Origin of the sequence: Sphingomonas sp. NFR04 (genome assembly GCF_900114095.1) — a bacterium.
Lineage (GTDB): Bacteria > Pseudomonadota > Alphaproteobacteria > Sphingomonadales > Sphingomonadaceae > Sphingomonas.
Genome location: NZ_FORV01000002.1, coordinates 447,132 through 673,240, shown reverse-complemented (window position 1 = coordinate 673,240; position 226,109 = coordinate 447,132). Strand labels below are relative to the sequence as shown.

Genomic DNA, 226,109 nt, shown 5'->3' with positions numbered 1-226,109 from the left:
CCTCTCGCTGGAGGTCGCGCCCGGCCAGAAGATCGGCATCGTCGGCCCCTCGGGCGCCGGCAAGTCGACCATCCTCCAGCTCGTCCAGCGCCTGCACGATCCGCAGGCGGGCCGGGTGCTGATCGACGGTCAGCCGATCGACCGGGTGACGCAGGACAGCCTGCACCAGGCCGTCGCCGTGGTGCCGCAGGAGGTGCTGCTGTTCCACCGCTCGATCCTCGAGAATATCCGCTTCGCCCGTCCCGACGCGACTGACGCCGAGGTGCGCGCGGCAGCCGAGGCGGCGCATTGCGCGGGCTTCATCGCACTGCTGCCCAAGGGCTATGACACGATCGTCGGCGAGCGCGGCACCAACCTGTCGGGCGGCCAGCGCCAGCGCATCGGCATCGCCCGCGCGTTCCTCAGCAAGGCGCCGATCGTGCTGCTCGACGAGGCGACCTCGGCGCTCGATACGGGTTCGGAGATCGAGGTGCAGCAGGCGCTCGACGCGCTGATGGCGCACCGCACCGTGCTAGCGGTGGCCCACCGCCTGTCCACCGTGGTCGGGTTCGACCGCGTCATCGTGGTCGAGCATGGGCGGATCGTCGAGGACGGCGCGCCGCTATCGCTGCTGCGCGCGGGCGGCGCGTTCCAGCGGCTCTGGGCGCTGCAGGCCGAGGGGCTGGATGCCCCGGTCGAGCGCCGCGAATTTCCGCGCTTCGTCGCCGGCACCGCGCGGCGCATGTTCGGGCTGGCGCCGCGTCCGCCGCTGCGGCTGGTCGAGCGGCAGGCGGCCGGATGATGTCCCGGCGGTTGCAAATTTGGTACGTTGCATAACTGTTATTGACTGAAACAATTCGCCATGCGACCTTTGCCTTGCATCGGGACGTGTAACGATCCCGAGCGAGGGGAGAGGTTGGCATGGCAGGTTTTTCGACGCGCACCCGCGTGCGCATCACGTGCGGCTTGGCGGCATTGGTCGCCGCCGGGGTGGGCGGGGCGCCCACCGCCTGGGCACAGATCGAACAGCCTGAGGCTAGCATCAGCGATGCGGTGACGCAGGAGATCGTCGTTACCGCGCGGCGCCGCGCCGAGAGCCTGCAGGACACCCCGGTGGCGATCACCGCGCTCAGCGCCGAGACGCTCGCCGCGCGGCAGATTCAGCAGACCCAGGATCTCGAGCGCGTCACCCCCAGCCTCCAGTTCAAGCCGGCCGGGCAGCTCTCGGGCAACAGCGCGTCGGCGGTGGTGTTCATCCGCGGCGTCGGCCAGGTGGATCCTACCGCGGCGGTGGATCCGGGCGTCGGCATCTATCTCGACGAGGTCTATCTCGGCCGCGCGGTGGGCGGCGCGATCGATTTCGGCGACATCGACGGGGTAGAGGTGCTGCGCGGGCCGCAGGGCACGTTGTTCGGCCGCAACACGATCGGCGGCGCGATCCTCGTCCGCACCAAGCAGCCCGAGCTGGGCGTTTGGGGCGGCCGGGCGCGGGTGCGGGTGGGCGAGTATAATCTGCGCGAAGGCTTTGCCGCGCTCAACATCCCGCTGGCCAGCACGCTCGCGGCGCGCGTCTCGGGCGGCTATCGCAAGCGCGACGGCTATGTGATTCGCGCGGTCGACGGGCTCGATCTCGGCAACGAGGACGGTTATTCGTTCAACGGCGCGCTCAAATGGCAGCCTTCGTCGGATTTCGACCTGTACCTCCGCGGCGACTATTCGAAGCGCAACGAGCATGGCGCGCCGTTCGTCTTCGCCGGGATCAACGAGCAGGCGCCGGTCGCCGCGATCGCCAGCGTTGGGGCAGGGTGCCCGGGGGCGACCATTCCCTATGCGCCGCTTACCGCTGGCGACCCGCGCTTCGGGGCGCCCAACGTGCCGATGATCGCCGATCCGCGCTGCGCCAACGATCTCCAGGCCAAGGGCCCGTTCGTCAACGGCGGCACCGCGCCGGTGCTGAGCAATTCGGAGGTCTGGGGTGTCGGCGCCACCGCCAATATCCGCCTGTCGCACGTCGCGGCGGTGAAGCTGATCTCGGCCTATCGCAACACCAGCTCGCGCGGCATCCGCGACGGCGACAATACGCCGCTGACCCTGATCACCACCGATGTCGGGGCGGAGTCGGGCCAGTTCAGCCAGGAGGTCCAACTCCAGCTCGACTGGGGCAAGGTGAGCGCCATCCTCGGCGGCTATTATTTCAACGAAGTCACCGACGAGCGCGCGACCGTGTTCCTTGCCTATCCGCCGTCACCGCCGGTGATCCGCTCAATCCTGGCCGGCGGGCCGGGCTCGCGCGATCTCCAGGTCTCGCGGCTCAAGACAGACTCGCTGGCGGGCTTTGGCGAGGTCAGCATCAAGCCGGCGGAAGGCCTCGAGCTCACCGGCGGCCTGCGCTACACCACCGACCGCAAGACCTTCCTCGGCACGGTGTTCAACCTCTTCCCGTCGACCCAGCCCGATCCCGATCCGCTGCCGACCAAGGCCGTGCCCGAGGGCGGGCCGCTGTTCCTCTACCATCGGCCCTTCGCCAAGTCCTTCTCGGCACTTACGGGGTCGGCCAGTGTGCAATATCGCTGGAGCAACGCGATCAGCACCTATGCCTCCTATGCCCGCAGCTTCAAATCAGGCGGGTTCAACACCCGCTACAATGCAGCGGCCGCGGGCAATGTGCCAGTGCCGTTCGACGAGGAGGACGTCACCAGCTACGAGGTCGGCATCAAGACCAATATCGGGCGGCTGCGCTTCAACCTGGCGGCGTTCCAGGCCGATTACGACAATATCCAGCTGATCTTCCGCCAAGGCGTCGTGCCGCTGCTGTTCAACGCCGGCAAGGCGCGGATCCGCGGCGTCGAGGCCGAGGCGAACCTGCGCACCGCCTTCGGGCTCAGCATCGACGGGGGCGTCAGTGTGCTCGACGACAAGATCCGCAGCATCACGCCCGTGCCGGGCGCGACCGCCACGGTGACGCCCAATGACGACCTGCCGCTCACCCCGTCGCTCCAGGCCAATCTCGCGCTCGGTTACGACATCGCGCTGGGCAACGGCATGACGCTCACCCCGCGGGTCGACGGCAGCTACACCTCCAAGATCACCTTCATCACCGGCAGCATCCCGTTGATCGAGGAAGACGGCTATTTTGTCGGCAATGGCTCGGTCACGCTCAAGCTGAACGACCGCTACGAGGTGAGCGCCGGGGTGAACAATCTCCTCGACTCGCGCTACCTCATCCAGGGCAACGCCTCGCTGGCGACGCTGGGCTATGCCGAGCGCATGTATGCCCGCCCGCGCAACTGGTATCTGCAGCTCTCGGGTCGCTTCTGAGAGGCAGCCGGCGCGCTTCGGCGTGCCGGCTGCACCCGTTCAGGGCTCGCCATTCTCGTCGGTCTCGGTCGCGGGGCTGCGGCGCTCGATGCGGCCGAGCAGGTCGAGCAGCAGCGCGCGTTCCTCGGTGCTCAGATCGTCGAGCATCCGATCCTCGTGCGCCGCGATCCGCGCCACCGCATCCGCGAGCGCGGCGGTGCCGGCCTTGGTGACCGTGAGCGAGAAGGCGCGGCGATCGCTCGCATCGACCGACCGATCAATCAGCCCCTTGTCGACCAGGTCGTTGATCAAGGCGACCATGTTGGCGCGCTTGATGCCCAGCATCCGCCCCGCCGCGCCCTGGTTGATGCCAGGATTGGCGGCGACGATCGACAGCACCGCGAACGGCACCTGGCGCAGACCGGTGCCTTCCATCGCAGCGGCAAAATCGCCGGCGAAGGCGCTGGAAGCGCGCCGCAAATGATAGCCCACCAACGGCGCCAGCGCGCCCAGCATTTCCCCTGACATGGGATCGGCAAGCCATGTTTCGCACGCGCCGTCAATTGGTGCAGATCAAACCCTTCGCAGGAAAGCGCGAGGCCAAAGAAAGACGGCGCCGCCGCGGGTGCGGGGCGCCGTTTTCTTCAAGCCTGGTCGGGGGCGAACCCCCGGACGTTGCACTCAGCGCTGGCTGACGGGCACGTAGTCGCGCTGCGTCGGGCCGGTGTAGAGCTGGCGTGGGCGGCCGATCTTCTGCTCGGGATCCGAGATCATCTCGTTCCACTGCGCCACCCAGCCGACGGTGCGGGCCAGCGCGAACAGCGCGGTGAACATCGTCGTCGGGAAGCCGATCGCCGACAGGATCACGCCCGAATAGAAGTCGACGTTCGGGAACAGCTTCTTCTCGACGAAGTAATCGTCCTTGAGCGCCATTTCCTCGAGCTGCAGCGCGACTTCGAACACGGGGTCCGAAACGTTGAGGGACGCGAACACTTCGCGCACGGTCTTCTGCATCACGGTCGCGCGCGGATCGTAGTTCTTGTACACGCGGTGGCCGAAGCCCATCAGGCGGAACGGATCGTTCTTGTCCTTCGCGCGGGCGATGAACTCGGGGATGCGCTCCGGACGGCCGATCTCGTGCAGCATGTTGAGCGCTGCTTCGTTCGCGCCGCCATGCGCCGGGCCCCACAGGCAGGCGATGCCGGCCGCGATGCAGGCGAACGGATTGGCGCCCGACGAACCGGCGAGGCGCACGGTCGAGGTCGAGGCGTTCTGCTCGTGATCGGCGTGGAGGATGAAGATGCGGTCGAGCGCCTTCTCCACCACCGGGTTCACTTCATATTCCTCGGCCGGAACGCCGAAGGTCATGCGCAGGAAGTTGCCGGTGTAGCTCAGGTCGTTCTTCGGATAGAGGAACGGCTGGCCGACGCTGTACTTGTACGCCATCGCCGCGATCGTCGGCATCTTGGCGATCAGGCGGTGCGACGCGATCATGCGCTGCGTCGGATCGGTGATGTCGGTCGAGTCGTGGTAGAAGGCCGAAAGCGCACCGACGACGCCGCACATCACCGCCATCGGGTGCGCGTCGCGACGGAAGCCGCGATAGAAGGTCGCCAGCTGCTCGTGCAGCATGGTGTGGCGGGTGATCGTGCTCTCGAACTTGGTCAGCTCGTCCTGCGTCGGCAGCTCGCCGTTGAGCAGCAGGTACGAGACTTCCATGAAGCTCGAATTCTCGGCCAGCTGGCCGATCGGGTAGCCGCGGTGGAGCAGCACGCCCTCATCGCCATCGATGAAGGTCAGGCCCGACTCGCAGCTCGCGGTCGAGGTGAAACCCGGATCGTAGGTGAAGGCGCCGGTCTGCGCGTAGAGCTTGCGGATATCGACGACGTCGGGGCCGGTGCTGCCCTTGAGGACGGGATATTCGACGTCTTTGCCCGCAATCTGCAGTTTGGCGGTATCGCTCATATTGTCGTCCTTTCCTTCGACCCGTTTTCAGGCGGGTGTACGCATCTGATCTGCGAAGCGGGGGAGGGGTCCCCTCGGTTCCCGGCGTCGGCTGGGCGCCGAAGATAGCCGGAGAAGTTCGGCGGCCGGTTAACGCCGCACGCAGCGGCTGCGCCATGTCGCCGAGCTTCTCGCCCGCTTCGTCCGCGACGGTGCGTACCGCCGCTTCGAGCGCCTCCGTATCCCACGTTACCAATCCGTCAAGCGCGGTGTGCAACCGAGGAGCGCGGGGGCGCGGCTCGCCCTCTAGCAGAGCGCCTGCCGCTTCGTCCATTTCGAGTGAGCGCATGCGAAAAAGAAGGGCTGCCGAGCTGCCGCGACGCCAGAGAATCGCGACGAGAAGCACGTTTGCGCCCATGCTGCGCTGCAAATCATCCACGCCGACTCGGCGTTCGAGAGCGCAGATGTCACGCCTTGGAGCGCCACGCGACCCGGGGCTGGGTGACACAATTGCAGGAATGCCGCAGCGGTACGTCCTGCTCCTGTATTTGTGCCCATCTGGTATGCCGTTCGGCAGGACCGCATTGGCGCTTGGCGTGCAAGCTTCGAGAGAGCTGCTTTCTTTGTTGCGCTCGCGTCCGGCTGCTCGCAGTCTTTCGTCCCATGGCCAGTTCAGCCGCTGCAGCCCCGGGCATGGGGGTTCCAGGCCTTCACATGGGGGGCTGGTGGCGATTCCCCAAGGGACCCTCGCGCGTGGGGGGAATGGTCGAAGGCTGGTTGGTGGCCGAGCGCGCGCAGTTGCCGCTCTGGTTGCCGATCGCCTTTGGTGCCGGAATCACCGGCTGGTTCCTGCTTGCCGGCCCGCAGCAATGGATTGGGCTCGTCGTCGCGGCCCTGGGTGCGGCCGGCGTCGGTGTCGTGCTTCCCGGCCGGAGCGGACGGGCACTGCTGTTGGGTGGCCTGCTGGTGGCCGCCGGCTGCGGTGCGATCTGGTGGCGAGCCGAGCATAGCGCCGCGCCGGTACTGGCACGGCCGCAGGTGGCGCAGTTCGACGCCGCCGTGCTGCGGATCGAGTCGCGCCCGGCGCGCGGCCTGGTGCGGCTGGTCCTCGCGCCTGTGCGGCGCGCCGATCTGCCGCCGCAGCTGCGGGTGAATGTCGATGTGGCGAGCGCGCCTCCCGGTCTTGCGCCGGGCGCGCTGGTGGCACTGCGGGCGCGGCTGGTGCCGCCGCCTGGGCCGTCGGTACCCGGCGCCTATGATTTCCGGCGGGTCGCCTGGTTCGACGGGATCGGCGCCACCGGCAAGGCGCTCGACCCGGTGAAGCTGCTCCAGGCGCCGCCCAAGGCCGGGGAGGACCTGCGCACGGCGCTCTCCGCCCATATCGAGTCGCGGCTACCGGGCAGTGCTGGCGGCATCGCCAGCGCGCTCGCCACCGGCGACGAGGGCGCGATTTCCGAGGACGACAGCGAGGCGATGCGGCGCGCCGGCCTCGCGCACCTGCTGTCGGTCAGCGGCCTCCACGTCACTGCCGTGACCGGCGCGGCGATGCTGGTGGTGCTGCGGCTGCTGGCGCTGAGCCCGTGGCTGGCGCTGCGCGTGCGGCTCCCGCTGGTCGCGGCGGGGGCGGGGGCACTGGCGGCGATCGGCTATACTTGGCTGACCGGCGGGCAGGTACCGACGATCCGCTCCTGCGTCGCCGCGCTGCTCGTGCTGGTCGCGCTGAGCCTGGGGCGCGAGGCGCTGACGCTGCGGCTGGTCGCCGCGGGGGCGTTGGTGGTGCTCCTGCTCTGGCCGGAGTCGCTCGCGGGTCCCAGCTTCCAGCTGAGCTTCACCGCGGTCGCTGCGATCGTCGCGCTGCATGAGAGCCCGCACATGCGCCGCTGGTTCGAGGCGCGCGAGGAGCGGCTGGCGCCGCGGATCGCGCGCGAGGCGGGATCGCTGCTGCTCACCGGCATCCTGGTCGAGCTGGCGCTGATGCCGATCGGGCTGTTCCATTTCCACAAGGGCGGCATCTACGGCGCGGTCGCCAATATCGCCGCGATCCCGCTCACCACCTTCGTGGTGATGCCGCTCGAGGCGCTGGCGTTGCTGGGCGACCTGATCGGGATAGGAGGCCCCTTCTGGTGGCTGACCGGCAAGGCAATGGCGGTGCTGCTGTGGATCGCGCACAGCGTGGCGAGCGCGCCGGGATCGGTCGCGGCACTGCCGGTGATGCCGGCGGCCGCCTTCGCGTTGATGGTGTTCGGCGGGCTGTGGATCGGCCTGTGGCGTACGCGCGTGCGGATCGCCGGCCTCGTGCCGCTGCTCGGCGGGGCGCTCTGGGCGCTGGCGACGCCGGGACCGGACCTGCTGGTCACCGGGGACGGGCGACACGTCGCGCTGCGGATGGCCGATGGCAGCCTCGCGCTGCTCCGCGACCGCGCCGGCGACTTCACCCGCCAGGTGCTCGGCGAGAATGGCGGGGTGGAGGCCGATGCGCTGGCGGCGCTCGCCGACCGTCCGGATGCGCGGTGCAGCCCCGATCTCTGCGTTGCGGAGGTCATGCAGGGCGGCCGGCGCTGGCGGGTGGCCGCCACCCGCAGCGCCTATCCGGTGGCGTGGCGGGAACTCGTCGCGGTCTGCGCGTCGAGCGACATCGTGGTGAGCGAGCGGCGGCTGCCGCGCGCCTGCAAGCCGCGCTGGCTGCGGCTCGATCGGCGTGTGCTCGATGCCACCGGCGGGATCGCGGTGGAGTTTGCGGGCGGGACGGTCCGCACCGTGCACACGGCAGCGCACCAGCCATGGCTTGACCCGCCCACCGTCCAGCCTCCATTCAGCGCCGCGAAGGGAGATCGACGATGATCCGGATTTTGCTTGCGGCCTCGGCACTTGGCCTCGCGTCCCCGGCGCTGGCGCAGAGCACCGACTGGACCAAGGTCCGCGCCGAGTGGAACCAGCCCATGGCGCCGTTCCGGATCCTCGGCAACGTCCACTATGTCGGCACCGCGGGCATCTCGGCCTATCTGATCACCAGCCCGCAGGGGCACATCCTGATCGACGGCGGCATGCCGGAAAGCGCGCCGCTGATCGCCGCCAATATCGAGAAGCTGGGCTTCAAGCTCAGCGACGTGAAGATCCTGCTGGTGAACCACGCGCATTGGGATCACGAGGGCGGCCTCGCCGAGCTCAAGCGCCGCACCGGCGCCCGGCTGCTGGCGAGCGCGGCCGACACGCCGGCGCTGGAGGCAGGCAAGTCCGACTATCGCCCGGACATCCGCATCGCGGCGCCGCCGGTGAAGGTGGACGGGCAGCTGAAGGATGGCGAGGAGATCCGGCTGGGCACCAACACGCTGGTCGCACACCTGACGCCGGGGCACACCAAGGGCTGCACCAGCTTCACCATGCAGGTGCCCTCGGGTGGGGACAGCCTGACCGTGCTGTTCGCCTGCAGCCTCAGCGTCGCCGACCAGCCGCTGGCGCCGGGCCATGGCTATGACGCCGCACCCGCCGACTTCCGCGCCACTTTCGCCAAGCTGCGCGCGACGCAGGCGGATGTCTTCCTCAGCTTCCACGCCGGGCAGTTCGACCTGGCCGCCAAGCGCGCCAAGCAACTCGCCGGCGATGCCGAGGCGTTTGTCGATCCGGGTGAACTCGCACGCCGGGTGGATGCGGCGCAAAAGGCATTCGAGTCGGCCATGAAGGCTGGGCAAATCCACTGAGCGGGGCGGGCGCTACGGCTTGTCCGCTGGCGCGACCTCCGCATCCTTGGCCTTGAGGATCGTCCGGACGATCTGTCCTTGCGTGCTCCACGCGAAAGCGTTGGCCGGCGCCGCATAGAGGCCACGGAGATACCCGCGGTCCAAGGCGGTCATCTCTGCGGGAACGCCGGGTGCGTCACCCGTGAACAGGCCGAGGATGGTCTCCCCGTTGCCGTTCTGCTCGTCGCCCTTCTGCGGCGGGCGTACCCCGGCAAGCGCGCGCATCGCCAGATAGTCGGCGATCTGATGGGTCGTCTTGCCGATCAAGGCGGATCGTTCGATCATCACGATCGCCGCCAGCGTGTCCTTCCGGATCGGCGCCACGATTCTGGAGGCGCTGGCGATCCGGAGAACGCCGCGGGTGTCGATCCGCTCGCCGTCGCGCCCACGCGTCTCACTGTTGCTCCACGCCCGGACCGGACCCCGCTCGTGCACGATCGTGCGGATCTCCGCCGGGCTTCGATCGCCGAAAATCCACCATTTCCGCTTCACGAGCGTGTCGATTTCGCTGTTCACGCCGTCGATGAAGAGGACGACGATGTTCGGCTTGCAGTGGTCGCCCGCAAGCTTCAGCCCGGCCTGCTCCGCGTCTGCCGCGAATCTCTGGCCGATCCTCTCCATGGTCGTGCAATCGAGTCCCACGCTGGCAAGGCAAACCGGATCGTTGAAGCGCGCCAGAGGGTCGCTCGATGGGGTCGCGGGAGAGATCGAGCGCGTTATCGAGCGGATTTGTTCCTTGGAGGGAAGCGGCCGCCCCGTGACGATGATCGGATCGGCGGTCTGACCTGCCGCTGCGGACGGAGGAGATGTCTGCTGCGACCCCGGCGTGTTCTGGTGCGCCGTTGCCGAAAAGGGGAACAAAGCCCCACTCAGCAGCGCCACAACGGATACGCGCATTGCCTGCTCCCCACGAACTCCCGCCTGTCGATCTTGTCACAAGAACAAGGCGTTGGGAACACGGCAGCGTCGCGCACTATGCCGACGCCAAGTCGGCGACGAGAATATCGCACGAAACGGCGAACCCAGAGCAGGCCCGCCGTTTCCGCGACAGGCGATCAATAGCGGCGCAACAGTCCTGCCAGCCGCCCCTGCACTCGCACTTGGTCCGGGCGGTAGCGCTGGGGCGTGTAGTCGCGATTGGCCGGATCGAGCCGGACCATCGCACCTTCCTTGCGGAAATACTTGAGCGTCGCCTCGGCATCGTCGATCAGCGCAACGACGATCTCGCCGTCGCGCGCCGTCTCCGTGCGGCGGATCAGCGCATAGTCGCCGTCGAGGATGCCGGCCTCGACCATCGAGTCACCCGCGACTTCGAGCGCATAATGCTCGCCCGCGCCGAGCAGCGCCGCGGGGACCGGCAGCATGGTCGAGCCCTCGAGCGCCTCGATCGGCGTGCCGGCGGCGATGCGGCCGTGCAGCGGAATCTCGACCACGTCGTTGGCCGGGGTGGGGAGCGACGCCGGGGCAGCGGTGGTGCTCGCCGGCTTGGGCGCCTTCGCGGCAGGCTTGCGCTCGCCGCGCTCGGGCATGCGCAGCACCTCCAGCGCGCGGGCGCGGTTGGGCAGGCGGCGGATGAACTCGCGTTCCTCCAGCGCGCTGATCAGGCGGTGCACGCCCGATTTCGACTTGAGATCGAGCGCCTCCTTCATTTCCTCGAACGAGGGCGATACGCCCGTCTCGGCAAGACGGTCGGAAATGAAGCAGATCAGCTCGTGCTGCTTGCGCGTGAGCATCCAATCCTCCGGGGTCCAGAACAGACTGGGAACGTTTATGCAATGTTCCGACCTGCTGTCAAGCGATGTCGAGGATTTCCACCGAGTCGGAGCTATTTGCGGCTGGCGCATGCGGCGCGCGCACGATCAGGCAGGTGCTGCGCGCCAGCGTGCGGAGCATCGAGCTGTCCTGGATCGCGGAGGCATGGACGCGGCCGTCGATCAGCGTGGCGCGCAGGTAATCGGTGCGCGGGCCATTGGCCGGCAGCGGTTCGCCGAGGATCGCGGTGCGTCCCCGCGGGAACGGGTCGGCGGCGCCGGAACGGTGCGCGATCAAGGGCTTGGCGAACAGCAGCGCGGTGACGAATACCGATACCGGGTTGCCCGGAAGGCCGAGCACGACCATGTCGCCGCGCCTGCCGGCCATCATCGGCTTGCCCGGGCGGAGCGCGATCCGCCAGAAGTCGATCGTCGCGCCGGCGGCTTCCAGTGCGGGCCGGACGAGGTCGTGATCGCCCACCGAAGCGCCGCCGCTGGTGATCAGCAAATCGGCCTCGACGGTCGCGAAGGCATGGGTGAGGGCGCCCAGATCGTCGGGCAGGATGCCGAGATCGACGATCTCGACCGGCAGATCGGCCAGCTGCGCGGCGAGCATGGTGCGGTTCGATTCGGGCAGCTGGGCAGGGCCGATCGGCGCGCCCGGTGCCACCAGCTCGTCACCGGTCGCGGCGATCGCGACGCGGACCTTGCGGCGGACGGGCAGCGCCGCATGGCCGCCGATCGCCGCCAGTGCGATCCGGGCGGGGGTGAGCCGCTCGCCCGCCGCGATCAGCGCGTCGCCCTCCGCGAAGTCAAGCCCGCGTCGGCGCGTGTTGCGGCCGAGCGTGAGCGGCCCTTCGCCAGCGAGGTGGAGCTGATCGCCGTCGCGCGCTGCCTCTTCCTGGACGAGCACCGTGTCCGCGCCTTCGGGCATCGGCGCGCCGGTGAAGATCCGCACGGCTTCGCCCGGTGCAACCGTGCCTGCGAAGCCCGAGCCCGCCGCGCTCTCGCCGATCACGCGCCAGGGGCCGGGCAGGTCGGCGAAGCGGATCGCGTAGCCGTCCATCGCCGAAAGGTCTGTCTCCGGCTGGGTGCGCCTGGCGACGACGGGCTCGGCCGCCCAGCGGCCGGCGGCGTCCGCCAATGGGACCATCTCCACGGACGTGGGACCGCCAAGGGCGAGCAGCCGCGCCTGGGCTTCGGCGATGGGAAGAAGTGCCATGGCGTCCGCTTGGGCGCGGCCGCGCGCCGATGCAAGCGGCTTCAGCCAGTGCGGCGGCTCGCGGTGAGCAGGCGCAGGTCGCTGTCGCGCAGCGGCATGCGGAATTCGGCGAGCGTCCGGCCGTGCCGCGCCCGCAGCACCCGAGCCGGACCGCCGCCGATCTCCGGGAGCGCCACCCATAATGCCGCCCCCGGTGCAAAGGCCTGGCGCGCCTCGAACTCGACCTGCTGGGCGGTGAGCGCATGGATGCGGCAATTCCACCAGCCCACGCCCTCGCGCACCCGGCCGGGCAGGTCGAGGCGCAGCGCCAGCTTGTCCTGCAGCAGGCCGTCGGCATCGATCCCGCCAGCCTGGGGTGCAGGCGCCTGCTGGATGCCGCGCAGCCAAGGGAACAACGTCTGCCAGCTTAGTTCCTCGCTGAAGACGATGCCGGCCGTCTCGCCCGCGATCCAGCGGACAATGCCCTCCAGCGGACGCAGCCCGTCAAAGGTCAGCTGCACTGCCTCGTCCATGGCGAGCCCGCGCGCCTCGACGCCGACGCCGCCTTGCGAGATATCGCGGGTGCGGAGCTGCTCGACCTCGCCGCCGCGATGCACGCCGACGGTGTGATGCAGCTCGATACGCGGCAGGCGGCGGCGCTCGGCGGTGGCGCGGGCAAGGTTGCGGGCAACCATCCCCAGCACGTCCACCGGTGCGTCGAAGGCGAGCCCCGCCTCGCTGCCGTCGGACCAGAGCGTGCGGCCGATCAGCGGCTCGGCGGATCCCAGGTGCAGCTGGATCGGCAGCGCCTCGGCCAGTTCGCGCTCCACGCGCAGCCGTGCGCCGGCGCGGCCGATCCAGTGGATGCCGCAGTCGAGCAGCTCGCCGCCCCAGGCGAGTTGGCCCGCATCGAGCCCGTCCGCCGCCGCGGCGCTAGGCGCGCGCGGTGCGGGCAGGTCGTGCGTCAGGCTGAAGATCGTCGCGGACGTGCGCCCCGAATCCATGCTGTCGTTCCGTCCCAAGGGGGACATCCTGCACGCCGGCCCCTGAAACCGCTGTTAAGCGGCAGGGTTGCGAAAAGCCTAACGCAGAGCGTCAGGCGTCGCGCAGCCCCACGCCCATCGCCGCGCGCGCCTGCTCGGATTCCGAGGAGACCACCGGATAGGCGCAATAGTCCGCCGCATAATAGGCGCTGGGGCGGTGGTTACCCGACCAGCCGACGCCGCCGAACGGCGCCGCCGAGGAGGCGCCGTTGGTCGGCTTGTTCCAGTTGACGATGCCGGCGCGGATGTTGGCCCAGAACTGGTCGTAGAGTCGCGGATCCTGGCTCACCAGGCTCGCGGAGAGGCCGTAGCGGGTGTCGTTCGCCTCGGCGATTGCCTCCTCGAAGCTCGCCTTGCGGAACACCTGGAGGATCGGGCCGAACAGCTCGACATCCACCTTCTCCCGCGCCTCGGTCATGTCGACCATGCCGGGGGTGAGGAAGGGGCGGTTCTCGATCAGCCGCTCCATGTGGCGCAGCGGGCGGCCGCCCATGGTGGAGAGCGTCAGGAAGCTCTCGGTCAGCATGTCGGCGGTATTGTTGTCGATCACCGGGCCCATGAAGGGTTGGGGATCGGCGTGCGGCTCGCCGATGATCAGGCGGCCGATCAGCTTGTTGAGCTCCGCCATCAGCGGCTCGAACAATTTCTCGTCGACGATCAGCCGGCGCGCGGCGGTGCAGCGCTGGCCGGCGGTGGTGAAGGCGGACTGCACCACCAGCACCGCGGCCGAATAGAGGTCCGGCGTATTCCAAACGACGATGGGGTTGTTGCCGCCCATCTCCAGCGCGAGGATCTTCTCCGGCCGCGCGGCGAACTGGCGGTTGAGCGCGATGCCGGTGTTCGCCGAGCCGGTGAACAGCAGCCCGTCGATGTCCGGGTGGCTGGCCAATGCCTTGCCCTGATCCGGCCCGCCGATCAGCAGGCGGATACAGCCTTCGGGGATGCCGGCGGCATGGAAGCAGTCGACGAGGAAGGCGCCGCTGGCAGGCGTCTTTTCGGAGGGCTTGAACACCACCGCGTTGCCGGCGAGCAGCGCGGGCACGATATGGCCGTTGGGCAGATGCGCCGGGAAGTTATAGGGGCCCAGCACCGCCAGCACGCCGTGCGGCTTGTGCCGCAGCGCGAGCCGCGTGTTCATCGGCGCTTCGATCCGGCGCTGGCCGGTGCGCTCCGAATAGCTGGTGACCGAGATATCGACCTTGGCGATCACCGTCTCGACCTCGGTGCGCGCTTCCCAGAGCGGCTTGCCGGTCTCGCGGGCGAGCAGGTCGGTGAAGGCATCGGCCCGTTGTCGCACGACATTGGCGAAGCGGCGCAGCGCCTCGATCCGTACGGCGAGCGGGCGTGCGGCCCAAGCTGCCCAACTGGCGCGGGCGATCGCGACTTCGGTGTCGGCATCCCCGATCGGGTGACGCCACAGCACGGCGCCCGTCGCGGGTTCGGTCGAAAGGAGTTCCTGGTCCGGCATGGGCCTTCTGTTTTCTGGTTCGTTGCCCCTGTTACGATCGCTTTGCCCGATTTCGCGGCGCTAGGCCAGAGCCTCGCCCATCTCGCGGATCGCCTGCACCTTGGCGGTGAGCGGCGCCCAGTCGTCGCGCTCGGCGATGGCGGACCAGAGCGATTCGACCTCGTCGATCAGCATCGCGCAGGGCTCGCCGCGCCAATAGGCGTGGTCGCGGGCCTCGCGGGGACGATAGTCGGCGAGGCGACTGCGCACCTCGGCGAATTCGGCGCCATAGCTCTCGGGCAGCTTGCCGCCGAACGCGTCGAAATAGAAACGGTGGAGCAGCGTGCCGGTCTGGTTGAGCGCCACCTCCACCGCTTCGGTGAGCGCGCGGTCGCTGGCCTCGTCACGCGGCTGGACGCCGAGCCGCCAGAGCACGGCGTTCGCCTCCTCGCGGTGATAGGCGGGGGCGAAGCCCTCCAGCGCGGCGATCAACGGCGCTTCCTCCGCGATCAGGCGCAGCGAAATGGCGAGCTGCATCACGTCCCAATAGATCGCCTCGGGCTGGCGACCGAAAGCATAGAGGCCGTTCTGGTCGAAATAGGCCGCGGTGAAGTTCGCCGCCCAGCTGGGGGCGAAGCGCCAGGGGCCATAGTCGAAGCTCTCGCCGGTGACGTTGATATTGTCGCTGTTGAGCACCCCGTGGACGAACCCGGCTGCCATGAACTGCCCCGCCATCCGCGCGGTGCGGGCGACGACATGGGCGAGCAGCCGCTCGGGCGCGTCCGGCCCGTCCTGCTCGCCGAAATAATGGCGGAGCACATAGGCAGTGAGCTTCCGCAGCGCTTCCACATCCTGGAAATAGGCGAGCCGCTGGAACACGCCGATGCGGATATGGCCATGGTTGAGCCGCACCAGCACCGCGGAACGGGTGGGTGAGGGCTCGTCGCCCCGGTGGAGCGATTCGCCGGTCTCGACCAGCGAGAAGGTGCGGCTGGTCTCGACGCCCAGCGCCTCCAGCATCTCGGTGGCAAGGATCTCGCGCACGCCGCCCTTCAGCGTCAGGCGGCCGTCGCCGAAGCGGCTGTACGGCGTCTGGCCCGATCCCTTGGTGCCGAGATCCATCAGCCGGCCGGCATCGTCGGTCATCTGCGCGAACAGGAAGCCGCGGCCGTCGCCGATCTCGGGATTGTACACGCGGAACTGGTGGCCGTGATAGCGCAGCGCCAGCGGCTGGGGCAGGCTGCCCTGGAGCGGCTCGAACCGGGCGAAATGGGCGAGCCATTCGGCATCGCTCAGCCCCTCCAGTCCGACGGTCGCGGCGGCGCGGTCGTTGCGGAAGCGGAGGATCGTCTGGGGGAAGCGCGCGGGCACCACCGGATCGTAGAAGCCATCCCCGAGTTCGAGGATCGCCTGTTGCGGAGCGAAGGCCATGCGGCGATATGGGGCGCGATGGATGCTCGGCGCAACTACTCCGATGGCGTTTGGTGGTCGAAAGACGGCCTGCGCTTGCATTATCGCGACTATCCGGGCCGCGCCGACCGCCCGCCGCTGCTCTGCTTCCCCGGCCTCACCCGCAACGCGCGCGACTTCGCCGACCTGGCCGAGCGCTTCTCGGGCGAGTGGCGGGTGCTCTGCGTCGAGTTTCGCGGCCGCGGCGAGAGCGCCTATGCCAAGGACCCGATGACCTATGTGCCGCTGGTCTATCTGCAGGATGTCGAGGCGCTGCTCGCCGAGCTGAAGATCGAGAAGTTCGTCGCGGTGGGCACCTCGCTCGGCGGCATCGTGACGATGCTGCTCGCGGCGACCGACGGCGGCAAGCTGGCCGGCGCGGTGCTGAACGATGTCGGGCCGGAGCTGAACCCGGCGGGACTGGCGCGGATCCGCACCTATGTCGGCAAGCAGGTCTGGTACCCCACCTGGATGCACGCGGCGCGCGGCGTCGCCGAGGCGAATGCCGATGTGTATCCGGACCATGCGATCGAGGACTGGCTGGCGATGGCCAAGCGGCTCCACCGGGTGAACAGCCAGGGCCGCATCGTGCTCGACTATGACATGAAGATCGCCGAGCCGTTCCGCGTGCCGGGCAACGAGGCCGGGCCGGACATGTGGCCGACGATCGATGCGCTTGCCGGCCGTCCGCTGCTGGTGGTGCGCGGCGAACGCTCGGACATCCTGCGCGCCGAGACGGCGGAGAAGATGGTTGCGCGGGTACCCGGTGCCGAGCTGGTGACGGTGCCGGGGGTGGGCCATGCGCCGGCCCTCGACGAGCCCGAAGCGGTGGTGGGGATCGAGCGGCTGCTGGCGAAGGTCGCGGGCTGAGCCTTCAGCGCTTCCCGCTGACTTCTGCGTGCATCCAGCCCTTGGCGGACAGCAAGATGCCGCCGCGAAAGCTTCCCTCGACGCGCGCGACATCGCCCGTGGCGGGATCGAAAAAGTCGACGGTCACCTGTTGTTCGGCGCAGGCGTCCGCCGGCATCGGGATGGACGTCCAGCGCGTGTAGCGGAACGACGTGCCCGGCATCGCGATGCTCATGTTCCGTGCACCGGTGGTGCCGACGCTCATCGCGCGGCCGACATCGCCCGCGCCGAGATCGAACGCGGCGTTCGGATCTACGAGCCGTTTGAGCGTGGAATCCTGCTGCCATCCCTCGTCACGCGCTCGCCGGAAGATATCGACAAGCCGCTCGCTCAGCACGTGCTGCACGGTGCCGATGTCTTTGGCGGCAGTAACGTCACATGGACGCGGGGCTAGCGTGGCAGGCACATGCTGGAGCGGCGATGCAATCAGCAGCACGCCAAAGCCAATAGGCAGCATTCCTTGGTCCCCCAGTAGGCCCCGCAGCCTCGTGAATGCAGGCGCCGGAGACGCTTGTTACCTGCCGACTTCCGGTCGATCCATATCTTCTATTTGCACGGGCGTGCAGGCTTCGTGAAACCGGCGCGACCAGGTTGTCGAATCATGAATTTGAAAGTCCGAAACCGCCCATATGCGGACGATCAGGAGGCCGCCGAACCACCGCACCAATCGCGCCAGCGAGCAAGCTCTCGATCATGGCACGGTAGATCAGCACCACGATCGTTCGCACAGACCATTTTACCCGGCGCGCACTAGGGTTCGCGTCGATCCGCTTCTGCGGCGCACCGTAGCACCGACCATCGCTACTCCAGCAATCAGAAGCGCCCAGGAGGACGGCTCCGGTACGGCGATGAGCTCCAGGGAGAACATGAACGGTTCTTCGTCCGATCCCGTGGAGTAAATTCCCCCTGCGTTCCAGAACCAGTTCGTATGACGTCCGCAAAGTGCACCGATCGGACCTGGCTGGCTGCAATTGTCATACGGGAGAACCCCCGGCTTGAAGAACCAGTCATAGACCGACCAGTCCGCGTCTGACAGGGACGCGTTCAGCACCGGTCCGGTGTAGGTGAACGGTACGTTCCAGTTGCCATCCCACTCTGCCAAATCACCTCGAAAGAGATTGAACGTTTGCACCTCGTTCGGGCCGCTGATCACGACGGGAACACCCGCAGTCACTTTTGCTCGGAAAATGTAGGACCGGCCATCGTCGGGAATCCTCCCGTCGATAGTTTCGCGTCCATAAGCCGTGCAGGGATTTGGCGCCTCGCAAGACGCGAAATGTTTCGATGCGAGTGCAGGGCTGCCGAGAAGCATGGTGCAGGCCCATGCAAGCAAAATCTTCATGATTTTCATCATCCCACCTCTTTACCGCGCTCAGAATGCGCGAGGAAATCATTAAGCATTTCCGAGGTGGTGTCACCCGTTGACGCATGCGCTCGCCAAGATGAGATTCTGTAACGACTGCATTCCACCACTTTCCGCCATTCCGGCCCTGATCGCACCGAATGACCGAAAGTACCCCATTTTCAGACATTGGGCTCTGCTCTAAACTGAGCAAATGAGACACTTCGACGCCTTCATGGCCGCAGCTCTTGCCTTATCAAGCGCAATCGGCAGCGCTGTCCCGGCGTCGTCGGCAACTGCGTATCCGGTCCGGAGCAAGGCTTCAGCGTGTGCCGCAATTAAGAATCGCGTGAGTTCTGCTCACCGGATTCCAGTTAAAAATTTTGCGTTCTGCGACGTTGCCTCGTTGCGCGATAGTCCCCGGGGTTTTTACATTATGGCGATACATAGCCATCGCGAGTGCGACGGAATTCGTAGTACGCTAATGGGCTGGTACGCCATCAACCGCGCTAATGGCCGGATTTTCGAGTGGAGTGTTGCAGATCAACAAATCGGGCCGGAGGTTGTCGATCCGAAGGTTGCTCGCACTTCGCAAACTATGTGAGCTTGCTTTGAGCTGAGCGGGAGCGTCTGACCGCCTGCGCGAACGTTGAATGACCGCTTTCCACCAAACTCGGACATTCAGGCCGGTTACCGACAGCGGTCGTTTATGCGTTCACGACCTGACCGGGAGACGGCGATGCGCCTCCCGGCCAGGCGCCCTCAGAATCGCGTGCGCACCGTCAGCCCGTAGGTGCGCGGTTCGGCCAAGAAGGAGCCGAACATCGCGTTGCCGACGGCAAAGCTCGGCGCACCGAACGCTTGCACCTGCGAACGGCTGCCCGCGCCCTGGAAGGGCAGGTTGAACGCGACCTGCTGATAGTTGGTGTCGAGAAGGTTCTGCGCCCACAGCTCCACCGCCCATTTCTCGTCCGGCCCACGCACGCCGATGCGCGCGTTCATCGTGACGAAGCCGTCCTGCAGCTTCTCGACGAACAGGTCCGATCCGGTGTTGTAGTCGCTGGTCATGCGGCCATCGACATAGAACAGCGCGGTCATGCCGTTGGTGCCGATCGGCGGGGTCCAGGTCACCGCGCTGGTCACCGTGTTGCGCGGCGCGTTGGACATCTGGCTGCCGGGGAGCAGGAACAGCGCCGAATTCAGCGGCTCGCCCGCCTTGGAGCCGACCAGGTCGTGCTGGTATTTGGCATCGGCCAGCGTGTAGCCGAGGTTCACGGTGAAGGTGGAAGTCGGATAGAAGCCGAGCTCGAGCTCGATCCCTTGTGTCACCACGCCCTTGCCGACGCTGCCGGTGCAGGCACCCGTCGCCGAGCTGTTGTCGCGGTCGGCACCGTTCAGCGCGGTGCTGCAGCCGCCGATATTCTGGACGATGTAGCTGGTGCCGTTGAAGGTGTTGAGCTGGAAGTTGGTGAACTCGGAGCGGTACAGCGCCATGTTCGCGGTGATGTGGCGCGCGCTGTACTTGGCGCCGATCTCAAAGGCGTTCACCGTCTCGGGATCGAAGCGCAGGTTGGTGACGGCCGACTGGCGCGGGGTGGCGAACACCGTTGCCGACAAGTCCGAGCGATCGAGATTGTACCCGCCCGCCTTGTAGCCGCGCGCATAGGAGGCATAGAAGAGCGTGCTCTCCGCCGGCTTCCACGAGAGCACCGCGGTGCCGGTCAGCTGGCCTTCCTTGAACTTGTCCGCGAAGGGCACCCCGGTCAGCGCCGAGGTGGAGTTGCCGGTGCAGGTCAGCGTGACGATGCCGCCGGCCAGCGACTGGAGCGTTGCATTGGTGCTGGCGAGCAGCGGCGCCATCGCCGCCTGCTGCGCGGGGCAGACGGTGTTGTTGTTGTTGAACGACGCCTGGAGCGACTTGCTCTCATGCGTGTAGCGCGCGCCGAGGGTGAAGCTGAGCGTATGGGTCAGCTTGTAGATATTGTGGGTGAAGAAGGCCCAGTTCTCGCTGGTCTGGTCGTACAGGTCGAGCGTCGAGCCGAGATCGTTGAGCGTGCTCAGCCGGTCGATGCCGCCGATGATCTGCGGGCCCACTGCCGGGGTGAGCACCGCGCGACCGGCGGCGCTGAGGCAGCCGGGGCGGCTGGGGTCGCGCAGCGCGGCGGCCGGGTTGATCGTCGCCACCATGCGGCAGGCGGCGAAGGCGCCGTACTGGGTGCCGAAGCGCAGATTGTCCGCCACGCGCAATTTCTCGTGCGCGTAATAGCCGCCGACCAGCCAGTCGAGCTTGTCGCCCAGGATCGTGCCCGAGAAGCGGCTCTCATGGCTGAAGGTGTGGAACTGGCGATAGGCGTTGCCGTCGTTCGGGCGGTAGGCGATGTCGACATTGCCATAGTCGATGTCGCCGGCGCCGGCCGACTTGTACTCGCGATAGGCGGTGAGCGAGGTCAGCTGGGTTGCGCCCAGGTTCCAGCGGACCCGGGCCGAGAGGCCATAGTCGGTAGTGAGGTTGGCATAGGCGCGGCCGGGCGTGAGCGCGATCTGGCGGTTATAGGGGTTGCCCTCGCTCGGCAGCACGCCGCCCAGGCTGCGCAGGATCGCGGTGATGCGGTTGCCCGCCGGATTGATCGAGAAGTCGCCGGGCTTGCCGGGCGTGGGGTCCAGCTTCTCGCGCGTGTCCATATAGACCGCGCCGCAGCATTTCTCGTTGCGATGGGTATAGTCGGCGATCAGACGGATCCCGAGATCGGGATTGACCGTGAACAACAGCTGGCCACGGACGAAATAGCGGTTGCGATCGTTATAGTCGATATTGTTGACGACGTCGTGGAGATAGCCGTCGCGCTTCGAATAGACGCCGTCGAGGCGAAAGGCGACCACGTCCTTGACCAGCGGGCCGGTCAGCGCGCCGGACAGGCGGACGGCGTCGAAATTGCCATAGGTCGCCTCGGCGAACCCGCCGAACTTGAACTCGGGCAGCTTGGTGTAGATGCTGATCGCGCCCGCCGAGGAGTTGCGGCCGGAGAGCGTGCCCTGCGGCCCGCGCAGCACTTCGATCCGCTCGATCTCGCCCATGTCGTTGAGGCCCGATCCGGTGCGGCTGCGATAGATCCCGTCGATGAACACCGCGACCGAGCTTTCGAGGCCCGGATTGTCGCCGACCGTGCCGATGCCGCGTACGCGGGCGGCGGCATTGGCTTCGGAGCCGGTGGAGGAGACCAGCAGCGAAGGCGCGATCTGCGTCATCTGGCGGATGTCGGTCGCGCCCGAATTCTGCAGCGCCGCCTGGCCGAAGGCCGACACCGCGATCGGCACGTTGGACAGCCGCTCGGAACGGCGGGTAGCGGTGACGACGATGTCCGCCGAATTGGGCGAGTCGTTTTCAGCCGCGGGCGGGGTATTGGCGGCGGATCCGCGCAGATCCTGCGCCGCCGCGGGCGCGGCCAGCGCGAGCACGCCAGCGGACAGCAACAATGCCCATTTCGACATATCGGGTCCTCTCCTTTTCCAAGCTTTTGATTTGACTGCCTGGTTTGCCGAAAGAGCCATAAATTTCGGTGAACGTCGCCTCGGGGTTTCGACGGGGGTCATCTCTCCTTTCAGCTACATGTCTTGGCGGCGGATCAGCGGGAGCGGACAGGCTCCAGCGCTTCACTGGCTTTCAAGGCGAACAGCGCCGTCACCGCGCTGCTGCCGTGATCGACCAGAACCGGCAGGCCGGTGGCCGTGCGGGTGAAGCGCAGCAGCGGCCGCGCCTGCCAGCCTTCGGCGCCGGGCGTCAGGATGGCACGCGCTTCGCGCACCAATCCGTGCGGCAGCTCGGTGCGCGTGGCCCGTAGCGCCAGCACGGCCAGCGCGGTGGCGAGCGGATCGGTACCCTCGCATCCCCAGCCGCTGCCGGCGCTACGGTTCGCGTGGAGGAAACGGGCGCCGCGCGCGACCGCGGGATGGTTGGGCATCACCGCACCGAGCAGGCGCAGCGCCAGCCAGGTGCCGTGATGGGGATCGATCCCCGCCGCAGAGGCCCAACTGCCGTCCGGCTGCTGGCGATCGGCCACCCAGCGGGCGGCGGCGACGATCATGCCAAGGAACCGCCGCGCGTCCCAGCGCGCGAGCGCATAGACGAGCGTGGCCACCGTCTCGACCGCATCGGCTGCGTCGTTGTTGGGCAGGACCCAGGTGGGGAGCACGCCATCCGCCTCCGCATAGGCGAGCAGCACCGCGAGCGGCGGCGCGCAATGCGCGGCAATCAGGTCCCGCCGGCTGAGCCGCGCAAACAGGAGCAGGATCTGCGCGAGTTCGTCCACGTCACCCGACAGATCATGATAGCGGTCGGCCCCGGCCCGACGCGCCCGGTCGGCCGCCTGGCGGTGGCGGACGATCTGCCGCACCGTGGTTTCGATCACCGGATGCCGCGCATCGAGATCGGCGTCGAGCAGCGCGTCCGCAATCAGGATCTGGACGAACAGGTCGCGGGTGCGAACGGCGTCCAGTGCGGGTGTCGGCCCGTCGTGCGGCGCCGGTGCGGTATCGCCTTCCAGGCCGGCACGCTCCAACAGGGGCACCGCGCGTGCGACGATCGCCGCGTGCGCGGCCGTCGCATCGGGGATGGAGGGCGCGGCACGGCCGGTGGCCGGAAGGGGCGCGGCGGGGTGATGCGGGTGGCGCGTCGGCCGTGCAGCGTCGGGCGGCTCGACAGCCGGGCCCGGCGCGACATGTTCCAAGGCGTCGTGTCCCAATGTCGTCATGTGCACCCACCCTTGACCAGAATGTCTCCGGCGCTTCGCACGCTCGATACGCACGCCAGCCGAAAACATCGGCGGGCGGTGGTAGCGCGGAGGGTTTGCATGTTTCTGCTATGTTCACCCCTTCAATGCCCGGCTGGGCGCGGTCGGAAAAGGGGAACTTGGTCCGGAACGGAGTGGTGGCGGGTGCGCCCTCGGGTGCCGGCGGAAGCGGGGATCGCTGGCTGCAGGCGCGCCGGCATGGCGGCGCATCAGACCTATTTTCGAAGCCGATCAGATGCATGGCGGCACTGCCGCCGGGGAGGTCGGGAAGGTCCGCTCCGGAGCAGACCTTCCCCTCCACCCACGCTTTCGTCAGCCGCCCTGTACCGGCGGCCGCTGTCCGCCCGCGAGCGTCCGCGCCTTGTCCTGCGCGGTCAGCACCAGCTCGGCGGCGAGCAGCGCCTGCGCCTGGTTCTGCGCGACCTCGGTGCGCTGGACCACATCGGTGACGAACTGCGGGCCGAACGGCAGCGGCACGTCGTTGCAATCGATGTAGCGCGTGCCCTTGCGGTCGGCCATGAACAGGTGGTTGCCGCCCGGGCGGCCCTGGATGTCGACGTACTTGCGCAGCTCGATATAGCCCTCGGTGCCGAGGATGAAGACGCGGCCGTCGCCCCAGGTCGGCAGGCCGTCCGGCGTGTACCAGTCGACGCGGACATAGCCGGTGCCGCCATTGCCGGTCATCATCATGTCGCCGAAGTCCTGGAACTTCGGATGGTTCGGCGTGGCGAAGTTGCCGACCTGCGAGGCGACGATATGCGCCTCGGTGGAGCCGGTGTAGAAGACGAACTGGTCGGCCTGGTGGCTGCCGATATCGGTGAGGATGCCGCCGTAATTGGCAACGTCCCAGAACCATTCGGGACGACTCGGCGCGCTCACCCGGTGCGGGGCGATGTTGATCGTCTGCACCACGCGGCCGATCGCCCCGGCATGGACCAGCTCGCCCGCCTTCACCGCCGCGCGCACCTCGAGCCGCTCCGAATACATGATCGCGAACTTGCGCTTGGTCTCGGCGATCGTGCGGCGCACCTCGGCAAGCTGGGCGAGGCTGGTGATGCCCGGCTTGTCCGAGAGGAAGTCCTTGCCCGCGCGCATCACCCGCACGCCAAGCGGCGCGCGGAGGTTGGGGATGGACGCGCTGGCGACCACCTGGACGCTCTTGTCGTCGAGGATCTCGGCCTCGCTGCGCGCGACCTTCACGTCGCCATAGCGGGCGCGGAAGGGGACCAGCTGCTTGGGATCGCTCGCATGCACCGCCACCAGCGTGCCGCCGCCGCGGATCAGCGCGTCGGTGATCGCATAGATGTGGGAGTGGTCGAGCCCGATCACGGCGAAGCGGATGCGGTCCTTGGCGCTCGGGTCCGGCCCGGTCGGCGCGGCATTGGCGGAGACGCCGTTGCCCTGCGCGGTCGATTGGGCGCGGGCCGAGCCGGCGAGCCCGGCGCCGATAAGCCCGGCGCTGGCGAGGAGCAGGCGGCGATCGATCATGTCCATGGGTGTTTCCCTTTGGGAGAAGGTCAGAAGGTGACGAGGTCGGTCGGCCAGGCGAGCGCCTTGCCCTGGTCGATCGCCTGCTCGCCGAGCAGCGAGGCGACGCTGGCATAATAAGCCTGGGCGAGCAGGCCGGGCACTTCCTTGCCGCTGCGCACGGCTTCGCCGAAACCCTCGAACTGGAGCATCGTCTCGTCATATTCGCCCCAGCCGAGCGAGTCGCCCGGCGTGGTGACCGGCAGTTCGGGGAACCAGGTAGCGCCGCCGATCGGCACGGTGTTCTTGCGGCCGGCCTGCACGTCGGCGCGCATGCGGGCGAGGGCGGGCACCGCGCCCGGCTGGACCTCCTGATAGATGCGGCCGAGCTCGGGTTCGATCGTGCCCTTGCTGCCCTGGATCTGCTCCTCGCAGCCATAGCGGGCATTGTTGAGCATCGAGGTGTAGATCACCTTCCGGCCATCCGAATAATCGTAGATCAGGGCGACCTGATCATAGACGTCGCGGCCGTCCTTCCAGAAGCAGATGCTGCCCGATCCCATGACCCGGGTGGGGACGCCGCCCATGAACCAGTTGGCGACCTGGAGCTGGTGCGTCGCCAGCTCGGTCATCAGCCCGGCCGAACGGTCGCGATACAGCCGCCAGTTGATCTCGCGCTCGGTGCCGCCCGCAGGGATCTGGCGGCGCCAGCTGCGGTTGCGGTGCCAGCTGGCACGGATCTGGGTGATCGGGCCGATCTCGCCGGCCTGGGCGCGCTTGAGCGCGTTCAGATAGGTCGGGTTGAACAGCCGCTGGTGGCCGATCTGCAGGATCTTGCCGCGTGCACGGGCGCGGGTGACCATCGCGCCGCAATCGGCGATCGTCCGCGCCATCGCCTTCTCGCAGAACACGGGATAGCCCGCGTCGAGCGCATCCATGGTGTGGCGGGCATGGAGGTCGAGCGGGGTGGCGATCACCACGGCGTCGATCTGCTTGGCGTCGAGCATCTTGCGATGATCGGTGAAGATCGGCGTGTTCGCCGGCACATAGGCGCGCGCCTTGGCCATGTGCGGCTCGAAAGTATCGCACAGCGCGGCGACGGTGCAGTTGCGCGTCTTGTTGAGGTTCTGGATCAGCGTGCGGCCGCGATCGCCGGTGCCGATCACGCCGATGCGGACGCGCGGACCCTTGGCGACATCTTCGGCCGCGCGGGCCGCCCAGGGGGCGGCAACGCTCATCCCCACGCCTGCGGAGGCAAGCAGCACCCGGTCGAGGAAGGTGCGGCGGGACAGCGCGAAATCGTCGTCGGTCATGCGGTAGGTTCCAGTGCTCGCTCGGCGCCGACGGGCGCGGCATGGGGAAAGAGAAAACGGCTATCGGGGGCGGCAGCACGCAGCCGGTTGCGTGCCGCGGGGTTGGCGACGAGCAGCGCGGTACTCAGCGCCTCGGCTTCCGCGCCGGTCGCGGCGGCCGCGACGGCAGTGGCAGGCGCGGCGACGATCGCGCCATCGGCGGGCCGAACCATCGCCGCGCGGCCCGGTTTGGCGGCGCCGGCACCGGTGGTGGACGAGATCGACAGCGATGCGTCCTGCAGCTCGAGCTCGACCAGCCAGGCACCCTCGTCCTCGGGGTGGGGGACGGCGAGCGGCCAGCCGCCGCCGAGCGGGTGCGGGCCGAGCACCGCAATCGAGCTTTCACCGGCGGAAAGCAGCGCCGAGCTCACGCCCATTGCACGCAGCGCGACGACCGCGTGGTCCAGCGCATAGCCCTTGCCGAAGCCGCCGAAGTCGAGAGCCAGCGGGCGCGACGTCGAGACCCGGCGGCCGTTGCGATCCATCGTAAGCGAAGACCAGTCGCCGAGGCTGGGGTCGAACAGCCCGCCGGTCTCGCGCCACAGCGCATCCACCTGCACCAGTGCGGCGAAGAGCAGCGGATCGTCCACCACCGCGCTTCCGCCGCTGGAAAGCGCGTCGTTGAGCGCCGTTGCGGGGGAGGGGCGGTGGATCGTCAGCGCGTCCTCCACCGAAAGGATCGCAGCCTTGGCGGCGGCGAGTGGGGCGGGGTCGTCGCAGCCGAACAGGTGCAGCTCGACCCGCGTACCCATGGCGGCGAACCGCGCCACGCTCGCCGCCATGTCCGTCATCTCAGCCGCGCACCTCCCAGCCGGGCTCATAGTCGACCGACCAGAGCTTGCGCGCGGCGGCCTCTTTCGGCTTGCCGGTCGCGGGATCGACGGTGATCGCGCCGCCAGTACGATAGGCCATGTTGCCGAGATGGCAGAGCGTGGTGCTGATATGCCCCTCCTGGATCGGCGAGTGCAGCGCCGCCTCGGTGCCGCGGACCACGCCGAGGAAGTTGGCGGCGTGGTAGACGTCCAGTGCGCCTTCGCCGACGGTGCCGGTCGTCTCCGATTCCGCCGGCGCCTTCACTTCGCGGATCCGCTTGCCGGCGAGGTCGTACAGCTCGAAGCCGTTGCGATCGACCACCGCCGAGCCCTTGGTGCCGAGCACCAGCGTGCCGCGGCCGCGGCCGTAGCGGAGCATGCCGTTGCAGCTCTCGCCGTCCCAGCGGATCGAGCGCCCGCCGTCGAAGCCGAGGTTCAGCGCGAGCGAATCGTACATCTCCCAATCGTCGCCCTGGTAGAAGCGCCGGGCGCCGCGGGCGGTGACAGTGCTGGGATAGGTGACGCCCATCAGCCAGCGGGCGACGTCGAGCTCGTGCATCGCGTTGTTGCAGATCTCGCCGGTGCCGTATTGCCAGAACCAGTGCCAGTTATAGTGGACGAGGTTCGAGCGGTACGGCCCGCGCGGGCGCGGCCCCTGCCACATATTCCAGTCGAGATTGGCGGGCGGCGGCACGATCTGGCCCTTGCCGATCGACTTGCGGTTGTTGGCGTACCAGGTTTGCGCCTCGTAGACGTCGCCCAGTTCGCCGGCGCGGATCAGGTCGAGCAGCTGGCGGGTCTCCACCGCCGAGCGCTGCTGGTTGCCGACTTGGAGCACGCGGCCGGTGCGCTTCTGCGCGGCGATCAGCGCTTCGCCTTCTGCCGGGGCAATGCCGATCGGCTTTTCGATATAGACGTTGCGGCCGGCATTCATCGCGTCGATCGCGACCTTGGCGTGCCAATGGTCGGGCGTGGCGACGGTGATCACGTCCACGGCCTTGGTGTCGAGCAGCTTGCGATAGTCGCCGGTGGTCTCGACCGTGTTGCCGTGGCGCTTGGCGAACTCGCCGGCGCGCTTGGCGAGCACGGCCGAGTCGACATCGGCGAAATGCGTGACCTGGACGTTGGGCTGCTTGGCGAAGGCGCTCATATGTGCCTGGCCGCGGCCGTTGACGCCGACGATGCCGACGCGGATGCGATCGTTCGCCCCCAAGATGCGCGCATAGCTGCTGGCGCTGATCGCCAGTGCGCCGGTAGCGGCGGCGCCCTTCATCATCGTTCGACGGTCGAACATGGCAGTGCTTCCCCTCGGTTCTTTATAGTCGTGATTTCAACGATAGAGCGAGTATTCTTCAGAAGCGGCGCAGCTTGATCGAGCGGAAGTCGACGCGGTCGCCATGATCCTGCAGCAGGATCGCGCCCTGGGCGCTGGTGCCGAAGCCGGCGATCTTAGCGAACTTGCTCTCGGCGATGGTCGCCTTGAGCGCATCCGAGCCGCGCTCGTACTCGACGACCTTGAAGCCGTTGAGCCAATGCTCGACATGGTTGCCGCGCACCAGGATGGTCGCGCGGTTCCATTCGCCCGGCGGGTTGCCGCGCTTGCCGGGGCTCGACGGGTCGGAAAGGTTGCGCGCCGGGATCAGGTCGTAGAGCGAAGCCAGCGTGCGGTTGCCGTCGCGGCCCATCTTGGCGTCGGGATGGCGCAGATCGTCGAGCAGCTGATATTCGAAGCCGACATTGGAGACGCCGCCATTCTGCAGCGGCGGCAGCAGATATTTGATGCCGCTATTGGCGCCCTCGCTCAGCCGGAAATCGACCGACAGTTCGAAGTTGCGATAGGTCGCCGCCGTGGCGATGTCGCCGCCGCCGCCATTCTTCTCGACCGTCAGGATGCCGTCGGCGATGCTCCAGCCCTTGGCCGGGAAGCCGCCGCCCTTGGCCGAGCGCCAGCCTTTCGAGGTGCGGCCGTCCCACAGCAAGGTCCAGCCGGCGCGGCGCTCGGCGGCGGTCAGTTGGTTGGACTGCCAGCCCTGCTGCTCCACCTTGGTTTCGGGCAGGGCGTAGCGGGCAGGGGAGTCGGTGAGGATGCGCAGGCCCTTGAAGCGCACCTCGGGGCCCTTGGCCGCGATCGAGTCGGGCAGGGCATGGACCTGGAAGGCGAGGAAGCCGCGCGCATCGGTATCGTCGACGATGTCCGCCGCGGGCACGCCGTTGAGGAAGGTGCGGATGCGGTTGCCGATCGCCTCGACGCGGTAGTGGTTCCAGTCGCCGGGCTTGAACGCCTTGCGTGCGGCCTCGTTGCGGCCGAGCGTGAACAGCCATTGGCGGCGCTGCTCGTCATAGATGCCGGCGCTCCAGGCGCGCGGCGAGGGGTCGATCTCCGCCTGGTAGCCGAACACCACGCCGTTCCGATAATCGGGCCGGCTCTGGCCGCGGATCATCATCCCCGAATTGAGCGACGGATCGGTCTTGGCGTCGAATTCGACGATGAAGTCGCCATAGAGCTGGTCCGAGACGAGCCAGCTATTGCCCTTGCCGATCACTGCGCGACCGATCAGCTCGTCGCCCACCACTTCGTAGGTCGCGTTGCCGCCGGTGCGGTGCCAGCCGGAAAGGTCCGCCCTGGGCATGAGGTCGCGCCACGGGGCGGCGGCGGGGGTGGTGCCGGCGGGCGGGGCCGCGGCGAGGGGGAGCGTGCTTGCCGGCAGGGCGGCAAAGGCCAATAGTGCGAGTGTGCGAACCACAGTCTCTCCCCTCATCCATGAAGTGGCCTCGTCCGCTTCCCAAAGGCTTGCGGCGAAAAGCTCTTGATGGGTCAGGCGTAAAACGTGGTCGGGCCACTTGCAAGTGCCTTGTCTGGCACGAAGACGGTCTGACAACGCTATCTGGGAAATTGGTCTGGCACAGTTGCCAGACCCAATCTCTCCTGTTACGCATTGTTGCAGGTCGTACACCCGAAGATGGGGGCGACGCCACCCGCGCACCACAAAGCTTAATCAACGGTGCGCGCGAAATGGGAGAGGGGATATGGACACTGTTCGTGGCCACAAACGCGCCTTGTTCGCGTCGTGCAGCGCACTCGCCGCGCTGATCGCAACGTCCGCCGCCGCACAGACCGCGCAGGACCAGCCAGCGCCGGTGCAGGCCGACGATGCACAGAATAACGAGATCGTCGTCACCGGCTTCCGCGCCTCGCTCAATAGCGCGCTCAACCTGAAGCGTTCCGAAACCGCCGCGGTCGACAGCATCGTCGCCGAGGATATCGGCAAATTCCCGGATTCGAACCTCGCCGAGTCGATGCAGCGCATCCCCGGCGTGGCACTCTCCCGCGGCGACGGCGGCGAGGGCCGCAACATCTCGGTCCGCGGCCTTGGCTCGCAATTCACCCGCGTGCGGATCAACGGCATGGAAGGCGTGTCGCAGGTCAGCGGCAGCGACATTCGCGGCGGCGTGGCGACCGGCCGTTCGTTCGACTTCGTGACCTTCCCCACAGAGATCTTCTCGGCGCTCACCGTGCGCAAGACCACCTCGGCCGATGTCGAGGAAGGCTCGCTGGGCGCAACGGTCGACCTCCGCGCGCCCAAGCCGTTCGACCAGAAGAAGGACTTCGTCTTCTCCGCCACCGCGCGCGGCATCTACAATGACATCCGCAAGGACGTCGATCCGCGCCTCTCCGCGCTTGTCTCCAAGAAGTTCGGCGACAGCTTCGGCATCCTCGGCAGCATCGCCTATTCGAAGCGCCATATCGACGAATATGCCTATTCGGCCGCCGATGTCGTGCCGACCACCGTCTACGGCCTGGCGCAGCCTGCCGGCAGTGCCAATGCGGGCGTGATCTTCCCGTTCTGCACGCCCGTTGGCTATATCTACAAGGGCGCGCCGGTGAACAGCCCGGTGGCCGGCTATACCCAGCCGAGCGGCGCCTCGATCGGTGCGGATGCGAACAACTGCAGCACCAACAATCCGCGTACCGGCAACCAGGCCGCCTATGACTATATCATGAGCCGGACGGGCGTGAACGGAAAGCCCGGCGGCGGCGTCTACCTGCCGCGCCTGCCGCGCCCGGTGAAGGGCAGCCAGAATCAGGAACGTATCGCCGGCTCGCTGACACTGCAGTGGAAGCCGAACGACAATACCGACATCTCGCTCGACGGCCTGTATTCGCGCTTCAAGGTCAAGCGGCTCGACACGATGTTCGACGCCCGTTCGTTCGGCCGCGCAATTTCGAACAACGGCCAGCCACTCACCTCGGTGCGGGAAATCGAGGTCGACAGCAACGGCTCGCTGATCCACGGCCTGTTCGACGGCGTCGACCTGCGCTCGGAAATGCAGGACGAGCGCTTCACCTCCGAATACAAGCAGGCGAACCTCAACTTCGACCATCGCTTCTCGGACGCTTTCCGGCTGTTCGGCCTGGCGGGCATCAACCAGTCGCAGCTCGACGTGAACCGCCTGCAGGTAGCGATCGACTCCAACGACACGCGCAACTGGTCGATCGACTTCCGCGACGACCCGAACATCCCGAAGATCGGCTACGGGATCGACACCACGAACCCTGCGCTGTTCCAGTACGGCCCGCCGCTCGCCAATGGCGACCAGCGTGGTCAGCTTTCCAACTTCATCCGCCGCAACACGATCACCAGCAAGACCTTCGAGCTCAACGCCGACTGGAAGGTGACACCGGGCTTCTCGATCCAGGTGGGCGGCCAGTATCGCACCAACAAATACACCGCGCGCGAGCGCCAGCTCGCCACCAACACCCCGCTGGCGCTGCCGGCCGGTGCCTCGATCGCCAATTTCAGCTTCGTCACCACCGGCATCGGCAAGAATCTCGGCGGCGACCTTCAGGACTTCGTCTCGATCGATCCGGACAAGTTCCGCCAGGTCGTCGGGCTCAACGATTATGTCTATTGCAGCGTCGAATGCGCCAAGGGCACCTATGGCGGCGTCGACGAGAAATACGCCTCGGGCTATCTGATGGCCAAGTTCGACACGTCGAACGTGCTGCCCTTCGCGCTGCGCGGCGATGCCGGCGTGCGCTATGTCCGCACCAGCCTGGACACCTACGGCCCGATCACCACCGCGTCGCCGGCGGGATCGCTCTACCCGTCGCGCTTCGTCATCTCCAATGTCAGTCGCTCCTATGAGGACTGGCTGCCGTCGATGAACCTCGCGCTCGACATCACGCCAAGCCTGATCGCGCGCGCTTCGGCGGCGCGGGTGATGTCGCGGCCCGCCTATGGCCAGCTCATCCCGGCGGGTTCGGCGAATCTGGTGATCCAGACCGCATCGTTCAGCAACCCGTTCCTCGATCCGATCCGCGCCAATACCTTCGACGCCGCGCTCGAATGGTATTTCCGCCCCGGTTCGCTGCTGTCGGTCGCCTATTTCTACAAGGACATCGAGACCTATATCCAGACAACCAGCCAGAGCCTGGCCTTCCAGGATATCGGCCTGCCGCTGTCGCTGCTCAACGGCACCCAGCTGCGCCCGACCGATCAGTTCACCGTCCAGCGCAGCAACAATACGCCCGGCGGCCCGCTGCGGGGCTTCGAAGTGAATGTGCAGCTGCCCTTCACCTTCCTGCCGGGCGTGCTCAAGAATTTCGGTGCGCTGGGCAATTTCACCCGGGTGCGCTCGAACATCAACTACATCATCTCGCCCACACTCTCGCGCACCGCGCCGCTGGTCGGCCTGTCGCCCGAGACGGCGAGCGGCACGCTCTACTATGAGGACAGCAAGTTCAGCATCCGCTCGACGGTCAACTATCGTTCGTCGTTCCTCACCGCGGTGCCGAGCGGATCGGTCGACGCGGACTCGACCGCCAATGCCCGCTCGATCTTCGTCGATGCCTCGGCCTCGTACAATCTCAGCGAGCATATCAAGCTGATCGCCGAGGTGCAGAACATCACCAACGAAACCAACCGGCTGACGGTGGATACGGTCCGCCAGGACCCGCTCTACACCGCCTATTTCGGCCGGACCTACGCACTCGCGGTGAACTTCGTGTTCTAACCACTTGGTGGGACAGGCGGCGCGCCTGTCCCATCCTGTTCGTCAGGACTATTGCTCTCCTCCCGCAGCGCGGTATGCGGATCCCGGGGCCTCTTCTGGGATCGAGTGCATGAAGCGTCGGAATTTGTTGCGCGACTCCGGCGGCCGCTCCGCCTGGACCTCGGTCGGGCTGGTCGTCGGACTGGCCTTCTTCCTGATCAGCGGCGCACTCGCCTATCGCAACGTGCTGGCACTCGGGGAAAGCGACGCGGCGATCCGCCACAGCCACACCGTGCTGATCGCGCTCGATGAGCTGCTGTCGACGGTCCAGGACGCCGAGACCGGCCAGCGCGGCTATCTGTTGACCGGCGGCCAAGGCTATCTCGAGCCCTATACCAAGGCGACCGAAACGCTCGACGGGCGGCTGGACCATCTCCAGAACCTGGTCAGCGACAATGACGTGCAGCAGAGCAACATCGTGCAGCTGCGGCGCCAGGTCGGCGCCAAGCTCGCCGAACTGCGCGAGACGATCGACGTTCGCCGCAAGCAGGGTCTCGCGGAGGCACTCGCCATCGTCGAGACCGATCGCGGCAAGAACAACATGGATGCGATCCGCGCCCAGCTGGCGGCGATGGCGCGCGAGGAAGGACGCCTCCGTCAGGAGCGGCTCGACGACATGGCAGCCGCGTCGCAGGCGGCGATCGCCAGCGGGCTCGTCTCCAGCCTGATCGGTGCGGCGCTGACGCTGATGATCTTCGTGCTGGTCCGCCGCAATCTCCAGGCCCGCGCCCGGGAAGAGTGGCTGCAGAACGGGCTGCTCGGCATTTCGGCGGCGGTACGCGGCGATCGGTCGGTGGAGGAAATTTCCGAGGCGGTGCTCGGCTATCTGGCGGACAAGCTCGGTTTCCAGGCAGGCGCGCTGTTCAAGGGCGAGGCCGGGGTGTTCCGCCGCGTCGCCACGCTGGGCGTGCCCGGCGATGCCGATGTGCCCGAGGCGTTCGGCCTGCGCGAGGGGCTGCTCGGCCGCGTCGCCGCGGAGGGCAAGCCGATCCTGCTCGACGACGTGCCGGACCATTATCTGGAGATCGGCTCGGCCTTCGGCAGCGACAAGCCGCGCCACCTGATGATCGTGCCCGCCAAGGCCGACGACATGGTCAATGCGGTGCTGGAGCTGGGCTTTTTCTACCCCACCGATCCGATGATGCTGGAGCTGCTGGAGCGCGCGTCGCCGGCGATCGGCGTCGCGCTTCGCTCGGCGCGCTTCCGGGCCCAGCTGCAGGACGCGCTGGAGGAAACCCAGCGCCAGGCCGCCGAGCTGCAGACCCAGAGCGAGGAACTGCAGGTCAACAACGAGGAGCTGGAGGAGCAGGGCCGGGCGCTGCGCGAATCCCAGGCGATGCTGGAGCAGCAGCAGGTCGAGCTGGAGCAGACCAACAGCCAGCTGGAGGAACAGGCCCAGGCGCTGGAACACCAGCGCGACGAACTCGAACGCGGCAGCGCCGCGCTGCTCGTCAAGACGCAGGAGCTGGAACAGGCCAGCCAGTACAAGAGCGATTTCCTGGCGAACATGAGCCACGAGCTGCGCACCCCGCTCAACTCGCTGCTGATCCTCGCCAAGCTGCTCGGCGACAATGGCCCCGCCACGCTCACCGCCGAGCAGGTGAAGTTCGCCCGCACGATCGAATCCTCGGGCAACGACCTGCTCACGCTGATCAACGACATTCTCGACCTGTCGAAGATCGAGGCGGGCCATGTCGATATCCGCCCCGAGCCGGTGAGCCTGGTGCGTCTCGGCACCGATCTGCGCCAGGTCTTCCAGCCGGTGGCGGAGCAGCGCGGGCTCGATCTGGAGATCGTGCTCGACGAGACCGCGCCGAAGGGCATCGAGACCGATCGGATGCGGCTAGAGCAGATCCTCAAGAACCTGCTGTCGAACGCGCTCAAGTTCACCGAAAAGGGCTCGGTGAAGCTGCAGGTCCGCGCTGCCGGCGACCGGATCACATTTGCGGTGCGCGACACCGGCATCGGCATCTCGCCCGAGCAGCAGCGAATGATCTTCGAGGCGTTCCACCAGGCGGACGGCACGATCAACCGCCGCTATGGCGGCACCGGTCTCGGCCTGTCGATCTCGCGCGAGCTGGCGCGACTGCTCGGCGGCGGCATCACGCTGGAGAGCCGGGCAGGCGAGGGCAGCACCTTCACGCTGACGCTGCCGCTCCGCTACGATGCCGAGGCGGTTGCCCCGCGGGCGCTTCCGGCGGCGCCGGCGGCTCCGGCCAAGCCTGTTGCCCCGCCGGCTCCCGCCGCCATGCCCGCGCCGCCGCGCCGTGCCGCCGCCGCGGCGGCCGACTGGGTGCTGGACGATGACCGCGACCGGCTGGTGCCGGGTGGGCGACACCTGCTGGTGATCGAGGACGATCCCGTCTTCGCCTCGATCGTCTGCGACCTCTCGCGCGAGCTTGGCTTCCAGTGCCTTGTCGCCAGCACCGCCGACGAGGCGCTGCAGCTGGCCCGCAGCTATCGGCCAAGCGCGGTGGTGCTCGACCTCGGCCTGCCGGACCAGTCCGGGCTGATCGTGCTCGACCAGCTCAAGCAGGAGGACAGCACCCGCCACATCCCGATCCACGTGATCTCGGCCGCCGACCAGAGCCAGACCGCGCTGTCGCTGGGCGCGGTCGGCTATCATATCAAGCCGATCAAGCGCGAGCTGCTCGCCGAAGTGCTGCAGAACCTGCAGGCGCGCACCGCCAGCCACGTCCGCCGCGTGCTGATCGTCGAGGACGACGACGTCCAGCGCGACGCGGTGGCCCAGCTGCTGCAGAAGGACGATGTCGAGACGGTCGGCGTCCGCACCGCTGCCGAATGCCTGCAGATGCTGCGCAGCCAGACCTTCGACTGCATGGTGCTCGACCTGTCGCTGCCCGACGCCTCGGGTTATTCGTTGCTCGAGACGCTGAGCGAGGAAGACGGATCGCACAGCTTCCCGCCGGTGATCGTCTATACCGGCCACGACCTCAGCGCCGACGACGAGCAGAAGCTGCGGCGTTATTCGAGCTCGATCATCATCAAGGGCGCCAAGTCGCCCGAGCGGCTGCTCGACGAGGTCTCGCTGTTTCTCCACCAGGTCGTGTCCGAGCTGCCCAGCGAGCAGCAGGAGATGATCCAGGCCGCCCGCCGCCGCGACGCGGTGCTGGAAGGGCGCCGCGTGCTCATCGTCGAGGACGATGTCCGCAACGTCTATTCGCTGACCAGCGTCCTCGAGCCGCGCGGCGTGCTCGTCCGCATCGCCCGCAACGGCCAGGAGGCGCTCGACGCGCTGGCCGAGGCGGCGAGCGATCCCGAGAAGGGCGTCGACCTCGCGCTGATGGACGTGATGATGCCGGTGATGGACGGCCTCACCGCCACCCGCGCGATCCGCCAGGATTCGCGCTGGGCCAGGCTGCCGATCATCATGCTCACCGCCAAGGCGATGCCCGACGACCAGGAACGCTGCATCGAGGCGGGCGCCAGCGATTACATGGCGAAGCCGATCGACGTCGATAAACTCTTGTCGCTCGTCCGCGTTTGGATGCCGCGATGAACGACGAAACCCCGGAACCCGATGTCGACGATATCGAGATCGAACTGCTGCTCGAGGCGCTGTACCGGCGCTACCATTACGACTTCCGGCACTATGCCCGCGCCTCGATCAAGCGGCGGCTGATCCAGGCGCGCGGGCGGCTGGGCATGTCCAGCTTCTCGGCGCTGCAGGACCGGCTGCTCCACGATCCGGACATGCTGGCCAAGCTGCTCAACTATCTCACCGTCCAGGTGAGCGAGATGTTCCGCGATCCCAGCTATTTCCGGGCGCTGCGTGAGAAGGTGATCCCGCACCTGCGGACCTATCCCTCGCTCAAGGTGTGGATTGCGGGGTGCAGCAACGGCGAGGAAGTCTATTCGCTCGCCATGCTGTTCCGCGAGGAGGGACTCGAGCAGCGCACGATCTTCTACGCCACCGACATCAACCCCAAGGCGCTCAAGGCCGCCGAGGCGGGCGTCTACCCGCTCGACCAGATCCGCAAGTTCACCGAGAACCACCAGAAATCGGGCGCGCGCACCTCGCTCTCCGACTATTACGTCGCCGACTATGATCGCGCGATCTTCGACAGCAGCCTGCGCGCCAATGTCGTCTTCTCCGATCACAGCCTGGCGACGGACTCGGTGTTCGCCGAGATGCACCTGATCTCGTGCCGCAACGTGCTGATCTATTTCGATCGCGCGCTGCAGGAGCGCGCCGTCGGGCTGTTCGAGGAATCGCTGGTCCGTCGCGGGTTCCTCGGCCTCGGCCGCAAGGAGAGCCTGCGCTTCTCCGACCGCGCGGCCGGCTTTGCCGACTTCGTCCGCGAGGAGAAGATCTATCAGCGGCGCGAACGATGAGCGGCATGGTCGTGATCGGCGCGTCGGCGGGGGGCGTCCAGGCGCTGCTCACCCTGCTGCCCGCGCTGCCGGCGGACTTCCCGCGGCCGGTGCTGATCGTCGTCCATGTGCCGCCCGATCACGATCACGGTCTGGCGGCCCTGTTCGAATCGCGCTGCGCGATGCGGGTCTGCGAGGCGGAGGACAAGCAGGTGCCCGAGCCAGGCACCATCTATTTCGCGCCGGCCAACTACCATCTGCTCGTCGAGCTTGACGGCAGCATGGCACTTTCCGCCGACGATCCGGTCAACCACAGCCGGCCCTCGATCGATCTGCTGCTGGAAAGCGCCGCCGATGCGCTGCGGCGCCGGTTGATCGCCGTGCTGCTCACCGGCGCCAACCAGGACGGTGCCGAGGGGCTGCGCGCCGTCGCCCGCACCGGCGGCACCGCGATCGTCGAGGATCCGGCCACCGCGCGCGTCCCGACCATGCCGGCCGCGGGCCTCGCCGCGAACCCCGGCGCAACCCGTCTCGCGATCGATGCGATCGCGCCCCACCTCTTGCGATTGGCCTGAGCCATATGTCCGCCCCCCAACCGGTGAAGTTCCTGCTCGTCGACGATCTCGACGAGAATCTGCTGGCGCTGGAGGCGCTGCTGCGGCGCGACGGCCTGGAGTGCCTCAAGGCGCGTTCGGGCGACGAGGCGCTGGAACTGCTGCTGGTCCACGACGTCGCGCTGGCGCTGCTCGACGTGCAGATGCCCGGCATGGACGGCTTCGAGCTGGCCGAGTTCCTGCGCGGCAACGAGCGTACCCGTCACGTGCCGATCATCTTCCTCACCGCGGGCAGCGCAGACGCGCAGCGCCGCTTCCGCGGCTATGAGGCGGGGGCGGTAGACTTCCTCCAGAAGCCGATCGACGCGGGCATCCTGCGCTCGAAGAGCAACGTCTTCTTCGATCTCTACGAGCAGCGCCGCCAGATCATCGCGCAGCGCGACGAACTCGCGCGGCTGACCCAAGACCTGCAACTCGCCGATCGGCGCAAGAACGCGTTCCTCGGCATGGTCGGCCATGAGCTGCGCAACCCGATCATGGCCTTCGGCGCCGGGCTCCACCTCCTCAAGCGCCGCGCCGGCGAAGAAGCGGGCGAACAGGTGCGCGAACGGATGGAGCGGCAGGTCGGTCATATGACCCGGCTGATCGAGGACCTGCTCGACGTTGCCCGCATCGACCAGGGCAAGATCGTGCTGCGCATCGAACGCGTCGACCTTGCCGATGCCGTGGCTCTGGCAGTGGAGCTCAGCCGCCCGCAGATCGATGCGCGGAGGCATCGCCTGACGATCGACCTGCCCGACGCGCCCGTCTGGCTGAACGCCGATCAGGCGCGCATCGCCCAGGTCGTAAGCAACCTGCTTTCCAACGCGGCCAAATACACGGCGGAGGGCGGCGCGATCGATCTGCGCGTGCTGCGGGAGGCGGGGCAGGTCGCGATCGAGGTCGCCGATACCGGGCTTGGCATTCCGCCGGAGATGCAGGGGCAGGTGTTCGACTTGTTTGCCCAGGTTGAACGCAGAGGCGAGCAATCGGACGGGCTCGGCATCGGGCTGGCGCTGGTCCGGCAGCTGGTGAGCCTGCACGGCGGAACGATCGCGCTGAAGGAAAGCGTGGTGGGGAAGGGCTCTACCTTCCGGGTGCTGCTGCCCCGCGCGGACTGAGGGCCTAGGGCCTTGCCAGCGGGCGGCAGCGTGCTCCGGTTCTGCCCGGCGCCGCGGATCGATCCTTCTGGAGCGAATGGCTAGCCGCGCCAGCCCTGCAGGAACTCGAGGAGCAGCGCATTGACCGCTTCGGGGCGCTCCTCGTGCGGCAGGTGGCCGCAGCGCTCGATCGGTATGGCGCGCAGATCGTCGGCCATTTCCGCCCAGACCTTGGGCATATCGAACATCTTGCCGACCGCCCCGAAATCCGCCCCCCACAGCGCCAGCGTCGGGCAGGCGATCTTCACCTCGGCATCCACCAGGTCCTGCGCCACGTCCTCGGCATTGGCGCGATAGTCGGCCATGGCACCGCGCACCGCGCCCGGCGCGCGATAGGCGCGGACATAGGTGTCGAACGCCTCGCCGCTGATCGCCGACGGATCATAGGCCCAGTCGGAGAAGAACCAGCGCAACCATTGTTCCTCCTTGCCGGCGATCAGCGTCTCGGGAAGATCGGGGATGAGGTGGAACAGGAAGAACCAATAGGCCTTGGCGATCTCCGCATTCAGGTCGCGCGCGACGATGCGGGTGGGGACATTGTCCATCACCACCAGCCGGTCGACCCGCTCGGGAAAGTCCTTGGCGAAGCGAGTGGCGACGCGGGCGCCCCGATCATGACCGACCAGCGCGATGCGACCGACGCCGAGCGCGTCGAGCAGCGCCGCCAGGTCGCGCGCCATGGTGCGCTTGTCATAGCCGCTGGCCGGCTTGTCGGTCTCGCCATAGCCGCGCAGGTCCGGCGCGATGATGCGGTACAGCTCGCCCAGCACCGGGATCTGGTGGCGCCAGGCGAAGTTGGTCTCGGGGAACCCGTGGAGCAGCACCACCGGCGGGCCGTCGCCGGCATCGATATAGTTCTGACGGATGCCGTTGGCGCGGAGCGTGTGGCTGGCATAAGCGATCATCGGGCAGGGTCCTTGGCGATACGACGTCGCCTTGTGGCAGCCGCCCAAAGCAGGGGATTGGCGCCGAACGCGGTCTTTTGTCGGTTCCGGACATCGGCGAGCCTCACAAGGCGCCGGCAAGGGCCGTCAAGAGGTCGGGTGATCCACAAGCGGCGCTGCCCCGTTTCCAGCTGGCTGTACGCGCTGCGCCAAGAAGACAATCGCAATGGCCGCCACCTTGAACGAGCCGGTCAAAACACCGCGATTTACCAGGCTTAACCAGACGCGCGGGAACCACTTCGCCTAACGCTGCGCAACTAGGAATAGGGGGCAACTGGATGCGGGCTGTAGGTGCGGGTATGGTGATGGCACTGGGGGCGGTGCTGGTCGCGGCCGGGGTGCCCGAACAGGCCGGGCCGATCGCGGGACTGGACCTGAGTGCGCTGGACTTGGCGACACCGCCCGGCGACGATTTCTGGCGCTACGCCAATGGGGGCTGGGCGCAGCGCACCCCGGTACCGCCGGGAAGCGACGCGGTTGGCGTGTCGGTCGACGCACGCCGCAATGTCGACGCACAGGTTCACGCGATGCTCGATGCGCTGGCGGTGCACCCCGAACGCGAGGGGAAGGTGGGCGGTGTCGTCGGCGCGTTGCATGCCAGCTGGCTTGCCGAGCAGCAGGTGGATGCCCGTGGCCTCGCGCCCGCACACATGGTGCTGCGGCGGATCGCACGCCTCGCGTCGATCGACCGGGTCGAAGCGGCGATGGTGATGCCGGGACTCCCCGGTCCGATCGCGATCGGGGTCGCCCCAGATCCGGCGCAGCCCGCCCGTGCGCTGCTGTCCATCGAACAAGGCGCGCTGGGCCTCCCGCGCGATTTCTATCTTCGCCGGGAGCCTGTCTATGCCGGCTATCGCGCGGCCTATCTGGCCTATCTTCGGCAACTGCTCACATTGTCCGGCGGTCGCGCCGCGGATGCGCGAAGGATTCTCACGCTGGAGACGCGCATCGCCGAGAATCAGCTGGACGGGGCGGCGCGACGCACCGCGCCGATGCTGCGTCTGTCGCCTGCGAAACTTCGCCGCACGGTGCCGGGATGGCCTTGGGGGCCCGTGCTGTGTGCTTCCGGATATCCCGGCCATGGACCGATCCTGGTGCAGGGCGATGGATCTCTGGCAGCGTTAGGGCGGGTGCTGCACGCGACGCCGTTGCCGGTCGCCAGGGCCTATCTGGCGCTGCGCTATCTCGATGGGCATGTCCGTTACCTGCCGCGTCGCTTCCGCGCCGCGCGGGACCGGCTCGACAGCGCGCTGGGCGTATTGCGGCCCGCCGCCCCGCGTGCCGCGCAGGGAGTCGCGATCGCGAACGAGCTGCTCGGCGAGGCGGTCGGCTATCTCTATGTCCGCCGCAACCTTTCGGCGGAGTCCGCGCGCCAGGTACACGCGATCTTCGAGGATGTGCGGGCCGGGCTACGGGAGCGGATTACGCATGCGGCCTGGATGGACGATGCCACGCGCAGCGGCGCGCTCGCCAAGGTAGACAGTATCCGCCTGCGCCTCGAAGAAGCGGGCGCGGTGCCACCCGACCTGAGCAGATTGCGCCTCGACCGGCGCGACCTGTTCGGCAATGTCGAGCGGATCGAGACCTACCGCGCCTTGCTCGATCGCCGCCGGCTGGCGGCTCCCGAGCGCGCTGGCGCGCGGGAATGGCCGATGTCGCCGCAGATCCTCAACGGCTATTACTACGCGCCGACCAACAGTCTGATCATCAACGTCGCGCTGCTCCAGCCACCGTTCTTCGATGCCGCGGCCGATCCCGCGGTCAACTATGGTGCGATCGGCGCCTTTATCGGCCATGAGCTGGGCCACGCTTTCGACGATCAAGGCAGCCGGATCGACGCCGAAGGCCGCGAACGCGACTGGTGGACTGCCACCGCGCGCCGCGCCTATGCCGCGCGGACGACGGCACTTTCGGTGCAGATTGCCGCATTCGAGGCGCTGCCCGGGCTCAAGGTCGATCCGCGGCTTACCCTGGGTGAAAACATCGCCGACCTGATCGGCGCGCAAGCCGCACTCGATGCCTATGCGCGATATCAGAAACGGACGGGGCTGACGCCGTTGGTCGCACGCTACAGCGGCGAACAGCGGCTGTTGCTCAGCCTGGCGCAGATGCGGCGTTCCAAGCTGGCCCCTGACGCCGCCCGCCAGCTTGCGGCGATCGATGGCCATGCGCCGGTACAGGTCCGGATCAACGCCGTCGTCCGCAACCTCGACGCCTGGTACGCGGCATTCGGCGTGCAGGCAGGGGCCAAGCTCTACCTCCCGCCCGCCGAGCGGGTACGCTTCTGGTGAAAGCGGCATGTGGAGCCCGCGACACGCCGGGTATCGCGGGCACGGCAACATCGATTATTTGGTGAGATTGCGATCGAGGAAGTTCCGGATCAGCGCACCCATCACGTCGAGGCGGTCTTCCAGCGCGAAATGCCCTGAATCGAGGATGTGGATCTCGGCCTTGGGCAGATCGCGGAGATAGGGATGCGCCCCTTCCTCGGGGAAGATCTTGTCGTTCTTGCCCCAGACGATGAGCGTTGGTGGCCGGCGGTTGCGGAAGAACTCCTGGAATTGCGGGTAGAGCGGCACGTTCGAGCCATAGTCGCCGAGCATGTCGAGCTGGATGTCGCGGTTACCGGGGCGATCGAGAAGCGCCTGATCGTGCACCCAGTTGTCGGGGCTGATGCGGGCGACGTCGCCCATGCCGTCGGTATACTGGAATTTGGTGATGTCGAGCGTGACCAGGTTGTTCAGCGCGTCGCGGTTCTTCTGCGAACGGTCGCGCCAATAGACCTTGATCGGATCCCAGAAGGGCGACTGCAGCCCTTCGTCATAGGCGTTGCCGTTCTGGACGATCAGGCCGCTCACCCGCTCCGGGTGCTTGAGCGCGAGCCGGTAGCCGATCGGCGCCCCGTAATCCATGACATACATGGCGTAGCGCTTGGCGCCGATCTGCGTGACGAGCTTGTCGACGACATCCGCCTGGTTGGCGAAGGTGTAGGCGAACTTCGTATGGTCCGGCGCGTCGCTCTGGCCGTAACCGGGATAGTCCGGCGCGATCACTCGATATTTGTCGGCGAGCAGCGGAATCAGGTTCCGGAACATGTGCGACGAGGTGGGAAAGCCGTGCAGCAGCAGTACGACCGGCCCGTCAGCGGGGCCGGCCTCGCGGTAGAATACCTTCACCCCATCGATCGTCGCGGTGCGATAGTGGATCACGGGCACGCTGATGCTTGGCGCAGGCGGTTGCGGCGCGCCTGCGGGGAAGGCGAACGCCGCGGGGGAAGCGGTATTCGTCGCGGCGGCAAGCGCTGCTCTTATCAAAAGTCGTTTCATGCAGAATCTCCTTGCGGGTTGGAAGTGCGTGTCGTTTGGCGCAAGAAGTAACCAAGTCGGGTGCAGGATGGTGTCGCTTGTGGTAAAATGCCGTGAAGCGTGATGACGATGGGGTGCTGCAGAATGCTGCGAAGGATGCGCCCTTAGACCGGATTATACCTGCATTTACTTGCGTCGTTCCGATGATCGGCAAAGAGGGGAGCGAGCCCGGCGTCACCGCGGCCGTTCCGAGATGAGGTATCGATGCAGCGTCCGTCCGAGCAGCTTGAGATGTCCGTCCACCGGATAGACGCGGCGGGGGTGTCGATCTTCTACCGAGCGGCAGGCGATTCCGGGCGCCCGGCGATCCTGCTGCTGCACGGTTTTCCGAGCTCGTCGCATCAGTTCCGCGCGTTGATGCCCCGCCTGGCCGATCGGTATTATGTGATCGCCCCGGACCTGCCCGGGTTCGGCTTCACCGACGTACCCGAAGGATTTGTGTACAGCTTCGACCGCCTAGCGGAGACCCTCGGCGCCTTTTGCGATGCGCTGGGCCTCACCCAATACGCACTGTATCTGTTCGATTACGGCGCGCCGGTCGGTTTCCGCCTCGCCCTTGCGCGCCCGGACGCGATCCGCGCGATCGTGTCGCAGAACGGTAACGCCTATGAAGCGGGAATGAGCGAGGGTTGGGCACCGACCCGCGCCTATTGGGCGGATCCTTCGCCCGCCAACCGCGATGCCATGCGCGGCATGCTCACGCTCGAGACCACCCGCTGGCAATATACGCACGGCGCGCCGGATCCGACCCAGGTCGCCCCCGAAGGCTATTGGCTCGATGCCGCGCTGCTGGCACGCCCCGGGCAGGACCGGATCCAGCTGGAGCTGATCGCCGATTACGCGCGCAACGTCGCGCTGTACCCGCGCATCCATGCCTATCTGCGGGACCGGCAGCCGCCCTTGCTGGCGGTGTGGGGAGCGAACGACCCGTTCTTCCTGCCGGCCGGTGCGGAGGCGTTTCGGCACGACCTGCCTGAAGCCGAGGTGCACCTGCTCGACGCAGGCCATTTCGCGCTGGAAACGCACGCGGGCGAGATCGCCAATCTTATGCGGGACTTCCTCCAGCGCCATTTGCGCTAGGGAGAATCGTGCCACATCCACTGGTAAGGGGAGAGACGATGCAAGGTGACAGCGAGGTTCGGAACAACCTGGACGCGAGCCGTTACGAGCTGGCGACGGAGAAGGGGATCGCCTTCTCGGAGTATCAGCGGCACGAGGGCATCGTCATCTTCACCCATACGGTCGTACCAAAGGTACTCGAAGGGCAGGGGATCGGCACCCGACTGATCGCCGGTGCGCTGGCAGACGTCCGCGCGCAGGGGCTGCGGATCGTCTCGCGGTGTCCGTTCGTCAGCGCCTATCTGCAGCGCCATCCCGAGGACCGGGATCTCCTGGTGGAGTCCTCGCCGGCCTAGTCGATGGTGATGTGCCGGGACGCGGCGAGCCGCCGCCACAGCCGCACGTTGACCAGCCGCGGCACCCTGTCCCGCCAGGTCGACCACCGCGATCCGCCGCGACGGGCATAGACGACATGGGCCGGGATCGTGAGTGTCAGCTCCGTCCCGCCGCCTGCGGGCACGCGCGCGGCGAGGCTGCCGCGCAGCTTCCTTGCGCGCTCCCGCATGCCTTGCAGCCCGTAATGGCCGGTCTTGCGTCCGCACTCTAGGACCGATGCAGGGATCCCTGCGCCGTCGTCCGAAAACCGGATCGTGAAAGGGCGGCCAAAGCGGATATCGATGCGCAATTGCTTAGCAATAGCGTGCTGCCGCACATTGGCGATCGCTTCGCCGGCGATGCGGACGATCTCGTCGAGTGCGATCGGTGCAAGCGGACGGGATTCCCCGATCGCCTGGATGCGAACGCTCGTCGCAGGATCGAAACCCTGCTCGGCGACGATCGCGGCGAGGATCTCGACGATGCCTTCGGGATCATGCTGGGTGCGCAAGTCGCGCACGCGGTCGCGTCCCTCCGATATCGCCCGATCGGCGCGGATCAGGGCACTCTCGAGCTTGGCGCGCTCCGGCGTCCCCCGCGGCAGGTCCTCCACCGCGACCTGGACGTACAGCGTGAGCGTCTGGACCGATTGCAGCAGCGTGTCGTGCAGTTCGCGGGCGATGCGTTCGCGCTCGCCCATCCGCTCGGCCATCCGTGCGCGGATGCGGTGGGCGACCGCGCGCAGCCGGAGTTTGTACAGCAGCCAGAGCAGCACCAGCACGCCCGCGCCGCAGAGCAGGCGGAAGGGCCAGCTCTGGACGAAGGTCGGCGGGATCTCGAATGCCAGGGTTGCGCCCTGCCGGTTCCACACGCTGTCCTCGTTCGCCGCGATCAGGCGGAACCGATAGCTGCCCGGCGTTAGCCCGGTGTAGAACGCCTCGCGGCGCGTGCCTGCATCTACCCAGCCGTCGTCGATCCCCTCCAGCTGGTAGCGGAACTGCACGCGCGAGGGGACCGACAGGCTCGTGGCGGTATAGGCGATCTGGAGATTGGAGGTGCCCTTGGGCAGCCCGATGGGCGCCTCGCCCGCATAGCTGCGCCCGCCTGACGTCAGCGACTTGATGATCACCGTCGGGGGCAGCCGATTGAAGAACAGCTGCTTGAGGTCGATCCATGCGACGCCGACCCTGGTGAGGAACCACAGCCGCCCATCCATGGCTTCGATCGCCGTCTGCGACCAGGAGTCCTGCTGTGCCACGCCGGGCATGCCGTCATCGCGATCGAACACGCGTGCCTTGAGCGGGCGTGCGGGGTGCGCGAACGCATCCTCAAGGGCGGCATGGGCGATCTGGACTACCCCGCCGGCGGTGTTGAGCCAGAGGTCTCCAGTCCGCGTTTCGACGATTCCGGCCGTCCGGCTCAGAAAGGGGTGCACCTCGGACCGCAGGGTGACGAAGCGCCGGCCGTCGAACCGCGCCAGCCCGAAGTCGCCGCCCGCATAGACATGGTGTCCCCGAACCGCGATGACCACGACGGTACCCAGCGCCAGATCCTTGCGCGCGGAGAACGCGCGTCGTCTGGGTCCCTCGATCAGCTCGATACGGTGGCCTTCGGCGATCCAAATGCGCCCGGCGTCATCGCGCAGCATCTGGGTCGGCGGATTGCCTGTCGTTGCGAGCCGCGGTTCGGGTGCCCATTCCTCGCGCTCTCGGCAGAATGCGCCTTTGGCCGAGGAGATGCAGACCCGACCCGGTGCTTCCTCGATCAGCGCAAACGGCGTCGGTTGCGGCCAGGGCAGGGGCACGTAGCGGATGGCGGCGCCGGACCAAATGCCCAAGGTTCGATCCGTACCGATCCAGACGCGTGCCAGCGCATCCGTGTGCAGGACCAGCGGACGTCGCGGCAGCCTGCTCAGCATTCGTGCGGGATGGGTGGGCGCTGCCTGGAACAGTGCGTCGTTGGTCGTCACATACATCGTACCCGCCGGGCCCGGCGCGATCCGGAAGCCGTTCCGCGAGTCGGTCGGCAGCCCGGTGGCCACCACGGCGCTGGTCTCGCGGAACTGGTCGAGGCCCAGATTGGTCCCCACCCAGATATTGCCTTCGCGATCTTCCAGGATCGGGTTGGCGAGGTTGGACGTGAGGCCACGCTCCACGCCGAACCGCTCGCGCAGGCCGTTGGGGAGGAGCGCGCCACCCACCCAGCCGAGCCCGAGCCGGAAGACGCCGCCGCTTCCATAGGTGCCCCACAGGCCGCCGCGCCGATCGAACAACATGCTCTCGGCGCGAGGGTTGGCCGTCCTCGGCGGCTGTACCCATGTCTGCGGCGCGCCGGCCGCAGATCCGGCGATGCGCTGGAGACCGGGCCGCACCCCGGTGCTCAGCCAGATCGCACCGTCGGGGGCCTGCTTCAGCTGCGGTCGTTCCGAGGCGGAGGCCGGAACGCGTGTGAAGCGGGCGGTACCCGGGCGCAGCACCGCCAACTCGCCGCCCACGGCGATCCACACCGACCCGTCCACGCCCGCGACAACACTGGTCGCAGCGCCTGCGGCCACCCCGTGGCGGCGGTCCAGCATCTCCCATCTGCCGAGGCGGAAGCGCGCGACACCGCCTCGACTGTCTTCGCCCAGCACCGCCCAGATCACCCCGCCGCGATCCTCCGCCAGCGCCAGCACGGGAACGGACGGCATGGCGAGGTCGAACGTGGTCAGGTGCCCGGCGCGGAGCCTTGCCACGGCACCGGACGCGAAGCCGATCCACAGGTCGCCGGTGCGGGTGGCGAGCAGCGAATTGACGTTGAGCGAGGGGAGATGCTCCCCTTGGAAGGGACGGAATTTCTCGAAACGCGCGCCGTCGAAGCGATATAGCCCGCTTCCCGTGCCCAACCACAGATAGCCGTCGCGCGACTGGGCGAGCGCCCAGATTTCCGGCGGTGCGCCTTCGCGTACGGTCCAGGCGGTGTGCCGCAGTTGCTGCAGGCTGCGCGGTGCGCCTGCGGCGAGGACATCCCCCGCGCCCGACAGCGCCGCCAGCATGGCCAGTACCCAATATCTCACCGCGGACGACATGCGCCGTATCTCGTCCAAAGCGAACCGAGTGTCACGAGGCACGATGGCGCCGGGCCGTGTCGATCCCCCAAAAGGGTGAAGCCGGACGACCCGGCGGTAGGGTGCCGGGACTGCGCCATCGGCATAGTCTTGGCGGCACAACATCATCGTTCCGACCCAGGGCCCGACGTCCGGCGACATGCTGCCGGGAGCACCCGGAGCGATGCAACCGGAAGGTCGTCATCATGCCGTCTACTGCGCTTTCGGTACGCACGCCGTCGCCAGCGTATCAGGCACCCCTGGTGCGGGCGATCGAGCGGTGCTTCCGCTTCGGGCCGTTCGTCCTGAAGCCGGGGCGGCAGCTGCTGCTCAAGCACGGGGTGCCGGTGAAGATCGGCGCCCGCGCACTCGACATCCTCACCGTGCTGGCCGAGCGGCCGGGGGAGGTCGTCAGCAAGCGCGAGCTTCGCGCCCGCACCTGGCCCGACACCTTTGTCGGCGACGGCAACCTCAAGGTGCATGTCGCCAGCCTGCGCAAGGTGCTGGGCGAGGTGGTGGAGGCGCCGAGCTATATCGCTACGGTCACCGGGCGCGGCTATCGCTTCATCGCCGACGTGCAGGACTGAGCGCCGCGCGCCGGGGGCTCAGCGGTGGAAGAAGCCGCGCCGGACCGCGACGGTGACCGCGTGGGTGCGGTCGTCTACGCCCAGCTTCGCGAAGATGTTCTTGAGGTGCGACTTGATCGTGTCGGGCGAGAGGTCGAGGTTCCGCGCGATCTGCTTGTTGGGATGCCCCTCGGCGACCATCCCCAGGATCGCCATCTCGCGATCGGTCAGCGGTTCGTCGAGCGCATGTTCGGCGACGGCATGGCTGATTTCCGCGCTCATCGCACGGCGCCCTGCATGGACGGTGCGGATCGCATCCAGCAATTCGGTACGCAGGCAGCTCTTCAGCAGATAGCCGGCCGCACCGGCGCGGATCGCGCGCACCGCCTGCGCGTCCCCCGAATAGGTGGTAAGCACCAGGATCCTGGCCTTGGGGTACAGGGCCAAAATCGTGCTGATCGCATCGATGCCGTCCATGTCGGGCATCTGCAGGTCCATCAGCGTCACGTCGGGCGTGAGCGCGCGGAACATCGCGACCCCCTCGGTGCCGTTCGCTGCCTCGCCCGCAATCTCCATGTCCGGCTGCCGCGCGATCAACGCGGCCACGCCGTCGCGCACCGTTGCATGATCGTCGACCGTCAGCACCCGTATCGTCACGTTTCCCCAATCCCCTGGCGGCGCCCTTCCCATTCCCCGGAAGTCGCCCCGTCCCCGATGTCCAGAGTGGACCATCCTACCGATCCTGGGAGAAATTTCCACGGTTCGTCGCGATCAGGCTCCCCAGAACGGACGGGGGAGCTTGCCCCATCGGCCGAGATGCGCCGGGCGGTACCTGCACTTAACCGCAGCTTACCACAGCTGACCCGAGCCCGGCGGCGATGTGGCGTACAACCTCTGTAGTTCGACCTCATCTCTCCGGACCGCTGGCGATGCGCAGCGGCGAAAGCCCACAGGATCCCGATCATGCCCACGTCGCTTGCCTCCAAATCCAGCGTTCTTGCCAGCGGCGGCGGCGCGATGCTGATGGATCCGGCCGATACGGTGATCCTGCTGCTCGACCATCAGTCCGGCCTGTTCCAGACGGTGAAGGACATCCCCGTCGCCGACCTGCGCCGCAACGTCGAGATGATCGCCCGGCTGGCGACCCTGCTGGAGATCCCGGTCATCACCACCGCGTCCGAACCGGCCGGTTCCAACGGGCCGCTGATGCCGGAGATCGCCCTTCATGCCCCGCACGCCGTCTATGTGCCGCGCAAGGGCGAGGTTAATGCATGGGACAATGACGATTTCGTCGCGACGGTCCGCGAGACCGGCCGCAAGACGCTGGTGATGGCGGGCGTGTGGACCAGCGTGTGCGTGATGTTCCCGGCGCTCGATGCGCGCGCGGCGGGGTTCGATGTCTATGCGGTGCTCGATGCGTCGGGCGATCCGAGCGAGATGGTCTCGCGGATTTCGCTCGCACGCTTCGTCCAGGGTGGCGTGAAGCCGACCTCGACCAACGCGCTGCTCTCCGAACTCCACCGCACCTGGGCCCGCCCCGAAGCCGCCGAGCTGGCCAAGCTCTACGGCCTCGCCGCGCCTAACTATGCCGCGGTGATCGAGAGCTATGTTCGTGCCCAGCAGGCGGCGCGGGAGGCGACCGGCAGCGGGCGTGCCTGATCCCGTTTCACACCGTGCCTCCGAGGGGACATCCTTCCTGTGACGACCTGCGCCTGAAAGAGTTGGACCATGACCGCGAGCGGCTCCCCCGTAGTTCCGGAAGAGATCACCCTGGCGGTCGACCACGCGTCGATCTTCGTCCGCAGCTGGCGCCCCTCTTCGTCTCCCCGCGCGATCGTCACGATTTGCCACGGGTTCAATTCGCATGGCGGCCAGTATCAGTGGGTGGCAGAGCAACTCGTTGCTGCGGGCTTCATCGTCTATGCGGTGGACCTTCGCGGGCGCGGCAGATCAAGCGGACCGCGCTGCACTGTCGAGCGGTTCGACGATCATGTCGCGGATATCGCCGCGATGGCGACGCTGGCCAGGCGACGCGATCAGGATCTGGCGCTGTACCTGCTGGGGCACAGTGCAGGTGGCGTCGCGGCGTGCGTCTACGCGATCGAGCACCCGTTCGGCTTGCATGGGCTGATTTGCGAAAGCTTCGCCTTCCACCTGCCCGCGCCCGCCCTTGCGCTGACCGGCCTGAAGCTGTTCGGCCGCGTCGCACCCCGCGTCCATGTGCTCAGGCTGAAAAACGAGGATTTCTCGCGCGATCCCGCTCGCGTGGATTTCCTGAACGCCGACCCCTTGACCGCCGGGGAGACCCAGCCCGCCGTCACGGTGGCTGCGCTGATCCGGGCGGGGGAGCGGCTCGAACGCGAATTCCCGCAATTCACCACACCGGTTCTCATCCTGCACGGCACCGCCGACCGCGCGACGCGACCCAGCGGCAGTCAACGCTTCTATGACGCCGCAGCATCAAAAGATAAGCGGCTTGTCCTCTACGACGGCGCGTTCCACGATCTTCTCGCAGATGTCGGCAGAGAAATCGTCCTTGCAGAGATAGTCTCGTGGATCGAACAGCGCCTGCCAATGGCCTTGGCTCATCCGTGAGCGATGATCCGATATTTGCGCTCGGCGCGCACGCGCTGTGCTGGTCGGGCAGCGGGCGAATGAACGTGCCAAGGGTCTCGCCGCGCGAGATCGTCGAGGCTGTCCGCCTTGCCGCTCCAGCGACACTGTCCAACTGCAGCCGCTCGGCGCTTCCCCGTGGATTGCGGGTCGTCGGGGCAGGAAGTCCATGTCGGCTACATCAATAAGAGAAGTTGAATTATTTAAGTTGACCTAGTCGGCGCTTTGATCTTTACATTTTCGGCAGACGACAAAAGTCGCTGGTTCGGGAGGGAGAGGATCGGCACCTGCACTAGGCGCCACCACGGCTGCCTCCCTTTGTCTGGGAGTTGAGACATGGTGCAGTCCTTCCATCGCCGCCGCGGTACTCTGCTTTGTGCAGTCTCCATGCTTTGCCTGGCCACCAGCGGTGTGGCCTTTGCGCAGGACAATATGCCCGCCGCTGACAGCGCTGCCGGGCAAGACAACGAGATCGTCGTCACCGGCATCCGGGCATCCCAGGCCCGCGCCATCGAAGTGAAGCGCGACGCCGCCTCGGTGGTCGATGCGATCTCGGCGGAGGACATCGGCAAGCTGCCCGACGTCACCATCTCCGACTCGCTCCAGCGCATCACCGGCGTGCAGATCCGCCGTGACGCAGGCGAGGGCGCGGCGATCAACATCCGCGGCCTGCCGCAGGTGACGACGCTGCTCAACGGCGAGGCCTATCTCGGCGCCAATTCGATCACCACGATCCAGCCGAACTTCAACGACATCCCGTCACAGCTCTTCTCGGGCGCGGACGTGATCAAGTCGACGACCGCCGACCTGCTCAACGCGGGCATCACCGGCACGGTGAACCTGCGCACCCGCCGCCCGTTCGACCTGAAGCGCGGCCTCACCCTCGCCGCGACGGCCGAGGCCTCCTATGGCGACAAGACCAAGAGCTGGGACCCCAATTTCAACGGCCTGATCGGCTGGCAGAACGACCGCGTCGGCTTCATCGTCTCGGGCGCCTATTCGGACCTCAACCTGTCCAACTCGCATAACGGCATTCAGGAAGGCTATGGCGCCGCGCTCCATAACGAGGGCCTGGCCGATGCCACCAGCTGCGGCGGCTTCTCGCCCCAGGCACCGGGGTGCACCGCCGCCACGCGGCCGCGCGGAACGCCGGTCGCCGGCGGGATCGACGTCAACGGCGACGGCGATGCCAACGACACGTTCATCGTGCCGCAGGGCTTCACCGCGTGGAATCGTATCACGCAGCGCCAGCGCCTGGGTGTGAACGGCTCGTTCCAGGCCAAGCTCAACGACGCGCTGAGCTTCACCGCCGATGGCTTCTACACCAAGCAGACCCAGTATAACCGCACCGCCGGCATCCAGATGCAGAACGTGAACTGGCAGGCGGCGGAGTTCGTGCCGCTGAAGTCGCAGGATACCGGCGCGACTTCGGGCGGCTATCACGTCAACACGACGCAGGTGTACCAGTACGACCTCGGCAATTTCGATTCCTACTCCGAGACCTACAAGTGGAAGTCGGAATCGCAGAACTACAATGCCGAGCTGCACTTCGATAACGGCGGCAAGTTCCGGGCGACGCTGCGCGGGCTGTACGGCAAGGCCACGCAGAATCAGGACCAGAGCTATCTCCAGTTCAGCCTGAGCAACGGCATCCAGTGGCAGCCGGGCGGCATCGGCCACTATCCCGCGGCGTTGGGCGGCGACCGCGCCTTCAACCCCGGCGGCTATACGGTGAACACGCTGGCCGGCCTCAACTCGCTCCGCGCGACCGTCGACTATACCGGCGACGAACCGAGCTTCACGCTGCCGACCCAGCTGACCTCGCTGCTCGGCAATGCGGCCAATTACGCGCTGAAGACGATGTCGTCGGAGGACAATTATCGGCGCCGGGCGGACCTGAAGGTCGGTCGCTTCGATGCCGAATATGACATCAGCGACACGTTCAACGTCACCGGCGGCATCCGCTACAGCGATCGTTCGGTCGACAATTACCAGTTCGAGCGCGTCGCGCCGGTCTATGCGGGCCAGGGCGCGAGCAACGCCGCGGGCTGTCTGGTCAAGTGGAAGGCGTTCGACGTCTCGGTCAACGATTCCACCTGCTCGGCGGGCGACGGCACGCGGTTCTACACCGCGGGGCTGACCCGCAAGGCGACCGATCCGGTGTTCAACGGGCAGGTGAAGCCGTACAACCTGCCGGGCAGCGGTCTGCCGGCGGTCTATGTCCTCGATCCGCACACGATGGACAATGCCGCCGCGTTCCAGAACGGCTTCTACCCCAACGAGCAGGAGCATCTGAATCCCGGTGCCTCCTACGATGTCGGCATCAAGCAGTGGTCCGGCTATTTCCAGCTGAACTTCAAGGAGCTGGAGCTGGGCGGCATCACCGTGCGCGGCAATGGCGGTCTGCGGGTGATCAACACCAAGCTCGACATTCGCCAGAACGTGGTCGGCGGCCCGCTGCCCTATGGCCTGTCGAACCAGGACGGCGGCGACCTGCGCACCCAGCGCGAGTTCACCGATCTGCTGCCGGCGTTCAACCTGGCGTTCGACTTCACGCCCAAGCTGCGCCTGCGCCTTGCCTATGCGCGGACGATGACGCTGCTCAACCTCGATCAATGGGGCGGGGGTCTGACTCCGGGCTATGCGATCGACACCTCGACCGGCCTGTTCCGCGTCACCGGCGGCAGCCAGGCGGGCAACCCGCAGCTCGATCCGTGGCGCGCGGACAATCTCGACGCCTCGGTCGAATATTATATCGGCCGCGCCTCGATGCTCAGCCTCGCGGCCTTCTACATCGACGTGCAGAGCTTCATCCAGAACGGCATCATCTATCGCAGCGACCTGCCCGACAATGACGGCGTGGTGCGCAACCGCACCGTCCCGATCAACACGCTGGTCCAGGGCGCCGGCGGTACGCTGAAGGGCGTCGAGGCGTCGTGGAAGCAGTCGCTGGGCGATATCGGCTTCATGCCGACCTTCGTCCGCGACTTCGGCTATGACCTGAACTTCACCTATTCGCCGTCGAGCACCGGCGACAAGGATCTGGCGGGCAAGGACATTCCGTTCCAGGATAACTCCAAGTACCAGGCCAATGCCGCGCTCTACTATCAGGCGCACGGGCTGCAGGCGCGCGTCGCGTGGAACTATCGCTCCAAGCGCGCGGTCCAGTCGAACTTCGTCAACGGCTTGACGGGATCGGAACTCTACCAGGCGCCGACCAACTATGTCGACGCGTCGATCAGCTACGACATCACGCCCAACGTGACGATCTACGGCCAGGGACAGAACCTGACCGGCGAATATGAGAAATATTATATCGTCTATCCGGACGAGCGCGCCTACAACAACATCTACGAGCGCCGCTTCATGGCCGGCGTCCGCGCCAAGTTCTGATCCGTTGTCGTCAGCGCTTCGGTTCCTCGGGGACCGGGGCGCTGAACTTTCGCTTACTTCCGCCGATCGCTGCTCGGCGCTAGGAAAGGGACATGCGCGCAGCCGGACAACCCCTTCGCTCCATCCTGATCGTCGGCGGCGGCACTGCCGGCTGGATGGCGGCCGCCCTGCTCGAGCGGCTGCTCGATCGCCAGCCGGTCACCATTACCCTGCTCGAAAGCCCCGACATCCGCACCGTCGGGGTCGGCGAGGCGACGGTGCCGGCGATCCGCGACTATTTCCGCGCGATCGGCGTCAGCGAGGCGGAGGTGCTGCGCGAGGCGAAGGGCACCGCGAAGCTCGGTATCGAGTTCCGCGACTGGGCGCGGCCGGGCGACAGCTTCTTCCACCCGTTCGGGCTCTACGGGATCGCATCGCGCGGCGTGGGGTTCCACCATTATTGGCTGAAGCGCCGTGCCGCCGGGGACGCCACGCCGCTCGCCGACTATTGCCTCGCCACCCAGATGGCGCTCCGCGGTCTGATCATGCCGCCGGCCGAGAACCCGCCCAACGACCTCGGAATCTTTGACTGGACGGTGCATTTCGATGCAGGGCTGTTCGCCCGCTTCCTCGCACGCCTCGCCACCGGGCGCGGCGTGCGGCATGTCGAGGGCACCGTCGCGACCGTCGAGCAGGACGGCGACAGCGGCTTCCTCACCGGCGTGACGCTGCAGGACGGCAGCCGCATCGAGGCGGACCTTTTCCTCGACTGCACCGGCTTCCGCAGCCTGCTGCTCGGCGGCACGCTCGGCGTGCCCTATGTCGACTGGGGCCATTTGCTGCCGTGCGACCGTGCCGTGGCGATGCCGTGCGCGCATGGCGACGCGTTCACGCCCTATACCCGCAGCACGGCGCTGTCGGCCGGATGGCAGTGGCGCATTCCGCTGCAGCACCGCGTGGGCAACGGCTATGTCTATGCCAGCGCGCACCTCTCCGACGACGAGGCGCAGGCGGTGCTGCGCGGGGGGCTGGAAGGGGAGGCGCTCGCGGAGCCGAACTTCCTGCGCTTCACCACCGGCCACCGGGCGCGCGTCTGGGAGAAGAACGTCGTCGCGCTCGGGCTGTCGGCGGGTTTCCTTGAGCCGCTGGAATCGACCAGCCTCACGCTCATCCAGTCGGGGGTGGAGCGGCTCGGCAATCTGATGCCCGATCGCGGGTTCGCGCCCGAACTCGCGGACGAGTTCAACCGCATCACGGCGCTCGAATATGCCCGCATCCGCGATTTCCTGCTGCTCCATTATTGGGCGAATGGCCGGGTGGGCGAGCCGCTATGGGACGCCTGCCGCAGCCTCGTGCTGCCCGAGGCGCTTGCCCACAAGGTCGCGCTGTTCCGCAGTCGCGGCGTGTTCGCGCGCTACGAATGGGAATCCTTCCGCGATCCCAGCTGGCTGTCCATGTATGCGGGGTTCGACCTGCTGCCGGACCGATATGATCCCCTCGCCGATCACTTCACCGATGGCGAGCTGGAGGGTGCCTTCGCCCGTATGCGGGAGGCGATCGGCCGCGCGGTGTCGCTGGCGCAGCCGCACCGTGACTATCTCCAGGCCATCGGCGGCCTGGCTGGAGCGGGCGTCTAGGGCAGCAAGCGCTCGTTGTTCAGCGACATTGCTCGGTCCTGCGGCGGCCGGTTCGGAGCAGCGCCGCATGGAAGCGCGGCCAGTCGCCTCGATCGCGCGGGCGCAGGGTGCGCAGGCGGAGCGGCAGCCAAGCCTCGGCGGCGCGAATGGCGGGCTCCTGCGCGATCCGGGGGAGGTCGGTCGCGAAGGGCGCGAAATAGACGGGCTCGCCCATGGATTCCCGCATCTCGGCCAGCGCCTGATCGATGCTCGCGCCGCGCACATGCAGGGCGATGTCGGCGAGGCCGCGGCAGATGCGGAAAAGCATCCAGTGGAGATGGCCGAGCAGTGCGTGCGGCTCTCCGAACAGCCCGTCTTCCTCCATCAGCATTTCGGCATAGCTGCCCCAGCCTTCCGAGAAGGCGGCGGCATAGCGCAGCCGCAGCGGATGCGGCTGGGCGCGGGCTTCCAGCGGCATCTGCGCCATATGGCCCGGCAGCAATTCGTGCGCGACGACGCTGGGCAGCGAGAAGCTCGGCCTGCGGCGAATGTCCTTCAGATCCACCACGTACGTTCCGGGTGAGGTCGCGCCGGGGAGGATGCGATACCCGCCCTTGCCGGCGGCGATCTCCTCGGCGCTCAGGGCGCGGACCTTGACCTGGCGGCATTCCGGCGGCAGCGCGCCGACCAGCCGCGGCAGCCGGGGCTGGATGGCGGTGAGCGTCGCCCGCATCGCGTCCACGGCGGCGGCGCGGCCGTCGGCATCGTCCGCGAACAGGTAGCGCGGGTCGCGCCAGAGCCGCTCGAAGCGCGCGCCGACCGAGGTCCCGGGGAGGCCGAGGCGGTCGAAGGCAGCGGTTGCGCGTGCCAGCTGCGCGCGGTGGGCGGCGTGCAGGTCCCGCTCCACCCGCGTCAGCTCGGCATCGTTTCCGGTGATCCGTTGCACTTGAAGTTCGAAGCGTCGCGATCCCGTCGAGGGAACGTGCTCCAGCGCCAGGTCGATGCGCAGGCCCGCGCGTGCGGCCTGCAGGTCGAGATAGCCGCCGAGCGGCCCGCGCCGTGCCGCGAGGGGGGCGAGCAGGGCCAAGGCGCGATCCGGCGGGAGCGTTGCCGCTTCGTCCAGCGCGTGGCGGACGTCGGCGTCATCGGCCGCATTCGCCCGCACAGGAGCGAGCGCCAGCGCGCCAGCGCCCGCGAGCAGATGGCGCCGCGAGACGATCATCGGGCCTGCGTCAGCACAACGCGGTTGTTAAGGCGGGTGACCTCCGGCGCGTTGTCCGGAAGTGCGACCTCGACACTCGCCGCCGGCCGCTTCGGCGCCGCGATGTGCACGACCACCGTGCGCGGTCGCAGATCGGTGGGCGCATCGAGGGGCGGTATCGCGGCATTCGCCAGCACCCCGCCATCGGTCGCGCGTAGCATGAGGGTGCCGCCCGGCACGCGCTGCGCGCCGAGGCTGTGCACCGTCACCGCAAAGCCCTTTGCCGTGCGCACCACATCGTCGATGCTGATGCCGAGATCCGGCCGCTGCTCCACCGGGGTGGTCGGCGCTGCCAGCGCGAAGTCATAGATCGTGGTGGTATGCGGCGCGAAGACGAGGTCGGTGCCGAGGCTGCGCTCTAGCGGCAGGGTCGCAGGCGCGCCGTTCGCGACCAGAGTCGTGCCGCCGTCGCTGCTCGTCGACCGCTGCATCGTCCAGCTACCGGCGGTGACGTTCCACGCGGTCATCGTCGCCCGTTGCGGGCGGTCGGTGCGATTATAGGCGAGCACGCGGAAGCGATCGGGCGTCGCGCCGGGGACCAGGATGGCGACCTGCTCGCCGGCACCATCCTCGGCAAAGCGCCAGGAGACGCTGTTGCCCGGCCAGGTCTGGTTGCGCCGGAGCGCGATGCCGCCCAGCCGCTCGCGCTGCAGGATCTCGTTGGGCTGCTCGACCCGGTCCGACCACCAATGGCCTTCGGTATAGAGATATTCGTGCTGCGCCTTGTCCGCGATCGCTTCGGCATGGAGCCGTTCGAGCGGCTTGGTGTCGCCGGTCGCGTCCCAGCGCGCGTAGAGCGAGAAGGGATCGGCCTTGGCGGCGGCGACGATGTCGGCCTGCAGCTTCGCGCCGCCCGGAAGCGCGGTGAAGGCGTTCTCGTTGAACTCGGCAAGGGTCGCCGCGCCGCCTTTGGCGATGCGCGCTTCGATCGGGCGAAGATATTTTGGGTCGCCCGTGAAGCGCCATGCGCTCCAGGCGCTTTGCAGCGGCGTCGTGATGCCGCCGCCGTCGCCGACGCGCTCGGCATCGGTGCCCCAGTTGATCTCGTTGGGGAAGCTCCAGCCGCCGCTCGCATCCTGCCGGCCATGCGCCAGCCACCCGTCCATCACGCCGGTGACCAGCCCGCGCGCCTGCGCATTGCCGTTGTACAGCCCGATCAGGATCGGCGCATGCATCACGGTGAAGCTGTACGGCTTCTGCCAGGCCCAGGCCGCATCGCGGTACATCTTGCGCCCGCCATACCAGTTGGAGGCGAAGTGCAGGTGCCCGGCCGGGTTCTTCAGGATCACCCCCTGGAGCGCCCGCGTGGTTTCCATCAGCCGCTCAACGGCCTTGGGCTCGCCCCAGTTGAGATACAGCCGCTCGGCATCCGAGTTCAGGCCTTCCTCATAGGCGTGGAGCTCATCGGTGGTGATGGTGCCCAGCCCATTGGTGCGCATGCCGTTGGCGAAGACAGCGTCGGACAGCGCGCGCAGCGAGGCGTTGATCTTGTCCGGTTCGATGCCCATCAGCGCGAGCCCGGGCCATTGCTGGGTCAGGTCGGTATCGTCGGAAATGCCGCCGCCGAAATCGCCATAGGGCACCTGGCGTTCGTCGATCCACCAGTCGACGAAGCAGCGGACATAGCGGAGGTCCTCCAGCTGGCGGAACGCCCAGAGCGGTTCGCCCGCCTGCGGGACCGGCTGGGTGAAGGCGGGCATGTTTTCCGGGCGATAGTTGATGTCCGCCCAATAGGTTCGCGCGAGCTTGTTGTCGGGGTCGACGCGCAGCAGGTCGGTCATGTCGGCGAACAGGCGGCGGTAGAGCCCCATCCGCTTCGAGGCGGTATGCTCCTCGACCAGGAACCCCCAATTGTCCTTCACCTGGTTGAGCCGGTCCGCGACATGCTCCGTCAGTGCTTCGGCGCGGGGCTTGAATACCAGCCGGATGCGCGCGCCGTCGAGGCTGGCGGCGGAGAAGGCGGGGTCGGAGGCGGCGATCGAGAGATACAGGCTGTCCTGCGAGAGGATGCGGTCGCGCAGGTCGAGCCAGAGCGTGCGCTTCTCGCCGGGACGGACGGTGACCGACAGGTCGATCATGTCGCGCTCGGGCCAGATCGGGTCCTTTACCCGAATGTCGAGCGCGATCGGCTGGGTGCCGGGCAGGGCTGGCAGGTCGATGGCGATGCCGTCCAGCCCGTCATGGATATTCTGCCAGCCATAGTCGAAGGCGCGGGCGACCGGCTGGTCGGGCGGCGCGTCGCCCAGGCTGGCGGGCAGGAGGATGTGGACGATCGGCGCCATGCCCGCCGGGCGCGCCACCTTGCCGCCGCCGCCTGCAGCACCCGCGCCGACCGCGGCTTTCACGCCCGCCGTCGGCATCGCGACGACGGTTGCTCGTTCGTCCGGCGCATAGCGGCCGGCGATGAAGGCGTTGAGCGGGGCTAGCGCCGCGAGCGTCGGCGCCATGTCCGCGCGGATGGTGTAGTCGAGCTTGAAGCTGCCTGCCGGCTCCGCGCCCGGACCGATATCATAGGCCCAGAGCTCCTGGATCGGCTGTTCCTGCATCACGTTGGTGAAGCTTAGGATGCCGCCGGTGCGCGGCGCGAACTGGTCGACGCTGCGCACCACGCCCTGCGGCCGCTTGGCGAGCACTTGGTCCTCGCCGTCGCCGCTCCAGCTGAGCGTGCCATAGGCGGCCCCGCGCAGCTCGACCCGGTTGAAGCGTTCGCCTGCCGGCACCGTCAGGTCATAGCGCTTGCCGCCCTCGACATAGGTGTTCCAGTCGGGCAGCTCGAAATAATCGTCGCGGCCGGGCAGGCGCGAGCGGTTGTAAACGCCGGGCCAGGTCGTCTCGGCGATGCCGTCGACGCCCTTCCACATCCACTCCTTCAGGTCCTTCGCGTCGGCGAACTCGATCTTGCGCACGCGCGTCACGGGCGCGTCGAGCACCGGCGGCAAGGCCTTGTCCCAGCCATAGCGGTGCAGCCAGGCGGCACGTTCGGCGGTCCGATCGGGGGCGGGCAGGGGCCCCGGTTCCGCCTTGGCCGCGAGGTTCGCGATATTGGCGGCGGACAGCATCCGGTCGTAGACGCGGATCTCGTCCATGTCCGATCCGCGCATGAAGCTGTAGCGGCTCTGCACCTGGTGCGGGGCGATGACGCGACCGGCGAGCCCGAACTGGTCGAGCCCGGAGTCGAGATCGGCGCGCTGGTCCTTCCGCGCGACCTCGCGACCATCGACATAGAGGCGGACGCCCTGCGTCTCGTCCCAGGCGAAGGCGATGTGCTTCCATGCGGCGGGGTCGGGCAGCTGGTCGATCCGCCACGAGACGCGGATCCGCGAGAGATTGGCGTCGGTGACGAAGGCGTCGAAGCCATGGCCGTTCCAGTCGATCCGCAGGAAGGCCATGTCCCAGCTGGTGTGGTCGGCAAAGCCGGCGCGGAAGATCACGAACGGCACTTCGCCCAGCGGCTCGCGGGCGCGCCAGAAGAAGGAGAGGGTGCCGCGCGCCGCGCGCATGTTGCCCGGCGCCTTCCAGGCGACATAGCCGTCGTCCGCCCAGCGCGCCGCGCCGCCGATCGCACCGTCCGGGACAACGTCGACATGGGCGCGGAAATTGGGCGCCGGATCGCCCCCTGCGACATCGGCATCGAGCGACGTGTCGGCCGAGGCGCGGAACAGCAGGCCGGGGGCCGGATCGGTCTGCGCCTGTGCGGGCAGCGACAGGCAACCGACCGCCAGGGCAAGCATGGAGGCAAAGGGGCGGGTGGGCATGGCGGCGATCCTCTCCTGCAACCGGCTCAGATGCTGTCGACGCGCGCGAGGCGCGGGCTCAGCAGATGGACCACCGCCACGGCGAGCAGATAGACGCTGCCGGCCACGGCAAAGATGATGGTGTAGCTGCCCGTGGCCTCGAGGATATAGCCGGTGAACTTGGCCATCATCATCCCCCCGATCGCACCCACCGTGCCGCCGATGCCGACCACCGAGCCGACCGCGGCGCGCGGGAACATGTCCGACGGGATGGTGTAGAGATTGGCCGAGAAAGCCTGGTGCGCGGCAGTCGCCAGCCCGACGATGGCGACGGCGAGCCAGAGATGGTTCACATATTGGGCGAAGAAGATCGGCGTCACCAGGATGGCGCAGGCCACCATCGTCCATTTCCGCGCGGCATTGGCGGTGAACCCGCGCTGCATCAGCCGCGACGAGGACCATCCGCCGGCGACGCTGCCCAGATCGGAGATCAGGTAGATCACGATCAGCGGCGGTCCGAAGCTGACGAGATCGAGATGATAGGTCTTGGCGAGGAAGTCCGGCGTCCAGAACAGGAACAGCCACCAGATCGGGTCGATCAGGAACTTGCCCAGCGCATAGGCCCAGGTCTCGCGATAGCCGAGCAGCTTCAGCCAGCCGATCTTGCGCACCGGATCGGGCATGTCGCTTTCGATATAGGCCAGCTCGGCGGCGGAGAGCTTGCTGCTCTCCTTCGGGCGGCGATACAGCGCGACCCAGGCGATCAGCCAGACCAGGCTGGCGACGCCGGTGACGATGAACGCCATCCGCCAGCCGAAGGCGATGGTGATCGCGGGCACGATCAGCGGCGTCACCACCGCGCCTACATTGGCGCCGGCGTTGAAGATGCCGGTGGCCAGCGCACGCTCGCGCGCCGGGAACCACTCGGTCACCGCCTTCAGCCCGGCGGGGAAGTTGCCGCTCTCGCCGATGCCGAGGATGAAGCGGGCGACCGAGAACTGGAAGGCCGAGCCGACAAAGCCGCACAGCGTATGGCCGAGCGTCCAGATGACGAAGGCGATCGAATAGCCGATCCGCGCGCCGACCCAGTCGACCAGCTTGCCGAAAGTCAGATAGCCGATCGCATAGGCGGCCTGGAACCAGAAGATGACGTCGGCATAGGTGGTTTCCGACCAGCCGAGCTCGCCCGAGATGGTCGACTTCAGCACGCCGATCATCTGGCGGTCGACATAGTTGATTGCGGTCGCCGCGAACAGCAGCGCGCAGATCACCCAGCGATACCGCCCGACCTTGTCCGCCGCGGCCGCGACCGCCGGCGCCTCCCTGCTAGCCATCGGTCCTCTCTCCTGTGTGCGGCCTCGTTACGGGCCTTATTGTGCCGTGATCGTGCAGCGTACCGATAGTCGGCCGTCGAACCGCGCCTCCACGCGGTCGCCGATCGCGACGGGGTGGACGCCGGTGACTGCGCCGGTGGAAATCCATTGGCCCGGCGTGATCGCGATGCCGCGCGCCGCCAGATGCTCGAACAGGAAGCGCGCCGCGCCGAACGGGCCGTCGAGCATGTCCGCGGCGATGCCGGTGCCGGTTTCCGCGCCGTTCATGTTGAGCGCGACGGGCCAGCGGTTCAGATCGATCTCGCGCCAGTCGTCGATGGGGGCACCGACGACGAGGCCGTTATTGTTGCCGAAGTCCGAGATGGTGACCATCGGGCCGTGATCGTTGATCCCGGCAAAGGGCGAACTGGCGATCTCGATGCCGACATGCACCGCATCGATGAGCGCACGCGCCTCGGCCATGCTGAAACGGCGCTGGGCCGGGTCGGGCGCCCGGCCGATGCGCAACAGGAACTCCGCTTCGGCCGCACCGAATCCACCGGCGAAGATCGGCATGGCAATGCCGTCCTGCGTCTGCACCTGATCCGCGAAAATGGGGCCCGCCAGCCGGTCGACGCCGCCCACGGGCGGGTTGATTCGCCCGACTTTCCAGCCTGCCACCGGCGTCGGCACCAGCGCCAAGGCCGCATCCTGCACGGCATAGGCGGCAGGCAGGTCGGCTGGAGTGGCGCCGGGGAAGGCGGCAAGCGGGGAGGCGGTTCGGCGTGCCTCCACGAATGCGCGCGCTATCTGCGAAGTATAGCTATTCGGCTCCACTGCCGCCCCTCTCGCTATGATCGTCCGTTTCCCGATCGGTATGGGAAACCGGTGTCAATGGCAAGCGGATGCATGTGTCACGAGCATAAAATCCTGTCGATGGCGATCCGGAGGAGCGGTCGAGCGAGTCGATCCTGGGTGTTGCATGCATGCAAGACACCGAAGCCGAAGCGGATCTCGCCGCGTCGACCCGATATGTGGGTCAGGAGGGTTGCGCACGCTCCTGACACCGGTTACCAATCAGGCAACCGCTGGCGAAGGCGGACGGAGAGGATCGTCATGATCTGCCTTTCAGGATGTGGTGCAGGAGGCCTGCTGGTGTCGGCCGGCCCTGCCAGGATCGGCGCATCGACTCTCCGTCCCGCAAGATTTTGGAAGGAGTGCCGCATGTTCGATCGCACCTATTACGCCACCCACCCGGATATGATGGAATGCGTGAGCAATGAGGAACTGCGCGACCGCTATCTGATCTCCGGCCTGTTTCGTCCGGGCGAATGCGTGCTCAATTATACCCATGCCGACCGCTTCGTGATCGGCGGGGTGCAGGTGGCGGGCGGCGAGGTCCGGCTTCCGGCGCAGGCCGAGCCGAAGTCTGCGGAGGGTCACCCATTCCTCGAGCGCCGCGAACTGGCGATCGTCAATGTCGGCAGCGTCGACGGCACGGTGACGGTCGACGGCGAGGTCTTCCCGCTGGGCAACAAGGACTGCCTCTACGTGACGATGGGCGCGCGCGAGGTGATCTTCGCCGGCGAGGACGCGCGCTACTATCTGGCGTCCTGCCCGGCGCACAAGGCGTTCACGACGCGCAAGCTCGGCATCGCCGATGCCAATGCGCTGGAGCGTGGGAGCCTCGCGGAGTCCAACGAGCGGACGATCTACCAGCTGGTCATCCCCGGCGTGTGCGACAGCGCGCAGCTGGTGATGGGGCTTACCGTGCTCAAGCCCGGCAGCGTGTGGAACACCATGCCCCCGCACGTCCATGAGCGCCGCAGCGAGATCTATTTCTACTTCGAGCTCGACGATCTGGAGAAGGATCGGGTGATGCACTTCATGGGCGAGGGCGAGGCTACCCGCCACATCGTCATGGCCAATGAGGAAGCGGTGATCAGCCCGCCCTGGTCGATCCATATGGGCGCCGGCACCAAGGCCTATGCCTTTATCTGGGCGATGGCCGGCGAGAACCAGGATTATACCGACATGCAGGTGCTGGATATCTGCCAGCTGGCGTGACGACCTGACTCCCCCTCCCGCGCGCGGGAGGGGGCTGGGGGGTGGGCCCCCGGCTCCCACGCGGGGTGCACTTCACGGATAGCGGGGGCCCACCCCCCGACCCCCTCCCGCAGACGGGAGGGGGAGGAGGATTCGCGATGACCAACCCCTTCGATCTTACCGGCCGGGTGGCCGTGGTTACAGGCGCGAATACAGGCATCGGGCAGGCGATCGCCGTCGCGCTGGCAGCGGCCGGCGCGGATATCGCCTGTGTCGGCCGCACGCCTGCCGAAGAGACGGTGGCGAAGATCGCCGCGCTCGGTCGCCGGGCGGAAATCGTCTCCGCGGACCTGTCGACGATCGCCCCGGTGGGGCAGGTGGTCGACGAGACGCTCGCGCGGCTGGGGCGGCTGGATATCCTGGTCAACAATGCCGGGATCATCCGCCGCGCCGACGCGGTCGACTTCACCGAGGCGGATTGGGACGCGGTGATCGACACCAACCTCAAATCGGTGTTCTTCCTCAGTCAGGCGGCGGGGCGGCACATGATCGCGCAAGGCAAGGGGCGGATCATCAACATCGCGTCAATGCTCACCTTCCAGGGCGGCATCCGGGTGCCCAGCTACACCGCGTCCAAGGCGGGGGTGGGCGGCCTCACCAAGCTGCTCGCCAACGAATGGGCGCGGCACGGGGTCACCGTCAACGCCATCGCACCGGGCTATATCGCCACCAACAACACTGCCGCGCTGCAGGCGGATGCGGCCCGCAATGCCGCGATCCTCGACCGGATACCGGCAGGGCGCTGGGGCGCGCCGGAAGATCTGGGCGGGGCCGCGGTGTTCCTCGCCTCCGATGCGGCCGCCTATGTGCAGGGGCATATCCTTGCGGTCGACGGCGGATGGCTGGCCCGGTGAGCGCGGGCTGGACCCGGCGCGGGACGCTCGGGGCAGGGGCGGCGCTGGTCGCTGCGACGGCCGCGCGGGCGGCGCCGGACGGCGCGGTCCGCACCGCAGCGGGCGACTTCATCGGGACCCGCTCCGGCGGCGTGCGGGCGTTTCGCGGCATCCGATATGGCAACGCCCCGCGCTTCCGCGCGTCGATTCCCTTCGCGGCGCCGGGGCAGACGATCGCCGCCGACCAGTTCGGTCCGGTCTGCCCGCAGCGCGGCCCGTATGGCCCGCAGGACGAGGACTGCCTCTACCTCAACATCTGGACCACGGCAGCAGACAGCAGGGCGCGCAAGCCGGTGATGCTGTACATCCATGGCGGCGCCTATTCGAACGGCAGTGTCACCGATCCGCTCAATGACGGCGAGGCGCTTGCCGCACGGGGCGACGTGGTGGTGGTCACCGTCAACCACCGGCTCAACGCGCTGGGCTATCTCTATCTTGCGCGGTTCGACCCGCGCTTTGCCGATAGCGGCAATGCCGGGCAGCTCGACCTGATCCTGGCGCTGCAATGGGTGCGCGCGAACATCGCCGCATTCGGCGGTGATCCGCAGCGGGTGATGGTGTTCGGCCAGTCGGGCGGCGGGGCCAAGATCGCGACGATGATGGGCATGCCGGCCGCGCAGGGCCTGTTCCACCGCGCCGCGACGATGAGCGGCCAGCAGGTGACTGCCTCGGGCCCGCTCAACGCCACCGCGCGGGCGCGCGCCTATCTGGCGGCGCTGAAGCTTTCCGAGCGCGACCTTTCCCCGTTGCTCGACTTGCCGGTGGCGCGGCTCGTCGAAGCCCTGGACGCGACCGACCCGATCCTCGGCGGCGGCCTGTATTTCGGCCCGGTGCTCGACATGAAGTGGCTCACCCGCCATCCCTTCTGGCCCGACGCCAACCCGCTGGGCAACGCAATCCCCATGCTCCTCGGCAATGTCCGCGACGAGACCAGGGCGTTCCTCTCCCCCGATTCGGAGAAGGTGCGCGGGCTCGACTGGGACAATCTGGCGGCGCGGATGGCGCCCGAACTGAAGATCGACATCCTGCCCGAATGGGTGGTGGCGCAATATCGCGCGCAGTTTCCGGACTGGTCGCCGACCGACATCTTCTATGCCGCCACCACCGCAGGGCGCAGCTGGCGCGGGCAGGTGATCGAAGCCGAGGCGCGCGCCGCCGCCGGTGCGCCGACGTTCGTCTATCAGGTCGATTTCACCTCGCGCACCGATCCGCGGCGCGGCGCCTTCCACACGATGGATATCCCGCTGGTGTTCGGGACGCTTGCCGCGAAAGGATCGCAGACCGGCACGGCCGCCGACGCGCGGGCGGCGAGCGCGGCGATGCAGGACCGCTTCGTCGCCTTTGCCCGGACCGGGGATCCCAATGCTGCGGGCATGCCGCGCTGGCCGCGCTACGACCTCGCGACGCGGGCGACAATGGTGTTCGACGCGCAGAGCCATGTCGAGAACGATCCGCGTCGCTGGCAGCGCAAGTTGTTCGCGCGCGTGCCCTATATCCAGCCCGGTACCTGACCGGCGATCCTGGGCGCGGACGACCGGACGGCGGAAACATCGCGGCCTCGCTTCCGCGGTGCGATCCGTCCTGTCTGCAACGCGGCAAAGCGGGGACAAAAAAGACCCCACTCGCTGCGCGAAACGCCTGTTGACACCGGTTACCATCGCGCGCAGAAAAGGCGTGGGGACAGCGGGCGGAGACCCGTCGACCCCGGGGAGGATCGAACAGACACGCGGACATCGCGTGCAAGGGCCCTTCCCACGGATTGGACGACGGCAGCGCGCAGGCGCGCGCAGCCGCTTTCAGAACGGACCGTCCTGCGGGACGAAGGGAGAGAGAGATGGCTGAGGGGTTCTCGGTGCCGGGACAGGCACGCATGCGGCACTTGCGGGGCGTTTCGGCGGGCGCACTGATCCTGGCGCTGGCAGCGCCGATGGTGGCTGCCGCGCAGGTCGCTCCCGACAGCCCGCAGACGGGTCCGTCGACCGGCGTCGATGCCGGGCAGGCCGAAAATCAGGAAATCATCGTCACCGGCTTTCGTCGCTCGCTCGATGCGGCGCTGAACGTGAAGCGCGATTCGGTGGCGGCGGTCGATGCGATTGTCGCTGAGGATATCGCCAAGTTCCCCGACCAGAACCTGGCGGAATCGCTGCAGCGCATCCCCGGCATCTCGATCCAGCGCGACGCGGGCGAGGGCAGGGCGATCACCGTGCGCGGTCTCGGCGCGCAGTTCACCCGCGTCCGCGTGAACGGCATGGAGACGGTGGCGACTTCCACCGACGGCGCCAGCGCCAACCGCGATCGCGCGTTCGATTTCAACGTGTTCGCGTCGGAGCTGTTCACCTCGATCGTCGTCCACAAGACGGCGGAAGCCTCGCTCGATGAAGGCTCGCTGGGTGCGGTGGTCGACCTCAACACCGGCAACCCGCTGGCCGGCAAGACCGGCTTCACTGCGGTCGGATCGGCGCAGGCGAGCTACAACGATCTCTCCAAGAACGTGCGGCCGCGCCTGGCGGGGCTGCTGTCCTGGAAGAACGAGGCCGGTACGTTCGGCGCCTCGGTCTCGGCCGCGTACAGCAAGACCAACAATCTGGAGCTGGGCAACAACACCGTGCGCTGGGCGCAGGCGCGCTTCGACTCGGTGAACGGCACGCCCTGCTTCTACAACAGCGCGACGGGCACCACGCCGGTGCGCAACAGCGGCGGCACCTATCGTTCGAGTGCGGCGTGCAACCAGGCGGCGCTCGCCTTCCATCCGCGCATCCCGCGCTATGGCGAGGTGCGGCACGATCGTGAGCGGCTGGGCATCACCGGCAGCGTCCAGTTCGCGCCCAGCGACCGCACCAAGATCTCGATCGACGGGCTCTATTCGCGCTTCAAGGAAACGCGCGAGGAGAAATGGGGCGAGGTGCTGCTGCGCTCGAACGAACGCTCGATCGACCTGCTGAACCCGACCTATGACACCAAGGGCAACATGGTGTCGGCCACGCTCAACGATGCCTGGGTCCGCACCGAGCATTATCTCCGCAAGTCGCAGACCGAATTCTACCAGATCGGCGGCAGCTGGGACCAGGACGTCACCGATACGCTGCGTTTCACGCTGCTGGGCGGCATCTCGAAATCGGATGCGAACATTCCGGTGGAGACGACCTTCGTCTTCGACAACCGCACCGCGCAGAACTACAGCTACGACTATACGAACATGTGGCAGCCGAAGCTGACCTTCGGCACCAGCGTGACCGATCCGGCGAACTTCCAGCTGGCCGAAATCCGCGACCGGCCTTCCAACGTCACCAACAAGTTCCGCACCGCGCAGCTGCGGACCGAATGGGATGTGACCGATGGCTTCCAGGTCAAGGCCGGCGGGGTGTATCGCCGCTTCTCCTTCGACTCGGTCGCCTATACCCGCGACGCGGTGGTGTGCCCGACCAGCACGGCCGCCGCGCGCGACGCGGTGCTGGGCACCGTGACCTGCTCGGGATCGGGCCAGGTCTTCGCACCGGGCGCCGTCTATGGCTATCCGGCGGCCGGGCTGGGCGAGACGTTCAACCTGGGCGATGCCGGCCAGCCGTCTGGCACGACCACCAGCTTCCTCATCCCCAATATCGACGCCTCGGCCAAATATACCGGCCTCTACAATCGCCCGCTGGCGATCGACGCGGGCAACATCCGCAACGTCGTCGAGGCGGTGAAGGGCGGCTATCTCGAATTTGACGTGAAGGGAGACCTGTTCGGCCTGCGCTACGCCGCCAATGCCGGCATGCGCTATGCACGGACCGACCAGACCTCCACCGGCCTCAACAACGGCGTGGCGGTGACGGTGCGGCGCAACTATGACGACTGGCTGCCGGCGCTGAACGTCGCGCTGTTCCCCACCGAGAAGGTGATCCTGCGCGGCGCCGTCTCGAAGGTGATGACCCGGCCGACCCTGGGCAATCTGACCCCCGGCGGCTCGGTCGACGGCTTCAACTACAAGATCAGCTTCGGCAACCCGCAGCTCGATCCGTTCCGCGCGACCTCCTATGATCTGGCGGCCGAATGGTATTTCGCACCGCAATCGATCTTCTCGGTCGCGCTGTTCAAGAAGAATGTCGAGAGCTTCCCAGTTTCGGTGACCACCTCGGGCAGCTATGCCTCGACCGGCCTGCCGCTGTCGATCATCCCGCCCAGCTCACCCGCGGCGTCGAACCCGGAGGGGCAAATCTGGCAGATCAGCACCATCACCAACGGCACCGGCGCGTCGCTGAAGGGCATGGAAGTCTCGTTCCAGACCGCCTTCCGCTTCCTGCCGGGATTCCTCAAGAATTTCGGCGTGATCGCCAATGCGACCTTCATCGGTTCGGATGCGGCCTATACGCAGAGCGGGCCGGCGGTCGCACCGGGCGGTGCGCTGGTCGCGGTGACGCGGACCGAGACGCTCTACGGCCTGTCGAAGCGCGCCTATAACGGCACGCTCTATTATGAGGACCGGAAGTTCAGCGCGCGCGGATCGGTCAGCTATCGCGGGCCGTATATCGACGGGGGCTCCGGCACCGGCAACATCTTCGAGGGCTATAATTCGTCGCTCAACGTGGATGCCTCGATCCGCTACAAGATCACGCCGAACGTCGAGGTGTCGCTGGAAGGCACCAACCTGACCGACGATTATCGCGATCGCTACACCGATCTCGATGCCAACCGGAACTATGAATATAATCACTTCGGTCGCACGATCCTGATCGGCGCGCGCTTCAAGATGTGAACGGCGCGGAGGGAGGAACGGGATGCCAGGGATCGACCGCAGAAGTGCCCTGCTCGGAACGCTTGCCCTCGGCATCGGCGGGGTCGCGGCGGGGCAGACCGCGCCGCCCGCGGTTCCCGCCAGGCAAATGCCGGGTCCGGCGGACCCGCGCGAGACGATCGACCTGTGGCCGGGCGGCGCGCCGGGGATGCCCGGCGCGCCACCGGTCGAGACCGTCGACGAGCGGAGCAAGGATGCACGGTTCGCCGATCGCGCCGTCCATGGGATCACCCGCCCGAGGCTCGTCGTGTTCCGGCCGGAGCGGCCCAATGGGACGGCGGTGCTGCTCTTCCCCGGCGGCGGCTATCGCTGGGTGGTGGTCGACAAGGAAGGCTATGAGATGGGCCGCTGGCTGGCGGCGCGGGGCTATACCGCCTTCGTGCTGTTCTACCGGCTGCCGGGCGAGGGCTGGGCCGCGGGGCCGGACGTGGCGCTCGCCGATGCGCAGCGGGCGATGCGCGTTGTTCGATCGCGCGCCGGGGACTTCGGCATCCGCCCCGACCGGGTAGTCGCGATGGGCTTCTCGGCGGGCGGTCATCTTTGCGGCGACCTCGCGACCCGCTTCGACGTCCCTGCCTATGCGGCGGTGGATGCGGCGGACCGTCTCTCTGCCCGCCCGGACGGCGCCGCGCTGCTCTATGCCGTCCAGTCGATGACCTTGCCGGTGGCGCACCCCGGCTCGCGCACGCAGCTGCTCGGCGCGCAGGCCAGCCCGGCGCTCGAACGCGCCCATTCGCCCGCGCGGAACGTGACGGTGCGGACGCCGCCCTGCTTCCTGCTCCACGCCGAGGACGATGCGAGCGTGCCGGTGGAAAACACGCTGGAGATGCGCGCGGCGCTGCGCGCGGCAGGCGTGGTTGCCGAGACGCATCTCTTCCCGGAAGGCGGGCATGGCTTCGGCCTCCGGCTGGCGGCCGGAAAGCCCGTCGCCGTCTGGCCTGAGCTGTTCCGGCATTGGGCCGAGGCGCGGGGGCTCGCGTGATGCGGATCGACCGGCGACATCTACTGGCGGGCGCGGTGGCTGGGGCTGGGGCACCCGCGCTCGCCGGGTCGGCGGCGCGGCCGTCGCGCGAAGTTCCCTGGGCCAAGGGCTTCGACGATCAGCGCAAACCGGACCTGGGCGACGGACGTTTCCTCAACCCGCTGCTCGCCGGCGACCATCCCGATCCCGCCATCCTGAAGGACGGCGCCGACTATTACATGACCTTCTCCAGCTTCGACAGCTATCCCGGTCTGACGATCTGGCACAGCCGCGATCTGGTGAACTGGCAGCCGCGCCGCTCCGCCCTGACCCGGAACATCGGTTCGGTATGGGCGGTCAGCCTCGAGAAACATGGCGGCCGCTATTTCCTGTACGTGCCGGTGAAGGCATCGCCCAACACGATCTACGTGCTCTGGGCGGACCATATCGATGGCCCCTGGAGCGACCCGATCGATCTCGGGCTGCACGCGCATATCGATCCCTGCCATGCGGTGGGCGAGGATGGATCACGCTGGCTGTTCCTCTCCGGCGGCGATCGCGTGCGGCTGGCGGCGGACGGGCTGTCGGTCGCCGGCCCGGTCGAGCATGTCTATGATCCATGGCGCTATCCCGAGGACTGGGACGTCGAGAGCTTCTCGCCCGAAGGCCCGAAGATCGTCCGGCGGGGCGGCTGGTTCTACATGATCACGGCGGTGGGCGGCACCGCGGGACCGCCGACCGGCCATATGGTGATCGTCGCCCGATCCCGATCGATCCATGGGCCCTGGGAGAACGACCCCGGCAACCCCGTCGTCCGCACCCGCGACGAAAAGGAGCGCTGGTGGTGCCGGGGCCATGCCAGCTTGGTCGAGGCGCCGGACGGTTCCTGGTGGTCGGTCTATCACGGCTATGAGAACGGCTTCTGGACGCTGGGGCGGCAGGCGCTGCTCGATCCCGTCCGCTGGACCGCAGATGGCTGGTTCCGCATGACCGGCGGCGACCTTTCCGCGCCGATCGCCAAGCCCCGCGGCGGAAGCGCCGTGCCGCACGGGCAGCCGCTTTCCGATCGCTTCGAGGCGCTGGTGCTGGGCAGGAAGTGGAACTTCTTCCGGCCGGGGCCGGACGAAGCCGCGCGTGCACGCGTTGCGGGCGGCGTGCTCGAACTCGCCGGCCGCGGTAGTGCACCCCATGATTCCTCGCCCTTGCTCGTCACCGCAGGGGATCAGGCCTATCAATTCGAATGCACGCTCGAATTAGAGCGCGATGCGACCGCGGGCTTGCTGCTGTTCTACGACGACCGGCTCTATTGCGGGCTGGGTTTCGATGCGCAGCGCTTCGTGACCCATCAATATGGCGCCGAGCGCGGGCGTCCGCCCAATCCCCATGGCCGCCGGTTGCGGATGCGGGTGGTGAACCGCCGGCACATCGTCTCGTTCTGGACGAGCGGCGACGAGGGGCGGACCTGGCGCCGCTTCGATCGCGGCATGGAGGTGTCGGGCTATCACCACAATGTGCGCGGCGGATTTCTCATGCTGCGCCCGGGGCTGTATTGCGCCGGCGCGGGAACTGCGCGCTTTCTGGACTTTCGCTTCCAGGCGCTTGGCGACGGGTAGCGCGCCTGGGGGACCTTTCTTGGTCGGCCTGCGGAAAATGAACCAAGAGCATTCAAGCCGTTTTCGGCATCGATATTATCGACTTTAGGGCCGCAGCGTTGGCAGCACCGTCAGCCGCAGTCGCGTTTGGTCGACGATATAGCGGCTGATCAGAACCTGGTTCGCCAACGCGTCGCTGGCACCAGCAACCAGTGCCAGCGATTCCGAGACGGTCCTCAAGCCTATACGGTCCGCCTCGGCACCGATTTCGGCAAGCCGCTGGCTGCCGGAACGGCTGATCGCGCGACAGCCGGTTTCAGCGATTCCCGTCAATTCGGCCGCCGCCTTCTCCACGACCAGTATGCCTGCCGGCTTGGCGGAAGCGAGGGGTGCACTGATGTTGCGCCTCGAATATTTCTGGAGGAAATCCGAGAAGCTGCGCTTCTGGGTGCCCGGTTCCTGGAAATCGAGCAAGCTCACCCCATCCTCGCCGAAGAGCGCCATGGGGCGGAGTTCGAACGCCGCGCCCACAATGGACGCGATGGCGATAACGGCACCGTTGAAGCCCGGGCGCAACACTGCCGATGCCAGCTGATCGAGATGATGGGCGGGGCGATCCGGGTCGTGGTCAAGCGACACGGCAAGCCATTGTCCGCCGCGATCCTCCAGAGGCCAGCGCAATTGCTGGGTAAGACCGTCGAACCACGGCCGCCCAGTGCGCCTTGGCCAGAGAATTACTGGCTCCTGCGCCGCGGCAGGCGCCGTCAAACTCCCGACCAGCCGGGCGCGCAGGCGTTCGGCGAGCAAATCCCACCGGTCGAATGCGCATGCCCAGTCGGGGGACAATTTGGTCGCGCCCATTATCTCCGGCGAGCTTGCCGTGCTCGTCGAGAGGCGGCCCCCAGGCGACCCTGCGACGTGATCGAACCGTATCTCGGCGCGCGACAGGCCAGCGAGCGTCTGGCCGCCCCAGATCGCTTCCGAAGCGAAGGCATGTCGGGGATCGAAAAACGGATCCTGGCCCGTGCCGCGCGCCAGCGAGGCAGTGCGCCAGCGATCGCCTGCAGGGTCGTAGAAATAGGCGACCGCGCCCCGCGCGCCGCCCTCCGCGCGCCAGGTTTCGCCACCGGCACCATAGAGGTGGAGGGGGCCGACCTCTTCATAGGCCTGGCGAACTGTTCCGATCAGCCCGGCGCGGCGTTCGGGATCCTTGGCAGCCGGCAGCGCCCGAACCAGGGCGTGCGCGGCGGCAATGGCGCCGAGGCACGCATCGGGATCGAAGCGAAAGTCTCGCGTCCGGCGCTGGCGCAGCATATGCGCGATGCTATGCAACATAGCGCTCAGGCGCGGCAGCGAATCCGCCCGCGAGGATACTGACAAGCTGAATAGCCGCTCTTCCAGCGTAAGCGGTGCCAGAGCGAGCCCATTGCGGCACGCATCGGCCAACGCACCGCGCACGTCGCCCAGAAAGGCTTCATCGATGCTTGCCGGAGCTTTTGCGGCTTCGGCGGGACCTTCGCTTACCGCCACGCCTGCTGCCTGGCGCACCAGAATCAGCGCGGCGGTATGAAGTGCCTTGCGCCGCGCAGGTGAGGCCTTGGAGACCATCCCTTCGATGCCGAGCCCGCGAAGATACCGGATCTCTACATCTTCCCCGTTCAGCCTGATGGCCAATGCGGCACCCGCCTCGGAGACTTCGCCGCCATTCGCGGCGATTTCCTGCGCTGCCCGCCATCCCGCGCGACCGGCGAAGCGGATCATCGCATCTTCCGGAAAGGCTGCGATTTCGGCGCTCGGGCTCGATGCAACATCTTCCGCCGGTGCCGCTTCTCCCTGCTGCTGGAGCAGGAGGACCGCGGCGATCTGGTGACGGCAGGTGCCGGGAGCAGGGCAGGTGCACCTTGCTTTTGCGGGACCGCGCGCGTCGATGTGAACCGTTTCTCCGTCCGCCGAGACGATGGCAGTCTCGCCTTCCCAGCCGCTGACGGATGCCTTTCCTTCTTCGACATCGCGCGCAGCCCGACGCACGATGCCCTTGTTGGCGAGCGCGGCGAGCGCGGCTTCGTCGAACGCCATCAGGGTCGCCGCGAGCGTCATTCGATGATGCCCGCGATCCATTCGGCGAAGCGGTCGGGCGTCAGTGCGGCGATCTTCATGCCGGCGTTGGCCAGAAGCTTGGCCGTCGCCCGATCATAATCCGGCGCTGCCTGATCATCGAGCGCGGCGAGGCCGATGAGAGTCACGCGCGCCGACGCCATCCGCCGCACCGCCGCGACCATCGGCGCAACCGGCCCTCCCTCGCAGAAATCGCTCAGCAGCACGAAGATGGTGCGGCTCGGCTGGGTGATCTGCTGTTCGCAATAGTGGACGGCGCGGCCGATGTCTGTGCCGCCGCCGAGCTGGACCGACATCAGTACCGAAACCGGATCGGCCACTTCGCTGGTCAGGTCCACGACCGACGTGTCGAACACGATGAGCCGCACCGCAACCGACGGCAGAGCGGCCAGGATCGCGGCCATCACGGCGGCATAGATTACCGATCCCAGCATCGACCCCGACTGATCGACGCACAGGATGATGGTCCAGGGAAGCTGGCGGCGCGCGCGCCCGGTGAAGCGAAGCCGGTCGGCAATGATCCGCTTGCGCTCGGGGTCGTAGTTCCTGAGATTGTCCCGGATCGTCGCGCGCCAGTCGAAGTCCTGAAGCCGCTTGGTCTGGCTGCGGCGGAAGCGATTGCGGCGGCCGGAAAAGGCGCGGTCGATCGAGGGCCTCAGTCGCCGGATCGTATCCTCGACGACCTTGCGCGCGACCTCGCGGATCTTGTCCTGCACCGCCGGACTGGCGCGTCCCTTGAAGGCGACCAGCGCCTTCAGCAGGTCGCGATTGGGTTCCAGCGCCTCCAGCGTCTTGGGGTCGCTGAGAAGTTCGGTGAGGCCGAGACGATCGACGGCGTGGCTCTGGAGCATCTCGAGCACCGATTGCGGGAACAGCTCCCGCACCTCACCGATCCAGTCGAGGGCGGAAAGACGGCTGGGATCGAGGCTGCCAAATGCTGGCTTGTGCTGCTTCAGGCCGCGCTGGGTGAGTTCGCGGGCATAGAGATAGTCGAGCGCACGATCCATCCGTCGCTCGGGGCCGTCCAGCGCGGGACGGTCCAGTGCCGGATCCGCATACCGGCCCAGCACCATCCGCCAGCGCTTGAGATGCGGCGCATCGCCGCTCACAGCAAGCCATCCGCTTCAAGCATTTCGCGGACCCGCGCATCGGCACGGAGGTTCGCCGCCACTTCGGCTTCCGGCAGATCGTGACGCACGACCAGCGCCGCCGCATCTCCGCCATGCCGTTCCGCCACCGCGTGGGCCAGCCGATCGATCTCGCGCGGATCAAGCGCTGCAAACGCCATCCGCAAATGCGGCAGCAGCTCGACAAAGCCGTCATCGTCGAGTGTCGACAGGGCCTGATCCGCGGCCTCGACCAGTTCGGGCACACGCCACAGTAATTCGCGCGAGATCGCTATCACGCCGCGCAACCAGGCGATCCGGCGGGCAGCCTCGGCATAGGCGCCACGCAATTCGCCCGAGAGCCGCGCTGCGAACGCCACATCGTCTATCCTGCCCGCAAGCAGCGCCAGCGCCGCAACCGCACCCGCCAGCGCAGGATCGAGTTCGGTGTCGAGCAATGCTGCAATCGCCTCGTCGAACAGGATCGGGTCGAGCCCGCGCAGTGTCTCGTCGGCAAGCCCCGTCGCCTCGCGCAGCACCGCCAGCGCGTCGAGAGTCGCCGCGATGCGATCCGCTCCGGCATTCGCCAGATCGGGCAGGAGGAAGAGCGCGCGCCGCCATGTCGTGGCGATCAGCTGTTCGATCTCCGCGCCACGCTCCAAACCCAGCGCGACGCGGCCACGCCACAATCCGATCAGGTCGCGCAGCGCACCGGCGACCGAGGCGAGATCGGCATCGCGCAGGACAGCAGCTTCGATCACGGGCAGGACGCGCTCGGCATGTTCGGCGATGCCGGCCTGGCAGGCTGCGGCGAACAGATCGATGGCGGCGCCGGCGTTGCCGCCCATACCTTGTGCTTCCAGCGCTGCGAGGCGGCGGCTGAGTTCGGCGGCGAGCGCTTCCTCGATCGTGTCGCCGTCCGCAGCCCGCTCGATCAGTCGGGCTTCGAACAGCGGCGACCACATCACCGACCAATGCTCGATCAACCGATCGAGGTCGACGCCCGATCGGAAATCCGGGCCAGCGGTGCGCTGCGCGAACCCGGTATCGAGGAAGACCGTGGCGTGGAGGAAGCGGCTTGCATCCCGGTGGCGTGGCTTGCGGTAGATATCGAGTTCGCGATTGCGTCGCTCGCCATCATCGACGCGAAACCCAAGTGCGCGTGCGTGTTGCCGGACCGCCTCGACCAGCGGCGGGGAACCGGCGGAAGCCGGAACATCGCCGATCGCGGACCCCGTGAGGAACGCCACCAGTTCGGCCATGACCGGGCTGGCATCGCCGCCTTCCTCGCCCTTCAGGAAGGTCGAGCGGCAGGCGTCGATCACGTCGTCGCGTAGCGGGCCGGGGCGTCCGCGAAGCTCGGCCAGCCGGTGCGCATTTTCCAGCGTGGCCACCAATATCGGCACCGCCGCCGGCGCGCCGGGCAGCGCCGTGCGCAGATGGGCGGCGAAATCGAAAATCAGCCGGTGCGCGAGCGTGTCGAACGGCGCGGTTTCTCCTGCCGCCACGGTTTGCCACAGGCCCTCATAATAAGCGGGGAGCGGAAGGCCTGCCCCATAGCCGGCCAGCGCATTGAGCTGCCGGTAGCCATAGCGGATCAGATAGGGTGGGCGCTCCGCCGGGCCGCGCGACGGTGCCGCGACCTCTTCCAATCCCGGAAGCGCCTCCACGAGCGCAGAGGCGTGGAATCCTCCGACGACCGCGAGGATCGGACCTGTTGTCTCGCGTCGCCGTTGGGCCAGATGGGCGATCATCCGCGCTTCGCGGACCAACGTCCCGTCCGTCTCCATCTTCGCCTTGGCAGTGCATTCGCGCATATGGCTGCAATAGCGGCCCACATCGCCGAAGAAGCGGCGCCAGTCGGAGTCGCCCACCCGCGCTTCGAACAACTGGTCCCAGACCTCGTTGCCATCGCGGCAACCCAGGCGATCGGCCAATGCCCGGACATAGTCACTGCTGTCGAACGGCCATTCGTCGACGGCGAGCGACTGGGCAGGATTGCGCGGATCCCAATCATCGCCCCGCATTGCCTTGTCCGTCGCCGGCAGATCGATGAAGTGCACCGGTACGCCACGCGCCACCCCTTCCTGGATCGCGACATATTCGGGACTGTGGGCACAAAATGGGAAATAGCTCGCACCGCGACCCGGCGCTTCCAGTATCGATACGATGGCGACCGGGGGCCGCGTCTCCGCATGTGCCAGCAACGGGATCAGCGGATCATAGTCGTCCGGCCCCTCGATCAGGATGGCGGCAGGGCCGATCTCCGCGATCATGGCCTTCAGATGCCAGGCACAGGCCGGGCTGTGATGCCGGATGGGCGCGATATGGATGTCGCGCGCGTGGTCCGAAAGCAGGATCGCCGCATCGTCGGGCATGACGGAGCTCAGGTCAGACGCAGCGCGCGCGCCGCCTGATAAAAGTCCCGCCACGGGCCGCTCCGCGCCGATCGCTCCTTCACCACGTGATCGATATACGCCTTGAAGCGTTTGCCGTCCTCGGGCTCATCCTTGATGATCACGCCCTGGATCTGCCGTGCCAGATGCGCGCCGGTGAGTTTGCCGTTGTCGAGGAACGCCGCCTCGAGCGCCGCGGCGTGGAGCACATTCACTGCCTCTGCGGTCGACATCACCGCTTCGGGCCGGGTGAGGCTTGCGCCTTCCTTGGTGCGGCCGGTGCGCAGATCCTGGAAGGTCTGGACGAGGATGTCGGCGACGTCGGCGCCAACCTCGGCCTTCACGCCGCTCGAGCCGAGCCGCTGGGCCAATTGCTTGAGCACCAGTTCGAGCTCATGCGCCGGATCGGCGATCGGATGGACCGTCTCGAAATTAAGCCTCCGTTTCAGCGCGCTCGACATCTCGTGCACGCCGCGATCCCGCAAATTCGCGGTGCCGATAACGTTGAATCCGGGTACGCCGCGCACGGCATGCTCTGCACCCAGCTCGGGCACGGCGAGCGCCTTTTCGGACAGGATCGAGATCAGCGCGTCCTGCACCTCGGGCGGGCATCGGGTAATCTCTTCGAACCGCACGATCTTGCCCATGCGCATCGCCGTCAGCACGGGGGAGGGGACGAGTGCCTTTTCGCTCGGCCCCTCGGCCAGCAACAGCGCATAATTCCAGCCATAGCGCAGATGATCCTCGGTCGTGCCGGCCGAACCCTGTACGACGAGTGCGGAATCGTTGCTGATCGCTGCCGCCAGCAATTCCGACAGCATCGATTTCGCGGTGCCGGGTTCGCCAACCAGCATCAGCCCCTGATTGCTCATCAGGCTGACGATCGCGCGATCTACCAGAGGATCGTCGCCATAGAATTTGCGGACGACACCCAGCTTCGTGTCGCCAAGAATGAACCGCCGCACCGCGCGGGCGGACAGGGCCCAGCCTTGGGGGCGCGGCGCGTTGTCTTCTTCCGCCAGCTTCGCGAGTTCGTCCGCATAGCGTTCTTCCGCCGGCGCCCGCAGTGCGGTTTCGGTTACCATCCCGCCTTCTTCTCCCAAGCCGGATCGAAGCCGGTTCCAGCGGCGGCGATACGGTGCAATGATTTCCAGCTTTCGGCGAGAAGCACCGAAGGAACGTCCTTCAGCGGCACCCCATTGCCGTGCCATCCCCCCCGGCGGAGCTTCACGAACCGCAATTCCCGCAGCGCAGCGGGGATATTTTCCTCGGGCAAGGGACTGCCGGTAAACTCGATCAGCGCGATGATCTTTGCGGACTCATAGCGACGCTCATAGGTGGTGAAGACCCCGCCATCCTCCGCGGCGCTGCGCACGAAGCCAGCCTTGTTGGCGGCGCCGCGCAGCTTGAAGGTCTCGATCATCCAGCCCAGGCGATCGTCGATGGCGATGTCGTGGCCATCGCTCTCGGCGAGCATGGGCAGGTCCTCTTCGAACTGCGCGAACGGAGCGGTCACTTCATAGTCGGCGAGATGCGCGCGCCATGCCGCCGCCTCGCCCGCTGTGACCAGGCTCGCATGCGCCAACTGCACCTGCACCATGGAGCCCAATGCGATGTCGCCATCGTTCACGTCGCTGAGCGTGCCGTCATCGAGGGGGCGAAACTGCACGAATGGCTTCCCGTCGCCATCGATCCCGATCCAGACCGACCGACGCACCAAGCGCCCGACAATGGGGTGACGTAGCAGGTACTGCGCCCAATCGTCGACGGACCAGCGCCGTTCGAGGCACATTGCCTCGTAGAGCCGCTCGGTCTGCGCCTTGACGGCCTGTTTGAGCTCCTTTCGCGCGGTGGCGACCTGCTTCTTCGCCTCCAGGATCAGCGGCTTTTCATCGTCGTTTCGGGGGGCGGGCAACGCCTTCACCGGTTGTCCGGCCGCGTTGAGCAACACCAGCGCGTCCTGCGCGTCGAGCACCAGCTGATAGGCGCGGCCCTCGCCGCAATCCAGCTCGCATACGCCGCGCTCGTCCAGCCCGGCCGTCGGGATGGTACGATCGGCCAGTTCCTCCGGCGTCCAGCCCCGGCGTTCGGCGATCCGTTCGATCAGCGCAGCAGCGTGTTCTTGCACCGTACGGGCCTTGAAGCGGTTCGCGGTGGAAAGCACGACCTGGATCGCCGCTGGCGACGCATTTGCGGCCAGAACCTCGAGCAGCGCCTTGTCCTGCGAGATGCGTGCGCCATGATCCTTCAGGAAACTCCGCACCAACGCGGCCGCATCTGCGCCTTCGGCCTGTGTCGCCAGCGCCAGAATGCCCTTGCTGTCACTCGCGCTGCCGAAATACTCGCTCATCTTGGTGCGCTTCAACATCGCGAAAAGCTTGTCGCGGTCGGTCACATAATATTCGGCATAGCGAGGGTTTTGCCGCGCTGCCTGTTGGTTCTGGCTCAGAATCGCGTCAACATTCGCGGCCGCATGGGCGTTGGCATCCGCCTCCGTGGGTCGCCGGGTATCGTGCTCGATCCAGCTCTGCAGCACGAACAGGCTGAAACGGCGCGCATCCTCCTTCGCCAGGGGCTCCAGCCACAGGTCGAGCAGCGCATTGCTCCCGGGTTGTTTCAGCTTGTTCGCGAGTACCACCCACCACCGCACGACCCTTGGATCGACCGCGCTTCCGTCTTGCCAGCGCAGGCGCGGCAGCAGATCGAACGGAAACCATTCGAGGCCCTTGGCGGAAGCCTTTGCGAGCCCCGCCTCGGCATCTTTCAACAGCCCGTCAGGATCGAAGCAGTCGGAAACGTCGTCACCCAGTCTTTGCAGGGCAGTGATGATCGCAGCGCGCGCGATCTCGCTCTTCTCTTTTTTCAGCGTCTTACGCATTGCCGGTATACCAGATGTCGTGCCGCGTGCGGCCAGCCAATCGGCCGCACCCGCACGCGCCTCCTGCTTGCCGTCGCCGAGTAGATCGATGATCGCCGCATCGATGTCCGGCGCACCGCTCAGCAGGTTGCGTGCCTGCGACCGCAACGTCTTCTGCGATCCGGTGGCGATCGTCATCAGCGGGATCATGTAACGGTGCGGCACCTTTGGCAGCGTCTCGAGCAGATCGAGCGCATTGGCCGACTGCAATTCCCGCTGATGCTTCTGCGGCGCCAGGCCAAGCGCTTCGTCTATCGCATCGAAGGCGCCCGCAACCTGCGGCCACAAAATCTCCCGGTCGACGTTCGCGAGAGAGGCCTGCCAAGCGACTTGAAGATACTCAACTGCGGGCGGGTTGCCGCCCATCTCCACCCATAGATCGGCTGCGATCTGGAAATCCGCGCTCGTCTTGATCCGTCGTTGCAGTTCCTGCACGCCAATATGTCCGAAGCCACCCCCGAGGAGCGCGAGGAAGTTCCAATGTGTGTCATGGCGAATGATTGCAATCAGGTGCCGCAGGCTGAGCTCGGGGCTCGCAAAGAATGCGGCGACGCCACTCGCATCCCATTTCACATATTGGTTCGCCCATTGCAGGGCGCGCATTCCATGGTTCCAGTTTTGACGGCTCGTGGTCTTGGCACGCCCTTCCGCAACACCGCGGAACATCGCGAGGTCCGCTTCGGAAATTAGTTGGTGCGTCCTGCTCCAGTGATTTTTTTCGCTTCTGTGCGCTTCCCGCAAGGCACGAAGGTTTGCGTTATAGCTGTCGATGGACGGACGAAACAGATCATAGACGGCATCGGGCAGGCGCTTCGGTTCGGGTAGCGGTTGTCGCGCCGGTACAGCGACGGTCGATCCGTCAAGCGCGACATAGCCATGTTCCCATGGCCCGATCGCCGCTTTCGGACCTTCGCCAAGCGCCACATTGCCCAATGCGCGGGTGAGTGCGTCCTTCGGGCGCTTCTCCTTTTCCCCAGCATCCCAGCGCTCGAGCAGCGTGGCGGATCCGGTCCCTAACGCCCCGACGGCCAAGGTTACGAGTTCGGCGCGGATTCCCGGGTTCGATTTCGAATATCGTTCGTTGAGCGCGTCGATCAGTGCCTCACGCGGTGCAGCCGTCAGCGCTTTCATCGCGGCTGCGCGCACCGTTTTGGCGATGGACGTTCCGTATTCCACCAGGAGCTTGAGATAGCGCTCCGCCACATCGAAACGGCCGATCGCGTTCGCCAGTTCGACACGGCCCGGAGCATCGAGGTTCGATTGAAGTTCGGTTACCAATGCGACGTGCGAGCCCAGCCAGTCGGCGACGCCGCCGAACATCTCGGTGCTGTGATAGGTCCCGTAGGGTACGCCCGGGCCCGGGTGGAAAAGCACATCCAGCACCGCGGCGATATCAGCACCCCCCGCTACCGCCAGGGAAGCAAGGCGGTCTACCGAGCACAGCGCCTTGGTGCGATTGTTGCCAGCATCTCTCGACACCGCGTGACGGAACCAGTCGGGCGCATTCTTCGTGCCGAACGTTCCCCAATGACCACTTTGCGGCAACGGATCGAGAGCGGCCATCACTTGACCAAAGCGCACCAGGACGTCGAGATCGGCACCGCCGTCAGCAAGCATGTGCACTACCGGGGAGGGACCGGCGCCATATCTGCCCGGCCTGCTTTTCCATTCCGACATGATTGCCGGCGTTCCGAGCGTGGACAGGACCGAGCTGCCATCGCCGGTGCCGACGAATGCCACGGTCTTCCGCATCAGCCCCGGACTGGCCTGATCAAGCGCCGCGAAGTGCTTCTCCAGCCGCATATCGCTGAACCAGGCCAGCGGTCCCGCGCCAAAGATCACACTCAACAAGCGCCGCATCCACGATCCTCCCTGGTTGCGACTGTAATCGACAGCAGGAACCGAGAGCCAGCGCTATTCCGCACCGAGGCGACGGGCAACGCGACCTCGCGCCGTTACCTTGCGGGCCGCATCACACGCGGCCCCTGCGTCGTCCGGGAGTAGCTCATCCGCCAGTAGCGACCGCCGGGGGCGTCACGAGCAGGTAGCCGCCCCGTCTATCGCTTGGCTTGCAAGCCGTGGCGCGAATCTACGCGGCGCTTATCGCAACGGTCGACAGCGCGATGATGGCATCTCCCGTCGAAGCGACCGGCGCGATATCATCAAAGCCGTGGCATGAGATGGCGCACTGCATGTCTGAATGGGGAGGCCATGCCACCAAAAACACAGAAAGCAGCCATTTAGGACGCATTCTGCTATGCCCTGGGAGAGCTGCTTGGTGACCCCTACGAGAATCGAACTCGTGTTTTCGCCGTGAGAGGGCGACGTCCTAACCGCTAGACGAAGGGGCCAGTGCTTGGCAGAGGCGGCCAATTACGTTCCGGGGCCGGCGCCGTCAAGCGCTGTTTTCAGACTTTCTTCAGCCCGCCACCGGCAGGCGCAGGCTGCCGTCCGGCTCGTGCGCGACTTCGCTGTACGCCGTCACCGCATCGAGCGGCAGCGGGCCGTAGATGTGGGGGAAGAGCTGGCCGCCGCGCGAGGGTTCCCAGCGCACCGTGTCGCCCAGTGCGGCGAGATCCACCGCGGCGAGCCACATGCCCGTCTGGCCGGCGAAATGCTTCTCCAGCGTCTCCTGCGCCTGCTCGGCGGTGGAGAGGTGGATATAGCCGTCCGCCAGGTCGATCGGCGCGCCCAGGAAGACACGTTCGTGCTCGAGCGTGTCCATCTGCTCCTGGGTGAGGATCTTGTAGGCGGTGAGGGGCATGTCGGCCATGGCTCAGGCCTCGCCGCCGTCGGCGAGGTCTTCGCCCGGCACGGCGTCCGGGGTTGCTTCGCCTGCCACGGCGCCATCCGCCAGATTCACCTCGGCCTCCTCCTCGGTTTCCTCGATGCGTGCCGCCGAGACGACATGCTCGTTCGCTGCGACGTTGAACAGCCGCACGCCCGCCGAGTTCCGGCCGATCACGCGCAGGTCGCCCAGCGACATGCGGATCATCTTGGCCTGGTCGGTGACGAGCATCAGCTGGTGCCCCTTGGTCGCCGGGAAGCTCGCCACCACCGGCCCGTTGCGGGCGATGTTGTCGATATTGGTGATGCCCTGGCCGCCGCGGCCGGTGCGGCGATATTCATAGGCCGAGCTGAGCTTGCCATAGCCGTTCGCACAGACGGTGAGGATGAACTGCTCCTTGGCCTTGAGCTCCTCGAAACGCGCATCCTCCATGCGGCGCGGCGCGCGATCGGCATCCTCGCCCTTCCAGGGGGCGTGGCGGAGATAATCCTCGCGCTCGTCCTGGTCCTTGATACCCGCCTTGTGCAGGATCGACAGCGACATCACCTGGTCGCCCTCGCCGAGCCGCATGCCGCGCACGCCAGTGGAGGCGCGGCTCTGGAAGGCACGCACGTCCTCGCCCGGGAAGCGTATGGCCTTGCCGGCGCGCGTCGCCAGCAGCACGTCATCGCCTTCGTTGAGCAGGGCGACGCCGATCAGGCGATCGTCCTCGTCCTCGCCTTCGAACTTCATCGCGATCTTGCCGTTCGAGGGCACGTTGGTGAACAGGTCCATGCTGTTCCGCCGGACGTTGCCCTTGGCGGTGGCGAACATCACGTGGAGGTTCGCCCATTCGTCCTCGTCCTCCGGCAGCGGGAGCACGGTGGAAATGGTCTCGCCATTGGCGAGCGGCAGCAGGTTGATCATCGGCCGGCCGCGGGTGGCGGGGCCGCCCTCGGGCAGGCGCCACACCTTCATGCGGTAGACGCGGCCGAGCGTGGAGAAGAACAGCACCGGGGTGTGCGTCGAGGTGACGAACAGCTCGGTGATCGCGTCCTCGTCCTTGGTCGCCATGCCGGCGCGGCCCTTGCCGCCGCGCGCCTGGGCGCGGAAGGCATCGAGCGGGGTGCGCTTGATATAGCCCTGGACCGTGACGGTCACGACCATGTCCTCGCGCTCGATCAGGTCCTCGTCGTCGATGCCGTCGGCGGCAGCGGCGATCTCGGTCTTGCGCGGGGTGGCGTAGGTGTCGCGGATCAGCACCAGCTCGCCGCGCAGCACTTCGTAGAGCTTGGCGCGGTTGCCGAGGATCTCGAGCAGCTCGGCAATCGAATCGGCGAGCTCCTTGAGCTCGTCGCCGATCTCGTCGCGGCCGAGCGCCGTCAGGCGGTGCAGGCGCAGATCGAGAATCGCGCGGACCTGGGTGTCGGACAGGCGATAGCTGTCGCCGGTCACCTCGGTATCCACCGCTTCGACGAGGCGGATATAGGGCGCGATCTCGGCGATCGGCCATTCGCGGGCGAGCAAGGCTTCGCGGGCTGCGGCCGGGCTCGACGAGCCGCGGATGATCTTCACCATCTCGTCCAGATTGGTGACTGCGATCACCAGGCCGAGCAAGATGTGCGCACGGTCGCGCGCCTTGGCCAGCTCGAACTTCGAGCGGCGGGTGATGACCTCCTCGCGGAACTTGACGAAGGCCTCGATGATGTCGCGCAGGTTGAGCAGTTCCGGGCGGCCGCCGCGGATCGCCAGCATGTTGGCCGGGAAGCTCGATTGCGCCGGGGTGTTCCGCCAGATCTGGTTGAGCACCACCTCGGGCGTCGCGTCGCGGCGCAGGTCGATGACGATGCGCACGCCCTCGCGCGAGCTTTCGTCGCGAATGTCGCTGACGCCTTCGATCCGCTTTTCCTTGGCGGCCTCGGCGATCTTCTCGACCAGCGCGTTCTTGCCCTGCTGGTAGGGGATCTCGGTCAGCACGATCGAGCGGCGCTCGCCGCGCTGCTCGAACTCGTGGCGCGAGCGCACCAGGATCGAGCCGCGGCCGGTCTGATAGGCCGATCGGCAGCCCGCGCGGCCGAGAATCACCGCGCCGGTCGGGAAGTCCGGACCCGGCACCAGCTCCATCAGCTCTTCGAGCGTGACCGCGCCGTTGTCGATGTATGCCAGGCAGGCGTTGATCACTTCGCCCAGATTGTGCGGCGGAATGTTGGTCGCCATGCCGACCGCGATGCCGCCCGCGCCGTTGACCAGCAAATTGGGGAAGCGGGCAGGGAGGACCGACGGCTCGCTTTCGGAACCGTCATAATTGTCCTGGAAGTCGACCGTGTCCTTGTCGATATCGTCCAGCAGCGCCGTCGCCACGCGGGCGAGGCGCGCTTCGGTGTAGCGCATCGCGGCGGGCGGATCCGGGTCCATCGAGCCGAAATTGCCCTGGCCGTCGATCAGCGGCACGCGCATCGCCCAGTCCTGCGCCATGCGGGCCATCGCGTCGTAGATCGAGCTGTCGCCGTGCGGATGGTATTTACCCATCACGTCACCGACGAGGCGCGCGGACTTGCGGTACGGCCGGCCGGCAACATAGCCGCCTTCCTGGGCGGCATAGAGAATGCGGCGATGGACGGGCTTCAGGCCGTCACGAACGTCGGGCAGGGCGCGCGCCACGATCACGCTCATCGCGTAATCGAGGTACGAGGTCTTCATCTCGTCGACGATCGAGATCGGGGTAATGTCGGAAGGGTCGGCGAGCATGGTCTCGTCGGTCAATGCAACAGACTTTCGGGTTTTTGTTACGCTGCGATGGCTCTAGCCGCCCGCATGCCTCCTGCCAACCCCGCGCCCGCGCGTACGTGCGCGCGTGGGGAGCATGGGAGCCAAGTCAGGGACCAAACGTTTCCGCACCGCAATGGCGCTTATTCAATCGTGGTTCAGCGTGCTTCTAGCACGGCAAGCGCGCTTGAATGGTGTACAGGGCGCCTTTAGAGGATGACGTGACGCCGCCTGGCTGACGAGGAGAGTTTCACATGAAGGTTGTTTCGAAGCTAGCGCTGACTGCCATGCTTGCGCTGGGTTCCACCGCGCTGGTGTCGACGCCGGCGCTGGCCCAGAAGGACAAGAAGGGCGCCGCCGCGAAGGAAGATCCCAACGCGCTGAAGGTGGGCGATGCCTTCCGCAAGGCCGCGCAGCCGGCGATGGACGCCGTGCAGGCGAAGAACTGGGCCGCTGCCGGTCCTGCGCTCGACGCGCTCGATCAGGTCGCCCAGAACGACGACGAGAAATATTATGCCGCCTATCTGCGCACCCGCGCGCAGATCGGCCAGAACGACATGGCTGGTCTCACCAAGACGCTGCCGATCCTGATCGCCAGCCCGCGCACGCCGCCGAACGAGCTGCCGATCTACAAGCGCCAATATTACACGATCGTCGGCAACCAGGCGCTGAACGAGAAGAAGTATCCGGAAGCGATCGACAACCTGACCAAGGCGCGCGACGCCGGCAACAACGACTTCGACATCTCGATCGCGCTCGCCAATGCCTATGCGGCAACCGGCAAGCCGAACGAGTCCGTCGCTGAAGTCGATCGCGCGATCCAGACGGTGAAGGCCTCGGGCCAGAAGCCGCCGGTCGCCTGGTACCAGTTCGCCATCCCGCGCGTCTACGCCACCGGCAACCGCGCCGCCACGGCGGAGTGGATGAAGAAGATGATCGCCGACTATCCGACCAAGCAGAACTGGCGCTGGGGCGTGCTGGTGATGCGCGGTAGCGCGGACTCGGCCGGCGGCCGCCTCACTGCGACGCAGCGGATCGATCTCTATCGCCTGCTGCGCACCACCAAGGTGCTCGCCGACCAGAACGACTATCTCGACTATGCCGAATCGGTGAACGCTGCCGGTCTTCCCTGGGAAGCGGTTGCGGTGATCGATGAGGGGCGTGCTGCGGGCAAGCTCCCGGCCGGCAACGCTGACATCGGCCGCGTCTATGCCTCGGCGCAGACCAAGTCGAAGTCGGAAGGCTCGCTCACCCCGCTGATCAAGCAGTCGCAGGCGGCTGCGAACGGCAAGATGGCAGCGCAGACCGGCGACGCGTTCCTCGCCTCGGGCGACTATGCCAAGGCCGTCGAGCTGTACGATATCGCGCTGCAGAAGGGCGGCGCTGCGACCGACGACGTCAACCTGCACCGCGGCATCGCGCTGTACAATCTCGGCCGCAAGGACGAGGCGCGCACCGGCTTCGGCCAGGTGAAGGCGGCTCCGGCGGTCGATCTCGCTGCACTGTGGATGGTGGCGCTGGACCTGCCGGCGCTTTCCTGATCGCGGCGGGCGGAAGCTCGAAAGAAAGGGGCGGTCCTGCGGGACCGCCCCTTTTTTCTTGCCGCTTTCACGTCGCTGGATCGGGCGGTCAGCCCTTGAATTCCGGCACCGGCACGCCGGGCAGCGCCTTGGCGGTACGGATGGTGAGCGACGTCTTGACGTGCTCGACATTGGGGGCGGTGGTCAGCCGCGTCGTAAGGATGGTCTGAAAGCTCTGCAGGTCGGGCGCGACGATCTTCAGGATGAAGTCGATCTCGCCGTTGAGCATGTGACATTCGCGCACTTCGGGGATTTCGGCGACCAGTTGCTCGAACGCGCGAAGATCGCTTTCGGCTTGACTTTTCAGGCTCACCATCGCGAAGACGGTGAGGTTATAGCCGAGCGCGCTCGGATCGAGCGCTGCATGGTATCCCTTGATCGCACCTTCCTGTTCCAGCGCGCGGACGCGGCGCAGGCAGGGCGGGGCGGTGAGCCCGACCCTTTCGGCAAGCTCGACATTGGTCATGCGGCCATTTTCCTGGAGTAATCCGAGGATCCGGACGTCGATCTCGTCGAATCGCATTTTTTTCTGGGGCTCCTGCGTGGGTTCGTTTCTTATCGCTGCTTCCTAGCATAATAAAATTACGCTTCAACGCAATTGTCCCACATTGCGACGTGCCGAAATGGACTGTTTCCACCATGGGTTGCATGGCGGTATGAACACATCGTGAGTGATAGGACCTTGGGGGACGACGGCGTTGCCGCTGCGCTTTGACGATACGCTGGAAACGGTGCTGGCCGGGGACCTGCGCTCGGCCAGTGGCGCGCCGCTGGCATGGCGGCAGCTGGTCGACCTGCTGGGCCGCTGCCGCGTGCCCGCCGAGCCGCGGGCCCTCGAAGCCCTTGATTCGATCCGCCATGCGGTGCCGTTGACCGTCCGCGCCGCAAGCGCGCGCGCGCTGGAAGGTGCGCAGCCGCCTGCCGATCTGGTGCGGCTGCTTGCCACCGACGAACTCAGCGTGGCCCTGCCGATCCTGCGCGAGGCGCACTTGCCCGAGCAGGAGTGGATCGCGCTGCTGCCCACGCTTGCGCCCGGTGCGCGGCACGTCCTGCGCAACCGCCGCGACCTGCCGCCGGCAGTGACGCGCGCGCTGGAAAGCTTCGGCCCGGTCGATTTCGTTTTGGCGGATCATCGCAGCGACGCGCGGCAGGTGCCGGAAGAGCCCGAGCCCGAGCCCGAGGGCCTGTTCGCCGTCGCGGACCTGGTCGCGCGGATCGAGGCCTATCATCGCGATCGCGATGCCGCCAAGGCGGCGGTTTCCGGCGGCGAGCGCGCCCGCAACTTCCGGTTCGAAACCGATGCGGCGGGTGTCGTGCGCTGGGTGGAAGGCGTCAGCCGGCCGCCGGTGATCGGCCTCTCGCTGGACCTGCAAGGGCTGGCGCGCGGCAGTCGGCTCGACGGCGTCGCGGCGGGCGCGTTCCGGCGGCGGGCCGGCTTCACCAACGCCCGGCTGACGATCGAGGGCGAATCGGATGCGGCCGGCGACTGGCTGCTCTCGGCGTTGCCGGCCTTCGAGCCGATCACCGGCCGCTTCACCGGCTATCGCGGCACCGCGAGGCGCCCGCGCGCCGACGAGCGTGCCGAGCCCGCGCGCGCGCCGCTCGAAGCCGATGCGCTCCGCCAGATCGTTCACGAGCTGCGCACGCCGACCAATGCGATCGCCGGCTTTGCCGAGATGATCGAGACCCAGATGCTGGGCCCGGTGCCCGAGCCCTATCGCGATCGCGCGGCGGTGATCCGCGCCCAGGCGCGCGAGCTGCTCGGCGCGATCGACGATCTCGATCTCGCCGCGCGGATCGAGAGCGCGGCGCTGTCGCTGGGCGAGGGGCGGGTGGCGCTGCGCCCGCTGCTTGCCGCGATCGTCGCCGATCTCGGCGAATTGCTGGCGCTGCGCGGCTCGGCGATCCTGTTGCCCGAGGAGGACATGGTCGTCTCGGGCGACCGCCGTGCCGTCGAGCGGCTGCTCGCCCGGCTGCTGGCGACGCTGGTTTCCGCCACCGCGCGCGACGAGCGGCTGCAGCTCCGCTTCGCGCAGGATGGCGAGCAGCATGTCGCGATCATCATCGCGCGGCCGCGCGCGTTGGGACATTATCCCGGCGAGGCGGTGCTCGGCATCGACGACGAGCAGGACGAGGACGGCACGCTGCTCGGCACCGGCTTCGCGCTGCGGCTGGCACGCAACCTTGCGCGCGAGCTGGGCGGCGGCCTGGTGATCGCCCCCGATATGCTCACCCTGCGCCTCCCGGCAGCGATGCCGGGCACCCGCGAGCAGGCGCACCAGAACTGAGCAATGCCTGCACAGCTTGGGCTTGCGGCCCGGGCGGGGGCTCCGCTAGGGCAGGCGGGCGCTGGGGGCCTGTAGCTCAATGGTTAGAGCTGGCCGCTCATAACGGCTAGGTTGCGGGTTCGAGTCCTGCCGGGCCCACCAGCGTATCGCTTGGGCCGGCGCTTGCGGGGCCTTGTGTCTGCGGTGCGGACACTCTAAGCGCGGCGGTTCGTCGGGGAGTAGCGCAGTCTGGTAGCGCATCTGGTTTGGGACCAGAGGGTCGCAGGTTCGAATCCTGTCTCCCCGACCATCGACAACGTTCGGCGTTCCAGCCGCCTCCGCGCGGTGCCGTTGTACCGCCCGTAGAACATGATAGCGTCCTGCGATTTCATGCCCTGATGCATTCCGCAGCGGCCAATCAGCAGCCGGCGTGCCGTTTCTAGCGCTACCATGAATCCCACCTGTCGAGATCATCAAGCGCACGCATGCGGTGTCACTTCCGTAATGCGCAGCGCATCGTTCTAAACGGCATCGATGGTCACCGTATGTTGCAGCGCAATAATAAGGGTCGTTGTTACAGGAAGTCACCTCAGCTCGCGGCCGCTATCTTGGATTGGTATGCTACCATCCGACATTCACCAGACCCCCCATCCGAATTTCCACGGGACTTCGCTGCGCTGCAAGAAGTCCGCAGAAATTGGAAGGTAGCGAGCGTATCTGTAACGAATCTATACTTTCCATGCACGGCGTCCCCAGTTGCGTCCGCCGGCATCATGAACTCCCTCTGCGTCGTTTTCCCGGGAACCAAATGGTTAAGAAGTGGTTAATCCCCCCGGTTGCATAGACCGCGCCTCAGATGCTCGCTTTTTTCGTAGTTCTACTTCGCCTTCGCGAAGTGGAGCCTGATTTTATCGGCGATTAGTGAGGCTGTAGGCAAAGCACATCTGACTATAAAATACCTTCAGGATACTGAAGGTATAGTATGCGCGATTGTTGCAGCGGTCGAACCTCCTGAAATTTCAACGCGCAATGGGTTTTCTGCCCCGCATTTCGTGCTTACATTGTGAGCTTGCGGCGTTTTTTCTTCAACTCTTTTCGCTGCAGTGCACATTATCATTGACGAAACGCGCTTTTCCGTGGAGTAGGGCGCTGCCGGCAATCCGTCGGCGTGTTCACCATTAGGGGGTTTTATGCGCACTCGTGTTCTCACCCTGCTGGCTGCTGCGACCGTTGCGGTTGCAGCCCCGGCCACCGCTTCGGCGGCGACCATCATCGGCGGTTTCTCGGCTGGTCTGGTCAACGTTAAGAGCAGCACCGCAGCAATCGGTGCCGATACCACGTTCAGCAACGGCGGCAGCGCCGTGCTGGGTTCGAGCGGCGACCTGTCGTCGGTCGGCGTGTTCACGTCCTTCTTCACCTCGTCGGTCACTGCGACCACGGGTGCTGACGTGACGTTCTCCGGCGTGTTCGGCTCGTTCGCCGGTCAGGTCGCGAAGGTCACCACTGGCCTGAACTTCGTCACCATCTACACGCTCGGTGACTTCGCCCCGACCGCCGCGTCGGGCTATGACAAGGGCAAGGCCTCGGTGGCCTTCACCTTCAACCAGGCCGGTGGCGCTGGTTCGGACATCTCGGGCAGCTTCAGCTTCGCCTCGCCGCCGAGCCCGATCCCCGAGCCCGCTACCTGGGGCATGATGATCGCGGGTGCCGGCATGGCCGGTGCTGCAGTGCGTCGTCGTCGCGCCAGCGCGAAGGTCGCTGCGGCCTAATCGGCTTTCGCACCTGCGTACGAATAGGGCGGTGCCGGAAACGGCGCCGCCCTTTTTGCATGCGCGCTCAGGGGAGCGTGTCGATCCTTTGGAAATCCGCGCGACGAGGGCGGCCGGCTGGCACGGCGGATCAGCGCGGACCCTGCAGATAGCCCGTGATCTGCGCATTGAAGCGCCGCGCCGCGGCAGCGGCGGGCTCAATGCTTCGGGCGAGGGCGGAAAGCGCATGGTGCGCGGCGGCGCCGTGGCGCTTGCTGGCAAACAGGGCGAGGCCGTTTTCCGCCACCACCGGGTCATAGCCGGTCGCACCGGCCACGCAGACCAGGTAGCGGACGATATTGTCGAGCGCCGCGGGATCGAGCGCGAGCTGTTCGACGCTGGCCTCTCCCGCCAGGGACTTGGGGTATCGCGCGTAGAAAGCGTCCGCCAGGGCGCCGCCGACCTTGCCGCTCGCCTCGATTGCGTCGCAACCGGGCAGCGGCAGGCCCGCTGCGGGGGCAGGGGCCGCCCTTGCCGATGCCCTTGCGGGGGGTAGCGTCAGGAGGGGCAGCAGCGCATCGTAGCGCTCGCTGCAGCGCTGCACGGGATGCTCCCGGCAGCTGAGTGCGCGGCTCCGGGCCCAGATGTCGGTCGGTTTTGCCGCATCCGAAGATGCGACCGCCGCCTGTGCTGCTCCGGAGAGAAGCGCTGCGCGTTGCTGCGCCGCATGCACGGCAGCCTCGGCGAAGGTCGCCCGCGCCGCCGCGCCGTCGGCGGCGGTGGCGGCATCGCCCAGTTGTTGGAGAGCGGCGCGGAAGGCAGCGGCGGCTTCGGCGCTGTCGACCCCGCGCCCGGCTGCCGCGATCGCCGTGTCGGCGCAGGCGGTGAGCGCCGTCGCATCGCCGCTGGCGCGTGCCTTGCAGGCGGCATAGGCGTCCTCCTCGTCCCGGGAGCCCGGCGCTGCAGAGGGCGCGGTGACCGCCGCGCGACGGGCGTCGTCTGCGGGCACTTCCGGCGTGGTGCCCCCGCACGCGGCCAGCGCGAGGGCCAGGAGGCTGGCCTGTCTCGAGAAACGCATGCCGATGTTCTACCCGCCGCCCTCTCGGCGGTAAAGCAAGCGGACCGGCGGCACATCGACGTCTGGCAGGTTGCCATGAAAGGATCACGTCGATGTTGCGATCTATATGTTCGGAGAGCCGGCGCCGTTGCCGCCCCCGGCGGGATCGCGCCAGGCGCCGTGCTGGCGGCTCGACACATTGGCCTCGAAGCTACCCGCGCGCGCCGCTATCCCGTCTCGCCCTCGACGAGCCCCGCCGCCAGGGATCATGGCGCCGAGCGACCGGTTCCCGGGCGCGCAGCGGTCTTCCGGAGGAGCGTGCCCAATCGGATCGATCAGGTGGCCGGGACGAAGCCCTTCGATGTCAGTTCGATCGCGTCGAGATCGAGGCCCATGCCCTTGGCACCCTGTCGCACCGCATCGCCGATCGCGCGTAGGCGGGAGGGATCGCGCTGGGCCTGCTCGACCGCACCGTCGATCAGCGCGCTCTGCACCCAGAGCGCTTCGGCCAGTTCCTGCTTTTGTGCATCGGAGGCCCGGGCAATCTCGCCCGTGGCCAAGACGGCGCGGGCCGCCTGCGCTTTCACGGCGGAGACGATCTCGGGCGTCGGCGTGTCGTTGTTGCCGCGCGCGGCATGCCAGGCGGTGATCCACCAGAGCGTATAGGCATCGGCGACATCGTCGATCTGCAGTCCCTGTGGCGCCACGAGCACACCGATCCGCTCGATGAAGTCGCCTTCGGCAAAGAGCTTCTGCAGGTCGGCTGCACCCTTCGGATCGACGGCGCGCGTCTTCTGGACGAAGGCCGCGAGATTGGCGCTGCGGCGTGCCTTCAAGGGTCGGTAGAGCAGATTCCCGGCGTCGGCGGGCGCTGTCGCCCGGGGCGCGTCGTCGCTCGGCAGCGGCCTTCCCTCGCGGCGCGCCCTTTCCTCGTCCTGCGCCATGCGATCGTCGAGCATCATGCCCAAGGGGTCGGAGTGCGTGAGCGACGGGATGATCGTGGACCAACCCCAACCATCTACCACCTGTGCATTGGCTTCGCTCGAAATCCCCAAGGATGCCGTCAAAATGATGATGGTCAGAAGGTGTTTCACGCTCCCGCCCTTATCGGTGTGGGCCATTAGCTGCGGCGCTGGCGGAGCAGCAGGAACCCGCCGACGCCCATGCCGCCCGCGGCCAGCGCTAGGGCGCCATAGGGGACGGCACTTCCCGGCTTGGGCATCGCCGCAGGGGCGTCGTTCTGGCCGACGCCAACGGGCACGAAGCCCTGCGATGTCAGGTCGATCGCGTCGAGATTGAGGCCCATGCCCTTGGCGCCCTTGCGCACCGCATCGCCGATCTGGCGAAGGTGCGCCGCGTCGCCTTTGGCCTGTTCGATCGAAATGTCGATCAGCGTGGACTGGATCCACAATGCCTCAGCGAGCTCTTGCTTCTGCGCGTCTGAGGCGCTGGCAATCTCGCCGGTGGCAAGGATCGCGCTCGCCGCCTGCGCGCGCACCGCTGCGAGTGTGGCGGGAGGCGGCTCGTCGTTGTTGCCTCGCGCGGCATGCCATGCGGTGATCCACCACACGGCATAGGCGTCGGCGACATTGTCAACGCGCAAGCCGTGCGGTGCGACCAGCGCGCCGATCCGCTCGATGAAATCACCCTCGGCGAACACCTTCTGCAGATCGGCAGCGCCGCGCGGATCGACCGCGCGGGTTTTCTGGACGAAGGCCGCGAGATTGGCGCTTCGCCTTGTCCGGGAGGGCGTGTAATGCAGAATTGAGGTGTCGGCGCGCGTCGGCGCTGCGCTTGCGGCATCGGCGGTGGAACGCCGGCTACGCCGACTACGCTCCTCATCCTGGCGCATGCGATCGTCGAGCATCACGCTGAGCGGGTCGGTGTGATACATAGAGGGCATCATGAGCGATAATTGAGTGCTGTCCCACATCTGGGCGGTGGCGCTGCTGCTCCAGCCGGTGACCATCAGTAGTCCGAGTGCTCCCAAGACCTTCTTCATGTTGCGCTCCTGCTGCCCGATGGTCATCAGCCCCGACGCTGGCGCAGCATCAGGAACCCGCCGATGCCCATCCCGCCTGCGGCGAGCGCTAGGGCACCATAGGGAGCGGCACTTCCCGGCTCGGGTGTGGTGGCAGGTGCATCGTTCTGGCCCACTCCAACGGGCACGAAGCCCTGCGACGTCAGGTCGATCGCGTCGAGGTTGAGGCCCATGCCCTGGGCGCCCTGCCGCACCGCGTCACCGATTGCGCGTAGGCGAGAGGGATCGCGCTTGGCCTGCTCGACCGCACCGTCGATCAGCGCGCTCTGCACCCAGAGCGCTTCGGCCAGTTCCTGCTTCTGGGCGTCCGAGGCGTGCGCGATCTCGCCCGTGGCGACAACTGCGTTCGCCGCCTGCTGGCGGACGGCGCCGAGGACCGCGCGGCTTGGCGTGTCGTTGGTGCCGTGCGCGGCCTGCCAGGCAGTGATCCACCAGAGTGCATAGGCATCGGCGACATTGTCGATGCGCAGGCCCTGCGGTGCGACGAGGGCACCAATCTTCTCGATGAAGTCGCCCTCGGCGAACAGCTTCCGCAGATCGGCTGCGCCTTTCGGGTCTGCGGCGCGAGTCTTGGTAATGAAGGTGGCTAGGTTCGCGCTGCGTCGGGCCTTTGACGGCGCGTAGCGCAGGCTGGACATGTCTGGAGCAGGGCGCTGCTGGCCCATGTCAAAGGCAACGCCGCGGCGGCTCGCTCGGCGAGGACGCTCTGCCTCCTGGCTTTCCCGATCGTCGAGCATCATGCTGAGCGGGTCGGTATGGGTAAGCGTCGGCAGGATCATGGCGAAGCTGGATCCGTCCTGCGCTATCGCAGGGGTTGTGAAGACAGTCGTCAGACCCAGGGTGGCGATTGCCAGAAACTGCCTCATCATACGCTACCTTTCCAAAACGCCAAAAAAGGGGGAAACGACAATTGCCGTCTCCCCCGCATCAAAGGCGCGCCTGCTTACTGCTTGCGTGCCATACCGCTGAGACCTTCGCCGATCGTCTTGACGACCGTACCAGTGGTATTCATCAGGAACGAGAACTCCTGTGCTGCAACCTGAAGGTCGTTGCCGGTCTTCGTCGAACGGTTCTTGCCCTGCTGGTCCAGCGCGCGCGACATGCTGTCCATGTCTGCAACCTTCTTGTCGAGGAGGGACGACATGGAGTCCGCAATTGCCTGGAGCCAGCTCCGGCCCTTGCCGCTGCGGGAGGTGGATACCTTCGCCAGCGTTTCGCCGCTTTGATAGGCATCGCTCAGCTGCTGGAACATGTCGCGCGAGTCCGATTCCGCGGCGCGCTGCAGTTCGCCCTGCTGCGACGGGGACAGGTCGAAATTCTGGGCGAGGCTGGCCACCGCTTCGGCAATCGTGCCCGGGCCGCCCATCGAGCCGGTGGCCGCCGAGAAGCCGTCCTGTACCAGGTTGATCGCACTCTGCGGCAGGCCGAGCTGCTGGCCGAGCTGCTGCAGCACTTCCTTGGCGATCGCCGTGCCCAGCGTGCGCACCGCGAGCGATGCCCAGCCCGCCGGGCCCATCGCGAGGGAAGCCAGGCTGATCGGATTGACCAGAGACCGCGTAAGACCGCTCAGGAGACCCATGGATCGTTCCTTCCATCCAGATATCGCGCTCCCCTCGGGAGCCAAGCCGCCGACACCGTGTCGCCGGTACAAGGGCAAACTGCCCCGGATCGGCTCCGCACGCGCTCCACGATTCGTTTAGTCGGGCTCAACGAATCGTGGAGGGGCGCGGTCATTCGAGCGGCAGGAAGAGCAGTCCTGCCAAGCTGTTGAGTTCGCGAACGCCGTCGAGATCGAGCTTGCGGATCGCGTTGTTCATATGCGTGCGCACGGTGTTTTCGGTCATGTTGAGCAGGGTGCCGATGTCGCCATTGGCGCGGCCCCAGCCGAGGAAGCGGAGTACCGCGGCTTCGTTGCGGGTAAGCGTCTGCAGCCCCGCCAGATGGAGCAGCGGTACCCGCCAGCCGGGAACGGTGAACTCGCCGATGCGGATCTCGCGGGTGGCGGCGCCGCGGCGTTGTTCGGCGGCGCGCAGCTCGGCGATCAGTTGGGCGAGCTGTTCGGCATCGCTTGGCGGCGGCGCGGGCCCGCGGAGGGCGGTGGCGCTGGTCATTGGGGCTTGGCCGTTCGCTGGAGGACGCCGCCTGCAATCTCCTCGCGCGTGCCGAGATCGGCGAGGATCGCCTGGGCGAGCAGCGGGAGCGTGAGGATGACGACGAAGGTGGCGGCGGCGGCCTTGATCGGCATCGCCATCGAGAAGACGTTGAACGACTGGGCGAAGCGGTTGAGGAACCCCATCGCCAGGTCGATCACATAGAGCACGGTCAGCACCGGCGCGGCGAACAGGAAGGCGAGGGCGAACAGCCGCCCGAACTCGCCCTCGAAGAACATCAGCGCGCGGGCATCGAGCTGCAGCCCGCCGGGGCCCAGCGGCCAGATCAGGTAGCTGCCCATCACCGTGCCGACGAGCAGCGTGAGCCCGCCTGCGGTCACGAACACCACCTCTGCGAAGCGGCTGAGCAGGATGCCGGTGAGCGAGCTGGTGTTGCCGCTCAAGGGATCGACCAACTGGCCGATCGTCGCGCCCACCTTGGTGTCGATGATCTCGCCCGCGGCGCCCAGCGCCCAAAGTATGGTGCCGAAGAAGAAGCCGATCGCGCCCCCGGCCGCGGCTTCCTTGAGCAACATCTTGAGCCAGCCCATCGCGGACAGGGCGCCCGGATGAAAGTCCGGCTGCATCTGCAGCGCGACCAGCCCGAAGGTAACGATGATGCTGTTGCGCACCGTCCCCGGCATCACTTCGCGCGAGAAGACCGGCACGAAGACGAAGGCGAAGGCGAAGCGCGCCGAGGCGACCGCAACGACCAGCAGCTGGTCGAGCCAGGGCATCGCCGCGAACAGCGGCACGCCGACGCCTGGGGGCACCGCCTCGATCATCGACCCACCGCCGCGAGGCCGGAGAAGATCGAATCGGCATAGCTGTACAGCGAGCCCGCCATCAGGCTGGCGGTGACGAAGATGCTGATCACGATCGCGAAGAACTTCAGCGTATATTGCAGCGTCTGTTCCTGCAGCTGGGTCGCCGCCTGCACGATCGCGACGAGCAGCCCCACCACCGACGCCGCGATGATCGGCGGCGCCGAGAGCAGCAGCACCAGCCACAGCCCCTGGGTGGTGACGGCGACGAGGTCGTCGCTCATGCGCGCGCCTCCTCAGGCATAGGAGAGCACCAGCCCGTGGCTCAGCTTCACCCAGCCGTCGACCAGCACGAACAAAAGGATCTTGAACGGCAGCGAAATCGTGACCGGGGACAGCATCATCATGCCCATCGCCAGCAGGATGTTGGCGATCACCATGTCGATGACGAGGAAGGGCAGGAAGATCAGGAAGCCGATCTGGAAGGCCAGCTTGAGCTCCTTCGTCACGAACGCCGGGATGACGATCACGAAATCGGTATCGCGCAGGCTGCTCACCTTGCCGGGATCGCCGATCCGCTGCTGGGTGCGCAGGAAGAAGGCGCGCTCGCGCGGGTCGCTGTGCTTGACCAGGAACTCGCGCAAGGGCTCCTTGGCGCGATCGGCGGTGGCGAAGATGTCGCCGGTGCTCTCGATCGGGTTCTCGGCCTGCGCGGGCGGATCGCCGGGCATGGTGGGAGAGGCCGGGCCCTGGACAGCGGCGGCGGCCTGCATCTTCTCCAGCGTGGGGTACATCACGAACACGCTGAGGATCAGCGCCAGGCCGTTGAGCACGAGGTTGGGGGGCACCTGCTGCAGCCCCAGCGCGTTGCGCACCAGGCTCAGCACCACGGCGATCTTGGTGAAGCTGGTCACCATCACCGCGAAGAACGGAGCGAGCGCGATCAGGACGACCGTGATCAGCGCCGAGCCGGGGGTGAACTGGGCGAGGTTCACGCCTCCACCTCCACCGGCTGCTGGACCGCGCCTTCGGCGAGATCCACGCGGGACTCGATCAGCACCGCAAAGCGGTCGCCGAGCTGGACCAGTTCGCCGCGCGCCAGCGGGCTGCCGGCGACCAGCAGCTCCACCGCCATGCCCTCGGCGACGGGGCCGAGCGGCAGCGCCACCCCTGGGCGCAGATCGGCAAGCGCCGCGGCGCTGACCCGCTGCTCGGGCAGGCGGAGGGTGAGGGGCACGGCGAAGTCGCGGGGGGAGGGGGCAGCGTCGCTGGATTCCATGGGCGCTCCATCGGGATGCGGGGTGAAAGTGCCGGCGGCGAGGTCGAACTGACCGGCCTGGCGGAAATGCGGGGCTTCGAGCGTGGCGCGGGGGCGGGCGCCGACCAGCACCAGATCGCCGGGGGCGAGATCGCCCGCTTCGCCAACGCCGAGCCGGGGGCCCTGCACCAGCAGCTGGGCGAGCACCGGCAGGCGCGCGGCGAGCGGCGTGAGCGCGTCCGCCTCGGCGCGCCAGTTTGCCGCATGCGGATGGTCGCATGGCAACAGCAGCGCGGCGTCCTGGTCCTCGCGGCGCAGGGCGAAGTGGAGCGCAGCCTCTTCCGGCGCGCTCCCGAGATCGTCGGGTTCGAGCTGCAGGCCGAGCGTTTCCTCAAGGGCGAGCAACATCGGCTCGGCATCGTCTAGCGCGGTGGCGGCTTCGGCGATCCGCTCGGGATGGAGTGCGGCCCCGCCGGGGCGGAACCGGGTGCCGTCGGCGCAGCGGAACCAGCTGCCCCGCGGGGGCGCGGCGACGATTTCGACGGCGAAGCCAGCATGCTCGAGCAGCCGCGCGACGGCACCGGCCAGCGCGTCGCGCGCCGGATCGACCCGCGGCAGGTCCAGCGCGTCGAGGCGGAGCATCGTCGCCATCAGAAGCGCACCTGCGCCGGCAGCGGCTTGGCCGGCGCCTGTCCCTCGGGCCAGCGGGCGAGCAGCGTCACCGACCCGGCCGTTACGCCGACCAGCATCGTCTCGCCGCGCGCCTCGATCAGCACCACCCGCTCGCGCTGGCCGAGCGGCATCGAGCGGAGGAAGCGGATCGGCGCTTCCCCCTCGCCATTGGCGGCGACGCCCAACTGGCGATCCTGCAGCTTCTTCAGCAGCCAGATCACCCCCCAGGCCATGCCCAATACCAGGGCAAGCGCCACGACGATGGCGAGGATCGAGGATAGGACGGCTCCGATTCCCATGATGCGGTTCGTTCTCCGGTCTGGTCAGCGTTGGGGCGCGGCGAGGCGCGGGGCGGCGGTATCCATGTCGTGCTGCATCGGCCCGTCGCCGTTCTTGGCCTTGGCGGCCCAGAGGATCACGGCGGCGATCGCATCGAACATGTCCTCGGGGACGATCTCGCCGATCTCGCCGCGCGCCCACAGGCTGCGGGCGGCGGCGACGTTGCGGACGATCGGCACGCGGGCCTCCTCGGCCTCGGCGCGCATCGCGGCGGCGAGCTCGCCCATGCCCTTGGCGGCGATCACCGGCACCGGGCAGGTCGCCTCGTCATAGTTGAGCGCGATGGCGATATGGGTGGGGTTGACCAGCAGTGCGGCGGCACCGCGGGTGGCACCGAGATTGTTCTGGTTCGCCCATTCCTGGTGCATGTCGCGGCGGAGCGCGCGGACCTGCGGATCGCCTTCGCTTTCCTTGTGCTCCTGCTTGATGTCGCGTCGGCTCATCTTCATCTTCTTGATGAAGCTGTGCTTGGAATAGATCCGGTCTGCGACCGCGACGAACAGGAATACCGCGACGACCATCGCCAGCATCTGCAGCGTCAGCGAATAGGTGAGCCCGATCGTGCTCAGCGCGGCACCTTCGCGCGATTCGTCGATGGGCGAGGTTGCGGCGAGTCGAATCAACTGGCCGGAACTGGAGAGCGCGCTCTGATAGACCAGATAGCCGATCGCGCAGATCAGCGCGGCCTTCACCAGCGTCTTGGCAAGTTCGAACAGTCCGTCCTTGCCGAACATCCGCTTGAGGCCTTCGATCGGGTTCATCTTCTCCAGCCCGAACTTCATCTTTTCGGTGGTCATCATGGGACCGACCTGGAGGAATTCGGCGAAGGTGCCGATCAGCGCGGCGGGGACCAGCGTGGCAAAGGTGATGCGCAGCAGCGTCCAGGCCGCGTCCCAGCTGATCGCCGGGGCGGTCTGCTCGAACGAACCGGTCGCCGCCTGCGCCACCACATCGGTGGCGAGGCGCGCGAGTTCGCTCGCGGCATAGCCCGAGACTCCGACGAACAGCAGCAGCCAGGCGAGCGTAAGGAGGCCGGTAGCCAAATCCTTCGACTTGGCGACGTCACCCTTCTTGCGCGCATCGTGCAGCCGCTTCGGCGTCGGGAGCTCGCTCTTGTCGGCGCTGTCCTTGCCTTGGCCCATGAAGTTGAACTCTTGCTGCCGGACGTCGCAGCGAAGTTGCTGGCGGCCGTGGCAGGTCAAGCAGGTCGACACATTGTCTGCCCGTGGGGCGGGGCAGCAACATCGTTAAAATCCTGTAACCGGTTCCCGGATGCAACAGGCAAAATCCGTGCCGGGTGCCAAACGAACCACCTAAGCTATTGATATTGAACGATGTGCGATGAGTCGAGTCGCGGCGGATGGTTGCTGGTCGACGACGGATCGTGCTTACAGAAATGTCAGCATATTGACAAAACAGAAAAGTTCCGCAGTTCACCGCTCCATATGTTCGTTTCGTCGCTCCGTAACACTGCGAAATATTTCTGAATAGCGACTTGAAATTGTAAGAAAATCGCGACAGCCTATAGGTGTTCCTGGACGAGCAGGCCGGGAATTGTGGGGCATCGTGCTGAGACAACTGTTGGCCAGGAGCGCCATCGGCTGGGGAGCGATGCAATGTGTAGAGTAGTTCTTAGCGTATCCTCGCTGGCCCTGTGCGGCGCGGCGATCTTTATTCCGCAAGCGGCATGGTCGCGGGACGAGACCCCGCCGCCACCGCCCTGTGCGCTGACCGCGACCTTGCGGGTGGCGGGCGCGGCGTCTTTGGCGGGGATCCAGTCCCTCCAGGGGTGCAGCAACATCGTCGTTGCGCCGGGTACCCCGGCGGAAATGCCGAAGGACGTGCGGATCGCGCCGGAGTCCGAGGAGGGTTCCTCGGGCGATCGCGCGGCATCCTTCCAGCTGGTCTCGGGCAAAAAGCATCGCGATGCGGAGCCTGCGTCCATGCTCCGCGTCGCCGCGATCGCGCCGCTCCGTCAGGAGCCCGCGTCGCTGACCGCCGCCGTTGCCTCGGACGACGCGATCCTCGCGATGCGGCCGCTATCCTATGCGACGCGCTATGATGCGATGATCCAGCGGGTCGCGGCACGTCGGCGGGTGGATCCGCTGCTGCTCCATGCGGTGATCGACCAGGAATCGCGCTACCGCGCCGATGCGCGCAGCCCGGTCGGCGCGCACGGTCTGATGCAACTGATGCCGGGCACGGCGCGGATGCTCAACGTGTCGGCATCCAATGCCGAGGCCAATGTCGATGGCGGGGCGCGGCTGCTGCGCCAGCTCCACGGCCGGTTCAACGATTTCAACCTGACGCTCGCCGCGTACAACGCGGGCGAGGGCACGGTGCGGCGCTACGGCAACCGCGTTCCGCCTTATCGCGAGACGCAATCCTATGTCGCCGGCGTGATGGGCCGGTACAGCCGGCTGCTCGCCGAACAGGCCGCGCGGAGCCGCTGACCATGGCCTCAGCCCTGATCCTGCGCGGCCTGCGCCGCATGCCCCTGCGCGTGGCCGACATGCTGCTGGTCGGCAGCGTCGTCACCGTCGTGCTGCTGATGATCGTGCCGATGCCGCCGCTGGCGCTCGACGCGTTCATCGCCACCAACATGACGGTGGGCATCCTGCTGCTGCTCAGCTGCATGTACGTCACCAAGCCGCTGGATTTCTCGACCTTCCCGACGGTGCTGCTGCTTTCCACGCTGTTCCGGCTGGCGATCAGCATCTCGACGACGCGGATGATCCTCACCCATGTCGACGGCGGCGAGATCATCCAGCAGTTCGGCCAGATGGTCGCGGGCGGCAATCTCGTGGTCGGGCTGGTGGTGTTCCTGATCATCACCATCGTCCAGTTCATCGTCATCTCGAAGGGCGCCGAGCGCGTCGCCGAGGTCGCGGCGCGGTTCAGCCTCGACGCGATGCCCGGCAAGCAGCTGTCGATCGACAGCGACCTGCGTTCGGGCATCCTCTCCAAGGACGAGGCGCGCGAGAAGCGCCGCACGCTGGAGATGGAGAGCAAGCTCCACGGCAGCCTCGACGGCGCGATGAAGTTCGTGAAGGGCGATGCGATCGCCTCGGTGATCATCGTGCTGGTCAACCTGCTCGGCGGGCTGGCGGTGGGGATGCTCTACCACGGCATGTCGGCGGGCGAGGCGGCGACGACCTTCTCGATCCTGACGATCGGCGACGGGCTGGTCGCGCAGGTGCCGGCGCTGTTCTCGGCGATGGCGGCGGGCCTGCTGGTCACGCGCACCACCGACGAGGAAAGCGACGCCGATCTCGGTCCCGCAATCGCGCGGCAGATCACCGGCAAGCCGCATGTGCTGATGATCGCCGGCGGGCTGGCGATGCTGCTCGGGCTCGTGCCGGGTTTCCCGACGCTGATCTTCTTCATGCTGGCGAGCGCGTTGCTGCTGGGCGGGGCGTTTCTCCACCCGACCTCGGGCGCCTGGTTGCGGACACGGCTGGGGCTGGCGACAGGCGAGACGGCAGTCGCGACCGGCGAGACGCTGATCGCCGCGCAGGCGTTGCCCGTGGTCGACCCCCTGCGCCTCGCCGTAGGCCTGCCGCCGCAGCATCCCGCCTTTGCCCCGCTGGCGGACCGGCTGCGCGAGGGCGCGGCGGCGCTTCAGACGCGGACCGGCATCGCCATCCCCGACCTGCGCATCCTCCCCGATGCGCGTCTCAACGAGGGCGAATGGCTGCTCAGTGCGCACGACGCCCCGCTCGGCGGCGGCGCCAGCGACGCCGGCGCGCTGCCCGACGTCGCGGCGGAGCGCGTCGCCCAGCTGCTCGAACGCAATCTCGGCCTGTTCCTCGGACTGCAGGAGGTGACCGATCACCTCAACCGGCTCGGCGAGACCCATCCCGAGGTCGTCAAGGAGGCGGTGCGCGCGGTGCCCACCGGCCGGATCGGCGAAGTGCTGCGCCTGCTCGCCGAGGAGAGCGTGCCGCTGCGCAACTTCCGCGACGCGATCGAGGCGATCGGCGAAGTCGGCCAGTATGAACGCGAAGCCGTGCCGATGGCCGAGCGCGTCCGCGTGGCGATGCGCCGCCACCTGATCGCGCCGCTGTGCGAGGCGGGTCGGCTGCGCGTGCTGATCGTCGGCGCCGATCTGGAGGAGACGATCCGCCAGACCGTCACCCCCGTGGACGGCCAGATGCGCCTCGCGATCAACCCGCACCAGATGCGCGCGCTGATCGCGCTGCTTTCCACCCAGGTCGCCAGCAGCGGCGCCCGGGCGATCCTCACCGCGCAGGATCTCCGCCGGCCGCTGCGCCTGCTGATCGCGGGCGACCTGTTCGAGGTGCCGGTGATCAGCTTCAACGAGCTCAACCCGGCCGTGCCGCTCGACATCGTCGGCGAGATCAACGCCGCCCCGGAGAGCCTGACCAACCAGATGTCGGACGAGGTTTCCCTATGATCCGCGCTCAGCGCTTCCTTGCCCTGCTTGCCTGTACCGCGTTGCTGCCTGTCGCCGCATCCGCCGAGACGCCGCCCATGGGGCAGAAGCGGATCACGCTCACCGCGCGCAACCAGCGCGTCGATGTCGCCGTCGTCGATCTGTTCGGCCAGGCCGGCGTCAAGGCCAAGGTGAGCTCGGCGGTGACCGGCAAGGTCAACGGCGTGTTCGTCGGTACGCCCCGGCAGGTGTGGACCCAGCTCGCCAAGGCGTTCAACCTCGTCGCCTATTATGACGGCGCGGTGGTGCGGGTCTATTCGGCGGCCGAAGTCACCTCGCGCAGCTTCAACGCCGCCGATCCGGAGGCAGTGGTGCGCGACGCCCAGAAGCTGCGCATCCTCGACGACGCCAACCGTGTTGCCGCCGCGAGCAATTCGGTGAGCGCCACTGGGGTGCCCGCCTTTCTCGACCGGGTGGCGCAGCTGGCGGGCACTGCGGGCAATCCGGCGGTGATCCAGGCCTCGGCCACGTCCCCGAACGCACCGATCGTATCGCCGCTGCTCGGACCCGCCGCGATGGAGACGGTGGCGAGTTCGCCGCTCCGCTCCAAGGTGCTGAGCGGCGCGACCACGCGCTCGCCCTATGAGGTGCGGATCTTCTATCTCCGCTATGCCCGCGCCGACGACACGATCCAGAAGAGCTTCGACCGCACCATCACCATTCCGGGTGTCGGCTCGATCCTGCGCGGCATGATGGGCGACGGGCGGCCCAGCGCGACCGTCTCGACCAGCGGCAATTTCGAAGCCGAGCGCCAGTCGCTGCCCCGGCTCGGCGGGCGCGGCCTGAACGCCGTCCCGCCCGACGAGGCGCAGCGCAGCTTTGACCAGCAGGGCACGCCCGGCCTCGACACCGTGGTGGTCCGCGAGGCCGCCGTGCGCGACATCAACGGCCCGCGCGTCGAGGTCGACCCGAGCAACAACGCCGTGCTGATCCGCGACCGGCCGGAATCGATGACGGTCTATGAGGACATCGTCCGCGCGCTCGACGTCGAGCCGCGCGGGGTGGAAATCGAGGCGACGATCCTCGAGCTGGACACCAGCAAGCTCAAGGAACTGGGGCTCGATTTCGGCTTCAAGACCGGTGGGCTGGGCGCGCTGTTCGGCGGCAACGCGACCAATCCGGCCAGCAACTTCTCTAGCGGCAATGTCGGCGCTGCGTACCTGACCGGGGGCTTGGACCTGTTCGCCGCGCGCATCACCGCGCTGGAGAAGACCGGCGCGCTGCGCGTGATCTCGCGGCCGCGGCTGAGCACGCTCAACAACATCCCCGCCGTGTTCAACAACCAGGTGCAGTATTACGTGCGCGTGGCGGGCGACCGGCAGGTGGACCTGTTCCCGGTGACCGCGGGCATGGTGATGCGGGTCAACCCGTCGATCCTCTATGACGGCGGCGAGCTGCGCACCCGCATGGCGATCGAGATCCTCGACGGCTCGCCCACCGGCCTCGTCGTTGACGGCATTCCGGCGGTGAAGCAGAGCAGCATCAACACCAGCGCGGTGGTGAAGCAGGGCGAGAGCCTGTTGATCGGCGGCATGACGGTCGAGACCTCCTACGACTACAAGTCGAAGGTGCCGGTCGCCGGCGACGTGCCGATCCTCGGCCAGGCCTTTCGCAAGCGCAAGAAGGGCGACCAGCATTTCGAGCGCATCTTCCTGATCACCCCGCGCGTCGTCTCCCGCCGCGAGCAGCAGGCGGCGGCAGTGCAGCCGACCTCCGCGACCAACCCGATCCCGATCGAGCAGATCCAGGCCGCCGCCGATCACCACCAGAAGCGCCGCCGCGGAGCGCGCCGGTGAACGCGCCCTTCGCCCCGGTAAAGCCCGGCACCATGGTGCTGCGGGTGCTGAACGGCCGCCTTTCCGGCGCCGAGCACCGGCTCCACCGGGGCAAGTTCGTTCGCGTCGGCCATGGGTTCGAGCATGACATCGTGCTGCGCGATCCTTCCGCACGCGGGGTGTCGCTGGAGCTCGACCTGGGCGAGGGCATGGCGTCCGTTCGGGTGGCGGCGGGGCAGGTGACCTTGCTCGGCCGTCCGGTCGGGGCGGGCGAGCAGGCATCGCTGCCGCCCTTTGTGCCGATGCTGGTGGGATCGGTTGCCGTCGCGATCGGCGAGCCAGAGGACCCGCGCTGGGACGATGCCATCCGCCTCGCGCCAATGGTTGCGCCCGCCGCCGCCGACGCGCCCGTCCTGTCGCCGCAGCGTGCCGCCATCCCCGAGCGGGTGGCGACGCGGCTGTACCCGATGCGCGGGGCGCTGGCGCTGGATCGCACCTGGCCCGCCTACGCCGCGGCCGTCGCGGCGCTTCTGCTGCTCTTGCTCTTCGCACCCCCCGCCGTCCGCTGGGCGACCCGCCAGCTGCACGACACGGCGGGCGAACAGGCGATGCTCGCCGCGGCGGGCTTCCGTGACCTGAAGGTGGAGGAGACGCGCAACGGCACCATCGTGCGCGGCATCGTCAAGGACGACGCTGCGCTCGCCCGGCTGCGCCAAGTCGTTGCCGAGCAGCTCGGCCCGGCCACGCTCGACGTCGAGACGATGGACGGCCTCGCCGCCGCCGCCACCGATCTGCTGCGCGCGCAAGGGGTCGATGCCGAAGCCATTCCCCGCCGCGGCAATGCGCTGATGGTGAAGGCCGAATTCCTTCCCGCCGATCGCCAGGCCGACCTTGCCCGGCTGATCAAGGAGGACGTGCCCGGCATCACCCGCGTCGACTTCGCGACCGATGGCGCGCGCGGCGACCGCGACCTGCAATATTTCTTCTCGGGCTCGGAATATGGGCTCGCCACCTTCGTCGACGGCGACCCCGGCTACATTACCACCGCCGACGGCACGCGCTGGTTCGCCGGCGCGACGGTGCCGACCGGCCACCGCATCGTCGCCATCGGCAACGGCCGCGCCAGCTTCGAGCGCGACGGCCGGATCGAAGAACTCGTCCTGGGACCCAGCACGCCGCCGTCCCCGGCACCTTCCACCACCCCTGGCGGCGACACCAACGGAGTGACCACCCAATGACCAACCCGATCAACAGCGCCGTCCTCGGCACGATCGCCTCGCTCGGCAACATGGGCACCACCGAAAGCCGCACCGGCAAGGGCAACTGGTTCGAGGCGTTCGGCGAAGCCTGGGGCAAGGCGCTCGACACCCAGGCCGACACCATCACCGCCCAGTCCGACGTGGTGAGCCAGGGCGGCGACAAGCCCTCCGACATCACCCAGCTGACCACCGAATCGATGCGGATGAGCTTCATGGCGAACAGCTCGCACAGCTCGATCGACAGCGTCTCCAAGGCGCTCGAAACCATGGCGCGGAAGAATTGACGATGAGCATCGATGCGATCGGCGCGCTGGTCGCGCCGGCCGGGGGGCAGGGCACGAGCGGCGTGTCCCGCGCCTTCGAGCTGCTCGCCCCCGGCGGCCATGGCGGCGGCGCCACCACGCCGCAGTTCGACGCGCGCTTCCAGGCGGCGCTGGAGAAGATGGGCGGCGTGCAGGGCACCGTGGCGGCGGGGCCCATCCCGCCGGCGATGAAGGGCATGTTCAACGCGCTCGACCAGGTGAACGTCCAGGCCCGCGCCGTCTCGCGCTATGCCGAGACGGCCGAGGCCAGCGGCGGCCAGCTGACGCCGGGCGAGATGGTGCAGCTCAACATGAAATGCTCCGAATTCATGTTCCAGGCGCAGCTTACCTCCAACATCGCCAACCGGAGCTCGGACGGCGTGCAGCAATTGTTCAAGCAGCAATGAGCGGCCGCGCCCCCGCGCGCCGCTGGCAGGCGCGAATCGCCGCGCCGCTGCTGGTGATCGCCGCCTTCGGGCTTGCCGGCTGCAGCCGGCAGGAAGTCTATGGCAAGCTCACCGAACCGGCCGCCAACGAGATGATCGCCGTGCTCAACCAGGCCGGCATCACCGCGACCAAGGTGGCGGGGGAGAAGGACCAGTGGAGCATCGCCGTCGACCAGGCCGATTTCGCCCGCGCGGTGGAGACGCTGCGCGCGCACGGCCTGCCGCACGAGGATTACGACTCGCTCGGCTCGGTGTTCAAGAAGGAGGGCTTCACCTCCACGCCGCTCGAGGAACGCGCGCGGCTGATCTACGGCCTCTCGCAGGAGCTGAGCCGGACGATCAGCGGCATCGACGGCGTGGTCCAGGCGCGGGTGCACCTGACCATGCCCGAGGCCGATCCGCTGTCGCGCGAGGCCAAGCCCTCGGCGGCATCGGTGTTCGTCAAGTACCGCACCGGCTTCGACCTGCGCAGCCAAACGGGCGCGATCAAGTCGCTGGTTACCAACTCGATCGATGGGCTCACCTATGATCGCGTCTCGGTGGTGATGGTGCCCGCCCAAGCGGCACCGGTGCTGCCGGAGAGCGAGGGTATGGTGTCGGTCTCGACGCTGATGCGCGGGGCGATCGGCGTGGTCGCGCTGATCGTGCTGGCGATTGCGGGGCGCGGGCTGTGGCGGATGCGGAAACCCCGGACCAGCCTGCCGGACACGGTGCAGCGGTGAACCGGGAGGCGCGGACCGCCAAGCTGGCGCTGCTCGCCCGGCATTGTCGGCAGGGGCGCGGCGCGCGCTTCGCCCGGCGGGCGAGCGGGCAGCCGGCGGTGCGGTTCGGTGATCTCGCCAAGCTGCCGGACTGGCTCGATGCGTCGGAGGAACAGCGCGCGCGGATCGCGGCGGCGGCGGGGCTGCTGCGCCACCGCCGGGCGATCGATGCCGAGCTGTCCGGCCCGCGGCTGGCAGCGCTGGCGGCAGCCGTGGGGGAGCCGCTGTTCGACGCGGTCTGCGAAGCCGAGGTGCCGGAGATCGTCGGCGCGGAAAAGCTGCCGCCGCCGGAGCGGGTGCTTGCCGCCGGCACGCAGTTGCTGGAGGCCGCCCTGCCGCTCGCCATGCAGGACCAGTTCCCCGGCGCGCGCGACGACGCCATGGCGCGCGACCTGCTGGCGCGGGCCCATGCCATAGCGGAGAGCCTTGCATGACCTATCATCTCGTCCATGCCGATGATGCCGCGCTGCTGTTCAGCGAGCGGGCGGTGATCAAGCGCGAGGAGCGCCAGTCCTTCAGCGACGCGGTCGCGCTGCTTGGCGCCGTGCGCGAGGCGCAGGCGCGGGCGGTAGAAGTTGCGAATGCCTCGCGGGAAGAGGCCTACAGCACCGCATTGCACAGCGCGCGCGCCGAGATCGAGGAGCTGCTCGCCCGCGAGGTTGCGCGGTTTTCCAAGGCTATTGATTTGCAAGAGCAGGCTCGTCGCGCCGAAATCGCCGAGGCGGCGCTGGCGGCAGTGCATGCCGTGCTCGGCGAACTCGACGATGCGACGCTGGTGCCCGCGCTGGTCGCCCGCGCGCTCGATCGGCTGCAGCCGCAAGGTGCGGTGATCGTCGCCGTCGCGCCGGACATGGCCGAAAAGGTATCGGCCCGGCTCGCGGAAGTGGTGGAAGTGACGATCCTCCCCGATCCGGCACTCGGCGCCCACGACTGCGCCATCCGCACCGAGCAGGGGCAGGTGATCGCCAGCCTTTCCGTGCAGCTCGAAACGCTCGCCAAGCGCTGGGGGGTGGCATGAGCGATCCGCTGGCCCTGCTGCGTGCGCTCGATGCGGCGCCGATGTTCGAGCAGCATGGCCGCATCGTCGGCGCGCTGGGCACGACGCTGCGCGTAACCGGCGTGCGCGCGCGGATCGGCGAGAATTGCGAGATCGTCGATGCCGAGACGGGTTTCTCGCTCTGGGCGGAAGTGATCGGCCTCGCCGATGGCGGGGCGATCCTGACGCCGCTCGGTGACCTGCGCGGCCTGTCGATGCACAGCGACGTGATCCTGCGCAGCGGCGAGGATCGCGTCCCCTACGGCGCCGACATGCTCGGCCGCGTGCTCGATGCGCGCCTCCAGCCGCTCGACGGCCTGGGCAGCGTGCGCCGCGGCACCGACCGTCCCATTCACGGCGAGGCGCCCAACCCGATGCACCGCCGCCCGATCGACGCGGCGATGGAAACCGGCATCCGCGCCATCGACGGTCTGATGCCGATCGGCATCGGCCAGCGTGTCGGCATCTTCGCCAGCGCCGGCGTTGGCAAGTCGACGCTGCTCGCCAACCTCGCGCGCAACGCCCAGTGCGACGCCATCGTCATCGCGCTGATCGGCGAGCGCGGCCGCGAAGTCCGTGAGTTCATCGAGGAGACGCTGGGCGCCGAGGGGCTCGCCCGCTCCGTGGTGATCGTCGCCACCTCGGACCGCCCGGCGATGGAGCGGGTCCGCGCCGCGCATGTCGCCACCGCCATCGCCGAGGGGCTGCGCGACGAAGGGCGGCACGTGCTGCTGCTGATGGACAGTGTCACCCGCTTCGCCCGCGCGCTCCGCGAGATCGGGCTGGCGGCGGGAGAGCCGGCGGTTCGGCGGGGTTTCCCGCCTTCGGTCTTCGCCGAGCTGCCGCGGCTGTTCGAGCGCAGCGGCACCGCGGCCGAGGGCGCGATCACTGCGCTCTATACGGTACTGCTGGAGGACGAGGACGGCGATCCGATCGGCGAGGAAGTACGCTCGCTGCTCGACGGGCATATCGTCCTGTCGCGTAAGCTCGCCTCGCGCGGCCATTATCCGGCGATCGATGTGCTGGGCAGCCTGTCGCGCCTGTTCCCGCGTCTGGCGAGCGGGGCGCAGCAGCGCGCCGCGCACGGGCTGCGGGCGATGCTGGCCAAGCTCGACGAGATCGAACTGCTCGTCCAGATCGGCGAATATCAGCCCGGCCGCGATCCGCTGGCCGATCGCGCGCTGGCCGAGCGCCAGGCGATCGCCGCCTATCTGCGCCAGTCCGGCAGTGAACGCACCTCGCTGGGCGAGAGCATCGCCCGGCTGCGCACTTTCGAGGAGATGGACCATGCCCGCTGACAATCGCGCGCCCGTGCTGGCGCGCATCGCCCAGATGCGTGAGCAGCGCCTCACGCGCGCGCTGATCGAGGCGCGCGAGGCCGCCGAGCAGGCGCACGCGGCGGCCAGCGCTGCCGAAGCCGCGCGCACCATGGCGGAACGCGCGCGGGGCGATGCCCGGCTGCTGTTCCAGGCGAGCCCGGCCTGCCCGCAGACACGGCTCTGGCTCGACCAGCGGATCGCGGAGGAATTCGGCGCGGCGGCTCGCGCCAGCGACCAGCGCGCGCGGCACGAGATCGCGGTCGATGCGCAGGGGGACGCCGGCCGCGCGCTCGAACAGCACCGGGTGCGCAGCGAAAGCGTTGCCGCGCATCACCAGACCCTGCGCCGCGCCGAGCAGCGCCGTGCCGAGGATCGAGTCGATGGCGAAGCCGCCGCCTTTCTGCTCTCGCGAGGCTGGGCATGAACGGCGCCCCGACCAGCGGTTCGGTTCAGGCCAAGCCTGCGCCGACGCCCCGCGATGCTCCAGCCAAGGGCGAGCCCGAAGCCGCGCCCAAGCAGCGCAAGGCGTTCGCCGATGCGCTTTCCCGCCACGCCGGCAAGCGGGCGGCCAAGGATCCGGGCATGGACAAGGCCGACGCTCCGGCGGCGATGATCGCGCCCCGCGACTTCGCCGCGCTCGCGGTGGCGGCACGGCCCTCCGCGGCGGGCGCCGTCGACCCCGCACAGCATGCCCAGCTCGACCGCATCGCCGCCGCCATTGCCGAGGTCAGCAAGACGGCACAGCCCGAGGTGCATCTCTCGCTGCCGCTGGGCAGCTACAAGGTGGAGGGCGCAGTGCTGGGGCATGACCTGGCGGGGCAGGTCAATGTGCTGCTGATCCCCTCGGCCGCCGTCCCGCCCGCCGTGGCCGCGCAGTGGAGCGAGCAACTGCACGAGCGGCTGCTGCGGCGCGAGGTGCGCGTCGGCAAGGTGGGCGTGCAGGGCAACACGATGCCGATGGCGGCGCGGCGCTGACCGCGCTCAGCGATCGGTGCGGGTCGGATCCTCGCGCAGCTGGAAGATGGCACTGTCGATCGTCGCGACGACCTTGTCGCTGTCCGACATGCCCGGTGGGCCATCGGGATCGAGCAGGGCGTAGCCGAGCCCGGACAGCCGATCGAGCACGTCGCTGGTCGGGCTTGCCGCGACCAGCGACGCGACTTCGCTGGTGAAGTCGTTCAGCGCCCGCGACAGCCGCCCTGCATCCGCGGGGCTGGCGCCGAGCGACGCGGCCAGTCCCTGCGCCACCTCCGCGGTGCCATAGGCGTCGCCAGGCCGCAGCGGCGCCCGGCCGCCTTGCGCCAGCCCCAGCTCGCAGGTCACGGTTCCGGCGACCCGGTTGGCGAGTACCGTCATCGCCTGGCCGGCAAGCGTGCCGGGGGTGGTCCCGGTCTGGCCGATCGCACCGATTGCGCTCAACCGCGGGCCGCCGATACCGATGGATTGGGTCATGACCGAATCTCGTGCGTCAAAGGGAACATGCGAGCCTGGATAGCGGCTCCGGCCGCCCGGCGCGCTCCACGAATCGCTTAGGCGATGTCCCGGAAGGAGGAGCGCCCATCCTTCGCCGCTGGCGGCATCAGCGCTGCGTTGCCCGCATCCGCTCCAGCACCGCCGGCGCGACCGTCATGCCCGCCTTCGCCATGGCGGCCGTCGGCCAGGCGCCGCTCGCCACCTTCTGCTTTACCGTCGCGCGATCGGGCGGGGGCCAGCCCAGGCCCGCGGCGCGCGCGCGCTCCACCAGGCGCGCGCGGGCGGCGAGCATCTCGGGGCTGGTGAAGATCACCGGCTGTTCGAGCAGCGCGTGCGCGGCCATGCTGCCATCGTCGGCGACGCTCCACAGCGTGCCGCCTTTTTGCACCAGCAGTTCGGCGATCTCCGCCTGTTCGGCATCCATCGCCATGCGGACAGGATCGATGCCGAAGCGGTCGGTCCAGCGCGGGTCGGCGCCGTGGCGGAGCAAGGTCATGACCCCGCCGAGATGGCCGAAGCTGATCGCGCTGCGCATCGGGCTTTCGCCACCGCCGGCCTGCGGGTCGGGTGACGCTCCCGCGGTGAGCAACTGCTCCGCCATCGTCGGGCTGTCCGCCAGGATTGCGAGCGACAGGGCGTTGCCGCGCTTCACCCCGTCCTTCGGCATGCCCGCGGCGAACAGCATCGTCGTCGCATCGGCGTCGCAGCGGGCCACCGCGAAGGTGAGCAGGTCGCCATATTGGCCCGCGGGGGGCTGGGGTATCTTGGGGTCGTCGATTACCGCGGTGGTGATCAGCCGCGGGTCGCGCGCCAGCATCGCATGCGCATCGCCGACACGCCCGTCGAAGATCGCCTCCGCCACCGCGCGGCCGGAGGCGCCGTTGGTGAGATGCGCGAGGACGCGGGTACGGTCGGGCAGCACCACCGAGGCGCGCTTGGTGTAGCAACTGGGCGCGGCGGCCATGCATCCTCCGATCGGGGCGGCCGCCAGCATCAGCGCGGCGAGGATGCGGACGCGGCGGTTCACAAGGCCATGCTGTAGGGAGTGGGGCAGCCCCGGGTCAATGCGCGCCCAGGCTGCTTTGCACCCAGTCCATCCCGTGCCGGGCGAGCGGCGTGTCCTGGTACCAATGCTGGCCTGCGGGCTGCCTGGCGTCGAGCGGCATGCGGGTGCCGTACGCTTCGGGGGCATCGGCAAGGATCGCGCCGGGGATGCCGCCCAGGATCGCACCGGCCACCCGATCGCCGCCATCCTGGATCGCCGAAAGGATCTCGCCGCGCACATAGAAGGCGGCGATCTTGGGGGCGGGCGCGTCGCCGCGGATCGCGCCGGCCTGGCGGATCGTCGCGTCGCTGAGACCGGCGGCGTTGAAGGTCTGGGCGTCGCGCCCGCTGGCGAGCGCTGCCGCCGAGGCGAGGCCGCCGCCCAGCGAATGGCCGGTGATCGTCACCTGCGCCTCTGGGTGGCGGCCGATGGCCTTCGCGATCATCAGCGCGCGGGTATATTGGTCCGAGGGAAGGCCGACGCCCTGCTGGGCGTTGGCCTTCCAGTCGCTGCCGTCGGTGGTGCCGCGGAAGCTGACCACATAATTGGGGCCGCCATCGCCCTCCGCCACATAGACGCGCGCGCGGAAGCTGCTTTGCGGCGAGGTCAGGTCGTCGCCACGCAGGCCGAGCTGGGCGAGATCGTCGCTGGTCGCGACGCGGTAGCCGGGGGGCGGGGCGGGGGTGTCGTTGTAGACGTCTGCTGCCATCGCCGCGAGGTCGATGGTGGAAGGTCCGCCGGTCCGTTCGGCCGTGAGCTGCGGGGCTTCGCTGCGGACGAACTGGACCGGCGGCGCGGGCTGCTGCCAGGCAAGCAGCTCGCGCGGGGGCAGGTGACGGGCCTGGAAGTCGTCGTTCGCGGCGCGGTGCCGCGACATCGAGATCGCCGAGGAGGACCCGATGCCGGTGGGTCGCGATAGCTGGTCGGCTGCCGACATCATGGTGGTGGTTCCTCGTGGAAGGCCGTCGGGTGCCTCGATGCCATCGCCGGCACGGTCCGTCGCTAGACGATTCGTTTAGGCCGCCTACGCGATCCGGCGATGCCGCAGGCGGCCGGGGCGTGGGAAGCAGCAGCATACCAACGGGCTCGCACCCAATCGCCTTTCTCAGGAGCATGGACATGACGACGATCTCGACCGCCGCCGCTACTCCGTTCGCCGCTGCGCAACTGGCGCTGGCCGGCGGCGTGCTCGCCCAGCAGTTCAACCCGCTCGGCGCCAGCGCCTATGCCAGCGCGATGCTGCCGTCGCTGCTCTCGATCCAGCTGGGCACGACAGCGGGCACCGGCCAGCTCCAGCCCCAGGCGGGCTTGACCGCCCAGACCACCGGGCAGAACACCGCGCGCGTCGATCTGGGCGACGGCTATCACCTCGCCATCGACGAGCGGAACAGCGAGATGACGATCGTCAACGACGCAACCGGCCAGAGCACCCGCGTCTGGGGCGATCCGCATGTCGACGTGAACGGCAAGCACCAGTTCGACTTTTACGGCACGACGACCTTCGAGCTGGCCAACGGCACCAAGATCACGGTGAATACCGAGCAGGCGAAGAGCAACCCCAACGTCTATTTCGCCAGCCAGGTGGTTGTCACCCGCGGCGCCAATGCGGTGGTGATCGACGGCATCAGCCAGCAGCAGCAGGGCGACCTGGCGGTCAGCGTCTCGACCGACGGCTATGCGCTGGATGCCGCCAATCGCGACGGCTTCACCGTGCAGGAAGCGGCTGGCGGCTGGCAGACCGAACTGGGCGCGACGGTGACCCAAGCCGATGCGGACCTGACCAAGCTGGGCCAGATCTACGGGCCGGACAGCGCGATGCCGAGCCTGTCGGAATTGGGCTCCGCAATCGGCGGCTTCCTGCTGTTCGGCAGCCTGCTGGGGGCGGCGTTCGATATGAGCGCTTCTTTCAGGTCGACCAGCGCGCACAATGATCGCGCGCCGCTTCCCGGTCCGTTCAGGCCCTATGCCTGACCCGCATCACCGCCGGGGCGACTTTCTTGTGTCGCCCCGAAGCCTTCGCCTATAGCATTGCCACGGGGGGAGGCAGTGCATGGGCCTGTTCGGGTTTCTGTCGAAGCAGTTCGTCGACGTGATCGACTGGGTCGACGAACCCGGGACGCTCGCCGCACGCCATCCGATGCAGGGGCGCGAGATCCAGAACGGCGCGCAACTGACGGTGCGCGACGGGCAGATCGCGCTCTTCTATCGCGAGGGGCAGCTTGCCGATGCCTTCCATCCGGGGCTGTACACGCTCGAGACCGGCAACCTGCCGGTGCTCAGCGCGCTGCTCAACTGGGACAAGGGGTTCACATCCCCGTTCAAGGCGGATGTCGTGTTCTTCAGCCAGAAGGAGCAGGCAGGCCTCAAATGGGGCACCGCGCAGCCGATCACGGTGCGCGACCCCGAATTCGGCCCGGTGCGGGTCCGCGCCTTCGGCAGCTACAGCTTCCGCATCGAGCAGGTGCCCGCCTTCGCCGTGAAGCTGATGGGATCGCTCCAGCGCGTCACGCTCGCCGATATCGAGCCGCAACTGCGCGCGGCGATCGCCACCGCGATCGCGTCCGCGATCGGTTCGGGGGAGTTTGCCTTTGTCGATCTCGCGGGCAATCAGGCGGCATTGTCCGAGCGGCTCAAGGCGGCGGTAGATCCCGCCTTCGCGCAATGGGGCCTGACCTGCACCAGCTTCTACATCGAGAGCCTGTCGCTGCCGGAAGCGGTGCAGGCGGCGGTCGACAGCGCCAGCGCACCGGGCGACGCGAGCGGGCAGATCGAGAAGCTCCACAGATTGCTCACGATCGGAGCGATCACGCAGGAGGAGTTCGACGCCAAGAAGGCCGAACTGCTCGGCCGCATCCGCTGATCCGTCGATGAGCCTGCATCTGCCCTGTCCGAATTGCGGCGCGGACGTCGTGTTCCGCTCGCCGGCGCTGCCCAGCCGGGTGTGCGACGCCTGCCACACCATGCTGGTGCGCAGCGACGCGGGCCTTGCCCAGTTCGGCATCGCCGCCGCGCTGCCGTTCGACGTGAGTCCGGTGCAGATCGGCATGCGCGGGAACGACGCGGGGCAGGGGTTCGAAGTCATCGGCCGGGTGCGCTGGAGCTGGACCCACGGTGCGTGGAACGAATGGCTGCTGCTGTTCGAGGACGGCAGCACCGCCTGGCTCGGCGAGTCGATGGGGCAGTTCATGCTGCTGCGCGAGCGCCCCTTCGGCGAGGTGCGGTCGCAAACCCTGCGCGCCGTGGCGAAGGGCGGAGAGGCGCAGATCGGCCAGAAGGTAGAGATTGCCGGCCGCAAGCTCGTCATCGCCGATGCCCGTCAGGCGCTGTGCATCACCGCCGAGGGGGAGCTGCCCTTCGTCGCGCCGAGCGGCTGGCAGGTCTACAATGTCGATCTGCGCGGGCCGGACGGTGAATGCGCGAGCCTGCAGCGCGATGGCGCGACGACGAGCTTCTACCAGGGCCGCTACGTGACGCTGGCCGAGCTGGCGCCGCGCGGCCTGCGCGCGATCGAAGGATGGGCATTGCCCGACTATGCAGCCTGAGGCCCCGCTGTCCCCGCCGCCCGCGCCGGCGGTCCGCGCGCTGTCCTGCCCCAATTGCGGCGGCACCGTGGAGCTGCGCGCGGCGGGCTATACCGTGCATGTCGGCTGCCAATATTGCGGCTCGATCCTCGACACCACCGACGGGTTGGTGAAGCTGGTCACCCAGGCCCAGGCGGCGCAGACGGTGATGGACATCCCGCTCGGCACGCGCGGCACGCTGTTCGGCGTGGAGTGGGAGGCGATCGGCTATCTCCGCCGCTCGCAGGACTATTATCGCTGGGACGAATATCTGCTGTTCAATCCCTATCACGGCTATCGCTGGCTGGTGAACGCGCGCGGCGGCTGGAGCTTCGGCACCATGCTCACACGGGTTCCGAAGGGGCAGTCGTTCACGCATTACGCGCTCGACGGAGCGTCCTATGCCCGCTTCTTCGCCGGAACCGCGCAGGTCGATCGTGTCGTCGGCGAATTCTACTGGCGTGTGGCGGTGGGCGAGACGGTGAAGACCGGCGACTGGGTTCGCCCCGGCTTCATGCTGTCGCGCGAGACGAACGACCGCGAGGAGAGCTGGACGCTGAACCAATGGGTGCCCGACAGGGTGATGGTCCGGGCTTTCGGCGTCGCCCCCGCAGGCAGGGTCTGGCCGCCGCTGCCGCACCAGCCATCGCCCTGCGGCGCGTGGCTGGGCAAGGGCGCCGTGATCGGGGGGATCGCGCTGGCGTTCCTGCTGATTCTGTCGATCGTGCTCGGCGGGACAAGCTGGATCGCCTCGCGGTCCCTGCCGGTAGCGGTGGACGGACGCGAGCAGAGCGCGACGATCGGGCCGGTGCACCTTAGTGGCCGCTACCAGCGGGTGCAGGTCCGCACCACGGTGCCGCGGCTGGAGAATGGCTGGGTCGATCTCGACTACAGCCTGGTCGATCGGCGGACGCAGCAGGTTTTCGCCGCCTCGGGGGCGGCCGAGCGCTATGAAGGCACGGACTCGGATGGTTCCTGGACCGAAGGAACGCGGGACTCCGACGTGTCGATCGCCGCCGTGCCGGCGGGCGACTACGACCTTGTCGTCGATTACAAGGGCAATCGCTGGAGCCAGAGCGGCACCGCCTATCCCGACGGCGGCTGGATGGAGCCGACCAACGCGCCCCAGATCGTCGTCGAGGTCGGGAGCGGGACGCTCTATGGTTCCAACCTGTTCCTGGCGGCGCTGCTGGTTGCGTTGCCCTGGCTCATCGGCCTGCTGCTCCACCTCCGCTTCGAGAAGGCGCGCAAGGACGAAAGCGATTTCCGGCCGGCACGCAGCGAGGGGAGTGACGACTGATGGACCGACGCAGCTTCCTTTACGCGCTCTGGTCGATCGGCATTCTCGGCTTGTTCCTCGCCGCGACGAGCTATGGCTGGTCGCCCTTCGCCGATGGCGGCCGCCGCACCGATAGCGCTGCCTATAGCAGTGGCGGCCATGGCGGGGGCCACGCCGTGTTCTACGGACCGCATCACAAATAGGAGGACGCTCATGGTGACTACCCTTCCGGCGCTGCTCGCGACGCTGCTTTATGCCGTGGTCGGAATCCTCGTCTTCGTGGTGGGCTTCGTCGTGCTCGACCTGCTGACCCCGGGAAAGTTGTGGCAGGAGATCCGCGACAAGCAGAATGTGGCGGTCGCGATCTTCTCCGGCGCGGTGGCCATCGGACTCGCCATCATTGTCGCCGCCGCCATCCATGGCTGAAGGCGACCCCGCCGCCCCGAAGAACCGCGCGTCCGCCCCGGCGGCTGCGCTGCTTGCGTCCGCGTTCGTCGTTTCCACCTGCGGGCTGATCTACGAACTGCTCGCCAGCACGCTGGCCAGCTATCTGCTCGGCGACAGCGTCACCCAGTTCTCCACCGTGATCGGCACCTATCTGTTCGCGATGGGGCTGGGGAGCTGGTGCTCGCGCTACGTGACCCGCGACGAGCTGCGCCTGTTCATCCGCGTCGAGCTGCTGATCGCGGTGCTGGGCGGCGCCTCGGCCGCGGCGCTGTTCGTGCTGTTCCCGCTGGTCGAACATTTCCGGGTGGCGCTGTACGGGCTGGTGCTCGGCATCGGTTTCCTCGTCGGGCTCGAGATCCCGCTGCTGATCCGCATCCTGCGCGGCTTCGATTTCCGCGAGACGGTGTCGAACGTGCTGACCTTCGACTATGTCGGCGCGCTGGTCGCCAGCCTGTTGTTCCCGCTGCTGCTGATGCCGCACCTCGGCATGATCCGCACCGGCTTCCTGTTCGGCATCCTCAACGCTGGCGTCGCGCTGGCGGTGCTACTCGCGCTGCCGCGGGCGAACCGGTATCGCGGCGAGACCGTGTCTGCTGTGATCGTGCTGCTGGCGCTGGCCGCGGGCTTCGTCGCATCGGACCGGCTGCAGCGTTGGGCCGAAGTGGCGAGCTATGGCGAGCCGGTGATCTATGCGGTCAGCACCAAATATCAGCGGATCGTGCTCACCCGCCGCGAGGACGATCTGCGGCTCTATCTCAACGGCAACCTGCAATTCTCGTCGCGCGACGAGTATCGCTATCACGAGGCGCTGGTGCAGCCGGTGCTGGGCCGCGTGGCAGACCCGCGCAACGTGCTGATCCTGGGGGGCGGGGACGGGCTCGCCGCGCGCGAGGTGCTGCGGCACCCGGAAGTGCAGCATCTTACGCTGGTCGATCTCGACGACGAGATGACCGGCCTGTTCTCCAGGACAGCGATGCTGACCGCGCTTAACAAGGGCGCGCTGACCGACCGCCGCATCACCGTGATCAACGCCGACGGCTTCCGCTGGGCGCGCGAGGCGGCGGCGACCCGTGCCGGGTCGTTCGACGCGATCATCGTCGATTTCCCCGATCCCGTCGATTATTCGGTGGGCAAGCTCTACACCGAGACCTTCTACCGCGCGGTGCGTCGGCTGATGGCGCCCGCGGGCGCAATGGTGGTGCAAAGCACGTCGCCGCTGGTCGCGCCGATGGCCTATTGGACAGTGGCGACCACGCTGGAGGCGGCGGGGCTGCAGACGCGCGGCTACCATGTCTACGTCCCGAGCTTTGGCGAATGGGGCTTTGTGCTCGCGGCCGCGCGACCTATCCCGGCGGCGGCGCGCATCCCGACCGGCGGACGGTTCCTGACGCCCGCGGGCGACGCCGCGCTGTTCGACTTCCCGCCCGACATGGCGCGCCGCCCGACGCCGGTGAACCGGCTCGACAACCAGGTGCTCGTCCGCGAGTTCGCCGATGCCTGGAGCCGCTATGAAGGCTGACCGGCGGACCTTGCTGGGGCTCGGGGCAGGGGCGGTCGCCCTCGTCGGTGGCGGGCTGGCGGCGGCGCTGGATCGCGGCGCGCCGCTGCCGCCGGGGGCGCTGGACGGCGCCGATCTCGCGCGCGGGCATCGTCTGCGCGACGGCGGCTTCCCGGCACCCAGCCGGTTCGAGGAGGTCGACCTGGTGATCGCCGGGGGTGGCATCGCTGGGCTGTCGGCCGGCTGGCGCCTGCAGGACGCCGGGTTCACGCGCTTTCGCCTGCTCGAACTGGAGGACGCGGTCGGCGGCAATGCCAGAGGCGGACGCAATGCGGTCTCCGCCTATCCGCTCGGCGCGCATTACCTGCCGGTGCCCAACCGCGAGGCCAAGGCGGTGCGGCACCTGCTCCGCCAATTGGGCATCCTGATCGGCGAGCGCGACGGCGTACCGGTCTATGATCCGGAGCAGCTCTGCGCGGATCTGCAGGAGCGACTGTTCTGGCAGGGCCGCTGGCAGGAAGGGCTGGTGCCCCGCACCGGCCTGACGCCCCGGGAACGCGCCGACCTCGCCGCGTTCGAGAAGGCGATGGCCGGCTATTCGGCGCGGATCGGCAGCGACGGCAAGCCCGCCTTTGCGGTGCCGAGGGCCTATAGCTCGGGCGATCCGGATTTGGTCGCGCTGGACGGACTCGATTTCGCCACCTGGCTGGACGAGCAGGGATGGCGCTCGCCGGTGCTGCGCGCGCATGTCCGCTATGCGATGCGGGACGATTACGGCACCGAGCCGCACGAGGTTTCCGCCTGGGCGGGCGTGCATTATTTCGCCGCGCGGCGCGGCTGGACGGTGGACGGCGCCGGCGACAATGAACTGACCTGGCCCGAGGGCAATGCCCGGCTGGCGCGCGGCCTGGCCGGCTTCTTCCCCGATCGCATCGCCCGCGGCCACATCGTCCACCATGTCGCGCAGGACGGAGAGACCGTGCTGGTCGACAGCTTCGACGTTGCCGCCGGCGCGACGGTGCGGACGCGTGCCCGCGCCGCGATCCTTGCCATGCCCCACTTCGTCGCTGCGCGGGTCTGCCCGGCCGTGGCACCGGACAAGGCGTTCAGCTACGCGCCCTGGCTGGTCGCGAACGTTACCGTCGATCGGCTGCCGGGCGGACGCGGGGTGCCGCTCGCCTGGGACAATGTGTCGAGCACCAGCGAGTCGCTGGGCTATGTCGTCGCCACCCACCAGGCGCCGGAGGCGCACCCCGCCGCGTCGGTCCTCACCTGGTATCTGCCGCTGTCGGACATGCCGCCGCCGGTGGCGCGACGCCTGCTGCTCGATCGGTCCGCCGACGCATGGAAGAAGATGGTGCGCGACGACCTGCTGGCGATGCACCCCGATCTCGAGGATGCGATCCGGCGCATCGACCTCTGGCGCTGGGGACATGCGATGATCCGGCCGACTCCCGGCTTCTTGGCGCGCGGCGCTGCCGCCACGCCGAAGCCGCCGCTGTTCCTCGCCCATTCGGACCTGAGCGGCCTCTCGCTCTTCGAGGAAGCCCAGTATCAGGGCGTGTCTGCAGCCGAGGGGGCGATGGCGCTGCTCGGGCATCCGCATGAGAGCCTGTTGTGATCGGCCATCACCTTATCGCCGACCTCGCCGATGCGACGCAGCTCGCCGATGCTGCGCATATCGAGGCCTGCCTGGTCGCGGCGGCAGCGGCGGCCGGTGCGACGCTGCTCGAAGTGCGGCTGCACAGCTTCGGGGTGGGGCAGGGCGTCACCGGCGTGGCGCTGCTGGCGGAATCGCACATCTCGATCCACACCTGGCCCGAATATGGCACCGCCTGCGTGGACATCTTCCTGTGCGCGGCGGCGCATGACCTGCAGGCCGGGCTCGACGCGATCGTGCAGCGGCTGGATGCCAGCGTCGTGCGATCCACCGTGATGGAGCGGAGCTTCCAGCGCTAAGCAACACGCATCGCATGCAAAAACCCTGAAGCCTTGGCAGGTCTGCCAACACTGGATACGGTTGCTGCGTGGCCCGATTTCCGTTCTTCCAACGCGTATCCGTTGCTCCGACCGTGCCGAGACCGGCGCCTGTAGCCCGCGATTTCGACGTCGCCGATCTTTACCAGGGGCCCTTGGCCGCCGCCGCCTCGTCAGAGCCCGGCGCGGTCCGGCTCGACGAAAAGCTGCGCCAGGCCTATTTCTGGATCGTCAACACCGCGATCATCAGCCCGCATTACGACATCGAATATCAGAACGGCCCGTCGCCCGAATTTCGGGTCGGCGACAGTCGCCGGCTGCTCACCTTGCCCTCGGCGCAGAGCTATTCGAGCTATGTGCTCCTGCCGCTGCTCGCCTTCGCGACGCGCTCGAAATGCCTGTTCGTCGGCGGCCCGGGGCGCGGCAAGACCGCCAGCGCGCTGCTGATGGGCGTGCTCGCCGGCTATCCGGTGCGCGAGGTGCGCCGCGCGATGCAGCATGGCCACCCGCAGATGACGATCGCCGATCTGCTCGGCAACCCGCTGCCCGCGGATCTCGTCGCGGCGCAGAGCGTCGAGGCGATCCGCATCGCCTGGCGGCCCTGGCTGGGCATGCGCGTCAAGATCGTCGACGAGTATAACCGCATCCCCACCCGCACGCAAAGCGCGCTGCTCACGGTAATGGGCGACAATTATGCCGAAGTGCTCGGGCAGATCTACGAATGCCCGCCGGCGGCATGGTACCTCACGGCCAATGACGATGCCGGCGGCGGCACCTATCAGGTGATCGAGGCGCTGCGCGACCGTATCGACGTCGTCGTTCAGGCGCTGTCGTTCAACCCGCGCTTCCTCGACGACCTGATCCTGCGCATAGAGGAGAATGTCCGCCCCGAGGACGTCGTCCCGAAGGAGATCGTCTTCGACGGGGACGAGGTCGACCAGCTCGTCGCGGCGGTGCGGGCGGTACCGCTGCCGCCGGAGGTCCGCCGCCGCATCGCATTCTTTGCCAGCCAGTTCGAGCTGATGGAGCCCGCGGGCGCCATCTTCGAGCATTTGAGCAAGGATACCGCGCGGCTTTCCGGGGTCGACTGGGTCCAGGTCACCGCCGCCGACGGCGGGCGCGATCGGCTGAAGGATATCGGCACGCAGACCACCAACGGCCTGTCGGTACGCAACCTGATGACGCTGATCGGCTTCGCCAAGGCGATGGCGTTCTTCCATGGCAGCGACGCGGTGTCGCTCGACGATGTGCGCCAGGTGCTGCCCTTCGTGCTGCGCGACAAGCTGCACCCCGATCCCGACGCGCCCTTCTTCGCCCTGCCCGAAAATGCCGCCTACCGCACCGATGCGATCGCCTGGCTGCGGCAGCTGTTCGATCTGTCGTGCGAGGAATATGACCGCCTGGACCTCGACCGCGATGATCCGGTGCGGACGCTGGCCGAGCAGTTCGCGGAAGGCCTGGACGGGCTCACGGCGCGCGAAGTGCGGGCGCGGCTGACGCGGATCGAACGGCTGGTCGCCGAGCGCGTGCAGGGGCGCAAGCTCTACGGCCCGCTGCACGACGAGCTGCTCCACCTCAAATATCTCCACCAGCGCTACACCAACTATCTGGCCTGGCTCGGCGGCGGACGATGACGCTTTCGGCGGTGCTCGTCCGCGAACTCGCGGCGGCGCGCCCGCAGCTCAACGCGCGCGTCGCGGCGGCGCGGCGCGCGCGCAGCGGGTTCGATGCCGAGGCGCTGGCCGACGCGGTGGCGACCCGGCTCGATCCGCTGGCGCAAGCGGTGGAGGCGATCGCGCCCGATCGCACTGCGACGGTGGTGGACGCGGGCTTCGCGCTGACCGTCACGCTGGTCGATCACGCCTTGTCGATCGAGCGCCGGAAGCTGGTCGATCGGGTCTGGCGGGAGGTGGCGGTGCCGCTGGCACGGGTGGTGGCCGAGCGGCCGGAGCCGGTGCTCGCGATGCTCACCAACGCCGCGCTCAAGCTGGCGTCGACGCCCGGCGCGCGCGTCGACGAATGGATGGCGCGGATGGCCGAACTTGCGCCGCTGGTGGAAGCGGAGACGCTCGCCGCGGTGGGGCAGGTCGTCGCGTGGCGCGCCGGCATGGCGCACTACCGGGAAGGGGCGCTTGCAGCCGCCGACCAGTTGCCGGAAGCGACGGCACTCGCCGCGATCGGCGCCCATGGCAGCTGGGCGGAAAGCCGCGCGGCACTGGCCGCCGATCGCTGGTGGACGCCCGAGGGCAAGGCGGCAGGAACGCGCTTCGGCGGCTTCACCGGGTTCGGCGGGCCCTTCGCCGTGCCGCCCGAGCTTCGTGCGGGCACGGCGGGCGTGTTCGTGCGCGCAGGGGAGCGCATCGGTCTGCTCGTTGCCGATGCCTGGGGCGCGACGCTGCACCCGGCGAGCGCCGCCGAGTTCGACGCCGCCCGCCCGTCCGCGCCCGCACCCCGCACCCATCCCGGCCTGCCGGCGGACGATCTGCGCGCCGTCACCACCGCGGACACGATCGCCTTCGCCTCGCCGCGCAGCCATTTTGTCGAGGTCCAGCCATGGACCGGCTGACCTCCGCCGATCGGGTCGCGCGGTGGCAGGCGGCCTGGCCCGAGGCGCTCGCCGCCTGGAGCCGCTTCACCCGTCTCCACGATCCCCGTCTTTGCGAAAGCAGCGTCGCCGCGGCGGACGAAGGCCTGCAGGGCGCCTTCGCGATGATCCGGCTGGTCGACAAGAGCGTGGTGATCGACCTGGAGGCGATCGCCCGGCTCGATCTCGACGATCATGCTGTGGTCATCCTGGCCCATGAGATCGGCCATCACGTGCTTGCGCCCGCTACCGCCACCGACAGCTACCGGCTGATCGCGCGGCTGCGCGCTGCGTTGCCGACGCTGGAGCGGCATGCGCCGATGGTCGCCAACCTCTATACCGATCTGCTGATCAACGACCGGCTCCAGCGCCAGGCCGGGCTCGACATTGCCGGGGTCTATGCCGGGATGAACGACCGCGAGCCGGGACCGCGCAGCCGGCTATGGGCGCTGTACATGGGGATGTACGAAAGCCTGTGGGGTCTGGAAAAGGGCAGCCTCGGCGGCCCGGCGGGCGATCCGGCGATGGAAGGCGATGCCTGGCTCGGCGCGCGGCTGATCCGGGTCTATGCGCGCAACTGGCTGCACGCGGCTGGGCGTTTCGCCACGCTGGTGCTGCCCTATCTCGCCGAAGATGCCGAGCAGGACAAGGCGCTGCGCCGGCTGCACGATACGCGCGATGCCGCGGCGGGGGCTGCGCCCAGTGGCGCGCAGACGGTGGAGGCCGAGGAGGCCGAGGGCATCCTTCATCCGGCGCATGATCCGCTGATCACCGGCGAAGATGCGGAGGGCGCTCCGCCGCCTGAACCGGTCGGGGCTGTCCCGGGTCGCCCAGGTGCCGGCCAGACGCGCGAGCCGTTCGACTATGGCGAGATCCTCCGCGCCGCCGGTCTTACGCTCAGCGACGAGGAGATCGCGATCCGTTATTATCGCGAGCGGGCATTGCCGCTGCTCGTGCCGTTTCCCGTGCAGCCTGCGCCCGTTTCCGAAGAGCCGCAGCTCGAAGGCATCGAGCCCTGGGCGCTCGGCGACTCGCTCGACGAGATCGACTGGCTCCAGACCGTGGCGCAGTCGCCCGTGGTGATCCCCGGCGTTACTACGGTACGCCGCGTTTATGGCCGCGAGCCCGGAACGGCGCGCAAGCCGGAGCCGATCGATCTCGATCTCTATGTCGACAGCTCGGGCTCGATGCCCGATCCGCGGCGCTTCACCTCCTACCTGACGCTCGCCGGCGCGGTGATCGCGCTATCGGCGCTCAAGGCCGGCGCGCGGGTGCAGGCGACCTTGTGGAGCGGCAAGCAGCAATGGATGGCGACCCCCGGCTTCGTTCGCGACGAAACCGCGATCCTGAACATCCTGATCGGCTATTATGGCGGCGCGACCGCGTTCCCGATCCACCAGCTGCGCGACACCTTCGCGACGCGAACCCCGCGCGACCGGCCGGTGCACATCCTGATGATTTCCGATGACGGCATCACCACGATGTTCGACCAGGACGAGCGCGGCAACAGCGGTTGGGACGTCTCCGCCATGGCGCTGGCCAAGGGCCGGGCCGGCGGAACGATGGCGCTCAACCTCGGTCCGTGGTTCCGCGCCGACGGCGAGGACGGCCAGCCGCTCGACCGTGCACGCGAACAGGGCTGGGACATCCACGCGATTGCCGAGTTGGCGGATCTCGTCGCCTTCGCGCAGGCGTTCAGCCGGCGGCGCTATGGCAGCCAGGCACAGGCACGCACGGCATGATCGTGCTGTGGCGCGTCTCCACCCGGTGCAACTATGCCTGCGGCTTCTGCGCCTATGACCGGCGGCTCCCCATCGCCCGGGGTGCGGCCGATATGAGGGAGGTGTTGCGCTTCGGGCGCCTGCTGGGAGAATGGTCGCGGGCGCGCGCCCGGCCGGTACTGCTGAGCTGGCTGGGCGGGGAGCCGTTGCTGTGGCCATCGGTGTGGGACGTCTCCGCCGCACTTGCCGGCGAGGGGCTGGCCATCAGCGCCACGACCAATGGCAGTATGCTGCACCGGCCGGAGGTGCGCACTGCGATCCTTGCCCATTTCGCCGAGCTGACGGTCAGCATCGACGGCCCGGCGCCCGTGCACGATCGCCTGCGCGGCCGGGCAGGGGCCTGGGAGGCGGTCCGGGAGGGCGTGCGCGCGCTGGTCGCTGCGCGCGGCACCGCGGCGCTCAAGCTGCGCGCGAACATCGTGCTGATGCGCGAGACGATCGAGCATTTTGCGGCGCTTTGCGCGACGCTCGCCGATTGGGGGATGGAGGAGATCACGTTCAACCAGCTCGGCGGCCGCGACCGCCCCGAATTTTTCCCGGCGCAACGGCTGCGGCCCGTCGACGTCGCGCGGCTGGAGTCCCTGCTGCCCGCGCTACGCGAGCGGCTGGCGGCGCGTGGCGTCTCCCTTTGCGGCGATGCGCGCTATCTCGAGCGGCTGCGCGCCAGCGCAGCAGGCGATCCGCTGGCGGTAGAGGATTGCGGCCCCGGCAGCGACTTCCTGTTCATCGACGAACATGGCGTCGCAGCGCCGTGCAGCTTCAGCGGTGCCGCCTATGGCGTGCCGCTTGCCGCGCTCCGCACCATCGGCGATCTCGACGCGCTGCCCGCGCGCTTCGCTGCCGCCCGCGCGGCGCGGCGACTGGCAACCTGCGACGATTGTCCTTCGACTCAAAATTTCGCGAAGTTCTGCGCATGACCCAAGGTCCTCCACTGGAACACGTCCTGCGCCGGCTCGCGGAGACGCCCGAGGATTTCCTCGCCGAGCCTCGTATCGGTGCCGACGGTGCACTGGTGACGGCGGCCCTGGTGGCGGACCTGTTCCACTTGCTCGGCCATGGGCCCGAGGCGAGCGAGATCCTCCCCGTCGCGCTGCGCGATCGCAACCGGCTGCAGCTGACCGCGGTGGTGGTGTGGCTGCTCGCCGACGATTGGGTGGTGGCGGCGGCGCCCGACCGCCCCACGTTGGCCGCGCTGCTCGGCGACCGCGTCGGCGAGCTCGCCGGCTCGGGCCGCGCGGACCAGTTCGTTGCCGATGTCGAGCGGCGCGAGGAGCTGGCCCGCACGCTGATCGCAGCGCTCAGGCTGGTGCCGGCGGGGGAGAGCGCGGCGCAGGCCGCGGATCGGCTGTCCGCGGTCAGCATCGTCGAGCGTCGCCGGCTGCTCCGCGCGGCGCAGGCGGCCGAGGAGCGCGCCCGCGCGGTCCGCGAGGCGCTGATCCGCAAGGCAGCCGAGGAATCGGCCGACAAATATACCCGCGAATGACCGAGCCGACCGACGCCGATCGCTACCCGACGCTGAACGACGCGGGCCGAGCGGTGCTGACCCGGATGACCGAGCATCCGGCGGCGCCCCTCTATCGCAATCGCAGCGGCAACCGCTTGCGCGCCGAGGACCTGCCGGGACTCGCGGCGTTCGAGGCGGAGACGCTAACCGCGCCGATCGGGTGGCGGCCGGGAACGCCGCCTGCCTGGATCGCGCCGTACCTCGCGCAAACCTACGCCCAGGTGCCGCATTTCCGCGCGCGGGGGACGGCACCGCGCGATCTTGCCGAGGTGCCGACCACCGCGCGCGGCGATCTCGCGCGCGACATCGCTGCATTCGTGCCCGACGACGTGCCCGTCGACCGCCTGATTAACTTCCGCACGACCGGCACCACCGGACACCCGCTGCTGATCGCCTCGCACCCCGTCGTCGCCGCGCGCTACCTCGCCTTTCACAAGCGCGCCTTGGCACGGTTCGGCATCACGCTGCGCGCCGGGCCCGGCGATGTCGGCGTCGTGCTGCTGGGGCATCAGCAGCGCTGCTTCACCTATGTCTCGGTCACGCCGACGATGGGGGAGGCCGGCCTCGCGAAGATCAACCTTCACCCGGATGACTGGCGCGACCCGGCCGATCGTGCGCGCTACCTTGATGCAATGGATGCGGAAGTGATCGCCGGGGACCCGATCTCCTTCGCCAGCCTGCTCGCCTTGCCCGTGCGGATCCGGCCGCGGGCGCTGCTGTCCGTGGCGATGATGCTCACCGATGGCTTGCGCGATCGGCTGGAGGCGCGGTTCGGCTGCCCGGTGCTCGATCTCTATTCGATGAACGAGGTCGGCCCGATCGCGGTCGCCGACCGTGCTGCCGGCGGCCGCGTGCTGCTCCAGCCCAACCTCTATGTCGAGATCGTCGACGCTGCCGGTCGTGCGCTGCCGCCGGGGGAGCGCGGCGAGGTGTGCGTCACCGGCGGGTTCAACTTCTGCCTGCCGCTCGTGCGCTACCGCACCGGCGACACGGCGCGGCTGGCAATGGCGGGCGACACGCCGATGCTCGTCGATTTCAGCGGCCGTCGCCCGGTCCGCTTCCGGACGGCACAGGGCAGCTGGGTCAACAATGTCGACATCAGCCATGCTCTCGCCGGGCTGACTGCGGCGCAGTTCGCGCTGCACCAGGCCGCCGACGGTGCATGCGTGCTGGCGCTGTCCGCCGGTGCGCTCGACGATGCACCGGCGGCGCGGGCCGCCCTGCGGCGGGTGCTGGGGGACGTTCCTGTCCGCGTCGAACCGATCGAAAGCGAGGACAAGGTTCTGCAATATACTTCCGATCTGGCGGGCAGTACCGCCGGATGACCGCGCTCGAAATCGCCGCCAACGGCTTCGCCACTGCCTCGATCGTGCTGGCGGGGCGTAACTCGGTTCATACCTGGTGGACCGGCATTCTCGGCTGCGCGCTGTTCGCATGGCTGTTTGCCGAAACGCGGCTCTACGCCGACGTCACGTTGCAGCTTGCCTTCATCGCCACCAGCGTGGCGGGTTGGCGATGGTGGGTGCTGGGGAGGGGCGGCGAACCGGCGCCCGTCACCCATGCGCCGCCCCGCGGGCTGGCGCTGCTCGGCGCGGTAAGCAGCGGCGTGGCGCTCGGCTATGGCGCGCTGCTCTATCACTTCACCGATGCCTATGCGCCGTTCATCGATTCCTTCGTGCTCACGCTCAGCCTGCTCGGCCAGCTCCTGCTCGTTCGCCGACAGGTCGAGACCTGGCCGGTGTGGATCGTGGTCAACACGATTGCGGTGCCGCTCTATCTGTCGCGGGGACTGACGCTGACCGGGTGCCTCTATGCCGCCTATTGGTGCAACGCCTGGTATGGCTGGTGGCGCTGGCGCCGCGAGGCATCGGCATGCTGACCGGCCTCGTCGTCGGCAAGTTCGCGCCGCTGCACAAGGGGCATGAGGCACTGATCGCCTTTGCCCGGGCGCAGTGCGACCGCTTGGTGATCCTGAGCTATTCCAAGCCCGAGCTGCCGGGGTGCCCGCCCGAGCGTCGCGCCGCCTGGCTCGCCGCGCTCTACCCGGATGCCGTGCGGCTGGTGCTCGACGATACGGTGCTGGCGGACTTCGCGGCGCGCACCGGCGCGCCGGCGCGCGCGCTTCCCGACAACGACGCCCCCGACGAAGTCCATCGCGCCTTCGTCGCCTGGGTGTGCCGTGCAATGCTCGGGCACACGGTCGATCGCGTGTTCACCAGCGAGGCCTATGGCGACGGCTTCGCGGCCTCGCTCGCGCGGCATTTCGATCATCCGGTGCAACATGTGCCGTTCGATCGCCCCCGTGCGCGCGTGCCGATCTCCGCCACGGCGTTGCGGGCCGATCCGGCGCTGCACCGCGCCTTCCTTGCGCCGGCGATACGCCGCGACCTGGTTCGGCGCGTGGTGCTGCTCGGCGGCGAATCGACCGGCAAGTCGACCCTCGCGGCAGCGCTCGCCGCGCGGCTCGGCACGTGCTGGGTTCCCGAATATGGGCGCGAACTCTGGGAACTGCGCGGCGGCGACCTTCGCTTTGACGATCTGCTCGCGATCGCCCGCGAACAGATCGCGCGCGAGGAAGCGGCCCTCGAAACCGCCACGGGCGGGGTCGTCTGCGACACCAGCCCGCTGGTCACGATGTTCTACTGCGAGACCATGTTCGGCCGCGTCGATCCCGAGCTGCGCATGCTGGCCGAGCGCCGCTATGATGCCACGCTGCTATGTGCCGGAGATTTCCCCTTCGTCCAGGATGGGACCCGCCAGGATACGGCATTCCGGGATCGTCAGAATGCCTGGTATCGCTCGCAACTCGACCGTGCCGGCACGCCGTACCGGACCGTTCGCGGCACGGTGGGTGCGCGCGTAGAGCATGCGCTTCGTGATCTGGGCGATCTCGGCTGCTTGCCGATCAAGTCCCCCTAGCCGGGCCGGGCACCGCCTTCGGCATCTGCTGGCATGTTTCCGTGTGGATCGTGTAAAGAGCAGCTCGCCACCGCGTCCGTCCCGCCGTCGATCTCGGCGACCGATGGGGGCGCGACCTGTCACTTCACCGGTTTCCACCATCCGGACGGCACGCCGCATGACTGAGAGGAACACGTGAGGACGGCGACCTTCCCGCTCACCGGCTTCGTCCTGTGTGGCGTCGCATGGGCGGGCACGACGGGGTGGGACGGGCGCTCCGTGGCGCAGCATGCGGCTACCGCCGTCGATCCCTCGCGGGCGCTCACCGGGACAAAGGGGGTTCTGCCCCGCGGGTTCATGGCGCCGATCGCACGCTTGTTCGGGCTGTCGCCCTGTGACGATGCTCGGTCCTGGTATGTCGAGGATCGCCGCTATGCCAGCCTGAACGTCAACAATCCGGCGATCAGCTGCACGGTCTGGCCGTCTCCGGATCGGGGGTTCGCCGCCTTCTTCCCGCCCGACCGAACCCTTGCGGATCATCTCGCCGCGGCCCCGGCGCTGCCGACGCTGCTCGCCTATGGCACGGCGGACACGCGCATCGGCGTGCAGTTGCTGCCGGCGCTGCAGCGGCGTTGTCCCAATGCCCGGCCGCTGGCGCTCGACGGCATAAACCACACGATCGCGGCGCCCGAAGCCCGTCGGATCGTCGATGCGCTGCAGGCGCTGCGCGGCGACGCGACGCCGCAAGCGCAGCACCGCAGGTAAACCTTCCCACCGGATACGAAGCGCGCGAGTAGCGCCATCCTGGCCTGCATCGCGCGTTGCGCAGCGGTCCACAAAAGCCGAAGATTCCGGTGCCGTTCGGCAGGTGGCGACGAACGGATCGTCGTTCCGCTTCTCGACGGCAACGAGGTCAAGGCGCAAATCGCTGGTCAAACGGTGCGGCTGAAGGTGAATGCGCCGATGGACACTGGTGCCAAACCGACCAGCGCGCTGAGCCTCGCACGACCCCATTGTTGAGGGCCTCCAGGCCGGGCTTGAATATGTGGCGCGGGCGAGTTGCTTGCCATCTTCCGCCTAGGACGATGGAACAGGGGTAAACCCGCCCTGTGTACTGCGGAACAGCAATGGCGCGCCCGGCTGGATTCGAACCAGCGGCCCCAAGCTTAGAAGGCTCGTGCTCTATCCAACTGAGCTACGGGCGCGCACCGGCATGCCTTTAAGCGCAGATTGCGCGGGGGGCAAACGCCTCGCATAGTGGCGCTCGATGAATACGCCGCCCCGCCCCAGCCACGTCACCGCCCGCAGCCTAGCGGGCGGACATTTCCGCTATTTCGACTTCGTCATGGCTGCCTTCGTCGCGATCATCCTGCTGTCGAACGTGATCGGCGCGGGCAAGGTGGCGCAGATCTGGCTACCGGGCGTCGGTTACTGGCCGTTCGGGGCGGGCATCCTGTTCTTCCCCATTTCCTACATCATCGGCGACGTGCTGACCGAGGTCTATGGCTATGCCCGCGCACGCCGGGTGATCTGGGCGGGGACGGCGGCGGTGCTGTTCATGGCCTTCATGTCCTGGGTCGTCGTCGCGCTGCCGCCGGCGCCGGACTGGAAGAACCAGGCGGCGTACGAAGTCATCTTCGGCCAGGTGCCGCGCATCGTGCTCGCCTCGGTCTGTGCCTTCTGGGCGGGCGAGTTCGTCAATTCCTATGTGCTGGCGCGGATGAAGCTGTGGACCGGTGGGCGGATGCTGTGGACGCGCACCGTGGGTTCTACGGTGGCGGGGCAGGCGGTCGACAGCCTGATCTTCTATCCGCTTGCCTTCTGGGGCGCCGAGGGCTGGACCAATGCGCTGGTGGTGAAGGTGCTGTTCACCCAGTGGGTGCTCAAGGTCGGCTGGGAAGTGCTGCTGACGCCGCTCACCTATCTGGTCGTCGGCTTCCTCAAGCGCGCCGAGGGCGTCGACGTGTTCGACGAGGGCACCGACTTCACGCCGTTCGCAACGCGCGTCTGAGCCGGGGCGGGGGCGGGCGGACACCGGCCTGAAACCAATTCTTTCTGGCGTTCGGGGAAAATCCCCGCATGCTGGTGGGAAATTGGCTGCCAAGGATTCCCGTGCTCGCGTTCAATCCGCTTTATTCCATCGCCGGGGTGCTCGTCGGGCTGCTGGTCGGCATGACCGGGGTCGGCGGCGGCTCGCTGATGACGCCGCTGCTCGTCCTCGCCTTCGGGTTCCACCCCGCCACCGCGGTGGGCACCGACCTGCTCTATGCCTCCGCCACCAAGACGGTGGGAGCGGGGGTGCACGGCCTGCACGGCACGATCGACTGGAAGGTCGTGCGGCGGCTGGCCACTGGCAGCGTGCCGGCGACGATCCTCACGCTGCTGCTGCTGTCGAGCGCGCAGGAGCATGCCAGGAACAGCGGCGGAGTGATCACGGTGACGCTCGGCATCGCGCTGGTGGTGACGGCGATCGCAACCTTCTTCCGCAGCCGGCTGGTGCTGTTCATGGCGCCCCGGTTCGACCGGCTGGGCGAGGCGCGGATCGGCTACGTCACCATCGCGCTCGGCGCCGTGCTGGGCCTGCTGGTGTCGCTCACCTCGGTGGGGGCGGGGGCGCTGGGAATGACCGCGCTGCTGATGCTCTACCCGCACCAGGCGGTGAACAAGCTGGTCGGCTCGGACATCGCCCATGCCGTGCCGCTGACCCTGCTCGCGGGACTCGGCCACTGGATGCTGGGGTCGGTGAACGGCGCGCTGCTCGCGTCGCTGCTCGCCGGATCGATCCCCGGTATCATCCTCGGCAGCCTGCTGGCGACGCGCACCTCGGACAAGGTGCTGGTGCCGATCCTTGCCGCGACGCTCGCCGTGGTCGGGCTGAAGATGCTCTTCTGACAGCAAAAGGGCCGCGGTCCTGGGACCGCGACCCTGAATTCGGTCGTCGCGGCGGTCAGGCGACCGCGGCGAGCAGCCCTTCGAACAGCCGACGGCCGTCGTCGCCGCCATGCGCGACTTCGATCTTGCGTTCCGGGTGCGGCATCATGCCGAGCACGTTGCCGGCGGCGTTCATCACGCCGGCGATATTCCGTGCCGAACCGTTGATGTTCTCGCCATAACGGAAGGCAACGCGCCCTTCGCCTTCGAGGCGATCGAGCGTCTCGGCATCGGCGAAGTAATTGCCGTCATGGTGCGCGACCGGGATCGAGAGATGTTCACCCGCCTGATAGGCGCTGGTGAAGATCGACTGGCTGTTGTCGACGACCAGCGGCACGTCGCGGCACACGAAGTCGAGCCCGGCGTTGCGCATCAGCGCGCCCGGCAGCAGTCCGGTTTCGGTGAGGATCTGGAAGCCGTTGCAGATGCCGATCACCGGCGTGCCGCGATTGGCAGCTTCCACCACCGCCTGCACCACTGGCGAGCGCGCCGCGATGGCGCCGCAGCGCAGATAATCGCCATAGGAGAAGCCGCCGGGCAGGGCGATCAGGCCCAGGCCCTCGGGCAACTCGCTATCGCCGTGCCACACCATGTGCGGCTTGGTGCCGGTCACGCTCTCCAGCGCGACCGCGATGTCGCGATCGCAGTTGGAGCCGGGGAAAACGATGACCGCGGTCTTCACAGCTTTTCGACCCGGTAGTTCTCGATCACCGTGTTGGCGAGCAGCTTGCGGCACATCTCATCGATCGCGGTGTCGCTCGTCAAATCGGCGACCTCCAGTTCGAAGATCTTGCCGGCGCGGACATCCTCGACGCCCTCGAAACCGAGGCCGCCAAGCGCGTTCTGAATGGCCTTGCCCTGCGGATCGAGCACGCCGTTCTTCAAGGTGACGATGATGCGGAGTTTCATGGGCGGCGCTATGGCGCGAGAGGGCCGAAGTCGCAATCGGAAATCGTGGGGCGAGGCATGAAGATCCTCCCCTGCAAGGGGAGGTGTCGCGAAGCGACGGAGGGGTGAAAACGGCGAAGGGGCGCCCCGCCCTACCAGCGGGGACACCCCTCCGTCATGCCTGCGGCATGCCACCTCCCCTTGCAGGGGAGGATCGGCGCGGACTTACTTGCCGCGCTTCTTGCGGTGCGTCTCGAGGTCGAGCACGTCGGAGCCGTCGCCTTCCGGGAACAGGCCCAGGCGGCGGGCGACTTCCTGATAGGCCTCGACTTCGCCGCCCAGATCGCGACGGAAGCGGTCCTTGTCGAGCTTCTCGCCCGAGGCGATGTCCCACAGGCGGCAGCCATCGGGGCTGATTTCGTCCGCCAGGATGATCCGGGGATAGTCGTTTTCCCAGATCCGGCCGAACTCCAGCTTGAAGTCGACCAGGCGGATGCCGATGCCGGCGAACAGGCCCGAGAGGAAGTCGTTCACGCGGATGGCCATGTCGGCCATGTCGTGCAGTTCTTCCTGCGCGGCCCAGCCGAACGCCAGGATATGCTCGTCGGTGACCATCGGGTCGCCGAGCGCATCGTCCTTGTAGTAATATTCGACGATCGTGCGGGGCAGCGGCGTGCCTTCCTCGATGCCGAGCTTCTTCGCCAGCGAGCCGGCGACGACGTTGCGCACCACGACCTCGATGGGCACGATCTCGACCTGGCGGATCAGCTGCTCGCGCATGTTGAGGCGGCGGATGAAGTGGGTCGGGATGCCGATGCCGCCGAGCAGGGTGAAGACATGCTCGCTGATGCGGTTGTTGAGCACGCCCTTGCCGTTGATCGTGCCCTTTTTCTGGGCATTGAAGGCGGTTGCGTCGTCCTTGAAATACTGGATCAGCGTGCCCGGCTCCGGACCCTCGTAGAGGATCTTAGCCTTGCCTTCGTAGATTTGCCGGCGGCGTGCCATGTCGGCCTAGTCCCTTGGAAATGCGTTGCCCCGGCTCCACGGGATTTCTCCGCGTGACCGCCGGGGCTCTGGAAGGCTTCGCGCTATACCGCAAGGGGGGCGGGGGTGCAATGCGGCGCCGCGCCCCTTGCGGGACGAGCAGTCACGCGGCTGGTTTCGAGCGGCGGAGCAGCGCCGCGACGCCGGCACCGGCGCCGAAGACCGCGGCCCAGGGCAGCAGGTAGATTGCCAGCGACAGCAGCAGTTGCATGCCCCAGATAAAGGCCGAGGCCGAGCCTTGCGCTGCCTCGCCGAGCGCGGTGCCGACGCTGGCGCTGGAAGCGGGGGCGGCGAGCGCCTGGTAGCGGATCTCGACATCCGCCATTGCCACGCGGCCCTGGAGTTCGCGCTGCCAGCTGCGCGCCTTGTCGAGTTCCTCCTGTGCCGCGGCGACCTGATGCTCGGCATTGACGAGGTCGGCGACCGATCCCTTGCGGGTGCGCAGCGTCTCGGTAAGCCGGGCGACGAGCAGTTCGCGCTGATGGATGCGCGCGGCGGTATCGGTCAGGTCCTTCGACACGTCCTCGCCGGCAACGTCCGTGTTCGCCGCGCGGCCGCCCGCCGCCGACACCTGCCGCGCCGCTTCGCCGGTGAAATAGCCCGCATCGGCGGCTGCGACGCGGAGCTTGAGCAGGGCGCCGCCGGCACGGCCCTCGGCGTCGTTGCGGGTGAGCGTGACCAATTGGCAGCGTGCGGGCCCTAGCTGCTCGCAGAGCGCGCGATGGCGGTCCTGAGTCTCGGCCAGCCGCGCCCCGGGGAGCAGGAAGCTGAGGGTATAGCGATAGGCGAGCTGGGGCAGGGCGAGCTTGAGCGGATCGACGCCTGGCTTCCCCGGCACCTCCGCTTCCGTCACCGTTTCCCCGGCGCCGCCTTGTTGATTGGAGGAACAAGCGGCGAGGAGTGCCGCACAACCGAGCACGAGAAATTTGCGCATCGACAACCTCCTTGGTGGTGATGTGCAAATCCCATCATTTGGCTAGGACAAAGTCAAGCCACATTCCTGCCGTAATTGTGGCCGGATTACGGCATCGTTGCACCGGTGCCAGCCCGGCAAATTCTGCCGCACCGCCGCCTTCGGGGCGAACATGTCCTAGAATGGGAAGCAGTGAGGCAGGACGGGAAGGTCACGATGACGCGCTTGGGGAAGGCAAGGCTGGTGGGGCTGGATCATACCCCCGAAGCGGGCATCAAGCCGTACACCGCGCAGGTCGCCGAAGGCAGAAGGCGCGATTCGCGGCTGGGGCGGCTGCGCTACATGGCCTTCTACAACTATGCCTATAATTACATCTTCTGGCTGCGCACCAGGTCCAACGACCCCGCGCGCCTGCGCAAGCTGGGCCGCATCGAGCGGGTGCTGCGCGCACCGCTGGCGCGCACCGGCCGCACGCCCCGTGCCGCCGAGTTCCAGGAGATCGACTTCCACTTCGCCGAGAAGATGCTCGATCCCGCGCTGGTCGATCGCATGGCGGCGGCGATGTTCGCACCGCAGATCTTCAACGATCCCTATCTTCCGGGGTTCGAGCATCGCGGCGTACCCGAGGCAACCGACCATCCCTTTCTCTACATGGATGCGCAGCGGCTGTTCGAAGATCCGGCATTCCTGGAAATCTGCAGCAACCCCGAACTGATCGCCTTCTGCCGCGAGACGCTGGGGCCGCGCGCGGCGCTCAGTTGGGCTTGGGCTTGGATCTCGCAACCGGTCGGCTTCGCCTATCAGAACCAGAACTGGCATCGCGACTGCGCCGAGCCGCTCAACTTCATCCGCGTGTTCGTGCCGCTCTCGCCAATCGAGACGCGCGCGGACGGGCCGTTGGAGATGATCCCCAAGACATCGGGCCTGCGCGAATTCTACGATGTGCGCCGGTTCCGCGACGAGGATCTGGAGCCCCTCAAGCAGGCGATGGGCGCGGGCGTGGTGCTGGCCGAGAAGGGTGACGTCTATTTTGTCAACACCTTCGCGCTTCACCGCGGCACCCCGCCGGAGCATCGCCGCGGCATGCTCTCGCTGCTCGTCTCGATCGGGCCGTCGCACCGCACGCCTTCGATCCGTAGGCTGAAGCTGCGCGAGGTGCCCGAGCATCTGCGGCCGCTGATCCAGAAGAACCGCAGTTTCTTCCGTCATCTGGTCGGCTGATCCCGAAACAATTCGCGACATGCGGCGGATCATAAGGGGAACGCCCTTGGCGTTTGCCCCTCCCGCCTGCTATCCGGGGTGGCGATGAGCCTCGACACCGACGTTTCCGAACCCTCCGGCGCCTCCGATGTGCCCTTCGACAGCGCACTTTCCGAGCGCTACCTCGTCTATGCGCTGTCGACGATCACCGCGCGCTCGCTGCCCGATGTCCGCGACGGGCTGAAGCCGGTGCACCGCCGGCTGCTCTGGGCGATGCGGCTGCTGCGGCTCGATCCGGCGAGCGGATACAAGAAGTGCGCACGCGTCGTCGGCGACGTGATCGGTAAATACCATCCGCATGGCGACGCCTCGGTCTATGACGCGATGGTCCGCCTCGCCCAGACCTTTGCGCTGCGCTATCCGCTGGTCGATGGGCAGGGCAATTTCGGCAATATCGACGGCGATAATGCCGCCGCCTATCGCTATACCGAGGCGCGGCTGACCCAGGTCGCGATCGACCTGATGGACGGGCTCGACGAAAACGCCGTCGATTTCCGCCCGACGTACAATGGCGAGGACGAGGAGCCGGAGCTGTTTCCGGGCCTGTTCCCCAACCTGCTCGCCAATGGCGCCGCAGGCATCGCGGTGGGCATGGCGACCAGCATCCCGCCGCACAATGCCGCCGAGCTGATGCAGGCCGCGGTCGCGCTAATCGACAACCCGCAGGCGAACGTCCTCGACTTCGTCAAGGGTCCGGACTTCCCGACCGGCGGCATCGCGGTCGACAGCCCCGCCGCGATTGCCGAGGCCTATGCCACCGGTCGCGGCAGCTTCCGGGTGCGCGCCAAGATCGAGAAGGTGACCGAGAAGGGCGGCGGCTGGCACCTGATCGTCAGCGAGATCCCGTATGGTGTGCAGAAGGGGAAGCTGATCGAAGGCATCGCCGCGCTGGTCAACGACAAGAAGCTGCCGATCCTGGGCGACGTGCGTGACGAATCGGCCGAGGACATCCGCATCGTCCTCGAACCGCGCAGCCGCACCGTCGATGCGGACACGCTGATGGACAGCCTCTATCGCCTGTCCGACCTCGAAGTACGCGTGCCGCTCAACCTCAACGTGCTCGACAAGAACCGCACGCCGCGGGTGATGAGCCTGGCCGAGGCGCTGGCCGGCTGGCTGGAGCACCAGTTCGTGGTGCTCCAGCGCAAGTCGCAGCACCGGCTGGAGAAGATTGCCGACCGGCTGGAGCTGCTGCGCGGCTATATCACCGCCTATCTCAACCTCGACCGGGTGATCGAGATCATCCGCACCGAGGACGAGCCCAAGCCGATCATGATGGCAGAGTTCGACCTCACCGATCGCCAGGCCGAGGCGATCCTCAACATGCGCCTGCGTAGCTTGCGCAAGCTGGAGGAAATGGAACTACGCCGCGAGCAGGACAAGCTGGAGAAGGAGCAGGCGGAGCTGGAGACGCTGCTCGGTTCGGAAGCCCGCCAGCGGACCTGGATGAAGCGCGCGCTGGGCAAGATGATCACGCGTTACGGTCTCGATACGCCGCTGGGCGCCCGCCGCACGGCGATCGTCGAGATGGCGCCTGCCCGCGAGATCCCGCTGGAAGCGATGATCGAGCGTGAGCCGATCACCGTCATCCTCTCGCAGCGCGGCTGGATCCGCGCAATGAAGGGGCATGTCGAGGATCTCGGCGGCGAGGCGCTCAAGTTCAAGGAAGGCGACGGCCCGTTCCTCGCCTTCCACGCGCAGACCACGGACAAGCTGCTGCTCGCCGCCGACAATGGCCGCTTCTACACGCTGGGGGCGGACAAGCTGCCGGGCGGCCGCGGCTTCGGCGAGCCGGTGCGGCTGCTGATCGACCTGGAGGCGGAGCGGCACATCGTCACGCTGCTGCCCGCCAGCACCGCGCCGAAGCTGCTGGTCGCGGCGAGCGATGGCCGCGGCTTCATCGTGAGCAGTCAGGAAGTGATCGCAGAGACCCGCAAGGGCAAACAGGTGATGACGCCGCGGCCGGGCGCGCATCTCAAGCTGGTCCGCCCGATCGGTGCCGAAGACGATTTCGTCGCGGCGATCGGCGACAATCGCAAGATGCTGGTCTTCCCCCTTTCCGAAGTGGCGGAGATGACGCGCGGGCAGGGGGTGCAGCTGCAACGCTACCGCGACGGCGGCCTCTCCGACGTCATCACCTTCAAGTTCGCCGACGGCCTGCGCTGGCGGATGGGCGGGGAGCAGGAGCGCTATCGCTCCGAACCCGACGTCATGCCGTGGCGTGCCGCGCGCGGGGCAGCGGGGCGAATGCCACCCACGGGCTTCCCGCGCGATAACAAATTTTGATAGATAAAACCTGCGGATGCGCTCCTGTCCTTCAGGCCGCTTTAACTAGTTTGCGGCTATGCCGGAGGGGATGGCGTTTCGAAGGGTCCGGGCTCTGAGTATGCGTACCGCGGAGCCTGCTCCGGGGATCGACGACCTGTCGTCGTCGCTGCCGCCAGGAACCGATGGGCTGCTCGAACTGATGCCGATCCCGGCCGCGGTGCTGGAGATCCAGGACGGGCGTTATGTCTTCTCGGCGGTCAATGGCAGTTTCCGCAGCGCGGGGCTCGGCTGCACCGCGCAGGAGTCGCCGGCGGTCCAGCTGCTCGGCGCACGGATCGGCCAGTTCCTTGCCTCCGACCAGCAGCAGGAAGAAATCGCCTGGCGCTTCGGCGGCGAGGTCGACAGCCGCCATTTCCGCGTGGTGCTCGCCCGTCGTGGGCCGGCCGAGCCGCGCTGCCTGATCACGCTGGTCGACCAGACCTCCGAACTCCGCACCGAGCAGAGCCTTCGCCGCGAGATGGCGACCGACAGCCTCACCGGCCTGCCGAATCGCGCCGGCTTCTCCGACGAGCTCGAAACCCGCATCGGCGAGGGCGGGGCGGCGGCGCATGCGGTGCTGGTGATCAACCTCGACCGTTTCAGCCGCGTCAACGCCTGCATGGGCGCGCTGGCCGGCGACGAGCTGCTGATCTCGGTCGCCCGCCGCATCAAGGGGGCGCTGCGCGGGCGCGACGTGCTGGCACGGATCGGCGGCGACGAATTCGGCGTGCTGATGACGCTGGACGACGGACCCGACGACGCCGTGCAGGTCGCCAAGCGCGTCCATGCAGCCTTCACCAATCCCTTCCGCCTTTCCAATTTCGAGATCCGCATCGATTGCTCGATCGGCATCGCGCTCGGCACCGATATCGACGGTGATCCCGAGGATCTGGTGCGCAACGCCCAGCTCGCCGTGCGCCGCGCGAAGAAAAGCGGTCACACCGAATTCTATCACACCCGCGCCTTCGATCTGGCGCGCGAACAGTTCGCGATCGAGACCGAGCTGCGGCGCGCCATCGAAAATGGCTGCATGACCCTGAACTTCCAGCCGATCTGCGATCTCGGCACCGGCCGCATCACCTCGTTCGAGGCGCTGGCCCGCTGGACCAATGACGACGGCGTGCTGATCTCGCCCAACGCTTTCATCCCCGTTGCCGAGGAATCGGGCCTGATCGTTCCGCTCGGCCGCTGGGCGATGGAGGAAGCGGCGCGCACGCTGGCCGAATGGGATGTGCGCGCCGGTGGCGATTGCGGCGTGAAGATCGCGGTCAATCTTTCGGCGATCCAGCTGCAGCGCGACCAGATCGGCGCGATGGTGAAGAACGCGCTCGATCGCCACAACATGCCCGGCTCGCGCTTCACGCTGGAGCTGACCGAAAGCGCGATCGTCAGCGATCCCGATCGCATCGCCCAGACCATGTCGGCGCTCAAGGATCTCGGCACCACGCTGGCGATGGACGATTTCGGCACCGGCTATTCGAACCTCGCCTATCTGCAGAAGCTGCCGATCGACGTGCTCAAGATCGACCGCAGCTTCGTCACCGGCATGCTCGCCGATCGCGACAAGGTTGCGATCATCCGCGCGATCCTCAGCCTCGCTTATGCGCTGGGCATGCAGACCACGGCGGAGGGCATCGAGACACCCGAGCTCGCACAGACCCTAGGCGCGCTGGGCTGCACCTATGGCCAAGGCTATCATTATTCCCGGCCGGTGCCCGGCGATGCCGCCTTCGCGCTGATCGCGGCGTTCAAGGCCTGAGCCACCACGGCGTCGGCAATCGCATCGACTCGTGCGGCATTGGGGAAGCCTTCCGCGATCCACCGATCTTCTACCGCACGCAGCGCCCGGGCGACATCCGGCCCCTTGGCGAGCCCGCGTTCGACCAGCGCGCCGCCGGTGAGCGGCAGGCGCGGGATCTCCCAATGGGTGAGCGCGGCCCAGCCATGAGCAGCCTCGGCATCGTCGGCCGCGGCAAGCAGCAGGCGATCCTCGGCAGCCTCGCGGCCGATCCGATAGGCAAGGGCACGGGCGTCGTCGGTCCCGCCGTCAGTCAGCGCGAGCACCAGCCGTTTGCGGTGCGCATTGGAAAGCTTCAGCCGCGCGCCGATCAGATCGCCCGTGATTGGATCGCGCGGCAGCAGCGCGGCGAGGCGGCGGATGGGATCGGGTGCGGCGCCGAGCCGGGCTTCGCGATCGGCGAGTTCTGCCAACTTCGCTGCTGTGGTGATTTCCGGCACCACCGGTTCGAGGATGCCGCGCTCCAGCATCAGCGCGGTCACGCCCACCGCGTCGCGCGCGACCAGCAGCTTTAGCAGCTCGTCGCGGATACGCTCACGGCTGAGCGCCATCAGGTCGCGCGCGTGGGCGGTGCAGGCGTCGAGCCCTTCGGGATCGGGCGTGTCGCCGAAGCGCGCGAGGAACCGGAAGAAGCGGAGGATGCGCAAATGATCCTCGGCGATCCGGCGCAGCGGGTCGCCGATGAAGCGCACCCGCCGCGCCTCCAGATCCGCCAGCCCGCCGAAATAGTCGAACAGCGCGCCGGTGTTCGGATCGGCGTAGAGCGCGTTGATCGTGAAGTCGCGGCGCGCGGCGTCCTCGCGCCAGTCGTCGGTGAAGGCGACGGTGGCGTGGCGGCCATCGGTGGAGACGTCGCGGCGAAGCGTGGTGACCTCCACCGGGCCGCTGTCGAGCACCGCGGTGATCGTGCCATGGTCGAGCCCCGTCGGCACCGCGCGGATGCCGGCGGCGCGCAGCCGCGCCAGCACTTCGTCGGGCGAAAGCGCCGTGGCGAGATCGAGATCGGCGACCGGAATGCCCAGCAGCGCATCGCGCACCGCGCCGCCGACGAAGCGGGTAAGCCCTTCGTCCGCCCCCAGCACCTGGGTGAGCGCATCCAGACCGGGTCTGCTACGCCAGTCGGTTTCGGGCAGCGTCAGCGCGGCCATGCCATCCGCCGCGACAGGTTGACCAGCATCGCCGCGGTGGCGCCCCAGATTCGATAATCGTTCCACATGATCTCGTAATAATGGCGCTCATGCCCCTGGTAGAGAGCGCTTTTCTTTTGATGATTGGCGTCGTCGAGGAGGAAGGCGAGGGGCACTTCGAATACCTCGGCGACCTCGGCCTCGGACGGCACCAGGGTGAGGTCCGGCGGCACCACCCCGATCACCGGCGTCACCTGATAGCCGGTGACGGTGCGGTACTGCTCCACCGTGCCGATCACCTCGACCAGCCGGCGGGGCAGGGCAATCTCCTCCTCGGCCTCGCGAAGCGCCGCGTCGATCGGATCCTTGTCCTCTGGATCAATGCGGCCGCCAGGGAACGCAATCTGGCCGGCATGGCGGCGCAGATTGGCGTTGCGGCGGGTGAGCAGCACGCCCGGCGCATCGCGATCGGTCACCGCGAGCAGCACCGCGGCGGCGCTCGTCACTTGGGCGGGATCGAAAAAGGCGTGGTCGCCGGGGAGCAGGGTGGTCGCCCGGGCCGGCCGGCTGTCCAGCGCGCGCCGGAGCTGGTCGGCAAGCCTCATGCTTCGGGCTCGAGCGGGAAGAACATGCCCTGGCTCCAGACGCCCGGTGCGGCGCCGTCCTGCGCCAGTGCGAGCTGGGCGAGTTCGTAATAGACGGTGCGGGCGACCAGTGCGTCGAGGCTCCCGCGCACCGTGAGATAGGGATGCGGGCCGTCCTCGCGCGCTTCGATCCGCAGCGGATGCTCGGGACCAGCGACGACGACGTCACCGGTGTTCAGCCGGAAAGCCAGCCGCATGGCCTCGCCTTCGCCTTCGACCTTGAGCTCGACGGCGACGAAGGGCGCATCTTCCACGGCGATGTCGAGCTTCTCGACCGGGGTTACCAAAACGAAGCCGCCGTCGGGCTCGCGCCGCAGGATCGTGGAGAAGAGCCGCACCATCGCCGGGCGGCCGATCGGGCTCCCCTGGTGATACCAGGTGCCGTCGCGGGCGATGCGCATCTCGCTGTCGCCGCAATGCGCCGGGTTCCAGCTTTCGACGGGCGGCAGGCGATGCTCCTCCGCCAGTCGAGCGATCTCGGCAAGCGACAGGCTGGCGAAATCGGGGGGCGGCGTGTTGGGCATGGCGCTTCCCTTAGCGCGGCGCGCGGCTTTGTCGAACCCTTGCGCGCGGAGGTGCGCTCAGGCGACCTTGCGCAGGCGCGGCACGAGCATGCCCGAGCAGTTCGGCACCGCGGCGCCGCGCGCCAGCAGCCGGCGCGGCTCGAACGGGCCCGGCAGCCGCCAGCGCTCCGTGCGGCTCGCATCGAAACCGAAGAAGCGGCCATAATATTCGGGATCGCCGATCAGAATCAGCGCTTCGGCGCCGGGCAGGGCGCTGACGTCCGCCGCGTCGAGCATTTCCTGCATCAGACGCCGGCCGATGCCGCCCTGCTGCAGATCGGGCTCGACGGCGACCGGCCCGACCATCACCAGCGGCACCATCGGGCCCGAATCGCTCGCCAGCGCCACGGGCCAGCTTTGGATCGTGCCGGCGAGCTTGCCATCTTCGCTTAATGCGGCAAAACTGAACGGGCGAATCGGTAGGGTGCCTTGCCGCACGCGATAGGCGGTGCGCAGATGCCGTCCGGGCCCGAAGGCACGGTCCAGCAGCGCCTCGACGGCGTGCGGGTCGACCGCATCGAGCGCAACTATCTGAACCACCGCGAATCCTTCCCCGCTCTCGGACCCCATGCCGAAAGGCGCGCGCCTTAGCGTTCCGGTAGCGGAGCGCAAGCGCGGAGTTTACCGATGGACATGCAGAATCTGCACGGGAAGTGCCCGGGCTTTCGGAAGCGACACGATCTGCTATGGCGCGCGCCTGTTTCGCCCCAGGAAAGGCCGCTCGTTTGCCCGATTCATTGCAGCTTCAGGTCATGGACCTCGAGGTGGAGGTGCTCACCGGAGTCTATTCCGAGGAGACGCATCTGCCGCAGCCGCTGCGCATCTCCGTCATTGCCGATCTCGACCTGCCTGAGCGCTTCCTGCCGGACACGCCGCTCAGCGCTTCGAAGAGCTATATCGACCTGAAGCATGCCGCGACAGACGCGCTTCCCAAGGATGTGCACTTCACGCTGATCGAGGCGGTGGCCGACCATATCTGCGAGACGCTGTTCGTTTCCGATTCGCGGGTTCGCCGCGTGGAGGTTCGAATCGTGAAGCTGGCAATCGCCGAGGCCGACGAATCGATCGGCATCACGCTGGTCCGCCACCGGCGCTGAGCCGGCGGCGGGGTCCAGATTAGGCGCAGGGCCCCAAGTCGCGCAGCACGACCTGATAGTCCTCGCGTGCGGCCTGCGCGTTCTCCGGCGTCTCCGCGGTGATCGCGCTATCGGGCAGCGCCTTGGGAAGCCCACAGGCGAGCCGGTACCAGGCAAGCGTCTCCGGCTTGGGGGCGCCGGCATTGGGATCGACGATGTCGCCCAGCGACACTCCCCAATGCGGCTTCTCCCCGGGACGCCGCAGGATCTGCAACGAGATCGGCGCGCCGTTGGCGGTCTTCACGAATACCTGGGTCTCGCCTTCGCCGGGCAGTGCACCCGGCACATGGAAGGCGTTGCCGATACCGGTCACCGCCGGCGGCGCATCGCTCGCCAGCACTTCGCGGGTGATGCCGCGGGTCCGCGCGTCAAGCTCGGGACTCCACAGATATTGACTGTCGACTCCGGTCAGCTGAAGCTCGCCGGGCTTGTTGCCGACGGGGCGCGCGAACAGCAGCACGCGCTGCTTCTTCAATTTGGGTAGCTTGCCGCGAGAATCGAGCGGCACGTCTGCCAGGTACGAAATCTGGGTCGGAAGCGCGCTGCTCCCGCGAATCAGTGCCAGCACGTCGGCCGTGACGTAGAGGCGGGCCCGTCCCGATGCGAGACCGGGTGCTGCATTTTCCTTGATCCGGATCATGTCGCTGATCCGAGCGTCGATCACCAGCGGCGCGTTGACAATGGCGGTCGCGACAGTGGCGTAAGTGGGTAAGCCACTTTGCGCTTCTTGGCGGATTTGCGCGGTTTGCGGGGCGGGTTGCGCACATGCAGGAAATGCCGCAGCGCAACAAAACAGCAGGGGTAGAGCAGTTTTCATGCCGGTGCCGGTACCGGATTGTGCCGATCTTATACAGAAATAATTCTGCCATGGGTGCATTGTACGACCAATTCGTCCGACAAAGAGTTTGCGTCGTCGGAAGGCCCACGATACAGACTCGGTGCTCTCGCCATCAGGGGCGCAGTGTGACCCGAGGCGAGCGGACTTGTGCGCGGCTGCCAGCCGGCCAGGGTCGCAAGCAGGATTAGAGGGAGTGACGTTGCCGAATGGCTTACGCTGACCGGAATGTAAGTGGCAGTCGTGTGGTAGCGATCGTAATCGTCGCTATCATCGTGGCTGGCATGGGTTATGCCTTCGTCACAGGTCTGGCATACCAATATATCAAGAAGAAGGCGGAAGAGCTGAAGACCTTCGAGGTCGAAGAGCCGCCGCCCCCGCCGGAGGAGATTCCGCCGCCGCCGCCGCCGCCGGACACGCCGGTGCCGCCGCCCCCGACTCAGGTCGTGGTGCCGCCGGCCATCGTGCAGTCGGTGTCGCCTGCGCCGCCGGTCGCCACCACCAACATCATCCCGCCGCCGCCGCCGATCACGCCGCCTGCGCCTCCCGCGCCGACGGCTCCGCCGGCACCGCCGGCACCGCCGCGCGTGGCGAAGGCGCTGAAGCCGCGTAGCTCGCCGGGCTCGTGGGTGACGAACGACGACTATCCGTCGGAGTCGCAGCGTGCGGGTGAAGAAGGTGTCACGGGCTTCCGCCTCGACGTCGACGCGACGGGCAGGGTGGTGTCGTGCACGATCACGTCGTCGAGCGGCTCGAGCCGTCTGGATAACCAGGCGTGCAACCTGCTCAAGCGCCGTGCACGTTTCGATCCCGCCGAGGATGCGAGCGGCAACAAGATTCCGGCTCCGTACGTGAACCGGTTCAGGTGGCAGATCCAGAAGTAACTCTCCGGTTTCCGGTCCGCCGGGCAAGGCGGACCGGCTTGCGCAAGAAGCTATCTTTTAGAGGAAAGACCCAAAATGCTCACGACCATTCTCGCTGCCGGTGGAGCCGCAGCTAAGGGCGGCGAAAGCCCCTACGGCCTGACCCAGGCGCTCAAGGAAGGCGGCCTGATCTCGCAGTCGGTGTTCACCATCCTGGTGCTCATGCTCTTCGTGTCGCTCTACATCCTCTTCACCAAGGTGTTCGAGCAGCAGAAGATCATCAACCAGTCGAAGCGCGTCCGCGCCAGCTTCTGGAGCTCGTCGAGCCTGCGCGAAGGTGCTGCCAAGCTCGAGAAGAACTCGGCCTATCGCCAGATCGTCGACGACGGCCTGGAAGCCCAGGAGCAGTACAAGCTGCTGACCGATCCGGTCGAAGCGCATGACTGGCTGCACGGCTCGCTGGCCCGTTCGGAAGGCACGATCAACTCGGCGCTGGGCGGTGGTCTCGCCTTCCTCGCGACCGTCGGCGCGACCTCGCCGTTCATCGGCCTGTTCGGTACCGTTATCGGCATCTACCGCGCGCTCATCAAGATCGGCTCGGCCGGTCAGGCTTCGATCGACGCCGTTGCCGGCCCGGTCGGTGAAGCGCTCATCATGACCGCACTCGGCCTCGTCGTCGCCGTGCCGGCCGTGCTCGCCTTCAACTTCCTGCAGCGTCGCAACAAGGCGATCGCCGAGAACCTGAACGCGTTCTCGAACGACGTGCTCGGCTACCTCGCCTCGGACGGCCGCGTGAAGCCGGCGACTGCCGCTGCCGCGAAGAAGCCGGCCGTTGCCGCCGCTGCGAAGCCGGCGACCACGACCGCTGGCCAGACCGGCGGCACCCCGACCCGCCCGTAAGACCAAGGTCGCAGGGCTGCGCACGTCGCGTAGCCCTGCCGCCGGATCGCGATCCGGCGCACAAGAGGATAGGATAGCGCCCAATGGCGATTAGCACAGGCAGCGGCGGCGACGACGCACCGATGTCGGACATCAACACCACGCCGCTCGTCGACGTGATGCTGGTTCTTCTGATCATCTTCCTCATCGCCGTTCCCGTTGTGGTCCAGACGATCGACCTCGCGTTGCCGAAGGTGCAGTTCGAGCCGACGACCACCAAGCCGGAGAACGTCTCGCTTTCGGTCAAGGGCGGCCCGGACGGTTGTGAAATCTTCTGGGGTCTGACCCGGGTCAATCACACCGAGCTGCTCGACCGCGCGGTTGCCAAGCTGAAGGCCGAGATCGACCGACAGGGCGGCCCGAACGCCGCTGGCCTTGAACTTCCCGAAGTTCATATCCGCGGTGACGTCAACACGCCCTACCGTTGCATCGGTGGCACCATCTATACGATGCAGATGGCGGGTTTCGTGAAGGTCGGCTTCATCTCGGAACCGGAGCCCGGTTCGAATACCGCTCGGCTCTGATCGGTCCCGTTTAAGGAGTTACGACAATGGCAATGAGCGCAGGCCGTGATGACGGCGAGCCGATGATGGACATGAACACGACGCCGTTGATCGACGTCATGCTCGTGCTCCTCATCATGTTCATCATCACCATTCCGGTCCAGACGCATGCGGTGAAGGTCGACCTGCCGCAGCCGAGCGCCAACAACGCCCCGCCCGTCGAGCCGGACAAGAACAAGGTCTATATCGACGCGCAGGGCCAGGTGTTCTGGAACAGCATGCCGATCAACGACGTGATGCTGCGCCAGTATCTGGACGCATCGCTCCAGCGTTCGCCGGAGCCCGAGCTGCACTTCCAGCCGGACCCCGCGGCGCGGTACGAAGTGGTCGATCGCGTTCTGGCGATCATCAAGCGGGCGAACGTCACGAAGCTCGGCTTCGTCGGCAATGAGCAGTACCGCAACGATTTCTGATCCGCAGCGCGGTCAGAGTATTTTGGGAAGGCGGCCCTTCGGGGCCGCCTTTTTTTGTGCCTTCGAAAGAAGGCGCCTCGGCAGGTCGCGCTGGCAAAATGGCCAATGCCTCCATCCCTGCAAGCGAAGAAATGCGCGCATGTACGCCGTGCCCCGCCTCGCCGCGCGGCTAAGCGCAAATGCGGGGTTGCAGCGATGTCGCGAACGTGTCACCTCTTAGTCATCCAAGTGTCATAAAAGTGCAACCTTGGTGTAACGACGAGAAGGAGAGCGTTATGTCGATCAAACTTGTCGCAGCGGCCGCGGTGTCGCTGCTGGCCCTGGCTTCGCCGGCGGTTGCGCAGGATTCGAGTCTCGCGGCCCGGGAGATCATGACGGGGTCCTATGCCACGGCCGAGCAGAAGCTCCTGAGCCAGATGCGCTTCGATCAGCGTCCGGAATTGCAGCTGAACCTCGCGGCGATCTACTATGCGACGGGCCGTGTCGACGAGGCGCGCACCCTGTACGAGCAGGTGCTGCAGAAAGACGACGTGCCGATGACCGTGACCACCGACCGCGTCGCAGGATCGCATGCGATTGCCGAAACCGGTCTGCGCTATTTGAGCAAGCGCCAGCGCATCGCGTCGCGCTGATCAGCAAAGCGGGCGGATCGCCGACAGCCGATCCGCTCTCGCTTGGGAAAAGGAAAAGCGCGCCAGGCTGGGCCGGCGCGCTTTTCCTTTTTTCGCATTCGGGATCGGGCGTGCGTGGCGCCTGCCAGTGTCTCAGAAGCTGGCGCAGTCGTCGCCATCGGCCATGGCCTGGACCGGAACGGCACGGGTGGCACCCGAGGCCTTGGCCGCGCCACCCTGCGACGGGAGGACAGGCCGGCGGAGCGGTGCCTGTTGGCCGCCGGTCTGGAAGGTGGAGGCATGGGCGTCGAGCCGGGCGACCTGCTCGGTGAGCTGGCGCGCTGCCGCCGAGGTTTCCTCGACCATGGCAGCATTTTGCTGGGTAGCGCGATCCATATCGCCGATCGCGCTGCTGATTTCACGGATCGCGCTCGATTGCGCGCGGTTGTCCGCCGCGATTCCGCCGAGGAGTTGGTGGACCTCGCCGACGGTGTCGACGATCGCCGCAAGGGCGTTGTCGACCCGCTCGACCGCGCCGCGGGCGACGACGACTTCGGATTGGGTGACGGTGAGCTGGTCGCGGGCGCGCTTGGCCTCCTCTTCGGCGCGCATCGCCAGCGCGGAGACGAGGTCGGCGACGACCGCGAAGCCGCGACCGGCTTCGCCCGCACGCCCTGCTTCGACCGCGGCGTTCATCGCGAGAACGCGGGTCTGGAACGCGATCTTGTCGAGACCCTCGATGACGCTGTCGATTCCCTTGGCGCTGTCCGACACGCGGGTCATCGCCTGCACCGCTTCGTCGGCGGTGCTGCGACCCGATCCGACCACGCCGATCGCCTGGTCGGCGCGCTCCACCGTCACACCGGCGGCGGCGGCGGTTGCGTCGATACGCTGGTTCATCTGGGTGATGGCGGCGGCGGTCTGCTCAAGGCTCGCCGCATTGCCTTCGGTGCGCCGCGCGAGATCCTCGGACGCGCTGGCGATTTCGTTCGAACCGGTGCGGATCGACGCAGTGCCTTCGAGCACGGTGCCGATCAGCTCGCGCAGGCTGCCGACTGCCGAGCGGAAATGATCGGCGAGCTTGGCATAGTCCGCCGGGAAATCGTGGCCGACATCGGCGGTGAGGTCGCCGCCGGCGACCTTCGCGAGCGCCTGGCCGAGCGCGTCCATCGCATGCTCGCGCGCTGCCTCGGCTTCGCGATCGCGGCTTTCGGCCTGCTGACGAGCAATTTCGGACGTGCGGAAATGCTGGAGCGCCTCGGCCATCGCGCCGATCTCGTCGGTGGCGGCATGTTCGGGGATGGCGATGTCGACCTTGCCGGCTGCGAGCGCGCGCATCGCGGCGGTCATCTGCACCAGCGGCGAGAACATGCGGCGGCCGGCATACCAGGCGACACCCGCGACGAGCAGCGAGATCAGTGCTGCCGACAGCGCCAGCATCCAGCGCGCGCCGTCGATCGCGCCCATCACATCGCTCTCGGGGATTCCGACGAACAGGATGCCGATCGTCTTGCCCGAGGTGTCCTTGATCGGGTCATAGCCGGTGAAGAAGGGCTTGCCGAGAATGTCGGCCTTGCCGCGATAGGGCTGGCCCTTGTCGAGCACCGTCTCATAGGCGGCGTTGCGCGCGAGCGGGGTTCCCACGGCCCGGCTGCCGTCTTCCTTCATGACGTTGGTCGAGACGCGCATGTCGCCGCGGAAGATCGTGGCGGTGCCGCCGACGAGGCGCTTCACTTCGTCGACCGGCGCGTCCCAATTGTTGAGCTTGTGGCTGCCGACATAAAGGTCGTCGCCTTCGACGCGGAAGTCCGCGCCATAGCCCTTGAGCACGCTCCAGGCGACGCGCATGTTCACTTCCTGGCGCTCGGCGGCGGTCTGCGCGGCCTGCTGCATCAGCGCGCGGTCGGCGACGAAGAAGGTCGCGACAGCAAGCAGGAGCATGCCGCCCACGGCGAGCACCGTCGTCTTGGAAGCGAGCGAGAGGTTGTGAAAGCGCTTGAGCATGTTGATCCCGTCAAAATGGCCCCGCGGCGCGTAATCCACGCTCAATGCGGTAATCTCCGTATTCATTATAGTGCAGGGAGTTGGCCGGCGGCGTCGCTGCCGTCTAAGGGCTAATACTGAGACTCGTGCGTTGCGCATCCGGATCTTGCGCGAGGAGGAGACGATGGACGAGGAAGTCACCGGTGGGTGTCAGTGTGGCCGGATCCGCTATCGGGTGCGGATCAAGGATGACGACGCCTATCTCTGCCATTGCCGGATGTGCCAGCGGGCCACCGGCGGCGTCTCGATTGCGTTCAAGGGCGTGGCCAAGGCGGACGTAACCTGGGAGCGAGAACCCGATCGCTATCGCTCTTCGCCGATCGCCGAGCGCGGCTTCTGCCGGGACTGCGGCACGCCGCTGACCTTCGAATTCCTCGATGGCGAGAATATGGACCTGACGATCGGCAGCTTCGACGCGCCGGGCCGCTTCCAGCCGCGCCACAATTATGCGGTGGAGAGCATGCACGAACAGTGGCTCGACACGACCGCGCTGCCCCGATACCGCACCGAGGACAACCCGAACGTCGTCAAACGATGGATGGACAGCATTGGCCGACTACCCGACTGAAACGCACCGCTTCGCCAGCTTCGACGGCCAGGAGATCGCCTGGACCGAGATGGGGGAGGGGCGGCCCGTGGTGCTGATCCACGGCTATTTCTCCACCGCGGAGGTCAACTGGATCAAGTACGGCCATGCGGCAAAGCTCGCCGCGCGCGGCCGGCGGGTGATCATGCCGGACCTGCGCGCGCACGGGCACAGCGCCAAGCCGCACGATCCCGCCGCCTATCCCCCGGACGTGCTGATGCGCGACAATTTCGCGCTGATCGCGCATCTCGGCCTCACCGACTATGACCTTGGCGGCTATTCGCTTGGCGCGCGCACGGTGGTGCGGATGCTCGCCAACGGCGCGAGCCCGGACAAGGTGGTGCTCTCGGGCATGGGGCTCGACGGGCTGGTCGCGACCAAGGGCCGCGGCGCCTATTTCCACCGCGTGCTCACCAATCTCGGCAGCTTCCAGCGCGGCAGCTCCGAATGGCTGACCGAGGCGTTCCTCAAGACCACCAAGGGCGATCCGGTCGCGCTGCTGCGCATCCTCGACACCTTTGTCGATACCCCGCGCGACGAGATCGCCGCGATCGCCCAGCCGACCGCGGTGATCTCGGGCGCCGACGATTACGACAATGGCTCGGCCAAGGAAGTGGCGGACCTGCTGCCCTATGGCCTGTTCATCGAAATTCCGGGCAATCACATGAGTGCGGTCACCCGGCCCGAGCTCGGCGACGCGCTGGTCGAGTTCCTCGCTGGTTGACGCGGGCAGGGAAGGCGCGGCAGGGTCGCGCCTTTCTTGATTCCCGGGGACTTAGCATCATGATCCGTACCGGACTCTCGCTCGCGGCGCTCGCCGCGATGCTCGCCGCGCCCGCCCAGTCGCAGACCAGCACGACGCCTGCCGCCGCGCCGACCGCATCTGAAGCTGCCGCGTTCCTCAACCGCGCGCAGCAGGAGATGGCGGCTTTCACGCTCACCTCCTCGCGGGTCGCCTGGGTCAACGCCACCTATATCACCGACGATACCGACGCACTCGCCGCCGATTACGGCGCCAAAGGCACCGAGATGGCGGTCCGCTTCGCGCTCGACGCCGCGCGCCTGCAAAAGGCACCGGGCCTCACCGCCGAGCAGCAGCGCCAGCTGACCATGCTCCGCGCCGCACTGGTGCTGCCGGCGCCGACCACCCCGGGCGCCGCCCAGCAGCTGAGCGACATCTCGACCAAGCTCGGTTCCTTCTACGCCAAGGGCAAGGGCACGCGCGGCGGCAAGCCGATCAACGGCAGCGACATCGAAGCCGCGATGGGCACCAGCCGCGACCCCAATGAGCTCAAGGAGATGTGGGTCAGCTGGAACGACGCTGTCGGCGCGCCGATGCGCCCCGATTATACCAAGCTGGTCGGCATCGCGAACCAGGGCTCCAAGGAGCTGGGCTTCGCCGACACGGGGGCGCTGTGGCGCTCGGGCTATGACATGCCGCCGGCCGAATTCGCGGCGATGACCGACAAATTGTGGAACGAAGTGAAGCCGCTCTACGTCGCGCTCCACACCTATGTCCGCCGCAAGCTCAACGAGAAGTATGGCGACGCGGTACAGGCCAAGACCGGCCCGATCCGCGCCGATCTGCTCGGCAATATGTGGGCGCAGGAATGGGGCAATATCTACGACGTCGTCGCGCCCAAGGGCGCCGGCGACCTCGGCTATGACGTGGGCGACCTGCTCAAGGCCAAAAACTACGACTGGAAGAAGATGGTCCAGACCGGCGAGGGCTTCTACTCGTCGCTCGGCTTCGCGGCGCTGCCGGGCACTTTCTGGGAGCGCTCGCTGTTCCTGAAGCCCGCCGATCGCGAAGTGCTGTGCCACGCCTCGGCCTGGGACATCGACGAGAAGAACGACGTCCGCATCAAGATGTGCATCAAGGTGAACTCGGACGATTTCGTCACGATCCACCACGAGCTCGGCCATAACTACTACCAGCGCGCCTATCAGGCGCAGCCGGCGCTCTACCGCAACGGCGCGAATGACGGCTTCCACGAGGCGATCGGCGATTTTGTCGCGCTGTCGATCACGCCAGAATATCTGGTGCAGATCGGCCTGCTCGATCGCGCCCAGGTGCCGAGTGCCGACAAGGATGTCGGCCTGCTGCTCCGCCAGGCGATGGACAAGGTGGCGTTCCTGCCGTTCGGCCTGCTGGTCGACAAATATCGCTGGCAGATCTTCGACGGCACCATTCCCGCCAACCAGTATGAGGCAGGCTGGAACAAGCTGCGCCTGCAGTATCAGGGCATCGTGCCGCCGGTGGCGCGCGACGAGACCAAGTTCGACGCCGGCGCCAAGTACCATGTCGCGGGCAGCGTGCCCTATACGCGCTACTTCCTCGCGCGGCTGCTCCAGTTCCAGTTCTACAAGGCGGCGTGCGACCAGTCGGGCTGGAAGGGCCCGCTGCATCGCTGCAGCTTCTACGGCAACAAGGAAGTGGGCGCGCGGCTGAACAAGATGCTCGAGATGGGCGCTTCCAAGCCCTGGCCCGACGCGCTGCAGACCTTCACCGGCAGCCGCGAAATCTCCGGCAAGGCGATGATGGAATATTTCGCGCCGCTCAAGAAGTGGCTCGACGAACAGAACAAGGGCCAGCCGCAGGGATGGTGATCGGAGCGGTCGCAGCGCTGATCTGGGTCGGCGCTGCGACCGCCGATCCGGGGATCAGCATCTTCCAGGGCGGGCGAGTGCATTCGCCCGACGGAAGGTGGGTCGTCAGCGCGCGTGCCAATGAAAACCGGATCTGGCTGCGTGGCAATGGCGTTCGACGCAGGCTGATGGGTGCCGAGCGCTACGTGACGGTGCGATGGCTTCCCGCCATCGGCAAGGTGGTGCTGCTCGAACGGACGATCCACTTCAACCGCATCGCGGTGTTCATGCTTGGCGCGCGTGACCCCTACCACCCCGATCGGATCGAGAAGCAAATCGAGGCCGATCTACGGCGACACGGCCGCGCGCTACAAACCGTCGAGAGCCGCACTATCGTCTTCGGGGGAGGGGACGGTAGCTGCGCGCTGGTGGAGGAAGCGGGGCTGCCGCCTGGCAAGGCCGAGGGCTCCTTCCTGGCCCGCCGCGCAGCCTATCGCCTCGATTTTGCGTCGGGTTCAGTGCAGCGTATCGCGCGCTGTCCAGGCGCCACGATCGAATAGGGCAGGCGTCGGAACCCTGCCGGCATTCCGACTTTTCGTACGGATAAGCGCGACTTTCTCCTCCGATTTGTGCAGGTACGTGCGCACATCGGAGGAGAAGTAGATGCGTACCAAGAGCTTCGTTCTGGCACTGGCCCTGATTGCTCCCGGCGTCGCGAGCGCGCAGGGGCGCCAGCCGGTCACGTTGGAAATCGTCGGCAATGGCTGGGTCGATGTGAAGCCGGGCAAGGTGACGCTCGAGGTCGGCTATATCGGCAAGGGCAAGACCGAGGCAGAGGCGAAGCGCGACAGCGCCGCGTTGCTCGCCAAGATCGAGGAGACGCTGAAGGCGCAGGGGCTTTCGGCAGCGGCGATCGGCGATGCGCCGGTGGATAGCCCTACCAAGGCACAGATGGAGCAGATGCAGAGCGACGACGCGGACAGCGCCAGCGATGCCGCGCCTGTTGTCACCGATCCCCATGCGCGGCTGCTGACCTTCCGCACGACGGCCCAGGCCGACGCCGTGCGCGACCAGCTGCTCGTCAACGACTACAAGATCGGCACGCTGCGCGCCGAGCCCGATATCACCGAGGTCGACGCCGCCGACAAGCAGGTCAAGGCGATGGCGCTGCGCAACGCCCGCGCCGACGCCGAGATCTACGCCAAGGAAATGGGGCTGCGCGTCGCGCGAGTGGTGCGCATCAGCGAAACCGGCAACGGTCCGCTCACGCCTGCCGTCCAGAACAAGATCGAGCTGGCGATGAGCCAGGGGCCGCAGGCGGTGTTCCGCAGCTTCAAGCGGGCGGACGGCGCAACGCATGTGGAGAAGGCGCTGGTGGTTACCTTCGAGCTGCAGTGACCTGAGCCTTCAATCCTCCCCCGCAAGGGGGAGGTGGCGCCGCAGGCGACGGAGGGGGAGGAAGCACGACGCTGTGTTCTGGCATCCTCCCCCTCCGAGCCGCATGCGCGGCCCACCTCCCCCTGGCGGGGGAGGATCAAGAAGCACTCAGTCTTCCGGATCCTGATCGGGGATCATGTTCTCGTCGGCAATCTCGGCGTTCCACTCCGCCGAACTGTCGGTGCCGTCGGGCTGGTGGGCGGTGCCGGGCTGGGTATCGGGCGTCTCGCGGGTCGGTTCGGGGTTCATGGCACTCTCCTCTGACGGAGAAACGCGCCGGCCGCGCCCCGGTTCAGCTCTGCGTGCGGAACAGGAAGAAGGCGCCCGCCGCGATCAGCGCGAAGCCGATCAGGTGGTTCAGCGTGATCTTCTGTCCCAGATACAGCACCGAGAAGGCGGCGAAGACGGTGAGGGTGATCACCTCCTGCATGCCCTTGAGCTGCGCCGCCGAATAGACCGCGCTGCCCAGCCGATTGGCCGGCACCGCGAAGCAATATTCGATCAGCGCGATGCCCCAGCTGGTGAGGATGACCAGCAGGATCGGTGCGTTCTTGAACTTGAGATGGCCGTACCAGGCGAAGGTCATGAAGATGTTGGAGACGAACAGCAGCCCGATCGGCAGCAGGCGGTCCATCATCGGCATGCGCGTTCAGCCCGCATAGGCGCCGCGCAGCCGATCCATCGACTCGCGGTGGGTAAGGTCGAGGTGCAGCGGGGTGACGGTGACGAACCCGGCCTCGATCGCATCGAGATCGGTATCGGGCGCCGCCTGGTGCGGCATCCGCCCCATCGCCAGCCAGTAATAGGGGAAGCCGCGCGGATCGAGCCGCTTGTCGAGCGCGACGCGGCCATAGTCGCGGAACCCTTGCGCCACGACCTTGATGCCCTGCACCGCATCCGCCGCGACCGGCGGGAAGTTGATGTTGACCAGCGTCCGCGGTTCCATCGCGACATCGAGCAGCGGCCGCAGCACGCGCTCGCCCCAGGCCTCGGCGGTGTCGAACGGCACCGCGTCGCCCATGCCGCTGCGGGCGTAGCGCTGGCTGAGCGCGATCGAGCGGATGCCCGCCAGCGCGCCTTCCATCGCTGCCGAGACGGTGCCGGAGTAGCTGACGTCCTCGGCGAGATTGCCGCCGCGATTGACGCCGGAGAGGATCAGGTCGGGCTTGGCATCGGCCATCACCTCTGCGAGCGCGAACATCACGCAGTCGGTGGGCGTGCCCTTTACCGCATAGCGGTTGTCGCCGTGGCGGCGGACGCGGAACGGCTCGGTGAGGGTGAGCGAGCGGCCCTTGCCCGATTGCTCCTCCGCCGGCGCGACGACGGTGATGTCGTCGGAGATCGTCCGCGCGATCCGCTCCAGCACGGCAAGCCCGCGGGCGTGATAGCCATCGTCGTTGGTGAGGAGGATCCGCATCAGCCGCGCGGTTCGAGCAGCGTCAGCCCGCCCAGATAGGGCTGGAGCACCGCCGGCACCGCCACCGCGCCATTCTCCTGCTGATAATTCTCCAGAACTGCGACCAGCGTGCGGCCCACCGCCAGGCCCGAGCCGTTGAGCGTGTGGACAAAGCGCGTGCCCTTCTCGCCTTCGGGGCGGTAGCGCGCGTTCATCCGGCGTGCCTGGAAGTCGGCGCAGGTCGAGCAGGACGAAATCTCGCGATAGCGGTCCTGGCCAGGCAGCCACACTTCGAGGTCGTAGGTGCGGGCAGCGGTGAAGCCCATGTCGCCGCTGCACAGCTTCATCCGGCGGAAGGCGAGGCCGAGCTTGGTCAGCACGTCTTCGGCGGCGTCGGTCATCCGCTCATGCTCGGCTTCGGACTGGTCGGGGGTGGTGATCGACACCATCTCGACCTTCTCGAACTGGTGCTGGCGGATGAAGCCGCGCGTGTCGCGGCCCGCCGCACCCGCCTCGGAACGGAAGCAGGCGGTGAGCGCGGTGAGGCGGAGCGGGAGTTCCTCCTCGCTCAGGATCTTCTCGCGCACGGCGTTGGTGAGGCTCACCTCGGCGGTGGGGATGAGCCAGCGGCCGTCGGTGGTCTGGAACAAATCCTCGGCGAATTTGGGAAGCTGGCCGGTGCCGAACAGCGCCTCGTCGCGCACCAGCAGCGGCGGCACGCATTCTTCATAGCCGTATGTGCCGGTCAGCGTGTCGAGCATGAACTGGCCGAGCGCGCGGTGCAGCCGGGCAGCGGCCCCGCGCACGAAGGTGAAGCGCGCGCCGGACATCGCCGCGCCGGTCTCGAAGTCGAGCCCGAGCGCGGGGCCGATCGCGTCATGCTCCTTGGGCGCGAAGGCGAAGGCGGGAACGGTGCCGCGCTCGTGCACGAACACATTGTCGTTCTCGTCCGAACCGAGCGCCACGTCCGGATAGGGCAGGTTGGGCAGGGCGGCGAGCCGGCCTTCCAGTTCCTCGCCGACCGCCTTTTCCTCGGCCTCCAGCGCCGGCATCCGCTCCTTGAGCGCCGCCACTTCCGCCATCAGCGCGGCGGCGGTTTCCTCGTCCTTCTTCGCCTTGGCGGCGCCGATCGCCTTCGAGGCTTCGTTGCGGCGCGCCTGACCGACCTGCAACTCGGTCACCAGCGCGCGGCGGCGTTCGTCGAGCGCCAGCAGCGCCTCCGATTGCGGCTCCAGGCCGCGCTTGGCCAGGCCCTGGTCGAAGGCTTCGGGATGTTCGCGGAGGAAGCGGATATCGTGCATGGCGCGAACCTATGGCCGGGGCCCGTGCCCCACGCAACCCCGCCGCTTTCCACCCGTTGGTTGCTCCCGTGAACAGCGACAAGGAGAGTGCGATGCTGGTTCCCCATGATGCGATGGTGGTCGTCGCCGATGGCCGCAAGCTGCTGATGCTGCGCAACCAGGGTGATACGGAGTATCTGAACCTCGAAGTGGTGCGGAAGGAGCTTCACCCCAATCCCAAGGACTCCGACCAGAAGACCGATTCGTCGGGTCGTTCCTCGTCGACCCAGTCCGGCCCCGGCGCGCCCGCGGTGGCACAAGGCGGCTCGATGCATGCGCAGGGCGGCGGCGCCCAGTTCGCACCGGCGCGCGGCACGATGGGCGAAACCGATTTCCACCAATTGGAAGAAGATCGCTTCGCCGCCGAAGTCGCCGGCATGCTCAAGGAGGAAGCGCTCCGCAACAGCTTCGAGTCGCTGATCATCGTCGCACCGCCCAAGACGCTGGGCGAGCTGCGCAAGCATTACCATGTCAGCGTCAGCGATCGGCTGAAGGGCGAGCTGGCCAAGGACCTGACCGATCACCCCGTGCCGGATATCGAGAAGGCGCTGCAATCGGCCTGAAGATTCGTGGCGGACGGGGCGGGGGCCCTGTCCGCCATGTCTCTAAGCGGTTGCTGCGACTACCCGCCCGTTGTTCGAATTCAGGACAAGAGCCGTTTCGAGACGTGCTCCGGATGGCCCCTGTCTCGACGCGAAACGGAAAAAAGTGCAAATGGTTCAGGCGGGGCTAATTTCTACCAAATTATAGGGAATTCCCGCCAAAAAGCTTTCGCGGCATTGGCTTGTTAATGGCTGCTTGCGAAAGTATAGCGCCTGCGGGCAATGCAGTCTCTCGAGCGGCACGCCACCGGGGACTGGTGTGGAGAGTGGGAATGGCAACTGTTTTGGGCCGTTTTGACGAGCACGATAAAAGCGTTCCTCCGGCCGCGAATGACGGCGACGACGGATACCGGCCGAGCGACGACGAACCCTTTATGAATCCGCGGCAGCAGGAATATTTCCGCGCCAAGCTGAATGCCTGGAAGGACGCGATCTACCGCGAGGCGGCCGGGACGCTGAACCAGCTCCAGTCCGAGCCGCTGCGCGAGGCGGACCTCACCGATCGCGCGTCGAGCGAGACCGACTGGTCGATCGAGCTGCGCACCCGCGATCGCCAGCGCAAGCTGATTGCCAAGATCGACGCGGCGCTGCGCCGGATCGAGGAAGGCGAATATGGCTATTGCGAAGTGACCGGCGAGCCGATCCCGCTGGGGCGGCTCGAGGCCCGTCCCACCGCGACGATGACGGTCGAGGCGCAGGAACGTCATGAGCGCAACGAAAAGATCAGCCGGGACGAGTGAAATCTACGTTGGAATCCGCTCCGGCAAAATACCGGGGCGGATTTCGGTTAATCCTTTCGTTAAGAGTTGTTGGTCTACTCCCTGCGGGTGCGAATCCGCCATCGAGAGCCAATCATGGACCAACAGTCTTACATTCCCGCCACCCCGCTTTCCGCCGATGACTTTGCGGGCAAGCGCAGCGGTGTCCGCGACAGCCTGTTGCTGACCGCGCAGTTCCGCGTGGAAGGCGAGGATGTCGGGACCGTGCGCGTACGCAATCTTTCCGCGGGCGGGCTGATGGCCGAATATACTGGCCCGGTCGGCATGCATACGCCGGTGGAAATCGAAGTCCGCGGTGTGGGTTGGGTTAAGGGCAAGATCGCCTGGGCGGCGGAGGGGCGCGTCGGCGTCGCCTTCGACAGCGAGATCGATCCGAAGCTGGCGCGCAAGCCGGTGGGCGGCGGCACCCAGACCCCGGCCTATGTGAAGCCGATCTTCACGCGCCGCTGAGCGACAGCGAGCGTGATTTTTCGAAAACGCTGATTCTCGCTGCGCGCCGTCGTGATCGCCGGGAAGTGTTTCCCCGGCTCGCGCGGCAAGTTTCTGCCGCGCGAGTCCAAGGTTGCGGTAAATAGTCTGTGAATGGGACAGCTATCGCTGCATCTCTTCCTTGACCCGCAGCTTCTCTTTCTTCAATTGCGCTAGGAGTATGTGATCGGGGAGGGGGCGCTGCGTTTCGGTGGCGATTCGCTGATCGAGCTGCGAATGTTTGGCGTTAAGTGCCGAAAGATGCCCGGTGTGCATGAAGCATTCCTCCTTCAATGACTCTGAGGGTAGCGAAGTACATCATGTTTTGCGCCGCTTGTCGCGTGCAGAATCAACACTGATCGACAGACCGCGGAAAAGCCGCGATGGTTTGCGGGCCGGGCAATGCCCCGGCGAGTCGGGCGCACTGGGGGCACAGAATGGACGAAAGCGAGATCCGGCGCCGGTTGGAGCCCCTGCGTGCCGAGCATCGCGACCTGGATGCCGCGATCGCCGCCCTGGCGGATACCGGGACCGGCGACCAGCTGCAGATTGCGCGTCTGAAAAAGCGCAAGCTCAAGCTGCGCGACGAGATTTCGCTGCTCGAGGACCATCTCATCCCGGACATCATTGCATGAGGGTTCCGTTTTGCTGCGGCGCAGCGCGATTGGCACTTTCCGCGCGCCGGGCTCCTGTGGCAGCTATGGGGGCATGAAGCGCCCGGACGCCCTCAAACTGCATCGCCGCCTTGTCGACTCGCTCTATGTCGAGGCGATGGTGCTGGCAGACGAAGCGCGCGGCTATTTCGACCAGCTCGGCCGTGACGAGCGCGACGCGCTGTCGGCGCTGAGCCGGGTGGCCTTTTCCTGCGAATCGCTGAAGGTCACGACGCGGCTGATGCACGTCATTGCCTGGCTGCTGACCCAGCGTGCGGTGGATTCGGGCGAACTGCAGCTGGCGGATGCGCGCGCGCCCGGGCGGCGCCTCGGCCCGGCGCCAGAAACCGATGCTGCACTGCTCGACGACATGCCGCTTCAGGCAGTCACGATCGTCCGCGCGAGCATGGACCTGTATCGCCGCGTTGCGCGGCTCGACTCTGCCTTCGATGTCCCGATGGTGGCGGTGCCGAGCCCCGCGCGGCGGATGCTCGACCGGCTCGCCGGCGCCTTCTGAGACCCTAGAGCGCGAGCCGCGCCCGCGCCGCGGCATATTCCGCCCGCAGCCGTTCGACCCGTGCAGCCGCCGGCTCGATCGCATGCACCGCGCCGATGCCCTGGCCCGATCCCCAGATGTCCTTCCACGCCTTGGCGCCGCCGAAGTTCATCGCGCTCGGATCGCTTTCCGGCAGATTCTCGGGATCCAGTCCGGCGTTCACGATCGAGGCGCGCAGGTAATTGCCGTGCACCCCGGTGAAGAGGTTCGAATAGACGATGTCCTCGGCCCGACCGTCGACGATCGCTTGCTTATAGGCCTGGACGGCATTGGCTTCCTCGGTGGCGATGAACGGCGAGCCGATATAGGCGAGGTCGGCACCCATCGCCTGCGCGGCCAGCACCGCGCCGCCCGTGGCGATGGAGCCCGACAGGGCGACCGGTCCGTCGAACCATTCGCGCACTTCCTGGACCAGCGCGAAGGGGCTCAGTCGCCCGGCATGACCCCCGGCGCCCGCGGCGACGAGGATCAGGCCATCGGCGCCTTTCTCGACGGCCTTGTGCGCAAAGCGATCGTCGATGACGTCGTGCAGCGTGATGCCGCCCCAGCCATGCACCGCGTCGTTGAGCTCCGGGCGGGCGCCGAGCGAGGTGATGACGATCGGCACCTTCCACTTGGCGCAGCTCGCCACATCCTCCTCCAGCCGCGGGTTGGAGCGGTGGACGATCTGGTTGACCGCGAAGGGCGCGGCGGGGGTTTCCGGATGGGCGCGGTCCCAGGCCGCGAGTTCCTCGGTGATCTGGTGCAGCCACTCGTCGAGCTGGCTCTGCGGCCGCGCGTTCAGCGCAGGAAAAGAGCCGACGATCCCCGCCTTGCACTGGGCGATGACCAGTTCGGGGCAGGAGATGATGAACAGCGGCGAGCCGATGACGGGAAGCCGCAGACGATCGAAGAGAGCCGGTAGCGCCATGCCCGAGTGATACCGCAGCGACGAACCCTGTCTAGGCACGCGGTGGCGACGCTACGGCAAGCAGGGGCGGATGCAGCGTCGCAGCGCGACCCAATCCGCGAAAGCACGCGAATCAGTCGATTCGGGTGAGCCCCGCCGCATAGTCGCGCTGCTTGGCGGCGTAGAGTGCGGCGCTCGCGCGGAGCATGGCGCGTTGGGTGTCGTCGAGCGGCCGCACGGCTCGCGCCGGGCTGCCGATGATCAGGTGGCCTGCAGGAAACTCCTTGCCCTCGGTGACCAGCGCACCGGCGCCGACCAGGCACTCGGCGCCGATCACCGCGCGGTTGAGGATGATCGCGCCCATGCCGATCAGCGTGCCCCCGCCGATCGTGCAGCCGTGCAGCACCGCATGGTGACCTACCGTCACCTCCTCGCCAATGGTCAGCGGCGCACCGGGATCCGAATGGAGCAGCGCACCTTCCTGGATGTTGCTGCGCGCGCCGATGATGATCGGCGTGTTGTCGGCGCGGACCACGGCGCCGAACCAGATGCTGGCACCACTGCCGACCTGCACGTCGGCGATCAGGTCGGCGCTTGGCGCGATCCAGGCGTCAGTGGCGACCCGAGGCGCCTTTCCCCCAAAGGCGTAGAGCGGCATGCGGCTTAGAGCGCGAAGCTCTCGAAGCCGGCGGGCAGCGGCATGTGCATGCCGAGCGCAAGCGCCAGGGCAACGGCGCCCAGCAGCAGCGCGAGGGTCGAGGAGAGCGAGAACAGCCCCCAGCCGACCAGCGTGACGATCGGCGCATCGGCGCGCTGTTCGCGGCGGTTGCGCTGCATCGTCAGCAGCACGAAGCCGGCGGCCATTGCGTACATGAACACGAAGAATTCAGCCATTGCATCCACCCGATCTCTGCTCGCTTTCAGGGCTAACCCGTTCAGCTTCCAGCATCAATCCAGGGGAATTGCGGATCGCCGCGATGCAGCATGCATTCGCCGCATTTTTTTGGGAACAAATCGCCCCTCAGAGCGTAACGCCGCGCTTCCAGATCGCGATCTCCCGCTCGCCATTGCGCTCCGCCGCCGTCGGACTGCCCGATGCGATGGCCACGATCCGACCGAGCAGGGTCTGGCCCGCCGCGTCCATGTCCTCGGCGAGCACCTGTCCGGCATCGAAATCGATCCATCCGGGCTTGCGCGCGGCGAGGTCGCTGTTCGAGGCGATCTTGATCGTCGGCACCGGGAAGCCGAGCGGCGTACCGCGGCCGGTGGTGAACAGGATGACGGTTGCGCCTGCGGCCGCCAATGCGGTGGACGAAACCGCGTCGTTGCCGGGCGCTTCGAGCAAGGCGAGGCCGGCGCGCTGCACGCGCTGGCCATAGCCGAGCACATCGGTGACCGTCGCGTGCCCGGCCTTCTGCACCGCGCCGAGCGACTTTTCCTCCAGCGTGGTGATGCCCCCGGCGAGATTGCCGGGGGAGGGATTCTCCGACACCGGCTCGCCGTGCCGGGTGAAATAGGCTTTGAAGCCGTTCACCAAGGCGACGATCTTCTCGAACACGGTCTCATTTTCGGCGCGTGCCATCAGCAACTGCTCGGCACCGAAAATCTCCGGGATTTCGGTGAGGATCGCGGTGCCCCCCGCGGCGGTGACCGCGTCGCTCATCCGCCCCACCAGCGGGTTGGCGGTCAATCCTGAGAATCCGTCCGAACCGCCGCATTTCACGCCCAGCACGAGCGACGCGAGCGGCTCCTCGGTTCGCACGGCGTGTTCGGCCTGCTGGATCAGCTGCTCGACCAGCGCGATGCCTTCCTCGACTTCGTCGCCCGCCGCCTGCGCACCGATCGTGCGGAGATTCGGGTGCGAAATACCCTCTAGCATGCCGCGCATCTGATTGGATTCGCAGCCAAGCCCAACAAGGAGGACGCCGCCGGCATTGGGATGGTTGGCGAGCGCCGTCAGGATCGCGCGCGTGCCCTCCAGATCGTCGCCGAGTTGCGAGCAGCCAAAGGGATGCGCGAAGGCATGGATGCCGTCGACCCGGCCCTCGAATCGCCGGGCGGCGCGCTCGGCGATCTTCTCGGCTATGCGACCGACGCAGCCGACCGTGGGCAGGATCCATATCTCGTTACGGGTACCCACGCGTCCGTCGGCGCGCCGATAGCCGAGGAACGTCGGCCCCCGCGTTTCCGGTGCGGCTTCGAACGCGGGCTGGTAGACATAGCTGCCACTCGCGGCCAGCGCGGTCGCAACATTATGGGTGTGGACATGCTCGCCCGCGGCGATCGCGCGGGTTGCGCGGCCGATCGGAAAGCCGAACTTGTGGACCGGCGCCCCGGCGTCGATCGGTTGCAACGCCACCTTGTGGCCTTGGGGAATGGCTGCGGTAACGGTGACACCAAGGGCCGTTTCGCCCGCTCGCAGCGGGCGGAGGGCGGTGGCGACGGGATCGCGCGGATCGATCTGGAACAAGGCTGCGGTCATAACTCGGAGTATAGGGTGGTGAGGCCGAACCTCCTAGAGGCAAGGTTCGTCGTACCGCATCATTGCGACGACGCGCCTTCAAAAACCCGCACTCGTACTATTCCGGAGCGGCAAGAACCGGCCGCCTGTGTTTCGGAGCCGTTAAGCCATTGGGTCGTAAAGGGGTATCCACGCCGTGGGGGAGTTGGATCGCGTGAAGGCACCACCGCCGCAATCGGCCCTGATCAGGGCGATGATGCGCAGTTTCCGTTGGACGATGCGGCTGAGCCGCCTGCAGGCCTGGATCGTGGTCTGCACGGCCATGGTCGTCACGATTTTCGCCGATTGGGCCACCGGACCGATGGTCTCGATGACGATCGGCTATCTGTTCGTCGACATTCTCGCCGCATGGGCGCTGCGCGAGCGCGCCGGGATCATCGTGGTGCTGTTCTCGATCGGGCTCGGATCTACGTTGAACGGGTTTGGCGCGATCCCTGCGGCCGACCTGCATGCGCTTTCCGCCTCGGTCGTGATCTGGAACACGGTGACGCGAGTCGCAGGCGCGGTCATGATCGTCTTGATGGTCGCCACCTTGCGCCACACCATCGACGGCGAGTTGTGGCGAGCCTCCACCGACTATCTTACCCGCTCGCTCAACGGCGGCGCATTTCGCAGCCAGCTGGAACGGGTGGCGCAGATCGGCCGGCGGCGGGGCTCCACCCTGCTGCTGCTCTACATGGATCTGGACGGCTTCAAGGCGGTGAACGACCGGCACGGGCATGCCGCGGGCGACCTGGTGCTGCGGCGATTCGCCGACGAGGCCCGCGCCCGCATGCGGCCCGACGATCTGTTCGCCCGGCTCGGCGGCGACGAATTCTGCGCCTTCCTTGCGATCGAGCGCGGCGTGCCGCCCGAGCAGGTCGCCGAGAGCCTGCACGCGCGGCTCAGCGAGGCGCTGCGCTCGACCGGCCACGCGGTCACCTGCAGCATGGGCGCGGTGGTGATCGATGCCGGGGCGGCCGGGGATACCGAACGGATGATCGGATTGGCGGACGAGGCGATGCTGGAAGTGAAGCGCAACGGCAAGAACGCGATCCGGATCGCCTTTGACGAGCCCGGCACCGTGCGGCGGGCGGCATGACGCTCCAGTTCTTCTCCGCCGCCTTCCGGCCCGAGGACGAGTCGCGCCGCCAGGGTGCGGTCGACAGCCTGCGCACCGTGTCGCCTGCCGATCCGGTGCTGCACGAATTGCTGGGCGAGACATGCATCGTGCTTCGAACGCCGATCGCGATGGTGACCCTCACCGACGGTGACGTGCAGCGGGTGGTCAGCGCGGTCGGAATGGAGCCCGTCGCCCTGCCGCGCGCGATCGCCTTTTGTTCGCACACCATCGCCGCGCCGGAGGGGATGCTGAGCGTGCCCGATCTCCAGGCAGATCCGCGCTTCCGTGCCAATCCCCTGGTGGCCGGCGGGCCCCATGTGCGGCACTATACCGGGGTGGTGGTCCGCAGCGGCCCGTTCCCGATCGGTGCCCTGTGCGGCCTGGATCGCCGTCCCCACGGGCCCGCCTCCTTTCGGCAACGCGCCGAATTGCGTCGCCTCGCCGATGCCGTCGCCGACCACCTCGGGGCGCTGCCGAGACGCTGCTGACCCTTCCGGCTTCCCGCGCAGGTGCCGGGGGTTGCTTGGAAACACGGTCCATTGCCGCTAGGCCGGAGCTGCACGGCAACGGGAGAACCTCATGATCCGCACCGGCCTGATCGGCTTCGGCCTAGGCGGCACCGCCTTCCACGCACCGCTGGTCGACGCGGTGGACGGGCTCGAACTGGCGGCCGTCGGCACCTCGCGCGCCGAGGCTGTCGCGAACGCCTATCCGGGGGTGCCGGCGATCTCGCCCGAGGCATTGATCGCCGATCCTTCGATCGAGCTGGTGGTCGTCTCCACCCCCAACGCGACGCATTTCCCGCTCGCCAAGGCGGCCCTGGAGGCGGGCAAGCATGTCGTGATCGACAAGCCGCTGACGCCCAGCGCCGTCGAGGCCGAGGCGCTGATCGCGCTGGCCGAGGAGCAGGGGCGGCTGCTGGTGCCGTTCCATAATCGCCGTTGGGATAGCGATTTCCTTGCGGTGCAGGCGCTGGTCCAAAGCGACCGACTGGGCGAGATCCTGCTGTTCGAGGCGCATTGGGACCGCTTCCGCCCCGAATTGTCCCAGGCCTGGAAGGAAGCGGAGGGCGGCGGGCAGCTGCTCGACCTCGGGCCGCACATGATCGACCAGGCACTGGTGCTGTTCGGCATGCCCGAGGCGGTGCAGGGCGATGTCGCCCGCCAGCGCGGCAACAGTCCGGTCGACGATTATTTCACGCTGACGCTGTTCTACGGCGCGCGCCGCGTGGTGCTGGCGAGTTCGCGGATGATCGCCGCGGCGCGGCCGCGCTTCGCGCTGCACGGGCGTGGCGGCAGCTTCGTGAAGTACGGGCTCGACCCGCAGGAGACGGCGATGCGGGCAGGGGGCTCGGTGCGCGATCCGGGACATGGCCTGGAGGACCCGGCGCAGTACGGCGTGCTGACGCTGCCCGACGGTTCGACCGAAACCATCGCGTCCGAGCGCGGTGAGTATCGGCGATTCTATGCGGGGGTGGCGGCGGCGATCCGTGACGGCGCGGCACCGCCGGTCGCAGCGATGGATGCGCTTGCCGGGCTCCAGCTGATCGAACTGGCCCGGCAGAGCGCCGAAGCGGGACGGCGTATCCCGGTCGCTTGAGCTGAAAACCCCGCGCGCCGCTCTAAGCGCGCGGGGCGGTTCTCGTCAGGGATGCCAGCTCACCGGCAGCGTGCGTGCCGGCACGGTGACGGTGGTCGTGGCGACGATGTCCTCGGCCGACTGGCCGAGCAGCACCTTGTAGCTGCCACCGGCGATCTTCCACTGGTGCGCCGCGCCGTCGAATACCGCGAGCAGGCGCGGATCGACGGTGACCGACACGGTCTTGGACGCGCCCGGCGCCAGCGACACCTTCTGGAACGCACCCAGCCGCTTCGGTGCCTCCCAGCCGGCGCCCGACACATAGACCTGCGCCACGTCGGCGCCGGCGCGGGCGCCGGTGTTGCGGAGGGTGAAGGTGACGGTCACCTGGCCCTTGGGCGCGCTGGCCTTCAGGCCCGAATAGGCGAAGCGGGTGTAGGACAGGCCATGGCCGAAGGCGAACTGCGGCTTGTCGCCCTTCGCATCATACCATTTGTAGCCGACCGCGGCGCCTTCGGCATAGCGCGTCTCGCCTTCGTTGGGCGCGCTCGGCTTGGGCAGTTGCGAGACGCTGCGCGGGAAGCTGGCGGGGAGGTGGCCCGAGGGGTTCACCTTGCCGGTCAGCACATTGGCAATGGCTTCGCCGCCGGCCGTGCCGGGATACCAGGCCTCGAGGATCGCGGCGGTCTTGTCGGCCCAGGGGGTGAGCACCGGCCCGCCGGTCTCCAGCACCACCACCGTCTTGGCGTTGGCACCCGCGACCGCCTCGATCAGCGCGTCCTGGTTGTCGGTAAGGCCGAGCGACACGTCGAACGACTCGCCCGCCCACTGCGTGGCGAACACCAGCGCGACATCGGCCTGCTTGGCCGCCGCCGCGGCCGCCGCGGCATCGCTGCCGTCGACATAGCTGATCTGCGCGCCCGGCAGCTGGCGGCGCAGCGCCTCCAGCGGCGAGGACGGATGGTACATGATCGGGCCCGGCCAGACCTTCGGCTCGGTGTTCGGCACCGCATTGCCGCCGACCGGATAGACCAGCGACGAGCCGCCGCCCGCCAGCACGCCCTTGTCGGCATGGCCGCCGATCACGACGATCCGCTTGGCGCTGCCCACCAGCGGCAGCACGTCGCCCTTGTTCTGGAGGAGCACGATGGCCGCCTCGGCATCGGCGCGGGTCACGTCGGCATGCGCGCTGAGCATCGCCGGCGCGAGATCGAGCGGCGCGCTGGTGATCGGATGGTCGAACAGGCCGTGGGCAAACATCGAGCGCAGGATGCGATGGGCCATCTCGTCCAGGCGCGCCTTGCTCACCTCGCCCTTGGCGATCGCCGCCTTGAGCGGCTCGCGGAAATAGGGCTGCTCGTCGAAGGGCCAGCCCGATTCCTGCTCCAGGCCCGCATTGGCGGCGGCGACGGTGGTATGGGTGGCGCCCCAGTCGGACATGACGAAGCCCTTCCAGCCCCAGTCGCGGCGCAGCACGTCGGTCAGCAGCCAGGGCTGCTCGCACGCCCAGAGCCCGTCGACCTTGTTGTAGCTGCACATCACCGAGCCCGGATCGGACTTCTCGATCGCGATGTTGAAGGCGAGCAGGTCGCTCATCCGCGCGGCGGTGCGATCGAGCACCGCGTTCATCTTGTTGCGATCGGTCTCCTGGTCGTTGATCGCATAATGCTTCACGGTGGAGATGATGTGGTTGGACTGGATGCCGGCGATCTGCGCGCCGACGATCGTGCCGGCGAGCAGCGGGTCCTCACCGCCATATTCGAAATTGCGGCCGTTGCGCGGCTCGCGCAGCAGGTTGACGCCGCCCGCGAGCATCACGTTGAAGCCCGAGGCGCGCGCCTCAGCCCCAATCATCGCGCCGCCCTTGAAGGCGAGGGCGGGGTCCCAGGTCGCAGCGGTCGCGATTCCCGAGGGGAGCGAGGTGCGGCCGCGCTTGCGCTCGGCTCCGCCCTGGGTCGCGACGCCGACGCCGGCATCGGTCTGCCACTGCGCCGGGATGCCCAGCCGCGGGATGCCGGGGATATAGCCGGCGGAGCCCGGACGCGCCTCGGCGGGGGTCTTGAAGTTCTTCGGCGCGAAGTCGGTGCCGAACAGGCCGAAGACCAGGGTCAGCTTCTCGTCCTCGGTCATCTGCGCGAGGATCGCCTTGGCGCGCGCGTCGGGCGAAAGCTTGGCGTTGGTCCAGGGGCGCGAGGCCTGCTGCTGGGCCAGCGCGGGTGCCGTGAAGGCGGTGGTGGCGGCGAGCGCCAGCAGCGGCGCTGCCAGCTTGAGGGTGTGTCGCTTCATGTCGTCCTCTCCTCCCGGATCGTTTGTCAACGTTGTCCGCTGCCTAGCATAAGAACGGCCGCCGACAAGAGCCGGCGGCCGTCTCCGCGGCGCGGGTGATGCTATCAGATGCGGATGCGCACCGGCACCGATTTCGCGGCCGGGGTCTTCGAGGCGCCGTCGTGGTGACGAAGCGCGATCAGCGGGTTGAGCTCGGGATAATAGCCGGCCACACAGCCCTCGGGCAGGTTGAAGGGCAGGACCTCCAGCCCTTCGACCGTGCGATCGACACCATCCGAATCATCCCCCACCAGCGCCACGCGCTGGCCTTCCTTCAGGCCGGCACGTTCCATCTCCTTGGGGCTGATCAGCAGCACGTCGCGCTTGCCCTCGATGCCGCGCAGGCGATCCGAATAGCCGTAGACCGTCGTGTTGAACTGGTCGTTCGAGCGCAGTGTCATCAGGCGGTAGACGCCAGCCGCCTCGGCGAAGCCGGTGGCGTTGAGATGCTCCGGCACGGTGAACTCGGCCTTGCCGCTCTTGGTCTCCCAGTTGCGATCGCGCGCGCTGTTGCCCTTGAAGAAGCCGCCAGGGGTGAACAGCCGCTGGTTGAAGTCCTTGAACTTGTCCGGATAGGTCGTCTCGATCGCATCGCGGACCAGCGCATAGTCGCTCGACCAGGCTTCCCACGGAACGTTCGGGTTGGGGTCCAGCGTCGCCTCGGCGATGCCGGCGACGATCGCCAGCTCGGGCTGCAGGTGCGGGCTCGCCGGCTTGGCCTCCCCGATCGAGCCGTGGATGCAGCTGAGGCTGTCTTCCATCGTCACCACCTGCGGGGTGCCGTCGCGCACGTCGCGCTCCGAGCGGACCAGGGTGGGCAGCAGATAGGCGGTTTCGCCGCAGAACAGATGGCCGCGGTTGAGCTTGGTCGCGATCTGCACGGTGAGACCCATCCGGGTCCAGGCCTTCTCCATCACCCGGTGATCGGGGATGGCGCGGAGGAAATTGCCGCCGAGCCCCAGGAACGCGTTGATCTTGCCCTCGGCGATCGCCTCGCAGCCGGTGACGGTGGTGTAGCCCTCGTCGCGCGGCGGCTGGAAGCCATATTGCTCGGACAGCTGGTCGAGCGGCACCAGTTCGGGCTTCTCGGAGATGCCGACGGTGCGCTGGCCCTGCACGTTGGAATGGCCGCGCACCGGCGAGACGCCCGCGCCGAGCCGGCCGATATTCCCGCGCAGCAGCATCAGATTCACCACGCCCGCGACATTGTCATAGCCGCCGACATGCTGGGTGAGCCCCATGCCCCAGATGCCGATCGCGCTTTCGGCCTCGATATACACATCGGCGGCGGCGATCAGGTCGGCGCGCGGCAGGCCGGTCTCCGCCTCGATCGTCTCCCAGCTGGTGGCGCGGACCTTCTCGGCGAACGCCTCGAACCCGTGCGTGTGCTCGGCGATAAAGGCATGGTCGATCACGCCGCCGCGGCGATCCTCCTCGGCCAGCACATGCTTGGCGATGCCGAGCATGGCGGAAATGTCGCTGCCGGGCTTCAGCTGATAATATTGGTCGGAAATCTTGGTTTTGCCGCCGGTCACCATCTGGATGCTCTGCGGGTTGCGGAATTCCAGCAGGCCCTTTTCGCGGATCGGATTGAACGTCACGATCTTGGCGCCGCGCTTGCGGGCGGCGGTTAGCGTGTGGATGAAGCGCGGGCTGTTGGTGCCGGTATTCTGGCCGAAGAAGAAGATCGCATCGCAATGCTCGAAATCCTCGAGCACGCAGGTGCCGACCGGCGCGCCGATCGTCGACTTGAGCGCGACCGAGGTGGTCTCGTGGCACATGTTCGAGCTGTCGGGCAGGTTGTTGTGGCCATACATCCGCGCGAACAGCGCCCAGGCATAGCTGGTCTCCAGGCTGGCCTTGCCCGAGGCGTAGAAGATCGTGCTCTTGGGATCATAGCCGCGCAGCTTCTGGCCGATCGCGCGATAGGCCTCCTCCCAGGTGCAGGGGAGGTACTTGTCGGTGGCGCGGTCGTAGCGCATCGGGTTGGTCAGGCGGCCGGCCTGTTCCAGGTCATAGTCGCTCCAGCCCTTCAGCTCGCTGAGCGTGTGCTGGGCGAAGAACTCCGGCGTCGCGCGGCGGGTGGTAAGGTCCCACAAAGTCGCCTTGGCGCCGTTCTCGCAGAATTCGAACATGTGCGGCTTGGCCGGCTTGGTCCAGGCGCAGGAGGTGCACATCATGCCGCCGGGCTTGTTCTGCTTGGCGAGCGTCTTCAGGGCATCGGCGCTCGGGCGCTCGTCGCCGGCGACCAGCGCCATGCCGCGCATCGAGCCCCAGCCGCCCTCGGCGCCCGAATAATGAATCGTTCCGTCTTTCGCCCGGGCCATCGCCACGCTCCTTGCAACCAGTCTTGCCCCTATACCCGCCAACCGCGCCCGCCTATCCTGAACCCATGGATATGTGGTTCGATCGCGTGACGCCCGACGGGTCGGAGACCCGGCTCCAACGCAGCTTGATCGCGGAAGTGCCGGTTGCGATCGAGATCAACGGTTTGGGCTATGCCGTGATGATGGCGACGCCCACGGACCTGGAAGATTTCGCGACCGGCTTCGTCGCGGCCGAGCGGCTGGGGGCTGCGGTCGACGTGGAAAGCCACCGGGCCGAGCAGGGCGTGGTGCTGCGCGTGACGCTGGCCGATCCCGCGGTGGTGATCGAGCGGGTGCGGCACCGCACGACCGATTCGAGCTGCGGGCTGTGCGGGATCGACAATCTCGAAGCGGCGCTCCGTCCATTGCCGAGGATCGAAGCGGAAAGCACGGCATCGTCGGCGGCGATCTTCCGCGCGGCCGAGGCGCTGCGCGACCATCAGCCGCTCAACCGCGAGACGGGGGCGGCCCATGCCGCGGCGCTCTGCTCGGCCGAGGGCGAGATCCGCCTGGTTCGCGAGGATGTCGGCCGCCACAATGCGTTCGACAAGCTGGTCGGCGCGATGGCGCGGCAGGGGCTTGGCTGGGACGGCGGCTTCGCGCTGATCAGCGCGCGCTGCTCGTTCGAGCTGGTCGAGAAGGCGGTGCTGGCGGGCTGCCCGCTGCTGGCGGCGATCTCCGCACCGACTGCCCTGGCGGCAGAGCGCGCCCGTGAAGCGGGATTGCGGATGGCTGCACTGGTGCGGCCGGACGCCATGCTGCGGCTGGTGCCATGAAGCCGCTCGGCGCGATTTTGGCGGGCGGGCAGGCGCGGCGCTTCGGATCGGACAAGGCGCTGGCGGCGCTCGACGGGCGTGCATTGATCGACCATGTCGCCGCGGCTCTGGCGCCCCATTGCGATGGTGTGATCCTCTGCGGGCGCGCGGGCGAGGGGGGGGTGCCCGATCGTCCGGCGCCGGGCCTGGGGCCGCTGGGCGGCCTCAACGCTGCACTCCATGAAGCTGCCGAGCTCGGTGCGGCGCGCGTCCTCGTCGCGCCGTGCGACACGCCGCTGCTGCCCGCGCCGCTGCTGGAAGCGCTGGTGGCGCGCCATGGGTCTTGCTTCGTCGCGCAGCTGCCGGTGCTCGGCATCTGGGATGCCGCGCTTGCACCCTTGTGCGATGCCTATATCGCGTCCGGCGCGCGCAGCTCGATGCAGGCCTGGGCCGCGCATGCCGGCGCCACGGCAATCGATTGGGGGGCAGCCATTCCCAACATCAACTCCTGCGACGATCTTTCGAACGTCACCGGGTTTTTTCCTTAGTTCCGCTTCGCATTATCATGCGCTAGGTCGTGCGCAATTTTCTGTCGGCGACGGCCGGCGGCAGGGGGATGGATGGAAAGCGTGTTCGCAGCCTTCTGGAGCGGCAACTACTCGCCCCACGGCTATTGCCTGTCGTGGCAGCCGCTTCTGCTGTGGACGCACATCGTCGCCGATGCGCTGATAGCGCTGTCATATTTCTCGATCCCGATCGCGCTGGTGGCGCTGGTGCGGAGCCGCAAGGATCTGGCGTTCGGCTGGGTCTTCTGGTGCTTCGCGCTGTTCATCCTCGCCTGCGGCATGACGCATGTGATGGGCGTGGTGACGCTGTTCAGCCCGCTCTACGGGCTGGAGGCGCTGATCAAGCTGGTGACGGCAGCGGCATCGGTGACCACCGCGATCCTGCTCTGGCCGCTCCTGCTCTCGCTGACTAGGCTGCCGTCGTCGGAAAAGCTGAAGGAGGCCAACGCCCAGCTCGCCGCGATGGTGGAACAGCGCGATGCCGCGCTCGCCGAGCTGAAGAGCGAAGTCGCCCAGCGCGAGAATGTCGAGGCGGCATTGCTCCAGGCGCAGAAGCTGGAGGCGGTGGGCCAGCTGACCGGCGGGATCGCGCATGATTTCAATAACCTGCTGCAGGCGATCGCCGGCAATCTCGAGCTGATCTCGCGCAAGCCCGACGATGCCGATCGCGTGATCCGCTGGACCTCGAGCGCGCTCGATGCGGTGGAGCGGGGGCGCCAGCTGACCGGGCAATTGCTCGCTTTCTCCAGCAAGCAGCGGCTCGACGTGAAGTCGGTGCGACTGGCCGAGCTGGTCGGCGGCATGGCCGGGCTCGTCGAGCGCGCGGTGGCGCCGCTCGGGCGCGTACGGATCGAGCGGATCGATCCCGTGTGGAACGTGCAGACCGATGCGCTGCAGCTCGAACTCGCGGTGCTCAACCTCGCCTTCAACGCACGCGATGCGATGCCCGAAGGCGGCGTGCTGACGATCTCGGCCGAGCTGCGCAGCGGCAAGGTGGCGCCCGACCTGCCGGCCGGTGACTATGTCGCGCTGCGCATCGCCGATACCGGCATGGGCATGCCGCCCGAGGTGGTCGCGCGTGCCGTGGAGCCGTTCTTTTCCACCAAGGGCGTCGGCAAGGGCACCGGCATGGGCCTGTCGATGGCGTTCGGGGTGCTGCGCCAGTCGGGCGGCACGCTGCTGATCGACAGCGAGCTCGGGCAGGGCACCACCGTCACCTTGCTGCTGCCGCTCGCGACGGTAGAGCCACGCCGCGATGTGCAGGACGATTCCGCCCGCGACGAGCGGATCAGCCTGGCGGGTCTGACGATCGCGCTGGTTGACGACGACGCACATGTCCGGGCGTCGCTCGCCGAGATGCTGCGCTCGGCGGGGGCCGTGGTCGAGGAAGCGGCCGATGGCGCTGCCGGGGTGGCCTTGGTGCAGGGCCGACGCTTCGGCGCGCTGGTGGTCGACTTCGCCATGCCCGAGCTGAGCGGCAGCGAAGTCGCCACCCAGGTCGCGACTACCGATCCGCAGCTGCCGGTGATTCTGATCACCGGCTTCGCGGATTCCAACAAGCTCGACGCGATCGCTGCGCCCAACGTCACCATCCTGCGCAAGCCCTTCGAATCGCACGAGCTGCTGCGCAAGATTCGCGCGGTCGCCCGCGGCTGAGGCCGCTCAGGGCAGGGCGGCGCGCAGTTCCTCGATCCACGCGGTCGCGACGCTGTCCGACGGCGCGCGCCAGTCGCCGCGCGGGCTGAGTGCGGCGGCACCCGAGACCTTGGGCCCGTTGGGCAGCGCCGAACGCTTGAACTGGCTGATCTGGAAGAAGCGGAAGAGGAAGGTTTCCAGCCATTTGGCGATGGTCGCCAGGTCATAGCTGTTGCGCCCTTCCGCCGGAAATCCGATCGGCCACAGGCCCGCCTCGGCATCCTTCCAGGCGTGCCAGGCGAGGAACGCGACCTTGGACGGCTTGAGCCCGAAGCGCGCGATATGGTGGAGGAAGAAATCGTGCAACTCGTACGGGCCGATCCGGTCCTGCGTGCTCTGCATCTTGCCGTCGGCATCCGCTGGCACCAGCTCGGGCGAAATCTCGGTATCGAGGATGGAGAGCAGCACCGTGGCTGCCTCGCCGTCGAACTGGCCGCTCTCGACGCTCCAGCGGATCAGATACTGGATCAGCGTCTTGGGCACGCCTGCATTGACGCCGTAATGGCTCATCTGGTCGCCGACGCCATAGGTCGACCAGCCCAGCGCCAGCTCGGACAGGTCGCCGGTGCCCAGCACGAAGCCGCCGTTGCGGTTGGCGAGGCGGAACAGATAGTCGGTGCGCAGCCCCGCCTGGACGTTCTCGAAGGTGATGTCGTACACCGGCTCGCCGCTGGCAAAGGGATGGCCGAGATCGGCGAGCATCTGCCGCGCGGTGGGGCGGATATCGATCTCGGCAGCGGTGATGCCGATCGCGCGCATCAGCGCCCAGGCGTTGGACTTGGTGCCTTCGCTCGTCGCGAAGCCGGGCATGGTGTAGCCGAGAATGTCGGTACGCGGGCGACCGAGCCGGTCCATCGCCTTGGCGGCGACGATCAGCGCATGGGTCGAGTCGAGCCCGCCCGAAATGCCGATGATCAGCGCCTTGCTCTTGGTCGAGGCGAGGCGCTGGCGCAGGCCTTCCACCTGGATGTTGAATGCCTCGTAGCAATCCTCCTCCAGCGCCGCCGGCGTGTTGGGCACGAAGGGGAAGCGGCGGGTCGGGCGGAGCAGCCCGCGATCGGCGAAGTCGGGCTGGTGCGCGAAGCCGATCCGGCGGAAGCGGGTCTCCGGCATGCCGGCGTTGCGGGCATTGTCGTTGAACGTGCCGTCGCGCATGCGCTCGAGCCGCAGCCGCTCGAGGTCGAGATCGGCATAGGTGATCCCGTCGCTGAGCTCGAACCGCTTCGACGCCGCCAGCTTCTCGCCGAATTCGTAGATCAGCCCCTGGCCGTCCCAGGCAAGATCGGTGGTGCTCTCGCCGGGGCCCGAGGCCGAATAGAGATAGGCTGAGATCGTCCGCGAGCTTTGCGAGGCACAGAGCAGCTCGCGCTCGCGGCCCTTGCCGATCACGATGTTCGAGGCGGAGAGATTGCACAGCACCAGCGCGCCGGCCATCGCCCCCTCGGTGGAGGGCGGCTGGGGCGCCCAATAATCCTCGCAGATCTCGATATGGAAGACGAAGTCGGCCAGGTCTTCGGCGGCAAACAGCAGGTCGGGGCCGAACGGCACCGTCTGGCCGGCAACGGTGATGTCGAGGTCGCGGAGCCCCGAGCCCGAGGCGAACCAGCGCTTCTCGTAATATTCGCGATAGTTGGGCAGATAGGTCTTGGGCACCACGCCGAGGATGCGGCCCCGTGCAATGGCGACGGCGCAGTTGTAGAGCCGCCCGTTGCGCGCCAATGCGGCGCCGACCAGCAGCACCGGCTTCAGATCACGGCTCGCCTCGACGATCGCGGCAACGCCGGCTTGGGTGGAGGCGAGGATCGTGTCCTGCAGGTGCAGGTCGTCGATCGCATAGCTGGTGACGTTGAGTTCGGGGAAGACGAGGATGTCCGCCCCTGCCGCGTCGCCCTGCTGCGCCAGCGCGATGGTCGCGCGTGCATTGGCGGCGGGATCGGCGACGGTGCCGACGGGCGTACAGACGCCCGCGCGGATCATGCCGTGGCGGTGGAGCGCGAAGAACGGATGCGGATCGGCCATGCGTGTGTCCTATGCCGGGGGACCATGGCCTGCCAACCCCGCGGGCGCGGGATGTATCCGGGGGAGGGGGATATAAGCTCCTCCCCTTCAGGGGAGGGGTTGGGGTGGGGCCGTGTCTCACCGAGACCAACCTAGGTTCTGGAATCCCTCCACCCCCAACCCCTCCTCCCAGGAGGAGGGGCTTAGAAACGTTACGCCTTGGTCGCGTAGATCATGCGGCCCGGCCCGAGGCGGTCGAACACCTTGGCCAGCTGCCGCTCGCCCACCGCGAAGCAGCCCTGGCTGCGGCCGAGCTTGCCGTGCTTCGAGACCATGTCCGGGTTCGCATACCAGGCCGAATGGACGACGATCGCACGCGCCAGCGCGTTGTTGTTGGTCGGGTCCAGCCCGATCAGCCGCTGTGAGTCCCCATGCTTGCCGACATAATAATCGGCGGTGAGGAACGCGCCCTCGCAGGTCGCCTCGGAATTGATCTGGTTGGAGAAGCGCTGGAGCACGCCGGTATGGCCGGGATCGGAACCGATGCCATGCGCCACCAGCAGCGGCTCGACCTCGCCGGTGCCCATGTTGACCAGGAAGAAGCGCGGCTGCGACGAGGGCAGCGAGAAGTCGGCGATCGCGATCCGGTCATGCGTGTCGACATGCATCGAGTGCCGGTCGAGCGCGGCGGTCGCGCGCTTGAACAGGTCGGGCCGGATGCCGGCAGGCACGATCCGCGCCTGGGCAGCGACCTTGGGTGCCGGGTTCAGCGAGGCGACCGGCGCCGGCTGTATCCGCGGCGCTGGCGCCGCGGCCGCCATCGTCGTGCCGATGGTGCGCGAGGCGCAGGCCGAAACTGCCGCGCCGCTCGCCATTACCAGCGCCGATTTGAGCAAAGCCCGACGCGTTTGTATCGAAGTGTTCGAATCCATGATCTTTGTTCTGCGCCCGCAAATTTCTGTCATGCCCCGGCAACCGTATAGCAGAAGCATCGTTAACGATGGTCCAGCTATCGCCCCTCAATGGTGCGTTTCGGCGCGCCCGCTGCCCGGTTCACCGAGCCGTCATGCCGTTTCGGGACGGCGGCTGTTCACGATTGGTCGAATCGCGCCGCATCGCGTTGGCATCGTTGATCTGTTCCCCAAACGAAAAATTCTGTGTCGCGCCGCGCGTGCGAAGCGCTAGAGGCGCGGCATGACCATGTCCTTTGAACAGGCCGTCGCAGCGCTGATCGAGGCCGGCAAGCGGCTCGATGCGCGCGGCTGGGCACCGGCGACCTCGGGCAATTACTCGGCCCGGCTCGACGACGGCAGCATCGCGCTGACCGTTTCCGGCCGCCACAAGGGCCGGCTGAACAGCGATGGGGTCATGCGCGTGGACTTGGACGGCCAGCCGCTCACTCCCGGCAAACCCTCCGCCGAGACCGACCTGCATCTGGCGATCTATCGCCTGTTTCCGGAGGCCGGCGCAGTGCTGCACGGCCATTCTCCGCAGGCGGTGGGGCTGAGCCGGGCGACCGAGAGCGACGGCATCACGCTAGTGGGCCACGAAATGCTCAAGGCCTATCCGGGCCACACGACGCACGAGGCCGAGGTGCGGCTGCCGATCGTCGACAACAGCCAGGACATGGCGGTGATCGAGGCGGCGATCCGCCCGGCGCTGCTGGCGCCCAGGGCCATTCCGGCGTATCTCATTCGCAGCCACGGGCTCTATGCCTGGGGCAAGGACGTGGACGAGGCCGAACGCGTGCTGGAGGCGACCGAATGGATGATCGCCGCCGAGCTCGCCGAGGCCAGCTTCAGACGGGCATGGGCACGATGAGCCGACTTCGTATCTTCGCGGAAACCGATGCGGCGCCGCTGCTCGACACCCAGGACCCGGTGACGATCGCCGAGGAACTGGCGATCCGCGGCGTGCGGTTCGAGCGCTGGCCTTCACGCGCGATCGCCCCCGATGCGGACCAGGATGCGGTGCTCGCCGCCTTCGCCCCCGAGGTCGAGCGGCTGAAGGGTGAGCATGGCTATCGCTCGGTCGACGTGATCCGGATGGTGCCGGATCATCCTGAAAGGGAAGCCCTCCGCGCCAAGTTTCTGTCCGAACATCGCCATGCCGAGGACGAGGTGCGCTTCTTCGTCGAAGGCGAGGGGCTCTTCACACTGCATCTGAACGATCGGGTCTATGCGGTTCTTTGCACGGAGGGTGATCTGATCTCGGTGCCGGCAGGCACGCCGCACTGGTTCGACATGGGGCCGAGCCCACGCTTCACCGCGATCCGGCTGTTCACCAACCCCGATGGCTGGATCGCGCAGTTCACCGGCGATGCGATCGCCGATCGTTTTCCGCGTCACGCGCCCATCGCCGCCTGACGCGCGGCGCAGCGAGTATCTCCATGACCCACACCAAGGCCGTCCTGCTCGACATCGAGGGGACCACGAGCAGCATCGCCTTCGTGGCGGAGGTGCTTTTTCCCCATGCTGCCAGGCATTTGCCAAGCTATGTAGCGGCGCATTCTGAAGAGGTTGCGTCGATCCTCGCCGAGGTGCCGGGCGAGGACAAGGTGGCTACCCTGCTCGAATGGATCGCCGAGGATCGCAAGGCGACGCCGCTCAAGACGCTGCAGGGTCTGATCTGGGCACAGGGCTATGCCGACGGCACGCTGCAGGGGCATGTTTATCCCGACACGCCCGAGGCGCTGCATCGCTGGTACACCGCCGGGGTGGCGATCTACATCTACTCGTCCGGCTCGATCGCGGCGCAGAAGCTGATCTTCGGCCACTCGATCGCCGGTGACCTGACGCCCATGCTCGCCGGCTATTTCGACACCACGACCGGGCCGAAGCGCGAAGCTGAGAGCTATACCAGGATTGCGGCCGCAACTGGCTTTGAAGCAAGGGAAATCCTGTTCGTGTCGGACATGCAGCCGGAGGTCGAGGCGGCGCGCGCGGCGGGGCTCGGCGCGCTGCTGATCGATCGCGCCGGCGGGCCGGCCGACATTCACTCGCTCGCGGAGATTCGCCTGTGATCCTGGAAGGCACGCACACCCGCTCGATCGCGCGCACCGCCGATGGGAAGGGCATACGCATTCTCGACCAGCGCCAGCTCCCCTGGGAGATCCGCTGGGTCGAACTGCGCGACCTCGACGCCGCCGCCGTGGCGATCCGCGAGATGTGGACGCGCGGGGCGCCGATGATCGGGGCCACCGCGGCCTATGGTCTCGCCATGGCGCTGGCGGTGGATTCCAGCAATGCTGGGCTCGATGCCGCCTATGCGGCGCTGGTCGAGACGCGGCCCACCGCGATCAACCTGCGCTGGGCGCTCGACCAGGTCCGCGCGGCGGTGCAGGGGCTACCCGAAACGGAGCGCGCGGCTGCTGCTTATGCGCGTGCCGACGCGATCTGCGACGAGGATGCCCAGCTCTGCCGGTCGATCGGCGAGCATGGGCTGGCGCTGCTCCGCGACCTCCACGCGAAGAACCCGGACCGGCCGCTCAACATCCTCACCCATTGCAATGCCGGCTGGCTGGCGACGGTGGACTATGGCACCGCGACGGCGCCGATCTATCTCGCGCACGATACCGGCATTCCGGTGCATGTCTGGGTCGACGAGACCCGCCCGCGCAACCAGGGCGCGCTGCTGACTGCCTTCGAGCTGCGCAACCACGGCGTGCCGCACACGGTGATCGCCGACAATGCCGGCGGCCTGCTGATGATGCAGGGGCAGGTCGACGCGGTGATCGTCGGCACCGATCGGGTGACGGCGAATGGCGATGTCTGCAACAAGATCGGCACCTATCTGAAGGCGCTCGCGGCGCACGACAATGGTGTGCCCTTCTATGTCGCGTTGCCCTACACGACCTTCGATCCGGCGACCGCAAGCGGTGCCGACATCCCGATCGAGGCGCGCTCGGCCGAGGAAATCACCCGGCTGGCCGGGCCGGACGAACGCGGCGAGATCGCGACGATCCGGGTTACGGACTCGCCTGCGCTCAACCCCGCCTTCGACGTGACGCCGGCGCGGCTGGTGACCGGCTATATCACCGAGCGCGGGGTGCTCGACCGCATCTGAGGCTTCAGCCCAGCGCCGTGCGCCACGCCTTCACCCGCGTGAGCGCTTCGTCGAGTACCGCGTCTTCCTTGACGAAGCAGAAGCGAACGACGTTGGTCACCGGATCCTCGGCATAGAAGGCGGAGACCGGAATCGTCGCGACCTTGGCGTCATCGACCAGACGCTCGCTGAAGGTCACGTCGTCCATCGCCAGACCCGAGGCGGCGAGATCGACGGAGAGAAAGTAGGTCGCAGCACTCGGCAGCACTGCGAAGCCGGCGTCGCGCAGGCCCGCCGCGAGCCGGTCGCGCCCGGCCTGGAAGCGATGACGGGCGTCCTGCACCCAGCCGTCCTGCGTCGCCAGCCCCTCGGCCACCGCCCATTGCAGGTTGGGCGGGGTGGTGAAGGTGAGGAACTGGTGCGCCTTGGCCAGCACGCGGGCAAGGGGCGGGGCGGCGCACATCCAGCCGACCTTGAAGCCGGTCAACGCGAAGATCTTGCCCGCGCTGCCGATCTTCACGGTCCGCTCGCGCATGCCGGGAAAGCCGATCAGCGGCAGATGGCGCGCGCCGTCGAAGGTGACATGCTCCCACACCTCGTCGCAGATCGCCGTGAGATTATGCGCGACGCAGAAATCTGCAAGCATCGCCAGATCCTCGGCGCTGGTCATCGTCGCGGCCGGGTTGAGGGGATTATTGAGCAGGATCAGCCGGGTCTTGGCGGTCACCGCTGCTTCGAGTGCGGCGCGCTCGATCCGCCATTCGGGCGGGCTGAGGCGGACGAAGCGTGGCACGCCGCCCGCGCGGCGGATCAGCGGCACATAGGCGTCGTAGAGCGGCTGGAAGCAGAGCACCTCGTCGCCCGGCTCGATCAGCGCAAAGAGGGCGGCGGCCAGCGCTTCGGTCGCGCCCGAGGTGACGATCACTTCCTCCGCCGCCAGGTTGAGCGCCTGATGGCGGGCATAATGATCCGCCACCGCCTGGCGCAATTCGGGAAGCCCCGCCATGGGCGGATATTGGTTCGATTTCTCCAGCACCGCCCGCGCGGCGGCCTCCAGCACCGCTTCGGGCCCACGCCCATCGGCAAAGCCCTGGCCGAGATTGATCGCACCGTTCGCCCGGGCGCGGGCGGACATGGCTTCGAAGATGGTGGTGCCCATCGAGGAATAGATCGGGTTCATCGCAGACCGCTATGGCGGAGTGCGGTTGCGCCTTGCAAGCCGGGGCGGAACCGCCGCATGAAGAAGGCGGTTGATGACCGTGTGTGTCGAAGGAAGACGATGACCAAGAAACCACCCGTGCCCGCCGAATCGCAGTCGCCCTATCCCAAGGCCGAAGCGCCGCATGCCGGGGAGGGGGAGGCACTCGCCATCGCCAAGGAAATGGCCGAAGCCGCCAAGCGCCGCATGCCCAGCTCGCGCCATATCGGCATGGGCGCCGCGATCGGCGTCGGCTCGGCGGCGATCGTCGCGGGCCTGCTTTACTGGAAGGGTGGGCGCAAGGATCGCAAGTAACGCCCTCCGCCGCGACGGGTATGCGCGCGCGCACCAATTCCGCGCATACGCCCTGTCCCGCGCGATGCGCGTTCGAAGTCCCTGCATGCAATCCGCAGGACCGCGTACTATAACGTAGACACTACCGCGCGATCCCGGCCTATTCGGAGCATCCGACCCGGGACGCAGCCTCCGCACCCCGTATCCGAGTTTCACCGGAGCGCCTTACGCGCTTCTACGGGGCATTGTTTCTGCCCGCGGTGACCGATCGGTAAGAGATCGTTCCTATAATGCGATAAACCACAGACCGGGAACGGGGTTGGGAATGCGCGTGCGAGTTCGGTTTCTAGCCATTGCTGGTGCTTCGGTCGCCGTTACGGCCGCAGGCGACCCGTCGGCGACGCCAGGCACAGACCGCGCGTGAACACACCCGTTCTCCCCATTTCGACGATCGGCTCGGCCCTAGCGCAGGTCGCGATCGACATCAGCATGTTCGGGCGCGCCAAAAACTATCGGAAAGACCAGAAATGATTGCATCGATGAAAATTCCGAGGAAGCTCGCACTGTCGTTCCTGCTGATCTGCGCATCGGCAGCGATCGTGATGCTCGTGTTCTTCATGAACATTTCGATGATCCGTTCGGTCACCGACCAGAACAATCTCAGCCAGCAGATCCATTCGAAGACGCTGACGCTGGAAACGGCGCTGCTGCGCCAGAACAGCCAGCTGCGCGGCTTCCTGGTCACCGCCGACCCGACCTACCTGAAGTCGTACGACGAGGGTCGCACCGAATATGACGAGACGTCGGCCGAGCTGGAAAAGCTGCTGACCGATCCGTCGCTGCTCGAGGCACTGCGCAAGTCGCGCACCGAAACGCTGTCGTGGCGCGAAAAGTGGGGCGACCGCCTGATCGCCGAAGTGAAGGCCGGCAAGCGCGAGGAGGCGGAAGCCCAGGTCCGCGGCGCCGGCAAGGCGGTGCTGGTCTCTGCCGCGGTGCTGCCGCTCCGTGCGATCAAGGACGCCCAGGCCGAAGCGATCGAGAAGAACGGCGCGCGCCAGGAAGGTGCGATCAGCACCGCGACCACCGCGCTGATCATCGGCGCGATCGCGCTGATCGGCATCGCCATCGCGCTGGCAGTCATGCTCAGCAGCATCATCGCCCGCCCGATCAGCCAGCTGACCCGCACCATGGCGGACCTTGCCGCCGGCCGGAACCATGTCGAAGTGCCCGCCACCGCACGTGGCGACGAACTCGGCGACATGGCTCGCGCAGTGCTGGTGTTCCGCGACGCCGCGCTCGCCAAGGAAGCGTCTGACGCTGCCAGCGCCAAGGCCGAAGCGACGCAGAAGATGGTCGTCGAGACCGTTTCGACGCACCTCGCCGAACTGGCGCAGGGCAACCTGACCGCGCAGATCAACGTCGAGTTCCCGGGCGAGTACAGCGTGGTGAAGACCAACTTCAACAACGCCCTGTCGAGCCTGCGCGAGCTGATCGCGTCGGTGATCGAGGCGACCACGTCGATCCGCACCGGCTCGAACGAGATCGCCCAGGCGAGCGAAGACCTCGCCCGCCGCACCGAAGCCAATGCCGCCAGCCTGGAAGAGACCGCCGCCGCCGTCACCCAGATGGACCAGCGCCTCAAGGCCACCGCCGCAGCCGCGGGCCGCACGGTGGAGCGCGCCGACGGCACGATGTCGACGGTCGACAACGGCCGCAGCACCGCCGACGAAGCGGTGCAGGCGATGACCCGCGTGTCGGACAGCGCCAAGGGCATCGACAGCGTCATCGAGGGTCTCGACAAGATCGCGTTCCAGACCCGCGTTCTCGCGATGAACGCTGCAGTCGAGGCCGGTCGTGCGGGTGAAGCGGGCCGCGGCTTCGCGGTCGTCGCCGACCTCGTCTCGGCACTCGCGATGCGCGCCGAGGAAGAAGCCGGCCGCGCCCGCGACCAGCTGACCGCGACGCAGAGCGACATCGTCACCGCGGTGCAGGCGGTGCAGCGCGTCGACGGCGCGCTGGCGGATATCTCAAGCGGCGTCGGCGAAGTCCACCAGCTGCTCGGCAACATGGCGTCGGACAACCATGCGCAGTCGAGCGCGGTCACCGAGATCAGCGCCGCGCTGGGCGAGATGGACCAGTCGACCCAGCAGAACGCCGCGATGGTGGAGGAAACCTCGGCCGCCGCGCGCAACCTGGCGAGCGAAGTCAGCGTGCTCTCCGAACAGGCCAGCCGCTTCAAGGTGGGCAATGCCGGGGCCGCGCAGATGGCAAGCTCGCGCGTTTCCCCGGGCCGGTTCAACGGCGGCAGCGTCAAGCCGCTGCCTGCGGCCGCGGTCTCGGCGCTCGTTCGCAGCAACGGCGCGGACGACGACTGGCAGAGCTTCTGATCGTCGGAAGCACGTGAATACCCGGGCATGGCCGTTCGATCCGGTTGCGAATCGGACGGCCCCCGGCGACAAGATCCGACGCGGCTTCTGCCCGGGAAAATGGTAATGAACATGATCGCTCCCCGGACGGGTATTGCGGAGATCGCGCGCATGGCGCGCGTCGCCACCGACCTCGGCTCCCCGTTTATCGGCGAGGTGCTGGCGGCGGGCCTGCGCCAGCTCGGCCGTGGCCCGCACAGCGAGGCGCTGATCACGCACTGGGAAGGCGATCCCGCCTCGGCGGCGCTGGCGATGCGCTTCAACGCCGCGCTCCATTTCCTCGCCCGCCGCGGCAATCCCCCGGCGCTGGCCGCGCTCTACCGCCACGAACATGACGATTTCGACGGCGCCATCGGCGAGGCGCTGGACGCCGAGGACGACCTGATCGCCGGCTTCCTGCGCCGCACCCCGCAGACCAACGAAGTCGGCCGCTCGGGCGCGATCGTCGCCGCACTGATGCAGGTGCGCCATCGTTTCGGTCTGCCGTTCGAGATTCTGGAAATCGGCTCCAGCTGCGGCCTCAATCTCAACCTCGGCCGCTATGGCTTCGATCTCGGCGGGGCGCTCGCCGGGGACCGCCATTCACCAGTGCAGGTCGTACCCGACTGGCATGGCCCGGCGCCGCAGCCCGCGCCGCTGGAAGTGGTGTCGGCGCGCGGCGTCGATCTCAACCCGCTCAGCGCCGCCGACCCGGCGACCTGCGAGCGTCTGATGGCCTATATCTTCGCCGACCAGCCGCTGCGGCTGCACCGGCTGGAGGAGGCGCTGGGCATGGCGCGGCGGCACCCGCCCGAGATCGAGAAGGGGGATGCGACCGAATGGCTCGCCCGCCAGCTCGCCCAGCCGCAGGCGGCGGGGGTATGCCGAGTCGTGATGCACTCGATGGTGCTGCAATACCTCCCGCCGCGCGACCGTGCGGCAGTCGTCGCAATGATCCACGATGCCGGGCAGTACGCCACGCCGGAGCGCCCGCTCGCCTGGGTCGGCTTCGAATGGACCGAGACGCGCAGCGAAGTGCGGCTGTCGCTCAGCTGGTTCCCGGGCCGGGAAGAACGCCGCGTGCTCGCGACCTGCCACCCTTATGGCAATTCGGTCGACTGGCGCGGCTAGACGTGCACGGCCTGTTCGGCGCGGCCTGCGCTGCCGAACACGCGTAGATAGCGCTCGATCTCGGCAGGCTCGCCCGTCGCCTTGGCCGGATTGTCCGAGAGCTTGACCGCCGGACGGCCGTTCGCCGCCACCACCTTGCAGACCAGCGAGATCGGCTCCAGCCCGGCTTCGCCATCGGGATCGCAGCCGCGGAAGTCGTTGGTCAGGTTGGTGCCCCAGCCGAAGCTCATCCGCACCCGCCCGTTGAAGTGTCGGTAGGTCGCCTCGATCGATTCCACGTCCATGCCGTCGGAGAAGATCAGCAGCTTCTCGCGCGGATCGCGGCCATGCTCCTGCCACCAGCGAATGATCTGCTCGCCGCCCGGGATGGGCGGCGCGCTGTCGGGCCGGAAGCCGGTCCAGTCGCCCACCCAATCGGGCGCGCGAGCGAGGAACGAGGTGGTGCCGAACGCGTCGGGCAGCGCGATCAGCAGGTTGCCGCCATAATGCGCACGCCATTGCTCGAGCACGCGATAGGGTGCGTCGGCGAGGCTGGCGTCGTCGGGCGACAGCGCAGCTTCGACCATGGGCAGCTCGTGTGCATTGGTGCCGATCGCCTCCAGGTCGGCGTCCATCGCCAGCAGCACGTTGGAGGTGCCGATGAAGCGGTGGCCCAGCCCTTCCTTGAGCGCCTCGACGCACCAGCGCTGCCACAGGAAGCCGTGGCGGCGGCGGGTGCCGAAATCCGACAGCACGAGATCGGGCAGGCCGCGCAGCCGCTCGACCTTGTCCCACAGCTTGGCCTTGGCGCGGGCGTAGAGCACGTCGAGCGCGAACCGGTCGCGGCCACGCATCGCTGCGCGCGAGCGGAGTTCGTTGACGATGGTTAGCGCCGGGATCTCCCACATGGTGGTGTGGGTCCACGGGCCGTGGAAATGGAGCACGAACTGGCCGTCGCGCCGCTCCAGTTCATATTCCGGCAGCTGGAACGTGGCGAGCCAGGCGATGAAGTCCGGCGCGAACATCTGGGTCTTGCCGTAGAAGCTGTTGCCGGCGAGCCAGATCAGCTCCTTCTTGGTGAAGCGCAGGGTACGGGCATGATCGAGCTGCGCCCGCAGCTCGGCCTCGTCGATCACCTCGGCCAGCCGCACCGACTTGCTGCGATTGATCAGCGAGAAGGTGACCTGCGTCTCCGGGTGGAGACGCCGGATCATCTGCAGCATCAGCAGCTTGTAGAAGTCGGTGTCGAGCAGGCTGCGAACGATCGGGTCGAGCCGGAAATTATGGTTGTAGGTCCGGCTCGCAATATCGGTGAAGGTCATGGGGCGCTCTTATTCCCAGCCGCCGCCAAGTGCGAGGAAGATCGCGATCTGATCGTCGGGCAGTCGCGCCTGGGCGGTGGCATAGCTGGCCTCGGCCTGGGCGAGGCTGCTCTGCGCCTGGAGCAGCGACAGAAAGTCGCTGCGGCCGAAGCGGAACAGGCGGCCTGCCTGGTCCGCGGCCGTCGCGGCGCTGTTGCGCGCCTGGCGCAGGGTCTCGGCCTGATCCCGGTCGCGGGCATAGGTTTCCAGCGCGGTCTCCGTATCACGCAGCGCGCTGAGCACGGTGGAGTCGAAGCGGGCGATATCGGCGTCGACCTGCGCGCCGGCGGCGTCGATCCGTGCGCGGACGGCGGGTCGGTTGGGGAAGCTCCAGCTGATCAGCGGCCCCAGGCTGAACCCGAACGAGGTGGGACCACCGGCGCGATCGACCAGGCTGCTCAGCCCCGCCGAGCCGGCGAGGTTGATCTGCGGGTAGAGGTCGGCGGTGGCGACGCCGATGCGGGCGGTGTCGCCGGCGATGGTCCGTTCGGCCTGGCGAATGTCGGGCCGGCGGCGAAGCATCGCGGCGCCGTCGCCGACCGGCATCGGCCGGGGCAGGGCGGGAAGCGCGGCGCAGCTCTCGACATCGCGCGGATAGTCGGCCGCCGGACGTCCGAGCAGCGCCGCGAGCGTGTAGAGCCCGGCACGCCGCTGGGCGGCGAAGATGGGAAGGTTGGCCTCACTGGTCTGCACCGCCGCCTGCGCACGGGTGACATCGAAGGCGGTGCCGCGGCCGGCGCGCTGGAGCCGCTGGGTCGCGCCGAAGGTCTGGCGCTGGAGGGTGACGATGCGCTGGGTCGCGGCCAGCCGGAAATTGGCGGCGCAGACATCGGCATAGGCGCGCGCCGTGGCGGCCGCGACACTGATCCGCACCGCATCGCGCGCGGCGGCGACGACGTCGCGATCGGCGAGGCTCGCCTCGATCGCGCGTGCGATCTTGCCGCGCACGTCGAGCGGATAGCCGACCGAGATGCCGAGATCATAACCGAGCGTCCCCGGCAAGGTGGTGCCGGTGCCGGAGGGGCGCGACAGCGTCGTGCCGCCGGAAAGATCGGTGGTCAGCTGGCGCGACGCTTCGGTCTGGCGGACCACCGCCTCGGCGCGCCGCAGATTGGCATCGGCGGCGCGCAGGTCGGTGTTGGCGGCAAGCGCCTGCTCGACCAGCGCGTCGAGCCGCGGATCGGCGTAGAGGCGCCACCAGTGATCGGGCAGCGGCTCGTCGGCGAAGGCCTTGTCCTGCGCCGAGAGGAACTTGCCGGTCGCAGCGGGATCATTGGCGGGGCCAGCGACCGGCGGGTGATAATCCGGCCCGGCGCGGGTGCAGCCGGCGACCAGCGCGAGCGCGGCGAGCAGGGGGAGGCGGCGCATGGTCACTTGGCCTGCGGGGTGGCGGAGGCAGCCGGCGTGGGACGCACCGGCGCCGGCTGTGCGGTTGCGGCCGGCTGGATCGTCACGGTCGCGGTGCGCCCGGCGATCAGGCGGATATCGGGCGGCAGCTGGGTGAGCTTCACCCGCACCGGAATGCGCTGGGCGAGCCGGACCCAGGTGAAGGTGGGGTCCACGCTCGGCAGCAGGTTGCCGGAATTGCTGCGCGTGGTGTCGTTGATGCCCGCGGCGATGCTTTCCACAACGCCGTGGAGCAGCCGCGGCTCGCCCATCAGTTCGACGGTCACCGGTGCGCCGATGCGGATGCTCGGCAGCTTGGTTTCCTCGAAATAGCCTTCGACGCGCAGGCTGTCGGCATCGACCAGCGCCATCGCCTGCGTGCCTGCCGCGACATAGTCGCCGGGGTGGAGATCGAGATTGGTGACGGTGCCGTTGACCGAGGCCTTCACCTGGGTGCGCGCCACATTGAGCTCGGCGCTCTGCACCGAGGTCAGCGCCTGGGCGAGGGCCGCCTGGGCGGTGGCGACGCGCGCGACATTCTGCTCGTGCGTCTCGGCGGCGACGAGGTTGCCGAGTGCCAGATCGCGCCGGGCCTCGCGCTGTGCCTGGTTGAGCGTCGCGCGGGCGCTCTCGACGCTGGCGCGCGCCTGGGCGAGCGCCAAGGAGTAACGCGGCTGGTCGATCACGAAGAGCAGGTCGCCCGCCTTGACCTGCTGGTTGTCGTGCACCGCCACCGCGGTCACCAGCCCGGCGATGTCGGGCGTCACCCGCACCACGTCGGCCCGCACGCGCCCGTCGCGCGTCCAGGGGCTCCGCGCATAATGCTGCCACAACCACAAGGCGACGAAAGCGGCGGCGACCACGATCAGGATCGTCGCGGCGCTGCGGCCGAGGGCGGGGAGGTAGCGTTTCATGGGTGGAATCCGATCGAGGGGGTGGCCCAGGCGAGCAGGCCGAGCAGGAGGATGAACAGGCAAAGATCGACCAGCGCGCGATAGGCGACGAAGCGGTACAGCCCGAAGGCGTTGAGCAGGCGAGAGAGCGCCATGGTCAGCAGCATGGCGATCACCCCGAGCACCAGAAGCGTCGGTACGAACACGCCGTCGATGGAGATTTCGCCGGTCACAGCTTGGCCTCCGGGGCGGGGTCGGCATTGGGGAAAAGGTTACGGCGCAGCGCCAGCAAGCCGAGCGCGGCGGTGCGGCGGACCGCGGCATCGCTGTCCTTCGCAATGGCGTGGAGCGCGGTGTCGATATGCGCGCGCAAGCCTGGATCGTCGGGCTTTTCCACCTCGGGTTCGAGGCGGCGGTAATAATCGCCGACGTCGCGCAGTACGTCGGTGAGCGGTGCCGAGCGTTCGGGGGGTAGCTCCAGCCGCAACGCACGCAATTCCGCGATCGCCACGCCGGTGCGCAGGTCGCGCAGCGCGTCGTAGAGCGGCTTGCCCGGCGAGCGGCCGCTGAGGGCCAGGCGCGGGGCGAGCAGGGCGATGCGATCGAGCATGCGGTTGATCCAGCCGCGCACGTCCGGCGGCGTCATCAGGTTGCTGCGCTCGGCAATGTCGGCCCAGCCGGCACGCAGCGTCCGCCGGATTGCCTGTTCGATGCCCGCCGATTGCAGCAGCCGCGCCATCAGGATCGCGAAGGCCACCCCCATCAGCTGCGCGATCGCGCCGTTGACGAAGCTGGCGAAGGCGCTGGTGTAGCGCGCGGAGATCAGCAGCGGGCTGCCGAGGCCGAGCAGGGTGGGCAGCGCCAGGCCCATCCATTTGGGCGAATGCATCATCGCGCCGAGGATCAACAAGGGCGGTGCCATCGCCGCGGCGAGCTGCACGAACCCGTCGAGCCGCGGCATGATCGCATAGCCGTAGATCGCCCCCAGGATCGTCGCGACCAGCGTGCCCCAGAAGAAGGAACGCAGCGGCAGCAGCGGATCGGGCGCGGCGGCGAACAGCGCCAGGAATACGCCGGCGAGCATCACGGCGGTCGATCCGTCGGACCAGCCGCTGGCGATCCAAATCGCCGAGCCCACGGCCAGGGTCAGGAACGCGCCCAGCGCACCGCGCGCCGCGCCGACCCAGTCGATGTGCAGTTCGCGCCCGCGCCGCCCTTCGAGCAGTTCGGCGACGCGGGGGCTCACCGGCCGGCGATCGAGCGTGGCAAGCTGCTCGGCGAGCTCGCGGCAATCGCGATGCGCGCCGATCAGCGCGGACAGGCGCGAGAGCAGGCTCAGCACCAGCAGGTCGTGCCACGTGCTGCCCGGGTGGACGTCGGGCTCCAGCGCGGCGCAGCGCGCCTCGAGGATCGCGGCATCGGCAGCGCGTTCGTCGCGGTCGCGATCGAGCGTCTTGAGCCATTGCTGGGTATCGACCAGCAGCGCGGCCACGTCCTGCGGCAGCCCGCCATGGGCGAGCAGCTGCACCGTGCGGTCGTCGACCGCAGCGCCCAGCGGCATCAGCAGCGACAGCTGGTCCTGCAGCGCACGCACCGTGCGAACGCGCGGGGCGGTCCGCGCGGTCTCGTAGGGCAGGTGGATCGAGAGCTGGTGGAGCTCGGTGATGTCGGCGGCGAGGCGGCGGCGCTCCGCGTCCACCCCGGCCACCGGCTCCAGCGCGATCGAATCGTGCGACCAGCGCTCGGCATCCTTGAGGATGGTCGAGACACGGGTGATCAGGAAGGCGGCGACAGAGCGCGGGAACACCACGCCGTGGACCAGGCTGCCGCAGAGGATGCCGAGGGTGATCTCCTGCACCCGCAGGCTCGCCACGGTGAAGATGGTGCCCGGCGTGTCGACGCTCGGCAGCACGATCAGCACGGCGCTGTAGCCCGCCAGCACGAACATGTAGGAGCGCGGCGTCCGGTCGAGCAGCGAGACGAACACGCACAGCGCCAGCCACGCCGAGATGGCGAGCACCAGCAACTCGGGCGTGTTGATCAGCGGCGGGACCATCGCCACCGCCACCCCGGCGCCGACAACCGTGCCGATCACGCGGAAGAGCGCCTTGGATAGCACCGCGCCCGCCAGCGGCTGCGCGACGATATAGGCGGTGAGGAACGACCAATAGGGCCGGTCGAGCCCGATCGACAGCGCCAAATAGATGGCGAGCATCCCCGCCGCGTAGGATTTGAGCGAGAAGACGGCGGCGTCGATGCCCCAGCGATCGGTCATGGCTGCGGCCGCCGTTCGGCAAGGCGCGCCGCCAGATGATCGAGTACCGCCAAGGTCGTCTCCAGCGCTTCGTCACTCACCCCATCGAGCAACTCGCTGCGCAACGCGGCGAGCCGCGTGTCGATCCGTGACGCAAGCGAAACGCCCGAATTTGTCAGTCGCAGGGTGTTGGCGCGGCGATCGCGCGGGTCGGCGATGCGCTCGACAAGGCCGGCATCCTCCAGTGCGTGGAGCGTCCGGACCAGCGAGGCTTCGGTCACCCCGACTGCGCGGGCGAGGTCCGCCTGCCGCGTGTTCTCGCCGAGCCGCTGAAGATAGACGAGCGGCCAGCCGGTCGAGCTGGAAATGTCGAGCGACGCCAGCGCCGCATCGGCAAGCCGCTGCCACGCCCGCGACACGGGGTTCATGCGCGTCGCAAGCGCGCGCTCCAGGGATTGCCGATCGGCCATGAGGGGCGTTAGTTAGGACGCTAACTAAATTGGTCAAGCTCTCCGCTCGTATGCCGCGCCATTTTTATCCGCGACGCGCGGCCCCCAATCCTCCGCAGCCTGCAGCACGCGCAGCGCGTTGCCGCTCCAGATACGTCAACTGCCGCCTATTTCATCCGCAGTGGAAGACCTGCCGCGATGAACTGCACTTCGTCCGCTGCCGCGGCGATCGCCTGGTTGATCCGCCCGGCGGCGTCTCGAAAGCGGCGGGCGAGGGCGTTGTCGGGCACAATGCCGAGGCCGACTTCGTTGGCCACGAGGACTACCGGCCCTGCCGCCTGCGTCACCGCGGAAGCTAGGGCTTCGGTCTCCGCATCGAGGTCGCGTTCGGCGAACATCAGGTTCGAGGTCCAGAGCGTGAGACAGTCGACCAGCAACACGCGCTCGATCGCCGCATTGGCAAGGATCGCGGCGGGCAGATCGAGCGGCACGTCGAGTGTCGACCAGCGCGGACCGCGATCGGCCTGATGGTGCGCGATGCGCTCCTCCATTTCCGCGTCGAACGCTTGGGCGGTGGCGAGATAGAGCAGCTCACCGGGGAGGGACTCGGCGCGGGTCTGGGCATAGCGGCTCTTGCCCGAACGGGCGCCGCCGAGAACGAACAAGCTGGTCATGCGGAGGCTTCCTGGGCGAGCGCGATCAGCGCGGGGATGTCGACATGGGTTTCCAGCTCGGCCGCGATCGCATCGAGCGCCGCATCGACCGAAGCGGCATAGTCGATGCCGGTCGAGGCGATGCCGATCCGCGCCAGCAGTGTGCGCCGTAGTTCGGTGCTGGCGAACAGGCCGTGGAGATAGGTACCGAGTACGCGGCCGTCCTGCGCGATGGCGCCGTCCGAGCCGCTATCGAGCGTCGCGAAGGGCTGGGCGGTGTCCGGGCCGGTGGTGACGCCCATGTGCATCTCGTATCCGCGGATCTCGGCGCCGAGCACGGTGCCCTGTGCCGGGCGCAGCGCCTTCTCGCGGGTGAGTTCGGTATCCACGTCGAGCAGGCCGAGCCCTGGGGCACTGCCGGCCGGGCCTTCGATCCCGTGCGGGTCGGCGATGGTGCGACCGAGGATCTGGTAGCCGCCGCAGATGCCGAGGATCGCGCCGCCGCGACGGTGATGGGCGATCAGGTCGATGTCCCAGCCTTGTTCGCGCAAGGCAGCGAGATCGGCGATGGTCGCTTTGGAGCCCGGCAGGATGACGAGCGCCGCGTCGCCGGGCAGCGGCTTGCCCGGCGGGATCATCGCGAGCGTGACGCCGGGTTCGAGCTTGAGCGGATCGAGATCGTCGAAATTGGCGATTCGGGGCAGCATCGGGCAGGCGATCAGCATGCGTCCGCCCTCCGCCTTCAGGTTGCGCTCGAGCACCACCGCATCCTCGCTCGGCAGCCGCGATGCGTCGCGCAGCCAGGGGATCAGGCCATAGCCGCGCCAGCCGGAGCGCTCTTCGATCTGCGCATAGCCATCAGAGAAAAGCGCAGGATCGCCGCGGAACTTGTTGATCAGGAAGCCCCGGATCATCGCGGCATCCTCGGGATTGAGCACCGCGCGGGTGCCGACTACCGCCGCGATCACCCCGCCGCGGTCGATGTCGCCGACCAGGATCACGGGCACGTTCGCGGCGCGCGCGAACCCCATATTGGCGATGTCGCCTGCACGCAGGTTGATCTCGGCGGGCGAGCCGGCGCCTTCCACCAGCACCAGGTCGCAGTTGGCGGCGAGGCGGCGATAGCTGGTCAGCACCTCGCCGAGTAGCGCCTTGCGTGCCTCGCGATAGTTGCCGGCATGGAGCGTGCCGCGCACCTTGCCGTGCACCACCAGTTGCGAGGTGCGATCGGCCTCGGGCTTGAGCAGCACCGGGTTCATGTCGGTATGCGGCGCCACCCGGCAGGCGAGCGCCTGGAGCGCCTGGGCGCGGCCGATCTCGCCGCCATCCTCGGTCACCGCGGCGTTGTTCGACATGTTCTGCGGCTTGAACGGCCGGACGCGGAGGCCCCGATTAACGACCGCGCGGCAAAGCCCGGCGACGAGCACCGACTTGCCGACGTCCGAGCCGGTCCCCTGCAGCATCAGCGCAGCCATGCGATCCCTCCCGCGAGGATCCATAGCAGCCCGCAGGCGCGGACATAGAGGGCGAGCGCGCGGTGGATGTCGTGCGCGGTCGCCTCGCCCCGGCCGTCGCCGATCCACGGCTTGTCGGCGACCACGCCGTCATAGGAGATGGGTCCCGCCAGCCGCAGGCGCAGCGCCCCGGCCATTGCCGCTTCGGGCCAGCCGGCGTTGGGCGAGGCGTGCTTGCCGGCGTCGCGCCACAGCGTCCGCCATCCGCGCCCACCGGCGAGGCAGAGCAGTACCCCGGACAGTCTGGCAGGCAGCAGATTGAGCAGGTCGTCGGTTCGCGCCGCCGCCCAGCCAAAGGCGCGCCAGCGCGGCTCGCGGTGGCCGATCAGGCTGTCGGCGGAGTTGATCGCCTTGTATGCCCACAGGCCCGGCAGACCGGCGACGAGCAGCCAGAAGAGGGGCGCGACGATGCCGTCGCAGAAGCTCTCGGCGAGACTTTCGATCGCGGCCCGGCCAACGCTCGGAGCATCGAGCCCTGCAGTATCGCGGCCGACGATATAACCGACTGCCGTGCGCGCTGTTGCCACGTCGCCGCGCGCCAATGCTGCCGCGACGGGGCGAACATGGACATAGAGGCTGTGCTGGGCGAGGCCGGGAAACGCCGCGACGACCAGCACCAGCCAACCGAAGGAGGAATGCGCCGCCACGGCGTTGATCGCGAGGCCGGCCCCAATCGCGACCAACAGGAGGAGCAACACCGTCACGACGCCGAGCAGCCGGCGGCGCTGCTCCGGAGCCTCGGGCCGGTTCCAGCGGCGCTCGCAAGTGGCGATCAGCCGCGCGAAGGCGCCGACCGGGTGTCCGATCCGCGCATAGAGCCAGGCCGGCCAGCCGGCCGCCGCCTCCAGCGCCAGCGCGGCGAGCGCGACCGGCTCAGCCATGGCGGAGTGCCCGGTCGACACGGTCCAGCGCTGCGTCGTCGGCGGGGACGCCGAAGCGTAGCCAGTGCCGCGCATAGTCGAACGGCCGGACGAGGATGTGCGCGCGGGCCAGTCGCTCGAAGATCGCTGCGGCGTCGGGGTGGGCTACCAGCCGGAACAGCGGCGACTGCCCCTCGGGCGAGAGGCCGTGCGTTTCGAGCAGTCGGTCGAAGGTCGCCGCTCGGTCTGCAAGCGAAGTCCGCGTTGCATCGATCCACGCCCGGTCGCGATAGGCGCGGGTGCCGATTGCCAGCGCCGTCGCGTCGATCGGCCAGTCGCCGAGCAGCGCGCGATAGCGGGCGAGGACCGGGCGCGGGGCAAGGACGAAGCCGAGCCGAAGCCCGGCGAGCCCAAAGAATTTGCCGAACGAGCGGAAGACGATCAGCTTCCGCGCGTCGTCCACCAGCGGTGCGATGCTCGCCTCCGGGTGCGCATCGGCAAAGGCTTCGTCGACGATCAGCCATCCACCCGCGGCGGTGCGCTCGGCCAGCAGCGCCTCCAGCGCAGCCCGGTCGCGCAGGGTGCCGCAGGGGTTGTTCGGGTTGGCGAGGAGCAGCGCCGCGTCGCCCGGCACGGGGGTGTCGGTGGTCAGCGGCAGGCTGTCGGCGAAGGCTGCGCCGTGCGTGCGATAGCCCGGCACATGATGGCAGGCGCGGCCGCCCAGCACCGGGCCCAGCAGCCGCAGCCCCATTTCGCTCCCGGGGATGGCGCAGACATGGTCCGGCGCCACGCCGAAATGAGCGGCCGCCGCCGCTTCGAGATCGGCCAGCAGCGACGGATCGGGCAACGGGCCGAGGTCGACTGCGAGGTCCTCAGGCACCCGCCACGGCACCGGGTTGATGCCGGTAGAAAGGTCGAGCCAGGTCCCGTCGCCGAACCGCGCGCGGGCGGCGGCGAGGTTGCCGCCATGGTGGAGCAGCGGATCGCTCACAGGAGATGCGGCGCGATCACCAGCGCCAGCAACAGGCCGGTCTCGACCAGTTCGATGCCCGCGCCGTGCCCATCCCCCGAAATGCCGCCGAGCAGGCGCTGGACCCGCCAGCCCCAGGCGGCGATCAGCAGCGGCGCGGCAATCAGTGCCGGTGCGGCAAGCGCCGCGGCGAAGGCGAGCAGCACCAGCCAGACGATCAGGTCGGCGGGGCGGACGGCGTTGCGGAAGCGGCTGGCCAGCCCCTCGTGCAGCGGCGGTAGCCAGCGGGTCCATACCAATGGCCCGAACCGCGCGGCGGCGGGCACGAACAGGATGGTCCACCAGCCGGGGCTCGCCAATAGCGCGTGGAGCAGCACCAGCTTGGCGAGCAATTGCAGCCCGATCGCCACGACGCCGAAGCTGCCGACATGCGGGTCGGCGAGCACCTCGCGCAGCCGCTCGCGCCCCTTGTGCAGCGCCCCGCTCGCATCGGCGAGGTCGGCGAGCCCGTCGAGGTGCAGCGCGCCGGTGATGCCCACCCACGCCGCCAGACCGAACAGTGCGCCCGTCCAGGGATCGAGCAGGTTGCCGAGCCACAAGCCGACCAGCAGGACCAACCCGACGACCAGCCCTGCCGCGGGGAACCAGCGCATCGAGCGGACGAACGTGGCGTCGTCGGCCTTGATGGCGGGCAGCGGCAGGCGGGTCAGGAACTGGAGGGCGAGGACGAATTCTTTCATGTCACGAGTCCGATGATCTGGCCGACGCGCGGGGTGCCGGGCCAGACGCGCAGGCTCAGCAGCGCGGCATGGGGCAGGGCGATGTTCCAGAGTTGGGGAAAGTCGAGGGCGCACAGGCTGGCGAGTGCCGCCCGCATCGCGCCGCCATGGGTGACGACGAGCGTCGGGCGATCGATCGTGCCGAGCGCTTCGTCGACCCGCGCGACGAGCGCCGGCCAGGTTTCGCCGCCCGGCGGAGTATGCCGGGCCGGCTCGGCCTGGAATGCGGCAAGCGCGTCGGCGTCGATCGCGTCGAAGGACAACCCGTCCCACGCGCCGAAATCGAGTTCGCGCCAGCGGGCGTCTTCGCGCGCTTCCAGGGCCATCGCGTCGGCGATGGGCCGTGCGGGCACCGCGCTGCGGGCGAGACCCGAGTGCAGCACCGTCTCCACCGCCAGCCCCGCCGCACGCGCAACGCAAGCCTCCACACCCTCCGCGAGCGGCTGCGCATCGGTGCGGCCGATCAGCCGACCTTCGGCCTCGGTGATGCCGTGGCGCAGGAGGTGGAGGACGATGCCGCTCATGCGCCGCCCGCGACGCCTGCCTCGGCGAAGGTCGCCATGCCGTTATGCGCGGCGAGCGCCGAGCGCAGCACCGCCGCCGCCACCGCTGCGCCGCTGCCTTCGCCCAGCCGCATGTCTAGGCGGAGCAGCGGCTCCAGCCCCAGCCGCGCCAGCAGCCGCGCATGGCCGGGCTCGGCCGAGCAATGGCCGGCGATGCAGTGGTCGATGATCGCGGGCGCGGCCGCGGCCAGCGGCGCGAGCGACGCGCAGCAGATGAAGCCGTCGAGCAGCACCGGCACGCCCGCATGGCGCGCGGCGAGCACCGCCCCCGCGATCGCCGCCAGTTCGCGGCCGCCCAGCCGCCGCAGCGTTTCGAACGGCGTGTGCGGCGCCTCCGCATGAAGCTCGATCGCGCGGGCGATCACCGCGCCCTTGCGGCCGACGCCATGCGCGTCGAGCCCGGTGCCGGGGCCCACCCAGTCCGCCGGTGTGCCCCCGAAGCTGCGCAGGCACAAAGCCGCTGCCGCAGTCGAGTTGGCGATGCCCATCTCGCCGAGCAGCAGCAGGTCGGTATCGGCGGTTACCACAGCAGCGCCTTGCCGAAGCGCATTGAGGCACTCTGCCTCGTCCATGGCCGGGCCGGTGGTGAAATCGCGGGTGGGGCGGTCGAGATCGAGCGCGACGACGTCGAGCCGCATCCCGATCACGCCGGTCAGCGCATTGATCGCCGCACCACCCGCCGCGAAATTGGCGACCATCTGCGCGGTCACCTCGGGCGGAAAGGCGCTGACACCCTGCGCGGCGACGCCGTGGTTGCCGGCGAAGATCACCGCGCGCGCGGCGTCCATCGAGGGGCGCTCGCGGCCCTGCCAGCCGGCGAGGAAGATGGCGAGGTCCTCGAGCTTCCCCAGCGAGCCCGGCGGCTTGGTGAGCTGCTGCTGGCGTTTCCTCGCGGCATCGGCGGCTACGGGGTCGGCTGCCGGCAGCGAGGCCAGCGCGCGATCGAAGGCGGCGACGCTCGAAAGATCGATCATGCCGCGCCAGTGCTGCGCGTGAGGATAGAATGGATGTGCACGTCCGTCGCCCCGTTCCTGCAATGACAATCGACCGGACGCACGATGGCGCGCCCGGTATGTTCTTGTCGCTCGAACGGAGGATTCCGCGCCGCGGCCGCACCCTGGACCAGGCGTGAGCGACCCCGTGCCGGCAGGTCTCCTGGCTCGCGGGTCATTGCGGTGGGGGCGCCTTCTCGGGATTGCTCCCAATGGCCAGTGCCCGGCCGCTCTCCGCTTACAGTTGCAGGGGCAGCTGCGGCCTTGGACGCCGAGGCGCCCGCACCGCATTCCCTTCTCGCCCGCAAGCGGGCACCGGCATGGGTTCGAAGGTAGAACCTTCGCCGTCCCTCTAGCCGCGCTGCCGGCGATATGCCAGCGCCGCGCGCGCTCTTATTGGTAGAGCTGGGCGGTCCGTGGCAGCAGCTGGTCGATGCGGACGATCAGGTCGAACAGCGGCTGGATCGCATCGGCGCCTTCGCCCAGTTCCTGCACCGCGCGCAGCCTGTAGGTGGCGGAGGCGATGGCGCGGGTGGTGCCGGCGAGATCGGCGGCGCGGGCGATCACCGCCTCGCTGCGGTTCACGCGGACCAGCAGCCAGGCGAGCTTGTGGGCCGCGTCGATCAGCTGGATCCGCTCGGCAGTGAGAAACGCCCAGCTTCCGGTCGCCTCGATCACTGCTGCCGAAAGGCCGTCGAGCGCGGCGAGCAGATGGCGCGGACCGAACGCCGAATCATCGCGGGATGGGGCCATAGTCTGGCTCAGGCCTTCGAGCTCGATGGCCGCAAGCGCGCCGCGATTCGCACGCGCGCGACCGGGCAGGACGGAACGATGGAGGCGCGGCATCTGCATGATAATTTCCCCACGATATGGCGCCTTGTATCGCCCCCGAAACGCGCTGCGCGTGACCCCCGTCACGCCGCAATGCGGCGGGGCGACGTTGACCCTCCGGACCGCCGTCCCTAGATTTCTGCGCGATGTATGCAGGTGAACCCCCGCTGAGCCTCCCCACGATCGTACTGGTCGAGGATGATCCCCAGCTGCGCACGCTGACCGCCCGCGCGCTCCAGGAAAACGGCTATACGGTGCGCCCGGCCTCCTCCGCGCCGGAGATGTGGCTGGCGCTGGAACAGGGGCCGGTGGATCTGGTGCTGCTCGACGTGATGCTTCCCGGCACCAGTGGCATCGATCTGTGCCGCGCGCTCCGACAGAAGAGCTCGGTGCCGATCATCTTCATCTCGGCCAAGGGCAGCGAGACCGATCGCGTCGTCGGGCTCGAGCTGGGCGCCGACGATTATCTCCCCAAGCCCTTCGGCACGCGCGAGCTGGTCGCGCGGGTGCGCGCGGTACTCCGCCGGGGTGCTGGCGAGCGCGATGCCGCCGAGCGGCCCAAGGGCGAAATCCAGTTCGACGGCTGGACGGTCAACCTGCCGCGCCGCGAGCTGCTGTCGCCGACCGGTGCAGTGGTCGACCTGACCGGGGCCGAATTCGACCTGCTGGTCACGCTGTGCGACCATTCGGGCCGCGTGATTTCGCGCGAGCGGCTGATCGAACTCTCGCGCACCCGGTTGGGCGACAGCTCGGATCGCAGCATCGACGTCCTGGTCAGCCGGCTGCGGCGCAAGCTCTCCGATGCCGGCCACCAGGCGCCGATCGTGACCGTGCGCGGCATCGGCTACACGCTCAACGTGCCCGTGACGCGCAGTTGAGGGCGTTTCTCAAGCGTCCCTCCGGGCTGATCGGGCAGGTCTTCGCGATCCTGCTGCTGACCATCCTGATCGAATTCGCCGTATCGACTCTGCTCTACGAGCGCGCCAGCCAGTTCGCGGTGCGCGACGACGAGGCGCGGCGCCTCGCCGAGCATCTGGTGATCGCCCGCAAGCTGCTTGCCGAGCAGCCGCCCGCGCGGCGCGAGCAGCTGGCGCTCGAATTCACCACGTCGCGCTATGAAGTGCGCTGGATGCCGCAGCTGCCCAACGGCCTGCGCGAGCAGCCCGATCTCGATCGGCTGTACGAGCAGGTAGTGCTGTGGGAGCCGACGCTCGCCTCCAACGGGCTGCGGCTGCGGCTCACCTCGCAGGGGAGCAAGGCGCTGATCGTTGGCGCGGTGCCGATGCCCGACGGCAGCTGGATGTATTTCCGAACGCGCGAGCATGTCCATGCCGCCGATCTCGGCCTATCGCGGATACTGCTGGCGCTGGCGCCGGCGCTGGCGCTGATCCTGATCAGCGGCATCCTGCTCCGGCGCATGCTGCTGCCGATGCGCCGGCTGGCGGTGGCGGCCGATCGCTTCGGCACCGGCACCATCCTTGAAGTCGAGGAGGCCGGGCCCAAGGAGCTGCGCCGCGTGATCAGCGCGTTCAACCGGATGCAGGACCGCATCCACCGGCTGATCGCCGATCGCACCCAGGCGCTCGCAGCCGTCGGTCACGACATGCGCACGCCGCTTGCCCGGCTACGCCTGCGCGCCGACGCCATCGCCGATCCCGACGTCCACGCTGCGGTCGAGACCGACATCACCGAGATGGAGGCGATGATTTCGTCACTGCTCGCCTTTCTCGGCGGCGAAGGCGACAAGGAGACGCCTGCGCGGGTCGACCTCGCGGTGCTGTGCGCGACCATCGCGGACGACAATGCCGATCACGGCCGTGATGTCGAATATGACGGCCCGGACCATTTCGAGCATGTCCTGCGCCCACTGATGCTGAAGCGCGCGCTCAACAACCTCGTCGACAACGCCGTCCATTACGCCGGCCAGTGCTGCATCCGGCTGGTGCCGGTCGACGGTGCGGTGGCAATCCGCGTCGAGGACAAGGGGCCCGGCATTCCCGAAGCGGATCTCCAGCGCGTCATGCAGCCCTTCGTGCGGCTCGACGCGGCACGCTCCCGCGACACCGTGGGCTTCGGGCTTGGCCTGTCGATCGTAGCGCGCGCCGCGGAAGCCGAGGGCGGCAGCTTCCGGCTGGCCAACCGCGAGGGCGGAGGGCTCTGCGCCGAAATCCTCCTGCCGCGCGACGGGCCAATGGCTTAGCAACGTTTTCTTACGAACGCGCCGCGATGCAGCAAATGGCGACCGGTAGTTTGCATTCCTGAAGAGATGCCCGCGCCGCGGGTGCGTTACAGGAGCAAGCCGTGAACGAAGTGATCGGACGCGTCGTCGATTTCGAGAAGCAGGTCTTCCCGAACCAGCACGCCCTCTATTCCAAGCTCGCCGCGCACGGGCAGAGCCCGAAGGCGCTGATGATCTCCTGCGCCGATTCGCGCGTGGTGCCCGAGCACATCATCCAGGCGAACCCGGGCGACCTGTTCGTCTGCCGTAACGCCGGCAACATCGTGCCGCCCTTCGCCACCCAGAATGGCGGCGTGTCCTCGACCGTCGAATATGCCGTGGCAGCGCTGGGGGTGCGCGACATCATCGTCTGCGGCCATTCGGACTGCGGCGCGATGAAGGCGCTGATGAACCCGGAAATGCTCGAAGGCATGCCGAACGTCACTGCCTGGCTGCGCCACAGCCATGCCGCCAAGTGCGTCGTCGACGGCGGCTATGACAATCTGGAAGGCGCCGATGCGGTCCGCACCGCCGCGCTTGAGAATGTCGTGGTCCAGCTCGCTCACCTGCGCACCCACCCATCGGTTGCGGCGGGCATCGCGCGCGGCGAGATCGCGCTGCACGGCTGGTTCGTCGATATCGGCGCCGGGATGGTGCTCGGCCTCGACGGCGAGACCGGGCGCTTCATGCCGATCCGCGAGGATCGCCCGATGCCGGTGGCGCTGCCCGCCGGCCAGCGGCTGGCCCGCGACATCGCCTATGCGGAGGCAGCCGAATGAGCACGGTCGCGGAAGCACCGAAGCCCAAGAGCTTCGTGCGCGACTTCACGGCGTCGATCGTCGTGTTCCTCGTGGCGATGCCGCTCTGCATGGGCATCGCCATCGCCTCGGGCGTGCCGCCTGAGAAGGGCCTGGTCACCGGCATCATCGGTGGCCTGGTCGTCGGCCTGCTCGCCGGTTCGCCGCTCCAGGTGAGCGGCCCGGCGGCCGGCCTTGCCGTCATCGTGTTCGAACTGGTGCGTGAGCAGGGCCTGTCCGCGCTGGGGCCGATCCTGATCCTCGCCGGCGCCATCCAGGTAGTCGCGGGCGTGCTGCGCGTCGGCGGCTGGTTCCGTGCGATCTCGCCAGCCGTGGTGCACGGCATGCTTGCCGGCATCGGCATCCTGATCGTCGTCGGCCAATATCACGTGCTGTTCGATGCGAAGCCGCTATCGAACGGGCTTGCCAATCTGGCCGCGATGCCCGGCCGCGTGCTGGGCCTCTCCACCGATCTCGCCGCCGCCGAAATGGCGCTGGGGCTGGGCCTGCTGACGATCGTCACGATGCTCGGCTGGGACAAGTTCAAGCCGGCTGCCGTGAAGCTCGTCCCCGGCGCGCTGGTCGGCGTGGTCGCAGCGACGCTGGTGGCGTTCAGCCTCGGGCTCGACGTGACCCGCGTCACCGTGCCCTCGAACATCGTCTCGGCGATCGCGCTGCCGGAGAACGGCTTCCTCGCCAAGTGGATGGACCCGGGCGTGATCACCGCTGCGATCGCACTCGCCTTCATCGCCAGCGCCGAAACTTTGCTTTCGGCCGCCGCGGTCGATCGCATGCATGACGGTGTGCGGACCAACTACAACAAGGAACTGCGTGCGCAGGGCATCGGCAACCTGCTGTGCGGCGTTGCCGGCGCGCTGCCGATGACCGGCGTGATCGTCCGCAGCTCGGCCAACGTCCAGGCCGGCGCGCAGACGCGTCTGTCGGCGATCCTGCACGGCGCCTGGATCCTCGGCTTCGTCGCGCTGCTGCCCTGGCTGCTGCGCGAGATCCCGATGGCGGCGCTGGGTGCGGTGCTGGTGGTGACCGGTGCCAAGCTGGTCAACCTCAAGCATGTCCGCCACCTGTTCGGGACCTATGGCGTCCTGCCGGCGGCGATCTGGGCGGTGACCTGCGCGCTTGTCGTGACCCAGGACCTGCTCACCGGCGTGCTGGTCGGCATCGCGCTGTCGCTGCTCGAGCTGGTGCCCAACCTCCGCCGCCTCGGTCTCAAAGTCGACCAGCAGGAGGAAGCGGGCGAACACCGGATCGCGCTGGCGGGCTCGGCGACCTTCATCACGCTGCCCAAGCTTTCCGACCGGCTGGAGTCGGTCCCCGGCGGCAAGTCGGTGCTGCTCGACGTGTCGCGGCTCGACGCGGTCGATCACAGCTGCGCCGAGCTGCTGAAGGACTGGCTGCAGCGCCGCCGCGCGGGCGGATCGCCGGTCGATGTCCAGGGCGCCAGCGGCAAGACCGCGGTCCTCGCCGGCTGAACGAACACACCCCGAAGACCTGGGGCGGCTTCCCTCGCGGATGCCGCCCCATTTTTTTGCTCAGATTTCCAGCTGGCTGCCGAGTTCGACGACGCGATTGGTGGGCAGCTTGAAGAACTCCATCGCGCTTTCGGCATTGCGCACCATCCAGGCGAACAGCTTCTCGCGCCAGATTGCCATGCCGGGGCGCGAGGAGGGCAGCAGCGTCTGGCGAGCGAGGAAGTAGCTGGTTTCCATCGGGCGGAACGGCGCGCCGCACTCCTGAATCGCCGCCAGCGCCATGGGCACGTCGACCTCGTCCATGAAGCCATAGTGGAGCACGACGCGGAAGAAGCCGTCGCCGAGCGGCTCCATCGACGTGCACTCGGCGCCGCGGACATGCGGAACCTGCTCGATCGCGACGGTGAGCAGCACGATCCGCTCGTGCAGCACCTTGTTGTGCTTGAGGTTGTGGAGCAGGGCAGGGGGGATGCTGTCCGGCGTCGAGGTGAGGAACACCGCGGTGCCCTTCACCCGCGTCGCGGTCTGCGCGGCGGAGCGGATGAACAGCGCGATCGGCATCGCCCCTTCCTGCAGCCGCGCGAGCACCAGCCGCCGCCCACGCGACCAGGTGGTCAGCAGCACGAAGGCCACGGCCGCCACCAGCAGCGGGAACCAGCCGCCATCGGGGATCTTGGTGATGTTCGAGGCGAAATAGGCGCCGTCGATCAGCAGGAAGATGCCGGTGACGAGGCCGGCGAGCAGCTTGTTCCACTTCCACACGGCAAAGGTCAGCACGCCGAGCATGCAGGCGGTGATGAACATCGTGCCGGTCACCGCGATGCCGTAGGCGGAGGCGAGGTTGCTCGAGCTGCGGAAGCCGAGCGCCAGCAGCACTACCATCACCAGCAGGCCCCAATTGACCAGCGGCACATAGATCTGCCCTGCCGCCTTGGCGCTGGTGTGGAGGATGCGCAGCCGCGGCAGGAAGCCGAGCTGCACCGCCTGTTGCGAAACCGAGAAGGCGCCCGAGATCACCGCCTGGCTGGCGATCACCGTCGCCATGGTGGCGAGGATGACGAGCGGCAGGCGCGCCCAGTCCGGCGCCATCAGGAAGAAGGGATTCTCGATCATCGCCGGGTTGCGCAGGATCAGCGCCGACTGGCCGAGATAGTTGAGCATCAGGCACGGAAAGGCGACGTAAAGCCACGACACCATGATCGCGCGCCGGCCGAAATGGCCCATGTCGGCATAGAGCGCCTCGGCCCCGGTCACCGCCAGCACCACCGATCCCAGCGCCAGGAAGGCGAGGCTGGGATCGAGCAGGAAGAACTTGACCGCATACCAGGGGTTCAGCGCCCACAGGATTTCGGGCGCGGCGATGATGCCGCGGACGCCGAGGATTGCGATGACCGCGAAATAGACGAGCATTACCGGCCCGAACAGCTTGCCCACCGCCGCAGTGCCGCGTGCCTGGATGGCGAACAGCGCGACCAGGATCGCCACCGTCACCGGCAGCACCAGCGGCGTGAAGCCCGCCTCGACGGTGGTGAGGCCCTCTACCGCCGACAGCACCGAGATCGCGGGCGTGATGATCGCGTCGCCATAGAAGAGCGCCGTGGCAATCACGCCGGTCATGGTGATCGCGACGCGCCAGCGGGTGTCGCCCATCTTGCGGGTGATCAGGGCGAGCAGCGCCAGGCTGCCGCCTTCGCCCTTGTTGTCGGCGCGCAGGATCAGCGCGACATATTTGATCGTGACGATCGAGGTCATCGTCCAGAAGATCAGCGACAGCACCCCGTAGATATGCGCCGGATCCAGGGCCAGCTTGTGGTGGCCGATGAAGCTTTCCTTGAGCGAATAGAGCGGCGACGTGCCGATGTCGCCGAACACCACGCCGATCGCGCCGACCGCCAGCGCGGCGAACTTTTCCTGATGCGGATGCGCGGGATCAAGCCCGTCGCTCGCTTGCTGCTCCACTTGCAGGTCTCCGTGCCCCGACCGATTCGGGGTGCCACGCGGTACGCCTGCGGATTTTCGTACACTAGCGGAATCGAGGGGAAGTAAACGGCTTCTCCAGCCGATTTCAGGACAGGTGTGGCACGTTTCCACTGGCCAAAAGGAAAGGGCCGCACCGATCGCTCGGTACGGCCCCTGCCTTGTTGGTAGAGTCGCTCGACTCAGCCCTGCGCGTCTTCCGCGGCGGGGGCTTCGGTCGCGATCTCGCCCGGCTCGGCGTTGGGATCATAGTCCTCGGTGAAGCCGGTCTCTTCGCGCTCGAACATCGCCGACATGACGTCGACGCCCTGCGCCTGCATCTCGGCTTCTTCCGGCGAACGTGCGACGTTGACCTTGATGGTCACCGCGACTTCCGGGTGCAGCGCAACGCGGACTTCGTACACGCCGATCGCCTTGATCGGACGGTCGAGCACGATCTGCGCCTTGTTGACCTTGTGGCCGTCGGCGGTCAGCACGTCGACCAGGTCGCGCACCGCAACCGAGCCGTACAGCTGGCCGACGTTCGACGCCTGGCGGATCAGGGTCACCGAAACGCCCTCGAGCGTCTTCGATTCCTTCTCGGCCTCGACGCGACGGGTCGCGTTCTCGGACTCGATGCGCTCGCGATTGGCTTCGAAGACCTTGCGGTTGGCTTCGTTGGCGCGCAGCGCCTTCTTGCGCGGCAGGAGGAAGTTACGGGCAAAGCCGTCCTTCACCTTCACCACGTCGCCGATGTGGCCGAGCTTCTCAACGCGCTCCAGCAGAATGACGTCCATGGATCCGCTCCTTACTTAACGATGTAGGGCAGCAGGCCCAGGTGACGAGCGCGCTTGATGGCCTGGGCCAGCTCGCGCTGCTTCTTCGCGCTCACCGAAGTGATGCGCGAGGGGACGATCTTGCCGCGCTCGGAGACGAAGCCCTGCAGCAGGCGGACGTCCTTATAGTCGATCCGGGGCGCATCCTTCGCGGAGAAGGGGCAGCTCTTGCGGCGGCGGAAAAAGGGTCGTGCCATGGTCTATACGCTCCTTATTCGCCTTCGAAATTGCCATCGCGGTCACGACGGCCGCGGCGCTCGCGGTCGCCCTTGCGCATCATCACCGAGGGACCAGCTTCGTGGCCGTCAACCTTGACGGTCATGTAGCGGATCACGTCTTCGTTGATCTGCGTCTGGCGCTCCAGCTCGGCGACCACGCCGGCCGGCGCGTCGATTTCGAGCATCACGTAATGCGCCTTGCGGTTCTTCGCGATGCGATAGGCGAGGCTGCGAAGACCCCAGGTCTCGGTCTTGACGACCTTGCCGTTGTTGTCTTCGATGATCTTGGTGGCGGTTTCCGCCAGCGCGTCCACTTGCGCCTGTGCCAGATCCTGGCGCGCAAGGAACACATGCTCGTACAGAGCCATTGGGTTCTCTTCCTGTTGGCCGATCGCTGACGCCGCCCCATGCGGTCGCCCCTCCGGCTGTCGTCTCGATAAAGCAAACGGAGCGGACGCATTGCTGCTCCGCTCCGATCGTTCGCCCTTACGCAAAAGCGGGGGCGGTTGCAAGCGCAATCAGGCGGCGGCGAAGCGCAGCTGCTGGCGGGCGCGGCGGCGGCGCAGCGCGCCCCCGGCCATGCCGACGCCGGCGATCATCATGCCCCAGGTCGCCGGCTCGGGCACCCCGGCCACCGCCTCGGAGCCGAAGAACACGATGTGCGACAGGTCCTTCAGGTTCTTGCCGTGCGGGATGTCCATCGTGCTCCAGCTGCCGCTGCTGAGATCGGCGATCTTGTAGAGCGTGAAATAGTTGCCCGCCTTCACCGCCATATAGTCGATGACATAACCCGGCGTCGACCAGGTGCCCGATCCGGTGTTGGCGCCCGTGATCAGGCCGGAGGTGCTGCTGGTGTCGAACAGATAGTTGAGCGTGATGTTCGGCTGCGCGCTCGGCACGAAATTGTTATAGACGTTGTAGACGAGCTGCGCCTGCTTGTAGCTGTTCGGGTTCAGCACATTGTCGTTGCCGTTGATGTTGCCGGCGAACAGGCAGCCGCTAGACGATGCGACCGAGCTGCACTTGCCGAGCACGATCACCGATGCATTCGCGGCGCAAGGTGCCGCTGCCGTCAGGATGGCCGCTCCGGCCAGAATCGTCTTCAACTTCATTCCAAGTCCTCCCGCTGTCATACTGATCAACTTGAGGAGGAAGATACGGGTGGCGCTTAACTTCAACAACGACAACGACTTTGGTTACCTGTGTCAAATGCGACCAGGTGCCCCGGATTGACACGGCTATTAACCTAAAGCGCGCCAAGGTTTTGCTTGGCACGCGGTTTTTCGACGCGTGCGGCTTTGTGACGATGGTAGCCGAGCGGCAGGCTTGCGTCGGGGCCGTGTCTCGCCGTAACGCGCTCAGCCATTCACGGCGCTTCCGCAGGAGACAAGTTATGCGCGCGTTCCTTTTTCCCGGCCAGGGTAGCCAGGCCGTCGGCATGGGCAAGGCCTTGGCCGAAGCGAGCCCCGCCGCGCGCGAAGTGTTCCAGGAAGTCGACGAGGCGCTGGGCCAGCATCTCTTCAAGCTGATGAGCGAAGGCCCGGAGAGCGACCTCACGCTCACCGCCAACGCCCAGCCGGCGATCATGGCCAATGCCATCGCGGTGCTGCGCGTACTGGAGAAGGAAGGCGGCATCCGCCTCGCCGACAAGGCCGATTTCGTCGCGGGCCACTCGCTCGGTGAATATACCGCGCTGTGCGCCGCCGGGGCGCTGGACCTGCCGACCACGGCCAAGCTGCTGCGCAAGCGCGGCGACGCGATGCAGTCGGCGGTACCGGTGGGCGAGGGGGCGATGGCCGCCCTGTTGGGTGCCGACCTTGTCAAGGCGCAGGCGATCGCCGATGCCGCGGCCGAGGGCGAAGTGTGCACCGTGGCCAACGACAATGATCCGACGCAGGTGGTGATCTCGGGCGCGCGCGCGGCGATAGAGCGTGCGGTAGCGATCGCCAAGGACCATGGCGCCAAGCGCGCGCTGCTGCTGCCGGTTTCGGCACCGTTCCACTGCCCGCTGATGCAGCCTGCCGCCGACGCCATGGCCGCCGCGCTCGCCGAGGTGGCGATCCAGGCGCCGTTGGTGCCGGTCTATGCCAATGTGACGGCAGCGCCGGTCGCCGACCCGGCGACGATCCGCACGCTGCTCGTCGAGCAGGTGACCGGCATGGTCCGCTGGCGCGAATCGGTGTCGGCTATGTTCGATGCAGGCGTGCATGATTTCGTCGAACTGGGCGGCAAGGTGCTCGGCGGCATGGTCAAGCGCATCACCCCCGATGCCGGCGTGACCAGCGTGGTGAGCATGGACGATATCGAGGCGCTGATGAAGGTGCTTTGATTTTTTCACGCGAAGGCGCGAAGACGCGAAGATGCAGGACGTCGAGGCAATTGCAGCCGACATCATCGATGCATCGATCAAGTTGCACATGGCGCTTGGGCCTGGGCTGCTGGAAAGCGTGTACGAAGCGATATTGGCAGCAAAGCTCGTCGAGCGGGGACATCGTGTCGTCCAACAATGCCCAATCGACATCGAGTTTGAAGGGTTGCGCTTTGAAGGCGCATTCCGCGCTGATCTTATCGTTGACGGCTGTCTTCTCGTCGAAATCAAGTCCGTCGAGCGCCTCGCGCCCGTGCATGGGAAGCAGGTGCTTACCTATCTTCGTTTGCTCAAGCAGCCCCTTGGGCTGCTGATCAATTTCGGTGGCGAGACGCTCAAGGAGGGGCTTCGCCGGGTCGTCAACGGCCATGATTCCTTCGCGTCTTCGCGCCTTCGCGTGAACCAATAAGAGGACAAGATTTCGATGTTCGATCTCACAGGCATGACCGCGCTCGTCACCGGCGCCTCGGGTGGCATCGGTTCGGCGATCGCCAAGGCGCTCGCCGCGCAGGGCGCCAAGCTCGCGGTGTCCGGATCCAATGCCGAGAAGCTGGAAACCTTCCGGGCGAGCCTGGGCGGCGAGCATGTCGCGCTGACCTGCAACCTCTCCGATCGCGCCGCGGTCGACGCGCTCGTTCCGCAGGCGGTGGAAGCGCTGGGCGGCAAGCTCGACATCCTCGTCAACAATGCCGGCGTCACCCGCGACAATCTCGCGATGCGGATGAAGGACGAGGAGTGGGAGCAGGTGATCCAGGTCAATCTGGAAGCCGCCTTCCGCCTGATGCGCGCCGCCGCCAAGCCGATGATGAAGGCGCGCTTCGGCCGCATGCTCTCGATCACCTCGATCGTCGGCGCGACCGGCAATCCGGGCCAGGCCAACTATGCCGCGTCCAAGGCCGGCCTGGTCGGCATGTCGAAGGCGCTCGCGCAGGAACTGGCCAGCCGCAACATCACCGTCAACTGCGTCGCGCCGGGCTTCATCCGGTCGGCGATGACCGATGTTCTGCCCGATGCGCAGAAAGAGGCGCTGCTCGGCCGCATTCCTGCCGGAAAGCTGGGCGAGGGCGAGGATATCGGCGCAGCGGTCGTCTATCTCGCTAGCAAGGAAGCGTCCTATGTCACGGGCCAGACCTTGCACGTGAACGGCGGAATGGCGATGCTCTGAGCCGAGCAGCCGGGGGGCGTGGAGTAAGGAAGACGATGCGTTTGATACTTGCCGCAGCACTTGCACTTGCCACCGCAACCCCGGCCTTCGCGGCGCCGGCCGATCCGGCGTCGATCATCTGCGTCGGGCAGAAGCTCGATGCGGCGGTGAAGGCGCAGTTGGCTGCCGATGTCGAGCGGAACCTCGGCACGGCCGGTCAGCGGCCGCGCTATTCGGCGGCTGTCACGCGCGGGCTGAACGATGCCACCACCGCCTGCGCCAACGAGCGCGGGTGGAGCGGTGCGGCAGCCACGGCCTCCGGCGTCTATGCGCTGGCGGAAGTGGGGCTGCCGGTGGCGAAACGGGTGGTGCAGGCCAAGGGCTTCGATCCCGCCGCGCTCGACCAGCAGTTCGCCGCATTGCCCGAAGAGGTGCGCCGCAAGCCGCTGACTCCCAAGGCGACGCAGGACCTGATCCGCGCCGCCGTTACCGATGAAGCACAACAGACCCGCGCCAACGCGGAACTGCTTGCGCAATATTTTGCGTTTCTCAACACGCTGGAATATGCTTCAGCCGACTTTTCCCGATAACGGGAGCGGGCCCTTGCGGCACCCTCTTGCAACCGCCACGGCGGCATTCTAGGTGCGGGAAAACGGATTCAGAGCCCCATCACAAAGGAAAACAGGGACCATGGCCAACCAGGAAGAGATCACCACCCGCGTGCAGGCGCTCGTTGTCGACCATCTAGGCGTCGACGCCAAGGACGTGGTGCCGACCGCGAGCTTCACCGATGACCTCGGCGCGGACAGCCTCGACATCGTCGAACTGGTGATGGCCTTCGAGGAAGAATTCGGGGTCGAGATCCCGGACGACGCCGCGGAGAAGATCAGCACCGTCGGCGACGCCGTTGCCTACATCTCCGAGCATCAGCAGGGCTGACGCTCGAAACGCGCTCCCGGCCCGATGGGCAGGACTTGCGACTAGGCGGCTTCCCGTCCCGTGCCTTTGGCGATGCGGACGGGGAGCCGTTTTGTATTACGACCGAACCGAACAGAAATTGACTGGAGAACTGCCATGCGCCGCGTAGTCGTGACCGGCCTGGGACTCGTCACCCCGCTGGGGGCCGATGTCGAAACCGCCTGGAAGAACATCCTCGCCAGCAAGTCGGGCGCGGGCACGATCACCAAGTTCGACGCGACGGATTTCCAGAGCAACTATGCCTGCGAAGTGAAGCCGGCGGATCATGAATATGGCTTCGATGCGGGCAAGCGCGTCGACCACAAGATCCAGCGCCAGGTCGATCCGTTCATCGTCTTCGGCATCGATGCCGCCGGCCAGGCGATCGAGGATGCCGGCCTCACCGACATGCCCGAAGAGATGCGCTTCCGCGCCGGCTGCTCGATCGGCTCGGGCATCGGTGGCCTGCCGGGCATCGAGAGCGAATCGCTCGTCCTCGCCGAAAAGGGCCCGAAGCGCGTTTCGCCGCACTTCGTCCATGGTCGCCTGATCAACCTGATTTCGGGCCAGGTGTCGATCAAGTACGGGCTGATGGGCCCGAACCATGCGGTGGTCACCGCCTGCTCGACCGGCGCGCACTCGATCGGCGATGCCGCGCGGATGATCGCGATGGACGATGCCGACATCATGCTCGCGGGCGGCGCCGAGAGCACCGTCTGCCCGATCGGCATTGCCGGCTTCGGCCAGGCGCGTGCGCTCTCCACCGGCTTCCGCGACGATCCCACCAAGGCGAGCCGCCCCTGGGACAAGGACCGCGACGGCTTCGTGATGGGCGAGGGTGCCGGCGTGGTCGTGCTCGAGGAATATGAGCATGCCAAGCGCCGCGGCGCGAAGATCTACGCCGAAGTCGTCGGCTATGGGCTGTCGGGTGACGCCTATCACGTGACCGCGCCGCATCCGGAAGGCTCGGGCGCGTTCCGTTCGATGCAGATGGCGATGCGCAAATCCGGCATCGCGCTCGAGGATATCGATTACATCAACGCGCACGGCACCTCGACGCCGATGGGCGACGAACTCGAACTCGGCGCGGTGCGTCGCCTGTTCGGCGATTCGATCGGCGGTGCGTCGATGAGCTCGACCAAGTCGGCGATCGGCCACCTGCTGGGCGGCGCGGGTGCGGTGGAGAGCATCTTCTGCATCCTCGCGCTGCGCGACCAGATCGTGCCGCCGACGCTCAACCTCGACAATCCGAGCGACAATTGCGTGGGCATCGATCTCGTGCCGCACGTCGCCAAGGAGCGGAAGGTGAAGGCCGTGCTGAACAACTCGTTCGGCTTCGGCGGCACCAATGCCAGCCTGGTGATGAAGGCGCTCTGATCCGATGGCGAAGAACGCGCGACCCCGTTCCGGCAAGCGTGCGCCCGCACGCAGAAGCCGGGGGCCGCGCGTTCTTCTCGTCGCGGCGCTGCTGCTGGTCGCGGCCTTTGGCGGGGGCTGGTTCCTCTGGGCGGGGCCGGGGCCGGCGACGCAGGAGCTGAGCGTCGTCGTGCCCGAGGGCGCGACGCTCTCGCGGGCGGCGCGCGAACTGGAAAAGGCAGGGGCGATCACCTCGCGCCCGATCTTCCTGACCTTCGCCAAGGCGTTCGGCGGTACCGGCACGATCCGCGCCGGTGAATATCGCATCGCGCCGCGGACCAGTGCCCGGCAGATCCTGGAGATGCTGCAGGACGGCAAGACGCTGCAGCGGCTGGTGACGGTGCCCGAGGGCATGCCGTCGATCCTCGTCGCCGAGGCGCTCGCCAAGGCGCCGGCGCTTACCGGCACCGCCAGGACGCCGGAAGAAGGCTCGGTGCTGCCCGACAGCTATGCCTATGTCCGCGACGAGCCGCGCGCTGCGGTGCTGGCGCGGATGCAGAAGGCGATGACCGCCTATCTCGCCAAGGCTTGGGGCACGCGCGACAAGGGGCTGGTGGTCACCACGCCGCGCGAGGCGATCATCCTCGCCTCGATCGTCGAGAAGGAAACGGCCAAGCCTGCCGAGCGCACCACGGTGGCCGCGGTCTATGCCAACCGGCTGAAGGCGGGCATGCCGCTCCAGGCCGATCCGACGATCATCTACCCGATCACCAAGGGCAAGCCGCTCGGCCGCCGCATCCTCCAATCGGAGCTGCGTGCCAAGAACGGCTACAACACCTATGCGATGCGCGGCCTGCCCGAGGGGCCGATCGCCAACCCGGGCCGCGCGTCGATCGATGCGGTGCTCCACCCGGCACAGTCCAAGGCGCTGTACTTCGTCGCCGACGGCACCGGCGGCCACGTCTTTGCCGAGACCTATGAACAGCATCAGGCCAATGTGGCGAAGTGGTATGCCATCCGCCGCGCGCGCGGGGAAATGTAACGTAACCGTCGCGCGCTTGTCTCTACCGCGCGGGCATGTAACAAAGTCTCCCTGATCCAAGAACATCGGGGGATTTGAATGCGTCGTAATGCCTTGCTGTGCCTGTTGCTCGCCACCACCAGCCCGGCCTGGGCGCAGGAGAAGCCGGCGGCAAAGGGCCCGGACCATCGCGAGCAGATGAAGGCGGAGGCGGAGGCTGCCTGGGCCAAGCCTTCGGTGGACGAAACCGCTGCCGTCAGCCACGGCGCGGTCACCGTCGGCGGCCAGCGGATCGCCTATACCGCCACCGCCGGCACGCTCACCATTCGTGACGACGACGGCAAGCCTACCGCTTCCTATTTCTACACCGCCTATGTGCGTGACGGCGCGGCGCGCGAGCAGCGGCCGGTGACCTTCTTCTACAATGGCGGGCCGGGGTCGCCGACGATCTGGCTGCACATGGGCAGCTTCGCGCCGGTGCGCGTCACCACCGCCAATCCCGAATATATCCGCCCGGCGCCCTATGGCTTCGGCCCCAATCCGGACTCGCTGATCGACAAGAGCGACCTCGTCTTCATCGACGCGCTCGGCGCCGGCTGGTCGCGGCCGCTGGGCGAGAAGACGGGCAAGGACTTCTGGGGCGTCGATCAGGATGCCGACGGCTTCGCCCGCGCCATCCTGCGCTACACCAGCAAGTTCGACCGCTGGCCGAGCCCGAAGTTCCTGTTCGGCGAAAGCTACGGCACGCTGCGCAACCCGGTGGTCGCGGCCAAGCTCGAGGATGCGGGATTGAGCCTCAACGGCATGGTCCAGTTCTCGACGATCATGAACTATGGCGTCCGCCAGCCCGGCTACGACCAGAATTTCCTGACGCTGTTCCCAACCATGGCGGCCACCGCCTGGTACCATAACCGGCTGCAGAACCGCCCCGCCGACCTGCCGACTTTCCTTGCCGAGGTCCGCGCCTTCACCAGCGGTCCCTATGCCGCGGCGCTCGCCAAAGGTTCGACCATCTCGGCCGAGGAGAAGGCGGCGGTGGCCAGGAAGATGGCCGAGTATACCGGCATCAGCGAAGCCTATATCCTGCGCGCCGACCTTCGCCTGACCCTGCCGCGCTTCCAGACCGAGCTGCTCCGCGACCGCCGCCTCGCCGTGGGCCGGCTGGATTCGCGCTACCTGCTCAACATGACTGACGCCAATGCCGACAGTCCGAGCGACGATCCGGCCTCGACTGCGGTGACCGGCGCCTTCGTCGCAACCTTCCAGGACTATGCGACGCGCGTGCTCGGCTACAAGACCGATATGCCCTATCGCATGACCGCGCGCGGCCCGGGCTTCGACTGGGACTGGAAGCACCGTGCGCCCGACGGCAGCGGCACCCATCTCGCGCCTGACAGCGCGGCGGACCTGGCCTATACGATGCGGACCAATCCGTATCTGAAGGTGCTGTTCATGAACGGCTATTTCGACTTCGCCACGCCCTTTTACGGCGCCGAGTTCGACGTCAGCCACATGCTGCTCGATCCGCAACTGCAGAAGAACATCCGCTTCACCTATTATGACGCCGGCCACATGGTCTATCTCAACCCCACGACCATGCCGCAGATGCACCGCGACCTCGCTGCCTGGTACGACGAGGCACTGCGCGCCGCCGCCTCCAGCCAGCCGCCGGCGCGTCCCGGCACCAAGGCGTCCCAGAACTGAATATCGAAACGGAGGGGCGCCAAACGGCGCTCCTCCGCCTCCGCATAATCCCGTAAGGTCCACTTCGACTATTATTAGGGTTTGAAAACGTTTCGATTCGTTTTGCTGCGAGGGCGAAATAAGTCATATGAAACGGAAATTGGCCGCCCGCTTCACTCTATAACAATCCGGAATGGATATATCCGGAGGTTATAGTGCGTTTCTTGAATGATATCAGCATTGGTAAACGACTATTTATCATCGGCGCGGGGTCGCTGGTCGGCCTGGTGCTGGTAATTCTTCTGTCGATCAACCAGCTGAACAGCTCGCTCACCAAGAGCTTTCAGGCACGCACCAAGCAGGCGATCGACATCGCCTACAGCCAGCTGGACTATTACGAAGCCGAGCAGCGCGCCGGCCGGATGAGTCAGGCGGACGCCCAGGCCGCCGCCAAGAAGGTGGTCGGCTCGATGCGCTTCGGCGAGAGCGACTATTTCTTCATCCTGGACACCAACCACATGATGGTGATGCATCCGGTGAAGCCGGAGAAGGTCGGCAAAACGACCTACGACACCAAGGATGCCGCCGGCGCCTTTCATTTCCGCGAGATGGTGAAGGTCGCCGCCGAGCAGGGCGCCGGCTTCGTTTCGTACGAATATGAGATGCCGGACGGGAAGGGCGCGAAGTCCAAGATCTCCTATGTCCGCGCCTTCAAGCCCTGGGGCTGGGTGGTCGCCACCGGCGTGTTCGACGAGGAGATTCAGGCCGCGGTGCACGATGCCGAGATCAAGCTGGGCATGGCCGCGCTGGTGATCGTGCTGGTACTGGTCGGCGCCGTCCTGTTCGTCAGCCGCTCGATCACGCTGCCGCTCGGCGCCATCACCGGCCGCATGCGTACCCTCGCGAATGGCGACACTGCCGCAGCGATCCCCGGCTCGGGCCGCAAGGACGAGATCGGCGGCATGGCCGGTGCGCTCGAAGTGTTCCGCCAGAATGCCGAGGCCAAGGTACATGCCGAGGCCGCCAAGGCCGCGTCCGATGCCGACCAGCAGGCGATCGTCCAACTGCTCTCGGAGAAGCTCCACGCAATGTCCGAGGGCGATCTGACCAGCTCGATCACCACGGCGGTGCCGCCGGCCTATGGCAGCCTGCGCGACAACTTCAACACCGCGCTGGAAAATCTCCGTGAGCTGATCAGCGTGCTGTCCGAAGCCTCGCGCAGCATCGAGACCGGCTCGACCGAGATCTCCGCCGCGTCGGACGATCTCGCCCGCCGCACCGAGAGCAACGCCGCCAGCCTGGAGCAGACCTCGGCCGCGCTCCAGCAGATGAACGATCGCCTCAAGTCGAGCGCCGATGCCGCCGACAAGACGGTGGGCTTCACCCAGGAGGCGATCGGCATCGTCGACTCCGGCCGCACCACCGCCACCGATGCTACCGCGGCGATGGACCGCGTGTCCGAAAGCGCCCGCGGCATCGACAACGTCATCGAGGGCCTCGACAAGATCGCCTTCCAGACCCGCGTCCTTGCCATGAACGCCGCCGTCGAGGCGGGCCGGGCAGGTGAGGCGGGCCGCGGCTTCGCCGTCGTCGCCGACCTCGTCTCGGCGCTGGCGATGCGCGCCGAAGAGGAAGCCCGCCGCGCCCGCGAACAGCTCACCACCACCCAGGCCGATATCGGCGTTGCGGTGGATTCGGTGAAGAAGGTCGATGCGGCGCTCGCCAACATCACCAGCAGCGTCAGCCAGGTGCACGAGTTCATCGAGGTGGTCGCCATCGACAACCGCGCCCAGTCCTCGGCGATCAGTGAGATCGCCACGGCCGTCGGCGTGATGGACCATTCGACCCAGCAGAACGCGGCGATGGTGGAGCAGACCTCGGCTGCCGCGCGCAACCTGGCGGGCGAAGTGAGCGGCCTCACCCAGCAGGCGGCGCGGTTCAAGATCGGCAATGGCGCGCCCGCGCGTACGCCGAGCCGTTCGGCATCCGCCACGCCGCGTTCGGCGCCTGCATCGGCACCCCGCGCGGTGCCGGCAATGGCCGGCGCCGAGGACTGGGCGAGCTTCTGAGCCCCACACGGGCGGTGCCGCCACGGCATCGCCCGTACCCTCCGCTGAATTGAATTCCGGAAGGCGGCCCGCTGCCTTCCCAAGGCGCAGCATTGCCTCGTTCACAGGGACAGGGGCGAGGCGATGACCGCGTCTTGCCCAACATGGACGAACGTCATGTCGCGTACCCAGTTTTTGCTGCCCCTGCTTGCCGTCAGCCTCTCGGTCTCCACCTCGCCCGTCTCGGCGCAGACGCAGGAGCGGATCGAGCCCGCTGCACTGCTGGTGATCGCCGAACGGGCCCAGGATGGGGCACAGCAGAATATCCCGCCGCAGAAATCTACGCCGCCTGCCGAAGCGGTGACGCCGCGCGCGCCTTCGTCGCCCGCCACCTTTACCTATCCGTCGCAGGCTGACGGCTTCGGCATCAAGCTGGGCGGCTACAACACGTCGCGCTGGGCCGAGGACTGGCGCGGCATGCGCAACCCCAAGAAGCGCGACGACCCGCTCGACCCGTTGAAGTACCTGCCGCTCGCCGGGGACGGCTTTGCCTATGTCACGCTCTCGGGCGAGATGCGGCTGCGCGAGCAATATGTGTCGCAGCCGAGCCTGTTGCCGGGCGACCACCGCCAGGAGCAGCTGTTCCGAATCTTCGCCGGGGCCGACCTGCATGTCGGCCCGCTGCGTGCCTATGGCGAGCTCGCCCATGGCGGGCTGGCGGGGCACAATCTCGGCACGCCGGCGGCCAAGTCGCGCAACGACCTGTTCGCCCAGCAATATTTCGTCGAGCTGAGCGGTGCGCCGGTACGCGGCGTCAACGCCGGCGTTCGCTATGGCCGGCAGGAGTTCACCGACGGCGCGCCGGGGCTGATCTCGGTGAAGGACGACAATTCGATCCATACCGAGCTCAACGGCGGCCGCGCCTGGGTCTCGTTCGCGCAGTTCCGCGCCGATGTGTTCGACTTCAAGCAGACCACCCTCGGCCTCGGCGGCAGCGGCGACGACCGCATCGACGACGGCACCCGCTTCTCCGGCGTCACCTTCGGCGTCGTCCTCGCCAACCAGCCCAAGCGCAAGATCTTCTTCGACCCGTTCTTCTGGCGCGAGCGCAACGACACGCTGAAATGGGGCAAGGCGACCGGCCTCGAAGTCCGCCACTATTACGGCGCACGCCTGTGGGGCAGCGTGAACAAGCTGACCTTCGACTGGCTGGTCAACCATCAAGGCGGCGACTATCGCGGTCGTCCGATCGACGCCTGGTTCCTCCAGGCAGCGCAGACCTACAGCCTGAGCAACAAGGGGCTGAAGCCCAAGCCGGGCATCCATTTCGACTATGGCAGCGGCGGCGGCGCCTATGGCACCGGCACGATCCGCAATACCCGCACCATCACCGCCGGTTCGATCGCCTATAGCTACCAGCTGGCGCTCAACCTGACCAACCTGTTCCAGGTCTCGCCGAACTTCACCCTCTCGCCGAGCAAGTCGCTCGACCTCACCGCCGAGTTGCAGCACAGCCTGCGCGTCGACGAGAACGACGCCGTCTATCGCGGCGCCGGCACCGCCTATGCGGGCACCCAGCTTATCAAGGGCGCGCATGTCGGCGACGCCGCACGGCTGCAGGCGACCTGGAAGGTGACCCCGCGCGTGTCGGTGATCGGACGCTACGAATATTTCGAACCCGGCGCGGTGCTCAAGGCGGTGGGATCCAAGGGATCGCATTTCCTTGCCGGCTGGGTCAGCGTTCGTTTCTGAAGCTGCAAAGGGGGAGGATGGGCACGGATCGCTTGTGTAGAAAAGCGATCCGTTTCCTGTTTGTTCTCTTTGCAGACGGCGTGGGTTTCGCGTTTCGGCACGGCTGTGGCAGGGGAGGCGCATGTCGATCCCGCCCCATATTCTCGTCGATGCCGATGCCTGCCCCGTGAAGGACGAGATCTACAAGGTTGCGTGGCGCCTAGAGGTGCCGGTGACGGTGGTGAGCAACGCGCACCTCCGCATCCCCCAGCACCCGCTGCTCACCCGCGTGGTGGTGAGCGACGGGTTCGACGCCGCCGACGACTGGATCGCCGAGCATACCGATGCGGGCGCGGTGGTGATTACCGCCGATATCCTGCTCGCTGATCGCTGCCTCAAGGCGGGCGCGGCGGCGGTGCTTGCGCCGAACGGCAAGCCCTTCACCACCAGTTCGATCGGCAGCGCGGTGGCGGTGCGCGCGATCATGGCGGATCTGCGCGCGGGCGGCGATCGTATCGGCGGGCCGCCACCCTTCGCCAAGGAGGACCGCTCGCGCTTCCTCTCCGCGCTCGATGCGGCGCTGATGCGAGCGAAGCGCGCCGCTGGCGGATGACCGGTACTATTGGTCGCTAAGCTGTTGGCCAATTGCGGGACAGTGCCGGAACTGCTTGTCTTGACTCCATGGCGGTTTGGGATACTCCACCGTTAACTATCAATGCATTGGGGTGCATTCAGGGGGAGTCTTGCAATGAAGAGCGGAGTTTTGTGGAGCGCAGCATTGCTGCTTGGCGTCGTATGCGGCACGCCCGCCATCGCGGCGGACTTCTACCTCTTCAACAATTCGCCCAGCGGCACGGTCAAGCTCACGGTGAACGGCGCCGGCAGCATCAATGCGTTTCAGACCGGCTGGTTCGACAACAACGGCACGCACTATAACGCCTGGGACAATTACGTCACCGGTAGCGTGACCAGCTGGGGCTCGACGACGGAATATCGCTCCTTCTTCAGCTTCTTCCCGTCGGGGCTGGTGACCAGCGCATCGCTGACCATCGGCAATGCGCTCGCCGGCGGCTATGGCAATGCGACGGGGCGGCCGATGGAGCTGACGCTGTACGACGTCACCAGCTCGATCGTCGGCCTGCAGCAATATAATGGTGCGAAGGGGATCTTCGACGATCTCGGATCGGGCGCGGTCCTCGGCAAGATCACCGTGAACGCCGCTGCCTCGGGCTATACGATCGACCTGAACCAGGCGGGCGTCGATGCGATCAACGCCGCCTATCGCGGCTTCGGCCCGTTCACCGTCGGCGCACGCCTGACCGCCAGCCCGGTGCCCGAGCCGGCAGCCTGGGCGCTGATGCTCGGCGGTTTCGGGCTGATGGGCGGCGCACTGCGCGCACGACGGCGGACCACGGTCCGCTACGCCTGAGCGGGGCCGCGCCGGCTCAGTGCAGCTTGGCGATCGACAGCCCGTCCAGCTTGGCGCGCTCCTTCACCGATTCCTCGCTGCGGGTCAGCGCCTTGGCGATCGCGCGCAGCGGCATGCCCTTCTTGGCGAGGGTGTGGAGCTTTTGCAGCTCGTCGGGGCGCCAGGGCTGGCGATGTCGTTCGAAGCGTTCGGCCATGGGGTCGTCTTAGTCGATCTTGGCGGCCGGGGCCATGCGGGCGCGCAACATCGCGGCGACGCGCTCCGCGCCGGCTTCGCTCGTGCTGGCAATGTCGATCGGCCGGCCGCCCAATGCGGGGTCTTCGCTGTTGAGGAACGCCAGCGCCGTCTCGCGATCGGGCAAGGACTGGAAGGCAAGTAGCGCGACGCGCGACTGGCGCGCGATGACGTCGGGCGCCAGCGTCGTCCGCGAACTCCCGCGGAAGCGCTTGCGATCGATCTCGTCGGACGTCGCGCCGACCGCGACCTGGGTGATCGCGCCCATCAGGCGGCAACCGCCGTGGTGCCGGCCATCCGGAACCGGCGGATGCGCTCCGCATAGCCGCTGGCGAGCGCACGGTGCGACGCACGCGCCGATACGCAGGCCGCAGACCCCGCACGGGCGACGGAGATCTCGTAGCGGGAAAGAAGATAGGCGAGGTCCATGGATTTCTCCGTGCGGTGCAAGCGAGAACATGATGGACCCAGCCGCCGGCGCTTACGGGAGGGAAGCCGGCGATAGAGCATAAATGGGGATTGCCGGGCCGTTTCGCAACCGTGGCGATGGCCGGTGGTCTAGTGAGGCGCGCGTCCGTTTTGGAGCGAGCCCGCGCTCCGTGCGACCACCGCCGTCTCCACCGCTTGCGTTAGCGCTGCTGGATTGCACATAAGTCCGGTATGAAGCTTACGCTTGAACAGACCTTGGAAGTTCGCAGCCACGCTCGGCAAAATCATGCCGAGATCTCTCGGAGCAATGCTTGCAGGTGCATCAATTGCCGCGGACGCTTCGCTCCAGAAGACATTGTCGAGTGGGTGGGCTCAGCCGGGGACGGCATCCCTGGCCGGCCTGGTGCGCTCCCAAAAAAGCGAGCAGATATTGCAGCTGCTTCGGCCGTCTGCCCGCTCTGTGGGAGTTGGGAAGTGATTGGTGACGCTTCCGGTCTGCCACTGAACGATGCCGAGTTTTGGAAGCAGATTTAGCGTTCAGCCGGCCAGCGCCCGCTCCCCCTCGCGCAACGTCAGCACCTCCACGCCGGTCGCCGTCACCGCCACGGTATGCTCGAACTGGGCCGAGAGCTTGCGGTCGTTGGTCACCACCGTCCAGCCGTCGTCGAGCGTGGTCACCTTGCGGGTGCCCTGATTGAGCATCGGCTCGATCGTGAAGGTCATGCCTTCGCGCAGCTTCATGCCGGTGCCGGGACGGCCGAAATGGAGGACCGAGGGCTCCTCGTGCATCTCGCGGCCGATGCCGTGGCCGCAATAGTCGCGCACGATCGAATAGCCATGCTGCTTGGCGTGGCGCTCGATGGCGGCGCCGATGTCGCCCAATGTCGCGCCGGGGCGGACCTGGGCGATGCCCTTCCACAGCGCCTCCTGGGTCACCTTCACCAGCCGCTTCGCCTGGGGCGAGACGGTGCCGACCATGTAGGTCTTGCTCGAATCGGCGATGAAGCCGTTCTTTTCCAGCGTGATGTCGAGGTTGATGATGTCGCCGTCCTGCACGATCGTCCCGGCATCGGGGACGCCGTGGCAGACGACATGGTTGATCGAGCAGTTGAGCACGAAGCCATAGCCATACTGCCCCTTGCTGGCGGGGCGGGCGTGGAGTTCGTCGGTGATGTAGCGGTCGACCAGCGTGTCGATCTCCAGCGTCGACATGCCGGCGAGCGGCTGGCGGTCGAGCATCTCGAAAACCTGGGCCAGCAGCCTGCCGGCCTCGCGCATCAGCTCGAGTTCCTGGGGTGTCTTGACCATGTCAGGCCGCCTCGAGCGCGGCGGCGCCGACCTGTGCCTCGGCCAGCTGGCGGCGGACGATCTCGTTGAAGGGCAACGTGGGGTTGGCCTCGGCGAGCATGCCGATTTTCATCCAATATTCGGCCTGGGCGTTGATCGAGCGGCACATCACCGCACTGGCGCGGCGGGCCTCCTCGTGGAGGTCGTCGGCGATTTTCACGATGCCCATGGGTGCTCCGATGCGGGTGAGACTATGGAGCGTATATGGTTCGTATATCGGAGAGGGCAAGGGTGGTGAGCGTTTAGCCCCTCCCCTTCAGGGGAGGGGTTGGGGTGGGGCTGTGTCTCACCGAGACCAACAAAGGTTCTGGAATCCCTCCACCCCAACCCCTCCTCCAAGGAGGAGGGGCTTAAGAAGTGCGAATTACCGCGGCAGCGCGGCGGCTTCGCGGGCCTTGGCTTCCACCTCTTCCAGCGAACCGCTGCTGATCCAGCTGCCGCCGACGCAGAGGATCGGGTCGAACGCCAGCCACTCCGGCGCGGTCGCGGGGGTGATGCCGCCGGTCGGGCAGAACTTGGCTTCGTAGAAGGGGCCGGCGAGCGCCTTGAGCGCCTTGAGCCCGCCCGAGGTTTCGGCCGGGAAGAACTTAAAGTGGCTGAGGCCGAGATCCATGCCGCGCATGATGTCGCCGGCATTGGCGATGCCCGGCAGATACGGCACGCCGCTCTTGGCGATCACGCCGCCCAGGTGATCGGTGAGGCCGGGAGAGACGATGAACTCGGCGTCCTCCTGCATCACCTGCTCGAACTGCTGGGTGTTGACCACCGTGCCGGCGCCGACGATCGCGCCGGGGACCTTCTTCATCTCGCGGATCGCTTCGAGCGCCGCGGGGGTGCGCATCGTTACTTCGAGCACGCGCAGGCCGCCCTTCACCAGCGCCTCGGCAAGCGGACGCGCCTTGGCGGCGTCGTCGATCACCAGCACCGGGATGACCGGCGAGGTGCGCATGATGGCTTCGATCGAAGGACGGGAATCGCTCACTGTGCATGCTCCTGGGCGAAGGCGGCGGCTGCGCCGTACAGGCCCGGCTGGGGATGGGTGATCAGCTTGACGGGGATCGTCGCCATCAGGGAGCGGAAGCGCCCCTTGGCGACGAATCGCTCGCCGAACCCCGATTGCAGCAGATGGTCCTTCAGGCGCAAGCCCAGACCGCCGGCGATGACCACGGCCGTTGGGCCATGCCCGAGGGCGAGGTCACCCGCGACGGCACCCAGACTGAGACAGAAGCGATCGAGCGCCGCCACCGCCAGGCTGTCCTTGCCCTCCAGCGCCAGCGTCCAGATCGCCTTGTCGTCGAGGCGCGCGACCGGCACGCCCTCCAGATCGGCCAGCGTCTCGTAGATCGAGACGATCGCCGGGCCGGCGACGATCCGCTCCTTGGAAACGCGCTGATAGGTGCGGCGCAGGCGCTTCACCAGCGCGTCCTCGATCGCGTCGAGCGGGGCGAAGTCGCTATGGCCGCCTTCGGTGGCGATGATGTCATAGCCGCGGCGGTGGCGGAAAACCTGCGCGACGCCGAGCCCGGTGCCCGGACCGCAGACGGTGATCGATCCCTTGTCCGGCAGCGGCGCATCGGGCCC

206 protein-coding genes, 4 tRNA genes, 1 pseudogene and 1 riboswitch (2 of these 212 cut by a window edge) are annotated in these 226,109 nt (G+C 67.6%); of the genes and pseudogenes, 110 read left to right on the top strand and 101 right to left on the bottom strand.

The genetic code is table 11. The features are described from left to right. Together BM009_RS09270 and BM009_RS09265 are read left to right on the top strand one after the other, a co-directional pair. On the top strand, window positions 1-781 hold the 3' end of the coding sequence (locus BM009_RS09270; RefSeq protein WP_093295864.1) for an ABC transporter ATP-binding protein. The gene continues 1,073 nt to the left of window position 1, outside the view; the window shows 781 of its 1,854 coding nt (coding positions 1,074-1,854); the start codon falls outside the window, past its left edge; its stop codon occupies window positions 779-781. Window positions 782-900: 119 nt separating this feature from the next. After that, window positions 901-3,297, top strand: coding sequence for a TonB-dependent receptor (locus BM009_RS09265; RefSeq protein WP_175487958.1), 2,397 nt, complete (start codon window positions 901-903; stop codon window positions 3,295-3,297). Between the two features lie 39 nt (window positions 3,298-3,336). On the opposite strand, the gene BM009_RS09260 is transcribed toward BM009_RS09265, so the two are convergent. The 3 genes and pseudogenes from BM009_RS09260 to BM009_RS22955 all read right to left on the bottom strand — a co-directional run. Further along, window positions 3,337-3,804 carry a MarR family winged helix-turn-helix transcriptional regulator gene (locus tag BM009_RS09260; protein WP_093295579.1) on the bottom strand — a complete coding sequence of 156 codons (468 nt, stop codon included), beginning with the start codon at window positions 3,802-3,804 and terminating at the stop codon, window positions 3,337-3,339. Between the two features lie 153 nt (window positions 3,805-3,957). Next, window positions 3,958-5,241, bottom strand: coding sequence for a citrate synthase (locus BM009_RS09255; protein WP_093295578.1), 1,284 nt, complete (start codon window positions 5,239-5,241; stop codon window positions 3,958-3,960). 160 nt (window positions 5,242-5,401) lie between these two features. Beyond that, a pseudogene (locus tag BM009_RS22955) lies at window positions 5,402-5,554 on the bottom strand (glutamate--tRNA ligase); the annotation flags it as partial. 428 nt (window positions 5,555-5,982) lie between these two features. Between BM009_RS22955 and BM009_RS09245 the strand changes: the two are divergent. Both BM009_RS09245 and bla read left to right on the top strand, forming a co-directional pair. Further along, window positions 5,983-8,061 (top strand): ComEC/Rec2 family competence protein, encoded by a 2,079-nt coding sequence (locus BM009_RS09245; RefSeq protein WP_254772236.1) that lies wholly within the window; start codon window positions 5,983-5,985, stop codon window positions 8,059-8,061. Further along, entirely contained in the window at window positions 8,058-8,918 is an 861-nt protein-coding gene (gene bla, locus BM009_RS09240) for a subclass B3 metallo-beta-lactamase (protein ID WP_093295575.1), read from the top strand. Before BM009_RS09245 ends, bla begins: the two co-directional genes overlap by 4 nt. 12 nt (window positions 8,919-8,930) lie before the next feature. On the opposite strand, the gene BM009_RS09235 is transcribed toward bla, so the two are convergent. The 6 genes from BM009_RS09235 to BM009_RS09210 form a co-directional block, all read right to left on the bottom strand. Continuing rightward, window positions 8,931-9,854: a hypothetical protein gene (locus BM009_RS09235; RefSeq protein ID WP_139216582.1), complete on the bottom strand. Its 924-nt coding sequence runs from the start codon at window positions 9,852-9,854 to the stop codon at window positions 8,931-8,933. A 158-nt stretch (window positions 9,855-10,012) separates the two neighbouring features. After that, window positions 10,013-10,690, bottom strand: coding sequence for a transcriptional repressor LexA (lexA, locus tag BM009_RS09230; protein ID WP_093295572.1), 678 nt, complete (start codon window positions 10,688-10,690; stop codon window positions 10,013-10,015). 58 nt (window positions 10,691-10,748) lie between these two features. Then, window positions 10,749-11,930, bottom strand: a complete 1,182-nt coding sequence (locus BM009_RS09225) for a molybdopterin molybdotransferase MoeA (protein WP_093295571.1) — start codon at window positions 11,928-11,930, stop codon at window positions 10,749-10,751. Between the two features lie 41 nt (window positions 11,931-11,971). After that, window positions 11,972-12,913, bottom strand: coding sequence for a PilZ domain-containing protein (locus tag BM009_RS09220; RefSeq protein ID WP_254772212.1), 942 nt, complete (start codon window positions 12,911-12,913; stop codon window positions 11,972-11,974). A 91-nt stretch (window positions 12,914-13,004) separates the two neighbouring features. Next, window positions 13,005-14,420, bottom strand: a complete 1,416-nt coding sequence (gene astD / locus BM009_RS09215) for a succinylglutamate-semialdehyde dehydrogenase (protein ID WP_093295568.1) — start codon at window positions 14,418-14,420, stop codon at window positions 13,005-13,007. A 60-nt stretch (window positions 14,421-14,480) separates the two neighbouring features. After that, a complete protein-coding gene (locus BM009_RS09210; protein WP_093295566.1) occupies window positions 14,481-15,830 on the bottom strand; it encodes a protein adenylyltransferase SelO family protein in 1,350 nt (449 codons plus the stop codon). Window positions 15,831-15,848: 18 nt separating this feature from the next. Between BM009_RS09210 and BM009_RS09205 the strand changes: the two genes are divergently transcribed. Further along, window positions 15,849-16,718, top strand: coding sequence for an alpha/beta fold hydrolase (locus tag BM009_RS09205; protein WP_093295861.1), 870 nt, complete (start codon window positions 15,849-15,851; stop codon window positions 16,716-16,718). Between the two features lie 4 nt (window positions 16,719-16,722). Here BM009_RS09205 and BM009_RS09200 read toward each other — a convergent pair whose 3' ends face one another. From BM009_RS09200 to BM009_RS09160, 9 genes are all read right to left on the bottom strand, one after another. After that, on the bottom strand, window positions 16,723-17,214 hold the full coding sequence (locus tag BM009_RS09200; protein WP_093295565.1) for a hypothetical protein: 492 nt from the start codon (window positions 17,212-17,214) through the stop codon (window positions 16,723-16,725). Between the two features lie 279 nt (window positions 17,215-17,493). Continuing rightward, window positions 17,494-18,111, bottom strand: coding sequence for a PEPxxWA-CTERM sorting domain-containing protein (locus BM009_RS09195; RefSeq protein WP_093295563.1), 618 nt, complete (start codon window positions 18,109-18,111; stop codon window positions 17,494-17,496). Between the two features lie 750 nt (window positions 18,112-18,861). Further along, entirely contained in the window at window positions 18,862-21,588 is a 2,727-nt protein-coding gene (locus BM009_RS09190) for a TonB-dependent receptor (RefSeq protein WP_093295562.1), read from the bottom strand. A 134-nt stretch (window positions 21,589-21,722) separates the two neighbouring features. Next, complete coding sequence (locus BM009_RS09185; RefSeq protein WP_139216579.1) at window positions 21,723-22,847, bottom strand: prenyltransferase/squalene oxidase repeat-containing protein; 1,125 nt, start codon at window positions 22,845-22,847, stop codon at window positions 21,723-21,725. A 351-nt stretch (window positions 22,848-23,198) separates the two neighbouring features. After that, window positions 23,199-24,380 (bottom strand): Gfo/Idh/MocA family protein, encoded by a 1,182-nt coding sequence (locus tag BM009_RS09180; protein WP_093295559.1) that lies wholly within the window; start codon window positions 24,378-24,380, stop codon window positions 23,199-23,201. A 23-nt stretch (window positions 24,381-24,403) separates the two neighbouring features. Continuing rightward, the gene (locus tag BM009_RS09175) at window positions 24,404-25,666 is read right to left on the bottom strand and encodes a Gfo/Idh/MocA family protein (RefSeq protein WP_093295557.1); all 1,263 of its coding nucleotides are present in this window, start codon (window positions 25,664-25,666) and stop codon (window positions 24,404-24,406) included. After that, window positions 25,663-26,487 (bottom strand): FAD:protein FMN transferase, encoded by an 825-nt coding sequence (locus tag BM009_RS09170; RefSeq protein WP_254772211.1) that lies wholly within the window; start codon window positions 26,485-26,487, stop codon window positions 25,663-25,665. Before BM009_RS09170 ends, BM009_RS09175 begins: the two co-directional genes overlap by 4 nt. A 10-nt stretch (window positions 26,488-26,497) precedes the next feature. Further along, the gene (locus BM009_RS09165) at window positions 26,498-27,811 is read right to left on the bottom strand and encodes a Gfo/Idh/MocA family protein (RefSeq protein ID WP_093295554.1); all 1,314 of its coding nucleotides are present in this window, start codon (window positions 27,809-27,811) and stop codon (window positions 26,498-26,500) included. A 58-nt stretch (window positions 27,812-27,869) separates the two neighbouring features. Further along, complete coding sequence (locus BM009_RS09160; RefSeq protein WP_254772210.1) at window positions 27,870-29,261, bottom strand: 3-keto-disaccharide hydrolase; 1,392 nt, start codon at window positions 29,259-29,261, stop codon at window positions 27,870-27,872. Between the two features lie 283 nt (window positions 29,262-29,544). On the opposite strand from BM009_RS09160, the gene BM009_RS09155 reads away from it, so the two are divergent. The 5 genes from BM009_RS09155 to BM009_RS09135 all read left to right on the top strand — a co-directional run bounded on the left by BM009_RS09155 (window position 29,545) and on the right by BM009_RS09135 (window position 38,620). Then, window positions 29,545-32,532: a TonB-dependent receptor gene (locus BM009_RS09155; RefSeq protein WP_093295552.1), complete on the top strand. Its 2,988-nt coding sequence runs from the start codon at window positions 29,545-29,547 to the stop codon at window positions 32,530-32,532. 109 nt (window positions 32,533-32,641) lie between these two features. Further along, the gene (locus BM009_RS09150; protein WP_093295551.1) at window positions 32,642-36,091 is read left to right on the top strand and encodes a response regulator; all 3,450 of its coding nucleotides are present in this window, start codon (window positions 32,642-32,644) and stop codon (window positions 36,089-36,091) included. Continuing rightward, the gene (locus BM009_RS09145) at window positions 36,088-36,927 is read left to right on the top strand and encodes a CheR family methyltransferase (protein WP_093295858.1); all 840 of its coding nucleotides are present in this window, start codon (window positions 36,088-36,090) and stop codon (window positions 36,925-36,927) included. The genes BM009_RS09150 and BM009_RS09145 overlap by 4 nt, the downstream gene beginning before the upstream one ends. Beyond that, window positions 36,924-37,481, top strand: coding sequence for a chemotaxis protein CheB (locus tag BM009_RS09140; RefSeq protein ID WP_093295549.1), 558 nt, complete (start codon window positions 36,924-36,926; stop codon window positions 37,479-37,481). The genes BM009_RS09145 and BM009_RS09140 overlap by 4 nt, the downstream gene beginning before the upstream one ends. 5 nt (window positions 37,482-37,486) lie before the next feature. Beyond that, window positions 37,487-38,620, top strand: a complete 1,134-nt coding sequence (locus BM009_RS09135) for a hybrid sensor histidine kinase/response regulator (RefSeq protein ID WP_093295548.1) — start codon at window positions 37,487-37,489, stop codon at window positions 38,618-38,620. Window positions 38,621-38,700: 80 nt separating this feature from the next. Here the strand turns inward: BM009_RS09135 and BM009_RS09130 are convergent, their stop codons facing one another. Beyond that, window positions 38,701-39,564 (bottom strand): alpha/beta fold hydrolase, encoded by an 864-nt coding sequence (locus BM009_RS09130; RefSeq protein ID WP_093295546.1) that lies wholly within the window; start codon window positions 39,562-39,564, stop codon window positions 38,701-38,703. A 317-nt stretch (window positions 39,565-39,881) separates the two neighbouring features. On the opposite strand from BM009_RS09130, the gene BM009_RS09125 reads away from it, so the two are divergent. Further along, window positions 39,882-41,894 (top strand): M13-type metalloendopeptidase, encoded by a 2,013-nt coding sequence (locus BM009_RS09125; RefSeq protein WP_093295545.1) that lies wholly within the window; start codon window positions 39,882-39,884, stop codon window positions 41,892-41,894. Between the two features lie 54 nt (window positions 41,895-41,948). Here the strand turns inward: BM009_RS09125 and BM009_RS09120 are convergent, their stop codons facing one another. Then, window positions 41,949-42,929, bottom strand: coding sequence for an alpha/beta fold hydrolase (locus BM009_RS09120; RefSeq protein ID WP_093295543.1), 981 nt, complete (start codon window positions 42,927-42,929; stop codon window positions 41,949-41,951). Window positions 42,930-43,172: 243 nt separating this feature from the next. Here BM009_RS09120 and BM009_RS09115 point away from each other — a divergent pair, with 243 nt between their 5' ends. Then, complete coding sequence (locus tag BM009_RS09115) at window positions 43,173-44,048, top strand: alpha/beta fold hydrolase (protein WP_175487957.1); 876 nt, start codon at window positions 43,173-43,175, stop codon at window positions 44,046-44,048. Between the two features lie 38 nt (window positions 44,049-44,086). Continuing rightward, on the top strand, window positions 44,087-44,383 hold the full coding sequence (locus BM009_RS09110; protein WP_093295542.1) for a GNAT family N-acetyltransferase: 297 nt from the start codon (window positions 44,087-44,089) through the stop codon (window positions 44,381-44,383). Here BM009_RS09110 and BM009_RS09105 read toward each other — a convergent pair. Next, on the bottom strand, window positions 44,380-47,469 hold the full coding sequence (locus BM009_RS09105; protein ID WP_175487956.1) for a sensor histidine kinase: 3,090 nt from the start codon (window positions 47,467-47,469) through the stop codon (window positions 44,380-44,382). The two genes, BM009_RS09110 and BM009_RS09105, sit on opposite strands and share 4 nt — an antisense overlap. Before the next feature lie 224 nt (window positions 47,470-47,693). On the opposite strand from BM009_RS09105, the gene BM009_RS09100 reads away from it, so the two are divergent. Beyond that, entirely contained in the window at window positions 47,694-48,074 is a 381-nt protein-coding gene (locus tag BM009_RS09100) for a winged helix-turn-helix domain-containing protein (protein WP_093295540.1), read from the top strand. A gap of 18 nt (window positions 48,075-48,092) precedes the next feature. Here the strand turns inward: BM009_RS09100 and BM009_RS09095 are convergent, their stop codons facing one another. After that, window positions 48,093-48,710: a response regulator gene (locus BM009_RS09095; protein ID WP_254772209.1), complete on the bottom strand. Its 618-nt coding sequence runs from the start codon at window positions 48,708-48,710 to the stop codon at window positions 48,093-48,095. A gap of 306 nt (window positions 48,711-49,016) precedes the next feature. Between BM009_RS09095 and BM009_RS09090 the strand changes: the two genes are divergently transcribed. The 4 genes from BM009_RS09090 (at window position 49,017) to BM009_RS09075 (ending at window position 55,675) form a co-directional block, all read left to right on the top strand. After that, window positions 49,017-49,712 carry an isochorismatase family protein gene (locus BM009_RS09090; protein WP_093295536.1) on the top strand — a complete coding sequence of 232 codons (696 nt, stop codon included), beginning with the start codon at window positions 49,017-49,019 and terminating at the stop codon, window positions 49,710-49,712. Window positions 49,713-49,781: 69 nt separating this feature from the next. Beyond that, entirely contained in the window at window positions 49,782-50,648 is an 867-nt protein-coding gene (locus BM009_RS09085; RefSeq protein WP_093295535.1) for an alpha/beta hydrolase, read from the top strand. A gap of 405 nt (window positions 50,649-51,053) precedes the next feature. Beyond that, window positions 51,054-54,059 (top strand): TonB-dependent receptor, encoded by a 3,006-nt coding sequence (locus BM009_RS09080; protein ID WP_254772208.1) that lies wholly within the window; start codon window positions 51,054-51,056, stop codon window positions 54,057-54,059. Window positions 54,060-54,151: 92 nt separating this feature from the next. Then, window positions 54,152-55,675: a tryptophan halogenase family protein gene (locus tag BM009_RS09075; RefSeq protein WP_093295532.1), complete on the top strand. Its 1,524-nt coding sequence runs from the start codon at window positions 54,152-54,154 to the stop codon at window positions 55,673-55,675. A 19-nt stretch (window positions 55,676-55,694) separates the two neighbouring features. On the opposite strand, the gene BM009_RS09070 is transcribed toward BM009_RS09075, so the two are convergent. From BM009_RS09070 to BM009_RS09055, 4 genes are read right to left on the bottom strand one after another with little or no spacing between them, the layout of a single operon-like run. After that, window positions 55,695-56,876, bottom strand: a complete 1,182-nt coding sequence (locus tag BM009_RS09070) for a DUF885 family protein (RefSeq protein WP_093295530.1) — start codon at window positions 56,874-56,876, stop codon at window positions 55,695-55,697. Then, window positions 56,873-60,670 (bottom strand): LamG-like jellyroll fold domain-containing protein, encoded by a 3,798-nt coding sequence (locus BM009_RS09065; RefSeq protein ID WP_093295529.1) that lies wholly within the window; start codon window positions 60,668-60,670, stop codon window positions 56,873-56,875. The genes BM009_RS09070 and BM009_RS09065 overlap by 4 nt, the downstream gene beginning before the upstream one ends. 26 nt (window positions 60,671-60,696) lie before the next feature. Further along, window positions 60,697-61,983, bottom strand: a complete 1,287-nt coding sequence (locus BM009_RS09060) for an MFS transporter (protein WP_093295527.1) — start codon at window positions 61,981-61,983, stop codon at window positions 60,697-60,699. 36 nt (window positions 61,984-62,019) lie between these two features. Beyond that, complete coding sequence (locus BM009_RS09055) at window positions 62,020-62,799, bottom strand: 2-keto-4-pentenoate hydratase (protein WP_093295526.1); 780 nt, start codon at window positions 62,797-62,799, stop codon at window positions 62,020-62,022. Between the two features lie 387 nt (window positions 62,800-63,186). On the opposite strand from BM009_RS09055, the gene kduI reads away from it, so the two are divergent. From kduI to BM009_RS09025, 6 genes are all read left to right on the top strand, one after another. Further along, a complete protein-coding gene (gene kduI / locus BM009_RS09050; RefSeq protein ID WP_093295524.1) occupies window positions 63,187-64,029 on the top strand; it encodes a 5-dehydro-4-deoxy-D-glucuronate isomerase in 843 nt (280 codons plus the stop codon). A 137-nt stretch (window positions 64,030-64,166) separates the two neighbouring features. Next, window positions 64,167-64,922: a 2-dehydro-3-deoxy-D-gluconate 5-dehydrogenase KduD gene (gene kduD / locus BM009_RS09045; RefSeq protein ID WP_093295523.1), complete on the top strand. Its 756-nt coding sequence runs from the start codon at window positions 64,167-64,169 to the stop codon at window positions 64,920-64,922. Beyond that, window positions 64,907-66,472 (top strand): carboxylesterase/lipase family protein, encoded by a 1,566-nt coding sequence (locus tag BM009_RS09040; RefSeq protein ID WP_093295521.1) that lies wholly within the window; start codon window positions 64,907-64,909, stop codon window positions 66,470-66,472. The genes kduD and BM009_RS09040 overlap by 16 nt, the downstream gene beginning before the upstream one ends. A gap of 323 nt (window positions 66,473-66,795) precedes the next feature. Beyond that, complete coding sequence (locus tag BM009_RS09035; RefSeq protein WP_093295519.1) at window positions 66,796-69,696, top strand: TonB-dependent receptor; 2,901 nt, start codon at window positions 66,796-66,798, stop codon at window positions 69,694-69,696. A 22-nt stretch (window positions 69,697-69,718) separates the two neighbouring features. Further along, window positions 69,719-70,717: an alpha/beta hydrolase gene (locus tag BM009_RS09030; protein ID WP_093295518.1), complete on the top strand. Its 999-nt coding sequence runs from the start codon at window positions 69,719-69,721 to the stop codon at window positions 70,715-70,717. Continuing rightward, complete coding sequence (locus BM009_RS09025; protein WP_093295516.1) at window positions 70,717-72,309, top strand: family 43 glycosylhydrolase; 1,593 nt, start codon at window positions 70,717-70,719, stop codon at window positions 72,307-72,309. The genes BM009_RS09030 and BM009_RS09025 overlap by 1 nt, the downstream gene beginning before the upstream one ends. A gap of 84 nt (window positions 72,310-72,393) precedes the next feature. Here BM009_RS09025 and BM009_RS09020 read toward each other — a convergent pair whose 3' ends face one another. The 8 genes from BM009_RS09020 to gyrA form a co-directional block, all read right to left on the bottom strand. Further along, entirely contained in the window at window positions 72,394-74,385 is a 1,992-nt protein-coding gene (locus tag BM009_RS09020; protein WP_093295514.1) for a hypothetical protein, read from the bottom strand. Then, window positions 74,382-75,512 carry a VWA domain-containing protein gene (locus tag BM009_RS09015; RefSeq protein WP_217644185.1) on the bottom strand — a complete coding sequence of 377 codons (1,131 nt, stop codon included), beginning with the start codon at window positions 75,510-75,512 and terminating at the stop codon, window positions 74,382-74,384. Before BM009_RS09015 ends, BM009_RS09020 begins: the two co-directional genes overlap by 4 nt. Further along, complete coding sequence (locus BM009_RS09010; protein WP_093295512.1) at window positions 75,509-77,887, bottom strand: DUF5682 family protein; 2,379 nt, start codon at window positions 77,885-77,887, stop codon at window positions 75,509-75,511. Before BM009_RS09010 ends, BM009_RS09015 begins: the two co-directional genes overlap by 4 nt. A gap of 8 nt (window positions 77,888-77,895) precedes the next feature. Further along, entirely contained in the window at window positions 77,896-78,990 is a 1,095-nt protein-coding gene (locus tag BM009_RS09005; RefSeq protein ID WP_093295511.1) for an ATP-binding protein, read from the bottom strand. Continuing rightward, window positions 78,984-82,682 (bottom strand): DUF4132 domain-containing protein, encoded by a 3,699-nt coding sequence (locus BM009_RS09000; RefSeq protein WP_093295509.1) that lies wholly within the window; start codon window positions 82,680-82,682, stop codon window positions 78,984-78,986. Before BM009_RS09000 ends, BM009_RS09005 begins: the two co-directional genes overlap by 7 nt. 416 nt (window positions 82,683-83,098) lie before the next feature. Then, window positions 83,099-83,173 (bottom strand) — tRNA-Glu (locus BM009_RS08995). A gap of 68 nt (window positions 83,174-83,241) precedes the next feature. Further along, complete coding sequence (locus tag BM009_RS08990; RefSeq protein ID WP_093295507.1) at window positions 83,242-83,595, bottom strand: DUF952 domain-containing protein; 354 nt, start codon at window positions 83,593-83,595, stop codon at window positions 83,242-83,244. 3 nt (window positions 83,596-83,598) lie between these two features. Next, window positions 83,599-86,352 (bottom strand): DNA gyrase subunit A, encoded by a 2,754-nt coding sequence (gene gyrA / locus BM009_RS08985; protein WP_093295505.1) that lies wholly within the window; start codon window positions 86,350-86,352, stop codon window positions 83,599-83,601. Window positions 86,353-86,609: 257 nt separating this feature from the next. On the opposite strand from gyrA, the gene BM009_RS08980 reads away from it, so the two are divergent. Further along, window positions 86,610-87,896: a tetratricopeptide repeat protein gene (locus tag BM009_RS08980; RefSeq protein ID WP_093295503.1), complete on the top strand. Its 1,287-nt coding sequence runs from the start codon at window positions 86,610-86,612 to the stop codon at window positions 87,894-87,896. Between the two features lie 88 nt (window positions 87,897-87,984). On the opposite strand, the gene BM009_RS08975 is transcribed toward BM009_RS08980, so the two are convergent. After that, window positions 87,985-88,458, bottom strand: coding sequence for an Lrp/AsnC family transcriptional regulator (locus BM009_RS08975; RefSeq protein ID WP_093295502.1), 474 nt, complete (start codon window positions 88,456-88,458; stop codon window positions 87,985-87,987). Between the two features lie 175 nt (window positions 88,459-88,633). On the opposite strand from BM009_RS08975, the gene BM009_RS08970 reads away from it, so the two are divergent. From BM009_RS08970 to BM009_RS08955, 4 genes are all read left to right on the top strand, one after another. Continuing rightward, window positions 88,634-90,223 (top strand): histidine kinase dimerization/phospho-acceptor domain-containing protein, encoded by a 1,590-nt coding sequence (locus BM009_RS08970; protein ID WP_093295500.1) that lies wholly within the window; start codon window positions 88,634-88,636, stop codon window positions 90,221-90,223. A gap of 65 nt (window positions 90,224-90,288) precedes the next feature. After that, a tRNA-Ile gene (locus BM009_RS08965) sits at window positions 90,289-90,364 on the top strand. Window positions 90,365-90,435: 71 nt separating this feature from the next. Continuing rightward, window positions 90,436-90,512: transfer RNA gene (locus BM009_RS08960), tRNA-Pro, on the top strand. An 880-nt stretch (window positions 90,513-91,392) separates the two neighbouring features. Next, a complete protein-coding gene (locus BM009_RS08955; RefSeq protein WP_093295498.1) occupies window positions 91,393-91,971 on the top strand; it encodes a PEPxxWA-CTERM sorting domain-containing protein in 579 nt (192 codons plus the stop codon). A gap of 130 nt (window positions 91,972-92,101) precedes the next feature. Here BM009_RS08955 and BM009_RS08950 read toward each other — a convergent pair whose 3' ends face one another. From BM009_RS08950 to BM009_RS08895, 12 genes are all read right to left on the bottom strand, one after another. Beyond that, the gene (locus BM009_RS08950; RefSeq protein ID WP_093295496.1) at window positions 92,102-93,028 is read right to left on the bottom strand and encodes a hypothetical protein; all 927 of its coding nucleotides are present in this window, start codon (window positions 93,026-93,028) and stop codon (window positions 92,102-92,104) included. Window positions 93,029-93,342: 314 nt separating this feature from the next. After that, window positions 93,343-94,128 (bottom strand): DUF6683 family protein, encoded by a 786-nt coding sequence (locus tag BM009_RS08945; RefSeq protein ID WP_254772207.1) that lies wholly within the window; start codon window positions 94,126-94,128, stop codon window positions 93,343-93,345. Beyond that, window positions 94,128-95,009 carry a DUF6683 family protein gene (locus tag BM009_RS08940; protein WP_175487955.1) on the bottom strand — a complete coding sequence of 294 codons (882 nt, stop codon included), beginning with the start codon at window positions 95,007-95,009 and terminating at the stop codon, window positions 94,128-94,130. Before BM009_RS08940 ends, BM009_RS08945 begins: the two co-directional genes overlap by 1 nt. A gap of 26 nt (window positions 95,010-95,035) precedes the next feature. Continuing rightward, window positions 95,036-95,914 carry a DUF6683 family protein gene (locus tag BM009_RS08935; RefSeq protein WP_175487954.1) on the bottom strand — a complete coding sequence of 293 codons (879 nt, stop codon included), beginning with the start codon at window positions 95,912-95,914 and terminating at the stop codon, window positions 95,036-95,038. A 77-nt stretch (window positions 95,915-95,991) separates the two neighbouring features. Further along, window positions 95,992-96,627, bottom strand: a complete 636-nt coding sequence (locus BM009_RS08930; RefSeq protein ID WP_139216578.1) for a hypothetical protein — start codon at window positions 96,625-96,627, stop codon at window positions 95,992-95,994. Window positions 96,628-96,778: 151 nt separating this feature from the next. Beyond that, on the bottom strand, window positions 96,779-97,159 hold the full coding sequence (locus tag BM009_RS08925; RefSeq protein WP_093295493.1) for a helix-turn-helix transcriptional regulator: 381 nt from the start codon (window positions 97,157-97,159) through the stop codon (window positions 96,779-96,781). Then, entirely contained in the window at window positions 97,156-97,983 is an 828-nt protein-coding gene (sctT, locus tag BM009_RS08920; RefSeq protein ID WP_093295491.1) for a type III secretion system export apparatus subunit SctT, read from the bottom strand. Before sctT ends, BM009_RS08925 begins: the two co-directional genes overlap by 4 nt. Continuing rightward, complete coding sequence (gene sctS, locus BM009_RS08915) at window positions 97,980-98,246, bottom strand: type III secretion system export apparatus subunit SctS (protein ID WP_093295490.1); 267 nt, start codon at window positions 98,244-98,246, stop codon at window positions 97,980-97,982. Before sctS ends, sctT begins: the two co-directional genes overlap by 4 nt. 12 nt (window positions 98,247-98,258) lie before the next feature. Beyond that, window positions 98,259-98,957, bottom strand: coding sequence for a type III secretion system export apparatus subunit SctR (gene sctR, locus BM009_RS08910; RefSeq protein WP_093295488.1), 699 nt, complete (start codon window positions 98,955-98,957; stop codon window positions 98,259-98,261). Next, complete coding sequence (locus BM009_RS08905; RefSeq protein ID WP_093295487.1) at window positions 98,954-99,871, bottom strand: FliM/FliN family flagellar motor switch protein; 918 nt, start codon at window positions 99,869-99,871, stop codon at window positions 98,954-98,956. The genes sctR and BM009_RS08905 overlap by 4 nt, the downstream gene beginning before the upstream one ends. Next, window positions 99,871-100,191: a flagellar biosynthetic protein FliO gene (fliO, locus tag BM009_RS08900; RefSeq protein ID WP_093295485.1), complete on the bottom strand. Its 321-nt coding sequence runs from the start codon at window positions 100,189-100,191 to the stop codon at window positions 99,871-99,873. Before fliO ends, BM009_RS08905 begins: the two co-directional genes overlap by 1 nt. A 24-nt stretch (window positions 100,192-100,215) precedes the next feature. Beyond that, window positions 100,216-101,373 (bottom strand): EscU/YscU/HrcU family type III secretion system export apparatus switch protein, encoded by a 1,158-nt coding sequence (locus BM009_RS08895; RefSeq protein WP_093295484.1) that lies wholly within the window; start codon window positions 101,371-101,373, stop codon window positions 100,216-100,218. Window positions 101,374-101,847: 474 nt separating this feature from the next. Here BM009_RS08895 and BM009_RS22950 point away from each other — a divergent pair, with 474 nt between their 5' ends. Genes BM009_RS22950 through BM009_RS08835 form a run of 12 tightly spaced genes read left to right on the top strand, consistent with a single transcriptional unit; the run spans window position 101,848 to window position 112,560 of the window. Further along, window positions 101,848-102,684: a lytic transglycosylase domain-containing protein gene (locus BM009_RS22950; protein WP_254772206.1), complete on the top strand. Its 837-nt coding sequence runs from the start codon at window positions 101,848-101,850 to the stop codon at window positions 102,682-102,684. 2 nt (window positions 102,685-102,686) lie between these two features. Further along, entirely contained in the window at window positions 102,687-104,648 is a 1,962-nt protein-coding gene (locus BM009_RS08885) for a flagellar biosynthesis protein FlhA (protein WP_093295483.1), read from the top strand. Next, on the top strand, window positions 104,645-106,483 hold the full coding sequence (sctC, locus tag BM009_RS08880) for a type III secretion system outer membrane ring subunit SctC (RefSeq protein WP_093295481.1): 1,839 nt from the start codon (window positions 104,645-104,647) through the stop codon (window positions 106,481-106,483). Before BM009_RS08885 ends, sctC begins: the two co-directional genes overlap by 4 nt. Continuing rightward, entirely contained in the window at window positions 106,480-107,700 is a 1,221-nt protein-coding gene (locus tag BM009_RS08875) for a hypothetical protein (RefSeq protein ID WP_093295480.1), read from the top strand. The genes sctC and BM009_RS08875 overlap by 4 nt, the downstream gene beginning before the upstream one ends. Next, a complete protein-coding gene (locus tag BM009_RS08870; RefSeq protein WP_093295479.1) occupies window positions 107,697-108,005 on the top strand; it encodes a hypothetical protein in 309 nt (102 codons plus the stop codon). The genes BM009_RS08875 and BM009_RS08870 overlap by 4 nt, the downstream gene beginning before the upstream one ends. Before the next feature lie 2 nt (window positions 108,006-108,007). Further along, window positions 108,008-108,430 (top strand): hypothetical protein, encoded by a 423-nt coding sequence (locus BM009_RS08865; protein WP_093295477.1) that lies wholly within the window; start codon window positions 108,008-108,010, stop codon window positions 108,428-108,430. Continuing rightward, window positions 108,427-109,191 carry a type III secretion system inner membrane ring lipoprotein SctJ gene (sctJ, locus tag BM009_RS08860; protein WP_093295476.1) on the top strand — a complete coding sequence of 255 codons (765 nt, stop codon included), beginning with the start codon at window positions 108,427-108,429 and terminating at the stop codon, window positions 109,189-109,191. Before BM009_RS08865 ends, sctJ begins: the two co-directional genes overlap by 4 nt. Next, a complete protein-coding gene (locus BM009_RS08855; RefSeq protein WP_093295474.1) occupies window positions 109,188-109,664 on the top strand; it encodes a hypothetical protein in 477 nt (158 codons plus the stop codon). The genes sctJ and BM009_RS08855 overlap by 4 nt, the downstream gene beginning before the upstream one ends. Further along, complete coding sequence (locus BM009_RS08850) at window positions 109,661-110,248, top strand: FliH/SctL family protein (RefSeq protein WP_093295473.1); 588 nt, start codon at window positions 109,661-109,663, stop codon at window positions 110,246-110,248. The genes BM009_RS08855 and BM009_RS08850 overlap by 4 nt, the downstream gene beginning before the upstream one ends. Further along, window positions 110,245-111,564, top strand: a complete 1,320-nt coding sequence (locus tag BM009_RS08845; RefSeq protein ID WP_093295471.1) for a FliI/YscN family ATPase — start codon at window positions 110,245-110,247, stop codon at window positions 111,562-111,564. The genes BM009_RS08850 and BM009_RS08845 overlap by 4 nt, the downstream gene beginning before the upstream one ends. Further along, window positions 111,554-112,009, top strand: coding sequence for a hypothetical protein (locus BM009_RS08840; protein ID WP_093295470.1), 456 nt, complete (start codon window positions 111,554-111,556; stop codon window positions 112,007-112,009). Before BM009_RS08845 ends, BM009_RS08840 begins: the two co-directional genes overlap by 11 nt. Beyond that, on the top strand, window positions 112,006-112,560 hold the full coding sequence (locus BM009_RS08835) for a hypothetical protein (protein ID WP_093295468.1): 555 nt from the start codon (window positions 112,006-112,008) through the stop codon (window positions 112,558-112,560). The genes BM009_RS08840 and BM009_RS08835 overlap by 4 nt, the downstream gene beginning before the upstream one ends. Before the next feature lie 6 nt (window positions 112,561-112,566). Here the strand turns inward: BM009_RS08835 and BM009_RS08830 are convergent, their stop codons facing one another. The 3 genes from BM009_RS08830 to BM009_RS08820 form a co-directional block, all read right to left on the bottom strand. After that, window positions 112,567-113,037: a hypothetical protein gene (locus BM009_RS08830; RefSeq protein WP_093295467.1), complete on the bottom strand. Its 471-nt coding sequence runs from the start codon at window positions 113,035-113,037 to the stop codon at window positions 112,567-112,569. Window positions 113,038-113,164: 127 nt separating this feature from the next. Next, window positions 113,165-114,085: an ankyrin repeat domain-containing protein gene (locus BM009_RS08825; protein ID WP_093295465.1), complete on the bottom strand. Its 921-nt coding sequence runs from the start codon at window positions 114,083-114,085 to the stop codon at window positions 113,165-113,167. Window positions 114,086-114,119: 34 nt separating this feature from the next. Continuing rightward, window positions 114,120-115,043 (bottom strand): Tle-like phospholipase domain-containing protein, encoded by a 924-nt coding sequence (locus tag BM009_RS08820; RefSeq protein ID WP_093295464.1) that lies wholly within the window; start codon window positions 115,041-115,043, stop codon window positions 114,120-114,122. 179 nt (window positions 115,044-115,222) lie between these two features. Between BM009_RS08820 and BM009_RS08815 the strand changes: the two genes are divergently transcribed. The 18 genes from BM009_RS08815 (at window position 115,223) to BM009_RS08730 (ending at window position 132,396) form a co-directional block, all read left to right on the top strand. Continuing rightward, window positions 115,223-116,074 carry a DUF1521 domain-containing protein gene (locus BM009_RS08815; protein ID WP_175487953.1) on the top strand — a complete coding sequence of 284 codons (852 nt, stop codon included), beginning with the start codon at window positions 115,223-115,225 and terminating at the stop codon, window positions 116,072-116,074. A 79-nt stretch (window positions 116,075-116,153) separates the two neighbouring features. Next, window positions 116,154-116,963 carry an SPFH domain-containing protein gene (locus BM009_RS08810; protein ID WP_093295461.1) on the top strand — a complete coding sequence of 270 codons (810 nt, stop codon included), beginning with the start codon at window positions 116,154-116,156 and terminating at the stop codon, window positions 116,961-116,963. Window positions 116,964-116,970: 7 nt separating this feature from the next. Beyond that, entirely contained in the window at window positions 116,971-117,645 is a 675-nt protein-coding gene (locus BM009_RS08805) for a DUF4178 domain-containing protein (protein ID WP_093295459.1), read from the top strand. Then, window positions 117,635-118,963 carry a DUF4178 domain-containing protein gene (locus tag BM009_RS08800; protein ID WP_093295458.1) on the top strand — a complete coding sequence of 443 codons (1,329 nt, stop codon included), beginning with the start codon at window positions 117,635-117,637 and terminating at the stop codon, window positions 118,961-118,963. Before BM009_RS08805 ends, BM009_RS08800 begins: the two co-directional genes overlap by 11 nt. Then, on the top strand, window positions 118,963-119,145 hold the full coding sequence (locus tag BM009_RS08795; protein ID WP_093295456.1) for a hypothetical protein: 183 nt from the start codon (window positions 118,963-118,965) through the stop codon (window positions 119,143-119,145). Before BM009_RS08800 ends, BM009_RS08795 begins: the two co-directional genes overlap by 1 nt. Before the next feature lie 10 nt (window positions 119,146-119,155). Then, window positions 119,156-119,368: a DUF350 domain-containing protein gene (locus BM009_RS08790; protein WP_093295455.1), complete on the top strand. Its 213-nt coding sequence runs from the start codon at window positions 119,156-119,158 to the stop codon at window positions 119,366-119,368. Next, the gene (locus tag BM009_RS08785; protein WP_093295453.1) at window positions 119,361-120,908 is read left to right on the top strand and encodes a polyamine aminopropyltransferase; all 1,548 of its coding nucleotides are present in this window, start codon (window positions 119,361-119,363) and stop codon (window positions 120,906-120,908) included. The genes BM009_RS08790 and BM009_RS08785 overlap by 8 nt, the downstream gene beginning before the upstream one ends. Further along, window positions 120,898-122,508 carry a flavin monoamine oxidase family protein gene (locus BM009_RS08780; protein WP_093295452.1) on the top strand — a complete coding sequence of 537 codons (1,611 nt, stop codon included), beginning with the start codon at window positions 120,898-120,900 and terminating at the stop codon, window positions 122,506-122,508. Before BM009_RS08785 ends, BM009_RS08780 begins: the two co-directional genes overlap by 11 nt. After that, entirely contained in the window at window positions 122,505-122,846 is a 342-nt protein-coding gene (gene speD / locus BM009_RS08775) for an adenosylmethionine decarboxylase (protein ID WP_093295450.1), read from the top strand. The genes BM009_RS08780 and speD overlap by 4 nt, the downstream gene beginning before the upstream one ends. A gap of 113 nt (window positions 122,847-122,959) precedes the next feature. Next, window positions 122,960-124,498 carry an AAA family ATPase gene (locus tag BM009_RS08770; protein WP_217644184.1) on the top strand — a complete coding sequence of 513 codons (1,539 nt, stop codon included), beginning with the start codon at window positions 122,960-122,962 and terminating at the stop codon, window positions 124,496-124,498. Beyond that, window positions 124,495-125,430, top strand: a complete 936-nt coding sequence (locus BM009_RS08765; RefSeq protein WP_093295447.1) for a hypothetical protein — start codon at window positions 124,495-124,497, stop codon at window positions 125,428-125,430. Before BM009_RS08770 ends, BM009_RS08765 begins: the two co-directional genes overlap by 4 nt. Further along, entirely contained in the window at window positions 125,418-127,190 is a 1,773-nt protein-coding gene (locus BM009_RS08760) for a vWA domain-containing protein (protein WP_093295446.1), read from the top strand. Before BM009_RS08765 ends, BM009_RS08760 begins: the two co-directional genes overlap by 13 nt. Continuing rightward, window positions 127,187-128,146, top strand: coding sequence for a radical SAM protein (locus BM009_RS08755; RefSeq protein ID WP_093295444.1), 960 nt, complete (start codon window positions 127,187-127,189; stop codon window positions 128,144-128,146). The genes BM009_RS08760 and BM009_RS08755 overlap by 4 nt, the downstream gene beginning before the upstream one ends. After that, window positions 128,143-128,712: a hypothetical protein gene (locus BM009_RS08750; RefSeq protein ID WP_093295443.1), complete on the top strand. Its 570-nt coding sequence runs from the start codon at window positions 128,143-128,145 to the stop codon at window positions 128,710-128,712. The genes BM009_RS08755 and BM009_RS08750 overlap by 4 nt, the downstream gene beginning before the upstream one ends. Continuing rightward, window positions 128,709-130,058 (top strand): AMP-binding protein, encoded by a 1,350-nt coding sequence (locus BM009_RS08745; RefSeq protein ID WP_093295441.1) that lies wholly within the window; start codon window positions 128,709-128,711, stop codon window positions 130,056-130,058. The genes BM009_RS08750 and BM009_RS08745 overlap by 4 nt, the downstream gene beginning before the upstream one ends. After that, on the top strand, window positions 130,055-130,612 hold the full coding sequence (gene pnuC / locus BM009_RS08740) for a nicotinamide riboside transporter PnuC (protein ID WP_093295439.1): 558 nt from the start codon (window positions 130,055-130,057) through the stop codon (window positions 130,610-130,612). The genes BM009_RS08745 and pnuC overlap by 4 nt, the downstream gene beginning before the upstream one ends. Further along, window positions 130,558-131,652 (top strand): AAA family ATPase, encoded by a 1,095-nt coding sequence (locus tag BM009_RS08735; RefSeq protein ID WP_217644183.1) that lies wholly within the window; start codon window positions 130,558-130,560, stop codon window positions 131,650-131,652. Before pnuC ends, BM009_RS08735 begins: the two co-directional genes overlap by 55 nt. Window positions 131,653-131,826: 174 nt before the next feature. After that, window positions 131,827-132,396: an alpha/beta fold hydrolase gene (locus BM009_RS08730; RefSeq protein ID WP_139216576.1), complete on the top strand. Its 570-nt coding sequence runs from the start codon at window positions 131,827-131,829 to the stop codon at window positions 132,394-132,396. A gap of 363 nt (window positions 132,397-132,759) precedes the next feature. On the opposite strand, the gene BM009_RS08725 is transcribed toward BM009_RS08730, so the two are convergent. After that, window positions 132,760-132,836, bottom strand: a tRNA-Arg gene (locus BM009_RS08725). 62 nt (window positions 132,837-132,898) lie between these two features. On the opposite strand from BM009_RS08725, the gene BM009_RS08720 reads away from it, so the two are divergent. Then, the gene (locus BM009_RS08720; protein ID WP_093295436.1) at window positions 132,899-133,642 is read left to right on the top strand and encodes a queuosine precursor transporter; all 744 of its coding nucleotides are present in this window, start codon (window positions 132,899-132,901) and stop codon (window positions 133,640-133,642) included. Window positions 133,643-133,743: 101 nt separating this feature from the next. Then, on the top strand, window positions 133,744-134,523 hold the full coding sequence (locus tag BM009_RS08715; RefSeq protein ID WP_254772205.1) for a sulfite exporter TauE/SafE family protein: 780 nt from the start codon (window positions 133,744-133,746) through the stop codon (window positions 134,521-134,523). A gap of 55 nt (window positions 134,524-134,578) precedes the next feature. On the opposite strand, the gene purQ is transcribed toward BM009_RS08715, so the two are convergent. The 4 genes from purQ to BM009_RS08695 all read right to left on the bottom strand — a co-directional run bounded on the left by purQ (window position 134,579) and on the right by BM009_RS08695 (window position 137,428). Continuing rightward, complete coding sequence (purQ, locus tag BM009_RS08710) at window positions 134,579-135,244, bottom strand: phosphoribosylformylglycinamidine synthase subunit PurQ (RefSeq protein ID WP_093295433.1); 666 nt, start codon at window positions 135,242-135,244, stop codon at window positions 134,579-134,581. Further along, window positions 135,241-135,471, bottom strand: coding sequence for a phosphoribosylformylglycinamidine synthase subunit PurS (gene purS / locus BM009_RS08705; protein ID WP_093295431.1), 231 nt, complete (start codon window positions 135,469-135,471; stop codon window positions 135,241-135,243). The genes purQ and purS overlap by 4 nt, the downstream gene beginning before the upstream one ends. 204 nt (window positions 135,472-135,675) lie before the next feature. After that, a complete protein-coding gene (gene purC / locus BM009_RS08700; RefSeq protein WP_093295430.1) occupies window positions 135,676-136,455 on the bottom strand; it encodes a phosphoribosylaminoimidazolesuccinocarboxamide synthase in 780 nt (259 codons plus the stop codon). Between the two features lie 142 nt (window positions 136,456-136,597). Continuing rightward, on the bottom strand, window positions 136,598-137,428 hold the full coding sequence (locus BM009_RS08695; protein ID WP_093295428.1) for a DUF4349 domain-containing protein: 831 nt from the start codon (window positions 137,426-137,428) through the stop codon (window positions 136,598-136,600). A gap of 195 nt (window positions 137,429-137,623) precedes the next feature. Between BM009_RS08695 and BM009_RS08690 the strand changes: the two genes are divergently transcribed. The 3 genes from BM009_RS08690 to BM009_RS08680 all read left to right on the top strand — a co-directional run bounded on the left by BM009_RS08690 (window position 137,624) and on the right by BM009_RS08680 (window position 142,733). Further along, a complete protein-coding gene (locus BM009_RS08690) occupies window positions 137,624-138,628 on the top strand; it encodes a phytanoyl-CoA dioxygenase family protein (RefSeq protein WP_093295427.1) in 1,005 nt (334 codons plus the stop codon). Window positions 138,629-138,712: 84 nt separating this feature from the next. After that, a complete protein-coding gene (gene parC / locus BM009_RS08685; protein ID WP_093295425.1) occupies window positions 138,713-140,953 on the top strand; it encodes a DNA topoisomerase IV subunit A in 2,241 nt (746 codons plus the stop codon). A 100-nt stretch (window positions 140,954-141,053) separates the two neighbouring features. Beyond that, window positions 141,054-142,733 (top strand): putative bifunctional diguanylate cyclase/phosphodiesterase, encoded by a 1,680-nt coding sequence (locus BM009_RS08680; protein WP_093295424.1) that lies wholly within the window; start codon window positions 141,054-141,056, stop codon window positions 142,731-142,733. On the opposite strand, the gene BM009_RS08675 is transcribed toward BM009_RS08680, so the two are convergent. The 4 genes from BM009_RS08675 to BM009_RS08660 are packed head-to-tail and all read right to left on the bottom strand — an operon-like array spanning window position 142,673 to window position 145,646. Continuing rightward, a complete protein-coding gene (locus BM009_RS08675) occupies window positions 142,673-143,920 on the bottom strand; it encodes a CCA tRNA nucleotidyltransferase (RefSeq protein ID WP_093295422.1) in 1,248 nt (415 codons plus the stop codon). The two genes, BM009_RS08680 and BM009_RS08675, sit on opposite strands and share 61 nt — an antisense overlap. Then, window positions 143,908-144,504 carry a CoA pyrophosphatase gene (locus tag BM009_RS08670; RefSeq protein WP_093295421.1) on the bottom strand — a complete coding sequence of 199 codons (597 nt, stop codon included), beginning with the start codon at window positions 144,502-144,504 and terminating at the stop codon, window positions 143,908-143,910. Before BM009_RS08670 ends, BM009_RS08675 begins: the two co-directional genes overlap by 13 nt. Beyond that, window positions 144,501-145,067 carry a DUF1285 domain-containing protein gene (locus BM009_RS08665; protein ID WP_093295419.1) on the bottom strand — a complete coding sequence of 189 codons (567 nt, stop codon included), beginning with the start codon at window positions 145,065-145,067 and terminating at the stop codon, window positions 144,501-144,503. The genes BM009_RS08670 and BM009_RS08665 overlap by 4 nt, the downstream gene beginning before the upstream one ends. A gap of 57 nt (window positions 145,068-145,124) precedes the next feature. Next, complete coding sequence (locus tag BM009_RS08660) at window positions 145,125-145,646, bottom strand: GNAT family N-acetyltransferase (protein ID WP_175487952.1); 522 nt, start codon at window positions 145,644-145,646, stop codon at window positions 145,125-145,127. 185 nt (window positions 145,647-145,831) lie between these two features. On the opposite strand from BM009_RS08660, the gene BM009_RS08655 reads away from it, so the two are divergent. Then, window positions 145,832-146,203, top strand: a complete 372-nt coding sequence (locus BM009_RS08655) for a dihydroneopterin aldolase (protein ID WP_093295416.1) — start codon at window positions 145,832-145,834, stop codon at window positions 146,201-146,203. A 19-nt stretch (window positions 146,204-146,222) separates the two neighbouring features. On the opposite strand, the gene BM009_RS08650 is transcribed toward BM009_RS08655, so the two are convergent. Continuing rightward, window positions 146,223-146,906, bottom strand: coding sequence for a hypothetical protein (locus tag BM009_RS08650; protein WP_254772204.1), 684 nt, complete (start codon window positions 146,904-146,906; stop codon window positions 146,223-146,225). A gap of 380 nt (window positions 146,907-147,286) precedes the next feature. Here BM009_RS08650 and BM009_RS08645 point away from each other — a divergent pair, with 380 nt between their 5' ends. From BM009_RS08645 to BM009_RS08625, 5 genes are all read left to right on the top strand, one after another. Then, a complete protein-coding gene (locus BM009_RS08645; protein WP_093295415.1) occupies window positions 147,287-147,961 on the top strand; it encodes an energy transducer TonB in 675 nt (224 codons plus the stop codon). A gap of 75 nt (window positions 147,962-148,036) precedes the next feature. Then, window positions 148,037-148,840: a MotA/TolQ/ExbB proton channel family protein gene (locus BM009_RS08640; protein ID WP_093295413.1), complete on the top strand. Its 804-nt coding sequence runs from the start codon at window positions 148,037-148,039 to the stop codon at window positions 148,838-148,840. A gap of 83 nt (window positions 148,841-148,923) precedes the next feature. Further along, window positions 148,924-149,403, top strand: coding sequence for an ExbD/TolR family protein (locus BM009_RS08635; protein WP_093295412.1), 480 nt, complete (start codon window positions 148,924-148,926; stop codon window positions 149,401-149,403). Between the two features lie 26 nt (window positions 149,404-149,429). Then, window positions 149,430-149,855 (top strand): ExbD/TolR family protein, encoded by a 426-nt coding sequence (locus BM009_RS08630; protein ID WP_093295411.1) that lies wholly within the window; start codon window positions 149,430-149,432, stop codon window positions 149,853-149,855. Between the two features lie 275 nt (window positions 149,856-150,130). Further along, window positions 150,131-150,487: a tetratricopeptide repeat protein gene (locus BM009_RS08625; RefSeq protein ID WP_093295409.1), complete on the top strand. Its 357-nt coding sequence runs from the start codon at window positions 150,131-150,133 to the stop codon at window positions 150,485-150,487. A gap of 132 nt (window positions 150,488-150,619) precedes the next feature. Here BM009_RS08625 and BM009_RS08620 read toward each other — a convergent pair whose 3' ends face one another. After that, entirely contained in the window at window positions 150,620-152,470 is a 1,851-nt protein-coding gene (locus BM009_RS08620) for a methyl-accepting chemotaxis protein (protein ID WP_254772235.1), read from the bottom strand. 163 nt (window positions 152,471-152,633) lie between these two features. Here BM009_RS08620 and BM009_RS08615 point away from each other — a divergent pair, with 163 nt between their 5' ends. From BM009_RS08615 to BM009_RS08595, 5 genes are all read left to right on the top strand, one after another. Further along, a complete protein-coding gene (locus BM009_RS08615) occupies window positions 152,634-153,077 on the top strand; it encodes a GFA family protein (RefSeq protein WP_093295845.1) in 444 nt (147 codons plus the stop codon). Next, the gene (locus BM009_RS08610; protein WP_093295406.1) at window positions 153,058-153,819 is read left to right on the top strand and encodes an alpha/beta fold hydrolase; all 762 of its coding nucleotides are present in this window, start codon (window positions 153,058-153,060) and stop codon (window positions 153,817-153,819) included. The genes BM009_RS08615 and BM009_RS08610 overlap by 20 nt, the downstream gene beginning before the upstream one ends. 59 nt (window positions 153,820-153,878) lie before the next feature. Beyond that, window positions 153,879-155,705: a M2 family metallopeptidase gene (locus BM009_RS08605; protein WP_093295405.1), complete on the top strand. Its 1,827-nt coding sequence runs from the start codon at window positions 153,879-153,881 to the stop codon at window positions 155,703-155,705. Further along, window positions 155,699-156,244 carry a hypothetical protein gene (locus BM009_RS08600; RefSeq protein WP_093295403.1) on the top strand — a complete coding sequence of 182 codons (546 nt, stop codon included), beginning with the start codon at window positions 155,699-155,701 and terminating at the stop codon, window positions 156,242-156,244. The genes BM009_RS08605 and BM009_RS08600 overlap by 7 nt, the downstream gene beginning before the upstream one ends. 103 nt (window positions 156,245-156,347) lie before the next feature. After that, window positions 156,348-157,082, top strand: coding sequence for an SIMPL domain-containing protein (locus tag BM009_RS08595; RefSeq protein WP_093295402.1), 735 nt, complete (start codon window positions 156,348-156,350; stop codon window positions 157,080-157,082). Window positions 157,083-157,229: 147 nt separating this feature from the next. Here the strand turns inward: BM009_RS08595 and BM009_RS22575 are convergent, their stop codons facing one another. The 4 genes from BM009_RS22575 to serS are packed head-to-tail and all read right to left on the bottom strand — an operon-like array spanning window position 157,230 to window position 159,818. After that, window positions 157,230-157,370, bottom strand: a complete 141-nt coding sequence (locus tag BM009_RS22575; RefSeq protein WP_175487951.1) for a hypothetical protein — start codon at window positions 157,368-157,370, stop codon at window positions 157,230-157,232. Between the two features lie 43 nt (window positions 157,371-157,413). Beyond that, window positions 157,414-157,758 (bottom strand): DMT family protein, encoded by a 345-nt coding sequence (locus BM009_RS08590; protein ID WP_093295844.1) that lies wholly within the window; start codon window positions 157,756-157,758, stop codon window positions 157,414-157,416. A 12-nt stretch (window positions 157,759-157,770) separates the two neighbouring features. Further along, the gene (gene surE / locus BM009_RS08585; protein WP_093295400.1) at window positions 157,771-158,538 is read right to left on the bottom strand and encodes a 5'/3'-nucleotidase SurE; all 768 of its coding nucleotides are present in this window, start codon (window positions 158,536-158,538) and stop codon (window positions 157,771-157,773) included. Beyond that, on the bottom strand, window positions 158,538-159,818 hold the full coding sequence (gene serS / locus BM009_RS08580) for a serine--tRNA ligase (protein ID WP_093295399.1): 1,281 nt from the start codon (window positions 159,816-159,818) through the stop codon (window positions 158,538-158,540). Before serS ends, surE begins: the two co-directional genes overlap by 1 nt. Window positions 159,819-159,910: 92 nt before the next feature. Between serS and BM009_RS08575 the strand changes: the two genes are divergently transcribed. The 3 genes from BM009_RS08575 (at window position 159,911) to BM009_RS08565 (ending at window position 161,688) form a co-directional block, all read left to right on the top strand. Further along, complete coding sequence (locus tag BM009_RS08575) at window positions 159,911-160,420, top strand: host attachment family protein (protein WP_093295842.1); 510 nt, start codon at window positions 159,911-159,913, stop codon at window positions 160,418-160,420. Window positions 160,421-160,731: 311 nt separating this feature from the next. Next, window positions 160,732-161,199: an RNA polymerase-binding protein DksA gene (gene dksA / locus BM009_RS08570; RefSeq protein WP_064312986.1), complete on the top strand. Its 468-nt coding sequence runs from the start codon at window positions 160,732-160,734 to the stop codon at window positions 161,197-161,199. A 114-nt stretch (window positions 161,200-161,313) separates the two neighbouring features. Continuing rightward, complete coding sequence (locus BM009_RS08565) at window positions 161,314-161,688, top strand: PilZ domain-containing protein (protein ID WP_093295397.1); 375 nt, start codon at window positions 161,314-161,316, stop codon at window positions 161,686-161,688. A gap of 141 nt (window positions 161,689-161,829) precedes the next feature. Here the strand turns inward: BM009_RS08565 and BM009_RS08560 are convergent, their stop codons facing one another. Next, complete coding sequence (locus BM009_RS08560; protein WP_093295841.1) at window positions 161,830-161,982, bottom strand: YdcH family protein; 153 nt, start codon at window positions 161,980-161,982, stop codon at window positions 161,830-161,832. Between the two features lie 161 nt (window positions 161,983-162,143). Between BM009_RS08560 and BM009_RS08555 the strand changes: the two genes are divergently transcribed. Both BM009_RS08555 and BM009_RS08550 read left to right on the top strand, forming a co-directional pair. Continuing rightward, complete coding sequence (locus BM009_RS08555; protein WP_093295396.1) at window positions 162,144-162,341, top strand: DUF465 domain-containing protein; 198 nt, start codon at window positions 162,144-162,146, stop codon at window positions 162,339-162,341. Window positions 162,342-162,414: 73 nt separating this feature from the next. Continuing rightward, entirely contained in the window at window positions 162,415-162,876 is a 462-nt protein-coding gene (locus tag BM009_RS08550) for a DUF1465 family protein (RefSeq protein WP_093295839.1), read from the top strand. 4 nt (window positions 162,877-162,880) lie between these two features. Here BM009_RS08550 and BM009_RS08545 read toward each other — a convergent pair whose 3' ends face one another. From BM009_RS08545 to BM009_RS08530, 4 genes are all read right to left on the bottom strand, one after another. Next, window positions 162,881-163,825, bottom strand: coding sequence for an NAD(P)H-dependent flavin oxidoreductase (locus tag BM009_RS08545; protein WP_093295395.1), 945 nt, complete (start codon window positions 163,823-163,825; stop codon window positions 162,881-162,883). Between the two features lie 112 nt (window positions 163,826-163,937). Beyond that, complete coding sequence (locus BM009_RS08540; protein WP_093295394.1) at window positions 163,938-164,462, bottom strand: gamma carbonic anhydrase family protein; 525 nt, start codon at window positions 164,460-164,462, stop codon at window positions 163,938-163,940. Window positions 164,463-164,467: 5 nt separating this feature from the next. Then, window positions 164,468-164,698: a hypothetical protein gene (locus BM009_RS08535; RefSeq protein ID WP_093295391.1), complete on the bottom strand. Its 231-nt coding sequence runs from the start codon at window positions 164,696-164,698 to the stop codon at window positions 164,468-164,470. 127 nt (window positions 164,699-164,825) lie between these two features. Beyond that, window positions 164,826-166,286: a UxaA family hydrolase gene (locus BM009_RS08530; RefSeq protein ID WP_093295390.1), complete on the bottom strand. Its 1,461-nt coding sequence runs from the start codon at window positions 166,284-166,286 to the stop codon at window positions 164,826-164,828. A gap of 193 nt (window positions 166,287-166,479) precedes the next feature. Between BM009_RS08530 and BM009_RS08525 the strand changes: the two genes are divergently transcribed. The 3 genes from BM009_RS08525 to BM009_RS08515 all read left to right on the top strand — a co-directional run bounded on the left by BM009_RS08525 (window position 166,480) and on the right by BM009_RS08515 (window position 169,026). Next, entirely contained in the window at window positions 166,480-167,406 is a 927-nt protein-coding gene (locus BM009_RS08525; protein WP_093295838.1) for a GGDEF domain-containing protein, read from the top strand. Further along, window positions 167,403-167,915, top strand: coding sequence for a GAF domain-containing protein (locus BM009_RS08520; RefSeq protein WP_093295388.1), 513 nt, complete (start codon window positions 167,403-167,405; stop codon window positions 167,913-167,915). The genes BM009_RS08525 and BM009_RS08520 overlap by 4 nt, the downstream gene beginning before the upstream one ends. Before the next feature lie 91 nt (window positions 167,916-168,006). Next, window positions 168,007-169,026 (top strand): oxidoreductase, encoded by a 1,020-nt coding sequence (locus BM009_RS08515; protein ID WP_093295387.1) that lies wholly within the window; start codon window positions 168,007-168,009, stop codon window positions 169,024-169,026. A 45-nt stretch (window positions 169,027-169,071) separates the two neighbouring features. Here BM009_RS08515 and BM009_RS08510 read toward each other — a convergent pair whose 3' ends face one another. Both BM009_RS08510 and BM009_RS08505 read right to left on the bottom strand, forming a co-directional pair. After that, on the bottom strand, window positions 169,072-171,291 hold the full coding sequence (locus tag BM009_RS08510; protein WP_093295385.1) for a beta-glucosidase family protein: 2,220 nt from the start codon (window positions 171,289-171,291) through the stop codon (window positions 169,072-169,074). A 104-nt stretch (window positions 171,292-171,395) separates the two neighbouring features. Continuing rightward, window positions 171,396-173,657, bottom strand: coding sequence for an FdhF/YdeP family oxidoreductase (locus BM009_RS08505; protein WP_093295384.1), 2,262 nt, complete (start codon window positions 173,655-173,657; stop codon window positions 171,396-171,398). A gap of 65 nt (window positions 173,658-173,722) precedes the next feature. On the opposite strand from BM009_RS08505, the gene fdhD reads away from it, so the two are divergent. From fdhD to BM009_RS08490, 3 genes are all read left to right on the top strand, one after another. Beyond that, window positions 173,723-174,472, top strand: coding sequence for a formate dehydrogenase accessory sulfurtransferase FdhD (gene fdhD, locus BM009_RS08500; protein WP_093295382.1), 750 nt, complete (start codon window positions 173,723-173,725; stop codon window positions 174,470-174,472). After that, on the top strand, window positions 174,469-174,999 hold the full coding sequence (locus BM009_RS08495; protein ID WP_093295381.1) for a molybdenum cofactor guanylyltransferase: 531 nt from the start codon (window positions 174,469-174,471) through the stop codon (window positions 174,997-174,999). Before fdhD ends, BM009_RS08495 begins: the two co-directional genes overlap by 4 nt. A 72-nt stretch (window positions 175,000-175,071) precedes the next feature. Beyond that, window positions 175,072-176,673 carry a response regulator gene (locus BM009_RS08490; protein WP_093295379.1) on the top strand — a complete coding sequence of 534 codons (1,602 nt, stop codon included), beginning with the start codon at window positions 175,072-175,074 and terminating at the stop codon, window positions 176,671-176,673. A gap of 6 nt (window positions 176,674-176,679) precedes the next feature. On the opposite strand, the gene BM009_RS08485 is transcribed toward BM009_RS08490, so the two are convergent. Further along, on the bottom strand, window positions 176,680-178,731 hold the full coding sequence (locus BM009_RS08485; RefSeq protein ID WP_093295378.1) for an NAD(+) synthase: 2,052 nt from the start codon (window positions 178,729-178,731) through the stop codon (window positions 176,680-176,682). A gap of 191 nt (window positions 178,732-178,922) precedes the next feature. Further along, window positions 178,923-179,531 carry a murein L,D-transpeptidase catalytic domain family protein gene (locus BM009_RS08480; RefSeq protein ID WP_254772234.1) on the bottom strand — a complete coding sequence of 203 codons (609 nt, stop codon included), beginning with the start codon at window positions 179,529-179,531 and terminating at the stop codon, window positions 178,923-178,925. On the opposite strand from BM009_RS08480, the gene BM009_RS22945 reads away from it, so the two are divergent. Genes BM009_RS22945 through mtnA form a run of 5 tightly spaced genes read left to right on the top strand, consistent with a single transcriptional unit; the run spans window position 179,428 to window position 182,775 of the window. After that, entirely contained in the window at window positions 179,428-179,895 is a 468-nt protein-coding gene (locus BM009_RS22945; RefSeq protein WP_254772238.1) for a hypothetical protein, read from the top strand. The two genes, BM009_RS08480 and BM009_RS22945, sit on opposite strands and share 104 nt — an antisense overlap. A 9-nt stretch (window positions 179,896-179,904) precedes the next feature. After that, a complete protein-coding gene (locus tag BM009_RS08475; RefSeq protein WP_093295375.1) occupies window positions 179,905-180,531 on the top strand; it encodes a methylthioribulose 1-phosphate dehydratase in 627 nt (208 codons plus the stop codon). Continuing rightward, the gene (locus tag BM009_RS08470; RefSeq protein ID WP_093295836.1) at window positions 180,528-181,076 is read left to right on the top strand and encodes a 1,2-dihydroxy-3-keto-5-methylthiopentene dioxygenase; all 549 of its coding nucleotides are present in this window, start codon (window positions 180,528-180,530) and stop codon (window positions 181,074-181,076) included. The genes BM009_RS08475 and BM009_RS08470 overlap by 4 nt, the downstream gene beginning before the upstream one ends. Window positions 181,077-181,099: 23 nt before the next feature. Continuing rightward, the gene (mtnC, locus tag BM009_RS08465) at window positions 181,100-181,732 is read left to right on the top strand and encodes an acireductone synthase (protein ID WP_093295373.1); all 633 of its coding nucleotides are present in this window, start codon (window positions 181,100-181,102) and stop codon (window positions 181,730-181,732) included. Next, the gene (gene mtnA, locus BM009_RS08460) at window positions 181,729-182,775 is read left to right on the top strand and encodes an S-methyl-5-thioribose-1-phosphate isomerase (protein ID WP_093295372.1); all 1,047 of its coding nucleotides are present in this window, start codon (window positions 181,729-181,731) and stop codon (window positions 182,773-182,775) included. The genes mtnC and mtnA overlap by 4 nt, the downstream gene beginning before the upstream one ends. Before the next feature lie 4 nt (window positions 182,776-182,779). Here the strand turns inward: mtnA and BM009_RS08455 are convergent, their stop codons facing one another. Beyond that, window positions 182,780-183,934: an aminotransferase gene (locus BM009_RS08455; RefSeq protein WP_093295370.1), complete on the bottom strand. Its 1,155-nt coding sequence runs from the start codon at window positions 183,932-183,934 to the stop codon at window positions 182,780-182,782. A gap of 99 nt (window positions 183,935-184,033) precedes the next feature. Here BM009_RS08455 and BM009_RS08450 point away from each other — a divergent pair, with 99 nt between their 5' ends. From BM009_RS08450 to BM009_RS08440, 3 genes are all read left to right on the top strand, one after another. Further along, window positions 184,034-184,267, top strand: a complete 234-nt coding sequence (locus BM009_RS08450) for a hypothetical protein (RefSeq protein WP_093295369.1) — start codon at window positions 184,034-184,036, stop codon at window positions 184,265-184,267. A 506-nt stretch (window positions 184,268-184,773) separates the two neighbouring features. Next, entirely contained in the window at window positions 184,774-186,633 is a 1,860-nt protein-coding gene (locus tag BM009_RS08445; RefSeq protein ID WP_093295367.1) for a methyl-accepting chemotaxis protein, read from the top strand. Window positions 186,634-186,738: 105 nt separating this feature from the next. Further along, a complete protein-coding gene (locus BM009_RS08440; protein ID WP_254772203.1) occupies window positions 186,739-187,782 on the top strand; it encodes a DUF2332 domain-containing protein in 1,044 nt (347 codons plus the stop codon). Here BM009_RS08440 and pncB read toward each other — a convergent pair. The 14 genes from pncB to BM009_RS08370 form a co-directional block, all read right to left on the bottom strand. Beyond that, window positions 187,779-189,083: a nicotinate phosphoribosyltransferase gene (gene pncB / locus BM009_RS08435; RefSeq protein ID WP_093295366.1), complete on the bottom strand. Its 1,305-nt coding sequence runs from the start codon at window positions 189,081-189,083 to the stop codon at window positions 187,779-187,781. The two genes, BM009_RS08440 and pncB, sit on opposite strands and share 4 nt — an antisense overlap. Before the next feature lie 9 nt (window positions 189,084-189,092). Further along, the gene (locus BM009_RS08430; RefSeq protein WP_093295364.1) at window positions 189,093-190,490 is read right to left on the bottom strand and encodes an efflux transporter outer membrane subunit; all 1,398 of its coding nucleotides are present in this window, start codon (window positions 190,488-190,490) and stop codon (window positions 189,093-189,095) included. Window positions 190,491-190,492: 2 nt separating this feature from the next. Further along, window positions 190,493-191,422 (bottom strand): efflux RND transporter periplasmic adaptor subunit, encoded by a 930-nt coding sequence (locus BM009_RS08425; RefSeq protein WP_093295362.1) that lies wholly within the window; start codon window positions 191,420-191,422, stop codon window positions 190,493-190,495. After that, the gene (locus tag BM009_RS08420; protein ID WP_093295360.1) at window positions 191,419-191,634 is read right to left on the bottom strand and encodes a DUF1656 domain-containing protein; all 216 of its coding nucleotides are present in this window, start codon (window positions 191,632-191,634) and stop codon (window positions 191,419-191,421) included. The genes BM009_RS08425 and BM009_RS08420 overlap by 4 nt, the downstream gene beginning before the upstream one ends. After that, window positions 191,631-193,676: an FUSC family protein gene (locus BM009_RS08415; RefSeq protein WP_093295358.1), complete on the bottom strand. Its 2,046-nt coding sequence runs from the start codon at window positions 193,674-193,676 to the stop codon at window positions 191,631-191,633. The genes BM009_RS08420 and BM009_RS08415 overlap by 4 nt, the downstream gene beginning before the upstream one ends. Next, complete coding sequence (locus BM009_RS08410) at window positions 193,673-194,083, bottom strand: MarR family winged helix-turn-helix transcriptional regulator (protein WP_093295833.1); 411 nt, start codon at window positions 194,081-194,083, stop codon at window positions 193,673-193,675. The genes BM009_RS08415 and BM009_RS08410 overlap by 4 nt, the downstream gene beginning before the upstream one ends. 188 nt (window positions 194,084-194,271) lie before the next feature. After that, window positions 194,272-194,778: a bifunctional adenosylcobinamide kinase/adenosylcobinamide-phosphate guanylyltransferase gene (cobU, locus tag BM009_RS08405; protein ID WP_093295356.1), complete on the bottom strand. Its 507-nt coding sequence runs from the start codon at window positions 194,776-194,778 to the stop codon at window positions 194,272-194,274. Then, the gene (locus BM009_RS08400; protein WP_093295354.1) at window positions 194,775-196,232 is read right to left on the bottom strand and encodes a cobyric acid synthase; all 1,458 of its coding nucleotides are present in this window, start codon (window positions 196,230-196,232) and stop codon (window positions 194,775-194,777) included. The genes cobU and BM009_RS08400 overlap by 4 nt, the downstream gene beginning before the upstream one ends. Continuing rightward, the gene (gene cbiB, locus BM009_RS08395; RefSeq protein ID WP_093295831.1) at window positions 196,220-197,152 is read right to left on the bottom strand and encodes an adenosylcobinamide-phosphate synthase CbiB; all 933 of its coding nucleotides are present in this window, start codon (window positions 197,150-197,152) and stop codon (window positions 196,220-196,222) included. The genes BM009_RS08400 and cbiB overlap by 13 nt, the downstream gene beginning before the upstream one ends. Further along, on the bottom strand, window positions 197,145-198,122 hold the full coding sequence (locus BM009_RS08390) for a threonine-phosphate decarboxylase (protein ID WP_093295353.1): 978 nt from the start codon (window positions 198,120-198,122) through the stop codon (window positions 197,145-197,147). The genes cbiB and BM009_RS08390 overlap by 8 nt, the downstream gene beginning before the upstream one ends. After that, a complete protein-coding gene (gene cobS / locus BM009_RS08385) occupies window positions 198,119-198,841 on the bottom strand; it encodes an adenosylcobinamide-GDP ribazoletransferase (protein ID WP_093295351.1) in 723 nt (240 codons plus the stop codon). Before cobS ends, BM009_RS08390 begins: the two co-directional genes overlap by 4 nt. Next, window positions 198,838-199,404, bottom strand: a complete 567-nt coding sequence (locus tag BM009_RS08380) for a histidine phosphatase family protein (RefSeq protein ID WP_093295350.1) — start codon at window positions 199,402-199,404, stop codon at window positions 198,838-198,840. Before BM009_RS08380 ends, cobS begins: the two co-directional genes overlap by 4 nt. Beyond that, window positions 199,401-200,417 (bottom strand): nicotinate-nucleotide--dimethylbenzimidazole phosphoribosyltransferase, encoded by a 1,017-nt coding sequence (gene cobT, locus BM009_RS08375; RefSeq protein ID WP_175487950.1) that lies wholly within the window; start codon window positions 200,415-200,417, stop codon window positions 199,401-199,403. The genes BM009_RS08380 and cobT overlap by 4 nt, the downstream gene beginning before the upstream one ends. A gap of 153 nt (window positions 200,418-200,570) precedes the next feature. Beyond that, a riboswitch (cobalamin riboswitch) is annotated at window positions 200,571-200,770 on the bottom strand. A gap of 58 nt (window positions 200,771-200,828) precedes the next feature. Next, entirely contained in the window at window positions 200,829-201,287 is a 459-nt protein-coding gene (locus BM009_RS08370) for a hypothetical protein (RefSeq protein WP_093295348.1), read from the bottom strand. A gap of 146 nt (window positions 201,288-201,433) precedes the next feature. Here BM009_RS08370 and BM009_RS08365 point away from each other — a divergent pair, with 146 nt between their 5' ends. From BM009_RS08365 to BM009_RS08350, 4 genes are all read left to right on the top strand, one after another. Beyond that, a complete protein-coding gene (locus tag BM009_RS08365; RefSeq protein WP_093295828.1) occupies window positions 201,434-202,144 on the top strand; it encodes a response regulator transcription factor in 711 nt (236 codons plus the stop codon). Then, window positions 202,141-203,466 (top strand): ATP-binding protein, encoded by a 1,326-nt coding sequence (locus BM009_RS08360; RefSeq protein WP_093295347.1) that lies wholly within the window; start codon window positions 202,141-202,143, stop codon window positions 203,464-203,466. Before BM009_RS08365 ends, BM009_RS08360 begins: the two co-directional genes overlap by 4 nt. A 101-nt stretch (window positions 203,467-203,567) precedes the next feature. Then, window positions 203,568-204,263 (top strand): carbonic anhydrase, encoded by a 696-nt coding sequence (locus BM009_RS08355; protein WP_093295345.1) that lies wholly within the window; start codon window positions 203,568-203,570, stop codon window positions 204,261-204,263. Next, the gene (locus BM009_RS08350) at window positions 204,260-205,771 is read left to right on the top strand and encodes a SulP family inorganic anion transporter (RefSeq protein WP_093295344.1); all 1,512 of its coding nucleotides are present in this window, start codon (window positions 204,260-204,262) and stop codon (window positions 205,769-205,771) included. The genes BM009_RS08355 and BM009_RS08350 overlap by 4 nt, the downstream gene beginning before the upstream one ends. A gap of 60 nt (window positions 205,772-205,831) precedes the next feature. On the opposite strand, the gene BM009_RS08345 is transcribed toward BM009_RS08350, so the two are convergent. From BM009_RS08345 to BM009_RS22940, 5 genes are all read right to left on the bottom strand, one after another. Continuing rightward, window positions 205,832-207,730 carry a potassium transporter Kup gene (locus BM009_RS08345; protein ID WP_093295342.1) on the bottom strand — a complete coding sequence of 633 codons (1,899 nt, stop codon included), beginning with the start codon at window positions 207,728-207,730 and terminating at the stop codon, window positions 205,832-205,834. A gap of 200 nt (window positions 207,731-207,930) precedes the next feature. Then, on the bottom strand, window positions 207,931-208,524 hold the full coding sequence (rplI, locus tag BM009_RS08340; RefSeq protein WP_093295341.1) for a 50S ribosomal protein L9: 594 nt from the start codon (window positions 208,522-208,524) through the stop codon (window positions 207,931-207,933). 11 nt (window positions 208,525-208,535) lie between these two features. Next, window positions 208,536-208,760, bottom strand: coding sequence for a 30S ribosomal protein S18 (gene rpsR, locus BM009_RS08335; RefSeq protein WP_010543816.1), 225 nt, complete (start codon window positions 208,758-208,760; stop codon window positions 208,536-208,538). Window positions 208,761-208,774: 14 nt separating this feature from the next. Beyond that, the gene (gene rpsF, locus BM009_RS08330) at window positions 208,775-209,149 is read right to left on the bottom strand and encodes a 30S ribosomal protein S6 (RefSeq protein ID WP_066716733.1); all 375 of its coding nucleotides are present in this window, start codon (window positions 209,147-209,149) and stop codon (window positions 208,775-208,777) included. A gap of 150 nt (window positions 209,150-209,299) precedes the next feature. Then, on the bottom strand, window positions 209,300-209,893 hold the full coding sequence (locus BM009_RS22940; protein ID WP_254772202.1) for a PEPxxWA-CTERM sorting domain-containing protein: 594 nt from the start codon (window positions 209,891-209,893) through the stop codon (window positions 209,300-209,302). A 281-nt stretch (window positions 209,894-210,174) separates the two neighbouring features. Between BM009_RS22940 and fabD the strand changes: the two genes are divergently transcribed. The 12 genes from fabD to BM009_RS22935 all read left to right on the top strand — a co-directional run bounded on the left by fabD (window position 210,175) and on the right by BM009_RS22935 (window position 222,518). After that, window positions 210,175-211,110, top strand: coding sequence for an ACP S-malonyltransferase (gene fabD / locus BM009_RS08320; RefSeq protein ID WP_093295338.1), 936 nt, complete (start codon window positions 210,175-210,177; stop codon window positions 211,108-211,110). A gap of 31 nt (window positions 211,111-211,141) precedes the next feature. Continuing rightward, window positions 211,142-211,558, top strand: coding sequence for a GxxExxY protein (locus tag BM009_RS08315; RefSeq protein ID WP_093295336.1), 417 nt, complete (start codon window positions 211,142-211,144; stop codon window positions 211,556-211,558). Window positions 211,559-211,573: 15 nt separating this feature from the next. After that, complete coding sequence (gene fabG / locus BM009_RS08310) at window positions 211,574-212,314, top strand: 3-oxoacyl-[acyl-carrier-protein] reductase (protein ID WP_093295335.1); 741 nt, start codon at window positions 211,574-211,576, stop codon at window positions 212,312-212,314. Between the two features lie 35 nt (window positions 212,315-212,349). Next, window positions 212,350-212,883, top strand: coding sequence for a hypothetical protein (locus tag BM009_RS08305; protein ID WP_093295333.1), 534 nt, complete (start codon window positions 212,350-212,352; stop codon window positions 212,881-212,883). 100 nt (window positions 212,884-212,983) lie between these two features. Then, a complete protein-coding gene (locus tag BM009_RS08300) occupies window positions 212,984-213,232 on the top strand; it encodes an acyl carrier protein (protein WP_010543822.1) in 249 nt (82 codons plus the stop codon). Between the two features lie 135 nt (window positions 213,233-213,367). Beyond that, window positions 213,368-214,627 (top strand): beta-ketoacyl-ACP synthase II, encoded by a 1,260-nt coding sequence (gene fabF, locus BM009_RS08295; RefSeq protein ID WP_093295332.1) that lies wholly within the window; start codon window positions 213,368-213,370, stop codon window positions 214,625-214,627. A 4-nt stretch (window positions 214,628-214,631) separates the two neighbouring features. Next, on the top strand, window positions 214,632-215,648 hold the full coding sequence (gene mltG, locus BM009_RS08290; RefSeq protein ID WP_093295330.1) for an endolytic transglycosylase MltG: 1,017 nt from the start codon (window positions 214,632-214,634) through the stop codon (window positions 215,646-215,648). Between the two features lie 78 nt (window positions 215,649-215,726). Further along, on the top strand, window positions 215,727-217,331 hold the full coding sequence (locus tag BM009_RS08285; protein WP_093295329.1) for a S10 family peptidase: 1,605 nt from the start codon (window positions 215,727-215,729) through the stop codon (window positions 217,329-217,331). A 194-nt stretch (window positions 217,332-217,525) separates the two neighbouring features. After that, the gene (locus tag BM009_RS08280) at window positions 217,526-219,379 is read left to right on the top strand and encodes a methyl-accepting chemotaxis protein (RefSeq protein WP_093295327.1); all 1,854 of its coding nucleotides are present in this window, start codon (window positions 217,526-217,528) and stop codon (window positions 219,377-219,379) included. 156 nt (window positions 219,380-219,535) lie between these two features. Further along, complete coding sequence (locus tag BM009_RS08275) at window positions 219,536-221,110, top strand: alginate export family protein (protein WP_254772201.1); 1,575 nt, start codon at window positions 219,536-219,538, stop codon at window positions 221,108-221,110. A gap of 121 nt (window positions 221,111-221,231) precedes the next feature. Next, window positions 221,232-221,702, top strand: coding sequence for a YaiI/YqxD family protein (locus tag BM009_RS08270; RefSeq protein ID WP_093295326.1), 471 nt, complete (start codon window positions 221,232-221,234; stop codon window positions 221,700-221,702). Window positions 221,703-221,837: 135 nt separating this feature from the next. After that, on the top strand, window positions 221,838-222,518 hold the full coding sequence (locus tag BM009_RS22935) for a PEPxxWA-CTERM sorting domain-containing protein (RefSeq protein ID WP_254772200.1): 681 nt from the start codon (window positions 221,838-221,840) through the stop codon (window positions 222,516-222,518). Window positions 222,519-222,534: 16 nt separating this feature from the next. Here BM009_RS22935 and BM009_RS08260 read toward each other — a convergent pair whose 3' ends face one another. From BM009_RS08260 to BM009_RS08235, 7 genes are all read right to left on the bottom strand, one after another. Continuing rightward, window positions 222,535-222,714, bottom strand: coding sequence for a hypothetical protein (locus BM009_RS08260; RefSeq protein WP_010543827.1), 180 nt, complete (start codon window positions 222,712-222,714; stop codon window positions 222,535-222,537). 9 nt (window positions 222,715-222,723) lie between these two features. Next, on the bottom strand, window positions 222,724-223,020 hold the full coding sequence (locus BM009_RS08255) for an antitoxin Xre/MbcA/ParS toxin-binding domain-containing protein (protein WP_093295324.1): 297 nt from the start codon (window positions 223,018-223,020) through the stop codon (window positions 222,724-222,726). Continuing rightward, entirely contained in the window at window positions 223,020-223,181 is a 162-nt protein-coding gene (locus tag BM009_RS22570) for a hypothetical protein (protein ID WP_175487949.1), read from the bottom strand. Before BM009_RS22570 ends, BM009_RS08255 begins: the two co-directional genes overlap by 1 nt. Window positions 223,182-223,718: 537 nt before the next feature. Beyond that, window positions 223,719-224,489 (bottom strand): type I methionyl aminopeptidase, encoded by a 771-nt coding sequence (gene map, locus BM009_RS08250; RefSeq protein WP_093295323.1) that lies wholly within the window; start codon window positions 224,487-224,489, stop codon window positions 223,719-223,721. Window position 224,490: 1 nt separating this feature from the next. After that, a complete protein-coding gene (locus tag BM009_RS08245; protein WP_093295321.1) occupies window positions 224,491-224,697 on the bottom strand; it encodes a ParD-like family protein in 207 nt (68 codons plus the stop codon). Between the two features lie 195 nt (window positions 224,698-224,892). Further along, window positions 224,893-225,477, bottom strand: coding sequence for a bifunctional 4-hydroxy-2-oxoglutarate aldolase/2-dehydro-3-deoxy-phosphogluconate aldolase (eda, locus tag BM009_RS08240; protein ID WP_093295825.1), 585 nt, complete (start codon window positions 225,475-225,477; stop codon window positions 224,893-224,895). Window positions 225,478-225,506: 29 nt separating this feature from the next. Beyond that, window positions 225,507-226,109 carry the 3' portion of a glucokinase gene (locus BM009_RS08235; RefSeq protein ID WP_093295320.1) on the bottom strand. 366 nt of this gene lie beyond the right edge of the window, so only the last 603 of its 969 coding nucleotides appear in the window; its start codon lies beyond the right edge, outside the window; its stop codon occupies window positions 225,507-225,509.

What these genes read in the sequence shown, in the direction of transcription:
- BM009_RS08380 (WP_093295350.1), bottom strand. Translation starts at nt 199,404, where the DNA reads ATGAGCGGCATCGTCCTCCACCTCCTGCGCCACGGCATCACCGAGGCC.
- BM009_RS08490 (WP_093295379.1), top strand. Translation starts at nt 175,072, where the DNA reads ATGGAAAGCGTGTTCGCAGCCTTCTGGAGCGGCAACTACTCGCCCCAC.
- mtnC (WP_093295373.1), top strand. Translation starts at nt 181,100, where the DNA reads ATGACCCACACCAAGGCCGTCCTGCTCGACATCGAGGGGACCACGAGC.
- BM009_RS09120 (WP_093295543.1), bottom strand. Translation starts at nt 42,929, where the DNA reads ATGAAACGACTTTTGATAAGAGCAGCGCTTGCCGCCGCGACGAATACC.
- BM009_RS09125 (WP_093295545.1), top strand. Translation starts at nt 39,882, where the DNA reads ATGCGGGCTGTAGGTGCGGGTATGGTGATGGCACTGGGGGCGGTGCTG.
- eda (WP_093295825.1), bottom strand. Translation starts at nt 225,477, where the DNA reads ATGCGCACCTCGCCGGTCATCCCGGTGCTGGTGATCGACGACGCCGCC.
- bla (WP_093295575.1), top strand. Translation starts at nt 8,058, where the DNA reads ATGATCCGGATTTTGCTTGCGGCCTCGGCACTTGGCCTCGCGTCCCCG.
- BM009_RS09220 (WP_254772212.1), bottom strand. Translation starts at nt 12,913, where the DNA reads ATGGATTCGGGGCGCACGTCCGCGACGATCTTCAGCCTGACGCACGAC.
- BM009_RS08695 (WP_093295428.1), bottom strand. Translation starts at nt 137,428, where the DNA reads ATGCGCAAATTTCTCGTGCTCGGTTGTGCGGCACTCCTCGCCGCTTGT.
- BM009_RS08990 (WP_093295507.1), bottom strand. Translation starts at nt 83,595, where the DNA reads ATGGCCGACATGCCCCTCACCGCCTACAAGATCCTCACCCAGGAGCAG.
- kduI (WP_093295524.1), top strand. Translation starts at nt 63,187, where the DNA reads ATGTTCGATCGCACCTATTACGCCACCCACCCGGATATGATGGAATGC.
- BM009_RS09130 (WP_093295546.1), bottom strand. Translation starts at nt 39,564, where the DNA reads ATGATCGCTTATGCCAGCCACACGCTCCGCGCCAACGGCATCCGTCAG.
- BM009_RS08950 (WP_093295496.1), bottom strand. Translation starts at nt 93,028, where the DNA reads ATGCGTTTCTCGAGACAGGCCAGCCTCCTGGCCCTCGCGCTGGCCGCG.
- BM009_RS08810 (WP_093295461.1), top strand. Translation starts at nt 116,154, where the DNA reads ATGGGCCTGTTCGGGTTTCTGTCGAAGCAGTTCGTCGACGTGATCGAC.
- mltG (WP_093295330.1), top strand. Translation starts at nt 214,632, where the DNA reads ATGGCGAAGAACGCGCGACCCCGTTCCGGCAAGCGTGCGCCCGCACGC.
- BM009_RS08690 (WP_093295427.1), top strand. Translation starts at nt 137,624, where the DNA reads ATGACGCGCTTGGGGAAGGCAAGGCTGGTGGGGCTGGATCATACCCCC.
- BM009_RS09185 (WP_139216579.1), bottom strand. Translation starts at nt 22,847, where the DNA reads ATGACGACATTGGGACACGACGCCTTGGAACATGTCGCGCCGGGCCCG.
- BM009_RS08845 (WP_093295471.1), top strand. Translation starts at nt 110,245, where the DNA reads ATGAGCGATCCGCTGGCCCTGCTGCGTGCGCTCGATGCGGCGCCGATG.
- BM009_RS08495 (WP_093295381.1), top strand. Translation starts at nt 174,469, where the DNA reads ATGAAGCCGCTCGGCGCGATTTTGGCGGGCGGGCAGGCGCGGCGCTTC.
- BM009_RS08665 (WP_093295419.1), bottom strand. Translation starts at nt 145,067, where the DNA reads ATGCCCAACACGCCGCCCCCCGATTTCGCCAGCCTGTCGCTTGCCGAG.
- BM009_RS08505 (WP_093295384.1), bottom strand. Translation starts at nt 173,657, where the DNA reads ATGGCCCGGGCGAAAGACGGAACGATTCATTATTCGGGCGCCGAGGGC.
- BM009_RS08305 (WP_093295333.1), top strand. Translation starts at nt 212,350, where the DNA reads ATGCGTTTGATACTTGCCGCAGCACTTGCACTTGCCACCGCAACCCCG.
- BM009_RS08575 (WP_093295842.1), top strand. Translation starts at nt 159,911, where the DNA reads ATGCTGGTTCCCCATGATGCGATGGTGGTCGTCGCCGATGGCCGCAAG.
- BM009_RS08540 (WP_093295394.1), bottom strand. Translation starts at nt 164,462, where the DNA reads ATGCCGCTCTACGCCTTTGGGGGAAAGGCGCCTCGGGTCGCCACTGAC.
- BM009_RS08560 (WP_093295841.1), bottom strand. Translation starts at nt 161,982, where the DNA reads ATGCACACCGGGCATCTTTCGGCACTTAACGCCAAACATTCGCAGCTC.
- BM009_RS08550 (WP_093295839.1), top strand. Translation starts at nt 162,415, where the DNA reads ATGAAGCGCCCGGACGCCCTCAAACTGCATCGCCGCCTTGTCGACTCG.
- BM009_RS08980 (WP_093295503.1), top strand. Translation starts at nt 86,610, where the DNA reads ATGAAGGTTGTTTCGAAGCTAGCGCTGACTGCCATGCTTGCGCTGGGT.
- BM009_RS08425 (WP_093295362.1), bottom strand. Translation starts at nt 191,422, where the DNA reads ATGAAACGCTACCTCCCCGCCCTCGGCCGCAGCGCCGCGACGATCCTG.
- BM009_RS08415 (WP_093295358.1), bottom strand. Translation starts at nt 193,676, where the DNA reads ATGACCGATCGCTGGGGCATCGACGCCGCCGTCTTCTCGCTCAAATCC.
- BM009_RS08815 (WP_175487953.1), top strand. Translation starts at nt 115,223, where the DNA reads ATGACGACGATCTCGACCGCCGCCGCTACTCCGTTCGCCGCTGCGCAA.
- BM009_RS08670 (WP_093295421.1), bottom strand. Translation starts at nt 144,504, where the DNA reads ATGAGGCTTGCCGACCAGCTCCGGCGCGCGCTGGACAGCCGGCCGGCC.
- serS (WP_093295399.1), bottom strand. Translation starts at nt 159,818, where the DNA reads ATGCACGATATCCGCTTCCTCCGCGAACATCCCGAAGCCTTCGACCAG.
- BM009_RS08830 (WP_093295467.1), bottom strand. Translation starts at nt 113,037, where the DNA reads ATGACCCAATCCATCGGTATCGGCGGCCCGCGGTTGAGCGCAATCGGT.
- BM009_RS09245 (WP_254772236.1), top strand. Translation starts at nt 5,983, where the DNA reads ATGGTCGAAGGCTGGTTGGTGGCCGAGCGCGCGCAGTTGCCGCTCTGG.
- BM009_RS09140 (WP_093295549.1), top strand. Translation starts at nt 36,924, where the DNA reads ATGAGCGGCATGGTCGTGATCGGCGCGTCGGCGGGGGGCGTCCAGGCG.
- BM009_RS09070 (WP_093295530.1), bottom strand. Translation starts at nt 56,876, where the DNA reads ATGATCGTCTCGCGGCGCCATCTGCTCGCGGGCGCTGGCGCGCTGGCG.
- BM009_RS08315 (WP_093295336.1), top strand. Translation starts at nt 211,142, where the DNA reads ATGCAGGACGTCGAGGCAATTGCAGCCGACATCATCGATGCATCGATC.
- rpsR (WP_010543816.1), bottom strand. Translation starts at nt 208,760, where the DNA reads ATGGCACGACCCTTTTTCCGCCGCCGCAAGAGCTGCCCCTTCTCCGCG.
- BM009_RS08515 (WP_093295387.1), top strand. Translation starts at nt 168,007, where the DNA reads ATGATCCGCACCGGCCTGATCGGCTTCGGCCTAGGCGGCACCGCCTTC.
- BM009_RS08780 (WP_093295452.1), top strand. Translation starts at nt 120,898, where the DNA reads ATGAAGGCTGACCGGCGGACCTTGCTGGGGCTCGGGGCAGGGGCGGTC.
- BM009_RS09115 (WP_175487957.1), top strand. Translation starts at nt 43,173, where the DNA reads ATGCAGCGTCCGTCCGAGCAGCTTGAGATGTCCGTCCACCGGATAGAC.
- parC (WP_093295425.1), top strand. Translation starts at nt 138,713, where the DNA reads ATGAGCCTCGACACCGACGTTTCCGAACCCTCCGGCGCCTCCGATGTG.
- sctT (WP_093295491.1), bottom strand. Translation starts at nt 97,983, where the DNA reads ATGATCGAGGCGGTGCCCCCAGGCGTCGGCGTGCCGCTGTTCGCGGCG.
- fabF (WP_093295332.1), top strand. Translation starts at nt 213,368, where the DNA reads ATGCGCCGCGTAGTCGTGACCGGCCTGGGACTCGTCACCCCGCTGGGG.
- BM009_RS09170 (WP_254772211.1), bottom strand. Translation starts at nt 26,487, where the DNA reads ATGGCGGCGAGCGTGGCGCGGTTCGCCGCCATGGGTACGCGGGTCGAG.
- BM009_RS09265 (WP_175487958.1), top strand. Translation starts at nt 901, where the DNA reads ATGGCAGGTTTTTCGACGCGCACCCGCGTGCGCATCACGTGCGGCTTG.
- fabG (WP_093295335.1), top strand. Translation starts at nt 211,574, where the DNA reads ATGTTCGATCTCACAGGCATGACCGCGCTCGTCACCGGCGCCTCGGGT.
- BM009_RS08790 (WP_093295455.1), top strand. Translation starts at nt 119,156, where the DNA reads ATGGTGACTACCCTTCCGGCGCTGCTCGCGACGCTGCTTTATGCCGTG.
- BM009_RS09005 (WP_093295511.1), bottom strand. Translation starts at nt 78,990, where the DNA reads ATGGTAACCGAAACCGCACTGCGGGCGCCGGCGGAAGAACGCTATGCG.
- sctJ (WP_093295476.1), top strand. Translation starts at nt 108,427, where the DNA reads ATGAGCGGCCGCGCCCCCGCGCGCCGCTGGCAGGCGCGAATCGCCGCG.
- BM009_RS08800 (WP_093295458.1), top strand. Translation starts at nt 117,635, where the DNA reads ATGCAGCCTGAGGCCCCGCTGTCCCCGCCGCCCGCGCCGGCGGTCCGC.
- BM009_RS08940 (WP_175487955.1), bottom strand. Translation starts at nt 95,009, where the DNA reads ATGAAGAAGGTCTTGGGAGCACTCGGACTACTGATGGTCACCGGCTGG.
- BM009_RS09260 (WP_093295579.1), bottom strand. Translation starts at nt 3,804, where the DNA reads ATGTCAGGGGAAATGCTGGGCGCGCTGGCGCCGTTGGTGGGCTATCAT.
- BM009_RS09025 (WP_093295516.1), top strand. Translation starts at nt 70,717, where the DNA reads ATGCGGATCGACCGGCGACATCTACTGGCGGGCGCGGTGGCTGGGGCT.
- BM009_RS08605 (WP_093295405.1), top strand. Translation starts at nt 153,879, where the DNA reads ATGATCCGTACCGGACTCTCGCTCGCGGCGCTCGCCGCGATGCTCGCC.
- BM009_RS09135 (WP_093295548.1), top strand. Translation starts at nt 37,487, where the DNA reads ATGTCCGCCCCCCAACCGGTGAAGTTCCTGCTCGTCGACGATCTCGAC.
- lexA (WP_093295572.1), bottom strand. Translation starts at nt 10,690, where the DNA reads ATGCTCACGCGCAAGCAGCACGAGCTGATCTGCTTCATTTCCGACCGT.
- BM009_RS22935 (WP_254772200.1), top strand. Translation starts at nt 221,838, where the DNA reads ATGAAGAGCGGAGTTTTGTGGAGCGCAGCATTGCTGCTTGGCGTCGTA.
- BM009_RS09100 (WP_093295540.1), top strand. Translation starts at nt 47,694, where the DNA reads ATGCCGTCTACTGCGCTTTCGGTACGCACGCCGTCGCCAGCGTATCAG.
- BM009_RS08615 (WP_093295845.1), top strand. Translation starts at nt 152,634, where the DNA reads ATGGACGAGGAAGTCACCGGTGGGTGTCAGTGTGGCCGGATCCGCTAT.
- BM009_RS08805 (WP_093295459.1), top strand. Translation starts at nt 116,971, where the DNA reads ATGAGCCTGCATCTGCCCTGTCCGAATTGCGGCGCGGACGTCGTGTTC.
- BM009_RS08760 (WP_093295446.1), top strand. Translation starts at nt 125,418, where the DNA reads ATGGACCGGCTGACCTCCGCCGATCGGGTCGCGCGGTGGCAGGCGGCC.
- purS (WP_093295431.1), bottom strand. Translation starts at nt 135,471, where the DNA reads ATGAAACTCCGCATCATCGTCACCTTGAAGAACGGCGTGCTCGATCCG.
- BM009_RS08595 (WP_093295402.1), top strand. Translation starts at nt 156,348, where the DNA reads ATGCGTACCAAGAGCTTCGTTCTGGCACTGGCCCTGATTGCTCCCGGC.
- BM009_RS08470 (WP_093295836.1), top strand. Translation starts at nt 180,528, where the DNA reads ATGAGCCGACTTCGTATCTTCGCGGAAACCGATGCGGCGCCGCTGCTC.
- BM009_RS08675 (WP_093295422.1), bottom strand. Translation starts at nt 143,920, where the DNA reads ATGGCCGCGCTGACGCTGCCCGAAACCGACTGGCGTAGCAGACCCGGT.
- BM009_RS08445 (WP_093295367.1), top strand. Translation starts at nt 184,774, where the DNA reads ATGATTGCATCGATGAAAATTCCGAGGAAGCTCGCACTGTCGTTCCTG.
- BM009_RS08975 (WP_093295502.1), bottom strand. Translation starts at nt 88,458, where the DNA reads ATGCGATTCGACGAGATCGACGTCCGGATCCTCGGATTACTCCAGGAA.
- BM009_RS08270 (WP_093295326.1), top strand. Translation starts at nt 221,232, where the DNA reads ATGTCGATCCCGCCCCATATTCTCGTCGATGCCGATGCCTGCCCCGTG.
- dksA (WP_064312986.1), top strand. Translation starts at nt 160,732, where the DNA reads ATGGCAACTGTTTTGGGCCGTTTTGACGAGCACGATAAAAGCGTTCCT.
- BM009_RS08885 (WP_093295483.1), top strand. Translation starts at nt 102,687, where the DNA reads ATGGCCTCAGCCCTGATCCTGCGCGGCCTGCGCCGCATGCCCCTGCGC.
- BM009_RS09180 (WP_093295559.1), bottom strand. Translation starts at nt 24,380, where the DNA reads ATGGACATGATCGATCGCCGCCTGCTCCTCGCCAGCGCCGGGCTTATC.
- BM009_RS08430 (WP_093295364.1), bottom strand. Translation starts at nt 190,490, where the DNA reads ATGCGCCGCCTCCCCCTGCTCGCCGCGCTCGCGCTGGTCGCCGGCTGC.
- BM009_RS08520 (WP_093295388.1), top strand. Translation starts at nt 167,403, where the DNA reads ATGACGCTCCAGTTCTTCTCCGCCGCCTTCCGGCCCGAGGACGAGTCG.
- BM009_RS09085 (WP_093295535.1), top strand. Translation starts at nt 49,782, where the DNA reads ATGACCGCGAGCGGCTCCCCCGTAGTTCCGGAAGAGATCACCCTGGCG.
- BM009_RS09010 (WP_093295512.1), bottom strand. Translation starts at nt 77,887, where the DNA reads ATGCCCGACGATGCGGCGATCCTGCTTTCGGACCACGCGCGCGACATC.
- BM009_RS08480 (WP_254772234.1), bottom strand. Translation starts at nt 179,531, where the DNA reads ATGGCGGCCGCGGCGCCAGCGCCGCGGATACAGCCGGCGCCGGTCGCC.
- BM009_RS08400 (WP_093295354.1), bottom strand. Translation starts at nt 196,232, where the DNA reads ATGGCTGCGCTGATGCTGCAGGGGACCGGCTCGGACGTCGGCAAGTCG.
- BM009_RS09150 (WP_093295551.1), top strand. Translation starts at nt 32,642, where the DNA reads ATGAAGCGTCGGAATTTGTTGCGCGACTCCGGCGGCCGCTCCGCCTGG.
- BM009_RS08680 (WP_093295424.1), top strand. Translation starts at nt 141,054, where the DNA reads ATGCGTACCGCGGAGCCTGCTCCGGGGATCGACGACCTGTCGTCGTCG.
- BM009_RS09190 (WP_093295562.1), bottom strand. Translation starts at nt 21,588, where the DNA reads ATGTCGAAATGGGCATTGTTGCTGTCCGCTGGCGTGCTCGCGCTGGCC.
- BM009_RS09040 (WP_093295521.1), top strand. Translation starts at nt 64,907, where the DNA reads ATGGCTGGCCCGGTGAGCGCGGGCTGGACCCGGCGCGGGACGCTCGGG.
- BM009_RS08450 (WP_093295369.1), top strand. Translation starts at nt 184,034, where the DNA reads ATGACCAAGAAACCACCCGTGCCCGCCGAATCGCAGTCGCCCTATCCC.
- BM009_RS08640 (WP_093295413.1), top strand. Translation starts at nt 148,037, where the DNA reads ATGCTCACGACCATTCTCGCTGCCGGTGGAGCCGCAGCTAAGGGCGGC.
- BM009_RS08600 (WP_093295403.1), top strand. Translation starts at nt 155,699, where the DNA reads ATGGTGATCGGAGCGGTCGCAGCGCTGATCTGGGTCGGCGCTGCGACC.
- BM009_RS08785 (WP_093295453.1), top strand. Translation starts at nt 119,361, where the DNA reads ATGGCTGAAGGCGACCCCGCCGCCCCGAAGAACCGCGCGTCCGCCCCG.
- BM009_RS08895 (WP_093295484.1), bottom strand. Translation starts at nt 101,373, where the DNA reads ATGGGCCAAGGCAAGGACAGCGCCGACAAGAGCGAGCTCCCGACGCCG.
- BM009_RS08530 (WP_093295390.1), bottom strand. Translation starts at nt 166,286, where the DNA reads ATGACCGCAGCCTTGTTCCAGATCGATCCGCGCGATCCCGTCGCCACC.
- BM009_RS09080 (WP_254772208.1), top strand. Translation starts at nt 51,054, where the DNA reads ATGCTTTGCCTGGCCACCAGCGGTGTGGCCTTTGCGCAGGACAATATG.
- BM009_RS09105 (WP_175487956.1), bottom strand. Translation starts at nt 47,469, where the DNA reads ATGTCGTCCGCGGTGAGATATTGGGTACTGGCCATGCTGGCGGCGCTG.
- BM009_RS22945 (WP_254772238.1), top strand. Translation starts at nt 179,428, where the DNA reads ATGCCGGCAGGCACGATCCGCGCCTGGGCAGCGACCTTGGGTGCCGGG.
- fabD (WP_093295338.1), top strand. Translation starts at nt 210,175, where the DNA reads ATGCGCGCGTTCCTTTTTCCCGGCCAGGGTAGCCAGGCCGTCGGCATG.
- BM009_RS08835 (WP_093295468.1), top strand. Translation starts at nt 112,006, where the DNA reads ATGAACGGCGCCCCGACCAGCGGTTCGGTTCAGGCCAAGCCTGCGCCG.
- surE (WP_093295400.1), bottom strand. Translation starts at nt 158,538, where the DNA reads ATGCGGATCCTCCTCACCAACGACGATGGCTATCACGCCCGCGGGCTT.
- BM009_RS08510 (WP_093295385.1), bottom strand. Translation starts at nt 171,291, where the DNA reads ATGAAGCGACACACCCTCAAGCTGGCAGCGCCGCTGCTGGCGCTCGCC.
- BM009_RS08930 (WP_139216578.1), bottom strand. Translation starts at nt 96,627, where the DNA reads ATGGGTCTCCTGAGCGGTCTTACGCGGTCTCTGGTCAATCCGATCAGC.
- BM009_RS08850 (WP_093295473.1), top strand. Translation starts at nt 109,661, where the DNA reads ATGACCTATCATCTCGTCCATGCCGATGATGCCGCGCTGCTGTTCAGC.
- BM009_RS08370 (WP_093295348.1), bottom strand. Translation starts at nt 201,287, where the DNA reads ATGCAGATGCCGCGCCTCCATCGTTCCGTCCTGCCCGGTCGCGCGCGT.
- BM009_RS09165 (WP_093295554.1), bottom strand. Translation starts at nt 27,811, where the DNA reads ATGTTCGACCGTCGAACGATGATGAAGGGCGCCGCCGCTACCGGCGCA.
- BM009_RS08455 (WP_093295370.1), bottom strand. Translation starts at nt 183,934, where the DNA reads ATGAACCCGATCTATTCCTCGATGGGCACCACCATCTTCGAAGCCATG.
- BM009_RS08260 (WP_010543827.1), bottom strand. Translation starts at nt 222,714, where the DNA reads ATGGCCGAACGCTTCGAACGACATCGCCAGCCCTGGCGCCCCGACGAG.
- BM009_RS22950 (WP_254772206.1), top strand. Translation starts at nt 101,848, where the DNA reads ATGTGTAGAGTAGTTCTTAGCGTATCCTCGCTGGCCCTGTGCGGCGCG.
- BM009_RS09035 (WP_093295519.1), top strand. Translation starts at nt 66,796, where the DNA reads ATGGCTGAGGGGTTCTCGGTGCCGGGACAGGCACGCATGCGGCACTTG.
- cbiB (WP_093295831.1), bottom strand. Translation starts at nt 197,152, where the DNA reads ATGGCTGAGCCGGTCGCGCTCGCCGCGCTGGCGCTGGAGGCGGCGGCC.
- sctS (WP_093295490.1), bottom strand. Translation starts at nt 98,246, where the DNA reads ATGAGCGACGACCTCGTCGCCGTCACCACCCAGGGGCTGTGGCTGGTG.
- BM009_RS22570 (WP_175487949.1), bottom strand. Translation starts at nt 223,181, where the DNA reads ATGGACCTCGCCTATCTTCTTTCCCGCTACGAGATCTCCGTCGCCCGT.
- BM009_RS09210 (WP_093295566.1), bottom strand. Translation starts at nt 15,830, where the DNA reads ATGGCCTTCGCTCCGCAACAGGCGATCCTCGAACTCGGGGATGGCTTC.
- cobT (WP_175487950.1), bottom strand. Translation starts at nt 200,417, where the DNA reads ATGATCGATCTTTCGAGCGTCGCCGCCTTCGATCGCGCGCTGGCCTCG.
- BM009_RS22940 (WP_254772202.1), bottom strand. Translation starts at nt 209,893, where the DNA reads ATGAAGTTGAAGACGATTCTGGCCGGAGCGGCCATCCTGACGGCAGCG.
- BM009_RS22575 (WP_175487951.1), bottom strand. Translation starts at nt 157,370, where the DNA reads ATGAACCCCGAACCGACCCGCGAGACGCCCGATACCCAGCCCGGCACC.
- kduD (WP_093295523.1), top strand. Translation starts at nt 64,167, where the DNA reads ATGACCAACCCCTTCGATCTTACCGGCCGGGTGGCCGTGGTTACAGGC.
- rplI (WP_093295341.1), bottom strand. Translation starts at nt 208,524, where the DNA reads ATGGACGTCATTCTGCTGGAGCGCGTTGAGAAGCTCGGCCACATCGGC.
- BM009_RS08255 (WP_093295324.1), bottom strand. Translation starts at nt 223,020, where the DNA reads ATGGGCGCGATCACCCAGGTCGCGGTCGGCGCGACGTCCGACGAGATC.
- BM009_RS09195 (WP_093295563.1), bottom strand. Translation starts at nt 18,111, where the DNA reads ATGATGAAAATCATGAAGATTTTGCTTGCATGGGCCTGCACCATGCTT.
- BM009_RS09155 (WP_093295552.1), top strand. Translation starts at nt 29,545, where the DNA reads ATGGACACTGTTCGTGGCCACAAACGCGCCTTGTTCGCGTCGTGCAGC.
- cobS (WP_093295351.1), bottom strand. Translation starts at nt 198,841, where the DNA reads ATGAAAGAATTCGTCCTCGCCCTCCAGTTCCTGACCCGCCTGCCGCTG.
- BM009_RS08620 (WP_254772235.1), bottom strand. Translation starts at nt 152,470, where the DNA reads ATGCTCAAGCGCTTTCACAACCTCTCGCTCGCTTCCAAGACGACGGTG.
- BM009_RS08635 (WP_093295412.1), top strand. Translation starts at nt 148,924, where the DNA reads ATGGCGATTAGCACAGGCAGCGGCGGCGACGACGCACCGATGTCGGAC.
- sctC (WP_093295481.1), top strand. Translation starts at nt 104,645, where the DNA reads ATGATCCGCGCTCAGCGCTTCCTTGCCCTGCTTGCCTGTACCGCGTTG.
- rpsF (WP_066716733.1), bottom strand. Translation starts at nt 209,149, where the DNA reads ATGGCTCTGTACGAGCATGTGTTCCTTGCGCGCCAGGATCTGGCACAG.
- BM009_RS08870 (WP_093295479.1), top strand. Translation starts at nt 107,697, where the DNA reads ATGACCAACCCGATCAACAGCGCCGTCCTCGGCACGATCGCCTCGCTC.
- BM009_RS09145 (WP_093295858.1), top strand. Translation starts at nt 36,088, where the DNA reads ATGAACGACGAAACCCCGGAACCCGATGTCGACGATATCGAGATCGAA.
- BM009_RS08750 (WP_093295443.1), top strand. Translation starts at nt 128,143, where the DNA reads ATGACCCAAGGTCCTCCACTGGAACACGTCCTGCGCCGGCTCGCGGAG.
- BM009_RS08545 (WP_093295395.1), bottom strand. Translation starts at nt 163,825, where the DNA reads ATGGCGCTACCGGCTCTCTTCGATCGTCTGCGGCTTCCCGTCATCGGC.
- BM009_RS09235 (WP_139216582.1), bottom strand. Translation starts at nt 9,854, where the DNA reads ATGCGCGTATCCGTTGTGGCGCTGCTGAGTGGGGCTTTGTTCCCCTTT.
- BM009_RS08935 (WP_175487954.1), bottom strand. Translation starts at nt 95,914, where the DNA reads ATGAGGCAGTTTCTGGCAATCGCCACCCTGGGTCTGACGACTGTCTTC.
- BM009_RS08475 (WP_093295375.1), top strand. Translation starts at nt 179,905, where the DNA reads ATGACCATGTCCTTTGAACAGGCCGTCGCAGCGCTGATCGAGGCCGGC.
- BM009_RS08925 (WP_093295493.1), bottom strand. Translation starts at nt 97,159, where the DNA reads ATGACCAGCGCCACCGCCCTCCGCGGGCCCGCGCCGCCGCCAAGCGAT.
- BM009_RS09110 (WP_093295542.1), top strand. Translation starts at nt 44,087, where the DNA reads ATGCAAGGTGACAGCGAGGTTCGGAACAACCTGGACGCGAGCCGTTAC.
- fliO (WP_093295485.1), bottom strand. Translation starts at nt 100,191, where the DNA reads ATGGGAATCGGAGCCGTCCTATCCTCGATCCTCGCCATCGTCGTGGCG.
- BM009_RS08905 (WP_093295487.1), bottom strand. Translation starts at nt 99,871, where the DNA reads ATGGCGACGATGCTCCGCCTCGACGCGCTGGACCTGCCGCGGGTCGAT.
- fdhD (WP_093295382.1), top strand. Translation starts at nt 173,723, where the DNA reads ATGGATATGTGGTTCGATCGCGTGACGCCCGACGGGTCGGAGACCCGG.
- BM009_RS09030 (WP_093295518.1), top strand. Translation starts at nt 69,719, where the DNA reads ATGCCAGGGATCGACCGCAGAAGTGCCCTGCTCGGAACGCTTGCCCTC.
- BM009_RS09175 (WP_093295557.1), bottom strand. Translation starts at nt 25,666, where the DNA reads ATGACCGACGACGATTTCGCGCTGTCCCGCCGCACCTTCCTCGACCGG.
- pncB (WP_093295366.1), bottom strand. Translation starts at nt 189,083, where the DNA reads ATGACCTTCACCGATATTGCGAGCCGGACCTACAACCATAATTTCCGG.
- BM009_RS09060 (WP_093295527.1), bottom strand. Translation starts at nt 61,983, where the DNA reads ATGGCTAGCAGGGAGGCGCCGGCGGTCGCGGCCGCGGCGGACAAGGTC.
- BM009_RS08765 (WP_093295447.1), top strand. Translation starts at nt 124,495, where the DNA reads ATGACGCTTTCGGCGGTGCTCGTCCGCGAACTCGCGGCGGCGCGCCCG.
- BM009_RS08745 (WP_093295441.1), top strand. Translation starts at nt 128,709, where the DNA reads ATGACCGAGCCGACCGACGCCGATCGCTACCCGACGCTGAACGACGCG.
- BM009_RS08555 (WP_093295396.1), top strand. Translation starts at nt 162,144, where the DNA reads ATGGACGAAAGCGAGATCCGGCGCCGGTTGGAGCCCCTGCGTGCCGAG.
- BM009_RS09205 (WP_093295861.1), top strand. Translation starts at nt 15,849, where the DNA reads ATGGATGCTCGGCGCAACTACTCCGATGGCGTTTGGTGGTCGAAAGAC.
- purC (WP_093295430.1), bottom strand. Translation starts at nt 136,455, where the DNA reads ATGGCACGCCGCCGGCAAATCTACGAAGGCAAGGCTAAGATCCTCTAC.
- BM009_RS08440 (WP_254772203.1), top strand. Translation starts at nt 186,739, where the DNA reads ATGAACATGATCGCTCCCCGGACGGGTATTGCGGAGATCGCGCGCATG.
- BM009_RS09075 (WP_093295532.1), top strand. Translation starts at nt 54,152, where the DNA reads ATGCGCGCAGCCGGACAACCCCTTCGCTCCATCCTGATCGTCGGCGGC.
- BM009_RS08410 (WP_093295833.1), bottom strand. Translation starts at nt 194,083, where the DNA reads ATGAACCCCGTGTCGCGGGCGTGGCAGCGGCTTGCCGATGCGGCGCTG.
- BM009_RS08565 (WP_093295397.1), top strand. Translation starts at nt 161,314, where the DNA reads ATGGACCAACAGTCTTACATTCCCGCCACCCCGCTTTCCGCCGATGAC.
- BM009_RS08795 (WP_093295456.1), top strand. Translation starts at nt 118,963, where the DNA reads ATGGACCGACGCAGCTTCCTTTACGCGCTCTGGTCGATCGGCATTCTC.
- BM009_RS09090 (WP_093295536.1), top strand. Translation starts at nt 49,017, where the DNA reads ATGCCCACGTCGCTTGCCTCCAAATCCAGCGTTCTTGCCAGCGGCGGC.
- BM009_RS08840 (WP_093295470.1), top strand. Translation starts at nt 111,554, where the DNA reads ATGCCCGCTGACAATCGCGCGCCCGTGCTGGCGCGCATCGCCCAGATG.
- BM009_RS08245 (WP_093295321.1), bottom strand. Translation starts at nt 224,697, where the DNA reads ATGGGCATCGTGAAAATCGCCGACGACCTCCACGAGGAGGCCCGCCGC.
- BM009_RS09000 (WP_093295509.1), bottom strand. Translation starts at nt 82,682, where the DNA reads ATGCGGCGCTTGTTGAGTGTGATCTTTGGCGCGGGACCGCTGGCCTGG.
- BM009_RS08590 (WP_093295844.1), bottom strand. Translation starts at nt 157,758, where the DNA reads ATGATGGACCGCCTGCTGCCGATCGGGCTGCTGTTCGTCTCCAACATC.
- BM009_RS08275 (WP_254772201.1), top strand. Translation starts at nt 219,536, where the DNA reads ATGTCGCGTACCCAGTTTTTGCTGCCCCTGCTTGCCGTCAGCCTCTCG.
- BM009_RS09200 (WP_093295565.1), bottom strand. Translation starts at nt 17,214, where the DNA reads ATGCTGCCTATTGGCTTTGGCGTGCTGCTGATTGCATCGCCGCTCCAG.
- BM009_RS08955 (WP_093295498.1), top strand. Translation starts at nt 91,393, where the DNA reads ATGCGCACTCGTGTTCTCACCCTGCTGGCTGCTGCGACCGTTGCGGTT.
- BM009_RS08945 (WP_254772207.1), bottom strand. Translation starts at nt 94,128, where the DNA reads ATGGCCCACACCGATAAGGGCGGGAGCGTGAAACACCTTCTGACCATC.
- BM009_RS09065 (WP_093295529.1), bottom strand. Translation starts at nt 60,670, where the DNA reads ATGCCCACCCGCCCCTTTGCCTCCATGCTTGCCCTGGCGGTCGGTTGC.
- cobU (WP_093295356.1), bottom strand. Translation starts at nt 194,778, where the DNA reads ATGACCAGCTTGTTCGTTCTCGGCGGCGCCCGTTCGGGCAAGAGCCGC.
- BM009_RS08820 (WP_093295464.1), bottom strand. Translation starts at nt 115,043, where the DNA reads ATGATGTCGGCAGCCGACCAGCTATCGCGACCCACCGGCATCGGGTCC.
- BM009_RS09255 (WP_093295578.1), bottom strand. Translation starts at nt 5,241, where the DNA reads ATGAGCGATACCGCCAAACTGCAGATTGCGGGCAAAGACGTCGAATAT.
- BM009_RS08755 (WP_093295444.1), top strand. Translation starts at nt 127,187, where the DNA reads ATGATCGTGCTGTGGCGCGTCTCCACCCGGTGCAACTATGCCTGCGGC.
- astD (WP_093295568.1), bottom strand. Translation starts at nt 14,420, where the DNA reads ATGCCGGACCAGGAACTCCTTTCGACCGAACCCGCGACGGGCGCCGTG.
- BM009_RS08645 (WP_093295415.1), top strand. Translation starts at nt 147,287, where the DNA reads ATGGCTTACGCTGACCGGAATGTAAGTGGCAGTCGTGTGGTAGCGATC.
- map (WP_093295323.1), bottom strand. Translation starts at nt 224,489, where the DNA reads ATGGTCAAGACACCCCAGGAACTCGAGCTGATGCGCGAGGCCGGCAGG.
- BM009_RS08865 (WP_093295477.1), top strand. Translation starts at nt 108,008, where the DNA reads ATGAGCATCGATGCGATCGGCGCGCTGGTCGCGCCGGCCGGGGGGCAG.
- BM009_RS08720 (WP_093295436.1), top strand. Translation starts at nt 132,899, where the DNA reads ATGAATACGCCGCCCCGCCCCAGCCACGTCACCGCCCGCAGCCTAGCG.
- BM009_RS08485 (WP_093295378.1), bottom strand. Translation starts at nt 178,731, where the DNA reads ATGGCCGATCCGCATCCGTTCTTCGCGCTCCACCGCCACGGCATGATC.
- BM009_RS09225 (WP_093295571.1), bottom strand. Translation starts at nt 11,930, where the DNA reads ATGGCACTTCTTCCCATCGCCGAAGCCCAGGCGCGGCTGCTCGCCCTT.
- BM009_RS08350 (WP_093295344.1), top strand. Translation starts at nt 204,260, where the DNA reads ATGAGCACGGTCGCGGAAGCACCGAAGCCCAAGAGCTTCGTGCGCGAC.
- BM009_RS08630 (WP_093295411.1), top strand. Translation starts at nt 149,430, where the DNA reads ATGGCAATGAGCGCAGGCCGTGATGACGGCGAGCCGATGATGGACATG.
- BM009_RS08285 (WP_093295329.1), top strand. Translation starts at nt 215,727, where the DNA reads ATGCGTCGTAATGCCTTGCTGTGCCTGTTGCTCGCCACCACCAGCCCG.
- BM009_RS08300 (WP_010543822.1), top strand. Translation starts at nt 212,984, where the DNA reads ATGGCCAACCAGGAAGAGATCACCACCCGCGTGCAGGCGCTCGTTGTC.
- BM009_RS08625 (WP_093295409.1), top strand. Translation starts at nt 150,131, where the DNA reads ATGTCGATCAAACTTGTCGCAGCGGCCGCGGTGTCGCTGCTGGCCCTG.
- BM009_RS08535 (WP_093295391.1), bottom strand. Translation starts at nt 164,698, where the DNA reads ATGGCTGAATTCTTCGTGTTCATGTACGCAATGGCCGCCGGCTTCGTG.
- pnuC (WP_093295439.1), top strand. Translation starts at nt 130,055, where the DNA reads ATGACCGCGCTCGAAATCGCCGCCAACGGCTTCGCCACTGCCTCGATC.
- BM009_RS09020 (WP_093295514.1), bottom strand. Translation starts at nt 74,385, where the DNA reads ATGACGCTCGCGGCGACCCTGATGGCGTTCGACGAAGCCGCGCTCGCC.